202 protein-coding genes, 2 tRNA genes, 4 pseudogenes and 1 riboswitch (2 of these 209 cut by a window edge) are annotated in these 230,686 nt (G+C 55.9%); of the genes and pseudogenes, 91 read left to right on the top strand and 117 right to left on the bottom strand.

Annotated features, from left to right (window positions below):
- The 7 genes from fhuB to hrpB all read right to left on the bottom strand — a co-directional run.
- Window positions 1-285, bottom strand: the 5' end (the start) of a protein-coding gene (fhuB, locus tag OC597_RS11215; protein WP_262208729.1) for a Fe(3+)-hydroxamate ABC transporter permease FhuB. Its footprint begins 1,704 nt before the window's first position; the window shows 285 of its 1,989 coding nt (coding positions 1-285); the start codon lies at window positions 283-285; its stop codon lies beyond the left edge, outside the window.
- Window positions 282-1,190 carry a Fe(3+)-hydroxamate ABC transporter substrate-binding protein FhuD gene (gene fhuD, locus OC597_RS11210; protein WP_262208727.1) on the bottom strand — a complete coding sequence of 303 codons (909 nt, stop codon included), beginning with the start codon at window positions 1,188-1,190 and terminating at the stop codon, window positions 282-284. The genes fhuB and fhuD overlap by 4 nt, the downstream gene beginning before the upstream one ends.
- The gene (gene fhuC / locus OC597_RS11205; protein WP_262208725.1) at window positions 1,190-1,987 is read right to left on the bottom strand and encodes a Fe3+-hydroxamate ABC transporter ATP-binding protein FhuC; all 798 of its coding nucleotides are present in this window, start codon (window positions 1,985-1,987) and stop codon (window positions 1,190-1,192) included. The genes fhuD and fhuC overlap by 1 nt, the downstream gene beginning before the upstream one ends.
- Window positions 1,988-2,034: 47 nt before the next feature.
- Window positions 2,035-4,224 (bottom strand): ferrichrome porin FhuA, encoded by a 2,190-nt coding sequence (fhuA, locus tag OC597_RS11200; protein ID WP_262208722.1) that lies wholly within the window; start codon window positions 4,222-4,224, stop codon window positions 2,035-2,037.
- Window positions 4,225-4,447: 223 nt separating this feature from the next.
- Window positions 4,448-5,842: a DUF1996 domain-containing protein gene (locus tag OC597_RS11195; RefSeq protein WP_262208721.1), complete on the bottom strand. Its 1,395-nt coding sequence runs from the start codon at window positions 5,840-5,842 to the stop codon at window positions 4,448-4,450.
- 176 nt (window positions 5,843-6,018) lie between these two features.
- Window positions 6,019-8,514, bottom strand: a complete 2,496-nt coding sequence (gene mrcB / locus OC597_RS11190; protein WP_261285253.1) for a bifunctional glycosyl transferase/transpeptidase — start codon at window positions 8,512-8,514, stop codon at window positions 6,019-6,021.
- 99 nt (window positions 8,515-8,613) lie between these two features.
- Window positions 8,614-11,052, bottom strand: coding sequence for an ATP-dependent helicase HrpB (hrpB, locus tag OC597_RS11185; protein WP_262208720.1), 2,439 nt, complete (start codon window positions 11,050-11,052; stop codon window positions 8,614-8,616).
- Window positions 11,053-11,139: 87 nt separating this feature from the next.
- Between hrpB and thpR the strand changes: the two genes are divergently transcribed.
- From thpR to folK, 6 genes are all read left to right on the top strand, one after another.
- Window positions 11,140-11,682 carry an RNA 2',3'-cyclic phosphodiesterase gene (gene thpR, locus OC597_RS11180; RefSeq protein ID WP_262208719.1) on the top strand — a complete coding sequence of 181 codons (543 nt, stop codon included), beginning with the start codon at window positions 11,140-11,142 and terminating at the stop codon, window positions 11,680-11,682.
- Entirely contained in the window at window positions 11,679-12,386 is a 708-nt protein-coding gene (sfsA, locus tag OC597_RS11175; protein ID WP_261258760.1) for a DNA/RNA nuclease SfsA, read from the top strand. The genes thpR and sfsA overlap by 4 nt, the downstream gene beginning before the upstream one ends.
- A gap of 183 nt (window positions 12,387-12,569) precedes the next feature.
- Window positions 12,570-13,025, top strand: a complete 456-nt coding sequence (gene dksA, locus OC597_RS11170; protein WP_085119044.1) for an RNA polymerase-binding protein DksA — start codon at window positions 12,570-12,572, stop codon at window positions 13,023-13,025.
- A 71-nt stretch (window positions 13,026-13,096) separates the two neighbouring features.
- Window positions 13,097-14,008, top strand: a complete 912-nt coding sequence (gluQRS, locus tag OC597_RS11165) for a tRNA glutamyl-Q(34) synthetase GluQRS (protein ID WP_261258763.1) — start codon at window positions 13,097-13,099, stop codon at window positions 14,006-14,008.
- A gap of 61 nt (window positions 14,009-14,069) precedes the next feature.
- The gene (gene pcnB, locus OC597_RS11160; protein ID WP_410071712.1) at window positions 14,070-15,620 is read left to right on the top strand and encodes a polynucleotide adenylyltransferase PcnB; all 1,551 of its coding nucleotides are present in this window, start codon (window positions 14,070-14,072) and stop codon (window positions 15,618-15,620) included.
- On the top strand, window positions 15,620-16,120 hold the full coding sequence (folK, locus tag OC597_RS11155) for a 2-amino-4-hydroxy-6-hydroxymethyldihydropteridine diphosphokinase (protein WP_262208716.1): 501 nt from the start codon (window positions 15,620-15,622) through the stop codon (window positions 16,118-16,120). Before pcnB ends, folK begins: the two co-directional genes overlap by 1 nt.
- A 23-nt stretch (window positions 16,121-16,143) precedes the next feature.
- Here the strand turns inward: folK and qseC are convergent, their stop codons facing one another.
- Both qseC and qseB read right to left on the bottom strand, forming a co-directional pair.
- Window positions 16,144-17,502 (bottom strand): quorum sensing histidine kinase QseC, encoded by a 1,359-nt coding sequence (gene qseC / locus OC597_RS11150; protein ID WP_262208715.1) that lies wholly within the window; start codon window positions 17,500-17,502, stop codon window positions 16,144-16,146.
- Window positions 17,499-18,161: a quorum sensing response regulator transcription factor QseB gene (gene qseB, locus OC597_RS11145; RefSeq protein WP_085119052.1), complete on the bottom strand. Its 663-nt coding sequence runs from the start codon at window positions 18,159-18,161 to the stop codon at window positions 17,499-17,501. The genes qseC and qseB overlap by 4 nt, the downstream gene beginning before the upstream one ends.
- Window positions 18,162-18,330: 169 nt before the next feature.
- On the opposite strand from qseB, the gene panB reads away from it, so the two are divergent.
- The 3 genes from panB (at window position 18,331) to panD (ending at window position 20,608) form a co-directional block, all read left to right on the top strand.
- Window positions 18,331-19,125 (top strand): 3-methyl-2-oxobutanoate hydroxymethyltransferase, encoded by a 795-nt coding sequence (panB, locus tag OC597_RS11140; protein WP_261258769.1) that lies wholly within the window; start codon window positions 18,331-18,333, stop codon window positions 19,123-19,125.
- A 24-nt stretch (window positions 19,126-19,149) separates the two neighbouring features.
- Window positions 19,150-20,004 (top strand): pantoate--beta-alanine ligase, encoded by an 855-nt coding sequence (panC, locus tag OC597_RS11135; RefSeq protein ID WP_261426052.1) that lies wholly within the window; start codon window positions 19,150-19,152, stop codon window positions 20,002-20,004.
- A 223-nt stretch (window positions 20,005-20,227) separates the two neighbouring features.
- The gene (gene panD, locus OC597_RS11130; RefSeq protein WP_024484346.1) at window positions 20,228-20,608 is read left to right on the top strand and encodes an aspartate 1-decarboxylase; all 381 of its coding nucleotides are present in this window, start codon (window positions 20,228-20,230) and stop codon (window positions 20,606-20,608) included.
- Between the two features lie 38 nt (window positions 20,609-20,646).
- On the opposite strand, the gene OC597_RS11125 is transcribed toward panD, so the two are convergent.
- From OC597_RS11125 to OC597_RS11115, 3 genes are all read right to left on the bottom strand, one after another.
- Entirely contained in the window at window positions 20,647-21,927 is a 1,281-nt protein-coding gene (locus OC597_RS11125) for a polysaccharide deacetylase family protein (RefSeq protein ID WP_261258772.1), read from the bottom strand.
- A 222-nt stretch (window positions 21,928-22,149) separates the two neighbouring features.
- Window positions 22,150-22,920, bottom strand: a complete 771-nt coding sequence (locus OC597_RS11120) for an ABC transporter permease (protein ID WP_261285258.1) — start codon at window positions 22,918-22,920, stop codon at window positions 22,150-22,152.
- Window positions 22,917-23,840, bottom strand: coding sequence for an ABC transporter ATP-binding protein (locus OC597_RS11115; protein WP_261285259.1), 924 nt, complete (start codon window positions 23,838-23,840; stop codon window positions 22,917-22,919). Before OC597_RS11115 ends, OC597_RS11120 begins: the two co-directional genes overlap by 4 nt.
- A gap of 236 nt (window positions 23,841-24,076) precedes the next feature.
- On the opposite strand from OC597_RS11115, the gene can reads away from it, so the two are divergent.
- Complete coding sequence (gene can / locus OC597_RS11110; protein ID WP_061807929.1) at window positions 24,077-24,733, top strand: carbonate dehydratase; 657 nt, start codon at window positions 24,077-24,079, stop codon at window positions 24,731-24,733.
- Window positions 24,734-24,770: 37 nt separating this feature from the next.
- Here can and hpt read toward each other — a convergent pair whose 3' ends face one another.
- Entirely contained in the window at window positions 24,771-25,307 is a 537-nt protein-coding gene (gene hpt, locus OC597_RS11105; protein WP_085118883.1) for a hypoxanthine phosphoribosyltransferase, read from the bottom strand.
- Between the two features lie 98 nt (window positions 25,308-25,405).
- The gene (gene cueO / locus OC597_RS11100; RefSeq protein WP_261285260.1) at window positions 25,406-27,025 is read right to left on the bottom strand and encodes a multicopper oxidase CueO; all 1,620 of its coding nucleotides are present in this window, start codon (window positions 27,023-27,025) and stop codon (window positions 25,406-25,408) included.
- Window positions 27,026-27,261: 236 nt separating this feature from the next.
- On the opposite strand from cueO, the gene OC597_RS11095 reads away from it, so the two are divergent.
- The 3 genes from OC597_RS11095 (at window position 27,262) to speD (ending at window position 29,404) form a co-directional block, all read left to right on the top strand.
- Window positions 27,262-27,609, top strand: coding sequence for a YacC family pilotin-like protein (locus OC597_RS11095; RefSeq protein WP_099065294.1), 348 nt, complete (start codon window positions 27,262-27,264; stop codon window positions 27,607-27,609).
- Window positions 27,610-27,718: 109 nt separating this feature from the next.
- Window positions 27,719-28,582: a polyamine aminopropyltransferase gene (gene speE / locus OC597_RS11090; protein ID WP_261463378.1), complete on the top strand. Its 864-nt coding sequence runs from the start codon at window positions 27,719-27,721 to the stop codon at window positions 28,580-28,582.
- A 27-nt stretch (window positions 28,583-28,609) separates the two neighbouring features.
- Window positions 28,610-29,404, top strand: a complete 795-nt coding sequence (gene speD / locus OC597_RS11085) for an adenosylmethionine decarboxylase (RefSeq protein WP_262208709.1) — start codon at window positions 28,610-28,612, stop codon at window positions 29,402-29,404.
- A gap of 36 nt (window positions 29,405-29,440) precedes the next feature.
- On the opposite strand, the gene yacL is transcribed toward speD, so the two are convergent.
- The 6 genes from yacL to pdhR form a co-directional block, all read right to left on the bottom strand.
- Window positions 29,441-29,803: a protein YacL gene (yacL, locus tag OC597_RS11080; RefSeq protein WP_099063392.1), complete on the bottom strand. Its 363-nt coding sequence runs from the start codon at window positions 29,801-29,803 to the stop codon at window positions 29,441-29,443.
- 139 nt (window positions 29,804-29,942) lie between these two features.
- Window positions 29,943-32,540 carry a bifunctional aconitate hydratase 2/2-methylisocitrate dehydratase gene (acnB, locus tag OC597_RS11075; protein ID WP_261258779.1) on the bottom strand — a complete coding sequence of 866 codons (2,598 nt, stop codon included), beginning with the start codon at window positions 32,538-32,540 and terminating at the stop codon, window positions 29,943-29,945.
- A gap of 740 nt (window positions 32,541-33,280) precedes the next feature.
- Window positions 33,281-34,705, bottom strand: a complete 1,425-nt coding sequence (gene lpdA, locus OC597_RS11070) for a dihydrolipoyl dehydrogenase (RefSeq protein WP_012146711.1) — start codon at window positions 34,703-34,705, stop codon at window positions 33,281-33,283.
- Between the two features lie 234 nt (window positions 34,706-34,939).
- Window positions 34,940-36,826, bottom strand: a complete 1,887-nt coding sequence (gene aceF, locus OC597_RS11065) for a pyruvate dehydrogenase complex dihydrolipoyllysine-residue acetyltransferase (protein ID WP_262208707.1) — start codon at window positions 36,824-36,826, stop codon at window positions 34,940-34,942.
- 13 nt (window positions 36,827-36,839) lie between these two features.
- Entirely contained in the window at window positions 36,840-39,503 is a 2,664-nt protein-coding gene (gene aceE / locus OC597_RS11060) for a pyruvate dehydrogenase (acetyl-transferring), homodimeric type (RefSeq protein WP_099063388.1), read from the bottom strand.
- A 170-nt stretch (window positions 39,504-39,673) separates the two neighbouring features.
- Window positions 39,674-40,438 (bottom strand): pyruvate dehydrogenase complex transcriptional repressor PdhR, encoded by a 765-nt coding sequence (gene pdhR, locus OC597_RS11055; RefSeq protein ID WP_012146714.1) that lies wholly within the window; start codon window positions 40,436-40,438, stop codon window positions 39,674-39,676.
- Window positions 40,439-41,071: 633 nt separating this feature from the next.
- Here pdhR and OC597_RS11050 point away from each other — a divergent pair.
- The gene (locus OC597_RS11050) at window positions 41,072-42,454 is read left to right on the top strand and encodes an amino acid permease (RefSeq protein ID WP_262208705.1); all 1,383 of its coding nucleotides are present in this window, start codon (window positions 41,072-41,074) and stop codon (window positions 42,452-42,454) included.
- A 66-nt stretch (window positions 42,455-42,520) separates the two neighbouring features.
- Here OC597_RS11050 and OC597_RS11045 read toward each other — a convergent pair whose 3' ends face one another.
- From OC597_RS11045 to OC597_RS11035, 3 genes are read right to left on the bottom strand one after another with little or no spacing between them, the layout of a single operon-like run.
- Window positions 42,521-43,759 (bottom strand): cytochrome c, encoded by a 1,239-nt coding sequence (locus OC597_RS11045; RefSeq protein WP_261258781.1) that lies wholly within the window; start codon window positions 43,757-43,759, stop codon window positions 42,521-42,523.
- Complete coding sequence (locus OC597_RS11040; protein WP_261258782.1) at window positions 43,756-44,310, bottom strand: (2Fe-2S)-binding protein; 555 nt, start codon at window positions 44,308-44,310, stop codon at window positions 43,756-43,758. Before OC597_RS11040 ends, OC597_RS11045 begins: the two co-directional genes overlap by 4 nt.
- Window positions 44,307-47,096 carry a xanthine dehydrogenase family protein molybdopterin-binding subunit gene (locus OC597_RS11035; protein ID WP_261426046.1) on the bottom strand — a complete coding sequence of 930 codons (2,790 nt, stop codon included), beginning with the start codon at window positions 47,094-47,096 and terminating at the stop codon, window positions 44,307-44,309. The genes OC597_RS11040 and OC597_RS11035 overlap by 4 nt, the downstream gene beginning before the upstream one ends.
- Window positions 47,097-47,300: 204 nt before the next feature.
- Between OC597_RS11035 and OC597_RS11030 the strand changes: the two genes are divergently transcribed.
- Together OC597_RS11030 and OC597_RS11025 are read left to right on the top strand one after the other, a co-directional pair.
- Window positions 47,301-47,885: a nucleotidyltransferase family protein gene (locus OC597_RS11030; protein ID WP_262208702.1), complete on the top strand. Its 585-nt coding sequence runs from the start codon at window positions 47,301-47,303 to the stop codon at window positions 47,883-47,885.
- Window positions 47,886-47,892: 7 nt separating this feature from the next.
- Entirely contained in the window at window positions 47,893-48,945 is a 1,053-nt protein-coding gene (locus tag OC597_RS11025; RefSeq protein ID WP_262208701.1) for an XdhC family protein, read from the top strand.
- Here the strand turns inward: OC597_RS11025 and OC597_RS11020 are convergent.
- Together OC597_RS11020 and fumA are read right to left on the bottom strand one after the other, a co-directional pair.
- Window positions 48,869-49,735, bottom strand: a complete 867-nt coding sequence (locus OC597_RS11020) for a helix-turn-helix domain-containing protein (protein ID WP_261285267.1) — start codon at window positions 49,733-49,735, stop codon at window positions 48,869-48,871. The genes OC597_RS11025 and OC597_RS11020 overlap by 77 nt on opposite strands.
- Before the next feature lie 169 nt (window positions 49,736-49,904).
- Window positions 49,905-51,551, bottom strand: coding sequence for a class I fumarate hydratase FumA (gene fumA, locus OC597_RS11015; protein ID WP_261258788.1), 1,647 nt, complete (start codon window positions 51,549-51,551; stop codon window positions 49,905-49,907).
- 370 nt (window positions 51,552-51,921) lie between these two features.
- Between fumA and OC597_RS11010 the strand changes: the two genes are divergently transcribed.
- The 6 genes from OC597_RS11010 (at window position 51,922) to ruvX (ending at window position 56,265) form a co-directional block, all read left to right on the top strand.
- Window positions 51,922-52,434, top strand: coding sequence for a SprT family zinc-dependent metalloprotease (locus OC597_RS11010; protein ID WP_262208698.1), 513 nt, complete (start codon window positions 51,922-51,924; stop codon window positions 52,432-52,434).
- A 101-nt stretch (window positions 52,435-52,535) separates the two neighbouring features.
- Window positions 52,536-53,231 (top strand): deoxyribonuclease I, encoded by a 696-nt coding sequence (gene endA, locus OC597_RS11005; protein ID WP_262208696.1) that lies wholly within the window; start codon window positions 52,536-52,538, stop codon window positions 53,229-53,231.
- A 186-nt stretch (window positions 53,232-53,417) separates the two neighbouring features.
- Complete coding sequence (gene rsmE / locus OC597_RS11000) at window positions 53,418-54,149, top strand: 16S rRNA (uracil(1498)-N(3))-methyltransferase (RefSeq protein WP_262208694.1); 732 nt, start codon at window positions 53,418-53,420, stop codon at window positions 54,147-54,149.
- 10 nt (window positions 54,150-54,159) lie between these two features.
- Window positions 54,160-55,110 carry a glutathione synthase gene (gshB, locus tag OC597_RS10995; protein WP_262208692.1) on the top strand — a complete coding sequence of 317 codons (951 nt, stop codon included), beginning with the start codon at window positions 54,160-54,162 and terminating at the stop codon, window positions 55,108-55,110.
- 169 nt (window positions 55,111-55,279) lie between these two features.
- Window positions 55,280-55,843 carry a YqgE/AlgH family protein gene (locus OC597_RS10990; protein ID WP_261258792.1) on the top strand — a complete coding sequence of 188 codons (564 nt, stop codon included), beginning with the start codon at window positions 55,280-55,282 and terminating at the stop codon, window positions 55,841-55,843.
- On the top strand, window positions 55,843-56,265 hold the full coding sequence (gene ruvX, locus OC597_RS10985; protein WP_012146730.1) for a Holliday junction resolvase RuvX: 423 nt from the start codon (window positions 55,843-55,845) through the stop codon (window positions 56,263-56,265). The genes OC597_RS10990 and ruvX overlap by 1 nt, the downstream gene beginning before the upstream one ends.
- 179 nt (window positions 56,266-56,444) lie before the next feature.
- Here ruvX and OC597_RS10980 read toward each other — a convergent pair whose 3' ends face one another.
- Window positions 56,445-57,437, bottom strand: coding sequence for a type IV pilus twitching motility protein PilT (locus OC597_RS10980; protein ID WP_262208689.1), 993 nt, complete (start codon window positions 57,435-57,437; stop codon window positions 56,445-56,447).
- 20 nt (window positions 57,438-57,457) lie between these two features.
- On the opposite strand from OC597_RS10980, the gene OC597_RS10975 reads away from it, so the two are divergent.
- Genes OC597_RS10975 through hemW form a run of 6 tightly spaced genes read left to right on the top strand, consistent with a single transcriptional unit; the run spans window position 57,458 to window position 61,623 of the window.
- Complete coding sequence (locus OC597_RS10975; RefSeq protein ID WP_261258795.1) at window positions 57,458-58,165, top strand: YggS family pyridoxal phosphate-dependent enzyme; 708 nt, start codon at window positions 57,458-57,460, stop codon at window positions 58,163-58,165.
- Between the two features lie 20 nt (window positions 58,166-58,185).
- Complete coding sequence (gene proC, locus OC597_RS10970) at window positions 58,186-59,007, top strand: pyrroline-5-carboxylate reductase (RefSeq protein WP_129936132.1); 822 nt, start codon at window positions 58,186-58,188, stop codon at window positions 59,005-59,007.
- Window positions 59,008-59,038: 31 nt separating this feature from the next.
- A complete protein-coding gene (locus OC597_RS10965; protein WP_085118923.1) occupies window positions 59,039-59,593 on the top strand; it encodes a YggT family protein in 555 nt (184 codons plus the stop codon).
- Window positions 59,590-59,880 (top strand): DUF167 family protein YggU, encoded by a 291-nt coding sequence (gene yggU / locus OC597_RS10960; RefSeq protein ID WP_261258798.1) that lies wholly within the window; start codon window positions 59,590-59,592, stop codon window positions 59,878-59,880. Before OC597_RS10965 ends, yggU begins: the two co-directional genes overlap by 4 nt.
- A 17-nt stretch (window positions 59,881-59,897) precedes the next feature.
- The gene (locus tag OC597_RS10955; RefSeq protein ID WP_261258799.1) at window positions 59,898-60,491 is read left to right on the top strand and encodes an XTP/dITP diphosphatase; all 594 of its coding nucleotides are present in this window, start codon (window positions 59,898-59,900) and stop codon (window positions 60,489-60,491) included.
- Entirely contained in the window at window positions 60,484-61,623 is a 1,140-nt protein-coding gene (gene hemW / locus OC597_RS10950) for a radical SAM family heme chaperone HemW (RefSeq protein ID WP_261463368.1), read from the top strand. Before OC597_RS10955 ends, hemW begins: the two co-directional genes overlap by 8 nt.
- 81 nt (window positions 61,624-61,704) lie before the next feature.
- Here hemW and OC597_RS10945 read toward each other — a convergent pair whose 3' ends face one another.
- The 4 genes from OC597_RS10945 to trmB form a co-directional block, all read right to left on the bottom strand.
- Entirely contained in the window at window positions 61,705-62,421 is a 717-nt protein-coding gene (locus OC597_RS10945) for a YggN family protein (RefSeq protein WP_085118932.1), read from the bottom strand.
- 30 nt (window positions 62,422-62,451) lie between these two features.
- Window positions 62,452-63,375: a glutaminase B gene (gene glsB / locus OC597_RS10940; RefSeq protein WP_099063405.1), complete on the bottom strand. Its 924-nt coding sequence runs from the start codon at window positions 63,373-63,375 to the stop codon at window positions 62,452-62,454.
- A 96-nt stretch (window positions 63,376-63,471) separates the two neighbouring features.
- Window positions 63,472-63,798, bottom strand: coding sequence for a YggL family protein (locus OC597_RS10935; RefSeq protein WP_020828611.1), 327 nt, complete (start codon window positions 63,796-63,798; stop codon window positions 63,472-63,474).
- Window positions 63,798-64,517: a tRNA (guanosine(46)-N7)-methyltransferase TrmB gene (trmB, locus tag OC597_RS10930; protein WP_207977523.1), complete on the bottom strand. Its 720-nt coding sequence runs from the start codon at window positions 64,515-64,517 to the stop codon at window positions 63,798-63,800. Before trmB ends, OC597_RS10935 begins: the two co-directional genes overlap by 1 nt.
- A gap of 180 nt (window positions 64,518-64,697) precedes the next feature.
- Here trmB and mutY point away from each other — a divergent pair, with 180 nt between their 5' ends.
- From mutY to mltC, 3 genes are read left to right on the top strand one after another with little or no spacing between them, the layout of a single operon-like run.
- On the top strand, window positions 64,698-65,798 hold the full coding sequence (gene mutY / locus OC597_RS10925) for an A/G-specific adenine glycosylase (RefSeq protein ID WP_410001372.1): 1,101 nt from the start codon (window positions 64,698-64,700) through the stop codon (window positions 65,796-65,798).
- Window positions 65,795-66,067, top strand: a complete 273-nt coding sequence (locus tag OC597_RS10920; RefSeq protein ID WP_020828614.1) for an oxidative damage protection protein — start codon at window positions 65,795-65,797, stop codon at window positions 66,065-66,067. The genes mutY and OC597_RS10920 overlap by 4 nt, the downstream gene beginning before the upstream one ends.
- A gap of 55 nt (window positions 66,068-66,122) precedes the next feature.
- The gene (gene mltC / locus OC597_RS10915; protein WP_262208683.1) at window positions 66,123-67,199 is read left to right on the top strand and encodes a membrane-bound lytic murein transglycosylase MltC; all 1,077 of its coding nucleotides are present in this window, start codon (window positions 66,123-66,125) and stop codon (window positions 67,197-67,199) included.
- A gap of 45 nt (window positions 67,200-67,244) precedes the next feature.
- On the opposite strand, the gene OC597_RS10910 is transcribed toward mltC, so the two are convergent.
- The gene (locus OC597_RS10910) at window positions 67,245-68,360 is read right to left on the bottom strand and encodes a GGDEF domain-containing protein (RefSeq protein WP_261285273.1); all 1,116 of its coding nucleotides are present in this window, start codon (window positions 68,358-68,360) and stop codon (window positions 67,245-67,247) included.
- A gap of 106 nt (window positions 68,361-68,466) precedes the next feature.
- Window positions 68,467-70,629 carry an ornithine decarboxylase SpeF gene (gene speF / locus OC597_RS10905; protein ID WP_262208681.1) on the bottom strand — a complete coding sequence of 721 codons (2,163 nt, stop codon included), beginning with the start codon at window positions 70,627-70,629 and terminating at the stop codon, window positions 68,467-68,469.
- Window positions 70,630-71,333: 704 nt separating this feature from the next.
- Between speF and OC597_RS10900 the strand changes: the two genes are divergently transcribed.
- The 4 genes and pseudogenes from OC597_RS10900 (at window position 71,334) to OC597_RS10885 (ending at window position 72,396) form a co-directional block, all read left to right on the top strand.
- A tRNA-Phe gene (locus tag OC597_RS10900) sits at window positions 71,334-71,409 on the top strand.
- Window positions 71,410-71,602: 193 nt separating this feature from the next.
- A pseudogene (locus OC597_RS10895) lies at window positions 71,603-71,707 on the top strand (tyrosine-type recombinase/integrase); the annotation flags it as partial.
- Window positions 71,690-72,005 (top strand): annotated as a pseudogene (locus OC597_RS10890) (type IV toxin-antitoxin system YeeU family antitoxin). The pseudogenes OC597_RS10895 and OC597_RS10890, both read left to right, overlap by 18 nt.
- Before the next feature lie 64 nt (window positions 72,006-72,069).
- Window positions 72,070-72,396, top strand: coding sequence for a TA system toxin CbtA family protein (locus tag OC597_RS10885; RefSeq protein ID WP_262208680.1), 327 nt, complete (start codon window positions 72,070-72,072; stop codon window positions 72,394-72,396).
- A 94-nt stretch (window positions 72,397-72,490) separates the two neighbouring features.
- On the opposite strand, the gene OC597_RS10880 is transcribed toward OC597_RS10885, so the two are convergent.
- From OC597_RS10880 to OC597_RS10800, 17 genes and pseudogenes are all read right to left on the bottom strand, one after another.
- On the bottom strand, window positions 72,491-72,820 hold the full coding sequence (locus OC597_RS10880; protein WP_021179117.1) for a DMT family transporter: 330 nt from the start codon (window positions 72,818-72,820) through the stop codon (window positions 72,491-72,493).
- 11 nt (window positions 72,821-72,831) lie between these two features.
- The gene (locus OC597_RS10875) at window positions 72,832-73,191 is read right to left on the bottom strand and encodes a DMT family transporter (protein WP_261285275.1); all 360 of its coding nucleotides are present in this window, start codon (window positions 73,189-73,191) and stop codon (window positions 72,832-72,834) included.
- Between the two features lie 54 nt (window positions 73,192-73,245).
- A complete protein-coding gene (locus OC597_RS10870; RefSeq protein ID WP_261425145.1) occupies window positions 73,246-73,914 on the bottom strand; it encodes a hypothetical protein in 669 nt (222 codons plus the stop codon).
- Window positions 73,915-73,924: 10 nt separating this feature from the next.
- Window positions 73,925-74,560, bottom strand: coding sequence for a phosphate propanoyltransferase (locus OC597_RS10865; protein ID WP_262208679.1), 636 nt, complete (start codon window positions 74,558-74,560; stop codon window positions 73,925-73,927).
- A gap of 35 nt (window positions 74,561-74,595) precedes the next feature.
- Entirely contained in the window at window positions 74,596-75,030 is a 435-nt protein-coding gene (locus tag OC597_RS10860) for a BMC domain-containing protein (RefSeq protein ID WP_261285277.1), read from the bottom strand.
- A 10-nt stretch (window positions 75,031-75,040) separates the two neighbouring features.
- Complete coding sequence (gene cutD / locus OC597_RS10855; protein WP_261285278.1) at window positions 75,041-75,991, bottom strand: choline TMA-lyase-activating enzyme; 951 nt, start codon at window positions 75,989-75,991, stop codon at window positions 75,041-75,043.
- Window positions 75,992-76,055: 64 nt separating this feature from the next.
- Window positions 76,056-79,475: a choline trimethylamine-lyase gene (cutC, locus tag OC597_RS10850; protein ID WP_262208678.1), complete on the bottom strand. Its 3,420-nt coding sequence runs from the start codon at window positions 79,473-79,475 to the stop codon at window positions 76,056-76,058.
- 70 nt (window positions 79,476-79,545) lie between these two features.
- Complete coding sequence (locus OC597_RS10845; protein WP_261285280.1) at window positions 79,546-80,700, bottom strand: 1-propanol dehydrogenase PduQ; 1,155 nt, start codon at window positions 80,698-80,700, stop codon at window positions 79,546-79,548.
- 12 nt (window positions 80,701-80,712) lie between these two features.
- Window positions 80,713-80,970, bottom strand: coding sequence for a EutN/CcmL family microcompartment protein (locus OC597_RS10840; RefSeq protein WP_021179125.1), 258 nt, complete (start codon window positions 80,968-80,970; stop codon window positions 80,713-80,715).
- A gap of 22 nt (window positions 80,971-80,992) precedes the next feature.
- The gene (locus OC597_RS10835; protein ID WP_262208677.1) at window positions 80,993-82,609 is read right to left on the bottom strand and encodes an acetaldehyde dehydrogenase (acetylating); all 1,617 of its coding nucleotides are present in this window, start codon (window positions 82,607-82,609) and stop codon (window positions 80,993-80,995) included.
- An 88-nt stretch (window positions 82,610-82,697) separates the two neighbouring features.
- Window positions 82,698-82,976 carry a BMC domain-containing protein gene (locus OC597_RS10830; protein WP_021179127.1) on the bottom strand — a complete coding sequence of 93 codons (279 nt, stop codon included), beginning with the start codon at window positions 82,974-82,976 and terminating at the stop codon, window positions 82,698-82,700.
- 14 nt (window positions 82,977-82,990) lie between these two features.
- Window positions 82,991-83,275 (bottom strand): BMC domain-containing protein, encoded by a 285-nt coding sequence (locus OC597_RS10825; protein ID WP_021807825.1) that lies wholly within the window; start codon window positions 83,273-83,275, stop codon window positions 82,991-82,993.
- 24 nt (window positions 83,276-83,299) lie between these two features.
- Window positions 83,300-83,578, bottom strand: coding sequence for a BMC domain-containing protein (locus OC597_RS10820; RefSeq protein ID WP_004249182.1), 279 nt, complete (start codon window positions 83,576-83,578; stop codon window positions 83,300-83,302).
- A 589-nt stretch (window positions 83,579-84,167) separates the two neighbouring features.
- A complete protein-coding gene (locus OC597_RS10815; RefSeq protein WP_261425140.1) occupies window positions 84,168-84,689 on the bottom strand; it encodes a FidL-like protein in 522 nt (173 codons plus the stop codon).
- Window positions 84,690-84,692: 3 nt separating this feature from the next.
- Entirely contained in the window at window positions 84,693-85,487 is a 795-nt protein-coding gene (locus OC597_RS10810; protein ID WP_261285283.1) for a winged helix-turn-helix domain-containing protein, read from the bottom strand.
- Window positions 85,488-85,527: 40 nt separating this feature from the next.
- Window positions 85,528-86,094, bottom strand: a complete 567-nt coding sequence (locus tag OC597_RS10805; protein WP_261285284.1) for a TetR/AcrR family transcriptional regulator — start codon at window positions 86,092-86,094, stop codon at window positions 85,528-85,530.
- Window positions 86,095-86,320: 226 nt separating this feature from the next.
- Window positions 86,321-86,470 (bottom strand): annotated as a pseudogene (locus OC597_RS10800) (GntT/GntP/DsdX family permease); the annotation flags it as partial.
- A 12-nt stretch (window positions 86,471-86,482) separates the two neighbouring features.
- Here OC597_RS10800 and OC597_RS10795 point away from each other — a divergent pair.
- Together OC597_RS10795 and OC597_RS26635 are read left to right on the top strand one after the other, a co-directional pair.
- Entirely contained in the window at window positions 86,483-86,569 is an 87-nt protein-coding gene (locus OC597_RS10795; RefSeq protein WP_262208783.1) for an arginase family protein, read from the top strand.
- On the top strand, window positions 86,535-87,428 hold the full coding sequence (locus OC597_RS26635) for a GMC oxidoreductase (RefSeq protein WP_316044865.1): 894 nt from the start codon (window positions 86,535-86,537) through the stop codon (window positions 87,426-87,428). Before OC597_RS10795 ends, OC597_RS26635 begins: the two co-directional genes overlap by 35 nt.
- Before the next feature lie 91 nt (window positions 87,429-87,519).
- Here the strand turns inward: OC597_RS26635 and OC597_RS10785 are convergent, their stop codons facing one another.
- The 10 genes from OC597_RS10785 to OC597_RS10740 all read right to left on the bottom strand — a co-directional run bounded on the left by OC597_RS10785 (window position 87,520) and on the right by OC597_RS10740 (window position 97,692).
- Window positions 87,520-88,116 (bottom strand): response regulator transcription factor, encoded by a 597-nt coding sequence (locus OC597_RS10785; protein WP_262208674.1) that lies wholly within the window; start codon window positions 88,114-88,116, stop codon window positions 87,520-87,522.
- A gap of 59 nt (window positions 88,117-88,175) precedes the next feature.
- Complete coding sequence (locus OC597_RS10780; RefSeq protein WP_261257570.1) at window positions 88,176-89,444, bottom strand: FKBP-type peptidyl-prolyl cis-trans isomerase N-terminal domain-containing protein; 1,269 nt, start codon at window positions 89,442-89,444, stop codon at window positions 88,176-88,178.
- Between the two features lie 41 nt (window positions 89,445-89,485).
- On the bottom strand, window positions 89,486-89,908 hold the full coding sequence (locus tag OC597_RS10775; protein ID WP_207977514.1) for a YuaE family lipoprotein: 423 nt from the start codon (window positions 89,906-89,908) through the stop codon (window positions 89,486-89,488).
- Between the two features lie 58 nt (window positions 89,909-89,966).
- Window positions 89,967-91,694, bottom strand: a complete 1,728-nt coding sequence (locus OC597_RS10770) for a PglL family O-oligosaccharyltransferase (protein ID WP_316044864.1) — start codon at window positions 91,692-91,694, stop codon at window positions 89,967-89,969.
- A gap of 42 nt (window positions 91,695-91,736) precedes the next feature.
- Window positions 91,737-92,291, bottom strand: coding sequence for a fimbrial protein (locus OC597_RS10765; protein ID WP_099063353.1), 555 nt, complete (start codon window positions 92,289-92,291; stop codon window positions 91,737-91,739).
- Window positions 92,292-92,350: 59 nt separating this feature from the next.
- A complete protein-coding gene (locus tag OC597_RS10760; protein WP_409977223.1) occupies window positions 92,351-93,007 on the bottom strand; it encodes a fimbrial protein in 657 nt (218 codons plus the stop codon).
- Between the two features lie 69 nt (window positions 93,008-93,076).
- Window positions 93,077-93,844 carry a fimbria/pilus periplasmic chaperone gene (locus tag OC597_RS10755; protein ID WP_409977064.1) on the bottom strand — a complete coding sequence of 256 codons (768 nt, stop codon included), beginning with the start codon at window positions 93,842-93,844 and terminating at the stop codon, window positions 93,077-93,079.
- An 85-nt stretch (window positions 93,845-93,929) separates the two neighbouring features.
- On the bottom strand, window positions 93,930-96,500 hold the full coding sequence (locus OC597_RS10750; protein WP_261285288.1) for an outer membrane usher protein: 2,571 nt from the start codon (window positions 96,498-96,500) through the stop codon (window positions 93,930-93,932).
- Window positions 96,501-96,546: 46 nt separating this feature from the next.
- Entirely contained in the window at window positions 96,547-97,092 is a 546-nt protein-coding gene (locus OC597_RS10745) for a fimbrial protein (RefSeq protein ID WP_261285289.1), read from the bottom strand.
- 78 nt (window positions 97,093-97,170) lie between these two features.
- Window positions 97,171-97,692, bottom strand: coding sequence for a fimbrial protein (locus tag OC597_RS10740; protein WP_017893980.1), 522 nt, complete (start codon window positions 97,690-97,692; stop codon window positions 97,171-97,173).
- Window positions 97,693-98,352: 660 nt separating this feature from the next.
- Between OC597_RS10740 and OC597_RS10735 the strand changes: the two genes are divergently transcribed.
- The 13 genes from OC597_RS10735 (at window position 98,353) to OC597_RS10675 (ending at window position 112,777) form a co-directional block, all read left to right on the top strand.
- The gene (locus OC597_RS10735; RefSeq protein WP_261257579.1) at window positions 98,353-98,646 is read left to right on the top strand and encodes a hypothetical protein; all 294 of its coding nucleotides are present in this window, start codon (window positions 98,353-98,355) and stop codon (window positions 98,644-98,646) included.
- Window positions 98,647-98,772: 126 nt separating this feature from the next.
- Complete coding sequence (locus OC597_RS10730) at window positions 98,773-99,744, top strand: fimbrial protein (protein WP_261257581.1); 972 nt, start codon at window positions 98,773-98,775, stop codon at window positions 99,742-99,744.
- 13 nt (window positions 99,745-99,757) lie between these two features.
- A complete protein-coding gene (locus OC597_RS10725; RefSeq protein WP_261257583.1) occupies window positions 99,758-100,258 on the top strand; it encodes a fimbrial protein in 501 nt (166 codons plus the stop codon).
- 151 nt (window positions 100,259-100,409) lie between these two features.
- Complete coding sequence (locus OC597_RS10720; protein ID WP_262208668.1) at window positions 100,410-101,330, top strand: alpha/beta hydrolase; 921 nt, start codon at window positions 100,410-100,412, stop codon at window positions 101,328-101,330.
- A gap of 343 nt (window positions 101,331-101,673) precedes the next feature.
- Window positions 101,674-102,084 carry a GNAT family N-acetyltransferase gene (locus OC597_RS10715; protein ID WP_261257586.1) on the top strand — a complete coding sequence of 137 codons (411 nt, stop codon included), beginning with the start codon at window positions 101,674-101,676 and terminating at the stop codon, window positions 102,082-102,084.
- 25 nt (window positions 102,085-102,109) lie between these two features.
- Window positions 102,110-102,796: a helix-turn-helix transcriptional regulator gene (locus OC597_RS10710; protein WP_261257999.1), complete on the top strand. Its 687-nt coding sequence runs from the start codon at window positions 102,110-102,112 to the stop codon at window positions 102,794-102,796.
- Window positions 102,797-102,815: 19 nt separating this feature from the next.
- A complete protein-coding gene (locus OC597_RS10705; RefSeq protein WP_176979628.1) occupies window positions 102,816-104,111 on the top strand; it encodes a cytosine permease in 1,296 nt (431 codons plus the stop codon).
- A 548-nt stretch (window positions 104,112-104,659) separates the two neighbouring features.
- Window positions 104,660-105,274 (top strand): helix-turn-helix domain-containing protein, encoded by a 615-nt coding sequence (locus tag OC597_RS10700; protein ID WP_099063336.1) that lies wholly within the window; start codon window positions 104,660-104,662, stop codon window positions 105,272-105,274.
- Window positions 105,275-106,171 carry a queuosine precursor transporter gene (locus OC597_RS10695; protein ID WP_261257589.1) on the top strand — a complete coding sequence of 299 codons (897 nt, stop codon included), beginning with the start codon at window positions 105,275-105,277 and terminating at the stop codon, window positions 106,169-106,171.
- Window positions 106,149-106,991: an NADPH-dependent 7-cyano-7-deazaguanine reductase QueF gene (queF, locus tag OC597_RS10690; protein WP_261257591.1), complete on the top strand. Its 843-nt coding sequence runs from the start codon at window positions 106,149-106,151 to the stop codon at window positions 106,989-106,991. Before OC597_RS10695 ends, queF begins: the two co-directional genes overlap by 23 nt.
- Window positions 106,992-107,115: 124 nt before the next feature.
- Window positions 107,116-109,263 (top strand): phosphocholine-specific phospholipase C, encoded by a 2,148-nt coding sequence (locus tag OC597_RS10685; RefSeq protein WP_262208665.1) that lies wholly within the window; start codon window positions 107,116-107,118, stop codon window positions 109,261-109,263.
- Between the two features lie 143 nt (window positions 109,264-109,406).
- Window positions 109,407-110,486 carry an ABC transporter substrate-binding protein gene (locus tag OC597_RS10680; protein WP_410071711.1) on the top strand — a complete coding sequence of 360 codons (1,080 nt, stop codon included), beginning with the start codon at window positions 109,407-109,409 and terminating at the stop codon, window positions 110,484-110,486.
- Window positions 110,487-110,647: 161 nt separating this feature from the next.
- Window positions 110,648-112,777 (top strand): TonB-dependent receptor family protein, encoded by a 2,130-nt coding sequence (locus OC597_RS10675; protein ID WP_261257598.1) that lies wholly within the window; start codon window positions 110,648-110,650, stop codon window positions 112,775-112,777.
- Window positions 112,778-112,807: 30 nt separating this feature from the next.
- Here OC597_RS10675 and OC597_RS10670 read toward each other — a convergent pair whose 3' ends face one another.
- The gene (locus OC597_RS10670; protein WP_207977482.1) at window positions 112,808-113,704 is read right to left on the bottom strand and encodes a LysR family transcriptional regulator; all 897 of its coding nucleotides are present in this window, start codon (window positions 113,702-113,704) and stop codon (window positions 112,808-112,810) included.
- A 271-nt stretch (window positions 113,705-113,975) separates the two neighbouring features.
- On the opposite strand from OC597_RS10670, the gene OC597_RS10665 reads away from it, so the two are divergent.
- The 3 genes from OC597_RS10665 to abgT all read left to right on the top strand — a co-directional run bounded on the left by OC597_RS10665 (window position 113,976) and on the right by abgT (window position 118,371).
- Window positions 113,976-115,292: a M20 family metallo-hydrolase gene (locus OC597_RS10665; RefSeq protein WP_262208662.1), complete on the top strand. Its 1,317-nt coding sequence runs from the start codon at window positions 113,976-113,978 to the stop codon at window positions 115,290-115,292.
- A complete protein-coding gene (locus tag OC597_RS10660) occupies window positions 115,289-116,740 on the top strand; it encodes a M20 family metallopeptidase (protein ID WP_261285295.1) in 1,452 nt (483 codons plus the stop codon). The genes OC597_RS10665 and OC597_RS10660 overlap by 4 nt, the downstream gene beginning before the upstream one ends.
- A 104-nt stretch (window positions 116,741-116,844) precedes the next feature.
- Window positions 116,845-118,371, top strand: coding sequence for a p-aminobenzoyl-glutamate transporter (gene abgT / locus OC597_RS10655; protein ID WP_261257603.1), 1,527 nt, complete (start codon window positions 116,845-116,847; stop codon window positions 118,369-118,371).
- A 44-nt stretch (window positions 118,372-118,415) separates the two neighbouring features.
- Here the strand turns inward: abgT and OC597_RS10650 are convergent, their stop codons facing one another.
- The 5 genes from OC597_RS10650 to OC597_RS10630 all read right to left on the bottom strand — a co-directional run bounded on the left by OC597_RS10650 (window position 118,416) and on the right by OC597_RS10630 (window position 131,805).
- The gene (locus tag OC597_RS10650; protein WP_262208660.1) at window positions 118,416-118,991 is read right to left on the bottom strand and encodes an Ail/Lom family outer membrane beta-barrel protein; all 576 of its coding nucleotides are present in this window, start codon (window positions 118,989-118,991) and stop codon (window positions 118,416-118,418) included.
- A gap of 327 nt (window positions 118,992-119,318) precedes the next feature.
- The gene (locus tag OC597_RS10645) at window positions 119,319-119,636 is read right to left on the bottom strand and encodes a hypothetical protein (RefSeq protein ID WP_262208658.1); all 318 of its coding nucleotides are present in this window, start codon (window positions 119,634-119,636) and stop codon (window positions 119,319-119,321) included.
- 5 nt (window positions 119,637-119,641) lie between these two features.
- Window positions 119,642-129,538 carry a hemagglutinin repeat-containing protein gene (locus OC597_RS10640; protein WP_262208656.1) on the bottom strand — a complete coding sequence of 3,299 codons (9,897 nt, stop codon included), beginning with the start codon at window positions 129,536-129,538 and terminating at the stop codon, window positions 119,642-119,644.
- A gap of 10 nt (window positions 129,539-129,548) precedes the next feature.
- Complete coding sequence (locus OC597_RS10635) at window positions 129,549-130,079, bottom strand: toxin-activating lysine-acyltransferase (RefSeq protein WP_129937312.1); 531 nt, start codon at window positions 130,077-130,079, stop codon at window positions 129,549-129,551.
- 10 nt (window positions 130,080-130,089) lie between these two features.
- A complete protein-coding gene (locus tag OC597_RS10630; RefSeq protein ID WP_261257613.1) occupies window positions 130,090-131,805 on the bottom strand; it encodes a ShlB/FhaC/HecB family hemolysin secretion/activation protein in 1,716 nt (571 codons plus the stop codon).
- Between the two features lie 577 nt (window positions 131,806-132,382).
- On the opposite strand from OC597_RS10630, the gene cscK reads away from it, so the two are divergent.
- From cscK to OC597_RS10600, 6 genes are all read left to right on the top strand, one after another.
- Entirely contained in the window at window positions 132,383-133,312 is a 930-nt protein-coding gene (gene cscK / locus OC597_RS10625) for a fructokinase (protein WP_207977478.1), read from the top strand.
- 398 nt (window positions 133,313-133,710) lie between these two features.
- Window positions 133,711-135,120, top strand: a complete 1,410-nt coding sequence (locus OC597_RS10620; protein ID WP_262208653.1) for a carbohydrate porin — start codon at window positions 133,711-133,713, stop codon at window positions 135,118-135,120.
- A 65-nt stretch (window positions 135,121-135,185) separates the two neighbouring features.
- Entirely contained in the window at window positions 135,186-136,556 is a 1,371-nt protein-coding gene (locus tag OC597_RS10615) for a sucrose-specific PTS transporter subunit IIBC (protein WP_262208651.1), read from the top strand.
- Window positions 136,556-137,965 carry a glycoside hydrolase family 32 protein gene (locus OC597_RS10610; protein ID WP_262208649.1) on the top strand — a complete coding sequence of 470 codons (1,410 nt, stop codon included), beginning with the start codon at window positions 136,556-136,558 and terminating at the stop codon, window positions 137,963-137,965. Before OC597_RS10615 ends, OC597_RS10610 begins: the two co-directional genes overlap by 1 nt.
- 21 nt (window positions 137,966-137,986) lie before the next feature.
- On the top strand, window positions 137,987-139,030 hold the full coding sequence (locus OC597_RS10605) for a LacI family DNA-binding transcriptional regulator (protein ID WP_099063323.1): 1,044 nt from the start codon (window positions 137,987-137,989) through the stop codon (window positions 139,028-139,030).
- A gap of 31 nt (window positions 139,031-139,061) precedes the next feature.
- Complete coding sequence (locus tag OC597_RS10600; RefSeq protein WP_262208647.1) at window positions 139,062-139,880, top strand: shikimate 5-dehydrogenase; 819 nt, start codon at window positions 139,062-139,064, stop codon at window positions 139,878-139,880.
- Window positions 139,881-139,948: 68 nt separating this feature from the next.
- Here the strand turns inward: OC597_RS10600 and OC597_RS10595 are convergent, their stop codons facing one another.
- The 3 genes from OC597_RS10595 to exbB form a co-directional block, all read right to left on the bottom strand.
- Window positions 139,949-140,209: a type II toxin-antitoxin system ParD family antitoxin gene (locus OC597_RS10595; protein WP_099063320.1), complete on the bottom strand. Its 261-nt coding sequence runs from the start codon at window positions 140,207-140,209 to the stop codon at window positions 139,949-139,951.
- Window positions 140,210-140,346: 137 nt separating this feature from the next.
- Complete coding sequence (gene exbD / locus OC597_RS10590) at window positions 140,347-140,769, bottom strand: TonB system transport protein ExbD (RefSeq protein WP_085119216.1); 423 nt, start codon at window positions 140,767-140,769, stop codon at window positions 140,347-140,349.
- A 3-nt stretch (window positions 140,770-140,772) separates the two neighbouring features.
- Complete coding sequence (exbB, locus tag OC597_RS10585; RefSeq protein ID WP_261257621.1) at window positions 140,773-141,744, bottom strand: tol-pal system-associated acyl-CoA thioesterase; 972 nt, start codon at window positions 141,742-141,744, stop codon at window positions 140,773-140,775.
- Between the two features lie 457 nt (window positions 141,745-142,201).
- Here exbB and metC point away from each other — a divergent pair, with 457 nt between their 5' ends.
- On the top strand, window positions 142,202-143,398 hold the full coding sequence (gene metC, locus OC597_RS10580; RefSeq protein WP_261257623.1) for a cystathionine beta-lyase: 1,197 nt from the start codon (window positions 142,202-142,204) through the stop codon (window positions 143,396-143,398).
- A 152-nt stretch (window positions 143,399-143,550) separates the two neighbouring features.
- Complete coding sequence (locus OC597_RS10575; RefSeq protein ID WP_262208644.1) at window positions 143,551-144,213, top strand: DedA family protein; 663 nt, start codon at window positions 143,551-143,553, stop codon at window positions 144,211-144,213.
- Between the two features lie 27 nt (window positions 144,214-144,240).
- On the opposite strand, the gene OC597_RS10570 is transcribed toward OC597_RS10575, so the two are convergent.
- Complete coding sequence (locus OC597_RS10570; protein WP_261285307.1) at window positions 144,241-145,161, bottom strand: LysR family transcriptional regulator; 921 nt, start codon at window positions 145,159-145,161, stop codon at window positions 144,241-144,243.
- Window positions 145,162-145,268: 107 nt separating this feature from the next.
- Here OC597_RS10570 and OC597_RS10565 point away from each other — a divergent pair, with 107 nt between their 5' ends.
- Window positions 145,269-146,297: a zinc-dependent alcohol dehydrogenase family protein gene (locus OC597_RS10565; RefSeq protein WP_261285308.1), complete on the top strand. Its 1,029-nt coding sequence runs from the start codon at window positions 145,269-145,271 to the stop codon at window positions 146,295-146,297.
- A gap of 21 nt (window positions 146,298-146,318) precedes the next feature.
- On the opposite strand, the gene OC597_RS10560 is transcribed toward OC597_RS10565, so the two are convergent.
- Window positions 146,319-147,236, bottom strand: a complete 918-nt coding sequence (locus OC597_RS10560; protein WP_261257626.1) for an AraC family transcriptional regulator — start codon at window positions 147,234-147,236, stop codon at window positions 146,319-146,321.
- A 192-nt stretch (window positions 147,237-147,428) separates the two neighbouring features.
- On the opposite strand from OC597_RS10560, the gene yqhD reads away from it, so the two are divergent.
- A complete protein-coding gene (yqhD, locus tag OC597_RS10555) occupies window positions 147,429-148,592 on the top strand; it encodes an alcohol dehydrogenase (protein WP_261257627.1) in 1,164 nt (387 codons plus the stop codon).
- 214 nt (window positions 148,593-148,806) lie between these two features.
- Window positions 148,807-149,631: a 2,5-didehydrogluconate reductase DkgA gene (gene dkgA / locus OC597_RS10550; protein WP_261257628.1), complete on the top strand. Its 825-nt coding sequence runs from the start codon at window positions 148,807-148,809 to the stop codon at window positions 149,629-149,631.
- A 253-nt stretch (window positions 149,632-149,884) separates the two neighbouring features.
- Here dkgA and OC597_RS10545 read toward each other — a convergent pair whose 3' ends face one another.
- The 11 genes from OC597_RS10545 to OC597_RS10495 form a co-directional block, all read right to left on the bottom strand.
- On the bottom strand, window positions 149,885-151,288 hold the full coding sequence (locus OC597_RS10545) for a GH1 family beta-glucosidase (RefSeq protein ID WP_261257630.1): 1,404 nt from the start codon (window positions 151,286-151,288) through the stop codon (window positions 149,885-149,887).
- Window positions 151,285-151,614 carry a PTS lactose/cellobiose transporter subunit IIA gene (locus OC597_RS10540; RefSeq protein WP_099063311.1) on the bottom strand — a complete coding sequence of 110 codons (330 nt, stop codon included), beginning with the start codon at window positions 151,612-151,614 and terminating at the stop codon, window positions 151,285-151,287. The genes OC597_RS10545 and OC597_RS10540 overlap by 4 nt, the downstream gene beginning before the upstream one ends.
- Window positions 151,611-152,930: a PTS sugar transporter subunit IIC gene (locus OC597_RS10535; protein WP_261285310.1), complete on the bottom strand. Its 1,320-nt coding sequence runs from the start codon at window positions 152,928-152,930 to the stop codon at window positions 151,611-151,613. The genes OC597_RS10540 and OC597_RS10535 overlap by 4 nt, the downstream gene beginning before the upstream one ends.
- Window positions 152,931-153,016: 86 nt before the next feature.
- A complete protein-coding gene (locus OC597_RS10530) occupies window positions 153,017-153,328 on the bottom strand; it encodes a PTS sugar transporter subunit IIB (RefSeq protein WP_085119233.1) in 312 nt (103 codons plus the stop codon).
- 271 nt (window positions 153,329-153,599) lie between these two features.
- Entirely contained in the window at window positions 153,600-154,487 is an 888-nt protein-coding gene (locus tag OC597_RS10525; RefSeq protein WP_261257634.1) for an aldose 1-epimerase, read from the bottom strand.
- A gap of 13 nt (window positions 154,488-154,500) precedes the next feature.
- Entirely contained in the window at window positions 154,501-155,559 is a 1,059-nt protein-coding gene (locus tag OC597_RS10520; RefSeq protein WP_261257636.1) for a zinc-dependent alcohol dehydrogenase family protein, read from the bottom strand.
- A 50-nt stretch (window positions 155,560-155,609) separates the two neighbouring features.
- Complete coding sequence (locus tag OC597_RS10515; protein ID WP_261257638.1) at window positions 155,610-156,596, bottom strand: ABC transporter permease; 987 nt, start codon at window positions 156,594-156,596, stop codon at window positions 155,610-155,612.
- Window positions 156,597-156,625: 29 nt separating this feature from the next.
- Complete coding sequence (locus OC597_RS10510) at window positions 156,626-158,134, bottom strand: sugar ABC transporter ATP-binding protein (RefSeq protein ID WP_262208781.1); 1,509 nt, start codon at window positions 158,132-158,134, stop codon at window positions 156,626-156,628.
- Window positions 158,135-158,163: 29 nt separating this feature from the next.
- Window positions 158,164-159,144: a substrate-binding domain-containing protein gene (locus OC597_RS10505; RefSeq protein WP_410071710.1), complete on the bottom strand. Its 981-nt coding sequence runs from the start codon at window positions 159,142-159,144 to the stop codon at window positions 158,164-158,166.
- Window positions 159,145-159,317: 173 nt separating this feature from the next.
- On the bottom strand, window positions 159,318-160,721 hold the full coding sequence (locus OC597_RS10500; protein ID WP_261258007.1) for a sugar porter family MFS transporter: 1,404 nt from the start codon (window positions 160,719-160,721) through the stop codon (window positions 159,318-159,320).
- Window positions 160,722-160,757: 36 nt separating this feature from the next.
- Window positions 160,758-164,048 (bottom strand): DUF5107 domain-containing protein, encoded by a 3,291-nt coding sequence (locus tag OC597_RS10495; RefSeq protein ID WP_262208639.1) that lies wholly within the window; start codon window positions 164,046-164,048, stop codon window positions 160,758-160,760.
- A 107-nt stretch (window positions 164,049-164,155) separates the two neighbouring features.
- On the opposite strand from OC597_RS10495, the gene OC597_RS10490 reads away from it, so the two are divergent.
- Together OC597_RS10490 and OC597_RS10485 are read left to right on the top strand one after the other, a co-directional pair.
- A complete protein-coding gene (locus tag OC597_RS10490) occupies window positions 164,156-165,358 on the top strand; it encodes an ROK family protein (RefSeq protein ID WP_261257642.1) in 1,203 nt (400 codons plus the stop codon).
- 38 nt (window positions 165,359-165,396) lie between these two features.
- Window positions 165,397-166,002, top strand: a complete 606-nt coding sequence (locus OC597_RS10485) for a transglycosylase SLT domain-containing protein (RefSeq protein ID WP_261257644.1) — start codon at window positions 165,397-165,399, stop codon at window positions 166,000-166,002.
- Between the two features lie 64 nt (window positions 166,003-166,066).
- Here OC597_RS10485 and OC597_RS10480 read toward each other — a convergent pair whose 3' ends face one another.
- Complete coding sequence (locus OC597_RS10480; protein WP_262208637.1) at window positions 166,067-168,232, bottom strand: YgiQ family radical SAM protein; 2,166 nt, start codon at window positions 168,230-168,232, stop codon at window positions 166,067-166,069.
- Window positions 168,233-168,774: 542 nt separating this feature from the next.
- Between OC597_RS10480 and OC597_RS10475 the strand changes: the two genes are divergently transcribed.
- A complete protein-coding gene (locus OC597_RS10475) occupies window positions 168,775-169,332 on the top strand; it encodes a tyrosine-type DNA invertase (RefSeq protein ID WP_261257645.1) in 558 nt (185 codons plus the stop codon).
- 204 nt (window positions 169,333-169,536) lie between these two features.
- The gene (locus tag OC597_RS10470; protein ID WP_262208635.1) at window positions 169,537-170,397 is read left to right on the top strand and encodes a helix-turn-helix domain-containing protein; all 861 of its coding nucleotides are present in this window, start codon (window positions 169,537-169,539) and stop codon (window positions 170,395-170,397) included.
- 96 nt (window positions 170,398-170,493) lie between these two features.
- Here the strand turns inward: OC597_RS10470 and OC597_RS10465 are convergent, their stop codons facing one another.
- Window positions 170,494-171,753, bottom strand: coding sequence for a nucleoside permease (locus tag OC597_RS10465; RefSeq protein WP_261257648.1), 1,260 nt, complete (start codon window positions 171,751-171,753; stop codon window positions 170,494-170,496).
- Between the two features lie 81 nt (window positions 171,754-171,834).
- Window positions 171,835-172,656 (bottom strand): xanthosine phosphorylase, encoded by an 822-nt coding sequence (gene xapA, locus OC597_RS10460; RefSeq protein WP_262208633.1) that lies wholly within the window; start codon window positions 172,654-172,656, stop codon window positions 171,835-171,837.
- 149 nt (window positions 172,657-172,805) lie between these two features.
- On the opposite strand from xapA, the gene OC597_RS10455 reads away from it, so the two are divergent.
- Window positions 172,806-173,726, top strand: coding sequence for a LysR family transcriptional regulator (locus OC597_RS10455; RefSeq protein ID WP_410071709.1), 921 nt, complete (start codon window positions 172,806-172,808; stop codon window positions 173,724-173,726).
- Here the strand turns inward: OC597_RS10455 and ftsP are convergent.
- The 3 genes from ftsP to parC form a co-directional block, all read right to left on the bottom strand.
- Window positions 173,723-175,138: a cell division protein FtsP gene (ftsP, locus tag OC597_RS10450; RefSeq protein WP_261257653.1), complete on the bottom strand. Its 1,416-nt coding sequence runs from the start codon at window positions 175,136-175,138 to the stop codon at window positions 173,723-173,725. The genes OC597_RS10455 and ftsP overlap by 4 nt on opposite strands.
- A gap of 132 nt (window positions 175,139-175,270) precedes the next feature.
- Entirely contained in the window at window positions 175,271-176,008 is a 738-nt protein-coding gene (locus tag OC597_RS10445) for a 1-acylglycerol-3-phosphate O-acyltransferase (protein ID WP_261257655.1), read from the bottom strand.
- A gap of 240 nt (window positions 176,009-176,248) precedes the next feature.
- A complete protein-coding gene (gene parC / locus OC597_RS10440; RefSeq protein WP_262208630.1) occupies window positions 176,249-178,522 on the bottom strand; it encodes a DNA topoisomerase IV subunit A in 2,274 nt (757 codons plus the stop codon).
- A 315-nt stretch (window positions 178,523-178,837) separates the two neighbouring features.
- Between parC and OC597_RS10435 the strand changes: the two genes are divergently transcribed.
- Together OC597_RS10435 and OC597_RS10430 are read left to right on the top strand one after the other, a co-directional pair.
- Window positions 178,838-179,419 (top strand): NAD(P)H-dependent oxidoreductase, encoded by a 582-nt coding sequence (locus OC597_RS10435; RefSeq protein WP_261285317.1) that lies wholly within the window; start codon window positions 178,838-178,840, stop codon window positions 179,417-179,419.
- A 33-nt stretch (window positions 179,420-179,452) separates the two neighbouring features.
- Window positions 179,453-179,761 carry a putative quinol monooxygenase gene (locus OC597_RS10430; RefSeq protein WP_261257660.1) on the top strand — a complete coding sequence of 103 codons (309 nt, stop codon included), beginning with the start codon at window positions 179,453-179,455 and terminating at the stop codon, window positions 179,759-179,761.
- Window positions 179,762-179,788: 27 nt separating this feature from the next.
- Here OC597_RS10430 and OC597_RS10425 read toward each other — a convergent pair whose 3' ends face one another.
- The 6 genes from OC597_RS10425 to nudF form a co-directional block, all read right to left on the bottom strand.
- A complete protein-coding gene (locus tag OC597_RS10425; RefSeq protein WP_261257662.1) occupies window positions 179,789-180,685 on the bottom strand; it encodes a LysR substrate-binding domain-containing protein in 897 nt (298 codons plus the stop codon).
- Window positions 180,686-180,762: 77 nt separating this feature from the next.
- A complete protein-coding gene (gene parE, locus OC597_RS10420) occupies window positions 180,763-182,658 on the bottom strand; it encodes a DNA topoisomerase IV subunit B (protein ID WP_012146962.1) in 1,896 nt (631 codons plus the stop codon).
- Between the two features lie 46 nt (window positions 182,659-182,704).
- Complete coding sequence (yqiA, locus tag OC597_RS10415) at window positions 182,705-183,289, bottom strand: esterase YqiA (protein ID WP_099063276.1); 585 nt, start codon at window positions 183,287-183,289, stop codon at window positions 182,705-182,707.
- Window positions 183,289-184,116, bottom strand: coding sequence for a 3',5'-cyclic-AMP phosphodiesterase (gene cpdA / locus OC597_RS10410; protein ID WP_261143230.1), 828 nt, complete (start codon window positions 184,114-184,116; stop codon window positions 183,289-183,291). The genes yqiA and cpdA overlap by 1 nt, the downstream gene beginning before the upstream one ends.
- A gap of 27 nt (window positions 184,117-184,143) precedes the next feature.
- Window positions 184,144-184,569, bottom strand: a complete 426-nt coding sequence (locus tag OC597_RS10405; protein WP_085119263.1) for a DUF1249 family protein — start codon at window positions 184,567-184,569, stop codon at window positions 184,144-184,146.
- Window positions 184,569-185,201 (bottom strand): ADP-ribose diphosphatase, encoded by a 633-nt coding sequence (gene nudF, locus OC597_RS10400; protein WP_261257664.1) that lies wholly within the window; start codon window positions 185,199-185,201, stop codon window positions 184,569-184,571. Before nudF ends, OC597_RS10405 begins: the two co-directional genes overlap by 1 nt.
- Before the next feature lie 283 nt (window positions 185,202-185,484).
- On the opposite strand from nudF, the gene tolC reads away from it, so the two are divergent.
- On the top strand, window positions 185,485-187,017 hold the full coding sequence (gene tolC / locus OC597_RS10395; RefSeq protein WP_261257666.1) for an outer membrane channel protein TolC: 1,533 nt from the start codon (window positions 185,485-185,487) through the stop codon (window positions 187,015-187,017).
- A gap of 186 nt (window positions 187,018-187,203) precedes the next feature.
- On the opposite strand, the gene OC597_RS10390 is transcribed toward tolC, so the two are convergent.
- From OC597_RS10390 to OC597_RS10380, 3 genes are read right to left on the bottom strand one after another with little or no spacing between them, the layout of a single operon-like run.
- Complete coding sequence (locus OC597_RS10390; RefSeq protein ID WP_261463340.1) at window positions 187,204-188,265, bottom strand: mannonate dehydratase; 1,062 nt, start codon at window positions 188,263-188,265, stop codon at window positions 187,204-187,206.
- Between the two features lie 30 nt (window positions 188,266-188,295).
- Window positions 188,296-189,585, bottom strand: coding sequence for an MFS transporter (locus OC597_RS10385; RefSeq protein WP_261285320.1), 1,290 nt, complete (start codon window positions 189,583-189,585; stop codon window positions 188,296-188,298).
- A 35-nt stretch (window positions 189,586-189,620) separates the two neighbouring features.
- The gene (locus OC597_RS10380) at window positions 189,621-190,475 is read right to left on the bottom strand and encodes an RraA family protein (RefSeq protein ID WP_262208626.1); all 855 of its coding nucleotides are present in this window, start codon (window positions 190,473-190,475) and stop codon (window positions 189,621-189,623) included.
- 80 nt (window positions 190,476-190,555) lie between these two features.
- On the opposite strand from OC597_RS10380, the gene OC597_RS10375 reads away from it, so the two are divergent.
- Together OC597_RS10375 and dhaR are read left to right on the top strand one after the other, a co-directional pair.
- Entirely contained in the window at window positions 190,556-191,263 is a 708-nt protein-coding gene (locus OC597_RS10375; protein WP_261285322.1) for a FadR/GntR family transcriptional regulator, read from the top strand.
- Window positions 191,264-191,342: 79 nt separating this feature from the next.
- On the top strand, window positions 191,343-193,289 hold the full coding sequence (gene dhaR, locus OC597_RS10370) for a dihydroxyacetone kinase operon transcriptional regulator DhaR (RefSeq protein WP_262208624.1): 1,947 nt from the start codon (window positions 191,343-191,345) through the stop codon (window positions 193,287-193,289).
- Window positions 193,290-193,321: 32 nt separating this feature from the next.
- On the opposite strand, the pseudogene dhaM reads toward dhaR, so the two are convergent.
- The 4 genes and pseudogenes from dhaM to OC597_RS10350 all read right to left on the bottom strand — a co-directional run.
- Window positions 193,322-194,743: pseudogene (gene dhaM / locus OC597_RS10365) on the bottom strand (dihydroxyacetone kinase phosphoryl donor subunit DhaM); the annotation flags it as partial.
- An 11-nt stretch (window positions 194,744-194,754) separates the two neighbouring features.
- On the bottom strand, window positions 194,755-195,387 hold the full coding sequence (gene dhaL, locus OC597_RS10360) for a dihydroxyacetone kinase subunit DhaL (protein WP_085119270.1): 633 nt from the start codon (window positions 195,385-195,387) through the stop codon (window positions 194,755-194,757).
- A gap of 9 nt (window positions 195,388-195,396) precedes the next feature.
- Complete coding sequence (dhaK, locus tag OC597_RS10355; RefSeq protein ID WP_262208621.1) at window positions 195,397-196,467, bottom strand: dihydroxyacetone kinase subunit DhaK; 1,071 nt, start codon at window positions 196,465-196,467, stop codon at window positions 195,397-195,399.
- Between the two features lie 52 nt (window positions 196,468-196,519).
- Window positions 196,520-197,626 (bottom strand): glycerol dehydrogenase, encoded by a 1,107-nt coding sequence (locus OC597_RS10350; RefSeq protein ID WP_262208619.1) that lies wholly within the window; start codon window positions 197,624-197,626, stop codon window positions 196,520-196,522.
- 354 nt (window positions 197,627-197,980) lie between these two features.
- Here OC597_RS10350 and OC597_RS10345 point away from each other — a divergent pair, with 354 nt between their 5' ends.
- From OC597_RS10345 to OC597_RS10330, 4 genes are all read left to right on the top strand, one after another.
- Complete coding sequence (locus tag OC597_RS10345) at window positions 197,981-198,643, top strand: DUF1190 family protein (protein WP_099063268.1); 663 nt, start codon at window positions 197,981-197,983, stop codon at window positions 198,641-198,643.
- 3 nt (window positions 198,644-198,646) lie between these two features.
- Window positions 198,647-199,807, top strand: coding sequence for a glutathionylspermidine synthase family protein (locus OC597_RS10340; protein ID WP_099063267.1), 1,161 nt, complete (start codon window positions 198,647-198,649; stop codon window positions 199,805-199,807).
- 123 nt (window positions 199,808-199,930) lie between these two features.
- On the top strand, window positions 199,931-200,494 hold the full coding sequence (locus OC597_RS10335) for a glucose-6-phosphate isomerase (RefSeq protein ID WP_262208616.1): 564 nt from the start codon (window positions 199,931-199,933) through the stop codon (window positions 200,492-200,494).
- Window positions 200,487-201,269: a glucose-6-phosphate isomerase family protein gene (locus tag OC597_RS10330; RefSeq protein ID WP_262208614.1), complete on the top strand. Its 783-nt coding sequence runs from the start codon at window positions 200,487-200,489 to the stop codon at window positions 201,267-201,269. Before OC597_RS10335 ends, OC597_RS10330 begins: the two co-directional genes overlap by 8 nt.
- 49 nt (window positions 201,270-201,318) lie before the next feature.
- Here OC597_RS10330 and OC597_RS10325 read toward each other — a convergent pair whose 3' ends face one another.
- Genes OC597_RS10325 through OC597_RS10305 form a run of 5 tightly spaced genes read right to left on the bottom strand, consistent with a single transcriptional unit; the run spans window position 201,319 to window position 205,670 of the window.
- Window positions 201,319-202,140 carry a PTS system mannose/fructose/sorbose family transporter subunit IID gene (locus OC597_RS10325; RefSeq protein WP_261257683.1) on the bottom strand — a complete coding sequence of 274 codons (822 nt, stop codon included), beginning with the start codon at window positions 202,138-202,140 and terminating at the stop codon, window positions 201,319-201,321.
- A complete protein-coding gene (locus OC597_RS10320) occupies window positions 202,140-202,940 on the bottom strand; it encodes a PTS mannose/fructose/sorbose/N-acetylgalactosamine transporter subunit IIC (RefSeq protein WP_085119282.1) in 801 nt (266 codons plus the stop codon). Before OC597_RS10320 ends, OC597_RS10325 begins: the two co-directional genes overlap by 1 nt.
- 22 nt (window positions 202,941-202,962) lie before the next feature.
- Window positions 202,963-203,457, bottom strand: coding sequence for a PTS sugar transporter subunit IIB (locus OC597_RS10315; protein WP_261285329.1), 495 nt, complete (start codon window positions 203,455-203,457; stop codon window positions 202,963-202,965).
- Between the two features lie 9 nt (window positions 203,458-203,466).
- Window positions 203,467-203,895, bottom strand: coding sequence for a PTS sugar transporter subunit IIA (locus tag OC597_RS10310; protein WP_261285330.1), 429 nt, complete (start codon window positions 203,893-203,895; stop codon window positions 203,467-203,469).
- Window positions 203,896-203,900: 5 nt separating this feature from the next.
- Window positions 203,901-205,670: a class I mannose-6-phosphate isomerase gene (locus OC597_RS10305; RefSeq protein ID WP_261463331.1), complete on the bottom strand. Its 1,770-nt coding sequence runs from the start codon at window positions 205,668-205,670 to the stop codon at window positions 203,901-203,903.
- A gap of 215 nt (window positions 205,671-205,885) precedes the next feature.
- Here OC597_RS10305 and OC597_RS10300 point away from each other — a divergent pair, with 215 nt between their 5' ends.
- On the top strand, window positions 205,886-206,911 hold the full coding sequence (locus OC597_RS10300; protein ID WP_261285332.1) for a LacI family DNA-binding transcriptional regulator: 1,026 nt from the start codon (window positions 205,886-205,888) through the stop codon (window positions 206,909-206,911).
- 15 nt (window positions 206,912-206,926) lie between these two features.
- Here OC597_RS10300 and ygiD read toward each other — a convergent pair whose 3' ends face one another.
- A complete protein-coding gene (gene ygiD, locus OC597_RS10295) occupies window positions 206,927-207,709 on the bottom strand; it encodes a 4,5-DOPA-extradiol-dioxygenase (protein WP_262208609.1) in 783 nt (260 codons plus the stop codon).
- Between the two features lie 206 nt (window positions 207,710-207,915).
- Here ygiD and zupT point away from each other — a divergent pair, with 206 nt between their 5' ends.
- Window positions 207,916-208,683, top strand: a complete 768-nt coding sequence (zupT, locus tag OC597_RS10290) for a zinc transporter ZupT (RefSeq protein WP_207977401.1) — start codon at window positions 207,916-207,918, stop codon at window positions 208,681-208,683.
- Window positions 208,684-208,749: 66 nt separating this feature from the next.
- Here the strand turns inward: zupT and ribB are convergent, their stop codons facing one another.
- The gene (ribB, locus tag OC597_RS10285; protein WP_085119293.1) at window positions 208,750-209,403 is read right to left on the bottom strand and encodes a 3,4-dihydroxy-2-butanone-4-phosphate synthase; all 654 of its coding nucleotides are present in this window, start codon (window positions 209,401-209,403) and stop codon (window positions 208,750-208,752) included.
- A gap of 110 nt (window positions 209,404-209,513) precedes the next feature.
- Window positions 209,514-209,675, bottom strand: a riboswitch (FMN riboswitch).
- Between the two features lie 145 nt (window positions 209,676-209,820).
- Here ribB and ubiK point away from each other — a divergent pair.
- Entirely contained in the window at window positions 209,821-210,099 is a 279-nt protein-coding gene (gene ubiK, locus OC597_RS10280) for a ubiquinone biosynthesis accessory factor UbiK (protein WP_012146986.1), read from the top strand.
- A 29-nt stretch (window positions 210,100-210,128) separates the two neighbouring features.
- Here ubiK and yjeH read toward each other — a convergent pair whose 3' ends face one another.
- The 4 genes from yjeH to OC597_RS10260 all read right to left on the bottom strand — a co-directional run bounded on the left by yjeH (window position 210,129) and on the right by OC597_RS10260 (window position 217,122).
- Complete coding sequence (yjeH, locus tag OC597_RS10275; protein ID WP_262208606.1) at window positions 210,129-211,382, bottom strand: L-methionine/branched-chain amino acid transporter; 1,254 nt, start codon at window positions 211,380-211,382, stop codon at window positions 210,129-210,131.
- Window positions 211,383-211,407: 25 nt separating this feature from the next.
- Window positions 211,408-212,838, bottom strand: a complete 1,431-nt coding sequence (gene hldE / locus OC597_RS10270) for a bifunctional D-glycero-beta-D-manno-heptose-7-phosphate kinase/D-glycero-beta-D-manno-heptose 1-phosphate adenylyltransferase HldE (RefSeq protein WP_012146988.1) — start codon at window positions 212,836-212,838, stop codon at window positions 211,408-211,410.
- Between the two features lie 93 nt (window positions 212,839-212,931).
- Entirely contained in the window at window positions 212,932-215,769 is a 2,838-nt protein-coding gene (gene glnE / locus OC597_RS10265; RefSeq protein WP_262208605.1) for a bifunctional [glutamate--ammonia ligase]-adenylyl-L-tyrosine phosphorylase/[glutamate--ammonia-ligase] adenylyltransferase, read from the bottom strand.
- Window positions 215,770-215,814: 45 nt separating this feature from the next.
- Entirely contained in the window at window positions 215,815-217,122 is a 1,308-nt protein-coding gene (locus OC597_RS10260) for a CYTH domain-containing protein (RefSeq protein ID WP_261257698.1), read from the bottom strand.
- 280 nt (window positions 217,123-217,402) lie between these two features.
- Here OC597_RS10260 and OC597_RS10255 point away from each other — a divergent pair, with 280 nt between their 5' ends.
- Window positions 217,403-218,023 carry a TIGR04211 family SH3 domain-containing protein gene (locus OC597_RS10255; protein WP_012146991.1) on the top strand — a complete coding sequence of 207 codons (621 nt, stop codon included), beginning with the start codon at window positions 217,403-217,405 and terminating at the stop codon, window positions 218,021-218,023.
- Window positions 218,024-218,146: 123 nt separating this feature from the next.
- Window positions 218,147-219,391, top strand: coding sequence for a multifunctional CCA addition/repair protein (locus tag OC597_RS10250; RefSeq protein ID WP_262208603.1), 1,245 nt, complete (start codon window positions 218,147-218,149; stop codon window positions 219,389-219,391).
- A gap of 39 nt (window positions 219,392-219,430) precedes the next feature.
- Here the strand turns inward: OC597_RS10250 and bacA are convergent, their stop codons facing one another.
- Both bacA and folB read right to left on the bottom strand, forming a co-directional pair.
- Entirely contained in the window at window positions 219,431-220,255 is an 825-nt protein-coding gene (gene bacA, locus OC597_RS10245) for an undecaprenyl-diphosphate phosphatase (protein ID WP_085119304.1), read from the bottom strand.
- A gap of 131 nt (window positions 220,256-220,386) precedes the next feature.
- Entirely contained in the window at window positions 220,387-220,746 is a 360-nt protein-coding gene (gene folB / locus OC597_RS10240) for a bifunctional dihydroneopterin aldolase/7,8-dihydroneopterin epimerase (RefSeq protein WP_006320572.1), read from the bottom strand.
- 107 nt (window positions 220,747-220,853) lie between these two features.
- Here folB and plsY point away from each other — a divergent pair, with 107 nt between their 5' ends.
- A complete protein-coding gene (gene plsY / locus OC597_RS10235) occupies window positions 220,854-221,495 on the top strand; it encodes a glycerol-3-phosphate 1-O-acyltransferase PlsY (RefSeq protein WP_261257705.1) in 642 nt (213 codons plus the stop codon).
- 35 nt (window positions 221,496-221,530) lie between these two features.
- On the opposite strand, the gene tsaD is transcribed toward plsY, so the two are convergent.
- A complete protein-coding gene (gene tsaD / locus OC597_RS10230; protein WP_261257707.1) occupies window positions 221,531-222,544 on the bottom strand; it encodes a tRNA (adenosine(37)-N6)-threonylcarbamoyltransferase complex transferase subunit TsaD in 1,014 nt (337 codons plus the stop codon).
- 326 nt (window positions 222,545-222,870) lie between these two features.
- On the opposite strand from tsaD, the gene rpsU reads away from it, so the two are divergent.
- From rpsU to rpoD, 3 genes are all read left to right on the top strand, one after another.
- On the top strand, window positions 222,871-223,086 hold the full coding sequence (gene rpsU / locus OC597_RS10225; RefSeq protein ID WP_001144069.1) for a 30S ribosomal protein S21: 216 nt from the start codon (window positions 222,871-222,873) through the stop codon (window positions 223,084-223,086).
- A gap of 136 nt (window positions 223,087-223,222) precedes the next feature.
- Complete coding sequence (dnaG, locus tag OC597_RS10220; protein ID WP_261463327.1) at window positions 223,223-224,971, top strand: DNA primase; 1,749 nt, start codon at window positions 223,223-223,225, stop codon at window positions 224,969-224,971.
- 158 nt (window positions 224,972-225,129) lie between these two features.
- Window positions 225,130-226,965 (top strand): RNA polymerase sigma factor RpoD, encoded by a 1,836-nt coding sequence (gene rpoD, locus OC597_RS10215; protein WP_099065690.1) that lies wholly within the window; start codon window positions 225,130-225,132, stop codon window positions 226,963-226,965.
- A 48-nt stretch (window positions 226,966-227,013) separates the two neighbouring features.
- Here the strand turns inward: rpoD and OC597_RS10210 are convergent, their stop codons facing one another.
- Window positions 227,014-227,466, bottom strand: a complete 453-nt coding sequence (locus OC597_RS10210; RefSeq protein WP_261425086.1) for a nuclear transport factor 2 family protein — start codon at window positions 227,464-227,466, stop codon at window positions 227,014-227,016.
- 19 nt (window positions 227,467-227,485) lie between these two features.
- Window positions 227,486-227,974 carry a G/U mismatch-specific DNA glycosylase gene (mug, locus tag OC597_RS10205; RefSeq protein WP_262208598.1) on the bottom strand — a complete coding sequence of 163 codons (489 nt, stop codon included), beginning with the start codon at window positions 227,972-227,974 and terminating at the stop codon, window positions 227,486-227,488.
- 147 nt (window positions 227,975-228,121) lie between these two features.
- Here mug and OC597_RS10200 point away from each other — a divergent pair.
- From OC597_RS10200 to OC597_RS10190, 3 genes are all read left to right on the top strand, one after another.
- Window positions 228,122-228,198 (top strand) — tRNA-Ile (locus tag OC597_RS10200).
- 134 nt (window positions 228,199-228,332) lie between these two features.
- Window positions 228,333-228,569, top strand: coding sequence for a S24/S26 family peptidase (locus OC597_RS10195; protein WP_410071708.1), 237 nt, complete (start codon window positions 228,333-228,335; stop codon window positions 228,567-228,569).
- Between the two features lie 49 nt (window positions 228,570-228,618).
- The gene (locus tag OC597_RS10190; protein WP_262208596.1) at window positions 228,619-229,179 is read left to right on the top strand and encodes a PH domain-containing protein; all 561 of its coding nucleotides are present in this window, start codon (window positions 228,619-228,621) and stop codon (window positions 229,177-229,179) included.
- Between the two features lie 55 nt (window positions 229,180-229,234).
- Here the strand turns inward: OC597_RS10190 and OC597_RS10185 are convergent, their stop codons facing one another.
- Window positions 229,235-229,951 carry an HPP family protein gene (locus OC597_RS10185; protein WP_261257716.1) on the bottom strand — a complete coding sequence of 239 codons (717 nt, stop codon included), beginning with the start codon at window positions 229,949-229,951 and terminating at the stop codon, window positions 229,235-229,237.
- Between the two features lie 171 nt (window positions 229,952-230,122).
- On the opposite strand from OC597_RS10185, the gene yfcF reads away from it, so the two are divergent.
- Window positions 230,123-230,686 carry the 5' portion of a glutathione transferase gene (yfcF, locus tag OC597_RS10180; RefSeq protein ID WP_262208595.1) on the top strand. It continues 72 nt past the right edge of the window, so 564 of the gene's 636 nt are visible here — the first part of the coding sequence; its start codon is at window positions 230,123-230,125; its stop codon lies off the right edge, out of view.

Genomic DNA, 230,686 nt, shown 5'->3' with positions numbered 1-230,686 from the left:
AACCCCGAGCGTCGCCGGTTCCGCCAGCGGATTGCGCAAGACCTGCTGGAATAGCACGCCGACCAACCCTAACCCGGCTCCGGCCAACAAGGAGACCGACAGCCTTGGCAACAGGCTGTAATGGAACAGCATTTGGCGTACATCGTCGATATTCGGCGTAGTCAACGCCTGCCCCCACCCTGCCCACGGCAGCTGTTGCAGCAGGTTGTCGATCGTCAGGCCGCCCGCTGCCGCCAACAGCAGCAGTACCAGGGTCAACGGGAATGCACGGATGCGCGCGCTCATGAATAACTCTCCTGCGCCTGCTCCAGCAGATGACAAAATCGCATCGAGGACAGCGTCGCCCCGTAGAACCACACCGCCGGCACCTGGCGCAATTGATTTTGCCGGACGAACGGCAATGCCTGCCATAGCGGAGTGGAACTGACCTTTTTCAACATCTCTTGATTACCGTGGTCGAGATAAATCGCCCGCGCGCTTTTCACCGCCGTCAGGCGTTCGATGCCGACCACCGCCGTGCCCCAAAAGTTGGTTTCTCCTTCCCAGGCATTGATGATTCCAAGCTGATCCATCACTTCCTGGAACAGGCTTTTCTGGCCAATAACCAGCGCATGGCGAGTATCGATCAGTGAAAACATCAATAGCGGTTGCCGGGTATAGGAATGCAGGCGCTGACGCGCATCCTGAATAAAGCGATCAAACTGTGCCAGATGCTGCACTGCACGGGTTTCCAGTCCCAGCCGCTGAGCCAAGGCTTGCAGTGATTGTTTTGCCACGGTCAATGGCTTGCCGCTGCCGTCGTTGAAGCTAAAACTCATGCTGGGGGCAATCGGTGCCAGCTTTTGCGGCGTCGGGCCATAGCCCTTCGACAGCAACATCAGCGAGGGCTGAAGCTGCTGCAGCAGCTCGAGGTTAGGCTCGGTGCGCTGGCCGACATCAATCACTGACGCAGGCAGTTTCGGCTCTTCCACCCACAGGTTGTAATTATGGATATCAGCGACCGCTAACGGCGTAACTCCCAGCGCCAGCAGCAGCTCAATCGGCAACCACTCCAGCGCCACGATACGCGAAAGGTCCGGCGGCGTTGTTGAGGCTTGTCCCGGCAGGGAAAACAGCAGGGGCGACAGCGCCATGGCCGCTAACAGGCGACGGCGTACGGCATCATGATGAAAATCAGAGAAGTCAGCCATCAGTAGACAAAACTCACCGGCGCACCGCCGCTTGGATGTGGCAGCGTTCCCATAGGAATACCGTAAATTTGCTCCAGCACCTCGCCCTGCATCAGATCCAGTGGCGTGCCCTGTGCAATCATTTCGCCGCCACGTAACGCCACCAGATGGTCACAGTAGCGCGCCGCCATATTGATATCGTGCAGCACGGCAATCACCGTCAGGCCACGCTGATGACTCAGTTGCTGGATCAGCGCCAGCACCTCAACCTGATGGGCGATATCCAGCGCCGAAGTGGGTTCGTCCAACAGCAGACAGCGGCTGTCCTGCGCCACCATCATCGCCAGCCAGGCGCGTTGACGCTCCCCACCGGACAAACTGTCCACCAGGCGGTTGGCGAAGGGCTTCAGGCCCACCAGCGCAATCGCCTCTTCCACCTGTTGGCGATCGTTAGCGCCAAAACGGCCCAGCGCACCGTGCCACGGGTAGCGGCCAATCGCCACCAGTTCACGCACCGTCATGCCTTCTGCGGCCGGCAGTTGCTGCGGCAGATAGGCAACCTGACGCGCAAAGGCTTTGCTATCCCACTGGCTCAGTGGCTGTTGGTTGAGCAGCGCGCTGCCGGTGGTGGGGCTTTGATGGCGGCCAAGGATCTTTAGCAGCGTGGATTTGCCGGAACCGTTATGGCCGATCAGCCCACAAACTTTGCCGACAGGAAAGGTCAACGACAGGGGTTGCAGCAGGACACGGCCTGGAACGGCAAAGCTGGCGTTGTTCAGGGTAAAGGTGGCGTCGTGATTGAGGTGTTTATCCGGCATAGGTCCTACTTTGTCCGGGGCGACATGACGCCGCCCCGGTTATCCGATTAGAAGCGGAAGGTTGCGGTGGCGACCACCTGACGTTCTGCGCCCCAATAGCAGCCATAGGTGGCAAAGCAGCTGGAGACGTATTCTTTATCAAACAGGTTGTTCACGTTGATGCCAATCGAGGAACCCGGCAGATTGAAACGCGCCAGATCGTATTTTATCGCGGCATCAACCACCGTGTAATCCTTCACTTTAAAGGTATTGGCCTCATCCCCATAGCTGGAACCGACATAACGCACGCCGGAACCCAGAGTCAGACCGCTGATGGCGGTTTCATGGAAGGTGTAATCCGCCCACAGTGAGGCCATGTGTTTTGGAATGGCGGCCGGGGTATTGCCCTGCAGTGTGGTGTCCTTGGAGTACTCGGCATCCGTGTAGGTATAAGACCCCAGCAGGTTAACGTTGGCCGACAGCGCAGCTTTGGCTTCAAATTCAACACCACGGGAACGGATCTCGCCCCCTTGCACGCTGGCGAATGGATGATCTGGGTCTGGATCTGCCACCTTGTTGTTGGTCTTGGTCAGCTGGTAGATCGCCATGCTGGCAGTGATAGGACGATCCTTCGGTGCATACTTCACGCCGGCTTCATACTGCTTCCCTTTGGAAGCAGCGAAGGTATTGCCACTGAAATCAGTCCCTGAAGTAGGCTCAAAGGATTCACTGTAACTGACATAAGGCGCGATGCCGTTTTCAAAGACATAATTCAAGCCAGCCCGGCCGGTGAATTCGTTGTCCTTCTGCCGGGATACCGAGTTCTGATTCAAACGGTTGGTGCTGTTGGTATCGCTCCAGTCATAGCGTCCCCCCAGGGTCAGCACCCATTGATTCCACTCGGCCTGATCCTGTACGTAAAGCCCGGTTTGCTCCTGACGATTGACCTGACTTGCACCACCAGTAATGGTGTAACTTTGGTTGCCATACTGTGGATCCACGACATTCAGCGGGGAAGCGGTGCCGTACTGATAGACGACGTCATTGCGCATACGCATGTAGTCCACGCCCATCAACAAAGTGTGATCAACCAGCCCGGTGGCAAACCTGGCCTGCGCCTGGGTGTCCACCGCAAAACTCGACATATGCTCTTTCGAATTCATCACGCCACGAGTTAACTCAGCAGGGTTCTTCGGATTGATGCCCTGACCATAGATCGAGCGGTAGTCGACATCCATCTTGGAGTAACGCAGGTTTTGCCGCACCGTCCACACGTCATTAAAGCCATGCTCGAAGGCATAACCGACCATCTGTTGCTTACGCGAGATGTTGTTATAGCCCGGCTCACCGTCGTTAAAACTGGTCGGTAGCTTGCCGTTGATGCCATTTTGCACCGTGCCCTCTTTCGGCAGCCAGCCATAGAAGCCCACGCTTGGGTCATCCTGGAAACTGCTGAGGAACGTCAGGGAAGTACGATCATCCGGCCGCCAGCTGAAAGAAGGCGCGATAGCGTAGCGCTTGCTCTTTTCGCCCACCTGCTGCTGGTCTTCATCACGCGCCAGACCGGTCAAACGGTAAGAATAAACACCGTCATCATCCAGGGCGCCGCCAAAGTCGAAGCCGGTCTGGAACAGATTGTCGGTGCCCATTTTGAACTGAACTTCACGCAGGCTTTCGGTGGTTGGACGTTTGCTGACCAGAGCGATAACCCCACCCGGGTTGCTCTTGCCATAGAGTACCGACGAAGGACCACGCAGCACTTCGGCGCGCTCCAGGAAGTAAGGATCAATCTGGTAAATGGAATAGTTATCGTCCTGCAGTTTCAGGCCGTCGAGGTACATATTGGTACCGACCGAACTGAATCCGCGAATGTTCACCGCATCGTAAGCGGTGGAAGCCCCACGGTTACCCACCATCACACCCGGTGTATATGCCAGCGCACTTTTCACCGTCTCCGGTTGGCGCATATCCATTTCTTCACGCGTGACCACGGACACCGACTGAGGCGTTTTTACCAACGGGGTATCTGTTTTGGTGCCGGTGGCGCTGTGCTTGGCCACATAGGTGCCGACCGGCCCCCAGGCGCTTTCCTGCTGTGATTGGCTGCTGCCCACCACGGTAATAGTCTCTTCCTTGGCTGCGGCGGAGAATGCCGGCGTTGCCAGCGTGCCAAGTGCGGCAGCGATAGTCATCGCCACCCCACTGACGTGAATGCGGCCCTGCTTGGCCGCAGAAGATGAAAGACGCTTGGTCGGCATAGGTGGTTTCTCTGGTAAATTATTTAATGACGAATGAAAACGATAATAATTATTATAAGCGACGCATTTTATGCAGAAGCCAAATTAAACTGCAAGTTCATTTCGGCATCAGAACCAGAAGGGACGGGGGGTTGATACACGGATTAACAGAGTGGGAATAGACTGAGCGGTTAAAGATAAAAAGCCCGCAACAGAATGTGGCGGGCCAGACAACACAATGCGTTTATTTCCTATAGCCCGTTAACATCAGCAATGGTGGTGTTTTGCTCTCGGCAGAATCGATACTAAATGCCCGACCGCTGTCATTAGCATCTACTGCGAAAGTGATTTCGGTTTGCTGATTTCTAATGGCCTGCCGTACCAATGCATCGACATTGATGTAACGATATTGCCGGATGTGGTCCAGATACAATGCGGTTTCCGAACCTGCAGAGCAGGCAGGACGTGATTTCCAACTCAGATTTTCAGCCAGCCAGTCATTACTGCACTGATAAAAATAGATCATACCAGCGGTGGTATCAGTGACATTACCGGCTACCGTACGCAGGCGATAAACCATCTCTTTGTCAGTATCAATATCCTTATCTGCCGGCCACTCTGGTAGCGCAAATTTGATATACGCCATCTTATGGCGGCTGGGATCTTTCTTGTCGTTGCGCACCAGCAACTCGGCGGGATGTTCATCCTGGCTGCCATCAGCGGCAGCCGTACCCTCTGCTACCGGCGCTGAGTAGCTATAGGCAACATTGGTACTGCAATCCATTGGATTGTTCATGCATTGATCGGTCATGAAAGTCGCGGCCTGATCGGTCCAGCCATTCATAAAATCACCGTGTGCCGTGTAGATTGAGCCCCATTTCTCCACCAGCTTACCGCCCTCCATCACCGGATCCAGCGACAGTTGCGCCTTGCTAAGATCCACCGGCGTATCGCGATTCATCTCATAAGCAACGTTCATATTAATCGTTGGGATTTTCACCGGATAAGCCGCCGGACAGGCATCGTTCACGGCATACACAGCATTTTTCAGCGTTTTGTTGGGCTTGAGATTTTTACCATCCCAGCAATTTGGGAAGGCCAGAGCAATATTGAATTGCACTTTGCCCGGCGCATACGGCGTACAGTTTTTAAACGGCACAGAAGAGTACCCTTGCCCCTGACAAAAATAGTTCACCACGCCAGGCGTGGGTTTAGTACCTTGATGGTCGCCCACCAACAACTCCAGCCCATGCGGAAACGGCTGCAGCGGAAATTGCTGTACGTTATTCGCCTGATAATAGGTTTTCTGATAGGCTGGGCGCACCTCAGTACCGTTTTCCAAACGCAGTGAAGGCACCCAGTACGCAGAATGGTCAGCCAGGTTATTACAGGTGGTTTCCGGGTTAGCCAACAAGCTATCGGAGGTAGAGTCAGCATCGGTTTTCGTGCTGCCAAAGAAATCATGCCACATCGCCATACCGGCCTTGCCTGGCATCATAATGGCGTCGTCGGCCAAGGTGTGGCTGTAACGGCATTGCACATCGGCCTGCGGCCCACTAGGTTGTACGGCGAAAGCGCTAAGGGGTAAACCTGCAGCCAGGCTGACCGCTATTGCTGAGCAAGAAGCAAAGTATCGCATTATTTATTCCTTTTAATTCCTATTGCGAGAAGACATCAAAACGGGTTGAAAATAATTCCAGCGTCCGTTTCATCGTCATCAATGCTAATCAGGAATAAAAAATGCCAACACCGTTATGCGGTGTATGAAAAAGGGCACAACAAAAGTTGTGCCCTTGGGAGAAACCTTAGTTAGGTTTACTTGCCGAACATGTCCTTGATCCAACCGGCGACGCCGTCAGCATCCTTCTGCTCACCCGCAGCCTGTTGCTGCTGCTGTTGCTGAGCTGTCTGGCTTGCCTGACACAGACCTTGCGGATTGTCGGTCCACACCGGGATGGTGCGCCCACCACCGCCACAGACAAAGTTACCGCCAGAGTCGATAGCGATCTGGTTTATCCCCTCCGGTGGCTGCAACATCAGCGGCAGCGGCGTCTGGTTTTCCAGATAGCGGCGATACAGGGTCAGCGCCCCGTTGGCACCGGTCAGCTTGGCCGGGCCGTTGTTATCACGACCAACCCAGGCGATAGCCACTTCTTTACCGTCGATGCCGGCAAACCAGCTGTCGCGCAGATCGTTGGTGGTCCCGGTTTTCGCCGCCAGGTTGTAGTTGGGGAATTTCACCGACAGCGAACGGGAGGTCCCGCGTGCTACGCCCTGCTGCATCGCGTACAGCGTCAGGTAGGCGGCCTGCGCCGGTACCACACGTTCCGCCTGTGGGAAGCTCTGATACAGCACCGAACCGTCTTCGGCGATCACTGAACGTACCGCTGACAACGTCGCACGGTTACCGCCACCGGCAATGGTCTGGTATTCCTGCGCCACTTCCATCGGCGTCAGGCCAATCGCGCCAAGCAGCATAGAAGGGACCGGATTGATTTCCGCTTTCGGGATGCCCAGGCGTTGCAGTGTGGCGCTGATTTGGTCCAGCCCCACCGCCATGCCCAGGTTCACCGTAGGAACGTTGAGCGAGAAGGCCAGCCCGTCCACCAACATCACCTGCCCGCGGAACTTGCGGTCATAGTTGTTTGGCTGCCAGACGGTGCCGTTCTGCAGTTTCAGCGTCAACGGCTGGTCTGCCAGCCAGGTATTCAGGCGGTATTTATCCGGCTCGGACAGCGCAGTCAGATAGGTTGGCGGCTTGGCCAATGAACCGACCAAACGGCGCGCCTGCATCGCCCGGTTAAACCCGGCAAATTGCGGATTGGCACCGCCAACCATGGCGCGGACTTCACCGCTGAAACGATCGACAATCACCATCGCCGCTTCCAGATCCTGAACGTGGCGAGCCGCCTTCAGTGCCGGAATGCCGTCTTCGACCGCTTTTTCCGCGGCGTCCTGCGAAACCGGATCCAGCGTGGTGAAGATTTTCACCCCGGACAGGTCGTTAACCTTGTCGCCCAGTTTGGCTTGCAGTTCCTGACGCACCATCTGCATAAACGCCGGCTGCGGGGTGATCACCCCGCCTTTCGGCTGCACCCCCAGCGGTCGTGCGCTGAGCATGTCATACAGTTCGGCATCGATAACACCTTGGTTCTGCAACAGTTTCAGCACCAGATTGCGGCGTTCCAGCGCCAGTTTCGGGTTACGCCAAGGGTTATACAGCGACGCCCCTTTGACCATGCCCACCAGCAACGCCTGCTGATCCAGACTCAGTTCATCCACCGGGCGGCCGAAGTAATACAGGCTGGCCAGCGGGAAACCACGGATCTGATCGTTGCCGCTCTGGCCGAGATACACCTCGTTCAGGTACAGCTCAAGGATGCGGTCCTTGCTGTAACGGTAATCTACCAGCAACGCCATGTAGGCTTCGTTGGCCTTACGCCACAGCGAGCGTTCATTGGTCAGGAACAGGTTTTTCACCAACTGCTGCGTCAGGGTACTGCCGCCCTGTACCGCACGCCCGGCGGTCAAGTTAGCCAGCACCGCACGGCCGATGGAATAGGGGCTGATACCGTCATGTTCATAGAAGTGACGGTCTTCGGTGGCGATCAGCGTATCCACCAGCAGGTCCGGGAAACCGGCCCGCGGCACGAACAGGCGCTGTTCGCCATTCGGTGATTGCAACATGGTGATCAGGCGCGGATCGAGGCGGAAGAAGCCGAAACTGCGCTGGTTCTCCATGTTCTCGATTTTCGCCAGACGGTTGTTCTGGAAATCCAGACGGGCGTGGATCTGCCCTTCTTTACCGTCCGGGAAATCAAACGGACGGCGCAGCATCTCAATGCTGTTGGCCTGCACGGTAAATTCGCCCGGGCGCGTCATGCGGCTGACCTGACGGTATTGCATGCCCTCCAGCAGATCGACCATTTCCTTTTTGCTGTACGGCATGCCCGGTTCCAGGTTGACCATCCGGCCATACACTGCCGCCGGCAACTGCCAGACCTTGCCGTCAATGCGGCTGCGGATCTGCGAATCCAGGTACACGCCGTAGATCGCCAACAGGACGGCAACCACCAGGATCAATTTGATCAGCAGGCCGAGCCAGCGGCGTTTTTTACGCGGCGGAGTCGCTTTTACCTTACGTGGCATGCGTTCTTCCTCGTATTCATCATCATCATCGTCATCCTGGTACTCGTCTTCTTCGTAATCATCGTAATCGTCATCTCGACGACGGCGCGGCGGCTTGCGCGACGCGGTGCGTGTTGGTTGTTTCCCTTTGCGCCCGATGGGCTCGCGGTCATCCCCAGCCATTGCTGTTGTTCTCCAGACTTGGCGGCACTGCCGGCCATTATAAGTCGCTTAATCTGTCGCGCCGTCAGGCCGCTGAACAGAAGAAACATCTGAATTCGTTTACTGATATTTTTTCGTGCGCCGCGTGGGGGCGGTATTCGCCGGATCGTCCGGCCACACGTGCTTCGGGTAGCGCCCTTTCATCTCTTTTTGCACTTCCCGGTAAGCCCCCTGCCAGAACGCCGCCAGATCGCCGGTGATTTGCAACGGCCGGTGCGCCGGTGAGAGTAACTCAAGCACCACCGGGATGCGACCCTCGGCCAGCATCGGGCTGCGTTGTTCACCGAACACTTCCTGTAAACGCACCGCCAGCGCCGGCGGTTTGCCGGCATCATAGCGAATCGGCAACCGGCTGCCGGTCGGCACAGTGTAATGAGTGGGTAGCGCATTATCCAGCCGCTGCTTTTGCTGCCAGTTCAACAACCGCGCCAGGGCCTCGGCGATATTCACCTGTTTCAACCCACGCATGTCACGCACGCCACTCAGCGACGGCAGCAGCCACTGCTCCAGCGAGGCCAGTAACGAGTCATCGTCGACCGGTGGCCAGTCAGCCTCCGGCAGCCAGTTCTGTGCGCACTGCAAACGCAGGCGCAACTGTTCGGCAGCGGTATCCCAGTTAAGCACCGCCACACCCTGGGCACGCACCCAGTTAAGCAGCGCCTGTTGCAGCTCTTCGGCCCCCGGCTTGGCCAGCGGCTGGGCACGCAGCGTCAGACGACCAATCTGCTGGCGTTTCCAGGCGCGCAACGTGCCTTTTTCTTCATCCCATTCCACCGCGGTTTGCTGGGAAACGATCGCCGGCAACTGCGCTGCCAGCATGTCAATCTCCACCGGCAGTGCCAGCAGAATGCGGGCATCGGGGCTGTTATGCCCCTGCAGCAGGCTGGGGACGATCAGCCAGGGCGCACGCGATAGCGCCTCATCCTGATTCATCGCCGCACCCATGCCGTTAGCCAGCAGGTAACGGCCATCCTGACCACGCCGTTGGGCAATACGGTCAGTAAACGCCAACGCCAGCAGGCGCGGTGCCATCTCAACGTCAACCTGCCCGCTTTTCACCTGCAGACGGCGGGCAAGCTGAGTCGCCCGGCGTTGCCAGTTCAGCTGTGGGCGACTCAGCCAGTAGCCGATATCCATTTGTCCGCTGCGCGGTGGCTCTTCCAGTAACGCCGCCAGTGCGGCAGCCGTCGCCAGCCCATCAGCCCCGCGCTCTGCGCCGTGGGTCAGCATCGCTGCCAGCCGTGGCTCACAGCCCAATTTGGCCATCTGCCGACCGCGCGAGGTGAGTTTATCGCCGTCATCGGTAGCCCCCAGCCGTTGCAACAGTCGCCGGGCTGCCGCCAGCGCCGTTTCCGGTGGCCGATCGAGCCAGGTCAGTTGCCCGACGTCGTGGCAGCCCCATTGCAGCAACTCCAGCCAGAAACCGGCGAGGTCACTTTGCAGAATTTCCGGTTCGGCGTGCTCTGCCGCCCGTTCCGCCTGCTCTTTGGCAAACAGATGCCAGCAGATACCCGGCTCCAGACGCCCGGCACGACCGGCGCGCTGGATCATTGACGCCTGGCTGATACGTTGTGTCACCAGCCGCGTCAAACCATTACGCACGTCATAACGCGCCACCCGCTCCAGGCCGCTGTCGACCACCAACCGGATGCCTTCGATGGTCAGACTGGTTTCGGCGATGTTAGTCGCCAGCACCACTTTACGCCGCCCGGCCGGGGCCGGTTGAATCGCTTTCTGCTGCTGCGCCAACGGCAAGGCACCGTATAGCGGACACAGCTCGGTATCGGCAGCCACTTCGCCGCTCAAGCGCTCCAGCACCCGGTTGATTTCCGCTACGCCCGGCAGGAACAGCAGCAGCGATCCCGTCTGTTCAGACAGCAGGCGCTTAACCGCCGCGGCGACGCCGTCCTCCAGCCGCTGATGGCTGGCCAGGGGTTGATACTGGCGATCGACCGGGAAGCTGCGCCCGGCAGACACCACCGCCGGTGCCTGTGGCAGCAACTGCGACAGGCGGGCGTTATCCAGCGTCGCCGACATGATCAGCAGTTTTAGATCGTCACGCAGCCCCTGCTGCACATCCAGCAGCAGCGCCAATGCCAGATCGGCCTGCAGGCTACGCTCATGGAATTCATCGAGGATCACCAACGAGACGCCCTGTAACTCGGCATCCTGCTGCAGGATGCGGGTGAGAATGCCTTCGGTCACCACTTCCAGCCGGGTATTGGGCCCCGTTTTGCTTTCGGCGCGCATGCGGTAACCCACGGTCTGGCCTGGTTCTTCGCCTAACTGCTGCGCCAGCCGGTACGCCACGTTTTTCGCCGCCAACCGCCGCGGTTCGAGCATAATGATGCGGCCCGGCAGCCCGGCTTTAGCCAGGATCTGCAGTGGCAGCCAGGTCGATTTACCGGCACCGGTCGGCGCATGCAGCAGCACCTGCGGGGCGGATTGCAGCGCAGTGAGCAATTCATCAAGAACCGCGCTGACGGGCAGTGAAGACACAGAACTCTCCGTAGTGGTTAACATTGGACGGCGCACATTGTAGCATTAGAGTCTGCGTTTCATTCACTTGCCACTTGCCGGGGCCCCATGTCCAGTTCGCGCCGCCTGTTTTTCGCCCTGACCTTGCCTGATGCACTACAGCAACAGGTGATCCGCTGGCGCGCCGAAGCCTTCGCGCCGGAAGTCGGCCGGCCGGTCGCGGCAGCCAATTTGCACCTGACGCTGGCCTTTCTCGGCGACGTCTCGGCGCAAAAAGAGGCCGCGCTGAAAAAGCTGGCGGGCCGCATTAGCCAGCCCGGTTTCAGCATGGTGCTGGATGACCTCGGCCACTGGCCGCGTCCCGGCGTGGTTTGGCTCGGCACCCGACGTGCCCCGCGTGGACTGTTGCAGTTGGCGGAGCTGTTACGATCGCAAGCGGCTCGCAGCGGCTGTTATCAGAGCCCGATGCCGTTTCATCCGCATATCACCCTGCTGCGATCGGCGACGCAAGCGGTCGCCGTGCCGCCCGTCACCCCGGGCTGGAACTTCAGCGCCGACGAATTCGCCCTGTACCAGTCAGTGTTTGAAAACGGCCGCACGCGTTATCAAATGCTTGAGCAATGGTCTTTAACCCTTCAGGACACCCGATGATTTTCACGCCACCGCTGCGCCACGCCACGCTGATTAAACGTTACAAACGCTTTCTGGCGGACGTCGTCACCCCGGAAGGGGAAACCTTCACCCTGCACTGCGCCAATACCGGTGCCATGACCGGCTGTGCCACACCCGGCGATACCGTTTGGTACTCCACTTCGGATAATCCCAAGCGCAAATACGCCCACAGTTGGGAACTGACCCATACCCAACAGGGGGACTGGATCTGCGTGAACACCCTGCGTGCCAATGGGTTGGTACGCGAGGCGATCGAACAGAATCTAATCAATGAATTATCCGGTTACAGTAAAATCAGCAGCGAAGTAAAATACGGCAGTGAGAACAGTCGTATCGATTTGTTATTACAGGCAGAAAACCGAGCTAACTGCTATATTGAAGTTAAGTCAGTCACATTATTGCAACAACAACGTGGTTACTTCCCTGATGCAGTAACGCTCAGAGGACAGAAGCACTTACGTGAGTTGCTAAGCGTGGTTGAAAGCGGGCAACGGGCGGTATTGTTCTTTGCTGTGTTACATAGCGGTATTGAGCAGGTCGCACCGGCACATCATATAGATGAGCGTTATGCGACACTGTTGGCACAGGTTCAGCAGTTGGGTGTAGAAGTGGTTTGTTATGGGGCTAAATTATCACCTGACGGTATATATCTCTGCGATAAGTTACCGTTTTTTATCGATTAGCGCTGACCGGGTACTAATAATTCGACAACCGGTTAACGCGTCGCCAAATACGCCTTCCTTCACACCATTGTCAAGCAGGCGACAGGAATAATTGCCAACCTACCTCCCATCTGTTATTTATAGCGGCCTGTTTTTCCCCCACATTGGGGATTCGATAGTGCGTGTGTATGTAGGAGAAGCAACATGCAAGAAGGGCAAACCCGTAAAACCTCGTCCTTGAGCATTCTCGCCATCGCTGGGGTGGAGCCGTACCAAGAGAAGCCGGGCGAAGAGTACATGAACGACGCCCAGTTGTCGCATTTCAAGCGCATTCTTGAAGCATGGCGTAACCAGCTCAGGGATGAAGTTGATCGTACGGTAACTCATATGCAGGAAGAGGCAGCTAACTTCCCTGATCCGGCCGACCGTGCCACTCAGGAAGAAGAGTTCAGTCTTGAACTGCGTAACCGCGATCGTGAACGCAAACTGATCAAAAAGATCGAGAAAACGCTGAAGAAAGTAGAAGACGAAGATTTCGGCTACTGCGACTCTTGCGGCGTGGAGATTGGCATTCGTCGCCTTGAAGCGCGTCCGACTGCCGATTTGTGCATCGACTGCAAGACTCTGGCCGAAATCCGCGAAAAGCAGATGGCCGGCTAATACAGTTGTTATCGCTGCGGCGTACGTTCTGCGTGCGCCGCACAGAGAAAAGGGAAAGTTTCCCCTCTGATATGCAAGAAAGACATTATGTGGGGCGCTTTGCCCCATCGCCTTCCGGGGATCTGCATTTCGGCTCGCTGATTGCCGCTCTGGGAAGCTACCTCCAGGCTCGTGCCCAACGCGGGCAGTGGCTGGTTCGCATTGAAGATATCGATCCCCCGCGCGAAGTCGCCGGTGCGGCCGATCGTATCTTATCCGCTCTGGAACACTATGGTCTCCTCTGGGACGGCCAGGTCATCTATCAATCCCAACGTCATGAAGCCTACCGTGCCACTTTGGATCACCTGCATCAGCAGGGGCTCAGCTATTTCTGCAACTGCACCCGCAGCCGTATTCAGCAGATAGGCGGCCTGTATGACGGCCACTGTCGCCCTTTGAATCTTGGCCCGCAAGGTGCCGCCATTCGCTTGCGTCAGTCCTCTCCGGTTTACGCCTTTCATGACCGCCTGCAGGGCGAGTTGCAGGCCGACCGGGCGCTGGCACAGGAAGACTTTATCATTCGTCGGCGTGATGGGCTGTTCGCCTATAACCTGGCAGTGGTGGTGGACGACCATTTCCAGGGCATCACCGAAATCGTACGCGGTGCCGATCTGATCGAACCGACAGTACGCCAGATAGCGCTGTACCATCAGTTACAGGCGCCGGTGCCCGCCTATGTGCATCTGCCGCTGGCGCTGGGCGCTAACGGCATCAAACTGTCGAAGCAAAACCATGCGCCCGCTCTGCCCGACGGCGATCCACGCCCAACACTGGTGGCCGCGCTAAAATTTCTGCGCCAACCGCTGCCGGAAAGCTGGCAAGATCTGGACCTGTCGTTATTATTGAGCTGGGCGATTGCACACTGGAAGCTGGATGATGTGCCGCGCCGGGAGGCTATTTCCCTGGACGAAAACACATCGGCATTCTCAAAAGAGCCATGGTGAGCTATGATTAGCCGCTATTTTTTGTTAGCGCCATTTTTATCAGACACTATCGAGGTGTACCATTTTTACCCGAGTAGCCAATTTCTGCCGTAAGGTGCTAATCCGCGATGACAAGCAGCCGCGCGATGATGCGCCGGTCAGCGATAAAAACGTAGTCCGCGAAGAAAGCGTGGTGGCGACACCGTCGGCCGCGCCGCAGCAACGTTCCGCCGATCGCGGCAGAGAAAGCCCTGCCCGCCGGCCTGCACCGCGTAAACGCCCACCTTTTCCTGCCGCAGAGAGCAACGGTTCAATGACCGTGATCCCACGCGATCAGCATTCCATCTCACGTAAAGACATCAGTGAGAACGCGCTGAAGGTGCTGTATCGCCTGAACAAATCCGGCTTCGAGGCCTATCTGGTCGGTGGCGGTGTGCGTGACCTGTTACTGGGCAAAAAACCGAAAGATTTCGACATCACCACCAACGCAACGCCGGAGCAAGTGCGCAAGCTGTTCCGCAACTGCCGTTTGGTAGGCCGCCGCTTCCGCCTGGCACACGTGATGTTCGGGCCGGAAATTATCGAGGTTGCCACCTTCCGTGGTCACCACGAGCAGCAAACGCCGGAATCTGACAAAAATTCTTCCCAGCAGGCCCAAAACGGCATGCTGCTGCGCGACAACATCTTCGGTTCGATCGAAGAAGATGCCCAGCGCCGCGACTTCACCATCAACAGCCTGTACTACGGCGTAGCGGACTTCACTCTGCGTGATTACGTCAACGGCCTGCGCGATCTCAAACAGGGCGTGATCCGCCTGATTGGCGATCCGGAAACCCGTTATCGTGAAGATCCGGTGCGCATGCTGCGCGCGGTGCGCTTTGCCGCCAAGCTGGACATGACCATCAGCGACGAAACCGCCGAGCCGATCCCACGCCTGGCATCCTTGCTGCATGAGATCCCGCCGGCACGTCTGTTTGAGGAGTCTCTCAAGCTGCTGCAGGCAGGCTACGGTTATCCGACCTATCTGAAACTGTGTGAATACCAGTTGTTCCAGCCGCTGTTCCCACAGATTTCACGTCACTTCACGCCGACCCAGGACACGCCGATGGAGCGTATTCTGGCGCAGGTGCTGAAGAACACCGACTACCGTCTGCAAAACGACATGCGCGTCAACCCGGCGTTCCTGTTTGCTGCTATGCTTTGGTACCCGCTGCTGGAACATGCGCAGAAACTGGCGCAGGAGAGCGGACTGGCGTACTACGACGCCTTCGCGCTGGCGATGAATGACGTGTTGGACGAGCAGTGTCGTTCGCTGGCTATCCCGAAACGCATCACCACGCTGGTTCGCGATATCTGGCAGTTGCAGCTTCGCCTTTCCCGTCGTCAGGGCAAGCGCGCGCACAAGCTGATGGAACACCCGAAATTCCGCGCCGCTTACGATCTGCTGGCGCTGCGTGCCGAAGTGGAAGAAAACCAGGAAATGCTGCGTCTGGCCGAATGGTGGGGCGAGTTCCAGGAAGCCACACCGGCACGCCAGAAAACCATGTTGAGTACTTTGGGTGACGATCCGGCACCGCGCCGTGCGCGTCAACGCCGGCCTCGCCGCCGGACGCCGCGTAAAGAAGGGGAATAATGATCCGCGTTTATATCGCGCTGGGTAGCAACCTGGCGCACCCGCTACAACAGGTGAAAGCCGCACTGGAAGCGTTGGAGCATCTCCCGCGCAGCCGGTTGATCGTTTGTTCTTCGTTTTACCGCACCAAGCCGCTGGGCCCGCAGAACCAGCCGGACTATCTCAATGCGGTGGTGGCACTGGATACCTTGCTACCCGCAGAACAGTTGCTCGATCACACCCAAGCGATTGAACGCAATCAGGGCCGTGTGCGCAAAGATGAGCGCTGGGGCCCACGGACTCTGGATCTGGATATCATGCTGTATGGCGAGCAGGTCATTCACACCGATCGCCTGACGGTGCCACACTACGGCCTGAAAGAGCGTGAGTTCATGCTCTATCCGTTGGCAGAAATCGCCCCCGAGTTAGTTTTCCCCGACGGCGAATCACTGGCCAGCTGCCTGAAACGCGTGCCGCAAAATGGCATGGAGCTCTGGCACAACCCCAAGCACAAAGCCTGAGTCGGGCGCAATATGCAGCGCCCCTACAGCATCACCTGAGCAACAAATCCCCCTTCTGCCCGGTTGGCAAAGCTAACGCGCAATCCATGTAAGCTGGCAATACGCTGCACAATCGACAACCCCAACCCGCTGCCGGTTTGTTCCTGGCCTGGCGGACGATAAAAACGTTCCCCCAACCGCGCCAGATGTTCCACCGTGACCCCCGGACCATTATCCTCGACCGTCAGCAGGCGCTCTGTCAGCCTCACAGTGACGATGCCGCCCGCGGGGGTATACCGCACCGCATTATCCAGCAGATTGCGCACCAGCAGCGACAGCAGCAGCGTTTGCCCCTGTAGCGGCGGTGGCGTGCCCTGTTGTTCGTAACGCAGGGTGACGCCGGCAGCATGAGCATGGCGATCCTGCTCTGCCAGCGTCATCGGCACCAATTGGGTCCAGTCGACCGCTTCCAGCTCGGCCAGGTCAGACAGGGAATCCAGTCGCGATAGCGTCAGCAATTGATCCACCAGCCGGGTGGCACGATCGATACCCACCGTCAGATTACCCAGCGCATGCTCACGCATCGGCTCGTCATCACCGGCCAACTGCACCACCTCTGTCTGTACCCGCAGCGCCGCCAACGGACTGCGCAATTCATGGGCCGCGTCAGACGTAAAACGCCGTTCACGCACCAGCAACGCATTGATGCGAGTAAACAGTGCGTTAAGCGCATCGACCAGCGGCCGGACTTCGGTCGGTACCTGTCCGGCATCCAGCGGTGTGGCGTCGTCCGGTGCACGCTGGCGCAATCCTGCTGCGACAGTTCGCAGTGGCCGCAGCTCACGCCCGACCATCAGCGCAATCAGCAGCATCAGGATCGGTAGCGTTACCAGCCACGGCACCAGTTGCCCGGTCACCATGCCCAGAGCCATATCCCGGCGATAATCCCACTCTTGCCCTACCACGATGCGATAGCGGCCATCCGGGCTGGTCAGCCACAGCAGCCGCCAACTGTCGTCATCGCCTTTGCGTTCACCATCGGTGAAACCTTCGCGATCGCCGTCAAAGCGGAAATCCGCGCCATTCTCCCCGTCGTTGAGCAGCATCTTGCCATCGCGATCGAAGATGGCGAACGCCAGCGCGTCATCATCCTGCTCGCCACGCTTGCCGTGATGCACCAGCTTTTTGGTTTTCGGCAGGCTGCGCACGCTTTCATCGGCCAGGAGATCGCCCAGATTGACGGTTGCCAGCCGTTTGGCAAACAGCATCTGCTGAGTATCAAACACTTCGTTGATGGTATTGCGCGTCATCATCCACGCCACCAGGCTGGCAGAACACCAGGTCAACAGCGCCAATAGGCTGAAAATCAGGATCAGCCTTAGCCTCAGACTAAGATGTTTCACGCGTCATCCCCCAGCGTGTAACCCACGCCGTGAATAGTGCGGATGAACCCGTTACCCAGCTTGCGCCGCAGATGATGGATATGGACCTCTACCGCGTTGCTGCTGACGTCATCGTCCCAGTTGTACAGTTTTTCCTGGATCAGCGGCCGCGCCAGTACCCGTCCCTTGTTATGCAGGAACAGTTCCAACACCGCCAGTTCACGCGGCGTCAGCGTGACCGGCTCGCCGTTGCAGCTCACGCTGCGGGTGGCGGTATCAAACACCACATTGCCATGCACCAGTTGTGGCATCAGTTGGCCATGGCGGCGGCGGATCAACGCCTGCAGCCGCGCCGCTACTTCCGCCAGGGCAAAAGGCTTGCACAGATAATCATCGGCCCCACTTTGCAGGCCGTTGACCCGTTGCTCCAGCGCGTCGCGCGCGGTCAGGATCAGCACCGGCACGTCATGACCAGCCTGTCGCCACTGACGCAACAGATCCAGGCCATCAAGGCCCGGCAGGCTCAGATCGAGGATCACCGCGTCGTAGGGCGCGCTTTCCAGCGCATTTTTGCCGACCAGCCCATCGGTAAACCAGTCCAGATTAAAGCCGAGCTTGGTCAGCCCGGCCTTGATACCGTCGCCGATTAACTTGTCATCTTCTATCAGCAGAATTCGCATGTGCGTCCTTTTTTAGCCATTGCCGGCCATTACACCACAAGGTTCTTAAGAACCACTTAAGCATTATGATCTGCGCTACCCACCCCGTTAGGGTTACAGTAGAATGACAGCACTTTTTTGCAGCCAGGGCCCTGCGCACGCCGCACGACCCTATTCAGGAGACGACGTGATGAAACCCACCACCGTGACCCATTTGCACCAGTGGAAGCAGGAACAGCGCAAGTTTGCTTCCCTCACCGCCTACGATGCCAGCTTTGCCAAACTGTTTGAAGAGCAAGGCGTTAAAGTGCTGCTGGTGGGCGATTCGCTGGGCATGACGCTGCAGGGCCACGACTCCACGCTACCGGTCACCGTCGCCGACATTGCCTATCATACCCGTGCCGTGCGCCGTGGCGCGCCGGCCTGTCTGCTGCTGGCCGACCTGCCCTTTATGAGTTACGCCACCCCACAGTTGGCCTGTGCCAATGCCGCCGAACTGATGCAGGCCGGGGCCAATATGGTGAAGCTGGAAGGCGGCAGTTGGCTGTGTGAAACGGTGAAAATGCTCACCGAACGCGCCGTGCCGGTATGCGGCCACCTCGGCCTGACTCCGCAATCGGTCAACGTCTTCGGCGGCTACAAGGTGCAGGGCCGTGATGAGCTCGCCGCCAAACAGCTGCTGGAAGATGCAAAAAATCTGGAACTAGCCGGTATCCAACTGCTGGTGCTGGAATGCGTACCGACCGAGCTGGCACGCAAGGTCACCGAAGCCCTGACCATCCCGGTGATCGGCATTGGCGCCGGTAACGCCACCGATGGCCAGATCCTGGTGATGCACGATGCATTCGGTATCACCGGCGGCCACACGCCGAAATTCGCTAAAAACTTCCTGGCGCAAAGCGGCGATATCCGCTCGGCGGTGCAACACTATATTCAGGACGTGGAGCAAGGAATTTACCCCGCTGAAGAGCACTCTTTCAACTAAAGTGACCGCGCTAGGAGTTATGCAATGGTAATTATCGAAACCCTGCCGCTGTTGCGTCAGCAGATCCGCCGCTGGCGTCAGGATGGGAAACGCATCGCGCTGGTGCCAACCATGGGCAACCTGCACGAAGGCCATATGACACTGATCGATGAAGCCCGTGCGCGCGCCGATATCGTGGTGGTCAGTATCTTCGTCAACCCGATGCAGTTCGAACGTCCAGAAGATCTGGCGCGTTACCCACGCACCCTGCAGGAGGACAGCGAAAAACTGACCCGTCGCGGCGTTGAACTGGTGTTTGCACCGGCCCCGGCCGATGTCTATCCGCAGGGGCTGGAACAGCAAACCTACGTCGATGTGCCGGGTATCTCCAGCATGCTGGAAGGTGCCAGCCGTCCGGGCCACTTCCGCGGCGTCGCCACCATTGTCAGCAAGTTGTTCAATCTGGTGCAGCCGGATCTGGCCTGTTTTGGCGAGAAGGATTACCAGCAACTGGCGTTGATCCGCAAGATGGTGGCGGACATGGGCTATGACATCGATATCGTCGGCGTGCCGACCGTGCGCGCCAAAGATGGCCTGGCACTCAGCTCACGCAACGGCTACCTGACCGCTGAAGAGCGTAAAATCGCCCCGCAGCTCAGCAAGATCATGAATGCGCTGGCTGAACAACTCAGCAACGGCGAACGCCACGTTGATGAATTACTGGAACAAACCGCAACACATCTGCGCAATGCCGGTTTCACGCCGGACGAGCTGTTTATTCGTGACGCCGACAACCTGCAACCGCTGGGCGTTGAAAGCCGCCGTGCGGTGGTGTTGATGGCCGCCTGGCTGGGCAAGGCGCGATTGATCGACAACCAACAGGTTGACCTGACGCTGTAGGTTTTTGCATATTTGGTACCGTTGTTCGCGGGAAAGTAATAAAAAATCTACCCTAATGGATTTCGAGTTGCAGCTAAGCGGCAAGTACGGGAATCCCCAGTAGCTTACTCAAGTAAGTGACTGGGGTGAGCGTAAGCAGCCAACAACGCTGCAGCTTGAAAGACGAAGGGTTTAAACGCCACCCCAATCGCCTGTGAAGGCTGATACTTAGCTAGGTAAAGTTATGATACGTACTATGCTGCAAGGCAAGCTGCATCGGGTGAAAGTGACTCAGGCTGACTTGCACTATGAGGGCTCCTGCGCCATCGACCAGGACTTCCTGGAGGCCGCAGGCATTCTGGAATATGAAGCTATCGATATTTATAACGTTGATAACGGTCAGCGTTTCTCAACCTATGCCATCGCCGCCGAGCGCGGTTCGCGCATTATTTCGGTCAACGGCGCGGCAGCGCGTTGCGCCTGCGTGGGCGACAAACTGATTATCTGCTCCTACGTGCAGATGAGCGATGCCGATGCCCGCCAGCACCACCCGAAAGTAGCCTATTTCGAAGGTGACAACCACCTGCAGCGCAAGGCGAAAGCCGTGCCGGTACAGGTCGCCTAAAAGTAAAACGGGCGCTGTCAGCGCCCGTTCCTTTCTTGCTATTGCACCACCAGCGTTCCAGGCTTGTTGGCGATTCTGTCCGCCATGGTCTGAATCGAGTCGGTGCGCAAAATATACAGCCGTTTCAGCGTATAGGGGTTATCCCCCGGTTTCACTTTGCCCTGCACCGTGGTCACGGCCATATGGAAACCAGCATCTTTCGCGGCCTGTATCGCCCGCTGGTTGTAGCCGCCAAACGGGTAGGATAGGTACAGCACATGCGGATTAAACTGCGACAGCGCACGGCGTGAGTGCTCAAAATCGAATTCGATATTGTGCAGCGAGCGGCTCAGCAGGATCGGCTGACGATTACCGTCGGTACGATGCAAGAAATGGGTATGCGACTGCACGTCGAAAACGTCCTGAATCTGCTTCAGTTCGGAAATACTCATAAACTGCAGCGAGTCTGGATTCCACTTTTGCGGGTGGCGTTTAATGCGCGAAGAAATGATAAACGCCGTAGCGCGGAAGCCGTAATTCTTCAAGACCGGGTAAGCGTAGCGATAGACCGATTTCAGCCCGTCATCAAACGTCAGTACCACCGCCCTGCCCGGCAGGTTGATCTGGTTTTTCAGGTAGGCTTCCAACTGATACAGGGAAATGGTGTCGTAACCCGCCTGCTTCAGATAGGTCATCTGGTTGCTGAACGCCACGTCAGACGTGGTGGTCGAGGTATGGCGGAAGCGCTTATTCTCTTCATTTTTCAGCAGATGATGGTAGGTCAGTACCGGTATACCGGTGTCAATCTCGCAGTCCAGCTCACTGACATAACCCAGACGATCGCCAATGTTGATCTCGTACCAGGTGTTGTTGAGTCGGTCTTTCAGTTTGCCGATGATCGGGTAGCGCAGGTTCTCTTCCAGCACGCCGAACACATCGCTGCTGTTATCCGCATCGGTATAGACGTTGATCGCCTTCTGAGTGATCAGGTTCTGGTTGGTCAGCGGTTTATTCAGCTCTCCCAGATCATCCTTCACCTTGCGTGATTTTTTGAGCTCGCGCACGTCGTCTTTATCGATAAAACCCGTGCCGTGGCCGAATTTGAACTCGTAATATTCCGCATCTGCCGGGAACACCTGGATCAGTTGCCCTTGCTTCACTTCACCAACCGGAATGACATGCTCGCCAATCAACGAATAGACTTCGCTATCGCGTTGCGCTTCCATATATTCGGATTTAACAGCACTGTCTTCCGACAGCAAATTTGCCAGGCTCGCCGGGGCGACAAGTGACATCAGGATGCCGAGTAACCCAGCCGCTATCTTGTGTGTAGACCGCATGGTTATGTTCTGCTTACGAGTGTGTAATACCCGTCGCCTTTCAAGCTGAAACTTGAAACTCATAGGGCATATAACAAAATGGAGAAAATGTGGAGCGCCAGCATAGCACGATTTGAACAGCGGGGAGAAAGGGGTTATTTGAGCAATTTTATTGATTTACAGGGTACTTGCTTCAGGTCAATAAAAGCGTCCCCGAACGCGATGCCCGGGGACACGGGTTAATCAGGTACGCAGACCGCGACCGCGCTCAATCAGGTACCAGGACAACAGGTAGAACACCGCAATAAACGCCACCAGCACCGTCATGGTCAACGCCAACGGCACATCGCTGATGCCAAGGAAGCCATAGCGGAATCCGCTGATCATGTAGACGATCGGGTTCAGTTTGGACACCGCCTGCCAAAACGGCGGCAGCAGCGTCAGCGAGTAAAACACCCCACCCAGATAGGTCAGCGGCGTCAGTACGAAGGTCGGGATCAGGCTGATATCGTCAAAGGTGGTGGCAAACACCGCATTGATCAGGCCCGCCAGCGAGAACAAAATCGCCGTCAGCAGCAGCGTGGCCACAATCACCCACCAGGCATGCACCTGCAGCGGCACGAAGAACAGCGAGATCACGGTGACCAGCACGCCGACACAAACGCCGCGCGCTACGCCACCGCCGACGTAACCGGCAATCACCACGTGCGTCGGTACCGGCGCCACCAGCAGCTCTTCAATATTGCGTTGGAATTTGGCGCTGAAGAACGAAGAGGCCACGTTGGCATACGAGTTGGTGATCACCGCCATCATGATCAGGCCAGGGACGATAAACTGCATGTAATCAAAACCGTGCATCTCACCGATGCGTGAACCAATCAGGTTGCCGAAGATGATGAAATACAGCGTCATGGTGATCACCGGCGGCACCAGCGTCTGGATCCAGATACGGGCAAAACGGTTGATCTCTTTGGCCCAGATGCTCTGTAAGGCCACCCAATACAAGCGCGTCATGCTTTTTCTCCATTACCATTAACCAGGGTGACAAACAGCTCTTCCAGCCGGTTAGCCTTGTTGCGCATGCTCAGTACCTGAACGCCCTGGGTGCTGAGCTGGGTAAACAGGCCATTCAGACCCTGCTCGCGCATCACTTCCACTTCCAGCGTTGAAGTGTCCGTCAGGCGGTGGCGATAGCCGTCCAGCTTCGGTAACGGGCTTTTCGCTGCCAGATCGAGGATGAAAGTTTCAGACTTCAGCTTGGCCAACAGACCTTTCATCGAGGTATTTTCCACCAACTCACCGTTCTGGATAATGCCGATATTGCGGCACAGCATTTCCGCTTCCTCCAGATAGTGAGTGGTGAGGATAATGGTAGTGCCCTGAGCGTTCAGCTCTTTCAGGAAACCCCACATCGAGCGGCGCAGCTCGATATCCACCCCAGCAGTCGGCTCATCGAGGATCAGCAATTTTGGCTGATGCATCAATGCGCGGGCAATCATCAGGCGGCGCTTCATCCCGCCGGATAACATGCGGGCGCGTTCATTGCGTTTGCCCCACAGATCCAACTGGGTCAGGTATTTTTCCGCCCGCACCAGGGCTTCACGGCGAGTCACGCCATAGTAGCCCGCCTGATTGACCACAATCTGCATCACGGTTTCGAACGGGTTAAAGTTGAACTCCTGTGGCACCAGCCCAAGCTGGCGTTTGGCATTAACAATGTCTTTATCGATGTCGTAGCCGAACACCTGCACGCTGCCGGACGTCTTATTGACTAGCGAGCTGATAATGCCGATGGTGGTGGATTTTCCGGCGCCGTTAGGCCCCAGCAAAGCGTAGAAATCCCCTGCCTCGACGTTCAGGTCGATCCCGCGCAACGCCTTGACGCCACCGGCGTAAGTCTTGGTTAACTGCGCTATTTCCAGTGCATAATTCATAAGTTAAAAAGTACCTTGTGACGATGAGTATGCTGCTGCGTCTTGTAATGAAGGTGATGTTATCATCAGCAGCGTTTTCACTGAGGCAAATCCGTGCGGAAAATTCAGGTTCCATCCCGCCATGCTGTATAAAAAGTGGCTGAATATCCTCTTGCGTAACTGTTCCGATTTCCAAAATGTGACGCTTGTCCTATATTACCCCAACGCAATCTGTTCGTTACAGGTCTATAACCTCCATGAAAGAAATCGAAAAGCTTATCGCTAATAACCATACCTGGTCAGCTAACATCAGCAAGGAAGACCCGGACTTTTTTGAACGTTTAGCCCAGGCGCAAAAGCCCCGCTTTTTATGGATAGGTTGTTCAGACAGCCGCGTTCCCGCGGAAAGACTGACCGGACTGGAGCCGGGTGAACTCTTCGTTCACCGTAACGTGGCCAACCTGGTCATTCATACCGATTTAAACTGTCTGTCAGTGGTGCAGTACGCCGTGGACGTGCTGGAAGTTGAACATATCATTATTTGCGGCCACCTGGGCTGCGGCGGTGTGGAAGCCGCGGTTGAGAATCCGGAACTGGGGCTGATCAACAACTGGCTGCTGCACATTCGTGACCTGTGGTACAAGCACAGCTCACTGTTAGGTGAACTGGAGCCGGAACAACGCCTCGACGTACTCTGTGAAATCAACGTGATTGAGCAGGTCTACAACCTGGGTCATTCCACCATCATGCAATCAGCGTGGAAACGTGGCCAGAAAGTCATGATTCACGGTTGGGTATACGGCATCCAGGACGGACGCTTGCGCGATCTTGAAGTGGCGGCCACCAGCCGCGAAAGCCTGGAGATGGGCTATCGCAAGGCCATGGCCACATTGCAGCAGGATAAGGGCATTTAATCCTGTCACGGGCGCGGTAAACCGCGCCCACAGCATCTTACTCGTCCAGCAGCACCACTTTGCCGACGTACGGCAGATGGCGATAACGCTGAGCGTAGTCGATACCATAACCCACCACGAACTCGTCCGGAATGGGGAAGCCCACGTACTCAACCGGCACTTCGACCTCACGGCGTTCAGGCTTGTCCAGCAGGGTACAGATCGCCAGAGATTTCGGCCCGCGCAGCGCCAGAATTTCACGCACTTTGTTCAGCGTATTGCCGGAATCAATGATGTCTTCCACGATCAGCACGTCTTTACCGCGGATATCTTCATCCAAATCCTTAAGGATTTTCACATCGCGGGTGGTGGACATGCCGCTGCCGTAGCTGGAAGCGGTCATAAAGTCGACCTCATGCGGCACTTCAATCGTGCGACACAGATCGGCCATGAACATAAAGGAGCCGCGCAGCAGCCCGACCAGCACCATATCACTGCCGCTTTCGCGGTAATCTTCGGTGATCTGGCGGCCAAGTTCGGCGATACGGGTCTTAACTTCCTGCTCGGAAATCATTACTTCTACAGTGTGTTTCATAGTTTTCAGGTCAGTTGCCGGAAGAAGGGCGCAGAGTTTAGCATAGCCTGAAGCCGGTGGCGACGCGAGCGCGCCGCCCGTTGTTCCAGAGTGGTGGATCAGTCGGTTACGGTAAAGCCCAGCATCATGCCGGTATCTTCATGTTCCAACAGGTGGCAGTGGGCCATATAGGCATGATCGCTGTTGGCTGGGTGATCAAAACGCACCAGCACTTCGCTACGCCAACCTTCAACCAACACCGTGTCTTTCCAGCCGCTGCGGTGGGCCGCCGGGGGCTTGCCGTTTTCCGACAGAATACGGAACTGAGTGCCGTGAATATGGAACGGGTGCAGCATCATGTCGCCTTCACCGGAAATGGTCCATTTTTCGTATTTGCCGCGCTTGGCTTCAAACATCGGCTTGGTCATGTCGAAGGCTTTACCGTTGATCATATTGCCATGGCTGAAGTCGAACGGCTTGGCACCCTGATCCATCCCCTTCATATTACCGTGATCCATGCCTTTCATCGCGCCGTGATCCATGCCTTTCATGTCGGCCATCTCACCGCCGCCTTTAGCCATATTGCCGTGATCCATGCTCATGCCGGCCATGGCCTGATGACCGTAGCGATCCATCAAGGCCTGCATGCCCAGCTTATCCAACTGCGGGTTCATCATCAGTTGCAGCCAGCGCTCCTGGATCCCACTCACCGCCGGTAATACAGGCAGTTTCACCAGACTGTCCGGCATGGTCTTGATGCCCTGCGCCAGCGAAGGCTGAATATGCAATACCGGCAGCGGCTGGTCGAACGGTGCCAGCGTCATGCCCATCTGTTTAACCGGCAGCGTGACGATATCAAAGGGTTTGCCATCGGAGGCATCCACCAGCACTTCAAAGCGCTCGCCCATCAGCATCGACAGCTCGGTCAGCTTGACCGGCTCGGCCAGAAAACCGCCGTCGCTGGCGATTACGTAGAGTGGACGGTTATCACTGGTTGCCAGATTCAACGAACGCGCATTGCAACCGTTGAGAAAACGCAGACGCAGCCAACCGCGCGGTGCCACATGCCGTGGATACTGGGCGCCATTGGTAAACATGCGGTCACCGAACCAGCCTACCGCAGCGCTCATGACATCCAGTTGGTATTCAATCTGTGCGTCTTTGCCCAGCCGTTTGTCCTGCAGGATCACCGGAATATCATCCTGCCCCCAGGTTTTCGGCAATGGCAGCTTGCTGCTCTCTTCATCTTCCAGCAGCACCAGTCCTGCCAGGCCCATCATTACCTGCTGGCCGGTCTTGCCGTGGGTGTGCGGGTGGAACCAGCAGGTCGCTGCGGGCTGTTCGACTGTGAACTGCACCCTGCGCGTGGTACCTGGCTGAATCAACGCCTGCGGACCGCCATCGACGTCGCCGGGGATTTCCAGACCGTGCCAGTGGACGGTACTGGCCTCCGGTAAGCCATTGCGGATATCCACCGTGACCGGCTTGCCGCGCTGTAGCCGTACCGCCGGGCCCAGCAACGCGCCATTAACCCCCCAGGTTTGGGTTGCCTTGCCCGGCAGCCAGTTCATTTCACCGGTTTGCAGCGCCAGGGCAATGTTCCCCTGCGCGTCCGGCATCAGCAATGGCGGAATCGGCAACGCCGGCAGCTCTGCAGCCCACACGCCCCGGCTCCACAAGGGTAATGCACTTGCCGCGCCCAGCGCAGCGGTCAGTTTGATAAAATCACGGCGTAACATCGCTGACTCCCTTTTTCAGTGATCGGCACTTATTGCGGCGCAAGGTGCAGCCCTTTCAATTAGCCTGCACCTTGAAAGATTATGGGTATAGCTTTATCTGCGCACAGCCTAAACCCTCCCCTAAGCGGAAGGTCAAGCCTTTGCTGCCGGTTATGTTACCTGCGGGTAATAAAATTTGGTGCCTTTACAGGCAAGTGTGATAACGTCTGTGGACAATAAACAGGTCTATTTTCATGATGAAAAAAACAACGTTACTGGTGCTGTTGCTCACCATGCTGGGGTTCTCCAACGCCAGTTTGGCGCTGAATGAGTCCGAGGCAGAAGATCTGGCCGATCTGACGGCAGTCTTTATTTATTTGAAAAATGACTGCGGCTATAACGACTTGCCCAATGCCCAAATCAAACGCGCCATCGTTTATTTTGCCCAGCAAAACCGTTGGGATCTGAGCAACTATAATAGCTTTAATATGAAGGCGCTGGGTGAAGACAGCTATCGCGATCTCAGTGGTATCGCCATCCCCACCCCCAACAAGTGCAAATCCCTGGCACGCGACTCGCTTAGCCTGCTGGCTTACGCCAACTAATCCCCCGCCTTGCGCTACCTCTGTTTGAAATTCAGCCGTGCATCACCAGGCAGAGTTAGCTATGATGTTGCGCCAATTTTTCATGGCTGTTATTACGGAGTTCCCGCACATGACCCAGAAAGAAATTTGGTATGAAACGCTGCATGCCAACTTCGGCCAGTACTTCTCGGTAGAGAAGGTACTGTATCGTGAGAAGACCGAGCATCAGGATTTGGTGATTTTTGAAAACCCGGTTCTGGGGCGCGTTATGGCGCTCGACGGCGTGGTGCAAACCACCGAGCGTGATGAGTTCATTTATCACGAAATGATGACCCACGTACCGCTGCTGGCCCACGGTCAGGCGAAGAAGGTGCTGATTATCGGCGGCGGTGACGGCGCGATGCTGCGTGAAGTCAGCCGGCATCAGGGTGTAGAGCAGATCACCATGGTCGAGATCGACGCCGGTGTGGTCGAGTTCTGTCGCCAATACCTGCCAAACCACAATGCCGGAGCTTACGACGACCCACGCTTCAAGCTGGTGATCGACGACGGCGTCAACTTTGTTAATCAGACCGATGAAAAATTCGATGTGATTATCTCCGACTGTACCGACCCTATCGGCCCTGGCGAAAGCCTGTTCACTTCAGCGTTCTACGAAGGTTGCGCGCGCAGCCTCAACGAAGGCGGCATTTTTGTTGCGCAGAACGGCGTGTGCTTCCTGCAGCAAGACGAAGCGGTCAACAGCCACACCAAACTGAGCCAGTACTTCAACGACGTTAGCTTTTACCAGGCGGCGATCCCGACCTATTACGGCGGCATCATGACCTTCGCCTGGGCGAGCCAGGATCCGGCGCTGCGTCAGCTCGACCCGGCAACGCTGCAACATCGCTTTCATCAAAGCGGTTTAAGCTGTCGTTATTACAACCCGGCAATTCACGCGGGCAGCTTTGCTCTGCCGCAGTATTTGCTCGACGCACTGAACGTGACACGTTAAGCGAGAAGATAAAGGAGGTGAACCAAATTGCATAAGCTAAAACTGCACGGCTTCAACAACCTGACCAAGAGCCTGAGTTTTTGTATTTACGATATTTGTTACGCCAAAACCGCGGACGATCGCGCTGGCTATATCGCCTACATTGACGAGCAATACAACGCCAATCGGCTGACCGAGATCCTGAGCGAAACCTGCTCGATCATTGGCGCTAATATTCTGAATATCGCGCGCCAGGACTATGAGCCTCAGGGCGCCAGCGTCACCATTCTGGTCAGTGAAGAACCGGTTGATCCGAACGATGTCGATACCTCGGAGCACCCTGGTCCACTGTCAAAAACGGTGGTCGCGCACCTGGACAAGAGCCACATCTGCGTTCACACCTACCCGGAAAGCCATCCTGAAGGCGGCCTGTGCACCTTTCGCGCCGATATTGAAGTATCGACCTGCGGCGTGATTTCACCGCTTAAAGCGCTGAATTACCTGATCCACCAGCTGGAATCCGACATCGTTACCATGGATTACCGCGTACGCGGCTTTACCCGCGACATAAACGGCGTGAAACATTACATCGATCATGAGATCAACTCGATCCAGAACTTTATGTCTGATGATATGAAGGCGCTGTACCACATGATGGACGTGAATGTTTATCAGGAGAACATCTTCCACACCAAGATGTTGCTGAAGGATTTCGATCTGAAGCATTACCTGTTTAATGCCAAACCGGATACGCTGAGCGCCGCCGAACGTAAAGAGATTACCGATCTGCTGTGGAAAGAGATGCAGGAAATCTATTACGGCCGCAATATTCCGCATCTGTAATGTATAACGGGCGCGGCATACTGCCGCGCCCTACGCTTAGTATTTCAGCATAAAAGAACGATAGGCCTTCAGTACCTGCAGGAAATCCTCAACGCCGCAGAATGAGAGGCTTTCTTCGTCATAATAATTCATCCCCTCCTCCATTTCGTCGCCTTCAAACTCCAGCAGATTGGCGCGGATCATCACTTCTTCCCCGTCCATCAGCAGTGTGTATTCACGGCCTTCCAACTGCCATTGACGCTCACTGCCCTTGACCTCAGCCGCACCGGCTTCGATCCGATCCAGCAGGTTAAAATCACCTTTGAGTTCTTCGTTGATCCAGTGGCCAATCACCTCATGCCCCATCGAAAATCTGACGATCACCTGTCCGGTCACGTCACGCAGAAATTCGTAATCCATAGCACGCCCTCCTGAGCCCTTTCTCTTAGTGTAAACATTAATTCATGACTAACTCAGTGAGCGCTCGCAAAGTTGGCAACTGAGAAAAATAAAACGGGAGGCCAAGGCCTCCCGTTAAACAGTTGCGCAATATAGCGACTTAAACAGCGGTTTGGAAGATCACGCCGTCGGCTTTTTCAGTGTACTGGCCCAACTGGTCAAAGTTCAGATAGCGGTAGGTATCCGCCGCAGACTTATCAACCTGTGCCATGTACGTCTGGTACTCGTCCGGCGTTGGCAGACGGCCCAGCAATGAAGCCACCGCAGCCAGTTCTGCAGACGCCAGATAGACGTTAGCGCCAGTCCCCAAACGGTTCGGGAAGTTACGGGTAGAGGTGGAAACCACCGTCGCACCGTCGGCCACACGCGCCTGGTTCCCCATGCACAGTGAACAGCCCGGGATCTCGATGCGAGCCCCACTCTTGCCGAACACGCTGTAGTAGCCCTCTTCGGTCAACTGAGCCGCATCCATCTTGGTTGGCGGTGCCACCCACAGACGGGTCGGCAACTGCCCCTTGTGCTGATCCAACAGCTTGCCGGCGGCACGGAAGTGGCCGATGTTGGTCATGCAGGAGCCGATGAACACTTCATCGATCTTGCTGTTGGCCACATCAGACAGCAGACGCGCGTCGTCCGGATCGTTTGGTGCACACAGGATTGGCTGAGTGATCTCCGCCAAATCGATGTCGATCACCGCCGCGTATTCTGCATCCGCATCGCCTTCCAGCAATTGCGGATCCGCCAGCCATTTCTGCATGCCCTGGACACGACGTTCCAGCGTACGACGGTCGCCGTAGCCTTCGGAGATCATCCACTTCAGCAGCACGATGTTAGAGTTCAGATACTCTTCGATCGGCGCCTTATCCAGCTTGATGGTACAACCGGCAGCGGAACGTTCGGCAGAGGCGTCAGTCAGTTCGAACGCCTGCTCAACCTTCAGTTCCGGCAAACCTTCGATTTCCAGAATACGGCCGGAGAAGATGTTCTTCTTGCCCTTCTTCTCTACGGTCAGCAGACCCTGCTGGATAGCGTAGTAAGGGATGGCATGCACCAGGTCACGCAGGGTGATACCCGGCTGCATTTTGCCTTTGAAGCGCACCAGCACCGACTCAGGCATATCCAGCGGCATTACGCCGGTGGCGGCAGCAAAGGCGACCAGACCAGAACCCGCCGGGAAGGAAATACCAATCGGGAAACGGGTGTGGGAGTCACCACCGGTACCTACGGTATCCGGCAACAGCATGCGGTTCAGCCAGGAGTGGATCACGCCGTCGCCTGGACGCAGCGAGACACCACCACGGTTCATGATAAAGTCCGGCAGCGTATGGTGAGTGGTCACATCCACCGGTTTCGGGTACGCGGCGGTGTGACAGAACGACTGCATGACCAGATCGGCGGAGAAGCCCAGGCAAGCCAGGTCTTTCAGTTCGTCACGGGTCATCGGGCCGGTGGTGTCCTGAGAACCGACGGAAGTCATCTTCGGCTCGCAGTATTCCCCCGGACGCACGCCGGCAACGCCACAGGCGCGGCCAACCATTTTCTGCGCCAGTGAGAAGCCTTTGCTGCTGGCGGCCACTTCTTTGGCAATGCGGAACACGTCGCTATGCGGCAGGCCCAGCGCTTCACGCGCTTTGGTGGTGAGGCCACGGCCAATGATCAGCGGAATACGGCCACCGGCGCGCACTTCGTCGAGCAGCACGTCGGTTTTCAGTTCGAAGTTGGCAATCAGTTCACCGGTTTCATGGTTACGCACTTCACCCTTGTACGGGTAAATGTCGATTACGTCGCCCATGTTCAGGTCATTAACGTCCACTTCAATCGGCAGTGCACCGGCATCTTCCATAGTGTTGAAGAAGATTGGCGCAATTTTACCGCCCAGCACTACACCGCCGCCGCGCTTGTTAGGCACGTGCGGGATGTCGTCGCCCATAAACCACAGCACCGAGTTGGTGGCGGACTTACGGGAAGAACCGGTACCGACCACGTCACCGACGTAGGCCAGCGGGAAGCCTTTTTTGTTCAGCAGTTCGATTTGCTTGATCGGGCCCACGCTGCCCGGCTGATCCGGCACTATGCCTTCACGTTCGTTTTTCAGCATCGCCAGAGCGTGCAACGGGATATCCGGGCGCGACCAGGCATCCGGTGCCGGTGACAGATCATCGGTATTGGTTTCGCCGGTGACTTTGAACACGGTAACGGTGATTTTTTCCGCCAACTGCGGACGTGACAGATACCACTCGGCATCGGCCCAGGACTGCATGATTTTTTTGGCGTGTGGGTTACCCGCTTTGGCTTTCTCTTCCACGTCGTAGAAGTTATCAAACATCAGCAGCGTATGGGACAGCGCTTTAGCTGCAATCGCAGCCAATTTTTCGTTATCCAGCGCGTCAATCAGCGGATGAATGTTATAGCCGCCCTGCATGGTGCCCAACAGTTCTATGGCTTTTTCAGGGGTAATCAGAGGGGATGTTGCTTCGCCTTTGGCGATGGCCGCCAGGAAACCGGCTTTAACATAGGCGGCTTCATCGACGCCCGGGGGTACACGGTTAATCAGCAGGTCTAACAGGAATTCGTCTTCGCCTTTTGGCGGATTTTTTAATGATTCAACCAGCGCTGCCATTTGGGTGGCGTCTAACGGCTTAGGGACGATGCCCTCTGCAGCACGCTCGGCTACGTGCTTACGGTATTCTTCTAGCACGACATTCTCCTCGCTCTCATTGTCATTTATTGTGCCTGGCGTTTATACCCGTCGTCTTTAAAGCCGTAGGGTATATATTTTCAAACCGGGTTTAGCGCACGGTGTTGATGCCATTGATCCTGACGGGGCACTGCTGTCGATGTCCTGGACTGTAAGTTACAGTGCCCGGTTCCGCTCAGCCAGCATATCAGGATTTGAATTGGTTGTTAATTCGTTCACATAAAAGCAACATTAAATCTTTGCTGAATCGTTGAGTACAGTGTAATCGGCTGCGGCACAGGCTAGCCGGGCTGCAGGTTGGGTCCGTCTACAACAAGATTAAGCCTGACGAGCACAACATAATAGCCATGCATTTACAATGGCTATTGAGTGTGAAGATCAAAAGTTGGGAGCCGGAGACACAAAAAAACCGCCATAAAGGCGGTTCTTTTGTTCCGTTCGGTGTTAGCAGGCACCTCACGGGTTTCTTACATCGTTAAAGAACGATACAAGCGCCACAAAGCAGAAACATTGTGCGCAATGCTGATTAAAAAATCAACAAAAAGAATGCCCTAAAATCCATTTCAACGTACTCTCTCAGCGGGTCTGTTCTGCCGGTTTGAGCGCCCGGTCACCGGGCTTGAGAACAGCACTGCAACTACTGCGATACAGGCGTTGTTGAGCGGCCTTTTACTGAACGTCGCCCATAAAAAAACGGCCCCTTTTCAGGAGCCACTTATCAACCGTTCAAACCTGCAGAATTACTTCTTCTTGGCTTTCGGGTTAGGCAGGTCGGTGATGCTACCTTCGTAGATCTCAGCCGCCAAACCTACAGATTCGTGCAGGGTTGGGTGAGCATGGATAGTCAGCGCGATGTCTTCTGCGTCGCAACCCATCTCAATAGCCAGACCGATCTCACCCAGCAGCTCGCCGCCGTTGGTGCCGACAATCGCGCCACCGATGATACGGTGAGTTTCTTTGTCGAAGATCAGTTTGGTCATGCCGTCTGCACAATCGGAAGCGATAGCACGGCCAGAAGCTGCCCACGGGAAGGTGGAAGTTTCGTAGCTGATGCCTTTCTCTTTCGCTTCTTTCTCGGTCAGACCCACCCAGGCAACTTCCGGCTCGGTGTACGCGATCGATGGGATCACTTTCGGGTCGAAGTAGTGCTTCATGCCGGCGATAACTTCTGCGGCAACGTGGCCTTCATGCACGCCTTTGTGCGCCAGCATCGGTTGACCGACGATGTCGCCGATAGCGAAGATGTGCGGCACGTTGGTGCGCAGTTGTTTGTCGACGTTGATGAAGCCACGCTCGTCAACTTCCACACCGGCTTTACCCGCTTCCAGCAGTTTGCCATTCGGCACACGACCGATAGCCACCAGCACTGCGTCGTAACGCTGTGGTTCTGCAGGCGCTTTCTTGCCTTCCATAGTGACGTAGATGCCGTCTTCTTTGGCTTCTACCGCGGTCACTTTGGTTTCCAGCATCAGGTTGAACTGCTTGCTGATGCGTTTGGTGAAGACTTTCACCACGTCTTTGTCAGCGGCCGGGATCACCTGGTCAAACATTTCGACCACGTCGATCTGTGAACCCAACGCATGGTATACGGTGCCCATTTCCAGGCCGATGATACCGCCGCCCATGACCAGCAGACGCTCTGGGACAGTTTTCAGTTCCAGTGCATCAGTTGAGTCCCACACGCGTGGGTCTTCATGAGGAATGAATGGCAGTTGGATCGGACGGGAACCTGCGGCAATGATGGCATTGTCGAAGTTGATGGTCGTTGGGCCATTTTCGCCTTCAACAACCAGGGTGTTAGCGCCAGTGAACTTGCCCAGACCGTTAACCACTTTCACTTTGCGGCCTTTAGCCATACCAGCCAGACCGCCGGTCAGCTGATTGATGACTTTTTCTTTCCAGACGCGCACTTTGTCGATGTCAGTTTTCGGCTCGCCGAAAACGATGCCGTGTTCGGCCAGGGCTTTGGCTTCTTCGATGACTTTGGCAACGTGCAACAGGGCTTTGGAAGGGATACATCCCACGTTCAGGCAAACACCGCCCAGAGTGGAATAACGTTCAACCAGAACGGTTTCAAGACCTAAGTCAGCGCAACGAAAGGCAGCAGAATAACCTGCCGGGCCCGCCCCAAGTACCACGACCTGAGTTTTAATTTCAGTACTCATCATGACCTCTTAATTGATTGTCCGGCGGGTCTGACGTCATTTTTATTACTAATCGATCTCATAACGCCCTTCATCCACCGGGACGCTTACACCGCCAGCAGTTTACAGAATTGTTAATAATCTGCAAAGCGTGTTCGAGTGACCCGTGTCTCAACAATTTTGTCGAGTCATGCAAAAACCGACAAAACTGCTAATGAAGTGATAAGGGCGCAGCATAACTGCGCCCCTTTTTCATTACATCACCATACGGCGGATGTCAGCCAGCATGTTGTTGATGATGGTAATAAAGCGCGCACCATCCGCACCGTCAATTACACGGTGGTCGAAGGAGAGCGACATTGGCATCATCAGACGCGGCACGAACTCTTTACCGTTCCAGACCGGCTCCATAGCAGACTTGGAGACGCCCAGAATGGCCACTTCCGGTGCATTCACAATCGGTGCGAAGTGAGTCGTCCCGATACCGCCCAGGCTAGAGATGGTGAAACACCCGCCCTGCATTTCGCCTGCGGTCAGCTTGCCGTCACGCGCTTTTTTGGAGATAGCCATCAGTTCACGGGACAGTTCAGTGATGCTCTTCTTGTTCACATCCTTGAACACCGGAACCACCAGACCGTTTGGCGTATCAACCGCAACACCCACGTTGATGTATTTCTTCAGCGTCAGTTTCTGGCCATCTTCGGACAGAGAGCTGTTGAAGCGCGGCATCTGCTCCAGTGCGGCGGCGACAGCTTTCATGATGAACACCACCGGGGTGAACTTCACATCCAGCTTACGCTTGGCAGCTTCTTCGTTCTGTTGCTTGCGGAAAGCTTCCAGATCGGTGATATCGGTTTTGTCGAAGTGAGTGACGTGCGGGATCATCACCCAGTTACGGCTCAGGTTGGCACCCGAGATTTTCTGGATGCGGCCCAGTTCAACTTCTTCGATCTCACCGAACTTGCTGAAGTCCACTTTCGGCCATGGCAGCATGCCTGGCAGACCACCACCGGCAGCAGCAGCCGGAGCCGCTTCTGCACGTTTGACCGCGTCTTTCACGTAAGTCTGAACGTCTTCGCGCAGGATGCGGCCTTTACGACCGGTGCCTTTCACTTTCGCCAGGTTTACGCCGAATTCACGCGCCAGACGGCGGATGACCGGGGTAGCGTGCACATAAGCGTCGTTCTCAGCGAACTCGCCTTTGGCAGCAGGTGCAGCCTGTTGGGCCGGTGCAGAACTTGCAGCCGGAGCCGCCGGTGCAGCTTCTGCTTTTTGGGCAGGAGCGGCAGCAGGCGCAGCACCTTCTACTTCGAACACCATGATCAGGGAACCGGTTTTTACTTTGTCGCCGGCGCTGATTTTGATTTCTTTCACGGTACCTGCGAACGGTGCCGGCACTTCCATAGAAGCCTTGTCACCTTCAACGGTGATCAGTGACTGCTCAGCGGCAACTTTGTCGCCCACTTTCACCATCACTTCGGTCACTTCTACTTCGTCGCCGCCGATGTCCGGTACTGCAACGTCTTTGGCCGCAGAAGCCGCCGGTGCCGCTGGGGCAGCCGGAGCTTGTGCCGCAGCCGGAGCAGCAGCAGAAGCGGCGCCAGCCACTTCGAACACCATGATCATAGAGCCGGTGGTGACTTTGTCGCCGGTGGCGATTTTGATCTCTTTCACGGTGCCCGCGAACGGTGCCGGGACTTCCATTGAAGCTTTGTCGCCTTCAACGGTGATCAGGGACTGCTCGGCTTCCACCTTGTCGCCCACTTTCACCAGGATCTCGGTCACTTCAACTTCGTCAGCACCGATGTCCGGTACCGCAACGTCTTTGGCCGCAGCGGCAGCCGGTGCAGCAGCAGATGCTGCGGCCGGTTTTTCTTCAGCCTTGGCAGCTGGTGCGGCTTGCGCCGCCCCTTCTGCTTCAAAGATCATCAGCAGTTTGCCGGTCTCGGTTTTGTCACCGACGGAAACCTTGATTTCTTTAACCACACCCGCCTGCGGAGATGGGACTTCCATGGAAGCTTTATCACCTTCAACGGTGATCAGCGATTGTTCAGCTTCAACTTTATCGCCCACTTTCACCAGAATTTCAGTGATTTCCACTTCGTCTGCACCGATGTCCGGTACTTTAATTTCGATAGACATTCTTCTGTACCTCTTATGCCAGACGCGGGTTAACTTTTTCTGGGTTGATGTCGAATTTCTTAATCGCATCAGCTACCACAGAAGCTTCGATTTCACCGCGTTTAGCCAGTTCACCCAGTGCAGCAACCACAACGTAAGAAGCATCAACTTCAAAGTGGTGGCGCAGGTTTTCGCGGCTGTCTGAACGACCGAAGCCGTCAGTACCCAGAACGCGATAGTCGCTGGCTGGAACGTAAGTACGAACCTGTTCGGCGAACAGCTTCATGTAGTCGGTAGACGCAACCGCCGGCGCTTCGTTCATCACCTGAGCGATGTAAGGTACGCGCGGAGTTTCAGTTGGGTGCAGCATGTTCCAACGCTCACAATCCTGGCCATCACGCGCCAGTTCAGTGAAGGAAGTCACGCTGTAGATGTCAGAACCCACGCCGTAATCGTCTGCCAGGATCTTCGCCGCTTCACGAACGTGACGCAGGATAGAACCTGAACCCAGCAACTGAACCTTGCCTTTGCTGCCTGCCAGAGTGTCCAGCTTGTAGATACCTTTACGGATACCTTCTTCTGCACCCTGCGGCATAGCCGGCATGTGGTAGTTTTCGTTCAGCGTGGTGATGTAGTAGTAGACGTTTTCTTGCGCGTCACCGTACATGCGCACCAGACCGTCGTGCATGATCACTGCCACTTCGTACGCGTAAGCTGGATCGTAAGAGATACAGTTAGGAATAGTCAGGGACTGGATGTGGCTGTGGCCGTCTTCGTGCTGCAGACCTTCACCGTTCAGGGTGGTACGGCCTGAAGTGCCGCCTACCAGGAAGCCGCGTGCCTGTTGGTCGCCTGCTGCCCAGCACAGGTCACCGATACGCTGGAAACCGAACATCGAATAGTAGATGTAGAACGGGATCATTGGCAGATCGTTGGTGCTGTAGGAAGTCGCTGCGGCCAACCATGAAGAGGCTGCGCCCAGTTCGTTGATGCCTTCCTGCAGGATCTGGCCTTTCTCGTCTTCTTTGTAGTAAGCAACCTGCTCACGGTCCTGCGGAGTGTATTGCTGGCCGTTCGGGCTGTAGATACCGATCTGACGGAACAGACCTTCCATACCGAAGGTACGCGCTTCGTCGGCGATGATTGGCACCAGGCGATCTTTGATCGACTTGTTCTTCAGCATCACGTTCAGGGCACGCACAAAGGCGATGGTGGTAGAGATCTCTTTGTTCTGCTCTTCCAGCAAGGAGCTGAAGTCTGCCAGAGCCGGCATTTCCAGCTTCTCGGTGAACTTCGGCATACGGGTAGGCACATAGCCTTTCAGCGCCTGACGACGTTCGTGCAGATATTTGTACTCTTCGGACTCTTTCTCGAAGGTGATGTACGGCAGTTTTTCGATGTCAGCATCGGCAACTGGCACATTGAAACGATCGCGGAAGTGGTGAACCCCTTCCATGTTCATTTTTTTCACCTGGTGAGCAATGTTTTTACCTTCCGCGGTCTCACCCATGCCGTAACCTTTGATGGTATGGGCCAGGATAACGGTTGGTTTGCCTTGGGTGTCCTGCGCTTTTTTCAGTGCAGCAAAGACTTTCTTCGGATCGTGACCACCACGGTTCAGTGCCCAGATCTCTTCGTCGGTCATATCTTTGACCAGCGCAGCGGTTTCCGGGAAGCGGCCGAAGAAGTGCTCACGGACGTAAGCGCCGTCTTTGGACTTGAAGGTCTGGTAGTCGCCGTCCAGGGTTTCGTTCATCAGTTGGATCAGCTTGCCGCTGGTATCTTTACGCAGCAGTTCATCCCAACGACCACCCCAGATCACTTTCAGTACCTGCCAGCCAGCGCCCGCGAAGATGCCTTCCAGCTCATTGATGATCTTGCCGTTACCGGTGACCGGGCCGTCCAGACGCTGCAGGTTACAGTTGATGACGAACACCAGGTTGTCCAGCTTCTCACGGGTAGCGATGGTGATCGCGCCCTTGGATTCCGGCTCATCCATCTCGCCATCGCCCAGGAAGGCGTAAACGGTTTGGGCAGAGGTGTTCTTCAGGCCACGGTGTTCCAGATATTTCAGGAACTTCGCTTGATAGATGGCGCTGATTGGGCCCAGGCCCATAGAAACGGTAGGGAACTGCCAGAATTCCGGCATCAACTTAGGATGCGGGTAAGAGGACAGGCCTTTGCCGTGAACTTCCTGACGGAAGTTATTCATTTGGTCTTCGGTCAAGCGGCCTTCAAGGAAGGCACGTGCGTAAACGCCTGGAGAGATGTGGCCCTGGAAGTAAACCAGATCGCCGCCGTCTTGCTCGGTGCGTGCACGGAAGAAGTGGTTGAAGCAGACTTCATAGAAGGTCGCAGAAGACTGGAAGGAAGCCATGTGGCCGCCCAGATCCAGATCTTTTTTGGAAGCACGAAGAACGGTCATCACCGCATTCCAGCGAATAGCTGAACGGATACGACGCTCAAGATCCAGGTTACCAGGGTAAGCAGGTTCGTCTTCCACCGCGATGGTGTTGACGTAGTTGTGAGCCGCAGCACCGGCTGCAACGCTAACACCGCCTTTACGGGCTTCACCCAGAACCTGATCAATCAGAAACTGAGCTCGCTCAACACCCTCTTCACGGATGACCGATTCGATCGCCTGCAGCCAGTCGCGGGTTTCGATCGGATCCACGTCATTGTTTAAACGTTCTGACATGGTGGTATTCCTTATCTGTCTAATGGTTTGTTTTGGAGCCTGTCTTCCTGTGTTCTGAAACAAAACACACGAAGACAGGCCCATCAGTTTAGTTGCCGCTTACTTAAATGCTTAATTAAGCACTTCGAACGCAAACCCCGCAGGCTGGTGTGCCCTGAAGAGAACCGTTCTTAATCCTTGCGTTGCTGGAGACGCCGCAGCGATCTCTCGCGTCGGGTATGCTCCCGACTGAGATCCAGCAAGATTTCCTCGATAAACGCCAAATGGCGGTGCGAGGCTTCGCGGGCCTTTTCAGGCTCACGTGCCACAATCGCCTCAAAAATTCCGGCGCGGTGGCTGCTCACTTTTGCCAACATCTCACGGCGCGAGTAGAGCAATTCAAAGTTCTGACGTACGTTCTGTTCCAGCATCGGCCCCATACAGCGCAGCAGGTGCAGTAACACAACGTTGTGGGCAGCTTCGGTCACGGCGATTTGATATTGCATGACCGCGTCGGCTTCGGCGTCGAGATCGCCGCTGTCCTGGGCCTGCTGAATCAACATGTGGCAATCGCGGATGCGCGCCAGATCTTCGTCGGTACCACGCAATGCCGCATAATAGGCAGCAATGCCTTCGAGGGCATGACGGGTTTCCAACAGATCGAATTGTGATTCAGGATGGTCGGCCAGCAGTTCAGCCAGCGGATCGCTAAAGCTCTGCCACAGATTAGTTTGTACAAAGGTGCCACCGCCCTGACGGCGCAGGAGCAGCCCTTTGGCTTCCAGGCGCTGGATGGCCTCTCTCAGAGAAGGACGGGAAACATCAAATTGTTTCGCCAGTTCACGCTCCGGTGGCAGTTTCTCGCCTGGGCGCAGTGTTCCCTCGAGGATCAGGTGTTCGAGCTGCTGCTCAATAACGTCTGACAACTTGGGTTGGCGGATTTTGCTGTAGGCCATGGGTGATTTCTTCTCTGCGAATGGCGCGGAGTCAATTGGTAATACCAATTTCAAAAACGTGACGGTAAAGTAACAAAGTATTCACCTCCTGTCCATATGGGCCTTGATCGAAATCAGGTTACCCGCACATTTTAACACCTCAATACCAGAGCTGCTGCAAACCGCTAACGCACGCTTGGTAATACCATTTACGAGGTAGGTTTTTGATTTAACTTTTGCGAAACCTACCGTCAGGCAGACTGAAGTCTCTAAAGTAGAATTCTATTGCATGTTTATTAAGCTTTAACGAATACCTATTTGCATCGCAAAAGGTGCGCTCATCCGGTCAATATTTCGCCACCGACCAATCGCCAGAGCTAAATTATTTTTGCGCATTATGTGAGTTAATGCTTATTTCATGCATTGAATCCCCCCTGTCGTCACACAACCCGCATTTTGTTTCCTAAACTGCTGAAATCTTAATCACTCACCACATAAAGCAGGTGCAAACTGGCGCACATAACATTATTCTTTGCCAAACGGTAGCGGCTCCGTGGAATTAATAGATATAACGCCGTAAATAAAACAAAACACACATCGTAACCACTGCTTTACAGCATGTGAGTAATTCTGCAACGACAGAGGGTTTCATTGATGGATGGTCAACAGCATGATGGCGACCAGCTGAAACGCGGCCTTAAAAACCGCCATATTCAGCTTATTGCACTAGGGGGCGCTATTGGTACCGGGCTATTCCTCGGGATCGCGCAAACAATAAAGATGGCCGGCCCTTCGGTCATTCTCGGTTATGCCATTGGCGGCTTTATCGCATTTCTGATCATGCGCCAACTGGGTGAAATGGTGGTCGAAGAGCCGGTGGCCGGTTCCTTTAGCCACTTCGCCTATAAATACTGGGGCAACTTCGCTGGCTTCGCTTCCGGCTGGAACTACTGGGTGCTGTACGTGCTGGTTGCCATGGCGGAACTGACCGCGGTGGGCATCTATGTGCAGTACTGGTGGCCGGAGATCCCGACCTGGGTGTCTGCGGCGGTGTTCTTCCTGGCGATTAACGCCATCAACCTGGCGAACGTGAAGGTGTATGGCGAGATGGAATTCTGGTTCGCCATCATCAAAGTGGTGGCGATTATCGGCATGATCGTGTTCGGCGCCTACCTGCTGTTCAGCGGCATGGGCGGCCCGGAAGCTACCGTGACCAATCTGTGGGCGCAGGGCGGGTTCTTCCCGAACGGCATCATGGGGCTGGTGATGGCGATGGCGGTGATCATGTTCTCGTTCGGTGGGCTGGAATTGGTGGGCATTACCGCTGCCGAAGCCGACAACCCGCAGAAAAGCATTCCTAAAGCCACCAATCAGGTGATCTACCGTATCCTGCTGTTCTATATCGGCTCGCTGACCATTCTGCTGTCGCTGTACCCGTGGGGCAAAGTGGTTGAAGGCGGCAGCCCATTCGTGCTGATCTTCCACGCTCTGAACAGCAACCTGGTCGCAACGGTACTGAACGTGGTGGTATTGACCGCCGCGCTGTCGGTCTACAACAGCTGCGTCTACTGCAACAGCCGCATGCTGTACGGCCTGGCAAAACAGGGCAACGGGCCGAAAAGCCTGCTGAAGGTCGACGGGCGCGGCGTACCGGTGATTGCTATCGCCGTCTCCGCCACGGCTACGGCGTTCTGCGTACTGATTAACTACCTGATCCCCGGTCGGGCCTTCGAACTACTGATGGCATTGGTGGTATCGGCACTGGTGATCAACTGGGCGATGATCAGTCTGGCGCACCTGAAATTCCGCGCAGCCAAGAACCGCGAGGGCGTTGCGCCGAAGTTCAAAGCCTTCTGGTATCCGTTCAGCAACTACCTGTGCCTGGTGTTTATGGCCGCGATTCTGGTGATCATGTACCTGACGCCGGGGATTCAAATCTCGGTGCTGCTGATCCCGGTGTGGGTAGCCATTTTAGGTATCGGCTATGCCGTTAAACAACGTAGCCAGCGCGCAGTAAGCGCATCTGGTCGCGGGTAAGCTTTCCCAAAACAAAATGGCCCGCAGAGTGATCCTCTGCGGGCCATTTTTTTAGCTTAACTCAGCCTATTTGTGACGCAACGCTTTCACCTGATCGGCCGTCACATCCGCCGGCAACCCACCCCAGGTCACCCGCAGATAGTTCACCAGCTCCGCCACCTGCGCATCGTCCAGCCGTTCACCAAAGGCTGGCATGCTCTGCATGCTTTCGCCGTCAGGGAATTGCTGTGCCGGTAAACCGTCCAGCACCGAGACAATCAGGTTTTTAGCATCCGGCTGGCGCAGCGTGGCGTTATCACGCATCGCTACCGCCACGTGCGGTTTGCCCTCGCCTTCACGCGCATGACAACCCGAGCACTGATCCAGATAGCTGATGCGCCCAGCATCACTGCCCTGGCCGATTTTAACCGGCACAGCGGCCGGCGGCTGTTCGCCCATCAGATAGGTCGCCAGCGCCTGGTGGTCTTCCGGCGTCAGGTGACGGGTGCTGAGATCCACCACCATATGCATCTCGCTGAAGGCAGAGCCTTGCGGTGCCATGCCGGTCGAGAGGAAGCGGTTCAAATCGTCCGGCGTCCAGCCGCGTTTCGCCAGCCCGTTCGGGGTGATGTCCGGTGCCATAAAGCGCCCCAGATCACCGCCCTGCATCGGTTTACCCAGTTCCATTTGACCCAGCATGCCGCGTGGCGTATGGCATTCCCCGCAGTGGCCCAGCGTATCCGCCAGATAACGGCCGCGTTGCCACTGCGCCGAATCACCCTGCGAACTGGCAGGCAGCGGATCCTGACTACGGAACAGCAGATTCCAGCCAATCAGCGCCATGCGCTGGTTAAACGGGAACGGCATGGCGTTTTCCGGAATGGCAACATCCACCGCCGGACGGGTCATCAGATAAGCGTAGATGTCATCGGCATCCTGACGTGTCATCCCTTTATACGAGGTATAAGGCATCGCCGGATACAGATGACGGCCGCCCGGTGCCACGCCCTTTGTCAGCGCCAGGAAGAAGTCGTCTTTGGTCCAGCGGCCAATCCCCTGATCGGCCGAAGGCGTCAGGTTACTGCCGTAGATAGTGCCGAACGGCGTATCCAGCGGATAGCCGCCGGCCATTGGCGCGCCACCACTGGCGGTATGGCAGGCGGCACAGTCGGCGGCCTGAGCCAGATAGCGGCCCCGGGCAACCTGTTCCGTACTGGCGGTCACCTGTTGCACCGCGCCGTCGTAATGGCGGTTTTCACGCCACCACAGCACCGCGATGACGATAATCACCACCAGCAGGATCAACAGTGCGAGACGTTTTTTCATTGCGCCGTCTCCTTCACCAGACCTGGGGTTTTCAGCACCACATCGCGTACCGCTTCGTAGTAACGCACGTAGCCGGTGCAGCGGCAGATATGGCTGTCCAGTGCCTGTTCGATAGCGCTTTCCAGCTGCTCACGGGCAATCGGCTCACGCTTGAGTTTTTCCACAAAAATGGTAGCGGCGTTAACAAAGCCCGGCGTGCAGTAGCCACACTGGAAGCTGTAATGTTCCAGGAAAGCCTGCTGGATCGGCGAGAGCTCGACCACTTCGCCCTGTTCATCCACCTTGGCATGGCCTTCGACGGTGCGCACTTTCTTGCCGCTGAAGAAATGCGCGCCGGTGATACAGGTACGTACTTCTTCGCTGGTGCCGCTCGGGTGATCGACAATCGCCACGCAGGCGTGGCAGATCCCCTGCCCGCAGCCCAGGCGTGAACCGGTCAGGTCGAGATATTCGTGCAGGAAGTCGATCATCATCAGTCCTTCCGGCACTTCGATCGGGCCGTACTGCTTGTCGTTGATGGTCAGGGAAATCGGCTGGGTTTTAATGCTCATTGTAATACCTCACGAATATTTTCTGCACGAACGGGCAAATCACGGAAACGGTGACCAGTGGCATCGGCGATGGCGTTAACCAGCGCAGCAACCACCGGGATCATCACAACTTCGGCCATGCCTTTGGGTGGATCGGTTTCCGACAGCGCGGGCAGGATGTCATCGGTCTGTTTCCAGACCGCCACATCGCTGGCACGCGGCAGGTGGTAACGGTTAAAGTTCCAGGTACCGTTACCGGGTCCGTCTTCGTACAGCGGTAAATATTCGTGCAGCGCATGGCCAATCCCCATCGCCAAGCCGCCCTGCAATTGGCCGGAAACCAGCTCCGGTACAATCAGGTTGCCGCACTCCATGATCGAATGGTGGTTCAGCAGTTCCACCTGGCCGGTAGCGATATCCACCGCCACTTCCGCCAGGGTACCGACGGCGCTGTAATAGGTCACCGCCGCGTTATTGCGTTGGGTCGGTGGGTAATAGGCCTGGTTGCGCGGCAGGGTTTTGAATTCGCCATTGGCGTTGCGCACCGCCAGCCCGTCAATCGGCAGACGTTCGCTATTACCACTCAGGGTGAAGTCCGCTTCCGCCCACTGCCAGCGGTTAAACACGTGTACAGCAGCCCCGGTGATACCGCCCATCTGGTAGGCCTGTTTCGCCAGTCGCTCCAGAGTCAGCACTTCCAGCCCGGCGGCGGTCAGCCCGCCTTCCACCCAGCGTGCGTCTTCTCTGCGCACCACCAATGGCGCCGCCTGGCCGCCACCGATACCGGATTGCCAAATGGCCATCGCCGCCGGCCACAGGCCGTGATCGAAGATCAACCGTGCCGCTTCGCGCGTGCTGTGGGAAAAGTAAAATGCCGAGTTGCTGGCGCTGGAGGGTGAACAGTAGCTTGGCGTCCAGGCCGGGTTGGCTTGCAACTTGTCCTGATCGGCCTGCGACATGATGTAAGGATCACCGCTGGTGACCATCGGCAATACCGACCAGTCGGTTACCGAGAAGTGCGCCTCATCCGCCGGTTTACCCAGCCACTGCGCGCACAACACCGACTGAGAGGTCGACATGCCGGTTCCCATCTCTGCGCCGCTGTGATGCAGCATAATGCGCCCGTCCTCTCCCAGCTCGACGCGGGCGAACGAGGTCTCAGCCCCGGTACCGAAGTCTTTTTGCACGCAGCCAAAGCCGACACCATAACGTTTGCCCGGGTGCTGGCTCTCAAACTCCGCCTTACGCTGGGCACGTTGCAGCCACATTTCATGCTTCGCCGCCTTCTCCAGCACTTCATCGGCACGAATAGCCCCGGCCGGAATAGCGCCCTGCGTGTTTTTCATGCCGGATTTCAGTACGTTGCGCAAACGGAATTCGATCGGGTCGATCTTCAACTCGGCCGCCAGTTCATCCACCATCATCTCGGTGGCGGCCATGCTTTGCAGCGTGCCGTAGCCGCGTGCCGAACCGGCATCGATGGCGCGTGAAGCCAGCCCTACCGAAGACAAATCGCTTTTCGGGAAGTAGTAAATCGACTGTGCCGCCGTCGCCGCCACCATCACCACCGACGGTGTAAAGTTGCTGCGGCCGCCGCCGTCTGCCGTCATCTCGCCGTGGAATGACTGCAAGACGCCGGTTTGACGGTTGACCGCAATGCGGTAATTCATGTCGAACGCGTGGCGCTTCAGCGCCGTCTGGAACTGTTCGAAACGGTCATTGGCCAGGCGTACCGGGTGTCCGTCACCGTACATCGCCGCCACCGCGCCGTAGTACGGGAAGTTATAGTGATCTTTCGAACCGTAACCGACGGTGTAGCAAGGGTGCAGGATCAGCTGTTTCACCGGCGGATTGTGCTTGGCCAGCATGCGTGGCATTTCGTCGGCCACTTCCTGCGGTGACTGCGTCGGGATCACCAGATGCAGGGTCTGCGTCGCCGCATCGTACCAGCCGTTGGCGTTATCCGGCTCCAACGCCGAGGTATCGACCGACTGCGTGGTATAACGGCGTGACATCACCAGCCAGTCTTCCGGCGGCGTTTGCAGCTCATTGGCGATCATCCCGGCGTAATACATCCCTTCCTGATCCAGCTTGCCGCCTTCGCGGCCTTCCGGCCAGACCGGCAGGTGTTTCTTCATCGATACCGGGAAAATCGGCGTATCTTTCAGGCTGGAGAAGCGATCGTCGTCGAACGGCTTTTCGCCACCCACCCGCACATAACGGAAGGTGCCCCAGGGATCCCGCTCCAGCGGGCCGGTTTCCGCCCCGTACTTAAGGGTTTCTTCACGGAATTTCAGCTTGTCTTTGGCGAAGCGGAAGCGGGCGAAATCGTGATAAATCAGGATCGCCACCGCCTGGCCCAGATAGGCCGGGGTTTTGCCCACCGGCAGCAGCATATCGTCGCCGTAGAACGCCGGGAAGGCCAGACCGTCGCGCGCCAAATCCTCTGCCGTCACCAGCCTGTCGGGCTGCAGGTCGTCCCCCAGTAACGAGAGATCGAGGCCCTCGAACAGCCGGTCGGCCTTGGTGACACGTAAAATAAACGCGTGCGCCTGTTGTTGCGGCCAGTGCGGCATATCAACCGCGCGAATGTCGCGTGCGAACACCTTCTGCCCCATCACCTTGGCACGGCCATCGATGCGAAAGCGAATACGCTTTTCATGAGCATCCCAGTTCGGGGACTGGAGGATTTTCTGCTCAAACAGCGCGGCGTAGGCGCGGCTGTACAGTGGCGCGAGGTATACAGAGACCCCCGCTATCACGGCGCCTTTGATAAAACGGCGCCGCGACGGGTTAAAATTGCTCATAAAAAGTCCTTTGTTTCTTTATTTTATTTTTCTGTTCAGCGGTGGTGTTGCGCAAACGCTGACGACCTTGCCGTAGACGTCATAAGCATATGCTTATAACCAAAATTATGTGATGATTAACATGCTGTTTTCAAGAAAAACACATCTCAAAAACACATATTTTTAGTAAGGTAATAATAAGTTGCGCAAATTCGGGCGGGTAAGATGACGACAGGCATAGTGATCGCCGCCGCCGGACGTGGGGAACGCTTCTCTCAGGCCGGTGGCGAAGGCAATAAATTGAATGCCGAGTTTGCGGATCAGTCCGGCCGACGACGCTCGCTGTTTGAACAGACGCTGTGTCAGGCGCTGGCTTCGGGCCTGCCGGTATGGGTCGTCACCCGGCCGGATAACCTTCAGGTACAACAGGTTTGCGCCCTCTATCAGGTGCCGGTCACGCTGCTGGCCAGCGTGGGCCTGGGGGATTCCATCGCCGCCGGGGTGAAGGCTACGCCGCACTGGCAAGGCTGGTTGATACATTTAGCGGATATGCCCTTCGTCACGCCGGGCGTTTTCCAGCAGGTGGCTGCCGCCTTATCGCAACACGCCATCGTCCGCCCCAGTTTCCAGCAGCAGCCGGGCCATCCGGTTGGATTTTCCGCCCTTTTGCGCAAACAACTTGGCCAATTGCGTGGTGATAATGGCGCGCGTGAACTGCTTAAAGGGCAGTCGGTGTACCTGCTTTCTCTTGATCAACCCACGGTGGTGCAGGATATTGATCTTCCGTCACAGCTACCGGCCAGCGAGTAAACCACCTATGCAACATCTCGATATCACCGTGGTCAACCAGGCGATAAGCTGGCTGAAGCAACAACAGGTGTGGCTGTGCACCGTACTGAACACCTATGGCTCCTCGCCGCGATCGCCAGGGGCACTGCTGGTAGCCACCCAGGACGAGCATTACTGCGGTTCGTTGTCGGGCGGCTGTGTAGAAGAAGACTTTCTGCGGCGCGTGGCGGCCGGAGAGTATCAGGCGGCCAGCCAGGTGATCCGTTACGGTGAAGGAGGCCTGGAACCGAACGTGGCGCTGCCCTGCGGCGGCGTGTTGGAAGTGTTGATCGAATCCCTGCCTGCCGGTGATGAAAGTATTGCCTATCTGACCCAAATAGCCGGTGCGCTGAACGGACACCATGCACTGGTCAAACGCCTGACCCTGCCCGATGCCTGTACCAGCCTGACATTAACCGACTTCGCCAGCGCTACCCAGGTGGAGCGTCGTGGCCCGCAGGTCACTCTGCATATCGCGGCGGCACCGCGTTTGCTGATCGCCGGGTTATCCAGCGTGGCGCTGTACTGCGCCGATTTCGCAAGTTCATTAGGGTTTGAAGTGTTGGTGTGTGAGAACCGGCCAGAGGCGCTGGATAATTTCGCCCCACAGCTCCGACCCAACGTGACGCTGCTGCGTCAGTTTCCGGCCAAGTTTATTGAAGGCGGCGGCTGCCACGCCAATACCGCAATTGTGGCGCTAACCCACGATCCGCGCATGGACGACCTGACGCTGATGGAAGCGATCCACACCCCGGCATTTTACATTGGTGCCATGGGGTCATTGCGCAACAGCGCACGGCGGCGCCAGCGTCTGCAACAGATTGCCGAATTCAGCCCGCAAGAGCTGGAACGTATTCATGCCCCGATTGGGCTGCCGCTCGGCAGTAAAACCCCGGCGGAGATCGCGTTAGCGGTGATGGCGGATATTGTGCAGCAGAAAAACCGTACTACCACCGCTCGCTCGATCAACCAAGCGGAGTTACAGGCACCAGATGCTGCAACTCAAGATGCAGCTCCTCCCGCTCGTTCAGCGAATAGTTGAACATCGTCAGGTCTGGTCCTTCCCTGCGGGCCAGGCCCAATTCCGGCAATGCCTGGGTGTAAATCTGTATCACATGGTCGTGCAAGGCCACCGGTTTGCCGGAGTAACAAAAACGGCAAAAATCGCCGTGAATTTCCTGCCATAGTTCGAGGCTGGCATCATCACTGACCGGGCAATCCGCCGCAACGCCGAGGGCATACTCCACCCGGACCTGTTCCCCATCAGGAATAAGCTGGGTAAGCGAATAGGTCAACGCCGGTCGGCTGGCCACCGAGTGATAGAATCTCTCTCTGATTTTGCTGCGGATGTGCAGATGCGACTTATCCAGATCGGTAATATCGAGATGGTAAGCATAACCTTTCCCTTTGATCGCATACTGACCTTTGGCCACATTGATTCGGTCAACCTGAATGTCGCCGGGATGGTTGGCTGACAGCGAACGAACCAAATGACTGAAATCCTGTTTGCGGGCGTGGCGATAGACGCTGGGGGATTCGGCAAAGTGCTTTTTGAAGCAGCGTGAAAAGGTTTGTTGGTTATCGAACTGATATTCAATGGAAATATCAAGAATGGTTTTTTGCGTGAAGCGCAAGGCAAAAGCGGCGAGGTACAAGCGGCGGGCCCGAATATAGGAAGCCAGCGACAGGCCGGTCTGCGTCTTGAACATTCGCTGCAGATACCATTTCGAGTAGCCTGATTTGGCAGAAACGATATCCAATGATAGCGGGTTGGTCAGATTGTCTTCAATCCAGACCAGCAGTTCCCTGATATGATTTTCCTGCGTTTCCATGTATTTGCCGAGCCTTCTGTGCCAAATATGCCTTTATGCGTGTGTTACTGCTCCGCACGTAGGGTATACAGGTTAAAACGCGGCGTCCAGCGGGCTACAGGACTTTACACTGGGTCTGATCAAGGCGAGAACTTGCCGCCCGACTACAGGCGGCAAGTCTTTGCGAGCATTATTTCACGCAGCGAGAACACTGGCCGGCCTGGATCTTCTGGAAGAAGTCATTGCCTTTATCATCCACCAGAATAAACGCCGGGAAATCTTCCACTTCGATTTTCCAGATCGCTTCCATTCCCAGCTCTGGGTATTCGACGCAGGTCAGGCTCTTGATGCTCTGCTGCGCCAACACCGCTGCCGGGCCGCCAATGCTACCGAGGTAGAAGCCACCGTGTTTGTGGCAGGCGTCAGTCACCTGCTGGCTGCGGTTACCCTTGGCCAGCATGATCATGCTGCCGCCGTGGGACTGCAGCAGATCAACGTAAGAGTCCATACGCCCGGCGGTGGTTGGCCCCAGTGAACCCGAAGCGTAACCGTCCGGCGTTTTGGCCGGACCGGCGTAATAAATCGGGTGATCCTTGACGTACTGCGGCAGACCTTCGCCGTTATCCAGACGCTCTTTCAGCTTGGCGTGCGCGATGTCGCGTCCCACGATAATGGTGCCGCTCAGCGACAGGCGGGTGGATACCGGGAATTGTGACAGCTGCTTGAGGATCTCGGCCATCGGGCGGTTGAGGTCAATCTTGACGGCCTCGCCTTCCCCGGCCTGACGCAGTTCCTGCGGAATAAACTTGCCCGGATTGTGCTCCAGCTTCTCCAGCCAGATACCGTCACGGTTAATCTTGCCCTTGATGTTACGGTCAGCAGAGCAGGAAACCCCCATGCCCACCGGACAGGACGCGCCATGGCGCGGCAGGCGCACCACACGGATGTCGTGCGCAAAGTATTTGCCACCAAACTGTGCGCCCAGCCCCAGATTCTGCGCCTCTTTCAGCAACTCATCTTCCAGCGCTACGTCGCGGAATGCCTGGCCGTGTTCGTTACCTTCGGTTGGCAGGCCATCGTAGTACTTGGTCGAGGCCAGCTTGACGGTTTTCAACGTCGCTTCGGCCGAGGTCCCGCCGATAACAAACGCCACGTGGTAAGGCGGACAGGCTGCGGTACCCAGCGTGCGCATTTTCTCGACCAGATAATCCTTCAGCTTGCCCGGTGACAGCAACGCCTTGGTTTCCTGGTAGAGATAGGTTTTATTGGCTGAACCACCGCCTTTGGCGATGCACAGGAATTTGTATTCTTCACCGTCGACGCTGTAGAGATCGATCTGCGCAGGCAGGTTGCTGCCGGTGTTGACCTCGTTGTACATATCCAGCGCGGCGTTTTGCGAATAACGCAGATTGTCTTCGATAAAGGTGTTGTACACCCCACGAGACAAGGCCGCTTCGTCACCGCCACCGGTCCAGACGCGCTGGCCCTTTTTGCCGACGATGATGGCGGTGCCGGTATCCTGACAGGTCGGTAAAATACCCTTGGCGGCGATTTCTGAGTTACGTAAAAATTGCAGCGCAACGTACTTGTCGTTTTCGCTGGCGTCCGGATCCTTGAGGATATCGGCCACCTGCTGCTGGTGTGCCGGACGCAGCATGAATGAGGCGTCATGGAACGCGTGCTGAGCAAGGAGGGTTAACGCTTCGGGGGCCACTTTCAGCACTTCCTGGCCTTCAAACTCGCTCACGGAAACGTGGTCGCGGCTCAACAGATAGTATTCGGTGTCATCTTTCTTCAGCGGGAACGGATCTTGATAATGGAACGGTTTATTCGACATTGATCTCTCACTTGCAACATCAGCTGCGTTAAATTCACACTTACTCAGCCAGCTCGGGGCAGGCCGCGTCAGAAAACTCCCCACACCTTACGTATTTTTAATCAGTCGGTTATTGCGCTAAATCGCATAATACCCTGCTGGTTTGTAGGGGCGCTGTATACTGCGCCCGCGTTAATCGGGACGAATATATTCGTCCCCTACAGGTAGGGACTCAGCATGTACGGTTTATTATCCCGCAGTTAACACAATGATTACAATCCATCAGCGTCGATCGGGTTATCAATGCGGTGAAAAACCTGTCTGACCGTGGTCAGCAAATTAGTTTTGCGTCTTATTGCCAGCCGGTTCGCCATTGCTTAAGCTAGCCGCAATGAACAAAGTAAGAATCCCCATTGCGCTGCAACAGGCGGCGATGCGCTGTCTGCGAGAAAAACTGCAGCTGGCCCGTCAGCACTTTTCCGTCGAGTTTCCCGAGCCCAAAGTCATTTACCAGCAACGTGGCACCAGCGCGGGCACCGCCTGGCTACAAGCCTGGGAAATCCGGCTGAATCCGGTACTGCTGATGGAAAACCAACAGCCGTTTATCGATGAGGTAGTGCCGCATGAACTGGCGCACCTGCTGGTATTCCGTCAGTTTGGCCGCGTACCACCGCACGGCCGCGAATGGCGCTGGATGATGGAAAGCGTATTGCAGGTGCCCGCCAGCCGTACCCACCAGTTTGAGATTGCCTCGGTGCAGAGCAAAACCTACCCCTACCGTTGCAGTTGCCAACAGCACCAGCTCACCGTGCGCCGCCACAATCGGGTGATGCGCGGAGAAAGTGAATATCGCTGCCGCCAGTGTGGCGACAAGCTGAAATTTTTCGCCGGTGAGCCCATTTAGCGAAACGATTTATACGTTAAAACAAGCCAATATCGTCGTTTGCTACGACTGTCAACTTCCGCTACCCTGCCTGCTTTTCCAATTTTGAGCTGTTTTGGAATATGTTTCGCAAAATTTTATTTTTGGTGGTTCTCTCTGCCGGTGCCGCACAGGCGCACGGCATCAATAACTTTTCTCAGGCCAAGGCGGCAGCGGCCAAAATCAATCAGGACGCGCCCGGCACCTTCTACTGCGGCTGCCGGATCGACTGGCAGGGCAAGAAAGGCATCCCCAATCTGAACAGCTGTGGCTATCAGGTGCGTAAAAACGCCCAGCGCGCACAACGTATCGAATGGGAACACGTGGTTCCGGCCTGGCAGTTCGGCCACCAATTGCAGTGCTGGCAACAGGGCGGCCGCAAAAACTGCAATAAAGACGCCGGCTACCGCCAAATCGAAACCGATTTGCACAACCTGCAGCCGGCGATAGGTGAAGTGAATGGCGATCGTAATAACTTTATGTACAGCCAGTGGAAAGGCGGTGAAGGCCAGTACGGCCAGTGCCCGATGAAAGTGGACTTCAAAAATAAGCAGGCCGAACCGCCGGCCCGCGCCCGTGGCACGATCGCCCGTACCTACTTCTATATGCGCGACCGCTACCAACTGCGGCTTTCACGCCAGCAGACCCAGCTTTTCGAGGTGTGGAACCGCCAGTATCCGGTCAACCAGTGGGAATGTCTGCGCGAAGCACGCATCGCTAAGGTACAGGGCAACCATAATCCCTATATTCAGCAAGCTTGCCAGCAACGAAAGGGCTAACCTACTATATACCCGTCGCCTTTCAAGCCGCAGCGTTGTTACCTGCACTCGCCCACCCCAGTTACTTACTAAAGTAAGCGCCTGGGGATGAACGAGCTAGGCGCCTAGCTGCAACTCGAAATTCATAGGGTATAGCCCCTGTTCTATCAGGCAAACTATACCCTCTAGTCAGGATCGAATATTCACATGCGTATACCCCGTATTTATCACCCGCAGCCGTTGATCGACAATGCGGAAATCTTCTTAAGCGAAGACGCCGCCAACCATGTCGGGCGTGTACTGCGCATGAACGCTGGCCAGGCGTTGCAGTTATTCGACGGCAGCAATCAGGTGTTCGACGCCGAGATCACCCATGTCGACAAGAAAAGCGTGCAGGTGCAGCTCAGCGCCGGGCAACGGGAAGACCGTGAATCACCGCTCAATCTGCATCTGGGCCAGGTGATTTCTCGCGGTGAAAAGATGGAATTCACCATTCAGAAATCCATCGAACTGGGGGTTAACGTCATCACCCCGCTGTTTTCCGAGCGCTGCGGCGTAAAGCTGGATGGCGAACGCCTGGCGAAAAAAATTCAACAGTGGCAGAAGATTGCCATCGCCGCCTGCGAACAGTGTGGCCGTAACCGCATCCCGGAAATCCGCGAGGCCATGCAACTGGAAGCCTGGTGTGCCGAGCAGGATGGCAGCCTGAAGCTGAACCTGCACCCGCGCGCCAGCCACAGCATCAACACGCTGCCGCTGCCGGTGGAACATGTCCGCCTGCTGATTGGGCCGGAAGGCGGTTTATCCGCCGACGAAATTGCGATGACCACAGGCCACGGATTTACTGATATCCTGCTGGGGCCACGCGTTCTGCGTACAGAAACCACAGCGCTCACCGCGATTACCGCTTTGCAGGTACGTTTCGGCGATCTGGGTTAAAGGAGAAAAGATGATTAAGCTCGGCATCGTGATGGATCCTATCGCCTCCATCAATATCAAGAAAGACACCAGCTTCGCCATGCTGCTCGAAGCGCAGCGCCGTGGCTGGGAACTGCACTACATGGAGATGGACGATCTCTATCTGCACGCCGGTGACGGCCGTGCCCGTACCCGCCTGCTGAGCGTGAAGGAAGATAAAGAAAGCTGGTTCAGCTTTGGTAGCGAGCAGGATCTGGCGTTGCAGGATCTGGACGTGATCCTGATGCGTAAAGATCCGCCGTTCGATACCGAATACATCTACGCGACCTATATTCTCGAGCGCGCAGAGGTCAAGGGCACGCTGGTGGTCAACAAGCCGCAGAGCCTGCGTGACTGCAACGAAAAGCTGTTCACCGCCTGGTTCCCGGAACTGACGCCGGACACCCTGGTCAGCCGCAGCGCAGCGCACATCCGCAAATTCCACCAGCAGCATGGCGACATCATCCTCAAGCCGCTGGACGGCATGGGCGGCGCGTCAATCTTCCGCGTGAAACGGGATGACCCGAACCTGTCGGTGATTATCGAAACCCTGACCGAACACGGCAGCCGTTTCTGTATGGCGCAGAACTTCATTCCGGCAATTAAGGAAGGCGATAAACGCATTCTGGTGGTGGACGGTGAGCCGGTGCCTTACTGCCTGGCGCGTATTCCGGCGCAGGGCGAGACCCGCGGTAATCTGGCGGCCGGTGGCCGGGGTGAAGCGCGTCCGCTGAGCGAAAGCGACTGGAAAATTGCACGTGCCGTGGCCCCGACGCTGAAAGAAAAAGGGCTGATTTTCGTTGGCCTGGACGTGATTGGCGATCGACTGACCGAAATCAACGTCACCAGCCCAACCTGTGCACGTGAAATCGAAGCGGCCTTCCCGGTGTCGATCACCGGCATGCTAATGGACGCGATTGAAAAACGTCTGGCGGCGAAGTAATCCGCAGTGCGGGCGGCGATGTCGCCCGCTATCCTGACTTCCCGGACTGGCGCTATCGGCTTAGGCTGTGCGAGTGCAGCTAACAACGCTGCAACTTGAAAGGCGACGGGGATGGCCGCATACTGACGGCTGTTTAACTTATCACCCACCAACTGTCTAAAATAACACCATGAATTTACAGCACCATTTTCTTATCGCTATGCCATCACTTCAGGATCCTCGCTTCAAACGCTCGGTGATTTATGTCTGCGAGCACAATGAAGACGGCGCCATGGGCCTGGTGATCAATAAACCGGTGGAACAGTTCACGGTGGAAACAGTGTTGAGTAAACTGAAGATCATAGCGCAGACGCGCGATCCGGCCATCAGCCTGGATAAACCGGTGTTTGCCGGTGGCCCTCTGGCGGACGATCGCGGTTTTATCCTGCATACGCCGCGCAAAGGCTTTGGCTCCAGTATTCAGATCTCGCCGGATACCATGATCACCACCTCGAAAGACGTGCTGGAAACGCTGGGCACCCCGGAGCAACCGGACGACGTGCTGGTCGCGCTCGGCTATGCCGGCTGGGAAAAAGGCCAACTGGAACAGGAAGTGCTGGAAAACGCCTGGCTGACCATTGAAGCCGACACCGACATTCTGTTCCATACGCCGATCGCCAACCGCTGGCGCGAGGCTGCCAATCGTCTGGGCATCGACATCTGCAGTATTGCCAACCACGCAGGACATGCCTGATGACTAACCGCACCATTATCGCCTTCGACTTCGGCACCAAAAGCATCGGTGCCGCCATCGGGCAGGAACTGACGGGCAGTGCCCGTGCGCTGGCGGCCTTCAAAGCACAGGACGGTTCACCGGACTGGCAAAAGATCGAGAAGCTGCTGAAAGAGTGGCAGCCGGATCTGGTGGTGGTCGGCCTGCCGCTGAACATGGACGGCACAGAACAGTTGGTGACCGAGCAAGCTCGCAAGTTCGCCAACCGCCTGCACGGCCGCTTTGGCGTCCAGATCGCACTGCATGATGAGCGCCTCAGCACCGTAGAAGCCCGCGCCAACCTGTTCGATCGTGGCGGCTTCCGCGCACTGGACAAGGGCAGCGTAGACTCGGCCTCAGCAGTGGTTATTCTGGAAAGCTGGTTTGAGCGGCAGCTGGGCTAATTTTTTCAGCCGGTGCAAACCGGCTATTTTGCTCAGCATAATATCCAGAACCACCAACCGAGGCTGAACCTGTTTTATTTTTGCCAATGCCGTCATTCCATTTATGTCGGTTATAATTAAGTCATTTCCTAAAGGTGTTTGATTTTCTTAACAGAAAAGAAAATTACCTGATTGCGACATTATAATATTCCCTGCGCAACCCGCTGCTGCAGCCCCTGTTCAAAGGTCTGCATGCCGGACTGTCCACCAGTTTGCAGCACGTTAGCCAACTGATGGGTTTTGCCCTCACGGATCATGCTGCTGACCGCCGCCGTTGCCGTCAGTACCTCAAAAATTGCCACCCTGCCACCGCCGGGTCGGCTCAACAGCTTTTGTGCAATCACCGCCTGCAGGCTGCTTGCCAACTGAGCACGCACATAGGGTTTTTCTTCCGCCGGAAAAACATCCACCAGCCGATCCACCGCCTGCGGCGCACTGCGGGTATGCAATGTGGCCAGCACCAGATGGCCGGTTTCCGCCGCGGTCAGGGCCAGACGGATCGTGGTGGTATCGCGCAGTTCTCCCAGCAGGATCACATCCGGATCTTCACGCAGCGCCGCCCGCAGTGCATCGTCAAAGCTATGGCTGTCGCGACCCAGCTCCCGTTGCTGGATCAAACACTGCCGACTGCGGTGGATAAATTCGATCGGATCCTCCAGCGTGAGGATATGGCGACGCTGGTGCTGATTGATATCGTCAATCATCGCCGCCAGGGTGGTGGATTTACCGCTGCCGGTCGCACCGGTCACCAGGATCAGGCCGTCTTCGCGCCGAACCAGAGCCGGAATAATGTCTGGCGCGGCCAGCGCGGCCAATGTTGGGCAGTGGCCGGCAATCAGCCGCAAGGCAATCGAAACCCCCAGGCTTTGCAGAAAGAAATTGGCGCGCAGGCGGATCTCACCCGCCAGCGAAAGCGCCAGATCCAGCTGCCCCTGCTGCTGTAACTGCTGCCGCTGCAACGGTTGCAGCAGGGTGTTGCACAGCAACTGCATTCTCGCTTCGGTCAGTATTTCCGCCCCTGCCAGCGGTTGCAGTTCACCATCAATGCGCAACATCGGCCGATGACCGGTACAAAGGTGCAGATCGGAAGCATTATGCTTTACACTAAGGGCCACGAATTCATCGATATCCATATCAATCTCCTGGGTCAATAATGAGCACTATCCAACAGAATCTGCAGGATGTCAGAAACCGCATTGCCGCGGCCGCTCAAGGCTGCGATCGCGCTCCAGAAGAAGTTACGCTGCTTGCCGTAAGCAAAACCAAACCTGTGGCGGCGATCGCAGAAGCCATCGCGGCAGGCCAGCGCGCCTTCGGCGAGAACTATGTTCAGGAAGGCGTGGATAAAGTTCAGCATTTCGCCGCGCTGCCGGAAGGCGCAACATTGGATTGGCACTTTATCGGTCCTTTGCAATCCAACAAGAGCCGACTGGTGGCAGAGAACTTTGCCTGGTGTCACACCGTTGATCGGCTGCGTATTGCCCTGCGTTTGAGCGACCAGCGCCCGGCAGATATGCCACCGCTTAACGTTCTGATCCAAATAAATATCAGCGATGAGCAGAGTAAATCTGGCATTGTACTGGCTGAATTGCCGGCGCTGGCAGAGGCGGTTGCCGCGCTGCCGAATGTCAGGCTGCGCGGGCTGATGGCCATTCCAGCACCGCAAGAAGATTACCAGAGCCAGTTGGCGGTATTCGGTCAGATGCGTGACGCCTTTCTGGCTCTGCAACAGCAATATCCGCAGGTGGACACGCTGTCGATGGGCATGACCGACGACATGACAGCGGCCATTGCCGCAGGCACCACCATGGTGCGCATCGGCACCGCTATTTTTGGCGCCCGTGATTATTCACAGGCCTGACACATTAACGAGGGATTTTGATGCAGCATCGTAAGATTACCTTTATTGGTGCCGGTAACATGGCGCGCGCTATCATCGCCGGCCTAGTGGCGGGCGGTTATCCAGCCAAATCCATTAGCGTCTGCGCACCTTCGGCTAAAAACCGTGATGCACTGGCGGCGGACTACGGCATCGTCAGCAGCAGCGATAATCTGGCCTGTGCGCAAGCGGCCGATGTCGTGGTGCTGGCGGTAAAACCGCAGATGATGGCCGATGTCTGTCAGCCGTTGCGCGAACGGGTCGATTTCAGCGGCAAGCTGGTTCTGTCGATCGCCGCCGGTATCCAGGTCAGCCGCTTTTATCAACTGCTGGGTGACAACCTGAACATCGTGCGCATCATGCCCAATACCCCCTCACTGGTGGGTAAAGGCATGAGCGGCCTGTATGCACCGCAACAGGTCAGCCAACAGGACCGCGACTACAGCAGCGATTTGATGGCGTCGGTCGGCAAGGTGTGCTGGGTGGATGACGAAAACGGCATTAACGGCGTTATCGCCGCTGCCGGTAGCGCACCGGCTTATTTCTTCCTGTTTATGGAAGCCATGCAGCAAGAAGCCGAGCGTATGGGCTTCGACAGCCAGACTGCCCGTAATCTGGTGCAGCAGGCCGCCTCCGGCGCTGCCGCGCTGGTGGAAGCCAACCCGGATACGCCATTGTCGACCCTGCGTGAGCAAGTGACCTCTAAAGGCGGCACCACCGCTGAAGCGCTGCGGGTCTTCAACGAACAACAGCTGCCGGCAACCGTGGCCAAAGCCATGCAGGCGGCAGTTTCCCGTGCGCAGGAAATGGAAAAATCATTTTAAATAATCGAGAGTTAAGGAGAAGGGCTACTACATGCTAACGCTGACTTTTTTGGTCAAAACCGTTGTTGATCTGTACGTCATGGTACTGCTGCTACGCATCTGGATGCAGTGGACGCGCGCTGACTTTTACAACCCATTCGCACAGTTTATCGTGAAGATCACCCAACCGGTGATCGGCCCGCTGCGCCGTGTCATTCCGTCCCTGGGGCCAATCGACAGCGCATCGCTGCTGCTGGCGTTCCTGCTGATGACCATCAAGTATCCGCTACTGCTGCTGATCCAGGGCGGTGCGATGTCACTCAGTCCGTATAATCTGTTGTTTGGGCTGATCTCGCTGGTGAAGTCGGCCGGTTACCTGATTTTCTGGGTGATGATTATCCGCGCGCTGATGAGCTGGATCAGCCAGGGCCGCAGCCCGATTGATCAGTTGATGTATCAGTTGACCGAACCTTTAATGTCCCCTATTCGCCGTATTTTGCCGGCAATGGGCGGCATTGATTTTTCAGCGATGGTGGTGATCCTGATCCTGTATCTGATCAACTACCTGGGCATGGATCTGTTCGGTGAGATCTGGTTCCTGCTGTGAGTCCAGTGACCCCGGTGCTGGACGGGCTGGCGATCAGGCTATATATTCAGCCGAAAGCCAGCCGCGACCAGATTGTCGGTTTGCATGGCGACGAACTTAAAGTCGCCATTACCGCCCCGCCGGTTGACGGCCAGGCCAACGCTCATCTGATCAAGTTTCTCGCCAAGCAGTTCAAGGTGGCGAAAAGCAACGTCACCATCGAGAAAGGCGAACTGGGGCGGCATAAACAGTTACGCATCGTTAATCCGCAACAGATCCCTGCCGTGGTCGCGGCGCTAATCGAATAAATTTCAAGGTAGTCATCATGCAAAAAGTCGTTCTTGCCACCGGTAACCCGGGCAAAGTGCGCGAACTCGCCGACCTCCTGGCCGATTTCGGGCTGAATGTGGTCGCACAAACCGAGCTGGGCGTGGAGTCCGCAGAGGAAACCGGCCTGACGTTTATTGAAAACGCCATCCTGAAAGCCCGTCACGCGGCGCAAATCACCGGCCTGCCGGCGATTGCCGACGACTCGGGCCTGGCGGTAGACGCATTGGGCGGCGCACCGGGCATCTATTCTGCGCGTTACGCAGGCGTTGACGCCTCTGACCAGCAAAACCTCGACAAACTGCTGGTGGCGCTGAAAGACGTGCCGCAGGGCAGCCGCGGTGCGCAGTTCCACTGCGTGCTGGTGTATATGCGCCACGCGGAAGACCCAACGCCACTGGTGTTCCACGGCAGTTGGGCCGGTGAAATCACCCACGCCGCGGCAGGTGAAGGCGGTTTCGGTTACGATCCGATCTTCTACATCCCGGAACTGGGCCTCACCGCCGCCGAGCTGAGTCGCGACGAGAAACGCGCAGTGTCACACCGTGGTAAAGCACTGAAACTGATGCTGGAAGCGATGCGCAATGCTTAAGTTGCCTCCATTAAGTTTGTACATTCATATCCCGTGGTGCGTGCAGAAATGTCCGTACTGCGACTTCAACTCGCATGCGTTGAAGGGTGAAGTCCCGCATCAGGAATATGTCGATCACCTGCTGGCGGATCTGGATGCCGATCTGCCACTGGTTGCCGGCCGTGAAATCAGTACTATTTTTATCGGCGGCGGCACCCCCAGCCTGCTGAGTGCCGAGGCGATGCAATCGCTGCTGGACGGCGTGCGGGCACGCATCCAGGTGGTTGAAGGGGCCGAGATCACCATGGAGGCCAATCCTGGCACCGTGGAGGCCGATCGCTTCAGCGGCTACCAGCGCGCCGGAGTGAACCGCATCTCTATCGGAGTGCAGAGCTTCAGCGCCGAGAAGTTAACTCGCCTGGGGCGCATACACGGCCCGGAAGAGGCCAAACGTGCCGCGCACCTGGCCACCGGTCTCGGCCTGCGTAGTTTTAACCTCGATCTGATGCATGGCCTGCCGGACCAGTCGCTGGAAGAGGCGCTGGACGATTTGCGCCAGGCGATTGCCCTTAATCCGCCGCATCTGTCGTGGTATCAACTGACCATCGAACCCAATACTCTGTTCAGTTCACGTCCGCCGGTCCTGCCGGACGACGACGCACTGTGGGATATTTTCGAACGGGGCCATGAGTTACTGAGCGCTGCCGGCTACCAGCAATATGAAACCTCGGCCTATGCCAAGCCGGGTTATCAGTGCCAACACAACCTCAACTACTGGCGCTTTGGCGACTATCTGGGGATTGGCTGTGGCGCACACGGCAAACTGACATTCAGCGACGGCCGCATTCTGCGTACCGCAAAAACCAAGCATCCGCGCGGTTTTATGCAGGGCAAGTATATGGACAAGCAGCATGAGGTGACGGTGGCAGATCGGCCGTTCGAGTTCTTTATGAACCGCTTCCGCCTGCTGGAGGCGGCGCCGCGCGCCGAGTTCGTCAACTACACCGGGCTGGATGAAAGCACTATCCGTGCACAGCTGGACGAAGCACTGGCGAAAGGCTATCTGGAAGAAACGCCGGAATATTGGCAGATCACCGAGAAAGGCAAACTGTTCCTTAACTCGCTGCTGGAGCTGTTTCTGGCAGACGAATAGCAAAAAGCGCTGAGTTATCAGCGCTTTTTTTTGGTTTTAATCCGAGGTACTCGCAAACACGCTACCCACGGTGATTTCGTGTTACTTCAAAGCATTAAGCAGGTCTTTACGCTGAGTTTCCAGGCCGGTAACGCGGTTACACACGTCGTGACCAAAGTTCTGGAAGTCCTGCTCCTGGTTGTTCCACTCGTTCTGAATCGCCTTCTGCAGGCCACCCAGATTGCCCATGATAGCCTGCAAAGGATTGCCGCCGCTGTTGGCCGCCTGCTTGACACCCATCTCGTTCAGGCTGTCCTGCAATACGCCGCCCATGCTCTGCTGCACCAGATTTCGGCCATCCTGCTCAACCTGGTCAATCGCCTTATGATGGAAGGTCAGGCCGTCGCTACGGTGTTCGATAATGCGGTTCATCTGCTGCTTAAGCTGGCCATTGAGCGTAGTCAGGCGATTACGCACGTTGCTGTCGCTGCCCAGCTCTTTAACGATCACCTTGTCCAGCGCCACACGCGCTTTCTCCAGGTGTTGCTGCGCGCCCTTGTCAATCCACGGCAGCTCTTTACGCAATGCGCTCTGGTAGCTGAAGGCCTTTTGACGCTGGCTGTCATTCAGGCTCAGAGCCTGGCCATTACGGGTCACATCGCCATCTGCTGAAATCTGCAGGTTGCCGCTGGCGCCTGTCACCTGCACGTTCTGCGGGCTGATAATCACATCGTCCTGGGGTTTAACGCTGCACTGATACTCGGCATGCGCCTGCGAAGCAGTCAACAGCAGTAAGGCTAACCCGGTTTTCTTTAACATATTTTCTCCTGACTCCCTTCCGTGGTGGGATTAAAAAATCGAACGGCTAATCCGTTGAGACAACAGTTCCAGCGCCGCAGTTCCCGCCAGTGAGTTACCGGAGGCATCCAGCTCCGGCGACCAGACGGCGATCGACAGCTCATCGGGGACGATGGCGACAATGCCGCCGCCAACACCGGACTTGCCCGGCATGCCCACACGGTAGGCAAACTCCCCCGCGCCGTCATACATGCCACTGGTCATCATCAGCGCATTGATCTGGCGCGCCTGCAACGGGCTGATCACTTCGCGCCCGCTAAGATCACGCCCGTGATTGGCCAGATAAACAAAGCTACGCGCCAGCTCCTGGCAGCTCATCCGCAACGCGCAGTAGTGGAAATAGGTTTGCAGCACGGTGAGTACGTCGTTTTCAAAGTTGCCGAACGACTTCATCAGATAGGCTATCGCCGCATTGCGATCGGAGTGTTCAAACTCGGAACGGGCAACCCGCGAGTCGTAGGCCAGGTCTTCTTCACCGGCCAGTTGGCGCACCACTTCCAGCATGCGTTGCTTGGGAGCGCTGAGCCGGGTTTGCAGCATGTCACACACCACCAGCGCACCGGGGTTGATAAACGGATTGCGCGGTTTGCCCTGCTCCATCTCCAACTGCAGCAACGAGTTGAATGGCAGGCCGGAAGGCTCCTTGCCAACCCGTTGCCAGATCTCGTGTTCCTGATAGCGGGCCAGTGCCAACGTCAGGCTCAGCACCTTGGAGATCGACTGAATAGAGAAGCGCTCAGTGGCGTTCCCGGCCTGGAACATTTCGCCGTCGACGGTGCAAACGGCGATCGCCAGACGATCGGCCGCCACTTCCGCCAGTGCCGGTATATAGTCCGCCACCTTGCCCTGGCCAATCAGCGGGCGCACCTGTTGCAGGATCTCTTCCAGCAACGCGTTATCCAATGTCGTTACCACCGCGGTCACACTCCGGACAAAACAAAGGTGCCGTTAAGGCACCTTAAAATCAATAAGCTGGCGCGGCACCAGGCCGCGCCGATCGGGCTGGGAAAATCAATCCCACCAGATATCGAACAGATCGCTGACCTTAACGTCGGTCAGTTTACGCGCTTCCAGCCATTTTTTGACCAGTTCGCGCTGTTCGTCGGTGCAATGACCGATAGTCTGCAGGCAGATCAAACCTTCCCACTGCAGATAGCCACTGCCGTCAAACGCCATACCGTTCGGCTCGATCACTTCGTCGATGAAAGCGTCCAGCGTGCTGTCGATATCTTCAACCGCGGTGCCTTCGGCAAAACGCCATGCTACGGAGAAACCCAGCTCCTGAAACTCTTCAATGTGTAACTTTTTACGTAAACGACGACTGCGGTTCTTAGCCATTATTCTTTCCTCTCAAACATCAAATCCCAAACGCCATGTCCCAGACGCTGGCCGCGTAATTCAAATTTTGTCAGTGGGCGTGAATCCGGACGCGGCACGTAATCATTATCGCTGGAAAGATTACGATAGCCTGAGATCCCGTTCATAACCTCTAACATATGTTCTGCGTAAGGCTGCCAGTCGGTGGCCATATGGAATACGCCGCCGACTTTCAATTTGCGCTGCACCAGTTCAACAAACGGCGTCTGTACGATGCGACGTTTATTGTGGCGAGCTTTGTGCCACGGATCGGGGAAGAACAGCTGCACCATGTCCAGCGACCCGTCCGGGATCATATTCTCCAACACCTCAACCGCGTCGTGACACATCACGCGCAGGTTGTTCAGTTCCGCTTCGGTAGCGTCGGCCAGACAGGCACCCACGCCCGGCGAATGTACTTCAATCCCCAAGAAATTCTGCTGCGGGTTATGGCCCGCCATGGTCACCAGCGAGGCACCCATGCCAAAACCGATCTCCAGCACGGTCGGCGCATCGCGCCCAAACAGTGCGGTGATATCGACAGGTTCAGCCTGATACTCCACGCCCATCACCGGCCAATAGTTGTCCAGCGCGTGCTGCTGGCCTTTGGTCAACCGCCCCTGGCGGCGGACAAAACTGCGGATACGGCGCATCGCACGGCCGTTCTCATCAAATTCTGGGGAGATGACGTCATTAATCATAGTGCTTTCTGTCTGTTTGGCTGCTAATTAGGGAAACGCGCATTATGCAAAGATACATTGGTTTAGCAAGTGTTCATCTAATGTACCTGTCGTGCGACGTCGGAAAGTTCCGGTTTACAGCATCATGACTCTATGCTGCAATCGCGCTTCATTTTCTGCCGGATATCGAAGCTGCTTATTATGATGCAAGCACAACAGTTCGCACAGGTGGTGCTTGACTGGTACCAGCGTTATGGCCGTAAAACCCTGCCGTGGCAGCTTGATAAGACCGCCTATCAAGTATGGCTCTCTGAGGTCATGTTGCAACAAACGCAGGTTGCCACTGTGATCCCGTATTTTCAGCGCTTTATGGCACGTTTTCCCAACGTGCGTGCGCTGGCAGAAGCGCCACTGGACGAAGTGCTGCACCTGTGGACCGGCCTGGGCTACTACGCCCGTGCCCGCAACCTGCACAAGGCGGCGCAGACCATTGTCGCACAGCACGGCGGCGAGTTCCCGACAACCTTTGAAGAAATCCACGCCCTGCCCGGTATTGGCCGCTCAACGGCGGGGGCGGTACTGTCATTGGCGCTCGGCCAGCATTACCCCATCCTCGACGGCAACGTGAAACGCGTGTTGGCCCGCTGCTATGCGGTCGAAGGCTGGCCAGGCAAGAAAGACGTCGAAAACCGGCTGTGGCAGATCAGTGAAGACGTCACTCCGGCACAGGGCGTCGGCCAGTTCAACCAAGCGATGATGGATCTGGGGGCGATGGTCTGCACCCGTTCCAAACCCAAGTGCGAGCTGTGTCCACTCAGCCTCGGCTGTATCGCCTACGCCCATCACAGCTGGGCGAAATACCCCGGTAAAAAGCCCAAGCAGACGCTGCCGGAAAAAACCGCCTACTTTTTATTGCTGCAACAGGGCGAACGAGCCTGGCTGGAACAGCGGCCGGCCGTCGGCTTGTGGGGCGGGTTATTCTGCTTCCCGCAGTTTAGCGAGCGCGAAGAGATGGAACTCTGGCTGCAACAACGCGGTCTGAAAAACAATCGTCAGCAGCAATTAACCGCATTTCGTCATACTTTCAGTCATTTCCATCTGGATATCGTGCCGATCTGGCTGGAAATGAACGACGCAGGCGCCAGCATGGATGAGGGTGTCGGTCTCTGGTATAACTTAGCGCAGCCGCCCTCTGTCGGGCTGGCAGCGCCGGTTGACCGCCTGTTGCAACAGTTGGCAAAACAGTCCCCACGCCAGCAGGGTTTATTTGGCGATAGCGCCATTGATGAGGAATTAGCATGAGCAGAACCATTTTTTGTACCTTCCTGCAGCGCGACGCTGAAGGGCAGGATTTCCAGCTTTATCCAGGGGAAGTCGGCAAACGCATCTATAACGAGATCTCGAAGGAAGCCTGGGCAGAATGGATGAAAAAACAAACCATGCTGATCAACGAGAAAAAACTGAACATGATGAACGTGGATGACCGCAAACTGCTGGAAGCGGAAATGATCAAGTTCCTGTTCGAAGGGCACGACGTGCACATCGAAGGCTATACGCCACCGAGCGAATAACGCTGTTGGGGCCAGGCGCTGGCCCTCTTCAATACTTCTCGTATACGGCTTTAAGATGAAGAAAATTTTAGCTTTGCTAGTAATAGCGCCTTTACTGATTTCCTGTTCCGGCAAAAAAAGCACCGAGGTCAACGAAGCCCTGGTCAAAGACACCAACGGCTTTGAGATCCTGATGGGCCAATTCGCCCACAACATCGAGAATATCTGGGGTCTGAACGAAGTTCTGATCGCCGGGCCAAAAGATTACGTTAAATACACCGACCAGTATCAAACCCGTAGCCATATCAACTTTGATTCTGGTGCCATCACCATTGAAACCATCGCCACCACCGATCCTGCCGCCCACCTGCGTCAGGCGATTATCAGCACCTTGCTGATGGGGGACGATCCGGGTTCTATCGATCTCTATTCCGACGTCAACGATATCCAGATCAGTAAAGAGCCGTTCCTGTACGGCCAGGTGCTGGATAACAAAGGCGCGCCGATCCGTTGGGAATGGCGTGCGGCGCACTTTGCCGACTATCTGGTGCAGAGCAAACTGCAAAAGCGCACCTCCGGCCTGCACGTGATTTACTCGGTCACCATTCAACTGGTGCCGAACCACCTGGACAAGCGTGCGCATAAATACCTGCCGATGGTCCGCAAGGCGTCGGAGAAGTACGGGGTGGAAGAGTCGCTGATCCTGGCGATTATGCAGACCGAGTCGAGCTTTAACCCGTATGCGGTGAGTGGTTCGGATGCACTGGGCCTGATGCAGGTGGTACAGCACACCGCCGGTAAAGATGTGTTCCAGATGCGCGGGAAATGGGGCAAGCCAAGCCGCAGTTACCTGTTCGATCCGGAAAACAATATCGACACCGGCACCGCCTATCTGGCCATTTTGCAGAACAACTATTTGGGGGGTATTCAGAACCCAACCTCACGTCGCTACGCGGTGATCACCGCCTATAACGGCGGGGCGGGCAGCGTGCTGCGAGTGTTCTCCAGTGACCGAACCCGGGCGGTCGGCATTATCAACGACATGCAGCCGGGCGACGTCTACCAGACGCTGACCACCAAGCATCCGGCCGGTGAATCGCGCCGCTATCTGGTGAAGGTGAACAACGCGCAGAAGAGTTATCGACGCCGTTAATCACCCCGGTCAGGGCGGTCTCTTCCGTCGCCCTGACCACCAGCATCACGAAGCAATGCTGTAGCCATTGCGACCCAGCTCCTTGGCGCGGTACAGAGCCTGATCGGCTGCTGCCAGCAGTTGTTCACGGCTCTGTCCCGGTTGCCATTGCGCAACACCCTGGCTCACCGTTACCCATTGTGCCACCTCTGAATCCGCATGCGGCATCGCCAGACCGGCGAGCAACCCTTCTATCCTCTTTGCCACCTGAGCTGCTTCACGCGCTTCGGATTTTGGCAGCAAGATAATAAATTCCTCACCGCCATAGCGGGCCACCAGATCCTGCGAACGCCGGGTGGCGCTCTCCAGACAGGCCGCCAGGCGGATCAGACACTCATCCCCCTGCTGATGGCCATAGTGGTCGTTGTACTTTTTGAAAAAATCGACGTCCAGCAGGATCAGGGAAAACGGCGCCTGCAAGATAGATTCCCGCAACAGAACCGCATCAAAGTAGGTGTCGAAGTAGCGCCGATTAGCGATGCCGGTCAGCGGATCGCGGTGTGCCAGCTTGCTTAGGCGTTCAATCAACCGTTTGTTTTCCTGCTCACGCTCAATTGCCAGTTGGAACCATTGCTCCAGCCGGCTCTGTGCCGAATAAATCAGAAACAGCATCAGCGCATAAGAGATCAGGTTCACCAGCGAAAAAGCGCTGTGGATAAAGATATTTTCGGCAATCGCTACCAGCAGCACTGGAATGCTGAACAGGAAAAACAGCCGTGGGGACAGATAAAAGGCGATCAGAGAAGAAAACAGCAGGCCGAGTGTTAACGGGTAAAGCAGATTAATACTGTCGCTGACAATCAGATGGTGAAAAACGCCGCACCAACACAGAGCCAACAGCAGAGTGCAAACCACCGCACCACGCCAGGACGCCAATTTTCCTCGGGTAGCCAACTGACGGATCGCGACAAAAGACAGGGCCGACAGCAATACCACACCACAGATCGCCGGTGCACCACGTAACAGGGAACTCAACGAGCGCTCACCGAACGTTTGAGCACGCTGAAGCAGCAGATAGAGCGCCAGCAGCACATTAACCAATAAGAACCAGTTAAAATTCCTCAGCGTTGAACGTCTTTTCTCTCGGCCGACCCACTCGAGATTACCCTCTTCTTTCATCATCTTATTCCGGCACCCGTGGCTTTTACCTAAAAGGTAGTGCCACCACACAGCTTTGTCATCCTGGGCCGGGATGATTTAAAAGCGGCCCCGATGGGGCCACCCAAATCTATTGCTTGATCATATAGCCGAAGATGCGTTTCCAGCCGTGATCTTTTTTCTCGATATATACACCCTGCAGCTCCGGTGAGAACCCAGGCAACCGGTTTATCCCGTCCTCCAGTGCCAGGAAGTAACGCTGCACCGCCCCGCCCCACACTTCTCCCGGCACCACGCACAGCACGCCCGGAGGGTATGGTAGTGCGCCTTCCGCCGCAATGCGCCCTTCCGCCTGACCAATCGGCACCAGTTCGACGTTGTCGCGAATAAACTCCACGTTGGCGTCCTGTGGGTTCATCATCACCTGCGGGAAATGACGCTGACGGAACATCTCTTTCTGCAGCTGTTTGACGTCAAAGCTGACGTACAGATCGTGCATTTCCTGGCAAAGCTGGCGCAGGGTATAGCCGCGATAACGCTGTTCATTCTTGCGATACACCGTTGGCAGCACCACGCTCAACGGCGCGTCTTCTTCCACATAACGTTCGAACTGCACCAGCATCTCCACCAACTGTTCCATCTTGGCCGGGTTTTCCGCCGGGGTCAGCAGGAACAGGATCGAGTTGAGGTCGCATTTTTCCGGCACGATGCCGTTCTCACGCAGGAAGTTGGCCAGAATGGTAGCCGGCACGCCAAACTCGGTGTACTGGCCGGTGGCCGCGTCTATGCCCGGGGTGGTCAGCAGCAGTTTGCACGGATCGACCAGATACTGGCCCTGCGCGTAGCCTTCAAAACCGTGCCATTTCTCCCCCGGCACAAAATCGAAGAAGCGCGCGTCGTTGGCGATCAGATCGGTGTCGTAATCCTGCCAGTTTTTACCCGCCACCTGCAGCGGAACAAACGGCCTGAGCTGCGAGCAGCGTTCCAGCAGTTGCTTGCGCGTCTCGATGCCCAGCTTCACACAGTCCATCCACATGCGACGCCCGGCAGCCCCGGCATGCATCTTGGCATTAACGTCCAGCGCGGCAAACAGCGGGTAGAACGGGCTGGTCGAGGCATGCAGCATGAAAGCATTGTTGAGGTGCTTGTGATTGCAGTGGCGCTTTTGGCCCTTGATGTGGTCGTCTTTCTTGTGGATCTGCGAGGTCTGCGAGAAACCGGCCTGCTGCTTGTGTACCGACTGGGTAACAAAGATGCCCGGATCCAGTTCATCCAGCTCCAGCAACAGCGGCGAGCACTCTTTCAGCATCGGGATAAAACCTTCATAACCCACCCAGGCCGAGTCAAACAGGATGTAGTCACACAGGTGGCCGATGGTGTCGATCACCTGGCGGGCGTTATAGATGGTGCCGTCGTAAGTACCCAGCTGAATGATCGCCAGGCGGAACGGACGTGCCGCATCGGCTCTCTCCGGTGCCACTTCACGGATTTGTTCGCGCAGGTAACGCTCATCAAAACAGCGTGAATCAATGCCGCCGATAAAACCAAACGGGTTACGCGCGGTTTCCAGATACACCGGGGTCGCCCCGGCCTGGATCAGCGCACCGTGGTGGTTGGACTTATGGTTGTTGCGATCGAACAACACCAGGTCACCACGGGTCAGCAGCGCGTTGGTCACCACCTTATTGGCGGCCGAGGTGCCGTTGAGCACGAAATAGGTTTTATCGGCGTTGAATACCCGTGCCGCGTGCTTTTGCGCATCCTTGGCCGAGCCTTCGTGGATCAACAAATCGCCCAGCTTAACGTCGGCGTTGCACATGTCAGAACGAAAAAGCGTTTCACCGTAGAACTCAAAAAACTTCCTGCCGGCCGGATGCTTGCGGAAGAACTCCCCACCCTGGTGGCCCGGGCAGGCAAAGGTTGAGTTTTCCATTTCCACATAGGTTTTCAGCGTTTTGAAAAACGGCGGCAGCAGCGCCTGTTCGTAGGCATCGGCGGCGGCCTCCAGCTGCGCCATATAGAACGCCTTGCTGGCCCCTTCCAGTGCAAAAACGCCGCTGATCAAGGGCAGGTAGTCCGGGGAGAGATGCTCGTCCCCCGCCACCGCCACAAAGGTCGGGATCTCGAACCCGGTCGCTTTGAGCTGCGCCAGGATACCGGCTTTAACGTCGTCAACCGACACCACTAACGCGGCCACATCGGTATAGTCCGTTTGCTCTACGCGAACGATTTGGCGCAGCGTTTCAATGGTGGCGACCAAACTGGCGCTGGTGGCTATTTTCAATTCTTTCATTGTGCTCAGTCTCAAACGGTTAAGGATGAGGGTGTGCCACGGGGCACGGTGATGAGATAACAAAGGTTATCCCGGCAAATTGATGTCCGACGTTGCAGCATAAAGCGCAAACGTGACCGGCTGACTCTCCTAAGATTATCAGGTCACTATCGGGGACTGGTATCGGCAGCGTCCGATAGACATCAGTAAAAGCAGAGCCGCAGCTCTATTTTTAATAATGCCTAACAGCGAGCATCAGATAGCCTTACCGCATGGCAGGCTGGGTGTTTTTGATGGACTGCGTTCGGGAAAGGTAACGGCGGAATGACGGCATCATTTGATGTCTGGTGCGCAGTGACGCTTGAGTAACAAAACCAGTCATGCCTGCAACCCTCTGACTTAAATGAGCACCAACGCCGTTAGGGGACGTAGCTTGCTAAAATTTGCGCAATGATTGCATGTTTTTTTATGAGGTTCAAGTAACAATTATGCTGATTTAATGACGAAGGAGCTCCACATAACCCATTGTTAAATATCAATTAAAAATAAATACCAGAAAAAACAAAATGGTATAAATAGACGGATTTTTTGCATATTTATTGCCATACAACACAACTGACTCTCGCCTGCCCCACCGGCCATTGCATGAAAATAGAGCAACCGATCGGCTTTGTGACAGAAAGCGATTGACGATTTCCGGCCAATAGGGTTAAATGCGCCCCGTTGCCCGGATAGCTCAGTCGGTAGAGCAGGGGATTGAAAATCCCCGTGTCCTTGGTTCGATTCCGAGTCCGGGCACCAAATTCATATCAACGGACCTCCATGGAGGTCCGTTTTTCGTTTGTATTCTCGCTAGAATCAACACACCCTTACTGCTCCAACTCAACTGAATTCAACCCAATTCTACCCGCATCAACCTCCTTGTGCGGGTACAAATGAGGGTATAGTCCGATTCGATAATTCCTGCACCCTCAAATCCTTTAGGAAACCAGCTATGGCACTGACTGACGCCAAGATCCGGGCAGCTAAACCAGACGACAAACCCTATAAACTTGCAGACAGTGGCAACATGTTTTTACTTGTGCACCCTAAACGTAGCGTGACGCCGCAGTTTGGTGCTCGTCTGGGTACAGAAGAGCTATCGACTCCACTTCCTGGCCGACCGTGCCGGCATTAGCGGGACCTTCAGCGATGCGCAACGACGTGATGTAGGTAATGCCTTCCCACAGTTCATCAATCACCTGGAACTGATGTTGCTCTCCGGTGAGCTCAATCCCCGCCATCAGCACTGTGTCACGCTGTATTGCGATGGTTTGACCTGTGAAGCTGATAGTCTGGGGTCACACGGTTATGTGTATCTCGCCATTTATCCCACTCCCTCAACAACAACTGCATAAATCTTCGCCTTTTATATCTGTCGTTTTTCCCCACCTTCACTTAGCTAACGACGAGATAACCAACATGCAGACGTTACCTGTCACCTCTAAATGGGCGGATCAGTCCTGCCCGCCACCGGTTGCCGTCTGGCAATCCTTACTCACTTACCTGCTGGCGCAACACTATGGCCTGACGCTTAACGATACCGCATTCTGCGATGAGGCAGTGATTCGGGAGCATATTGATACCGGTATTTCGCTGGCCGATACGCTGAATGGCATCGTGGAAAAGTCTAACCTGGTGCGCACCGATCGTCGGGGGTTTTCTTGCCGGGAGCAATCGCCTTTCGTGGCGACAATCGACATCCTTCGCGCTCGTAGGGCCTGTGGTCTGATGACCCGGCGCGGTTAAGGGGAGGCAGATTGGTGCGAGCTTGAAGGGGCTGATTCCGGCCAACAAAAAGCGCAGCGTTGCCGCTGCGCCTTATCTGGTAGAGTCTGGAAGCTTACATCTGCGAGAAGATATTCATGATGACGCCACCGCCGATGATCAGCGCCATGGCGAATATGGCAGGGAGATCCGGTTTCTGCTTGTAGAGCAGCATGGAAACGAAGGTCACGCCGACGATGCCAAAGCCGCACCACAGCGAGTAGGCGACGCCCACCGGGATAAACCCCATCGCCTTGGTCAGGGCGAAATAGCACAGGCAGTAAGCGCTAATCACCAGCACCGAAGGCCCCAGCTTTTTAAAGTTGTTGGTTTTTTTGATCATCGAGGTCCCGGTGATTTCCGAACCAATCGACAGAGCCAGCCACAAGAAGCCAATATTAAACATAGTTGATACCCTTATTCTTCGGAGGAGCCCATTTTGGAGAAGAGGTTCATGATCACGATGCCGCTGGCAATCACGATCATGCCGATAATGGCTGGCATATCAGGGTGTTGGCCGTAAAAGACCATGCTCAGGCTTGAGACCAGTAAAATTCCGGTGCCTGACCAGGTGGCGTAAGCCAGGCCGACAGGGATATATTTCACCGCATTGGATAACGAGTAATAACAAACGCAATATAACACTACGATCAAGCCGAGTAATAACGTCTTGGTGCTACCTTCGCTGTTATCAAACATTTTTAAGGTAGAGGTGGCCGAGGTCTCGGAGAAGATGACCAATAACATCCATACCCATGCTTTTGCCTTGGTAGACATAGAGTTTGCTCCTGATAAATAAGTATTGATATAAAGTGAAATTTTGAAGCTTGGTTATTTCTTTCCTCGGCTATATTCCAATGCCAAATCGGTCAGCTTGGCTCCCGGTGGTGAACGACCATTGAGCCGCTTGAGTTCGCTAAGCGTTACGTAGGCCTGCGTCGGTGCCGCCAACGGCTCCGTGGCTGCGGGCTGGGCCGATAACATCCGATCCAACGTACAGAGCTCAATACCTTGTGCCGCCAGCTTTGGCAGATAATCTGCCTGAGTGGCGTTTTCCCCTGCGCGGCTCAAGCCTTTCAGCTGATTTAATTCGCTGTTCTGGTTGCAGTTATAATCCAGTGCCATAATTGGCCTGCCGCTCATCCGGGCCAGATGAATAAACCGGGCAGCGTCAGACTGAAATAAACCGTTGGCCACTTCTGCCGCCGTCGCGAAATCGAGAAAGGGAATTAATATCCGCTCAATATTATCCAGCGCGCCGGTTTGACTGATTTCCGCCAGCGAAGTTATTGCCCCTAGTTGGCTCCAATCTGTTTCTGCGTGAAACTGCCGAGCATTATCGCTAAACAGGATCACCGGCGAGAACGCCTGGCAGTGTCGCAAGCGCGCGCGGATAATTTCGTGGTAACCATCTGCTGCGGTTAACAGTACCAACGCCCGTGGCCGCATCCGTGAGAGCACTTCACTGACCAACTTATCGATGATTTCACGCTGCATCATAATTGCCGCCTTAGGGAACGATAACCACGTTGTCACCTGAAGCTAGCCCGGCGGCGTTGGCTTCATCGGTATCAATGTGCAGCTCCAGAGCAAAACTGGCTTTGATCCGCACGATGACTTCGTCGAAGATCAGTCCACGCACGCCTGCCGCTTTCACTCTCACCTTCTGCCCGTTCTGCACGCCCAACCTGGCGGCATCCTGCGGGTTCATATGGATATGGCGCTGGGCACAAATCACCTGTGAATGCAGCGAAACATAGCCCGCCGGGCCAGCCAGCATGGCGTCACCGGAGGCGTTCAGATTGCCGGATTCGCGTACCGGTGCCTTCAGCCCCAGGGTAAAGCAGTCCGCCTTGGAGATTTCCAACTGAGTGCAATCACGTGCTGGCCCCAGCACCCGCACCTTGGAGAGCGAGCCTTTCGGGCCGACGATCATCACACACTCTTTGGCGGCGAACTGCCCAGGCTGGCGTAGCTCTTTGCATGGCGTCAGCTGATAACCGGCACCAAACAGCGTTTCAATATCCTGCTGCGACAGATGGACATGCCGGTTTGAAACCCCAACCGGGATGGCGATGCCGGTGGGAGAAGAATAGTTCTCTACCAGGTTATGGCGGATCCTTTCCAGTAACGACTCATTAAACATACTGTTATTCCTACCCGATCTCAGAAGCTGTACGGTTATTTAGACTCTTTCTTGCCGCCGGTGCGTGCGGGTTTGTTGTCGGCAACAGGGACTTCGACTACCGGCGCTGTGGCCTCTGCCTGCGGGGCGGCCACTTCTGCTACTGGCGCAGGCGTTTCTTGCTGTACTTTGGCCGCTGGCGGCGTAAGCTCCTTGCCTTTCAACCCTGTCAGCAGCGCGACAACCTGTTTTTCCGGACGGGCAATCACCAACTGGCCTTTGATAAACGCCGGTTGTTTGATCACTGCCACACCGCTGTCGATGGCGGTTTTCACCGCGCTGATTTCCCCGGCAAAGAACACGCTAACCAGGCCGGAACCAATCTTCTTGTACCCCAGCACCGTTACCGCAGCGGATTTACAGGCCGCATCGGCCGCGTGGATCGCGGCGGTCAGGCCATAGGTTTCAATCACTCCCAGGCTTAAGTTCATCTCAATCTCCTTAGTGCCTTACCAGGCGGATATCAAAGTCAAAGCGCTGGAAAAAAGCCGCCAGTTGGTCCAGTTCTTCATTGCTGTAACTTGGGTCGTCTTTGACCGGATAGATCATGTCGAGCCGCTGATATTTGTTTTTACCCAGTTGGTGATAAGGTAAAACGTCGATGCGGCTGATATTGCCTTTGCGTGCCAGGGCCATGACATAGTCAATGGCACCGGTGATGGCATCGTAAGAATCGTTATAACCGCGTACCAAAGGCATGCGCACCACGATATGGCTGCCCAGTTCCACCAGGCGCTCCAGGTTTCTTTTTACGCCTTCGTTGCCGACGCCAAACAACGCTTTATGCCGTGCGCTATCGATATGCTTGATATCGAACAGGAACATATCGGTGCAGGTTGCCAGCTTTTCATAATTGGCTAAGGTGGTGGTGCCATTGGTTTCGATGGCGGTGTTGATCATCTGTTTTTTGCATTCGGTCAGCAGCGCGGTCGCAAAGTCGGTTTGCAGGCTCAGTTCGCCACCGCCCAGGGTGACGCCACCGCCGGAGGTATGATAGAAATCAACGTCCTGCAGGATGATATCCATCAACTCCTGCACCGTGACGTCCTTGCCCATGATGTCCAGCGCGCCAGAGATGCAGACCTCTTCGCACTTGCGGCAACCGATGCAGTCTATGTTGCGATCGAGATGGTGCTTGAGATCGCCTTGTGCATTCTGGATCTGGGAGTGGATCCCCACCGGGCAGACGCTGACACATTGCCCACAGTCAACGCACTTATCATGTGAATACATCACCTGGAAATTGCTGGTGAGCCCCTCGGGGTTGGCGCACCAGGCGCAGAGGATGTTACAACCTTTGAAAAAAATCAGGGTGCGAATACCGTCTCCGTCATAGATCGAGTATTTCTGGATATTGAATATCCGACCCTTTTTCTCCAGCGTGTTATTCATACTATTTTCCCCTTTCTTCGAAGGCTGATGGGATAAGACATCCCTGTCTTATCCAAGGCTAAAGTCAGAACTTCTCAATGACCGTACGGCTAATAATCTCGTCCTGAACTTCTTTGCACAGCTCAACGAAGTAGGCGCTGTAACCGGCCACACGGACGATCAGGTCGCGATATTTCTCTGGCTCCACCTGCGCCTGTTTCAGCACTTCGTTATCCACGTAGCTGAACTGCATCTGGCCGTTGCCAAGAATGGACGCGGTACGCAGCAGGGTGATCAGCCCGTTCTTGCCTTCCGGGGTATCGAGCAGCCCTTTGAGGAACTTGAAGTTGTGCACCATGCCGATGTTCATGGTTTCCACGTTCATCTTGCTGACGGACTTGATGATGGCGGTTGGGCCCTGTTTGTCCGCGCCCTGCGTCGGGCTGATCCCGTCGGAGAGTGGCATCCAGGCCAGGCGGCCGTTTGGCGTTGCGGCGGTCAGTTCACCGATCGGCGTGTTGTTGGAAATCGACAGGGTGCCGTGGCTCAGCGTGGAGTAGAGCATCTTGTACTTGCGGCACTCGCGCTCGGTCCACTCGGTGATGTCCAGCGCGTACTGATCGACCGTGTCATCGTCGTTGCCGTACTTCGGCGCGTTCAGACAGTCGCGGCGCAGCTGTTCAAAGCCTTCAAAGTTGGCCAGCAGCGCGTCACGGATCTGCTCCAGGGTGTATTTGCCATCCTGATACACCAGCTTGCGGATCGCGGCCATGGAGTCGACATAGGTCGCCAGGCCGGAGAAGATCAGTCCTGGGCCGTGGTTGATCACCGCGCCACCGGCGGCCACGTCTTTACCCTGTTCCATACAGCCTTCCACCAGCAGCGACATCAGTGGTTTTGGTGCCACGTCGCGGTGGACACGCTGGCTGATGACGGTGCCGATAGCCGACAGTTTGACGATGTGCGCGATCTGCGCCTTCACCGCGTTGTCGAACTCTTCATAGGTTTTCAGGCTACTCAACTCACCGGTATCCAGCCCTTGATAGCTGTCGAACAGCACCATGCGGCCACGGTTGAGCACGAACTCGATGGCGATCGGCCACTGGGTATAACCGGTAGAGGTCCACTGATAGATGCGGCCGGATTTTTGCGGCTCTACGCAGCCCATCAGGCAGTAGTCGCGCGCATCTTCAAAGTCGAAGCCCTTGCGCAGCATCATCTTGATGTGGGAATCATCAAAGTGGCAGGCAGGGAAGCCCATACCCGCTTTCACCACGTCGACGATCTTCTCCATGTACTTCTGCGGTGACTGGTTATGGATACGGCAGGCCAGAGACGGCTGGTACACTTTGACGAAGCGCACGGCGTCCATGATCAGATAGGTCAGGTCGTTACAGGCATCGCCGCCGCTGCGTTTCTGCCCGCCGATGGTCAGGTTGATAAACGGCTGGTAACCGGCGAAGTACTTGGCGCCCAGTTCGCTGGACATCCACATCAGTTCGGCACACTTGATGATGAAGGCCTGCAACAGTTCCAACGCCTGTTCCTGCGTCAGGCGGCCAGATTCGATATCGGCCTGATACATTGGGTAGCAATACTGATCCAGACGGCCCAGCGACAGTCCGGTCTGGTTTTCTTCCACTTCAAACAGTGACTCCACCGTCCAGATGCTTTGCAGCGCTTCTTGCAGGGTCTTCGGTGGGTTGGCAGGGACGTTCTCGTTGGTTTCTGCGATGGTCAGCAGCTCGGCACGGCGTGCCGGATCTTGCTCAACGGCAGCCAGTTCACGGGCCTTGTCAGCGATACGTTTGGCGTAGGCCACCACGCCGTCACAGGTTTCAATGGCCGCTTTGTAGAAGTAGATCTTGTCGATATCCGCCGGGTTTTCCATGCTCAGCGCCGCGAGGTGCTGCTGGGCATCGGCCTTGATGCCGTTCATCCCTTTGGTGAACAGCAGGATGTCGTAGCCTGGGCAGGTGTCGCCGCCGCCGTTAATCTGGTGGTAAGAGAGGTCGCTGACAAAGGTTTCGCCGCTGATGGCCCAAACGCCTGCTTCGCGGTACTGCGCTTCACAGATCTCATCCAGAGAACGGCCTTCCCAGAACGGTACGATCTCTTCGCGGATTGTCTTCTTGTCGGCCTCGGAGATAACGAACGGATCCTGAGGACGGGTGCCCATGGTGTCCAGCTCGTCACGTACCCAGCGCCAGGCGATATCCGGTGAGAACGCCCCGGCACGCGGTTTGCCGCACGGATGGCCGACGATCAGCTCATCTTGCTGGATCAGGATCGGCGCGGTTTCACAGGCGGCGCGGAAAGACTTGGCGCGCAGCAGAATGGTTGGCAGACCTGGGTTGTTTTTTGCCATCTCGGTGAAGGTGATGGCGCGATAGATAGAAACGCTAGGGCGAGCATCGAGATAGTTATCACGCAGGCGTTGCAGGCGCGGCGTTAGCCCTTCCATCAGTTTGTGCGTTGCCACGTCTTGCGCAGAGGCCGCTACGAACGGGGCCGATGGCGTACTGTACTGCGGGTGAGCACCTGCCTGGCCAGCAAACAGTTTTACCTGCAGGTTGCTGTTGAGTGTCATCAGGTTGCTACGGGCTGCCAGCAACATGGCGGACAGATCGTTGATCACCAATGCCGGATCGTCGAGGCGCACGCCGTGCAGCATGGCGTCAAACATTGGGTAGCCATCCAGCTCACGTGGTGCGCGCACTTCGGAAAGCTCACACAGTTTCAGCCACAGGCACTCGACGATTTCATAAGCCTGCTCCGGCGTCAGTACGCCACGGGTGATGTCTTGCTGATAGAAGCTGTACAGCAGTTTGTCGAAGCCGCCTGGGTAAACCGCGTAGCTGCCGTTTTCCAGATGCAGCGCCAGTTGGAAGAAGTAGAACGACTGGCAAGCCTCTTTAAAGCTGCTGGCCCCGTAAGCCGGGACTCTTTTCAGCATGGCGGCCGCTTCTTGCAGCTCCGCCTTGCGGTACGGATGGTTTTCTACAGCAGCCATGTTTTCGGCTTTGCTAGCCAGTTTCTGCGCCAGATGCATCGCTGCATTGCAGGCGTAGATCATGGCGCGGCATTGGTTGACTTCGTCCAGCCCAGAACGGCTGACGGCGCTGCCAATGCTTCTGGCTCGGTCTTCCATTTCGGCTTCGATGGCGAACAGCCCTTTGGCGATCACCACCAGATAGTCCGGTGAGGTCTGGCCAAACGCGGTGAAGGCCGAAGGACTGCGCAGTTCACTTTCGCTGTGGAACACGGCGGCACGCGGGGTGGAGGATTGGCTGCCGATGATCAGCTCATCGGGGCCGATGTAGCCGGGCAGTTGCTTGACCAGCTCATTGAACAGCTTGGCATTCTTGACCAACTGCGGCATGCCGGCCACATCGCCACCCAGCGTTTCCAGAATGGCGGCACGTTCGGTGCTAATGGTGCTGTTTTGGGATAAGAGTCTTTCTGCCAGCAGTTTTACGCGTGGCGTCAGTGAATAATGGGCCATGTTCAAATCTCTCCTGATGTCCTGCGGCTTTCACACAAATTGGCAAAATCCGTTGACTGTAATGAGTGCGTTATTGAAGCTGTACCGGGCCGCCGCTGTAGGCGAGGCGGAACAGTTTCTCCAAATCTGCCGCGTTAACGTCACGCGGGTTGGTTGGCGTACAGCTGTCGTGCAACGCCTGCGTGGCCAGTTCGCCAAGGCAAACCTGGAAGCGGTGTTCCTCTACCCCTGCGGCTTGCAGATTGGCCGGTAGCTGCATTTCCTGTTTCAGCGTTTCGATCGCCACCAGCAGGCTATTGACGCCATCACGAACTGAGGTGCTTGGCAGCCCCAACAGGCGCGCCAGGGCGGCATATTTGTGCGCGGCCGGGGTGTCGCAGTTGCCGTCAACGTCGGCATTGAAGGCGACCACCGATGTCATCAGCAGCGCATTGGCCTGGCCATGCGGGATACCAAACATGCCGCCGAGGGCGTGCGCCAGGCTGTGGGTAATGCCCAACGATGCGTTGGTGAACGCCATCCCGGCCATGCATGAAGCGTTATGCATTTTTTCCCGCGCAGGCAGATTGCTGCCCTGTTGGTAGCAGGTCAGCAGGTGGCCGAATACCATCTGCACCACTTTTTCGGCCATCGCATCGCTGAAGTCGCTGGCCTTGCGGGAGACGTATGCCTCCAGGGCGTGGCACAGCACATCCATCCCGGTATCGGCGGTAATGCTGGCCGGTACCGACTTCACTAACTGAGGATCGAGGATGGCGATGTCGGGCAGCATGAACTCGTCCACCAACACCAGCTTTTGGCTACGGGACTTGATCACCGAGAAGCTGGTGACTTCGGAACCGGTGCCGCTGGTGGTGGGGATGGCGACAAAACAGGGCTTGCTACGGCCGCTGTCTTTACGGCAATGCCACAGCGCATACATCACCGCCTTGGCGGCATCGATGACCGAGCCGCCACCCAAGGCAATCACCAGGTCCGGGTAGTCGTCATCCATCAGCTTCATGCCGCTGACGATGGCGGAAATATCCGGGTCTGAGGCCACCTGGTCATACTGACGACAGCGGATCTGCTGCTGTTGGAGCAGGCTGGTCACCCGCACGGCCAAGCCAAACTTCACCATCGCCTGATCGGTGACCAAAAACGCCGAGCGTCCAGGCAAGCTGCTCAGCGCGAGCAGCGCATCCTCACCGAAATGGATTTTTGGCTTAATCAGAAACTCATTCATGCCTACTTCCTCTTAACGCTCCCGGTGAACCTTCTCGACAATGGCAACGATCGACATGGCCTTGTAGCGGTCTTTACTCAGTGCGAAATACTCTTCCACCAACACCAGATCGTTTTCACCGGCACCGACGCTGTCGACGGCAACGTAGGTGCGATCTTTAATGGCTTCCAGGTCGTCACCCAGAGCTGTGACTAGCAGCAGGTTACTGCCGCGTAGTTCGTCACTTTTCTGCGTGGCCACCACATGGCCGGTTACCTTTGCGAGGATCATGTTTTCACCCTTGGTTGATGTGTTACCGGGACAGGCGTCCAAGCACTTCCGTAATGATCCGTTCGACATTCTCTTCGGTGATGTCATTGGCTGCGGCGTTAACCACTGCACAGGTGACCGCCCCGAAACGATCGTCGCCCTGGGCATACAGCGGTGCCGGTGCGGCCTGTGGGGCTACCGCCGTCGTTGGAGCTGCAAAGCGGTTATCGTCGAAGATGCTGGTGCTATGGCTGGTTGGCGCACTGCACGTTTGAGCTGCTGGTTGTGGTTGGCGCAGATCCTCGATGCTACGAACGCCATAGCCAACCTTACGTACGTTCAGCAGGTTCATTGGGCCGACGTTGTCCGAGCTGGAGCCGCCACCAACGGCACCGCAACCGAGCGTTAACGCAGGTATAAGATTCGTGGTTGCGCCAATGCCTCCAAGCGCGGCGGGCGTATTGATCAGGATGCGGTGCACTGGTTTTTGCAGCGCAAACTCGCGGATCACCTGCTGGTTCTGGGTGTGGATGACCAGCGTATGCCCCAGACCTTCGTTGGTGAGTAGTTCCACCACGCGGTCACAGGCGCTCATCCAGTCTTCTTCGATGTACAGCCCCAGCACCGGGCAGAGTTTTTCACGGGCGTAAGGATTTTTACGCGAGACGCTGTTTTGCAACGAAATCAGCACTCTGGTGGTCGCAGGTACGCAGAACCCGGCGTGCTCGCTGAGGTAGATGGCGGTTTTGCCCACCACTTCAGGATTAATCATGCCATTCGGGCGTAACAGGATATTGGCCAGGCGGGCAGACTCATCGTCGTTCATGAAGTAGCAGCCCTGGGCAAGCAACTCGCGGTGTACGTCCTGATAGATGCACTTTTCCACGATGATCGACTGCTCAGAGGCGCAGATCACACCATTATCGAAGGTCTTGCTAGTGATGATGTCCTTCACCGCCTGCTGGATATTGGCGCTGCGTTCGATAAACGCCGGGCCGTTGCCTGGGCCACCGCTGATTGTTGGTGTGCCGGAGCTATAGGCTGCACGAACCATACCTTCGCCGCCGGTAGCCAGGATCAGCGCGACGTCTTTGCTGTGCATCAGGGCTTTGGTGGCTTCCAGCGTCAGTTGGGTCAGGCCGTCAACGATACCCGCTGGAGCACCGGCCTGGAGCGCGGCCTGCTTGACGATCTCAATCGCCCGCTGGCTGCACTGGCGCGCATTAGGGTGCGGGGAGAAAATAATGGCGTTCCCGGCCTTCAGCGCGATCAGCGTTTTATAGAAAATGGTTGAGGTTGGGTTGGTGGACGGCACCAGGGCGGTAATAACCCCTAACGGGACGCCCACGTCCATGACTTTATTCTGCTGATCGTGACGAATAATACCGACGGTTTTTAAATCTTTAATATGCTCAAAAACTTTTTCAGAGGCGAAAATGTTTTTTAACACCTTGTCCTGCCAATTGCCGAAGCCGGTTTCTTCATGGGCCATCTTCGCCAATTCTTCGGCATGCCTGGCCGCTTCGCTGGCAATATTTTTAATAATGCCGTCGATCTTTTCCTGTGAATATTTGGCAAACAGCAACTGTGCCTGTTTGGCATTTCTAATCAGTGTGCGAGCCTGCTGAATGGATTGTAAATCCGGATCTAATGTGGTCATTAGTCTATTCCCCTGAATAGGAGTTTAATTTTTTACTTGCTGCAATCGGGTAGAGTACTTATCTGCCACCGCCGGTAATCAGGCTGAATTACGCCTTATGCTGTGAGGCGATTTTCTCAATATCATTATGTGGACGTGCAATAACCCGTGATGAAATCACTTCGCCAATTCGGCTAGCTGCTTCAATACCGGATTCCACTGCCGCATTAACGGCACCCACGTCGCCTTTCACCATTACGGTGACCAAGCCGGAGCCGACGTTTTCATAGCCAATCAGTTCAATATTGGCGGCCTTACACATGGCATCGGCAGCTTCGATTGCTGGCACCAACCCTTTGGTTTCGATCAATCCGAGTGCATCTTTCATCAGTGAATTCCTTGTTATTCGGTGATTTTGTACTGCGAGATGATTTTCTGGATATCGTTATGCGGGCGGGCAATTACCAGTGAGGTAACCACTTCACCAACGCGTTTGGCCGATTCGATACCGGAATCTACCGCCGCCTTGACCGCGCCAACGTCGCCTTTCACCATCGCGGTAACCAGGCCGGAACCGACGTTCTCATAGCCGATCAGCTCCACGTTGGCCGCTTTGCACATCGCATCGGCGGCTTCAATACAGGCCACCAGCCCTTTGGTTTCAATCAATCCTAATGCGTCACCCATGATCCGTTCTCCTCAGAAGCGTCGTTACGCTTTGTGCTTAATCACGATTTTGTTGATGTCGTTGTGTGGGCGGGCGATAACCAGTGAAGTCACTACTTCACCCACGCGTTGTGCGGATTCCACGCCGGAATCGACGGCAGCTTTTACCGCACCGACGTCACCTTTCACCATGGCGGTGACCAGGCCGGAACCGACGTTTTCATAGCCGATCAGTTCGACGTTGGCCGCCTTGCACATGGCATCCGCCGCTTCAATACAGGCCACCAACCCTTTGGTTTCGATTAAGCCTAATGCATCACCCATTGTTGTTTCCTCCACAAAGCCGGTTTATGAGTTGTCATCTGCTGTGCCGTTCGGCCATGAGGGGATCAAGGTTTCCGACGGCTAAGGGCACTATACCCCTCCGGTGGTTATTCAAAATATAAATTCATTAATCGATATATATTTAGTTTTTTGCTCTGTAAATAAGCGTCGATTTATCCTTTATTTATCTGTTTACTCTGATAATCAGCCCGATAATAGCTCTGCTCCCTGGCAAGAAATGGCGGGTTTTGGCATTCACTTAAAGGCGGAAAACAATGTTAAATCTATGGTATTTAAATGAGTTTTTTAGGTAGCGGAGGGGCTTGCAGACTGTGGAATAGCGCAGGTTTTTGCGGTGGCTATTTGGGGGGGGTTCACGTGCTACATATTGACCGGCGTTGTTACTGATAGCACCGTACTGGCTCCCTCTCCTTTTTGGGGAGAGGGTTGGGGTGAGGGGAAATAGCGATCGCCGAATAACCGACAGGCATTATGACTATCAGGGGTGTTTTTAGGGGATTGTAAGGGCTAATGAGGCAGGCCAGAGGCTTATGACAAGAGGGAACAGGTTTTTGCTGGGGAGCGGGTGTTACTCTAACTGGCTGCCGGGTTTCAACGCGCAGATAAACAGTGGGGAGTTGATCGAACTGAGTAACACGGTGTCGGCATTGATTTTCTCCATCGCCAATTGTAGGCCGTAGTGGCTGTCTGACATTTCCCGCATAAAGTAATCAAAGATCACGTCGGGAGATTGATCGATAGAGGACTTGCTGGAGACCCAGCGGTTGATCTGATAATAGCGGGCGCCGGGGGAAACACGCTTGCTGGTATAATCAAACTGTACGTAGCGTTGTAAATAAAGCCAGCCTGCCTCCGAGTCTGAATATCCCTCCACCACGATGGAACCTTTACCTTTGGCATTAAAATTAAAGTGAATATTGACGTTAACGGATTCGGTAACGGTATCTTCAAAGTGCATAATGGCTTTGGTTGAACAATTTAAAACATCATCACGCTGGATAACATTATGCTTAACGGTGATAAATAGTGAGACCAGTAGCAATATGATAGAGACGGCAAACAGCCCTCTCCCCCAGACCATTGTTTTCATAATTTATTTCCATGAATAATAAAAATAGTTATCGCAGTAGCTGAATGTATTATCTTGATGTTTGGCGCAGTGTGCGAGAAACGTCCGGCCTAACCCGTTGGATTGCAGCTTATCACCATAAAAGAACAGAAAACGTTCGTCTTTATCATACTTTATGTTCTTTTTTTCTTTGACGGCAATAAAGTTTTTCAGGTAATTCTCGCGCATTCTTGGATTTATCATGGTGTCGGTGGATAACACCTCAATGGGTTCCTGCGCGACGGGGGTGAAGGTGAGAGGAGTAAGGCTGCCGTTGTTACTCCACGACCAGCCGATCAGCACGATGGCCAACAGCGATATCATTGCCCCGGCATAACCCCAGTAGCGATCGTTGTTGGTGGTGGCCGCCGATACCAGTGCTGACTCTGGAGCTACCTCGGCAGAGGGTTCCTGTTCGCTGGTATGTATTACCGGATGCAACAAGGAGTCATCGATTACCTCGATCGTCAGCTCTGGATTTATTTCCAACCTGCCACGGGCCACGGTGACGATCACGTTCTCAATGCCATAACGGCGGAAGGCTTTGCGCAGGATGCTCAGGTACTGATTCAGGTTGCTGTTGGAGGACATCAGCCCGTTGTCGTCCCAGACCCGCTGCATCACCGTATCGCGGCTGATCACGCCAGGATGCTGGATCATGAAGAACAGCAGGGCGTTGGCAGTGATGGTGAGCTGGCTATCTGACTTGCCGCCATCGTCCAGCTTTAGCGAACCTTCGGTGGCGTCATAAATAAGAAAGGCATTAATTTTGTATTTCATTATCGCCCCTGGGTGATTGGCTGCCCGCACACCGCGGAGGTTAAAGCTCCTCGAAGGTCATTGCCGCCAGCCTCGTCACCAATGCAAGCCGCTCTTCCGGCGTCATAGTGACTCCTTCCGTAAGTTCAGAAAGCCATAGACCGTCTGCACCATAGCGCACCAAATTACCTACGTAGCTGCGATCCAGTTCATCGGCGTTGGCCAGATGTTGCAGCACCCAGTCCCGCCAGCATTTACGCAACACCATTTCATGCGGCATGGCCAGCGACAGCAGGGCCAATTGACGGCTGGTGTCGGTTTCACTGATGCCTGCCAGGTGCACCAGATAGGCCCGGGAGAAGCGCCCACGTGGGTTATCGTCCACGGCCATCAGCGCCATAATGCCGCGATCCATCACGGCCAGCAGGCGAATAAACAGCGCGTGGATCAGCTCCTGCCTCCCGGGAAAATGGTGCAGCAGCCCGCCCTTGCTGACCCCGGCCTGCTTGGCAACGGCGTTTAGCGACAGCGCGGCAATCCCATCTTTAGCGGCGATGATACTGGCGGCTTCCAGCAGCTGCTCTTGCAGCCGTTCCGGGTCTTTTTTGCGATGCACGTGGGTATTCATGCGGCGATCATACCGACCAGCCGGTATGTCATTTTTGATCGAGGTCAATCCGCTAACCCTAAAGGTCTGACCAATTCTGAATAATGATAGGTAGGTCAAACTATTTTAGTTATTAATCAATTAGGAAAGTTTTTACTAACTTAATCGGGGTTGGGAGTTAACTGGGGCGTTAAGGCTGACAAGTGACTCGGACGGCTTCCTCTCCCTGTGGGAGATCGTCCAGGCTCTTCACGTCCTTAATCCCCATCATCCTGTTGACTACCCAGAACATGCTGTCGTTAAAGTAGCTGAAGAACAGCGCGCCCATGGTGGCGGCCTGCGCGGCAGCGAGCATATTGACGCCGGGCAACTGGCTAACAATGGGAGCTGAGATGGTCCACTACACATCGTGCATTTCGACGCCCACCTGGACTTTGTCGATGAACGCCACGGCGTACGCTATGGCCACGGCAGCCCGTTACGCCGTGCTCCGTGAAGCAGGCATCCCGGTGAAACATGACCTTCCCGGCGTCGGCGAAAATCTGCAGGATCACTCGGAAATCTATATCCAGTACTCCTGTAAAGAACCGGTTTCACTCAATAGCAAGATGGGGTGGTTCAGTAAGGCGTTGATCGGTTTGCGTTGGTTGCTGTTCAAGGATGGTCTGGGGGCAAGCAACCACTTTGAAGCCGGTGGCTTCATCCGTTCCGAAGTGGGGTTACGTTGGCCGGATATCCAGTTCCACTTCTTGCCGGCGGCCATGCGCTACGATGGCGATAAACCGTTCAAAGGCGATGGTTTCATGGTCTTGACCGGGCCGAACAAACCCAAAAGCCGTGGTTACGTGCGCGCTCGTTCTGCCGATCCTTATTCGCACCCGGAGATCCAGTTTAACTACCTGCAAAGCGAGGAAGATCGCGAAGGCTTCCGCCGCTGCGTACGCCTGACACGTGAAATCATCAACCAACCCGCGATGGATCGTTTCCGTGGCGTAGAACTGGCACCGGGCCCCAATATGACGACCGATGAAGAGATTGACGCCTTCGTTCGCGCCAACATGGAAAGCACCATGCATCCTTGCGGTTCCTGCCGTATGGGCGAAGACGATATGGCGGTTGTCGACTCGACGCTGAAAGTCCACGGCCTGCATGGCCTGCGCGTGATTGACTCGTCGGTGTTCCCGACCGAACCAAACGGTAACCTGAACGCCCCCACCATTATGCTGGCCGAACGCGCGTCGGACCTGGTAAGAGGCAAAACATTGCTACCCGAAGCCGATGTATCCGTCGGGTTAGCGGACCACTGGCAAACCCGGCAACGCACCAATAAGCCGCTACGTGCGGTGGATCTATGATCGGGTCATTCTGAATCCAGACCCATTTCTTTTTTCTCTTAACAGCCCAGTGAACACATCACCGGGCTGATTAGACATGAACGCCCAATGATTAGACCTGGGCTCGCGTACTGCTACGCAGCCAGCCATAAAGCTCGGCATTGCGCCGAAAACCCATTTTTCGCATCACGCTCATCTTGTGATTACTGACCGTTTTCACGCTGATCTCCAGCATGTGGGCAATTTGTGTGACGCCCAACTCCCACTTCATACATCTCATGATCTCTTGTTCTCGCAGCGTCAGGATCCTTTGACAGGCGCAAGGGCGTTTATGGCTACGGTTGTCCAATGGCCACAGCCGTTGTCGCTCCAGCCCAGCGATAACCACCTGTAGTACCGCTGAAACAGGCATATCATGATGGATAACCCCAGACTCCAGCACGCACCGGGTGCTGGCAGCCGCAGAGTGCCGCTTATCCGGTTGACGCAGTGCAAAATACAAGGGTTTCCGCCCCGCGGACGGTAACGCATATTGACAAAAACAGCTCAAATTGCCCGGGGAGAAATAGCGAAACACCAAATCTGCCGCATTGGCCTGCTCAATATTCACGATACGCACCAGCACACCGCATGAATTGAAATGCTGTACTAAAACATCCTGTAATCCCTTGATGAAAAAAGTGTTCTTATCAGATAAGGCTATTGTCATTATGGAACTCATGCCGGCTCTCCTGCCTTTATTAAGCCAAACCACTGCTGTATTCGCCCTTAGGGTGTCTGGCTATTGTCGATACGCAACTCGTAAACCATGGTGGCATTCGGCGGTACTTTTGGCGGATAGCCCGCCTCGCCATAGGCAAACTCCGGTGGCACCACCATGGTCAGTGAACCGTGATTGCGAAGATGACCAATCGCTTCCCGGAATAAAGGCGGATACGCAGAGAGCGGTTGCGAGAGGACTTTACCGCTGAGCTCCATATCCTGGATGACGGTGCCATCGGTCAGCCTTTCCTTGACCACCACATCAATCACCGCATCCTTTGCCAACTCGTGGTCACCGGCGTAATCCACCCGGTACCAAAAGCCCATCGCCGATTGTTTAACACCCTTTTGTTTACTGAAACGGGCCAGATAATCCTGATCCTGTTGCACCTGCGCCTTGACCCGTTTTTCTCGTGCGGTGCCAGCGGCGCTATCCGCCTTTTCCATCAGCCCGGCCAGCTCTGCCGGAGGCAACAATAAATGACCGGAAACCGCATCCAGCACGCCAGCCAGCAGGCTATTGCGATCTACCGGCACGCCCCAGCTCTGACGTTCAGCCATTAACCCATCAATATCCCGCCCAAGCGCACTGCCGGCCGCGTAGGACAGCCGAGTCTTTTCATCCTTTAACTGCTCAGCCGTAACTTCCCACTGCTGGCGTTTGCCTAATTCCGTCGCCTCGATCTGCGCTTGCACCAGCTGTTGCTGCTGCCTCGCCAGCTTCTGCTCATAGCCCTGATTCACTTGTTCTGTAGCGGACAATTTCGCCGTCAGGCCGGCTAATTGACTCTCGGCCAGTGCCTGTGCCTCTCTGGCCTGCCGCGTATCCTGTTGGGCTTGCTGCAGTAAAGAGGCCGTTCGTTGCGCATCCGGCGAACCCCGCCAGGCCTGACTCAGCCCCGCCAACCACTGCTGCAAGAGCGACATGTCGGGCGGCACCGGTGACGCACTAACGGGCGGTTTTTCGGCACGCAACGCGGTAATTTCCTGGCGTAACGCATCCAGCTCTGCCTGTTGGCGGGTCAGTTGTTGTTCACTTTCCACCAGCGACCGGCGTAGCGTAAAGGCGGTCGAAGCAGCGGCTTTCGGGGGTTCTGCCTGCCGGGTTATCTGGCGGGGACTGTCGTCTTTCTTTTTCGGCGCAGCCGTTTTCTCGCTATTGCGCGCTTTATCGCTCTCTGGCGTCTCCGGCTTAACATTCTGACGTTGGTATTGTTCGGCAAATTGCAGCAGAGCGGGCACGCCCTCATCTGCCTGTGCCTTACTCACGACCATTAGTGCCGTAAACCCCAAAAAAGCCAGCCGGGACACCCGCATCATTTAACCAACTCCCCGCGTTCGGCCAGGCCCGTCAGCACCGCCTGATTCACCCCGGCACACAGGAAATTCACTTTATAGCGATACAGCGCATCCACGGTCTCCTGGGTATCGCCATTAACCTTGGTTCGCACCCCGGCGTACTGCGAAGCGCCACTCATCAAACTGTCGAAAGCCTGCTTATACTGTTGAAACTGTTTGGCATTGATATTACGCAGTGCGCCCAGTTGCTCCTGGCACTGCTGTAGCCGCTCTGCCTCACGCTGTTTGCGTAAGGTTTCCTCCGATATCTCACTGGTGGCGCTGGTCTTTCCGGCGGCCAGGGGTTTAGTCGACTTCGGGTTTTGGCACGCCGTGGCTCCCATCACCACCAGACACAAGATCCCCACTCGGACACTAAGATTTATATGCTTCACCATCATCTTTCCGGCTTCCTTTTTTAGATGTATTCCTGTCCAGCACGGCCATAGCCAGCCGTGACTACTCGCCCGTTGTTGCCGTTGACCGGCGAAAACGCGGGTCGGCGGGAAACAACAACGCAGCGTCAAAACCATACTTTTCAGCCTCGGCCGTTTGCTGCTGATAACGCAATATGGCAATCAAACTGGCGTACACATTGGCGTCAACTCGCCTCGTCAGATAATGACGAGCCCAGACGGCATAGCGCGAAAGTTCACTGTCGTCTCGCCGGGTGTTGTAGGTCAGTAAGCGATGCGTCTGTGCATCAAAATTGACTCGATCCTGCAGCCCCCATCGCGCAATCGGCGACATCGAGTCCAGGATCTGAATATCACGCAGCCCATTGCGCTCGGCCTGCGTCAGCGAAAGACCCCCGCGGAAAATCGCCACCATCATCACAACCGTCGCCATGCACAACCCGCCAATGCCACAGCGCAGCGGCAACCGTCCCCTAGCGGGGAGAATAATGACGCCGATCTTCCGGCAAGAAAGGCGGTCTGCCATTGCCAGCAACAGCAAGAAAACCATCCAGTGCATGGCTGACAGATAGAAAGGGTATTCAAGTTGGGTATGTACCAACATAGGCAACAGAGCCAGGCATAGCGCGCTGGCCTCACCGGCGTTGACTGCACCACCTGAAAACGCACGGCGGTCATGCCTGATCGCCTGTAAGAGCAATCGCCCGCCGCCCAGGATCAGCAAGCTGATGCCCAGCAACGCGACCAAGCCCCCTTCTACCCACCAGTACAGGAGCTCATTGTGCGGATGACGCGCAATTTCCAGCACCTGCGTGGGCGGCACCTGTTCGATGCGGAAATGCTGAAAAGCGTACTCAAAACTGCCGTATCCCCAGCCGGACAACGGATGCGCAGCGATCATCTTCAGCGTGTCCTGCAGCATCGCCAAACGGGCCTGATTGGACATTTCGTGGGAGATGTAACGCACGCCGCCTGCGCTCTCCGGCCACAGCATGACAACGCCACCCAGCGCCGTACCCAGCAATATCAGCAGAGATGCGCTCAGTAATCCGCGGGCAAAGTGATGGCGGAAACACACCCAAAACCCCAGCACCACCAGCAGGGTTGCCAGCCAGGCAGCGCGCGACTGTATCCAGACCAGCACGGCAGAGAACAGCACCAACAGCAAGGAAAGAGCGATTCGGCGAACGCCCTCCCGGCGTGAAGCAACCAGGGCATAGCCCGGCAACAGCCACTGCATCAACGTCAAAGCCAGCCCGGTGGCGATAAAACTGCCTAACACGTTGGGTTGCTGAAAGATGCCGTAAACCCTGGCCCCTCGCAGCGGCACCCAGCTCCAGGCTGGCAAAAACAGCTGTAACACCGCGATAACGGCCTGACCGGCAACGATGGCCAGCAGTACCACCAGCAACGGTTGGCGCAGACGAAAAGGCAGGCGCACCTGCAACCCACTGCAATAAAAAATCCAGCCGGCCAGCAGAGCCGCAACACGCCATGCCGCGGAGGAAAACCCCGCCGCCGGCCCATAGGCCAGCGGCACAGCTAACAGAACCACGCCCATCGTGAAACACCTGGCGGTCGGCGTGAAAACGATGCCGCGACGACGTGGCTTGCCGCACCAAATCAACAGCACCATCACGGCCATGGCGGCATAAACCAGCGGATTAAAAGGCAGGCTCAACCCAACGCCGCCCATATTGGGGAAGTAACACCACGACACTATCGGCAAGCCGATAAAACAGGCGACTAATCCTTTATTTCTTCGCAACACGTCAACCACACCCTAAAAGCCAATGAAAACCCGCCGGTATCGCTATTCGTATTCCAGGGTAAACGTAGTTACCGCACTGAATGTCCCGCGCCCAATAGACTTGTTTTGGATCGCCTCAGGCTCCCCCTTCACATAAGCCTGCAGGTTGATCATGTTGCTCCCCGCTGACAGCCGGAATTTTTCGCTGGCACTGTTGAGCGGCAATGCTTTGCCCTCTTGAGTTTCCAGCCCGATCCCCACCCCCGATGCACTACTGCCGCCGTCCAGCGCCAACAAGCCGGGCAGCTTGGCGTTTTCCGTACCGCTAAAGGTGATCGAAACCGTATTGCCCAGGCTGAGATCGCATTCGGCCAGATGCAGAGCAAAAGGTTGGCTATGGGTGCGAGTATTCAGATACAGGTATTTGTCGACAATGGTGCCGAAATCGAGCTGTATTTCCTCTTCGCCCGGCGGGATCACGCAGGGTTCCGCCACCAGGGTGCCGTGAAAACGCATATTTTCTTCTGCGGCCGCCGGTTGGCCGATAACCCCCGCCAACATCGCCCCTGCAACCCCCAGCCTAACGGCCCTGCGCCAGTACCTTTCTTTCACGCCCATGATGACACTCCCTTTTATCGGTGTTGCGCTTGCCCTTTAGCCACACAGTTTTCAAACGTTTAGTCGTAATACAGGCGAAAATCGATCACCGCGCGATAGGCCCCAGCCCCCAGCGTTGCCGGGGTGCGCACTGGCGTCACGGTGTACGTCAGGGTGTTTTGTCCCGGCGTCAGCAAAACGGGTTTGTTACGGGCTCCGAGCCGTACCGGCAACCCGGTTGCATCCGCCAACTGCAACCCCAATCCCGTTACGCCCGACACCTTGATCAGGCCCGGCGCATTACTGTCGGCAGGTGCCGTAAAGGCCAGCGACACCGCAGGCTGACTGCTGCTCCAGGCTAAAGCGCCGGTCCAGGCATCCCGGTTGCTCGCCGGTGCCCGCAGGCAATCTTTCAATCTCAGTTCAAACGCCACCGGCGTGCCGCGATCGCCAGGATGCTGAAACTGCGCCGTCCCACTTTCGCCCAGCCACACCTCCTGCCGAGCGGTAGCCATCTCCAGACTGCAGGCGCTCTCGGTCAGCGATCCGTAGACGTGTAAAGTGCCATTGGCCCCCTCCACGTCCCAGTTATCCACTGCACCCGCCTGGGGTATCAGCATTAAAATCATTCCCGCAGTCAGCGGGATCATCAGCGCGGCGAGGACCGTCAGGCCAATAGTGCGGCGTTGGTAGCGGTCATAGGCCTTTCCTGACAATATTGGGCTCTTTCCTTGCATGGTTTATTTCACTCCGCTGTCTTTAAAACCGTTTCTTCCTTGCTTGCCGTAGTCACCGCGGTTTTTCGGTTATTTTTTGGCAGGCACAACCTGACAGGTGCTACCGGTACAGCGGAACGTCAATTGCGGTCGGCCGCCGTAATCGTTGATGTAAGTCAGCACGGGGCTGTCCCCTAACACCGCGGTAGACAGGTTCAACGAGGCGCTGGCTTTCGGCGCCACCATCATGGGTTCAAAAGCGGCGATCCCCTTCCCTTCCTTACGGGCATTGGCCTCAACAATCGTGACGTAATAAGGCGTCGGGTTATTCACCGCGTACTTGTCACCCTGTCGGGTCAACGTCAGTTTTTCCTGCCAGGGAGCCTGATTCTTTTGCGGTGCTATTGAGCCCGGCCGATAAAACATCTTGATGCGTGTCTGTAACGCTATCTGCAAGGTGTTTGGCTTATCGCTACGCGGCGGTATTTCACGCAGGTTGAAGTAGTAAAGCGTTTCCCGGTCCTGCGGCAGTTGGCGCGCAGCGGGCAAGGCCTGGATTTTCACCTGGCTCGGTTTACCGGGTTCCAGCCGCTGTACCGGTGGCAGCACGGTGAACGGACTTTGGATCTTGTTACCCTGTTCATCCTCAATCCAGCCCTGCGCCAGATAAGGCAATTGCTTGTTCTGGTTGCTGATGTTGAGGCTCATGGTCTTAAGGTCACCGTCAAAGATCACACGAGTGCGATCCAGGGCAATAGCCGCATCAGCGGGCATGACAACCGTGCCGGCGGACAGAGCGGCAACGGTGGCGAACGTGCTCAAAAGTGAGATTTTTTGTTTGGTCATCATCTGATTCATCATTTTCTTCGCGGTTATCAGCCAGCCCCAGTGCAACTGGCTGACCGGCAGTTAAACGGTGAGGCTTGCCTCACCCTGAATGTGGTCAGGTAACAGGCGTAACCTGCGCAGCCTTAATGCCTTCAGGTGACGAAGGCGGTTTACGGGTGCCCAAAGGGTGACAAGGCAGCAACAGCGTGTTCATCAACACCTCATCAGGCAGCAATGCCGGTAGCTGGATCTCGCATTGCGGGCCGCTGTTCCAATGCACCGTCATCACTTCACCCGGATTAATCCCCGACAGGTAGACACTGCCGCCGTCATTGACGATCCCCGTGTCCTGCTTGCGTCGGTTCATTACCGTCGCGCCAAACGGCGGCTCACTGCCATCGGCCAGTTTGATGATCGCCATCGCTTTCTCACCGGCAATCACATCAAACTTGCGATAACCAATCGCCCCTTCCGTCAAGGTTGCTTGCACCACCGAACGGGTCGCCTCAACGTTATCCCCAAGGCGGTTGAGATCGATGCTGGCCTTGTTGCGGTAGTAGCTGTTCACATCGGTTACCACCGCCTTGCCATATCGGTTGGTCAGCACCGTGCTGCCGTAACCCCGTACCGGCACATCAGCAACGCCGTCGGTATCAAGCAACAATCGGGTTCCGCCCGGCGTATTTATCCGGTGCAGCACCACGCCTTCCTGTGCCAAGGTCACCCCACCTTGTGCCCCCAAGCCAATGGCGCTGTAACGGCCAGACTGGTAGCTGGCGTTGGCGTTAATCTGGGCCATATCGCCTTCATGGCTGTAATAGCCACTGGTTGTCGCGCCGCTGCGAGCGGCACCCGCGCTGATCTGATAGTTGTTGTGTTCATCAATTCGGTCGTAGTAACCCACGCGGTGCGCGTTATCATCACGATTGACCGTCATGTTGTAGCTAAGCGTCCCCGTGTTGCCCCAAGGGATCGACAAGGACAGGTACATCCCGTCGTCGTTACGCTCGTTGTAACGGTTGCGATAAGCAGACAGCGACGCGCTGACATTCTTGAAGGTACCGATATCGAAATAACGCGATACCATTAGGTTGTAGCGATCGTTGGCAGCACGGTCCCAGTAGGTTTGGTGGCTGTAGTTGAGATAGGTGCTCAACCCCAGTTCACGGAACTGTTTGTTGAAGGTGATGGTGTACATCTCCTTGCTCTTGCCGCTGCGTCCGCCCTCATAACGCGAATCGAGGTATTCCCCCATGCTCATAAAATCTTCCTGGGAGAAGCGATAACCCGCAAAGGTGACCTGGCTGTCATAGTCGTCAAAGTTTTTCGAATAACTCAAACGGTAGGAACCGCCGGTCAGTACGCCGTCTTCCGGCAATTTTGCACGTGACTGCGTGGCATCGAACGACAATGCGCCAAGCGCCAACAGATCGCGCCCCAGCCCCACAGACAGCGCGTTGTAGTCCCCGCCGCTGATGGCGCCGCCATACAGTGACCAACCATTACTGATACCCCATGAAAACTCCCCGGTACCAAACAATGGCCCGCGCAGGTGATGGCCCCATTCGGACGGTTTACCCGCTGCCAGCTTGTAGCGAACGGTGCCTGGACGTGTCAGGTATGGGATGCTGGCGGTGTTCATTTTGAACTCCTGCACGCTGCCATCCTGCTCTTCAACACGCACATCAAGCTCGCCAGACACCGCATCGTTGATGTCCTGAATACGGAATGGCCCGGCAGCAACCTGAGTTTCATACAGCACCCGTCCCTGCTGACTGACCACCACCTTGGCGTTGGTTTTTGCCACGCCGCTCACTTCAGGCGCATAGCCGCGCAGATTAGGCGGTAGCATGCTGTCATCCGAACGCAGGCTGGCGCCGGAGAAACGCAGGCTGTCGAAGATATCGGAGTTCAAATAATCTTCGCCCATCGTCAGCCGGGAGCGCAGTGCCGGGATTGCCCGGTAGGCGTAATAGCGGCTCCAATCGAACTGTTTATCGGTCGGCTGGTCAGACCCTGTCTGGTGGTTGAGATTGGCTTGCCAGTCAGCACGCAGGCGCCAGGCACCCAGATTGGCTCCGCTGGTGCCATTACCGCTCAGGTTGTAGCTGCTACCGCCCCCTTTCAGATTCTTTTGCGTTTGGGCGTTGACGTTGTAATCGAACAGCAAGCCCGGAATACCTTCATCCCAACGTGAGGGGGGGTCCCAGCTTTCTGAGCTGTATTCGAGGTAGGCCTGAGGAATATTGAGATACAGGGATGAAGTGCTCAGATCGCCACGCGCTTCCATTCCGGCCAAACGCTGCAGATCAAGGCACTGGCCGTCATGTGTCCAGCTCAGGGAGTTTTGCAGTTTTTCTTTGAACCCTAATTGCTTGACCAGCGCTGGCGACAGGCAGGCTTCGCTGCCTTTAGGATCCTTGGGTGGGGCTAAAAAGGTCACCGTCTGCTCCGGCAGATCGTTTTTATTGACGTGCACCACCATGGTATAGACGCCCGGCATAATGTAGCCGCTACGCGTAAACTGACTCAGATCGATATTCTTACGATCGTTAATATCTAATACATCCGTGTTGAACTGGATTTCGGCGGCGGCGTAAACCAACGCGACTGGGTTACCCAGCGAAAGCGCTACACAGAGTCCCAGTACCTGAAGACGAAATAACTTCCCTGCCGGTGAAAGCATAATAAAAGTCCTTTCAAAAACGAATTAACCGTCAGCACGAGATAATTCAAAAATAATCCAGCTTAAAACGCACTGTGGAAAAATACGCTCCCGCTTTCAACGGCTGATGATTGGCCATCAGCGTCATGGAGTAATTCAGCGTTCTATTTCCAGGAATTATTTCTTCCATGGGCAATGGCTCACCAGGAATAACAGCATTCCCATTACTGTCATTAATTTTCAGTGCAACACCGCGGGCATCGCCTTGAACACCAAACAGTGTTCCTTCTGCAGAGCCGTCAAAAGTAACCTGAAAAAATTTCCAGTCTGATTTATTCCCCGGTCGTTCCAGGATGCAGTTCACCAATTCGATACTGAAAGGTTTAGTCATCCCCTGACCGTCACGGATGATTTGTCCTAAAGGAATAGTTTCCATATCTATGGTTTGGTCCCGACTGCCGGCCGCAATGGCGCAGGCGGTATCAATAATAGCGCCGTGCATATTGACCCTGCCCCATCCCTGTAGGGTTTGGGATGCATAACTGGGCCCGGCGGCCAATCCAGACAGTAATATCAACAGTATTACACCGGCCTGATTCCCTTGTGAAAACATCGCGACATTCCTTTGACAGGGGGATCAACCAGGCATGCGATGACTCACATGCCTGGTTTATTAAACCTGCGGAGTTACTTACTGATAAGCCAGGGTGAAATCGGCTACAGAAGTAAAATCACCTGGGACGACAGCGGCAGAAGCCCCTTCACCCTGGAGATAAGCAGCAAAGTGCAGGGTGTTGTTACCGGTGTTCAGAGTCTGAGCCGTTGTCGCTTCACCCAACTTGATTGGCTGACCATTGTAAGAGATGGCTACACCCGCGCCGCTGGCCGTACCCGCGATACCCAACAGATCTTTGTTGGTGGCAGAAGCTACGCCGCTGAAAGTGGTCTTGACCGTTTTCAGAGTAGTGATATCGCACTGCTCCAGCTTAATTTCGAATGGACGAGGGTTAGATTTGCCGCCGCCATTCAGTGCTACGTTGGAAACCTGACCCAGGTCTACAGTCTGGTCAATGGACTCAGGAGCAATCGAGCATGGCGCATCAATGATTGAACCCGTGAAAGTAACTTTACCGTGTCCCTGATCGGCTGCGTGTGCAAAAGAAGTTGCGCCAAATGCAATCACTGCAGCCATCATGATTTTGTTAAGTTTCATAGAACCTATATTCCTTATAAGAAAAAATGCATATCCCAATAAAGAACAGAGCATTAGCGTGCCGAGCACGCGAAAATTTAACGCTCTAATTCTTTAGCATCTTGAGAGTAATTAAGCCACCGTACTCAGGGGCGAACAGCAATATAATCACCGGTTCTAGCCAGGTGATGAGGTTTAAAAAAACCAATGAATTAACATATAACAAATAAGCAAACGCATTGAATATTAAAACCGCAAAACCCTAAACTCCCTCTCTTGGTTGGCGATTAATATTCTTGCAAATGCCTCCCATTAAAAAAAGGGTTTTCTTGATCACCTTTAATATTCGCCATTTGCTCCCTGTATCAGGTTAATTTATTGTTATTTTTAGCCTCATAGATCGTAAAATATTCTTTCTTGGAATAAAATCCTGTTTTTTATAATCTGCCAACCAATGAGATCGCAAACTGGCATTTTATGAATATAATAAACCAAATTATGGGGCTTAAGTATGACATCAACCCGTTATACCGACTGGCGATAGATGGATAGCAAGCAATCTATTTCCCAACCTCAAAAAATAGATAGGCATTTGCTTTCTATAGGAATTAAAGCAGGCCTACGAAAAGAAAGAGTTTGTTTTTCCAGAGAAAACAGCAATAGGAATACAGAGGAAGTGCTATGGAAGCGTTATCCCCGAAACAAAAGGAAGTCCGGCAGCTGCAGCAAGCTCTGCTACAAGCTTTATTAACGCAGTCCCCTCAACCTAGCCCTTTCATAGGGGTGCCACCTCAGCATGAATGGCTGTCAACCAGGCAACTGGCGGACATCATCGATGTCGGGGTTTATCGGGCCAGAAACCTGCTGCTGGAAATGGTCGCAAAAGGTGAGGTTGTGGTCTCCACTGGCTCGATAAAAAACTCCCTTAGATGGTACCCGGCGGCCATTTTATCCAGCCAGGGTGTCACGATTTAAATCGCCGCTAACCTTATGTTTATAAAAATGAAAAAATAAAACCTCCCGTGCCGGGCGGCCTACTTTCATCTAGCTAACACCCAGAGTTTAGCAAAATCGTTAGCCACCGATTATTGGAATATCATAGTGAGAAAGACATCCGTTTTATTATTACGTTGCTGTTTGGCCGCCTCCTTCTTTTTACTGGTCGGCAATGCCAACGCATTTACCTGCAGAACCTCAGATGGCGGAATAATCCCTCCGGGAGGCTCCAACACACCGGTTGATGTCAGGGTGCGAATCGGCCCGCAGCTGTCCTACGGGAAAAATGAAATTGTTAACGTGAGTCAGGTAACCTGTAAAAACGACGTTGCCAGCTGGTGGGATTTCTTAAAAACCGATGCTCCGGCACTGACAATGAATACCGGCATTTTTGGGGCCATTGGCAGCGGCATGACTATTAATGGGGTAGATTATAACTCCCCTGTGTCTTCTAATATCAGCGTATTGAATTTGACTGGCCTGCAGACCAGCAGTGTCGCTATCAGGGTGTTTATCGTATTGAACCGTTTCCCTACGCCAGATATCAAGGTCAATAAAGGTGACGTCATCGGTCAAATCAACTTTCGTCAGACGAACGACCAATCAGGCTGTCCACAATGCGGCCCTTATCGCTGGCGGTTGATTGCCGACAACGACGCCTATTTTGTGACGACCAGTTGCACCATCAACAATGGGCAACAAATTAACGTCGCTTTTGATCAAATCAGGCAGGATTACCTGACGCAAAACGTCAGCGACGCACAAATAAAACAGGACAAGGCGCTGACTTATCAATGTGATGACCAAAGCGCCACCCAAGATATTCTGATTCGCATGGTCAGCGACGCCACCGGATTTTCGAGCGATTTTATTAAAACCAGCAACCCAAATGTCGGTGTTGCCATGGTTTATAAAAATGCGGTAGTGAAACCCAACAACAGCTTTAGGACGCGCATCGTTAATGGCATGGGAAGCGACACCATTACCTTTGTTCCGGTGAAAAACAATGTCCCTTATACCAGTATTGCCACCGGGCCATTATCAGGTTCAGCCACGCTTATTTTCAGCGCACCTTGAGGCAGAGGCAGATATGATCACCATGAAAAAAAGGCACCCCCTTCGCCTTATTTTAGCCCTGACGATTATCAGCTTTGCGGCATCAGCCGCAGATCAGGGGACCAGGGTAAACATAACGGCGACTGTGGTAGCCCCTCCCCCTTGTGTGATCAACGAGGGGCGGACTATTGATGTCGACTTCGGTAAGGTCGGGGTGAACAGAATTGACGGCACTCGCTATATGCAACGAGTGGACTACAGCATCAACTGCGAGTTTCTGGACAACACCAGACAACTCAAGATGAAAATTATGGGCAGTGGGGCGGCTTTTGATGCCAATGTGTTAAACAGCAACATTAACGGATTGGGCATAAAACTGCTGGCGGATGGCAAGGCATTTAATATCAATACGCCGTTGAGCATTGATTACACCAAGCCCCCAACCCTGGACGCCGTACCGGTTAAAAGTTCCGCGCTTGCCTTGAAGGACGGCGACTTTACCAGTGGTGCCACGATGTTGGTCGACTATTTTTAAGCATTTAACCACGAGGGGATATTTACAGGGCGGCATTCAACGAGTGCCCCTGCCCCCAGGAACAGAAACTCACCGTTTGAACCAGAGAGTCATATCACCTAATGACTGATGAGATGTTAATATCGACATTTTTCAGGTGACCAGACTCAGCATGCCATCCTCTTATCGTTGTTTTCTTACCTTTATCGTCACGCTGCTTCTCGGTGTGGGTTCGCCTATGCTGGCGCAGGCCAGGCCCGATCAGGAGCGTAAAATTGGCGTAACCGTCGCCGATACCCAATCACCTGATTACCAGTTCAGCGATTTACGGTTCAATTCAGCCGATGGTCAACGCCATTACCGCATTCGTATAGCGCAACCGCGCATTGCCCCGCCGCCAACCGGCTATCCGGTGGTCTACTTTCTGGATGGCAATGCGGTGCTGATGGAGTTGAATACCAAATTATTGGCTCAGCTTGCGGCACAAAAACAGCCGCCGGTATTGGTGCTGCTCAGCTATGACAACGATTTACGTATTGATGCCAACGGTCGCAGCTACGATTACACGCCGGCCCCCCTGCAAACCGGTGAGATGCGGGCCAATGGCGGGGCTGATGCCTTTTTGAAGCTGATCGAGACTCAGGTTAAACCGGCAGTGGCAGCCAGGGTTACTGTCGATCCGCAACAGCAAACACTGTGGGGACACTCTTACGGTGGCCTGTTCGTTCTGCACACCCTGTTAACCCAACCGACCGCTTTCCAAAATTACGTCGCCGTCGAACCTTCCTTGTGGTGGGGCAATGGCTTTATCTTGCAGGAAGCCCAGCGGGTTATTGATCGGCATCCAGCCATCTCCGCCCATCTGTGGCTGTGGACCGGCGGTGCAGAGAAAATGCGCAGTGCGCCGCCCAATATCAAGCAGCAACCGCTCCCCACCGACGCGGCTCAGCGTCTGGCTGAACGACTGGCGACGCTAAACGGGCTTGCCGTGGATTTTCGGGAATGGCCGGGACTGGATCACGGAGGTATGTTCAGTGCAGCCATCACGCCTGCGCTGGAAGATATCGCCAAAGGTGACTCTCAGGGTAAATAATGAGGTTGGAGGCTGATTCTGGGGAAGACCGAACATGGCGGCTCCCCTTTGGCAAGTTAGCTTGCTCTACCGGTGGAGCCTGAAGGACTAATGTATTTCCTGGATGAGGCCCTGGTGAGGCACAATAGGAAGATATTGACTGAGCAAGGCTAACCGCTATTTATTACCGCGTATTACGCTATTTTCTAGCCTTGTCACAGTTAATATAAACGCTTGGCCCCCTGACGGGAACGGGTGAAAACCACCCTTGTAATACATCATGAAAAGTGATAGTTAAACCCGTTGGCAAGCATCAGTTTGATTGCAAAGATAAATTATTATCACAGGGAATTATATTACATCCATGAAAATCAATATTACCGACCAGCCAAATCCGCAAGACGAAGAGTTCGTTATTGACAGCCTATGGGGTCACAACGAAAAAACCGAACACGTTGATATCCACCCCCTGTTCCTGACCGTAACCGACGACGAAGGTAAAATCGTTGCCGGCCTGGTGGCCAGAACCTGGTGGGGTGGGCTTGAAGTGCAGTATCTTTGGGTCAGCGACCAACATCGTAAAAGCGGCTATGGTCGTCAACTGATGATCCAGGCCGAAGAAGAGGCCCTGAAGCGGGGTTGCCATATGGCCTATGTCGATACCTTCGACTTCCAGGCCCGCGGCTTTTACGAAAAATTGGGCTATCAGGTGTACGGTAATTTAGGCGGCTATGCCAAGAAACACACCCGTCACTACCTGGCAAAAGAGATTTAACCCAGTTTTCATCGGTGAGGTCAGAATGGATTCGCCCGACAATAATGAATTTTATTTGAAAGGTCTGATTGCCATGATGGAACACTTAAGTGAGCCATGGGGCATTAAGGATCTGGCATCCCGGCATATTTACATGAACCGAGCCGCTTACCTCTATACCAACACACCGTTGAATTTTGATATAGCCGGTAAGCTGGACGACGAGTTCCCCGCCGACTGGGCCGAATGCGCAGCCGATTTTGTAGAACACGACAAAATGACGGAAGTCTCGCGCGATCGGGTTGCCGTAATAGAAACGCATTATTGGTACGGCAAAGACAGCCTGACGCCGTTTATCAGTGAAAAACTGCCGATTTATAACGATAAAAAAGAAGTGTTTGGGGTGATGTGGAATGCCAAACCGCTTAACACTTTATCCCCATTGAAATTTATCAATCATCAAAAACCCAGCGTTCTGACCACGGAAACCAACAGCACTATTTTCACCAGAGCCGAACTTGATGTGATATTTTTAATGCTACAACGGCTGTCGGTGAAAGAGATCGCCAAAATATACAACATCAGCAATAAAACCATAGAAAATAGAATATATAACATCTATCAAAAATCAGATGTTCATACACAGCAGCAGTTTGAAGAGTTTTGCAAATATGCGCATCTGGACAATTACATTCCCGATCGCCTGATAGCTAAAGGCATTCAGTTTATTTAATAGCAAGGAATACCTCACCGTGATCAAAATTGAAGACTATCCGTTAACCCGGGTACCTCAGGATAAAAGAGTCTCGTTTTTAAGCGTTGCCATTGTGCATATGGGCATGCTGACCGCCCTGGATCAGTTTATGCTGGGTGCCGTATTGGGCCATTCAATGACGCTGTTCGATGCCTTTACCGCCATTTTCGTCGGCAGCCTGATCTTTGGCGTAGTGACCTACGGACTCGGACTGGCAGGGATGCGTGAAGGGATCTCCGGCAGCCTGCTGGCCCGCTGGTGTGGCTTTGGCCGCCTGGGTTCGGTACTGATTGGCGTGGTGGTGGCCGTCAGCCTGCTGGGTTGGTTTGGCATACAAAACGCCATCTTCGCCAAGTCGCTGGATTTCGCCCTGGGGAACAAGCTGGGCTTTGGCCTGGCGGCCGGCCTGTCCGGTACCCTGCTGACCATTCTGGTGGCCTTTGGCTTTAAAGCATTGCGCATCGCCGCCCGAATCGCGGTGCCGATGTTTATTATGCTGGTGGCCTATATCTCTTACATCACCCTCACCGGCCATAATCTGCCGGAGATTATCCAAATGATGCCGCCTGGCGATCCGCTGTCGATCAGCGCCGGTATCACCATCGTGGTCGGTGGCGCCATTGTCGCCAGCCTGATGACCCCCGATCTGACACGTTACTCCAAAAACGGCAAGCACGTGCTTGGCGTAACCCTTCTCACCATTGTGGCCGGGGAGTTCGTGGTTAACGGTCTGGCGCTGCTGATCGCCAAAACGCTCGGCACGGCGGATGTAGTCACCATCATGTCGCAAGTTGCCGGCGGCGCGGGCCTGCTGGTAGTGGTGTTCTCCACCTTAAGGGTGAATGACCTCAACCTGTACTCATCTTCACTGGGCATCGTCAACGCGGTTGAAGGCATGACCGGTAAAAGGCTGAAATACACCGCCACCACGTTGGTAATTGGCGTATTGGGCACCACGCTTTCGGTGTTGGGGATCCTCGACCGGTTTGTCGATTTCCTGACGGTGCTGGGCGTGGTGTTCCCGCCAATTATCGGCGTGATGCTGGTGGATTATTACTTGCTGCGCACTCACCGTAAAATCCTGGATGAGAGCCGCCGGGAAGGCAAACTGCCCGATCAGACGCCGACCATTGGCTGGGCGGCGATCATCGCCAGCATTGCCGGCAGTATCGTCGGGCTAGTGACCGAATGGGGCGTGCCGACCATCAACTCATTGCTGGCCGCCAGCCTGTTGTATTGGGTATTCAAGTTGGCGCTAAACCGCGCTCAGAAACCGGCTCCAGCGCAAGGCTGAGCCGATCGTTAGCGGCAAAATGTTATCGCCACTCTCCAGCAACTGGGGAGTGGCAAAACAATAAACTGGGGATCTGACGAACGGAAAGCTGTGGTTTTAAAGCTGAAGACGTAATTGGAATTCCCTGGTGTCGGTAGCTAAAACATCCTTTAATACCCAGAGAATGGAAACGCCTCCCTCCCTGAGCTTTTTATTATAGAAGTTGTCAGACAATCGTTTATTAACCGTTTTGACCGTCAAGTAACACTTCAGTGTGCGTGAACAGTAGCTCACAAAAACCACTGTGGTCAACACAAAAGTAGACACAAAACTCACTTTTGTGTCTACTTATTCGAACCTGTAACCTAAGCAGTTGATTTATATTTAATTACCTTTCATTTACATTTCACTCATCATGATAAAATCATTATTGGCCGTGATACCGGGTAGTTTAGCATCCATTTTTAAAGAGTAATCAGCCGGTTACAGCCCCTCTTGCTGTGTCAGTTCTGGACAATACCGATGCGTGCGATATAGTGAAGCCGGCCAGAATATTGTAAGGAATGCTTATGAAGACCACTAACGCCCAGCGCAAAAGCAACATCATTAAGAACATTGAATATCTGATGCGCACCCGTGGCGAAACCAAGGCATCCTTCTCTAGTCGTACTGGCCTGACACGCACCACTATCTACAAGATCCTCGACGGACGGGTCAACAACGTGCAGCAGGCCACAGTTAACCGGATTTCAGATTTCTTTGGGGTTTCCTGCGAAGAGATCGAAGACTATGATTTGGAAAAGCTGGAACTGCTCAACGAGACGCTGTCCACCGAAGGCAATAAAAACCCTTCCGCGATCCCTGTTATTCCGCAGTCCTGTTTTTTAGCGGCTACTGGCAAGAAGATCGGCCAACTGGTCACCGAATTCCCTTTGACTTATTTCTTCGGCGATGAGTCAAATATGGTAGCAATGAGAATAGAGACCGAAATAAAAGGTTCATTTATTCCAGGCGAGGTGATTATTATAAAACGCCCGCCGGTATTAGTTTGCGATTCGCCTTTATTGTATCACTCGGGAAAATACGGCTTCTTTGTGGTTAACGACAAAGAAGAAAGTAGCATGGAGAAAAATCATCAGGATACCGTGCAATTCCTGGGTTATATCTTTGGAGAAAGACTATAAATGGAACCGAATCAAAAGTTCAAGCTATTGGGCTTTACCCGGCATGGCACTCTGGCTGCCAATGTCATGGTATTAGCCACCGGCAAAACCATTACCATGGGGCTGAATGAACTGGCCGACAGCGATATATCGGAAGATCTGAGTCGGCATGAACTGCAGGCGCTGTATCGAAAAATATACGGCAACAATCAGCAGCAAACCGCCTATGAGCTCAGCGATCGCCATGAACGATCCTGGTACGCCTACCTGATCATTACCGTGGCGCTCAGCGTGATTTATATCTTCTCAACCCTGTGCGGCGTCAAACCGATTCAAATCCCCGTACTGAACCTGATCACGCCCCCGGCAATATTTATTTACCCCCTCACCTTTATCCTGGTGGATATTCTGAACGAGTTCTATGGACTGCGGCTGGCCAGGCGCACCATTATCATCTCGTTTATAGCCAACCTGATTTTCGTGCTGGGCGTTTGGGCGACCACGCTGGTACCGAGCATTCCCCAGTGGGAGTTCAGCAAGACTTATGATGGCATCGTTCACAGCATCATGGCGGTGTTGGTGGCTTCATCCGCGGCCTATTTAATCTCCGAGAACGTCAACTCCTACCTGCTGTGCAAAATCAAGGAACTGACCAACTCTCGCTACCTGTTTGTGCGGGTGATCACCAGCACCGTGGTGGCCTCGGCCATCGACAGCGTGGTGTTCTGTACCCTGGCGTTCTACAACGTATTGAGCTGGGACATCATCAAAACCATGATCCTGTCGCAGTTCCTGATCAAGGTGGTCTACGCCCTGGTCGGTGTTGGGCCGATTTACGCCGCCCGCAGCCTGTTTAACCGTTATATCAATACCGATCTTGCAAGGAGCAATGAATATGCATATCAAAAAACAAGATAAAATCACCCATCTTGGCGCCAACTCCGATTACCCGGACCAGTATGCTCCCGAGTTGCTCGAAGCTCTGCCGCGCGCCCGCGGCCGTGATCTGATCGGCGTAGATGAACAGCAACTGCCATTCCACGGCTATGATCTATGGACCGCCTTCGAGCTGTCCTGGCTCAACGCCAAAGGCAAGCCGGTGGTCGGCATTGGCGAGTTCACCCTGCCCCATTCTTCCACCAACCTGATCGAGTCCAAGTCATTCAAGCTGTATCTCAACAGCTTTAACCAGACGCGCTTCGACAGCGTGGAACAGGTCAGTGCCGCGATGCAAAAAGATCTGTCGCAGGCCGCCAACGGTCAGGTCGGGGTAAAGTTGTATCCGGGGTTAGACGGTTATTCATCGCAGATCGACAGCCTGCCGGGCATCAATATTGACGACCTGGATATCGCCGTGGATGACTTTGACTTCAAACCGGAATATCTGCACGGTGCCGCCAGCGAACAGGCGGAAACGGTGACGGAGACGCTGTCCTCCAACCTGCTGAAATCCAACTGTCTGGTCACCAACCAGCCGGACTGGGGCAGCGTAGTGATCCACTATCAGGGCCGGAAAATCGATCGCGAGCGCCTGCTGCGCTACCTGATCTCCTTCCGTCAGCATAATGAGTTCCATGAGCAGTGTGTCGAACGCATTTTTAACGACATCAAGCAAAGCTGTCGACCGGAAAAACTCAGCGTGTTCGCCCGCTACACCCGTCGTGGCGGCCTGGACATCAACCCGTTCCGCAGCGATTTCGAAACGGCGCCGACCCTCGGCCGCTTGATCAGGCAATAACCGTTCGACCTGTCATGCCCCCGCCCGGGGGCATTATTTTCCCCCGTTCATCTCCTTGTTATTTTTCGCCATTACCGTCGTTAACAACTATCTTCAAAATAACCCTTAGGGAGATTAACGACGCATGCCTGACTTTTCGCGCAGAGAAATACTGCGGGCTGCCGCCATCGGATCGGCCTTTACGCTGTTACCCGCCTCGATCCGCAAAGCGCTGGCAATCCCCGCCAATAACCGCACCGGCACGATTAACGATGTCGAACACGTGGTGATCCTGATGCAGGAAAACCGCTCCTTTGACCACTACTTCGGCACCCTGCCCGGCGTACGCGGCTTTAGCGATCGCTTCACCATTCCCTTGCCCGGTGACCGTCACGTCTGGCAGCAGCAAGGTGAACAGCGGCTGGTGTTGCCCTACCATCTGGACAGTAAGCGCGGCAACGCCCAGCGGGTTAGCGGCACGCCGCATTCGTGGGTCGATGAGCAATCCGCCTGGGACAGCGGCCGCATGAGCGCCTGGCCGACCTACAAAACACCCACGTCGATGGGGTATTACCGTCGGCACGAGCTACCGTTCCAGTTTGCGCTGGCCGAAACCTTCACCCTGTGCGACGCCTATCATTGCTCGATCCACGCCGGTACCAATACCAATCGCCTGTTCCATTGGACCGGCACCAACGGCCCGACGGCGGCCGGGGTCGCGGTCGTGGTCAACGAGTGGGACAGCCCCGGCCCGGTTGAGATCGGCTACCAGTGGCAGACCTATCCGGAACGTCTGGAAGCCAGCGGCGTCAGCTGGAAGGTCTATCAATTTTTACCGGATAACTTCACCGATAACCCGCTGGCGGGTTTCCGCCAGTACCGGGCCGCCAGCGTTAAGGTCGGCAACCCGGCGCAGCCACCGAAAGATTTCACCGCCTTTGTGCCTTACCGCGATGAGCTCAATGCCGATGCGCCGCTGTATAAGGGCAATGGCAACACGCTACCGGCCGCCGACGGCAACGATTTGGACGCGATGCTGGCCGGTTTCCGCCACGACGTACAGCAGGGTAAACTGCCGCAGGTGAGCTGGATCATCGCCCCGGCGGCCTACTCGGAACATCCCGGCCCTTCCAGCCCGGTGCAGGGCGGCTGGTTTACCCAGGAGATCCTCAACGCGCTGACGGATAACCCCGAGGTGTGGAGCAAAACCGTACTGCTGGTTAATTACGACGAGAACGACGGCTTCTTCGATCATATGCCTTCCCCTTCGGCGCCGTCATTACGTGAAGACGGCAGCTTCGCCGGTAAATCGACGGTGCCGTTCGACAGTGAAATCTTCCAGCACATCGCCCCACCCGGTTCACAGGAGCAACCGCCGCCGGACGGCCGTATCTATGGCCCCGGCCCACGGGTACCGATGCTGGTGCTGTCCCCCTGGAGCCGTGGCGGCTGGGTCAATTCACAGGTCTTCGACCACACATCGGTACTGCAATTTTTGGAGCAACGTTTCCAGGTGCATGAACCGAACATCAGCGCCTGGCGACGGGCGGTGTGTGGCGATCTCACTTCGGCATTCAACTTTGTCGATCCCAACAACGAAACCTTGCCCAGCCTGCCGGCCACCAGCCGTCACGCCGCCGACGGTCTGCGCCAGCGGCAGGAACAGTTACCGCAGGTGCCCTTGCCAGCGGTGGATCGGCAGCAGTTGCCGCACCAGTCCCGGCTGGCACGCCCGTCGCGTGCATTGCCTTACCAACTTCACGTTGAGGCCACCGCCGCCCCCGAACAAAAGGGGCTGACGCTCAACCTGTACAACACTGGCGAACAAGGCGCGGTATTTCATGTTTATGACCGACTGAATCTGGATCAGATCCCACGGCGCTATACCGTCGAGGCCGGTAAGGCCGCCAGTGACAACTGGCCGACGGAAGAGGGCTACCACCTGTGGTTACTGGGCCCCAACGGTTTTCATCGTGAATTACGTGGCAACGTTCAGCAGCCACAGCCAGAAGTGCGGCTGACCCCGCAGGGTGACCGCCTGTCGCTAACCCTGACTAACCCCGGCAGTCAGGCGACAACGGTGACCATCGCCCGCTGCCCCTATACGCAGAACGGCCCCTGGCAGATTGAACTGCCGGCGGGTGGCCGCCACCAGCAGGCCTTTGACGCCAAAGTCAGCGGGGGTTGGTACGATCTTTCACTGCAGGATCCACAGGGTTGGCAACGTCGGCTGGCGGGCCGTCTGGAGAACGGCGAGCACAGCGTCAGCGATCCGCTAATGGGCAAAGCTTAAGATATCCGCACTGGGGTGTTCAAAAAGCGAAAGGATATGGATTATCATTAGCCTCTTTATTCAATGCCCGATGCTCAAGGATCTCCATGCCTGCCGTTCTTATTGCCAAAGCCAGCCGTTGGCTGGCCGCCTGTGCCCTGCTGATGGCCTGCGCCGTTCAGGCCGCCTCTATCGTCGTCACCGACGTCGCCGGGCGCCAGGTCACCCTGCCGCAACCGGCCAAACGCGTGATCCTGGCCGATGCCCGTGCGCTGCTGGCACTGAATATTTTGCATCCGCAGGAGCCGTTGAAAAATATCATCGCCTGGGATAATTCACTGAAGGTTAAGGCACCGGACCTGGTGGAAGCCTACGCGAAGAAATTCCCACAGGTGATGCAGATCCCCACCTTCGACAACCCTTACGTCAGCGATTTCAGCGTGGAAAGTGCGGTAGTGCGCAAGCCGGACCTGATCATTTTCGACATCGGCCTGCTGAGTAAGCTGAAAGACAGCGGCGTACTGGCCCAACTGGAAAAAATCGGCATCCCGGTACTGATTATCGATTTTCGCCAGCAGCCGCTGACCAACACCGTTGCCAGCATGCAGTTGCTGGGCAAAGTGTTTGATGAGCAGCAAAACGCCGACGCCTTTATCCAGCTCTACCAACAGCGTCTGGATCTGGTACGCCAGCGGGTAGCAACGCTGAAACCGGAACAGCGCCCGAGCGTATTTATCGAACGCAGCGCCGGCATGAAAGGCGAGCAATGTTGCAATACCTTTGGCAAGGGCAGCTTTGGCCAGTTTATTGAAACCGCCGGCGGCAATAACATCGGCAGCAAGCTGTTCGCGGAAATGGGCGGCGAGGTGAACGTGGAACAGATGATTGCCAGCAACCCGGATTTCTATCTGATGACCGGCGCAGACTGGAGCCGCGGCCATAAAGGCACACAGGCGGTGCCACTGGGTTACGCCACCGATGCCGCCACCACTCAGCAGAAGCTGGCGGTACTGATGAACCGCACCGGCCTGAACGTGCTGAAGGCGGTAAAAGAAAAACGCGTAATGGCGATTTATCACCAATTCTATGACTCACCGCTGAATTTTATTGCGGTCGAGGCAATCGCCAAACTCCTGCACCCGGACTTATTTAAAGACATTGATCCGCAAGCAGATATTGAAATGGTACATCAAAAATTCACCGCGCTGGATTACAGCGGCGTGTTCTGGGTCACCGCAAAATAACCCTGACTCAGGGCCCGCCAGCCGGGCCCTGACACCTTCGCTCCCCCTTTAGTTACCCACTGAATTATTCCGCAATAAAGTTATTTACTTGCCAATAATTATCATTAAGATTGTCATTTCTAAAAAAACACATCTGGGTTTGAAACTTTTAAGGCATTATTATGTCAATCCTTTTTCGTCTTTCGCTGCTGGCAGCTTCCGTTGCCATGGCACTGCCCGTCCTTGCTGCTGATAACAAATCTCAAAATGACGCCCCCGCTGACAACATTACCGTGGTCGGCAACTGGCTGGATAACCCGGACACCAGTTCGGTGTTGCTCAATCACCCTGGCGCACGCTCTATCGTCACCGAACAACAAATGCATGAACAAGGCGACCAGACCATCGCCGATACCCTACGCGGTGTGCCGGGCGTTCAGGTACGTGACAGCAACGGTACTGGCGGCAGCGATATTTCGCTCAACGTCGGCGTGCGCGGCCTGACTTCCCGTCTTTCCCCACGATCTACCATCCTGATGGACGGTGTGCCTTTGGCGGTAGCCCCTTACGGCCAGCCACAGCTGTCGATGGCACCGCTTTCCATTGGTAGTTTGCAGTCGGTTGACGTGGTGCGTGGCGGCGGTGCGGTACGCTACGGGCCACAAAACGTCGGCGGCGTAATTAACTTCGTCACCAAAGACATTCCAAAAACCTTCGGCGGCTCAGCCAGTGTTCAAACTCAGGGTGCCAGTCACGGCGGGTTGAAAACCCTGACCAGCACTTCACTCGGCGGCACCGCCGACAACGGCTTCGGCGCCGAACTGCTGTACTCCGGCCTGCACGGCCAGGGCTATCGCGACAATAACGACAACACCGACATCGACGACTTCATGCTGAAAACGCGCTATGCGTTTACCGATCGCGATGAGCTGCTGGCCAATTTTCACTATTACGATGCCAAAGCCGGTATGCCGGGCGGGCTGAGCAGCGCGCAATACGCGCAGAACCCGTTCCAGTCGACTCGCCCGTGGGACCAGTTCGAAGGCCGTCGCAAGGACATGTCGTTCAAATATAAGCATCAGGAAGACGACAAACAGTTCGAAGTGCTGACCTACTTCACCGACAGTTATCGCGGCAGCAGCATCGAATCGGAAGGCACCGGCAAGAACGCGGGCATGAAACGCATGGTGTCCTACCCACGCCACTACTCCACCTGGGCAATTGAACCCAGCTATTCGCAGGTCTTCCGTTTCTGGGACATGGCGCACGAGATCACCCTCGGCTACCGCTACCTGAACGAAACCATGGATGAAAAGGCCTCGCGCTCCGCCTGGTATAACCCGGCGAACATCAGCTCCACGCCGGAAACACCGGATTACTACCAGCACACCTCCGGTGGCACCGCCGCCCACGCGCTGTACATCGATGACACCATCAACGTCGGCAACTGGACGGTAACGCCAGGCCTGCGTTACGAGAGCATCCGCACCCATGTGGACGACGCGTTCAACAACATCAGCCGCGAAAAGAGTTACAGCGAACCGCTGCCGTCGCTGAATGTGATGTACCACATGTCGGACGCCTGGAAGCTGTTCGCCAACGCCAACACCTCGTTTGGCAGCATGCAATACTTCCAGTTGACCAAAGGCGGTAATGGCAACCAGCCGGCACCGGGCCTGACGGCGGAAAAAGCCCATACCTACGAGTTCGGTACCCGCTATGACGACACCATCGTCAAAGCCGAAGCCACGCTGTTCTACATCGACTTCGACAACCAGTTGCAGTACATCAGCAATGATATTGGCTGGACCAATATGGGGGCCACCAAACACAAGGGCATCGAACTGGCGCTCAGTTACGATCTTAGCGAGCTGAACCGCGCACTGGACGGCGTGAGCGTTTACACCAGCTACACCTACACCAAGGCCAGCACCGACAAGGGCGACTTCGCCGGTAAAGACCTGCCGTTCTATTCACGTCAGGTGTATACCGTCGGCACCCGTTACGCCACCGGCAACTGGGTGTGGAATCTGGACAGCTATGCCCAGTCCAAACAGCATTCGCCGGGCACCGGGCCGGATTATGTGACGCAGGAAAGCGCCGATGGCCAGTTTGGCGACATCGCCGGTTATATGGTGTGGAATATGCGTGGGGAATATAACTTCGGGCCGCAGCTGTCGAACCTGACGCTGGGTGCCGGGGTGAAAAACCTGTTCGATCAGCGCTACTTCACCCGTTCCAACGACAACAACTTCGGCAAGTATGTCGGTGAACCGCGCACCTTCTTTGTGCAGGGTTCCGTGGCATTCTGAGGTTAGCGCCCTCTCAGGAGGGCGCTAATTTTACCGGCAGTGCAACCGGAACAGGCGCGCCAGGTGCGCGCCCATCGGCGTCAGCGTGGTGTCCTTGCGCTGGATCAGATAGAACGTCGCCTTGGGCAGGCTCTCCTCCAGCGCCAGCGGCACCAGATGCTTCCCCAGTATCGGGTCGGAGATCACATCCACCGACAGAATGCTGACAAAATCGCTCTGCGCCACCAGGCTGGTACAGGCCATAAAGGTTTCACAGGTGACGCTGATCGACGGCGCCATCCCCAAATCCCCGAACAAATCATGCAACAAGCGGTAATAGCTGCCCTTTGGCGTCGGCATGGTCCAGTCACAGTGCTGCAGTTGCTTGAGTGAGGTCGCCCCTTCCATCGGATGCCCCTTGCGCACCACCACCCTGTACTCTTTTTCCATCAGTCGTTCGTACTGCAACTCATTGTCCAGACTGCTGGGATAATAGGTATTGACGGTGAAATCCAGCTCGCCCTGGCGCAGCTCCGGGATCATCGAGACCAGTTGCCCTTCAACAATCCGCACTTTGACCTTCGGGTATTCGCGGTGGAACTGATTGATGACCTGCGGCATCACGGTGCGCGCAATGCTGCCGCCGACGCCAATATTCACCGAGCCGCCCGCCAGCCCCAGCCGCTGCTGGATATCCTCCTGCGCCACCCGTAGTTCTTCGAGGATCAGGCTGGCATGCTGGAAAAAGTTATCGCCGCAGTCGGTCAGTACCACCCCCTGGCTACGGCGGACAAACAGCTTGGCCCCCAGCACCGCTTCCAGCTCCTGAATCGATTTGGTCAGCGCTGGCTGGGAAAGTTGCGAAGTCCGGCTGGCGGCACGGATGCTGCCCTGACGGCTGACTTCTACAAACGCACGTAATTGGTGCAATTTTATTGAGGCGGGCATAGGCGAATGGTGATAACCGTTGTTTATCAATAGCAAGATATTGGCATCTTATTTAGCCCGATTCCATTGTGTACATTCGAAAAAAACATAATAAATAACCAAATTCTTATTTCGCTTAATTAAACGCATTTTCTGCGCCGATAAGCACATTTCACGGCAGTTAGTCACTAAATACGTCATTTTCATTCCATAGCTTCACCGTCTGATTTCAGTTCAGCGCACCACTGCTGCCCGGCGTTTACCCGGGCGCGATAACTTATGAGATATCCCAATGAATAATCCGCTTTCGATGTTGGTGTCCGATTTGTCCCCGCAGCTGCAGGCCTGGCGCCGCGATTTTCACCGCTATGCCGAGTCCGGCTGGTTTGAGTTCCGTACCGCGACCCTGGTGGCAGAAGAACTGGATCGGCTCGGCTACCGCCTGCAACTGGGGCGCGAAGTGATTAACGCCGATGCCCGCATGGGGCTGCCCTCGGCCGAGGCCCTGCAGGCACAAGAGCAGCGCGCCCGCGAACAGGGCGCGCTGGAGAAGTGGTTGCCGCACTTTTCCGGTGGCTTCGCCGGTATTGTCGCCACGCTGGACACCGGCCGCCCCGGCCCGGTGATCGCCTATCGCGTTGATATGGACGCACTCGACCTCAACGAAAAGCTGCAGCCGGATCACCTGCCGTTCCGCGAAGGCTTCGCCTCCTGCAACAGCGGCATGATGCATGCATGCGGTCATGACGGCCACACCACCATTGGGCTGGGGCTGGCGCGGGTATTCAAGAGCCTGGAGCCACAGCTCACCGGCACCATCAAGCTGATTTTCCAACCGGCAGAGGAAGGCACCCGCGGCGCGAAATCCATGGTGGAAGCCGGCGTGGTGGACGACGTTGATTTCTTCACCGCCGTACACATCGGCACCGGCGTACCGGCCGGGGAACTGGTGTGCGGTAGCGACAGCTTTATGGCCACCAGCAAACTGGACGTCACCTACCGCGGCGTAGCCTCTCACGCCGGGGCCAAACCGGAGGATGGTCGCAACGCCCTGCTGGCGGCAGCGCAGGCCACAGTGGGACTGTACGCCATCCCACGCCATAGCGAAGGCAGCTCGCGCATTAACGTCGGCGTATTGCAGGCCGGAACCGGCCGCAACGTGATTGCCGATCGGGCGTTTATGAAGGTGGAAACCCGCGGTGCCACCAACGCCATCAACCAGTTTGTTTACCAGCAGGCGCTGAACGTGATCGAAGGCGCGGCCAAAATGCACGGCGTGGAATACGACATTGCCCTGATGGGTGCGGCGCAGAGCAGTAAACCGACCCAGCCCTGGGTGGACTACATTCACCGCCAGGCACAGGAGATTGCCGAACTGACTTCGGTGGCCGATCGCCGCGAGCAGGCCGCCGGTTCAGAAGATGCCACCTACATGATGGAACGGGTGAAATCTCACGGCGGGCAGGCCTCTTACGTGATTTTCGGTACCGAGCTGAGCGCAGGGCACCACAACGAGAAGTTTGATTTTAACGAACAGGTGATGGCGGTAGCAGTAAAAACGCTGGCATCGCTGGCACTCAACCTGCCGACCTTTGGGAGCCAAGCATGAGTAACCCGCAGCTGCTGACATTTATCAATCAGTACATTGACCAACACCAGCCACGCTTTAGCGCACTGAGTGACAGCATCTGGGATCACCCGGAGACGCGCTTTACCGAAACCTATTCCGCCAATCTGCTGGCCGACGCGCTGGAGCAGGAAGGCTTTACGCTTGAACGCGGCGTTGGCGGCATCGAAACTGCGTTTATCGCCAGCTACGGCAGCGGCCAGCCGGTGATCGCCCTGCTGGGTGAATACGACGCCCTCGCCGGGCTGAGCCAACAGGCGGGTTGTGCCACGCCGCAGCCGCTGGTGGAAAACGGCAACGGCCACGGCTGCGGCCACAATCTGCTGGGCACCGCCGCGCTGGCTGGGGCATTCGCGGTGAAGGCCTGGATGCAGCAACAGCACCTGACCGGCACCGTCCGTTTCTACGGTTGCCCCGGTGAAGAAGGCGGTTCCGGCAAAACCTTTATGGTGCGTGAAGGGCTGTTCGATGACGTCGACGCGGCCCTCACCTGGCACCCGGAAGGCTTCAGCGGCATGTTCAATACCAGCACCCTGGCCAACATACAGGCGGCGTTTCAGTTCAAGGGGATTGCCGCTCATGCCGCCAACTCACCACACCTGGGCCGCAGTGCGTTGGATGCGGTGACGCTAATGAATACCGGTGCCAATTTCCTGCGCGAGCACATCGTGCAGGAAGCGCGGCTGCATTATGCCGTCACCAATACCGGCGGCAGTTCACCCAACGTGGTACAGGCCGACGCCGAAGTGCTGTACCTGATCCGCGCGCCGCAGCTCGATCAGGCGCAGGATATTTACCAACGGGTGATCAACATCGCCAAGGGTGCGGCGCTGATGACCGATACCCAGATGACGGTGCGTTTCGACAAGGCTTGCTCCAACTACGTACCAAACCGCAGCATGGAACAGGTGATGTATCGCTATGTCTGCGACTTCGGCCTGCCGGAGTACAGTGAGGCAGAACGCAAATTCGCCGGAGAGATCCGCCAAACGCTGAATAAAGACGAGCTGCGTAATGCCAGGCTGAATGTCGCCCGCACCGGCGGCGCAGCCGGGCGCGAATGGGTACAGCAGTTGGGTGACAAGGTGTTGATGGACGAGGTCGCCCCTTATGTGGCATCGGAAGATCTGCTGTACGGCTCTACCGACGTCGGCGATGTCAGTTGGGTCGCACCGACCGCCCAGTGCTTCAGTCCGTGCTTCGCCTTCGGTACGCCGCTGCATACCTGGCAACTGGTAGCACAGGGCCGCACTTCGATCGCCCACAAAGGCATGTGCCTGGCAGGCAAGGTGATGGCGGCCACCGCCGTCGAACTGCTGAGCGACAGCGCCCTGTTGGCGGACTGCCGCCGCGAGTTCGAACGCCAGCGCGCCGAACAGCCTTATAGCTGCCCGATCCCTAAAGACATCAAGCCTTCACCGTTAAAGTAATCACCAAGCTGCAAAGGCCTGGGAAACCAGGTCAGTCATAATAATTATAATTAAATCAAATAATAAAAAATAAACACAACAGGACAAACACAGAGGGTAAGACAATGAGTGAGGTCACAACGTCAGCCGATAAAAGCCCTGGTCGCGTTTTTTACTGGGTAGAACGCATCGGGAATAAAATCCCCAATCCATTTTTGCTGTTCGTCTATTTAATCGTTGTTTTAATGCTGGCCACCGCGCTGTTCTCCTGGCTTGGCGTGGCGGTGAAAAGCCCGGCCACCGGCGAGTTGATCAAGGTGAATAACCTGATGAGCGTGGCGGGCATGCAGTGGATCTTCCCGAATATCATTCATAACTTCAGCAGTTTTGCCCCGCTGGGCGCGATTTTGGCGCTGGTGATCGGCGCCGGACTGGCTGAGAAGGTTGGGCTGCTGCAGGCGTTGATGTACAAGATGGCCTCACGCGTTAGCGCCCGCTATGCCAGCTACCTGGTGCTGTTTATCGCCTTTTTCAGTCATATTTCTTCCGACGCCGCACTGGTAGTGATGCCGCCACTGGGTGCGCTGATGTTTCTGGCGGTGGGTCGCAACCCGATAGCCGGGCTGCTGGCCGCTATCGCCGGGGTTGCCTCCGGTTTTACCGCCAACCTGCTGATCGTCACCACCGACGTACTGCTTTCCGGCATCAGTACCGAGGCCACCAAGGCAGTGGACGCCGCCGTTCACGTCAGCGTGATCGACAACTGGTACTTTATGGCCACCTCGGTGGTGGTACTGACCATCACCGGTGCGCTGTTGACCGATAAGTTTATCGAACCCCGCCTGCCAAAATGGCAGGGCAGCGCCGAGGACAAAATTGAGGCGCTGACCCCGCTGCAAAATCGTGGGCTGATGATGAGCGGTATTGCCGCGCTGGTGTTTATCGCGGTTATTGCCGCCCTGGTGGTGCCGGAGGCCGCCCCGCTGCGCGATCCAAAAACCGGCTCGGTGATCCCATCGCCATTTATTAAAGGCATTGTGCCGATCATCATCCTGTTCTTCTTCACCGTCGGCATTACCTACGGCGTGGTCACCAAACAGATCCGACGACCGGATGATATCCCCCACCACCTGATAGAACCGATGAAAAGCATGGCCGGCTTTATCGTTATGGTGTTCCCGCTGTCGCAGTTCGTGGCGTTCTTTAACTGGAGCAACATGGGCAAGTTTATGGCCATCGGCCTGACCGATATGCTGGAGGCCGCCGGCATGAGCGGCGCACCGGCATTTCTGGGCCTGATGTTCCTCTCTGCCTTCCTGTGCATGTTTATCGCCAGCGGCTCTGCCATCTGGTCGATTCTGGCGCCGATCTTTGTGCCAATGTTTATGCTGTTGGGCTTCCATCCGGCGTTCGCCCAAATGATTTTCCGCATCGCTGATTCTTCGGTGCTGCCGCTGGCGCCGATGTCACCCTTCCTGCCGTTGTTCCTCGGCTTCCTGCAGCGCTACCGCAAAGATGCCCAGCTCGGCACCTATTACGTGCTGATCCTGCCGTATCCGTTGGTGTTCTTTGCCGTGTGGATTTTGCTGTTGCTGGCGTGGTACGCACTCGGCCTGCCGATTGGCCCAGGCGTCTATCCGAAGATGGGGTAAAGGTTGCCGGCCTCTCTGCGGGGAGGCCGGAAGCATTCAACTCATCAGAAACGATAGCCAACGCCGATGTTGAAGCCATTGATAGAACGGTTTTTACCACCGGCATCCAGGCTGGAGCCTTCGTAGCCTATATCCACTGCCAGATTTTCCATCGGGTTAACCTGGAAACCGACGCCATACATAAAGGAAGTTTTCTTCTGGTTACCGCTCTCTTCACCCATATATTCGTAAGAGCCGTTTGCGTAGTTATTCCAGGATGACTTGTAATCAACCTTGTTATAATTCAGGCCCAGCAAGCCGTAGACGCTGACAAATTGGTTAACGCGGTACGCCGGCCCCACAGACAGTGAGTAGTATTTCACTTCAGCATGGTTATCAATGACGTCGCGATAGAGATTGTAAGACTCGTTCTTGTCACCGCTCATATAGGTGAATGAGCTGATAACGCTGACTGGCGAATCCCACTCGTAGCGGTACTTAATGTTCACGCCGTTGATATTCTTGAAGTCCTGCACCTTGCTCTGCGCATAACCGGCAGTGATAGTACTTTGCCCGGCCTGGGCCGCCGTGCCGAAACCCAAAGTGGAAACAACCAGAGTGGCGATGACTAACTTTTTCATAAAATCTTCCTTAATTGTAAGTGGAACAACTTTAGTGCTTAAAAATAGGTATCTATATCGCATTGACGGCATAAATGGTTCGTTGGATATAATTAAAACCAATTGATAGATAAGGTTAGAGCGTAGCAAATCCGGCATTATAATTAATCAGTAGAACCGGTAATTTGCGAGCGGCTACGCATCAATAATAATTCCTGCCACCCAACAGACCGGTTTTATAGTTGCATTCTTTGTCTTCATTACCCCACGACCTTGGTGCATGGTTACTGCTGGTCAAGCTAGCAACTCATCCCCCCCGAAAGTTATCGGGGAGGAATAGAATTAGCATCATTCATCATACTTATAATTTATTTTGAAATCACCCTCGGATGAAATACTGAAATATATATTTGTTATATTTTTATTATGTTGTTTAACAAGATTATCTCTTAAACAAATAGCTGCTTTTGTAGCTGAAACAGAAATGGGTAAGCTTGGTATGTTCAACGCAGGATAACGTTGGCCCCGATACACACGCCAACCTTGACTACTGCTCATTTGGTCGAACAGTTCAATATCAACCCCAGCTACATCCCAGGGCTCAGTACCGACAAATGCCAGCACCTCGTTAGCTATAAAGCTGTAAGCTTCTTCTATAGTCATCATTCATCTCACTGTATAAATGTGTATGTTTTAGGCACACCATCTATGATGGCCGTCACCCTAAATGCATCGGGACGAACACCTCCACCGTCCGGATATCCTACATCAATTTTCACACTAACTGCTTTCCCTGCGTTCATATCACTTCGCAAAGAGTTTTCCATTCTTTTCCAATCTTGGCGGTTAAGTGTTCGTGATTGCGGAACAATATTTATCCTGTCACCAGCGCCACCTAACGAAGAAGCGATTAAATGGCCACCATCGTCACCAGGATTACCACACTTACCCATTGCGCATTGTTGATAGGTATTCCTATCCATAGCGGTTAGAGAAAGTTTACCCTCCACAGTAGTGACTCGTCCTGTATTATCCGTAATATATTCATGGCCGTTGCTCAAACGATAGCGTGCATTCGCTTCAAGATCTCCATTGATAGCTTTGTCCCAATTTCGCTTACTGCCTGCATTAACATTTATATCAAGCAGTTTTTTCCCTGCAGACTCGGCTTTCCCAATCACCTTAGCCGCAATCTTTTCCGTGATTACTACACCACCCTTCACTAACCCAGCACCGCCAGCGGCCAAAGATGCAATATCTGTAAGTAGTTTACCGCCTTCAACCCCTGCATTGAATGATCCGCTTGCCCCAGCCTTCTGATACTCGACTGTCAGTTTGTCTATTCTGTCGATATAGGACTGTTTGATTGCATTACTGACATTGCTCAATGCCCCCTCACCATCGAATAAAGCAGCAATAGAATTCCATGTGTCAACAGGGCTCATGCCCATTTTTACAAGGCCTTCAACAGTTTCGTACAATGAAGCCGGAACCCCCGCAACCATTCCCGCAGCAAAGCTACCATCCTGGCCCGCATCTATTGCGGTCCATTTAGCCTGAGTACCCGCTTTGCATACCAACGTGCCACACTCAGCTAACTCTTTATCTTTTTGAATCAGTTGAGCATCGCTGAGGTAGTTATTCTCCACCGCATTCTTGCCGCTTTGCGCGCCTGCGACGGCATCTCCAGTCCCCTCACCTACCAGCCCGCCTGCCAGCCCTGCTGCCAAGGTTCCCAGCGCACTCAGGGTTTGCTTTTGATCTTCCGTCAGGTTTTCCGGTTTCACATCCGGATAAAGCTCGCCCGCAATATAACGCGCCATCAGCTCTCCGGTGGCTGCTCCTGCTGCCCCCGCTAGTGCACTGTTACCACTGGCCTTGGCCGCTACTGCCCCCCACACGGCATGCGCCATCGCGTTCGCGGCAACGTTGGTGCTGCCATCGGCATTGGTCGTCATGGCTTTGATAACGCCAGCCGCATAAGGGCTCAACCCTCCTGCCATTGCCTGTGCCAGGTTGTTGCCTGCCAGCCCCTGAATCGCCGCTGTGGCTGCCTGCATACCTTTTTGAACCGAGCTGCCGGTGCCCCATTCTTTTTGCGTCGCTTTGTAGCTGTCTGTCGCATGCAGCTTATCGTTGTAAGCTTTCCACTGTTCCTTCGTCGCCCCTTTGCCCGGCTCTTTTTCGCCCTTCGCTGCCAGTTCCGCCTTGCCTGCGTTGATCGAGCGGATATCCCCCTCAGTCCGGGCGATGTCCATCGCCTGATTGCCGATCTCGCCGATCAACTGCGCCTGCTGCAGGCGTTTCTGCTCTTTCTCTTTATCGAAGATCGGGCTCAGGGTTTGGTTGGCGTGCTCTACGTCGCGGCTCAGGTCACTGACGTTCTGCGTCTGTTTGTCCTGATCGCGAATGATGATGGTGCCGTCGCTCACCGCCGATTGGGTGGTTGAGCTGTCATGTCCGCTGTTGTTGGCCCCCACCAGCAGGCCGTTGGCCATGTTACCGGCGAACTGGCTACCAATGCTGCCGCCGGAACTGATGCCCACACTCTGGTGCTCTACCTCGAAATCAGCCTGATTGTGGATGTCCTTAAAGCCCAGCGTGCCGGTGTCGAGTTTGTTTTTGTCCGCCGTGGCGGTGCTGCCAATCACCGCGCCGTTAAGCTGGGTATGTTCGCCTACCGTCAGATCAAAGCCGCCCTTGCCGGCGAAGATACCGGTCTGCTCCTGCACGCTGTCGTAGTTGCTGTGCATCTTGTCTTTGCTCAGGCTGATGCTGCCGGAGCCGGTCATGGAGCCGAAGGTGAAGCTGCCACCGGCGCTGGCATTTTGCTGCTTCGAGTCGTAACGATCGCTGTCCTGCTGACTTTCCAGCAACAGGTTGCGGCCCACGTCGGCCTTCACCGATTCGCCGGTGACCTGCGCGCCGATCAGGTTGGTGTCACGTCCGCTGGTGATGTTGACCTGATTACCGGCGTTCACCGTGGTTTCGGTATGCGTGGTGCCGTTGCCCTTCTCGTTGCCTTTGCCTTTGTTGACACTGGCGGAGACGCTCAGCCCGATGCCACCGGAACCGACGCCGATACCCACGCCCAGCGTACCGCCCTGGCTTTCGTTCTTGCCGTCCAGATACTGGGTGTTGGCGGCAGAAAGCAGGTTCACGTCACGGTTGGCATTCAGGGTGACGTCTTTACCCGCCTGCAGTTGGCTGCCCTGCACGGTGATGTCACCATCCTGGCCCTTCACGCCATTGCCACTGGCGGTGATGCTCAGGTTGTTGCCCGCCGTCAGGCTGCTGCCCTGGGCGGTGCTCTGCCCGCTGTTCTGGGTCGAGGTGGAGGACTGGGTACCGTAGGAAATGCTGATCCCCACCATGTTGTTGTTGGCGGGATCGGCACCCTGCGCCTCGGCCAAGCGCGCCGCCTGAACGGCCTGCACGCCACTTAGCGCCGCTTTGGTGCCCTGCAACGCCGCCAGACGGCTGTCGTCGGTAGATTTTGCCTGCTGTGAGGTTTCCACCGCGGTGTTCAACGCGCTGCCGACCGTGCCGGAAAGCGCCAGCGTCAGCCCGGATTTTTTCTGTTCAACCTTGTGGGTCTGGCTGTTCTGGTCCTGCGCCTGCGTCACCGACACATTCTTGCCACTCAACGCCATATCTTTGCCGGCCACCAGTTCAGAACCGGTCACCGCCAGGTTGTTACCGGCCCCCAGCGTCAGGTTGCCATTCACGCTACCGAGGGTGCTGCCCTGATTGGTCAGGCCCTGTGCGGTATCGGTGGTTTTCAGGCTTTCGGTACCGTAGCTGATGCCGATGCCACCGCTGCTCATCAGGCCGGATTTTTTCTCCTGTTTGAGGTGCAATTCGCGGTTGCTCTCGGTCGCGCCAGTCACGGTCAGATCGTTACCCGCCAACAGTTTTACATCCTGAGTGCCGGCCACGCTGCTGCCCTGCACGCGCAGATCGTTACCTGCCAGCACGTTGATGCTGTCACCGCTCAGGGTGCTGCCCTGGGCAGTCTGGCGATCGAAGCTGTCGCGGGTGGTAGTGGTGGTTTTCGACATCAGGCCGTTGCCGCCGGTCACCTTATGACGTTCGTCCAGATCGCGAGTGTTCTCACCGCTGAGGATGTTGATATCATGACCGGCATTCAGGTTAAGTGCCTCACCGGCGGAAACCGTTGCCGCACGGGCATTGAGATCGTTGCCCGCGTTGAGGGTCACGGCCCCCTTGCCGACCACTTCGCTGCCCACTTGCTGGCTGTTGCCCTGTTTCAGGCTGTTATCACCGTTCCAAATCAGGTTGTCGCGGCTGGCGGTGGTCACCGTATTCAGGTTGAGATCGCGCCCGGCATTCAGCACCGTCTGACCGTTCTCACCGCTGTTAACCACCTGCGCCGCATCCAGTTTGATGTCGCGACCGGCCTGCAGCATCAGCTTGCCGTCGGCGCCTTGCACATACATGCCCGCCACGCTGTCGATGTTGGTGCGCTCGAAACTGTTGGCGCCGTTAACGCTCTGCGCCGTACGGGTGGTGCTGATGGCGTTAATGTCACGCCCGGCGCTGGCCAACAGCGAGTTGTTGCCCTGGATCACGCCGCCAATATTGTTGATGTCGGTACGGGCAATCAGGCCTACATCGGCCCCCTGAATATTGCCCGCCACGTTGGTGATGTTGGCCGCGCTCAGTTTCACCACTTCGCGACCGGCGATATGGCCACTGTTAAACAGGCCTTCCCCCAGATTGAGGTTGACGTTGCGCCCGGCAATCAAGGCGCCGGAACCGTCCAGATCGCCCGGTTGCATGCGGGCATACACCTGCGGCACCAGCACGTTTTGCTGGCTGCCGTCCGGCAGCGTGACCTTGGCATTCACCAGCCAGACGATGTCTTTGGTCAACAGCCCCATCTGCTCTGGCGTCAGCGCCACACCGACCTTCAGGTTATATTGCTGGCTAAAGGTCAGCCCCTGATCCATCAGGGCCTTGAACTGTTCTTCGTCATTGTTGTAACCGTCCAGATAACGCTGGCCGGTCAGATTGATCACCTGTTCGCGGATCAGCCGCTGCTCGTAGTAACCATCGCCCAGACGCTTCAACACGTTGTCCTGGTTATTGGTGGCCTTGGCAATCATATAGTCCGAGCCCAGCCAGGATTTTTGGTTGGTGAAGCGTGGATCGGTTTCCACCAAATACTGCCCACCCGGTGCCGGATTGGTTTTGAACAGGCTGTTGTCCGGCAAGCGAGTGTCCGGCCCGACAATGCGTACCACGCTGTCTACCGCGTCGCCCTGCTGACTGTTTACCTTGTTGGCGACTTCAAACTGCTGGCCCGGTTGCAAGGCCACAGCCTGGATCACCGGTATCGCACCGCTGCCGATGCTCTGCATCCCGGCGGAGATATCACTGCCGGTCACCACCGCATTCACCCCACCGGCCGCGCCGATGGTAGCATCGGTACCCTGTGGCGTCAGTGGCGTAATGGCGATCGGGTTACCTGCAACCTGCCCGTGGTCGATCAGCTGGCTCGGTTTCAGCGCAATGGTCTGAATGGTGGTCGGCGGCGTATAGGCCGTGGCGTTATGTCCCTGCTTGTCCTTGCCTTTCTTCTTGATGCGGTAGTAATTGGTCACTTCCCCGGCGTCGGTAGTCAAGCGCTGGCCCGCCACCGCCACGTTATCCACGCTGCCGGCATTAATCGCCAGCGTACCGCCCGCGACCACCTGGCTCTTGTCATTGAGCAGATGACCGGCGTTGATCGCCATATCGCCACCGGCGATTATCTTGGCCGGATCGCTTTCCTTGATCTGAGTTTCCTGCACCGTACGGTTAAAATCGAACTGGTTGTAGTTGTCTTTACGGCCGTCCGGCGTGTTGAGGTAGTTCACCTCATCATGGGTGATGCGGATCTCGTCCGGCTGATAACGCTTGTCGGAGCCGCTCAGTTGGTATTCGGTCAGCTTGTCGCTGGATACCGTCACCAGCTCGGTGCTGAAGTGGTCATTGACGTTATTGATCTGCCCGGCGGACAGCGCCATGTTACCGGCAGACTCAATGGTCGAGCTGTGGTTGTTGAGGGTGCCCGCCTGTCCGCTGGCAAGATAGTTGGCATCAAGCTGACCGCCAATCGCCATATCGCCACCGCTGTAGATCAACCCGTGCCCGTAGTTGTTCAGCGTTTGGGTGCCAATATCCACCCGTTCGCGCCCGGCCAGCGTGGCGGCGGTGCCGTTCTCCGCCAGGTTGTTGAAGGTCAGGGTCTGCACGCCGATGGCGTCACCATAAATACGGCCGGTTCCAATGTTGGTCAGCGTGTTGGCCGTCAGCAGGGTGTGCTTGCCGTCAATCAGGCCGTAGTTGGTCAGGGTGCCGTTCACCGTCAGCCAGTCCTGCCCGGCATTGATCTCACCGCTGGCACTGTTGAACAGGTTGTTGGCGTGCAGATCAAGCTTGGAACCCGCCAGCAGTTTACCACTGTTGGTAACATCACCCGGCGTGGTGAAGTTGAAATTGCCATTGGCGATCATCTCGCCGCTGTTATTGATACCCTGTGCGCTGACCAGATTAATGTCGCCCAGCGACAGCAACTGCCCGTCGCCGCCGATCGCTGTGGCATTGATGTCCAGCAGCTTGCCCGCCTTGAGGGTACCGGCGGTATTCAACAGGTTTAGCGCTGCGCCCTGCAGCTGCAGATTTCCACTGGCCGCCAGTTGGCCGCCGCTGTTATCCAGCAGGCCGGCGTTGGTGAGGGTCAACTGTTGGTTAGCCAGAATGTTGCCACCACGGTTGCTCAGCGTGCCGGTGTTCAGCACCACAGACTGGCCTTCCAGCCCTTTATTTTCCGCCTGAGTAGTGTCGTTGGTGAACTGCAGAGCGTTGAGCGTGACGCTGGCACCGCTGCGGATCAACCCCAGGGTGTTATCGATAATTCCCTGAGCACTGTCCAGCAGCAGGTTGCCAACCGCCTGAATTTGTCCATTGCGGTTATCCAGACCGGCGCTGGTGAGCGTCATCGCCTTCTCGCCGATAATCCGTCCGCCGTTGCTGTTGTCCAGTTTCAGCGCCGCCAGGGTGAAATCGCCTTTGGCTCCCAGCGTGCCGCCCTGGTTATTGAGGTCGCCACTGCTGAGTTGCAGCTGGCCCAGGCTGTGCAAGGTGCCGTTCTGGTTATCCAGCAATTGGCCATGGGTGTCGATCTGCATATCCGCGCCCGACTGCACCAGCCCGCCCTGATTACTCAGGCTGCCGGTGGTGTTGAGCTCCAATGCTTGCTGCGCCACCAGTTTGCCACCGCCGTTCAACAGCGCTTCGGCGTCAAGCTTGAGATTTTTACCGGCAATTACCACGCCCTGGCCGTTGTCGAACACGCCGGTGGTGAGGTTCATGGCACCCTGGCTGGTAATACCGCCTTTGTCGCCACTGTGGTTATTGGTCAGTCGATCGACCGCCAGTTCCAGCCGATCACCGCTCTGGATCAGACCGCCGTCGTTGTTATTCAGGCTGTTACCGTGCAACTCCAGCACCGTCTGGGCCGCCAGTTGGCCGCCCTGATTTTCCAGCAAACCGAAGTTGATCTTCGCCGCATCGGCGCTGACCAAGGTACCCTGGTTATTCACCAGATGGTCGCTATCCAGCTGCAGTTTTTTACCTGCGCCAATCACCCCAAGATTGCTGTTATCCAGCAGGTCTTTGGCATTCAGCACCATATCCTGACCGGATTTAATTGCTCCGCCCTGGTTGTTGAGGGTGTTGACCGCAGCCGATAAGTGCTTCTCGGAAGCCAACGTCCCCTGGCGGTTATCCAGTTGGGCGCCGTGCAATTGCAGATCGCCCGAGCTGGCGATAAAACCGCTCTGGTTATCCACCGCTCCGCTGTCGATCGTCAATTTACCCAGGCTGCTGATGCCGCCATTCTTGCCGCTGTCGCGGTTGGTTAAGGCCTGCCCCTGGGTATTGAGAGTCGCATCGCCGCCCGCCTGCAACAGACCGCCGTCATTGGTCAGCGCCAGGCTGTTGATGTTCAACTGCTGCTTGCCAACCAACGTGCCTTTGCTGTTATCCAGACGGCCGGTGAACAGATCGGTCGTGCCGCCGCCTACCAGCATGCCCTGAGTGTTGTCCAGCGCGCCGCTGTGGATCGTCAGCGTCCCCTGGCTGAGGATGCCGCCGGTTTCACCGCTCTGGCGGTTACTCAAGGCTGCGCCCTGGGTATCCATGCTCATGTTGCCGGCGGATTGCAGCAGGCCGCCGTCATTGGTCAGCGCTCCGCTGTTCAAGCGCAGATCGCCAGTGGCGGCAATAGTGCCAAGCTGGTTGTTCAGTGCGCCCTTGCCGAGTGCCAGAGCAAGCTCGCCGCCCACCACCTGCCCAGCCTGATTTTCCAGCCCGGCACCGCTCAGTTGCAGGCCCTGTTTAGCTTCGATACGACCGCTGCCGTTGTCCAATGCCTGTTGGGCCGCAACCTCTGCACTGCCTGTGGCAGCGGAAACCAGCCCCTTGCGGTTATCCAGTTTATCCGCCTGCAGCCGGGTATGCTGGCTGGCCGCTAACTGCCCCTGGCGGTTATCGATTGCCCCGCTGACCTGTGCCTTCAGGCTCCCGTCCTGCGCGGCAATCACTTTGCCATTCTGGTTGTTCAACTGTGCCGCGTTTAGCGTCACGTTGCCGTTGGCGGCCAGTTGGCCCCCCTGATTATCAATACCTCGGCGAGTGTTGAGACGCATTTCACCGTTGCCGCTCTGCACCAGTTGGCCATTGCGGTTAGACAGGCTGTCAGCATCCAACGTGATCTGCTGCGCCGACGTGGTCCCGCTATCCAGTACGTAGTCGCCACCCAGCATACTGAGCTGGCCGTTGGACAGCAGCTTGCCGCCATCGCCCTGCAGCCGAGCGGTATTCACCGTCAGCGCGCCTTTACCGGCATGCACGATTTCCCCGCTCTGGTTGTCGATACTCCCGGCATTCAGCGTCAGGCCATTGCCGTTGCTGGCGATACGGCCACCGGCGTTGTCCAACTTAGCCTGCGGGCTCAGCGTCAAATCATCGCCGCCAAGCTGGGTGATTTCGCCCTTACGGTTCGATAACTCATGCGCATTCAGCGCCAGTTTATTCGCCGCCAGCTTACCGCCGTCGTTGTTCAACCGCTTGCCGCTGGCGGTCAGTTGTTGCGTTGCTTCAACCTGCGCATTGGCCGTGGTCAAGTCGCCCTGTCCGGCGTCCAGCGTGACATTAGTGGCCGCCGTCCGGCTGCCGCTGAAATCCGCGCCCTGCCCATTAGCACGCAGATCGCCCGCCGCCAGGTTCTGGCCTTGTGCTGTAAGCTTACCGCTGGTGGTCAGTGCCAGTTCGCCACTGCCGCCCAGCTTGCCATCCTGCTGTACACCGGCCGCCAGCGTACTGCCTTTGCTGCTGCTCAGGCTGGCTGCCTGTACGCGTACATGGTTACGCGCAGCGATAGAGCCGCTGTTTTGCACCTCTCCGTCGCTGTTAACCCCGGCATTGCCCGCCGCAAACACCGAACCGCTGTTGCTGACACCGCCCTTCGAGGCCAGTTGCGTATCGCCGCCGCTGCTGATTTTGCCGCTGTTTTCAATCCGGCCGTCGGCAGTCACTACCACACTGCCGGCCTGCGCACCGATATTACCGGCGTTACGCACCCCGACGCCGGTTTCGGTACCGATCATACGGATCTTACCGGCATACATGCCGCCCAGCTTCGCCACGTCCACCGCCAGTTGCGGGCGGGTAGCAGGATCGTCACTCTGCTTGTCGATCTGCTGATGCGCCACATCCACCTTGTTGCGACCGGTGGTTACTTTGAGATCGTTAGCCCAAAGACCGGCATTGATCTTCGTCGATCGGGCGATGATCTCGGTGTAATCCTGGCGCGAACTGTCCATACCGGCACCTTCAACCACCACTTCGCCGCGTTCGACGTTAAAACCGGTCAGGTTACCGTTGTTCATCTGCGCCTGACCGGTGGTCAGGGTGGCGCGGTTGGCATTGATAAAGCCGCAGCCGTTACAGGTAATACCGGACGGGTTGGCGATCACCACCTGCGCCCGCTGACCGGCCACTTCGATGTAACCGTTCAGGCGGCTGGGATCGCGGGAGTTAACCTCATTGAGGATCACCTTGGCTTCGCCCTTCGCCAGCCATGGGTTGCCATCGACCCAGCCGCCCTGTTGGGTTTGGGTCATTTTGTGGGAGTTGTTGAGGATCGCGCCCTGCTTGTCGACGTCAAACTGGCTGTAGGTATTGCGGGACACCCCACCGGCGCTTGGCGTTTGAATATTGACCTGTGGCGTACCGTTGGCGCTGTTAACAATGGTTGGCTGCTGGCCACCCGGCGCATTGCCGTCGGCAATAATCGCCGCCTGCACCGGCTGTATGGCACCCAGCGCGATCAGCAAGCTAAAGCTGACAGCGCTGATCTTACCGATACATTGGCTCAGCGTCTGGCCCAAACCCGGCGAGCGGGCAGATCCGGCACGGCCGGAGCGGGCGATATCCGCCACCACCATCAGCATGCCACGCGCTTTGTTGAAAACGATACGATACAGGTTCTTGTTCATGGCAATGTCCTTATTGAATTTCTGACGGCTCGACCGCTAACGGGTGGCTTTCCCACCATTGCTGCGCTTGCTGATGGCTGACCTGCGTACCTTTAAAGTTCACCACGCGTTTTCCGCGTTGATCCCCCCGGTGATACAGCGCCCGTACGCACAGGTGTGGGAAGATCTCCCCGGCGATCAGATTGCGCATTTCCCGCGTATGGCCAAATGGCGCGATCCAGTCGCAAAACCACAGACGATCGCCACTGTTCCAGTCACTTTCCTGCATGTTCACCGCCGGCTGCGTCAGGTAGCGTGCCTCTGCCTCCTGGCTCATCCAGGCCCAGCTGAGGAAGAACACCGGCTGATTTTGCTGCGACACCAGCACATATTGCTGGCGCTTGATAATCGGTAACAGCAGCGTTGGCAAGGTGTGCAACGGCGCATCGCGGTGCATCGGCGAATGCATCCACAGCCAGACCGCTGCGCCAAAGGCTTCCGCCTCACTGTCGTCACCGCCGAGGATCAGCGGCGCTCTGATATCGTATTCGCCTGCTCGCATTGTCATGCCCTCAGTAGTTCCAGCTCAGGTTAAAGCCCAGGGTGACCGGGCTGGTGCTGAAACCGTCCGGTTTGGAGAACGGCACGCCGGCGAACAGGTCGTAACCCACCTTAAAGGCATAACCCCGCAGACCGACTACGCCACCGGCCAGGTGTTGCCCCGCCAGATAATCAGAACCATAACCGCCCACTTCGCCGTAGTCCGCACCGAGGTACAGCTCTTGCCCCTGCAACGGTGTGCGCCAGGCCAGGTCGTTACGTACAAACCAGCCGTGGTTAGCATTCAGGGTGCGCTCACCGTCAAAGCCGCGCACCGTCCAGCGGTTGCCGATAGCAAACTGATCCTGCGGCGTCAGCGGGGTATCGCTGATCTGTCGTTGGTATTGCACGTTGTATCTGAAGTTCTGGCTAAACAGGCTGAACGGCACGTCGAGCTGGGCGTTGAGCTGCACAATTTTGCTGAGCGCCGTGGCTTCGCCAAAGGTTTCTTCCGGGGCCGGCAATGCGCCGAACCAGCGGGTGCCGCGCTGATAGCTGACACCGGCGTCCAGCGTGGCCTGTTGAATATAGTGGCGGTGCTGTAACCCCAGCCGCCAGCCGGAGGTGCGCCGACGCTGCACTTCCACTTCGGTATCGTTGATGTAGTTGCTGGATTCGCGCGCCAGCACGTCATAGGTCAGCGTGGTTTTCTGGCTGCCGTTACGGTGCAGCACCCGACTGAGCTGGAAATCCAGGTTTTTGCTCTTGCCGCTGTAGCGGTAATCCTGATTCTGCCCGGCAATGGTCTGGTGGTAGTCGTAGCTGTTGGCCGTCACCCCGGCCATCCAATAGCCGAACGGCACTGAATAATGACCGGTGATATTTTTGGTCCCCCGACCGCCCTGGTTTTGCAGGTCGCTGGAGCCGGAGATATAGAACAGGTCACTGAGCGAGAACGGGTTATCCAGTGACAGCGTCAGGCCGCCCTGATAACGCCCGGTGCTCTTGGTACCGGAATCATCCAGTGAGGCACCAACGCGCCACATGCGTTCCTGCTTCCAGCTCAGGGCAATATCGCTTTCGCCCGGCTGTTCGCCGGGGATGATTTCCATATTGGCCTGCACCGTCGGCAGGCGCTGCAGGTTTTCCAGCCCCTGTTCGATATCGCGCAGATCTAGCAAATTTCCCGCATGGGCCGGGAAGCTGCTGTAGGGCTGAATATAGTGGCCGCTGTCCGGCGTCAACTTCACCTGCCGCACATAGCCCGGTACCACCACCAACCGCAGCTTGCCGCTTTTCAGATCCTGAGTCGGTGCCAGCACGCGGGTAGTGATATAGCCGTGATCCACCAGCCGGTTTTGCAGGGTGCTCATCAGCAGGTTGATACCCTGCCCACCCAAGCAACGTCCCTGCGCCTGATTGGCGATACGCTGCAGCGGCAGCCAGTGGGGCAAATTATCCTGACCGCTTAATAGCACCTGATCGATAGGGAAACAGGGTTTTTCCTGCGGGAAAGCAATGCGGCCAAAACTGGACGAAGGCGGAGACAGGCGAACATCCGGCGTTGGTGGCGTCAGTTGCTGTTCCAGTGCCTTTTGCCGCTGCTGCTGTATGATCAACTGTTCGTTGTTTGGGGTTGCCGCCAGCAGCGGTTGGCTGAATATAAACAGCGGCAAGACAACGGAGCTAAATGGAATACAGCCCTTGCGCACGGCAAGGCCGAGCGAAGAGTAAGCGGAGTGGCGCATTACTTTTTCCCTGTCGAAAGACAAATAAAAGATAAGAATTGTAAACAAACGCGAACATTATGCGCACGAATAGCACACAATCAACTTAATTTTGGCCAACAATGGGCGCTGGATAACAAAAACCCGGACAAGAACACTCTGCCACGCTAATATCCACACCCGAAAATAACACAATAAAAAACACATAAGACAATGTATTTAAAAGATAAAATTAAATAACCTATTTAAATTAAATTGAGGGAAATGAATAATTGCATCTCAACAATGCAATTATTCATCACAAAGAAATCATCCTGAAATACCCCCATTCAATTAGGAAACATCCTATTTAAACCCTGTTACTTTACTTATTTCACACCTAAGTTAGCGATATTACTCATTAATTTTCATCTGGTTTTTTATTATATTTGTCAATGTGTTACTTATTCCAAGTTGCTATAACTTATTGCCCTGCGTCACCGATTCCCACCCCTCCCAGGCGAACCGTGCCAGCCCGTCTCTGATTCTTTCATTGCATTGCTAAACCGGTTCTTCTATTTTAGCTCGTCATCAGAGTCCGCTGAAAACAGGATTGAACATGGCTAATCGAGTATGGGTATTGGGTGACGCAGTCGTCGATCTGGTTCCTGAAAATTCAAACAGTTACCTTAAGTGCCCCGGTGGTGCGCCCGCCAATGTAGCGGTAGGCATCGCTCGTCTGGGTGGCGACAGCGCCTTTATCGGTCGGGTAGGCAAGGACAGCTTCGGGGCCTTCCTGCAGCGGGTATTGAGAGAAGAACGAGTAGACATCGACCACCTGTCTCAGGACCCCGACTACCACACCTCCACCGTGGTAGTGGACCTCGATCTGATGGGGGAACGCTCTTTTACCTTCATGGTGAACCCGAGTGCCGATCTGTTTCTGCAACCTGAGGATCTGCCTGATTTCAAAGCGGATGAGTGGCTGCACGTCTGCTCTATCGCCCTGTCACAGGAACCGAGCCGCAGCACCACCTTCACCGCAATGGAGAACATCAAAGCGGCCGGTGGCTGGGTCAGCTTTGACCCCAACATTCGGGAAGACGTCTGGCGCCAGCCGGAAGCGCTGCGCCCCTGCCTGCAAAAAGCGCTGCTGCTGGCGGACGTGGTGAAAATTTCGCTGGAAGAACTGAGTTTTATCAGCAATATCGGTGAGTTAGAGAGCGGCATCGACTGGATGATGCAGCGCTACCCGCTGCGTTTGTTACTGGTGACATTAGGCGGCGACGGCGTCTGCGTACATGACGGCAAGCAGATCCGTCATTTCCGCGCCCCTTCAATCACCCCGGTCGATACCACCGGGGCGGGCGACGCCTTTGTCGCCGGTTTGTTGGCCGCGCTGGCTCATCTCGGCGCTTTGCCGCAGGAAGCTCAATGGCCTGCGGTGATCGCCCAAGCCCAGGCCTGCGGTGCGCTGGCCACCACCGCCAAAGGCGCGATGACCGCCCTGCCGCATGCCGACGAGTTGCAGGACTTCCTGCAGCGCTAACCGGATATAACTATGCAAGCCGTTAACAAAGCCCGTTATTAGGGAGAGCGTGCCGAAGGGGTCGTAGCAGCTTTAGCTGCCGACCAATTTGCCGGGAGCAAATTGGAACGACTTCCAGTCGGCCCGTAGGGTGGGACACACGGACGTGTCCCATAATGGCCCCTCGGTGCGCTAGGCCCGGGTATCTCAGGATAAAAGCAGCCTTGTTAGCGAACTTTACGAAGACAGTCTCATCCCTGGCATCTCCAGTCGGTATTTTGCGGGCTCGATCACAATAGCTGAATCGGGTTAGCAAACTTGATTGCCAGCCACCGTTCAACTCACTATCTTTCATCCTGAAAAACCGGTTTAGCAATTTAGCAAAAAATAATAACAACCTTCCCGGATGATAGAAAATCATGAAAAAACTTAGCTATCTGGCCATCACTACAGGGCTCCTTATCTCCACCTCTGCGGCGGCGTCAGGCGCCAATACCAGTATCGAAGCGCGTCTGAATGCACTGGAACAACGACTGCAACAGGCCGAACAACGTGCGACTCAGGCTGAGACTCGTGCCACGGTGGCGGAACGCCGGGCACAACAGCTAGAACAGCGCACTGCCAACACCGAGCGACAAACCGTACAGGTGGCCCAGCGCACCGCGACGCTGGAAACCCACGCCGCACCGGCCGGCAAACTGCAACTCACCGGCTTAACCGACCTGAAACTGTACGGCGACGTCGAGTTCAACCTGGACGGCGCCAGCCGCAGCGGCCAGCTCACCTCGCTGAAAAGCAGCGACAACAAGGACTGGAAGCCCGGTAACAAAGAGCGCTGGGATATCAACGGCCGTATTCTGGTCGGTGTGGACGGCTACCGACGCAATCCGGACGGCAATTTCTCCGGCTTCAGCGTGCAACCGCTGGCCGACATGACCGGAAAAATGAACCTCGACGATGCCGCCTTCTTCTTCGGTAACGAAAAGAACTGGCAGACCAAGATTGGCCGGTTTGAAGCCTACGACATGTTCCCGCTCAATCAGGACACCTTCATCCAGTATTCCGGCAATACCGCCAACGATCTGTATGCCGATGGCTTCGGCTATATCTACATGATGAAAGAAGGCCGTGGTCGTAGCAGCAGCGGCGGCAACCTGATGCTGAGCAAGTACGCCGGTGACTTCTACTTCGAGCTGAATACGCTGGTGGAAGACGGCACCTCACTGTTCCAGGATGAGGCCTACCACGGCAACAGCCTGGATAATAAGAAAAATGTCGCCTACCTGCGGCCGGTGATCGCCTGGAAAAAAGACCAGCTCAGCGCGGCGGTCGCGATGGAAAGCAACGTGGTCAACAATGCCTACGGCTATCACGACAGCCAGGGGCAATTTGTCGACCAGTCCAAACGTAACGGCTACGGCATGACCCTCAGTTGGAACAACACCGCCGCCAATCCGGACAACGGCGTGGTCGCCAACCTGAGCACCGCCTACCTGGACGCCTCGGGTGAGCAGGACTTTACCGCCGGAATCAACGTCCTGTGGCGCCGCTTTGAAGTGGGTTATATCTACGCCCACAACAATATCAAAGAGTTCAACACCGCCGGGATGAGCGCCGACATCAGCAACCCGCTCAGCGAACCGGGCAAATATGATATTCACACCATTCATACTTCGTACCAAATACCAAACATCATGAATATGAAGAACTTCAATCTGTATCTTGGTGCCTACGTCTCAATGCTGGAGGCCAACGCCGAGAACAAAATAGCCAACGCCAGCGACGATCAGCGCTACGGCGTGCGCGCACGGTTCAAGTACTTCTTCTGACATCGATGAGCTGATTTCCGCCGCGAAACACTGCGGCGGCATTTTTATTTATTAAGGGAGTGAACATGGACATTACCGCAACCGCTAACGCGCTGTTGCCGCTGCTCGGCGGCAAAGAAAATATTGCCAGCGCCGCCCACTGTGCCACGCGCCTGCGCCTGGTGCTGCTGGATGACAGCAAGGTCGACAAGGTGGCGATCGGCAAGCTGGAAGGCGTGAAAGGCTGCTTCAGCAATGCCGGGCAAATCCAGGTGATTTTCGGCACCGGGCTGGTCAACAAGGTGCACGCAGAATTTATCAAGGCGGCCGGCGTCAACGAATCCAGCAAGTCCGAGGCCGCCGACATCGCGGCGAAGAAACTCAACCCGCTGCAACGCATTGCCCGTCTGCTGTCGAACATCTTTGTGCCGATCATCCCGGCTATCGTCGCCTCCGGCCTGTTGATGGGCCTGCTCGGCATGGTAAAAACCTACGGCTGGGCCGATGCCAACAGCGCCGTGTTTGTGATGCTGGATATGTTCAGCTCGGCGGCATTCATTATTTTACCGATCCTGATCGGCTTCACCGCCGCACGTGAATTCGGCGGTAACCCCTATCTGGGCGCCACGCTCGGCGGCATCCTGACCCACCCGGCGCTGACCAATGCCTGGGGCGTCGCCAGCGGTTTCCACACCATGGACTTCTTCGGGCTGGAGGTCGCCATGATCGGCTATCAGGGCACGGTGTTCCCGGTGCTGCTGACGGTGTGGTTTATGAGCGTGCTGGAAAAACAGCTGCGCAAAGTGATCCCCAACTCACTGGATCTGATCCTGACCCCCTTCCTGACGGTAGTGATCTCCGGCTTCGTCGCTATGCTGTTTATCGGCCCGGCCGGCCGGGCGCTGGGTGACGGTATCTCACTGGTGCTCAGCACGCTGATCGCCCACGCCGGTTGGTTTGCCGGTTTGCTGTTCGGCGGGCTGTATTCCGTCATCGTCATCACCGGTATCCACCACAGCTTCCACGCCGTCGAGGCCGGGCTGCTCGGCAACCCGAATATCGGCGTTAACTTCCTGCTGCCGATCTGGTCGATGGCCAATATCGCTCAGGGCGGTGCCTGTCTGGCGGTGTATTTCAAAACCCGCGACGCCAAGATCAAAGCCATTGCGGTACCTTCGGCCTTTTCCGCCATGCTCGGCATTACCGAAGCGGCGTTGTTCGGCATCAACCTGCGCTTTGTGAAACCCTTCCTGGCGGCATTGGTGGGCGGCGCGCTCGGAGGAGCCTGGGTGGTGGCCAATCATGTTGGCATGAATGCGGTCGGGCTGACGGCTATCCCAGGGATGGCGATCGTGCAGGCCAGCTCGCTGGTCAGCTATATCATTGGTCTGGTGATCGCCTTTGGCAGCGCCTTTATTCTCTCGTTGCTGCTGAAATACAAAACGGACAGCGAATAATGGAAGAACTGCAATTAATGAAACAGGCCGTTCAGGCGTTGATGAGCGGCATGCCACAGGCGCTGCGCGATCCGCACCGACCGGCATGGCACCTGGCGCCCAGCGTCGGGTTGCTCAACGATCCCAATGGCTTTATTCAGCATAACGGCGTCTATCACCTGTTCTATCAGTGGAACCCGCTGGGTTGCGATCATCGCAACAAATGTTGGGGCCACTGGCAGTCGACGGATCTGGTCAACTGGCAGCATCAGCCGGTAGCCCTGGTACCGGGTGCCTGCTACGACAGCCACGGCTGTTACTCCGGCTCGGCGGTGGTGGCGGACGGCAAAATCATGCTGGCGTATACCGGCAACGTTAAATACCCCGACGGCTCGCGCACCGCCTACCAGTGTCTGGCGCAAGAAAATGCGCAAGGCGGCTATGACAAGCTCGGTCCGGTATTGCCACTGCCACCGGGCTATAGCGGCCACGTGCGCGATCCCAAAGTCTGGCATCATCAGGACCAATGGTACATGGTGCTCGGCGCTCGTGACCTGCAAGACTGCGGCAAAGTGCTGCTGCTGCGATCCGCCGATCTGCGCAACTGGCAGTTGCTTGGGGAGATTGCCGGTTCACAGCTGAACGGCATCGGTGATTTCGGCTATATGTGGGAGTGCCCGGACCTGTGTACGCTGGACGACGCCGAAGTGCTGATCTGCTGTCCACAAGGGCTGGCAGCGCAGGCCGAGCGTTATCTCAACGTTTATCAGGCGGGCTATCTGACCGGCAAGCTGGATTATCAGCAGGCCAGGTTCGAACATGGGGCCTTCCACGAGCTGGATCTCGGGTTCGAATTCTATGCGCCGCAAACCACCCTGGCCGAAGACGGTCGCCGGCTGCTGGTCGGCTGGATGGGCGTGCCGGAGCAAGACGAGGACTGTCACCCGACGTTGCAATACGGCTGGATCCACACCCTGACCTGCCCGCGCGAATTGTCGCTGCATAACGGCAAGCTTTACCAACAACCGGCGCGCGAACTGCAACGGCTGCGGGATGAAGGCCGCCAATGGCAGGACATCGCCAACAACGCCCCCGCCTGGCCGATTGACAGCGCGGAGCTGCTGCTGACCCCCACGGGGGCATTCAGGGCTGACTTTGGCGGGGCAATGACGCTGGCCTGGGACGGTAATTTGTTGCGGCTGACGCGTAATAACCTGCGTAGCGGGCAACCGGAGCACCGCTACTGGCGTGGTACCCTCAACCAGCTGCAACTGTTGTTTGACCGCTCCAGCGTGGAGATTTTTATCAACCACGGCGAAGCGGTGATGAGCGCGCGCTACTTCCCTGGCCCGCAACCGCTGCTGCACCTGAGTGGTGAAGCCCCACTGGCGCTCCAGCACTGGTCGCTGACGCCATGCATGCTAGAATGACGCATCCTTCGATGAATTCAGATGCCGTCAGTGAAAAAAAATAAACGCATAACCATCAGTGATATTGCCGCACTGGCTGGCGTGTCGAAATCGACCGCCAGCCTGGTGCTTAACGGCCGCAGCAAGGAATACCGGGTATCCGACGACACCCGCGATCGTATCCTGGCACTGGCCGGCGAGCACCACTACCAGCCCAGCTTCCACGCCCGTTCACTGCGTTCTTCTCGCAGTCATACCCTGGGGCTGGTGGTGCCGGAAATGACCAACTACGGTTTTGCGGTAATTTCACGCGAGCTGGAAACCCTGTGCCGCGAGGCCGGTTTGCAGTTATTGATCGCCTGTACCGATGAAAACCCGGCGCAGGAAATGATGGCGGTAAACAGCCTGGTGCAGCGCCAGGTCGATGGCCTGATTGTCGCCTCCAGCCAGCTCAACGATGCGGAATACCAAAAGATTAATGCCAGCCTGCCGGTAGTGCAGATGGACCGGCTGATCATCGGCTCCGATCTGCCGCTGGTGATCACCGACTCGCTGACCTCAACCGCCACACTGGTGGAAAACGTCGCACGCCAGCATCCCGACGAATTCTATTTCCTTGGTGGGCAGCCTCGTATCTCACCGACGCGCGATCGGCTGGCCGGTTTCCAGCTCGGTCTTGAACGCGCCGGGGTGGTCTGTAAACCGGAATGGATCATCAACGGTAATTATCACCCCAGTTCCGGCTACGAGATGTTCGCCCAACTCTGTGCACAGCTGGGCCGACCGCCCAAGGCGCTGTTTACCGCCGCCTGCGGCCTGCTGGAAGGGGTACTGCGCTACCTGAATCAACACCAGTTGATGGAAAGCGACCTGCATCTGTGCAGCTTTGACGATCACTACCTGTTCGACGGCCTGACGTTAAAAATCGACACCGTGGCGCAGGACTGCCGCGCCCTGGCCCAACACAGTTTCGACATGGTCAGCGCGCTGATTGACGAGCGACCATTAGAGCAGAACGCGCTATACCTGCCGGGCAGCATCCACTGGCGTCACGCCGGTTCGAAGGCGTTGCTCGGTCAGCCTTAAGCTTTTCTTTTTCCCGGTTAAGGAGCTCAGCATGAGCCGTGAGATTAATAAAGATACCCAGCTGTGCATGTCGCTGGCCGGCCGCCCAGGTAACTTTGGCACCCGTTTCCACAATTATCTGTACCAGGAACTGGATCTGAACTTTATCTACAAGGCCTTCACCACCCAGGACATTCAGGCGGCGGTGGGCGGCGTGCGTGCGCTGGGCATTCGTGGCTGCGCGGTATCGATGCCGTTCAAAGAGAGCTGTATTCCTTTCCTCGACGAGTTGGATGCTTCCGCCACGGCAATTGAGTCGGTCAATACTATCGTCAATGATGAAGGTTTCCTGCGGGCATATAACACCGATTATATCGCCATCGCCAAACTGCTGGCGCAGCATCAGATCCCGGTGGAAACCTCCTTTGCCCTGCGCGGCAGCGGCGGTATGGCGAAAGCGGTCACCGCCGCGCTGCGTGATGCCGGTTTCAAAAATGGCCATATCATCGCCCGTAATCCACAGGCCGGTCAGGCGCTGGCCAATGCCTATGGTTATCAGTGGCTGGCAGAGGTCGGTGACTTAAGCGTGGATATGGTGATTAACGTCACGCCAATCGGTATGGCCGGAGGGGCAGAAGCGGAGCAGTTGGCCTTTGCCGCCGCGACGATTGATGCGGCGAAAATCGTCTTTGACGTGGTGGCGTTACCGGCGGAAACCCCGTTGATTCGCTACGGGCGTGAGCATGGCAAACGGGCGATTACCGGCGCGGAAGTGATTGCGCTGCAGGCGCTGGAACAGTTTGTGCTTTATACCGGCGTGCGCCCTACCGATGAGCAGATCGCCCGTGCGGCGGCCCATGCTCGCGGCTGAATAAGGTTGGACGTTGGGGGTTGAACAGACGAGGCAGCCCTTAACGTCCTAACGAATTGTTAGCCCCATTAGTCACTTCCGTTATCTACCATCCGTTGGTATTTAGTCCGCAAACGCGTAAATGCCTCCTCCGCCGGGACCCCCTCACCACTTTCTATTCCCTGTGCAATAGCCACTCGCAGTTGTTCGATTTTCATCGCCCGTTCATGTTCTTCGAGCAGGCGCAGACCTGCCCGTATTACTTCGCTGACGTTGCCGTAACGCCCGCTGTCAATTTGCTCATGAACGAACTTCTCAAAATGAGGGCTTAAAGCAATGCTGGTTGGCATAGCCGACTCCGGAAAGTAGTGTTAATTACTATCTATTAGTATTTTCATTTGCCGAGGGCACGTCAAGCGTTTGTACGAAATTCAGGCAATAAAAAAGGGCGCCTGAGCGCCCTTCTTACCTTGGGTGATGTCAGCCGCTATTTGGCGGTGCCTTCCATCCCCACCAGCCCTACTTTCAGGTAACCGGCTTTACGCAGCGTATCCATCACGCTCATCAGCGTCTCGTAGTCCACGGTCTTGTCCGCCTGGAAGAAGATGGTGGTCTCTTTGTTGGCCTGAGTCCGCTGATCCAGCACCGACGTCAGTTGATCTGCGCTGACCGCCTGTTCGCCAACGTACAACTGCTTGTCCGCTTTTACCGACAGGAACACCGGTTTTTCCGGACGCGGCTGCGGTTTGGCAGAAGAAGCTGGGAGATCGACACGGATATCTACCGTTGCCAGCGGCGCGGCCACCATAAAGATAATCAACAGCACCAGCATGACGTCGATAAACGGCGTCACGTTGATTTCATGCAGTTCGCCGCTGTCGTCCAGATCTTCATTTAAGCGCATCGCCATAACTCACCCCACCCGCAGTTGGTGTGAATGCTGTGAACGTTTGGCTTCCGCGGTGGCGGCCAGATCCAAATCGCGGCCCAGCAGCAGCAGAACCTGCGCCGCTACGTCGCCAACCTGAGCACGATGACCGCTGATCACACGGGCGAAGATGTTATAAATCACCACCGCCGGGATCGCAGCAACCAGCCCCAGTGCGGTTGCCAGCAGCGCTTCTGCGATGCCGGGCGCAACCACTGCCAGGTTGGTGGTCTGCGAGTGGGCGATGCCGATAAAGCTGTTCATGATGCCCCAAACGGTACCGAACAGGCCGACAAACGGCGAGATGGCCCCGATGGTGGCCAGGAAACCATTGCCACGACCCATGTTACGGCTGTAGCCCGCGACGCGACGCTCCAGACGGAAACCGGTACGTTCCTTGATGCCGTTGTTGTCGTTAGACTCCGCCGACAGCTCCAGTTCGTTCTGCGCATCGTTCAGCAAGACGGAACTGATGCTTTCATCCGAGAAGTTCTGTGCCAGCTCGGAGGCTTCATCCAGCGAGCGAACATTGGCCAGCGCCAGCTGTTCGCGGCGCAGACGGCGCTTGGCGCGGAACAGTTCGCTGCCCTTGGAGAACAGGATGGTCCAGGTGACGATAGACGCCAGCACCAGGCCGATCATCACGATTTTCACCACGATGTCCGCATGCTGGTACATGCCCCAGACGGACAGATCCATTCCGCGGGTTTCCGGCGGCTGGATGGTCGGCTGTGGGTTCACCGGGGTGATACTTTCCGGGGCAGTTGCGGCAGGCGCAGAGGCCGCAGCAACGCTTTGAGTCACGGCCGGATTAGCCGCCGGAGCTGCCTGTGCGCTACCGGCCAGGCCCACCACCAATACCATTGAAGCGATCAGACCGCGGCCAAATGCCTGGCCCCATTGCGCCCGGCCCTGACCGAACGATCCTTGATTTAAATTCTTGCCAGCCGTTTTCACGCTGTGCCTCCACCCGTTACCGATCAAATTTGAGGAATAATTCAGCGTGCGATCATATCAAACCAATCAGGGATTGATAGTAGTTCTCATTATTATTTACCAAATAATCGGGAAAATTACGCTTCGGCCCCCGCAAAGCGGCCAGGACAACCCAATCGCGTCCTGTTCGGCCCTATAAGCACCTTTTATAAGGTTTTTCGTCACTTTTACCGCACAGAGATGTAACAAAATCAGGGTTTTTATCGCATTTTGTCGTCACATCGCAGGTTTGCCGATAAACCCGCTTGGTTATTGCCAACAAGCAGAAGGATGGCGTGCCGGAATGACCTCGGACAGAGGATTACCGCCGTTTCCATATTTGGCGGTTAAAACGTCTGGATGGCTATCAGATGTCATGCTAACGTAAGGGCTATCGCAAATGCCCCGTGAAGACCAAGCCAAAGGTGAGCCCGCTCCTATGACGTCAAAAAACATCGAAACCACCCTGATCGGCGCAGGACGCAGCAAGCGCTATACCCAAGGTTCCGTCAACCCCGTCACCCAACGCGCCTCTTCACTGGTCTTTGATTCGGTGGCGGCCAAAAAACACGCCACCGCCAAGCGGGCCCATGGCGAACTGTTTTACGGGCGGCGCGGCACCCTGACCCACTTCGCGTTGCAGGATGCAATGGTTGAGCTGGAAGGCGGTGCGGGCTGTGTGCTTTACCCTTGCGGCGCGGCAGCGGTCTCCAACGCCATCCTGTCGTTTGTCAGCGCTGGCGATCATCTGCTGATGACCGGTTCGGTCTATGAACCCACGCAGGATTTTTGCACCCATATCCTGAACCGTATGAACGTGGCGACCACCTATTACGATCCACTGATCGGCGCCGATATTGCCAGGCTTATCCAACCCAATACCCGCGTGGTATTCCTTGAGTCACCCGGCTCGATCACCATGGAAGTTCAGGATATCCCGGCCATGGTGCAGGCCATACGTGCCGTGGCACCGGAAGTGGTGATCATGATTGATAATACCTGGGCGGCCGGTGTGCTGTTCAAAGCGCTGGATTTCGACATCGATATTTCGATTCAGGCCGGTACCAAATACATTATCGGTCATTCCGATTACATGCTCGGCACCGCCGTAGCCAACCCACGCTGTTGGGATCAGCTACGCGAGTACTCATATTTGATGGGCCAGATGGTGGATGCCGATACCGCCTATATGGCCAGCCGCGGCCTGCGCACGCTGGGTGTCCGCCTGAAGCAACACCAGCAGAGCAGTATTGAAGTCGCCAACTGGCTGGCCGCACGGCCGGAGGTGGCGGTAGTCAATCACCCGGAACTGCCCAGTTGCAAGGGCCACGAGTTTTACCGCCGTGATTTCAGCGGCTGCAACGGCCTGTTCTCTTTCGTGTTGAAACAGCGTCTGAGTGACGTGCAGTTGGCTGAGTATCTGGACAACTTCAGCCACTTCAGCATGGCCTATTCCTGGGGTGGCTATGAGTCACTGATCCTGGCTAACCAGCCGGAGGAGCTGGAAGCGATCCGCCCGGCGGGTGGCGTCGACTTCTCGGGTACCCTGGTACGCCTGCATATCGGTCTGGAGAACGTGCAGGATTTGATCGCCGACCTCGCTGCCGGATTCGACCGTCTCGCCAACGCGCACTGACAGATTACCTGTTGCAGCGCAACTTTATTCGCCTCGTTTAATGTGTGCTTAAGCTAATAGCGGTACACTAGGCGGGTAACTGTCAGATACGGTCAACACCGCCTCCTGGAGAATTTGGCTCCAGGCGCAACCGGCATGCAACAGGATATATAATGGATGTATTACGAGAGATTGTTCATGCGCTTTGGCAGCAGGACTTCATTGCCCTTGCCGATCCAAGCGTAATTTGGGTGGTTTATGCCGTACTTTTCACCACTCTATTTTTAGAAAACGGGTTACTACCAGCCTCCTTCTTGCCCGGCGACAGCCTGCTGCTGTTATCCGGCGCACTGATCGCCAAAGGCGTGATGGCCTTTATGCCAACGCTGATCATTTTGACCGTCGCCGCCAGTCTTGGCTGTTGGCTGAGTTACCTGCAGGGGCGCTGGCTGGGCCACACTAATCTGGTCAAAGGCTGGCTGCTGCAGTTGCCTGCCCAGTATCATCAACGCGCGCACAATCTGTTTAACCGCCATGGCCTGATGGCACTGGTGATCGGCCGTTTTCTGAGTTTTGTCCGCACCCTGCTGCCGACCATGGCCGGCATCTCCGGTTTGAACAGTACCCGTTTCCAACTATTCAACTGGCTGAGTGCCGTGGTTTGGGTAGGCTCGGTGGTCGGTCTTGGCTACGCTTTCAGCCAGATCCCATTGGTAAAACGCTACGAAAGCCAGGTGATGACCGGGCTGATGATCCTGCCGCTGCTGCTGCTGTTAGTTGGTCTGCTGGGCGCCATGTTGGTTATCTGGCGCAAAAAACGCGCCGCCTCTTCCTGATGCATTAAAGGGCGGCAGTCGTCGCCCCTACAGCGTTTTTTCAACCTGTGCCAGGCTGGGGGGCAACTTGCTCACCAGCGTATCCACCGCCAGTCGTACCTTCAACGGCAAATGTGGCGTTTGCGGCCACACCGCGTGAGCCTCAAATGACATGCCGGGCCGATCGCGCATCAGCCTGACCAATTCCCCTTTCAACAACGATTCCCGCACCAGCCAGCAAGGCAGCCAGGAGATGCCAAATCCGGCCACCGTGGCATCCGCCATCGCCTGCAAGTCATCCATCTGCAGCCGCTTGTTCGGCATCACTTCCTGTACTTTGCCGCCGCTATCCGGGATCAGCCAATTGCGCACCACACCGGCACGCATGTAGGTCACCGCATCATGTTGAGTCAGCTGTTCGAGGCTTTTCGGCTCACCATGCTGCTGCAGGTATTCCGGCGCGGCGCACAACGTCATGCGGTGATCGCCAATGCTGCGCGCCACCAACCCACTGCTGCTGACCAACGTCCCATTGCGGATCGCCAGATCAAAACCGTCCTCAATCAAGTCCACGATGCGATCGTTGAATGACAGTTCCAGCTCCAACCCGGGGTGCTCACGCGCCAGGCCGGTTAGCAAGGGTGCAATGCACATACGGCCGAACAGCACCGGCATCGACACTCTCAACCTGCCGCTGACCTGCTGCTTGCCCGACTCCAGCAAGGTTTCTGCGCTGCGGATCTCCTCCAGCGCCCGCAGGCAGCGTTCGTAGAACAGCGCGCCATCGTCGGTCAGGCTCTGACTGCGGGTGGTGCGATGGAACAGGCGCACGGCCAACCGCTGCTCCAGCCGGGCGATAGTTTTGCCCACAGCCGAACGCGAAAGGTGCAGCCGGCTGGCGGCCAGCGCGAAACTCCCGGCCTCTACGGCGGTGACAAACACCGAAATACCCTTCAAGCGATCGGTCATGTTTTGTAGCCCTGAGAGAAACAATCAAAGGAAATCTTATCGCCACTGGCGAAGATGAATCAACGATATTATCCAGAGTCTGTTTATCGCTGACTTTGGAGTCAATCATGACCAAAACCATGCAACGCTGGACCATGGACGCCCTGGGGCGTCAGCACCTGCAACTGAACGAAAGCGCCATTCCACAACCGGGGCCACATGAGATCAGGGTAAAAGTGAATGCGATATCGCTTAATTACCGCGATAAGTTGGTGATCGAAACCGGTATGGGGTTGGAATTGCCACAACCCTTTATCCCCGCCTCCGACATGGCTGGGGAAGTCGACGCTATAGGTGCCGGTGTCAGCCGCTTTCACCCCGGCGAGCGAGTGATCTCCACCTTCAGCCCCGGCTGGATTGACGGTCGGGAAAAACCGCACGGCAATGCACGCACCCCACCTTACCGCACGCTGGGTGGTTTTTATCAGGGCATGCTGGCGGAATACGTGGTGTTGCATGAGGACTGGTTGGTCGCGGCGCCCACCTCGCTGGACGACGCACAGGCCAGTACCCTGCCCTGCGCCGGGCTGACCGCCTGGTTCGCACTGGTGGAACAGGGAAAACTGCACGCCGGTCAATCGGTGTTGGTACAGGGCACCGGCGGCGTGGCGCTGTTTGCACTGCAGATCGCCAAGCTACAGGGCGCAGAAGTTTACGTGACCTCCAGCAGCGACGAAAAATTGGCGCGCACCAAGGCGTTGGGCGCAGACCATGGCATCAACCGCCTGAAGGGCGACTGGGTGGAGGAGGTGTATCGGTTGACAGGGGATCGCGGTATTGACCACGTGGTCGACACCGTTGGCGGCCCTAACCTCGGCAACTCGGTTCGCGCCGTCGCGGTTCAGGGACGGATCTCGGTGATCGGTGCACTGGAGGGCTTCGAAGTTTCGGCTCCTGCCGGACCGTTGCTGCTGAAATCACCGGTGATCCAGGGGATTGGCGTTGGCCACCGCCGCGCACTGGAAGATCTGGTGCGGGCGGTGGATACCAATGGCTTGCAACCGGTGATTGATCAGCGTTATCGCTTTGACCAACTGCAGCAGGCTCTCGATCATCTCGATCGCGGGGCATTTGGCAAAATTGTACTGACGCGCTGAATTGCCGCCCCGGCTGCGGGATTAGCCCTCCATCATTAAAGGAGGGTTGTCGCGCAGTCGGGCCACTTCGTCGCTCGGCGTCACGCCGAAGAAGCGTTTGAATTCACGGCTGAACTGAGAAGCGCTCTCATAGCCGACGCGGATCGCTGCGGTGCTGGCCTTCAGGCCATCGTGCACCATCAGCAAACGCGCCTTATGCAACCGATAGGATTTCACATACTGCAATGGCGAGGTGTTGGTCACCGCCTTAAAGTTATGGTGAAACGCCGAAATGCTCATATTCACTTCACCCGCCAACTGCTCAACGTTGAGGCTGTCGGCATACTGGTTTTCGATGCGCCGCAGCGCCTTGGCGATTTGGCTGAAGTGGGTATGGCGATTAACCAGTTCCTGCAATGACGTCCCGCAGCTGCCCCGCAGCACGTGGTACAGAATTTCGCGCACAATCTGCGGCCCCAGCACCCGCGCATCAAGCGGCTTGGCCATCACGTCCAGCAGGCGTTCGGTGGCGCACAGCAGCTCTTCCGACAGCTCGGCCAGATTGACCCCGCTACTCTCTCGGCGTGGTTTCATCAGGTAGTCGTCATCACCGATGTCGATCAACAGATCCTGCAGCATCTGGCTATCGATATTCACCGACAGCCCCACCAGTGGCAGCTCAGGGCTGGCAAAGGTTTCGCATTCAAACGGCAGCGGCACCGTCATCAGCAGGTAGTTACGCGGATCGTACTGAAACACCCGGTTGCCACAGTAGCCCACCTTGTGTCCCTGGAAAATGATCACCACCCCCGGCTCGTACATCACCGGCTGACGCGGACAGTGGCGGTCAACATAGAGGATTTTCACCAGGGGGACTGGCGAGGGGGTATAACCGTTACTCTCGGCAAAACAGGCCGCCTGGCGCGCCATGCGGCTGCGCAGCTCATCGATTTCACTCATGGAAACACCCTCTTACACTAAGAACAATTCGGCATAAATAATAGTTTAAAACTCTTCTTTTCTACAACGCTTTGTAGGAATAGGCAAGACTCGGGCAGGAATGTGCATTGTGCTGATGGGCCAAGTTACTGACAATACACCCCAGATATTTTGCGCCGCCGGCGCTTGCCTTATGCAGAAGAGAAATCACCCATGCAAAACTTTATTCTTCATACCCCAACCAAAATCCTGTTCGGCCAAGACCAAATCGCCGGTCTGGCACAGCAGATCCCTGCCGACGCACGCATTCTGATCACCTACGGTGGCGGCAGCGTGAAGAAAAACGGCGTGCTGGATCAGGTTTATTCCGCACTGGCCGGTCGCAACGTGCAGGAGTTCTCCGGCATCGAGCCGAACCCAACCTACGAAACGCTGATGAAAGCGGTCGAGATCGTCCGTGCAGAGAACATCGATTTCCTGCTGGCCGTCGGTGGCGGTTCAGTGGTTGATGGCACCAAGTTCATCGCCGCAGCGGCCCACTATCAGGCGGATAGCGATCCATGGCATATCCTGAAAACCGTCGGCAGCGAAATCAAAGGCGCCGTACCGATGGGTTGCGTACTGACTCTGCCAGCCACCGGTTCTGAATCCAACAGCGGCGCGGTGATCACCCGTAAAAGCAGCGGCGACAAACAGCACTTCTTCTCGCCATTCGTTCAGCCACTGTTCGCCGTACTGGATCCGGTAGTGACTTACTCGCTGCCAGCGCGTCAGATCGCCAACGGCGTGGTTGATGCCTTTATCCACACCATTGAGCAGTACCTGACCTACCCGGTCGACGCCAAGGTACAGGACCGCTTTGCCGAAGGCCTGCTGCTGACACTGCTGGAAGATGGCCCGCGTGCGCTGGCCGAACCGGAAAACTATGCGGTACGCGCCAACGTGATGTGGAGCGCCACCATGGCGTTGAACGGCCTGATCGGTGCCGGTGTGCCGCAGGATTGGGCAACCCATATGCTGGGCCACGAGTTGACCGCCATGCACGGTCTGGATCATGCCCAGACGCTGGCCATCGTCCTGCCGGCACTGCTGAACGAGAAAAAAGCACAGAAACGCGAAAAACTGCTGCAGTACGCCGACCGCGTCTGGGGCCTGCGTGATGGCAGCGAAGACAGCCGCATTGACGGTGCTATTGCCGCCACCCGCGCCTTCTTCGAGCAAATGGGCGTACCGACCCGTATGTCCGATTACCAACTCGACGGCAGCTCGATCCCGGCGCTGCTTGATAAGCTGCACCAGCACGGTATGACCGCACTGGGCGAGCATCAGGACATCACCCTGGAAGTCAGCCAACGCATTTATGAAGCGGCGCGTTAATCGCAAATCCGCCATTTCCTGCTAGGCTTTAGTTTCTGTTTGTCTTTTCTATTCCTGCGCCCAACCGATCACCGGGCGCAGTCTCAAGCACTATTCCGACACTGCTGAAATTTGCTTAGCAAACTCAGCACCACCCTGGTTTGCCAACTAGAATTTATTGATAGCCGTTCCTGGTGCATGCAGCACCGGGCAATCCGTTGACAAGGAGATACGCATGACAACGCAACAACCCATCATCAAACTCCACGATGGTAATCTGATGCCGCAGTTGGGTCTCGGCGTTTGGCAGGCGAGTATTCCAGATACCACCCAGGCGGTGATTAAAGCGCTGGAAGTGGGTTATCGTTCGATCGATACCGCCGCGATCTACAAGAACGAGGAAGGCGTCGGTGCCGCGCTGCAATCTGCCTCGGTGCCGCGCGATGAGCTGTTCATCACCACCAAACTGTGGAACGACGATCAGGGCGACCCACAGGCGGCCCTGGAAACCAGTCTGGAAAAACTCAAGCTGGACTACGTCGATCTGTATCTGATCCACTGGCCGAAACCGCAGCAGGATCAATACGTGGACGCCTGGCGCGGGCTGATTAAGCTGCGCGAACAGGGGCTGGCCAAGAGTATTGGGGTCTGCAATTTCCACACCCCACATCTGCAGCGCCTGCTGGATGAAACCAATGTCGCACCGGTGATTAACCAGATTGAGCTGCACCCGTTGCTGCAACAGCGCCAGTTGCGCGCCTGGAACGCGACACACCACATCGCCACCGAGTCCTGGAGCCCACTGGCACAGGGCGGTGAAGGGGTATTCGATCAGCCGCTGATCAAACACCTGGCGGAAAAATACGAGAAAACCCCGGCGCAAATCGTGGTGCGCTGGCATCTGGACAGCGGCCTGATCGTGATCCCGAAATCGATCACGCCTTCGCGCATTCGTGAAAACTTTGAGGTATTTGATTTCAAACTGGATAAGGACGAACTGAACGATATCGCCAAACTGGATATCGGCAACCGTCTGGGGCCGGATCCCGACTCACTGTAATGCTACCCAGCCCTCTCCTCGGGGAGAGGGCTGAATTCAAAGACAACGTTGCTTTTCAGCTCGAGATACCCGGGCCTAGCGCACTGAGGGGCCATTATGGGACACATCCTTGTGTCCCACCCTGCGGGCCGACTGGAAGTCGTTCCAACTTGTTCCCGACAAGTTGGTCGGCGGACAAGCCGCTACGACCCCTTCAGCACGCTCTCCCTAATAACAGACTTTGAGTGGTCTGCCCCTCCCCCTTTATTCCCCGCTACAATTGCTCGCCATTGGTGGCGATCACCCGCTGATACCAGCCAAAACTTTGCTTTTTCTTGCGTGCCAAATTGTTGTCGTGATCGACGAACACAAAACCGTACTGCTTTTGGTAGCCATTGAGCCAGGAAAGCAAATCGATAAACGACCAGGGGTAGTAACCGCGCACATCCGCGCCCTGCTCGATCGCCGCGCCGATCGCCTGAATATGATCGCGCAGATAGTCAATGCGGGGTTGATCGCGCACTTCCCCCTCGACGATCGGATCCTTGGCACCCAGCCCGTTCTCGGTAATGTAGATCGGAATGTTGCCGTAGCGTTTGACGATGCGGCCAATGGCGTCGGTCAGCCCCTGCGGATAAACCTCCCAGTCCCAGTCGGTGTAGACACCGTTCGGGTTACGCACCAGTTTAAACAGCCCCTTGAAACCCAATTCACGCCCGCTGCCCTTCTGGCCGCTGGTGTTGATGGCATAGCCCTCGACGTCGTCGTTGTGGGCCACCATTTCGCGCTTGTAGTAATTCAGGCCGATAAAATCGACGATATTGTCCTTCAGCAACGCCTCATCTCCCGGCGCGAAATACGGCACGCCAAAAGCCTGCTGCGCCATCGCCAGTAGCTCCGCCGGGTATTCGCCCTTCAGCACCGGATCGTACAGCCAGTGGGTGAAGATCCCCTCGGCGATCTCGCAGGCGCGGCGATCTTCTGGTGAATCACTGATCGGATCGTTCGGTTGCAGCACATTGACGAAGCCGATCTGACCGTTGATCTTCATTTCACGGAAGCTTTTCACCGCGCGGGCATTGGCCAGGAACACGTGATGACAAGCCTGAATGCCCTTTTTCGGATCGGTCAGCTTGGGCGGGTGTGCCCCGGTGAAATAGCCCATACCGATAAACACAATGGTTTCGTTGAAGGTGGACCACAGCTCGACGCGATCGCCAAAACGCTGATAACACAGGCGAGCATATTCATCGAAGGCGTCGACGATCTCACGTGATTCCCAACCGCCAAACGCGTCCTGCAACGCCTGCGGCAGATCCCAGTGGTACAGGGTTATCATCGGCTTGATATTGTGCTTCAACAGTTCGTCGATCAGATCGCTATAGAATTGGATCCCGGCTTCATTCACCTCGCCCCGCCCCTGCGGCAACAGCCGCGGCCAGGAGATCGAAAACCGGTAGGTCTGCATCCCCAACTCAGCCATCAGCGCCACGTCCTCGCGGAAGCGATGGTAGTGATCGACCGCTACGTCACCGTTGGTGCCCTGATAAGTGGTGCCTGCCAGATGGGAGAACAGATCCCAGTTGGACAGGCCCTTTCCATCGGCATCAAAGCCGCCTTCAACCTGATAAGAGGCGGTCGCCGCGCCCCACAGGAAATCCTTCGGAAAAACGCTCATTGGTTTTGCACCCCGTTCTGCTCCAGTAATCGGTAAATTCTCACCAGTTCCTCCACCAGATCGCGCGCCAGCATGGCGTTCATGATGTGGTCCTGCGCATGCACCATAATCAGGTTGACCGGCAGCTTGCCTTCCCCCTCGTCAAAACCGATCAGTTCGGTCTGGGTGGCGTGAGCGCGCTTCGCCGCCAACTGCGACTCCGCCAGCAGAATATCTACCTGATCCCACTGGTATTTCCGCGCTGCGTACAGCGCCTGCATGGCACAACTGCGCGCCTCACCGGCGTTGATGATCAATTCCATTACCGCCGTTTCCATGTCGATCATTCGGTGACTCCTTGTGTCTGTTCAATCTGATCCGCTTCGCTCACTTCCTGATCCAGCAACTGTTGCTCATAGACCTTAAAGAACGGGTAATAGATCAATGCCGATACCGCCGCCAACAGCAGCACCAGTAGCGCGGCTCGGAAATCCCAACCGGTAGCCCAGGCGGCGCCAATCGGTGCTGGTGCGGTCCAGGGCACCACCGAGATCACCCGACCGATCAGATCCAGCTTCACTGCCGAATAGGCAATGATCGAATTGACGATCGGCGCGGTGATAAACGGAATAAAGAAGGTGGGGTTCATCACGATCGGCGTGCCGAAGATCACCGGTTCGTTGATGTTGAAACAGCTTGGCACCAGGCTCAGCTTGCCGATAGATCGCAGGTGTGCCGAACGGCTGCGCAGATAAAGCAGCACCAGCCCAAAGGTGGCGCCGGATCCGCCGATGACGATAAAGAAGGTCCAGAAGGCTTCCATAAAGATGTGCGGCATCGGGTGGCCGACGGCCAACGCATCCTGATTGATGCCCAGATTGGTCAGCCAGAAAGCCTGCAGCATGCCGGAGACAATCACCGCGCCGTGAATACCGGCGAACCACAACAGGTGGCCGATCAACACCGCCAGCAGTATTGCCGGCAACGAGTCGGCGGCGGAAATCAACGGCTGGAACAGCGCCATGATCGCCTGCGGCAACAGTAAATTAAACTGGTGCTGCACCAGCAGGCTGAGCGGATACAGGGTGATCACTACCGCCAGGATCGGGATCAGCAGATCGAACGACTGTTTGATCTTGGCCGGTACCTGTTCCGGTAACGAGATACCGATATTGTGCAGCTTGAGAAAACGGATCAGTTCGGTGGTGTAGACCGCCACCAGAATGGCGGTGAAGATCCCTACGCCCCCCAGCGCAGCGGTCGGCAGCATCTTTTCAGTCTGGGGCGCGGCGACCAGTAAAAACGACATCAGCGCCAGCATCGCCGCCATAAAGGGATCGAGCTTATAGCTCTGCGCCAGGTTATAAGCGATGGCAGCAGTAATATAAATCGACATGATCCCCATGGTCATATTAAACGGGGTAAGAATCGCCACCTGATGTTTTTCCGCCGCCCCCAGCCACCATTGGGCTATTCCCCAACTGCTGTCGGCGGAAAAAGGCGGGTAGGCAAAGACCAATAAAAAGGAGCCGACAATCATAAATGGCATCGCGGAAATAAAGCCATCGCGGATCGCCATAATATGTCTCTGGGTCGAGAGCCTACCGGCAATCGGGCTGATACGGTTTTCAATGAAATTGAATGCGGCCTGGCTGATACTCATGGTTCAACCCTCGGGACGTTCTGAGTCAATGGTCACAGGGTGAGAAAGCCGGCGGCAACAGGCTGCAGCAGGCGGCCCCGCTGGGATTAGTGTTGTGCGATCATCGTTAGGGCTTCGGCGAGGATTTTATCGCCGCGCATCATGCCGTAATCCATACTGTTAATCACCGCGATCGGTTTATTTTCCCTGTCGGCGATCTTTTTAAAATCGGCCAGCTTATATTTAATCTGCGGTCCAAGCAGACAACATTGATAATTCGCCAGCGTGGTTTCAAACTCCTCAATACCCACGGCGATAATATCCACCTCAATACCCTGCTGTTCGGCAGCCTTCTTCATTTTATTGACCACCATGCTGGTCGACATCCCGGCGGCGCAGCATAAGAATATTTTTTTCATCCGTTCTCCTGTAGCCAATATACCCGTCGTCTTTCAAGCCGCAGCGTTGTTACCTGCACTTACTCACCCCAGTTACTTACTTAAGTAAGCGCCTGAGGATGAGTAAGTTGGTCGCCTAGCCGCAACTTGAAATTCATAGGGTACAGGTGCAAATGATTCAGTTGAGGAATGAGTATGGTTTCAAAAACGGAAAAACAGCAACCGGTTTCAGTAACCGGTTGCAGGGTTTAAACGGGTTCTGTGAAGGAGATCCGAATTTTAATTTTCGGACTTAAAGCGCTGAATAACTGAGCAGCATGGCCTGGCTGAAGCTCTCACCTTTGGCCAGGCGGCGCAGCCCACCCAGCTCCGCCATGTGATGTGCATTGGCGGCATGCGACATCGGTTCCAGGCAGAAGAATTCGAACTGATAACCCGGATCGAACGCCGGATCGGAGACAAACATAAAGTACACCGGGCAGGCAGGCTCAGTGCTCATTTGCAGCTGACTACCCTGTTCCGGCCACTGGATCTTTGCCTCGCCATTCCAGCCGCCAAACCCGTTATTCACCCAACGACGGGGGATCGCGGCCAGCCGGGTAAAGTCCATTTCCTCGCTAAGCGGCGCCCGTTCGCCCGCCAGCCACTCTTCGGCCTCCAGCCAGTAGGCCTGAGCCGGTGCCTGCAGCCGGGTATCCGGCGTTAACGGAAAATACGGATGCCAACCCAATCCGTAGGGCATTGGGCTTTGACCATCATGTTCCACCACCAGTTCGATCCTCAGTTGCTGCCGCTCCAGGGTAAAACATTGCTCAACCCGGTACTGATAAGGCCCTTCGGCATGCTGATAACTTAAACGAAGGAAATCGCTGCGCTGCTCAATGCACTGCCATTGCTGCAGCCAACCATCGCCGTGCAGGTAATGCCGATCCCAACTCGTATTCGGGCAAAGCGCATAGTCCCGCCCCTCGAAACTGAACCGGTTTTGGTTGACCCGGTTGCCAAAGGGCACCAGCGGAAAGCAGCCCGATTGCAACGCCGGGGTGTCTTCACTCAACGTTGCCGGCCGCAGCAAGGGAATTTCCCCTTTTGGGCTATGCGCAGCCAGTTTCAGCACGCTGCCGCCCAAGGATGAAACCACCAGCGTAAGACTGCCATTATCCAACCTGAACAAGGCCATATTGCCTCCGGAGTTAATCGGCGAAGTTAATAACCACTTTGCCACACTGGCCAGAAGCCATCAGCGCATAGGCCTCTGCGGCCTGTTCAAGGTTGAAACGGTGGGTAATGGCAGCATGAGGATGCATTTTCCAGTCGTGCAGATCGGTGCAGCATTTTTCCATATGGTGCAGGCTGGTGACCCAGGAACCAATAATCCGCCGCTGGTGATGCATCAGGTCAGCGCTGACTTCGAACTCAACCTTGCCGGTTTCACCAATGTAGATCACCCTCCCCCAATCTGAAGAGGCTTGCAGCGCCAGCAGGCGACCTTTGGCATTGCCGGAACAGTCCAGCGTCACATTGGCACCGCCCGCCGTCAGTTCACGAATACGCTCTGTCACGCCGTCGCCGGTCAGAAATCCGTGATCCATCAGCCCCAACTTTTTCGCGGTGGCCAGACGTTCAGGGATAACATCAACGCCAATCACCGTTTTCGCTCCGCGGCCCTTCGCCAGCATCATCGCCATCATGCCTACCGGGCCAAGTCCCACCACCAGCACATGGTCGCTGCCGGAGACTTCACCCCGCACAATGCCCTCATAAGCCGTGCCGACGCCGCAGGAGATAAAAGCGCCGTCTTCATAGCTGAGCGAGTCTGGCAGATGGATCAAATCTTTCTCTTCCGCCAACAGGTAATCGGCATGCCCGCCATCCCGCTGCCAGCCATAAGCGGCCTTGCCCTCACCGGTGCAAGAAATCGGGTAACCCCGGCGACAGTTACTGCAAAAGCCGCAGCCGGAAATATGGTACACCAGCACGCGATCGCTCTCGCGAAAATGCCGACAGCCCGCCCCCAAAGCCACGATCTGACCACAGGGTTCATGACCATTAACAAACCCACGATACAAAGGTTGGTCCGGCGCGGCCGCCGTCCCCCGATGCTGGTGATAAATATAATGAATATCGCTACCGCAAATACCGGACGATTTCATTTTAATCAACACCTGGCCAATACCCGGCTGTGGAATATCAACTTCACGCAGCATCACACTGGCATTACCGGGCAAATAAGCCGCCAACATTTTCCCCATGTTATTTTCCTTCCAAATTTAATAAAGAATTTTTTGAGCGAAACTAAATGTTATTGCTTACTGTTCTTTTGCATCACAATAATATTCACCAGCACCGCCAATACAATAATGACTCCCCTGACCACCTGTTGGAAAAAGGAGTTAATGCCCAGTAACACCAGGCCACTGCCAATCAGGGTGATCACCAGTACGCCAAGCAGGGTGCCGAGCATCGAACCGCGTCCGCCGGACAAGGCGGTGCCGCCCACCACCACGGCGGCAATTACGTCGAACTCCAGACCGCTGGCCGCCCCGGCGTTACCCGAACCCAGGCGCGCAGCCAGCAAAATGCCCGTCACGGCGGCCAGCAGACCGGCGATGGTGAACAGCAGCACGCGAACGCGCCTGACGTTGATCCCGCACAGCTGCGCGGCACCGGCGTTACCGCCAATCGCGTATACCGAGCGGCCAAAAGCGGTTTTCTTGCTGATAAACTGAAAAACCACGAACAGGATCAGCATAATTACTGCTGACACCGGCAGCCCCAACACCTGGCCGCCCAGCCAATCCAGCACGGTATTTTCTTCGATCGGCACCGGCAGCGCGTTGGTCATAAACAGCCCCATGCCGCGCAATGCGCTCCACAGCCCCAGCGTGGCAACAAAACTCGGCACGTTGAACCTGCCACGCAGCACCCCGGCAACCGACCCCAGCGCCGCCCCCAACAGCAGAGACAAAATCAGCGCGATCGGCAGAGGTATCGCGTATTGCATCAAATACGCCAGGATCACGGATATAAACGCCACCATCGGCCCCACACTGACGTCAATTTCCCCGGAAATGATAATTAAGGTCATCGCCCAGGCAGCAATGCCGATAGTGGCCGCATCGCGTAATATATTCATTTGATTGTTAAGCGAAATAAACCCTGGGGCATAAATGGAGAAAACGAGATATAACACGATAATAATCGACAGCAAGCCCAACTCATTGGCGTGTTTGGATAATTTATGGCTCTTGGTTATTTTCATTTCAGGTACCAATGTGGACATTGTCATTACCTCCGGTGGCTTCTATAACGGCAGAATTATTGGATCATCAGCACTTCAGACATTAATTGTTCAACATCCACGGGGGAGATAAATTCCTTTACTATCCTTCCCTGTTGTAACAATAAGATCCGGTCGCAAACCTGAGGTAACTCCTCGACTTCACTGGACACGAAAATAATGCTTTTCCCTTCTGCCGCTAATTCACGGGCGATGCGATAGATTTGATTTTTGGCTTCCACATCGACGCCTCGGGTCGGCTCATCAAGCAATAAGATCCGACTCCTGGCATAAACCCAACGACCAATCACCACCTTTTGCTGGTTACCCCCAGAGAGCGTCACGATCGGCGTACCGGTCGCTGCCGTTTTCACCCGCATACGGCTGACGATCGCCGACGTCGCTTGTTTGATCTTCAGCCAGTTCAGCACGCCATAGCGGCTTACCGCACGGCTGTCGGTCATCACGGTGTTCTCATCCACTCCCAACAGCGGCATGATACCTTCGGCCTTACGGTTTTCCGGGGTGTAGGCCATACCGCGTTTGAGCATACCGGCATAATTCGGGGCCATCAGCGTTTCCCCGTCCAACACCAGTTCACCTTCAGTAAAGGGCGTCAGACCGACAATCGCTTTCAGCAATTCGCTGCGGCCCGCCCCCAGTAACCCGGCGATGCCCAGGACTTCACCACGCCGCAGTTCAAAACTGACCTGCTGCAATTTGGGTGGTAACGATATCTGCCTGACCGCCAACACCGTTTCGCCGCCGACAGGTGCCGTGACCCACTGAGTGTGGTGATCCTGATGGCCCAGCATCAGGTCGACAATCTGCTGGGTGGACGTGTTATCCAATGCCACATCCCCGGCCACGCAGCCGTCGCGCATAATGGTGCAGGAAGACGCCAGCCGGCGGATTTCATTCATCCGGTGGCTGACATACACCACTGCAATGCCGGCAGCAGACAGGCGCATCACCGCCGCAGCCACCAGATCTGCCTCGGCGTTGGCCAGCGAACTGGTCGGCTCATCGAGGATCACCACTTTGGGATCCCCCTGGATAACGCGGGCTATCTCCACCAATTGCTGCTGCGCCGGGCTCAGGTCACGCACCCATTGTTGAGGATCGATATCGACTCCCAGCCGGTCCAGCGCCCGTTTCGCCTGCTCTGCCATACGCCGGGCATCAATCACCCCGGCACGCTGCGGCCAGACGCCCAGGCACAGGTTTTCCGCTACGCTCATATCCTGCACCAGGCTTAACTCCTGGTAGACGGCCCGTACACCGAGCCTAGCGGCACGCCGCGTCAACTGAGCCTCCGGCCCGTCCAGCTGTTGTTCACCGATAAAAACCTGCCCGGCATCCAGCCGTTCGCTACCGGTCAGCATGCGGATCAAGGTAGATTTACCCGCACCGTTTTTCCCCAGCAGCGCGCGCACCTCACCACGGCGCAGAGTAAAATTCACATCTTGCAGAGCCACCACTCCCGGGTAGCGTTTATGCCCGGACTGGATGCGGGCCACCACCGGTTGCTGTGCCAGACTGCTCATGGCCCTGTCGTTCATCGGAGTCACCTGCATCAAGGTAAGCCATCTTTGTGAGTCGCCAACCAGTCAGTCGCGCTCTGCGTGGTGGCATAGAGATCTATCGGTACCTGCACCACCTTTTGAGCGACCGGCTGCCGGTTAATGGCGCTCATCACCTGAGCAAATGCCAATGCCCCCATCTTCTTGCCGGAGATATCCACCACCGCTTGCAGCACTTGCCGGTTCGCCAGCTCTTGGGCAATTTCAGTGGTCATGTCCGAGCCGAACACCACGGTTTGCCCGACCTTGTTCTGATTGCGTACGGCTTTAACGGCACCAAGCGTAGCGCCGCCGGACTCACCGAAAATAGCATCGACCTTGCCGGATGAAATCAGCAGTTTCTCTCCCACCGATATCGCCTTATCCAGCACCGTGCCTTCCTGATTGGCAACTATCTTCATACCCGGCACTTTCGCCTTCAGCGCATCTTCAAAACCTTTACGGCGCTGTACGCAGACTTCAAATGCCTCGCAGTTAATGACCGCAATAGTCGGCTGCGTTATTTTCTTCTCAATAAAGTAATCGGCCGCGCTATTCCCCAGTTTCTTCCCGAATTCATATGGGTCCCCTACCAGATAGGCATAGACATATTTATCTACACCCTTCTCGTTAATGCAGGTGTTGTAACAAATCACCGGGATATTCGCTTCGTGGGCTCGCTTAATCGCCCGCACGCTGCCGTTGGTTGAAACGGCAGAGAGCACCACGGCACTCACATCGCGCGCGATCATGGTATCGATAAACGAACTCTCTTTAGAAACATCACCTTGTGCGTTGGTTTCTATAATGCCAATTTTGCCGCTGGCCTTGTCTGCGCTGTCTTGTACCCCCCAGCGCACCCCGGCGTAATATCCCTGGGTATCAAGATAAATGGCGCCAATAGTCATCTTCTCGTCTTTGGCCTGCACCCCTGTACTAAAAATAACGATGACCCCGGTAATGGCTAACATCATGTGTCTTATTTTTTTCAGCAACATTGTTGTTCTCCAGTTAATGTTTATTAACCCCTTGCTGCATATTTTCATTATTACGACTGATGGCCGGGACTTGCCGCCAGTGCGGTCAAGTCCCAGAGCACCAACTCATTACACTAAATGATCAAGTTGATTACTTTTCACCACAGGATCACGCATTAAACTAAACAGAGTTAAGTAAACTCTTTTTCCTTACCGGCGGCAGCTCCTGTCGGGACGAGCTGCTGCTCCAGCGCCTCCAGCGTGATGCCTTTGGTTTCCGGCACTCTGGCGTAGATAAACAGTGCTCCGGCCAGGCAGATCGCGCCGTACAGCAGGAAACTGCCCGCTGCGCCCAACGCGGCATTTAACAGTGGGAAGCTGTAGGTCAGCACGAAGCAGGCGACCCACAGGGCAAAGGTGCCTGCCGCCATCGCCGCACCACGGATACGATTGGGGAAAATCTCCGCCAGCAGCACCCAGGTGACCGGCGCGAGCGTGACGGCATAAATGGCGATGGCAACCAGAACCAGCAGCAGTACCGGCAGGCCCAACAGACCATAGGCGTAGGCCGCCGCCATCAACAGGTAGACAGCCGTCAGTCCGCAGGCGCCGATCAACATCAACCGACGCCGGCCAATGCGATCCACCAGCGGCAAGGCCAGCAGGGTGAAGATCAGGTTGATCAACCCGGTGGCAACGATCGACTTCAGGGTATCGTTGATATCAAACCCTGCCGAAGCGAAGATCTCCTGCGCATAGTTGAAGATCACGTTAATACCGCACCACTGCTGGAAAACCGCCAGCACAATGCCAATCACCAGCACCGGTCGCACATCCCCGCGCAGCAAAGCACGGAATGGCATCTTGCTGCTGTCCTTGTCCAGCGTCTGGCGGATCTCCGTCAGCGTTTGCCGTGCGTATTGTTCGTTACCGATGCGCCGCAATACCCGCTGCGCCTGCTCATGACGTCCGGCCTTCGCCAACCAGCGCGGTGATTCGGGGACGGCCAGCATTAACAGCAGGAAAGCCAGCGCCGGTACCAGTTCAGCGCCAAACATATAGCGCCAGCCAATCTGCCCATTCCAGCTGGCCAGCAGATCCGCCTGGCTGGCATTGGCCACCACCGGATCGGCGATCAACAGGTTGATCAACTGCGCCGCCAGCACGCCAATCACAATGGTCAATTGATTCACCGCCACGAAGCGACCCCGCTGCGCCGCCGGACTGACTTCGGCGATATACACCGGCGACAGAGCCGAAGCCAGGCCAATACCGACCCCACCGACAATGCGATAAAAGATGAAGGCATCGAAGCTGGTGGCCATGGCCGTGCCCCAGGCGGAGATCACAAAGGTTAACGCGGCGATCGCCAGCGGCAACTTTCGGCCAAAACGATCCGACAGCAGGCCGGAGATCAAGGCACCAAAAATACAGCCAACCAGCGCCGAGCTCATCGCCCAGCCAGACTGCGCAGGATCGGTAATGCCGAAATACGCCTCGTAAAAGGGCTTGGCACCGCCGATCACTACCCAGTCATAGCCGAATAACAGGCCGCCGCAGGCGGCGACCAGGCAGATGGTCCAGACATAGGGCATGTTCAGTTTATTCGTCACATCAACCTCCTCCGGGCATCAGCTCGCTAAGGCTGCGGCCAGTACACTGAATAAACGCGCTTTGTCATGCGCAGGATTACACGCCAGCAACACTTTCAACGTCTGCTGCGCCGCCGTGAGCTGCCCTAACCCCAACTGCGCCAGCGCCGTCACCAGCAGGCAATGCTGTTGATGCGCATGTTGCAGATCGTTGTCCAATGCCATCAGATCCGGCAGCGAAACGGCAAAGAAATCGGCGCCGGGGGATACTTCAAGCTGCTGGTGCACCCATTGCTGCATTTGCGTGAACACCTGTTCGGCCTGCGTTGACTGCCCAAGTTGCCTGAGCGCCATGCCGCGATAGAACAGATAATCCACCGGTTGGTCGTTGTAATAGCGGCTTTGCGTCAGTTCGCTGTGCCCCGCGCTGGCCCGTTGCCAATAGCCGGCCGCAGCATCAAGGTTGCCCTGGCGGGCAGCACCGATCCCGAGCCAATAGTAAATATCGTTGTCACTTTGTCCGGCCAGGCGGCCTTCCCCCAGATTGTGCGGGTAGTGCAACGCCGACTGCAGCAAGTCATGAGCCTGCAGCAATTCCCCCTGTTGCAGCACCTGAAACGCTAACCGTTGCAGGTTGATCAGGTACTGTCCGGTGACCTTGCCTTCACCGCCTTCCCACGGGTGGAACTGCCGTTGTTGCAAGATCTGTTGCGCCTCATTCAGCCGCCCGCACTGGTTGTACAGGCTCAGCAGTTCGGCAGTGAGATCGTCACGCTTGGCTACCACCGGTAAATGTTGTTCCAGCAGGGCCAGTCGTTGTTCAGGAGCCGCCCGCAGATGCTTATTCAGTTGATCCAGTTCGAACAGTAACCGGGCATCATCAGGCTGCAGGGCGAACGCCCGCTGCAGATATTCCAGTGCGACATCATGCTGCTGGAGCTTGTTGAAGCTGTAGATCCCCAGGTTGCGCCAGGCATCGGCAAACCCCGGCTGTCGCTCGACACAGCGCTGCCATAACGCCACCGCCTGCAAGTAGTTGCGCTTGCTGTAATGGAAGCAGCCCAACAGGTACTGCGCAAAATCGCACTCCGGCAGTTGGCTCAGCATCTGTACTTCGTTGAGGGTATTGGGGAAGCGTACCTGTCGGCTAAAGCTGTCGCGCGCCTGCGCCAGCAACTGTTGGTATTCACTGTCGCTCACCTCGCCTTTGCGCAAGCTGGCCAACAAATAGCGAGGCAGGGTTTCCTGGCTATCCAGCAGCGTCAGCAGCTCAACCGCCTGTGGTCTGGCCCCCCATTCACACAGTTGGCCGGCAATCGTCAGCGCATTGATGCCACGGCAACCCGTCACCGCCCGTAAGCGCTGTAAATCGGCAGCGTCACGGGTTTGCGCATAGCGCAGGTAATGCAGGCTGTAATGCAATGGGCGAGCGGCCAGCTGTTGCGCAATATAGGCCAGACTCTGCTCCCCCTGACCCAGGCGTTGCAACAGCAGTGCCTTCAGGGCGATCAGCGGGTAATGGCTGGCATTAACGCTCAGGCTGCTTTCACAGAACTCCAGCGCCTGCGAATCATCCCCGCGCCGTGCCGCGATCCGTGCCAAACCATAGAAGCCGCCCGGTTTGCCATTACCGCTCCAGATGGCGCGGTAGAAATCTTCATAGGCCGCGCTGTCGTCACCCAATTGTTCATGCGCGCAGCCGCGGATCAGGCTGGCCAATCCGCACTGTGGGTTACGGTTTAGGTGATGTGCGCGTGCCAGCGCGTCGTCGGCATAGGCGATGACGCGTTTGAAATTGGCGCGGTTATATTCCAGCGTCGCCAGGGCCAGATTGCAGCGATAATCAAGCGGATCCAGCACCAGACCGCGCTGGTAATAGTCGAATGCCGAACGACTGGCGTGATTGTATTGCTCCAGATGCTGGCCGATAAACCAGGCCTCATCGGCACTGTCGATTTGTCCGGCTTCCCGTGGTGCTTTGGCAGGCTGCGGCAGTTCTGCTGCCGGATCGGCCTGATGCTGGCGATAGCTGAGTACGCTGCGCCCCTGCGAGTCCGACAATTCCATGGTCAGGCGACCCGGGAAATCACCGCTCAGGGTCTCCAACAGTGCCGCCCCGGGGTTGAGATCGATACGGCGGTCGAGCAGCAACTGTTGGTCGCTATCGCTGCGGATCACCAGCCGATGTTGCAGCAATGGCGCAACCGCATACAGCCCCCACACCAATTGCCGGCCGTCGCTTTCCAGTTTCAGCGCCGCACGGGTGTTGGCGTTCTGCACCATGCCCAGGGTGTTATAGGGCAGGAAATTCTGCACGAAGCATTTTTCCTCGTAGGCATCGAGCCAGGTGAAATCCGGTTGGTTATCGGTGTAAACCCCGGTCATCAGCTCTATGTACGGGCCGTTGCTGTCGGTCAGGTTGCGATCCCAGGCCTGGCCAAACTCACCGTGGCCCCAACTCCATTGCTTCTTGCCGGGGGACACATGGTGATCGGCGATATGCAGCAAACCGCCCTGCTCATCGTGGCTGTAGGCACCGACAAAGTCATAGTCCGACTTGTGCGCCATATAAGACGTCGGCACCGGGATATTCTTGTAACGCGAAATATCCACGCCAGCCGAGTAATCCACTTTGTAGTAGGTGCCGGTGGCGATAGGGAACGAAGACACATCGCGCTTGCCGTGGTCAAAAACGGCGGTCACATCCGGTGGGAACACGCTCTGGTGATCGTCCCCGCCCTTCACTGCCGGGTTGGCCCACCAAAGGAAATGACGCGGTGTCGGGTTGGCGTTAAAGATCCTGGCGCTGATTTCGATCAACGCCCGGTCGGGATACAGGGTAAAACCGACCATCACCTGCAGTCCGCGCATCGGCTCCACTTCCCCCAGCCAGACGGTCTGCGCACCGTTATCCTGTTGCTGAGTCTGACAATCCACCGGCATGTAGGTGGTTGGGCGGTGGTGCAGCGGCCAGTTGAATTCGATCCCGCCGGAGATCCACGGCCCCAGCAGCCCCACCAGCGCCGGCTTGATCACATCGTTGTGGTAGACAAAATCACGCTGTTGCACCTTGTCGTAAGCCCGGTGAATACGCCCGCCCAGCTCTGGCAACAACATCACCCGCAGGTAGTCATTTTCCAGATAGACCGCCTGATAGCGGCGCAGGGATTTTTCACCGCTCAGGGTATCAATCACGCCGTAAGGGTATACCGCGCCGGAAGACCCCTGATAGACGCGGTTTTCCAGGAACATTGGATGGGAGTCCTGCTCACCGGTGCCGTAGGTGGGTAATTCAACCTGTTCTTGCCAAACCTTGACTGTCCCGTGCATGCTTTCCTCTCTAAAAATACTGAACATTGCGTTTCAGGCAGTCTAGATGACAGGATTGATGACTTTATGCGCTACCATCACGCAATACACTAAACGGGGTTTAATGAATGGCATTGCAAGGTTTGAACAACCAGCGGGTGCGCAATTTTAATAAACGGGTGCTGTGTGCGCTGTTGTATCGGGAAAAGGTTGCCAGCAAGTCGACGTTGGCCCGGCTTTCGCAGCTGTCTATTCCTGCGGTCGGCAAAATTCTCGACGAGCTGCAGGAAGAACAGCGGGTAGAGCACGATCCGCATAACCTGCACAGCCGCGGGTTGGGGGGCGGCAGCTACCGCATCGCCGCCGCAGGGCAACGTATTCTGTGTCTGAACGTCTCCCCCTACCTGATTGAAAGCATCGTGGTGGACGGCCTGATAACACCTTGCAGCGCTTTCACCCCGCTGCCGATTGTCGCTACCACGCCGCAGGCAATGCTGCAGGAAATGGTGCAGATCTACCATCTGCACAGCCGCCAGCAGGGCATGCCGCTAAAAATTGCTTTGTCGATCCACGGCCAGGTCAACCCGCTGACCGGGGTATCGCAACGCATGCCGCAGGCCCCGTGGGAAGGGCCCGTAGAGATAAAATACCTGCTGGAAGAACGTCTGAAGACCGAGGTTTTGCTGGATAACGACTGCGTGATGCTGGGGTTGGCGGAAAAGTGGCAAAATAACGCCAATCTGCAGGACTTCTGCGTGATTAACGTCGATTACGGCATAGGATCCTCGTTCGTGATTAATCAGCAGATATACCGGGGCAGCCTGTTTGGCAGCGGTCAGATTGGCCATACCATTGTCGACCCGGACGGCAGTCTTTGCTCTTGCGGCCGCTACGGCTGTCTGGAAACCATCGCTTCGCTGTCGGCGCTGAAGAAAAAGGCCCGCATTCAGCTCAAAGTCACTCCCTGGACACAGCAGGAAGGCGAAAGGATTAAAACCCCCACCACCGCCGAACTGATTGCTCGTTATCATCAGGGAGATACCGCATTGCAGGTGCTGGTGCAACGCGCCGCCCAGGCGATTGGGCTGAGCCTGTATAACTTTCTTAACATCCTCAATATCAACCGTATTTATTTGTATGGTCGCAGCTGTGGATTCGGTCAGGCCTGGCTGGACACCATCATCAGCCAGACCGGTTTCAACCCTTTCGATCGACACGACCAGATCCAGGCTCAGGCCACACATATCGGTTTTGGCCAACTGACGCGCGCGCAGCAGGTGATGGGGATAGGTTATCTGTATGTCGAACAGGCGCTGACGGAAATGCTATGATGCCCGACTTTATCCCAGCAAAAACAAGACGGAGCACCATGAACCCCACTCTACGAGGCTGGTCACGCGCAGGCATTGTCTGCCTGATGCTGATCCTGGCCGGTTGTTCCAGCAAAAAACCACGTACCAGCTACGATGCTCACGCTTTTGATGATGCGATTGAAGATGCTGCGGATAAATACGATGTCGATCAAAAACTGATCGCCGCGATGATTAAGGTGGAGTCCGGCTTTAACCCAGCGGCGGTGAGTAAGTCCAATGCTATCGGTTTAATGCAGTTGAAAGCCGATACTGCCGGTTGCGATGCCTATCGCTATAAAGGAAAACGCGGTTGCCCGGATGAAGACGACCTGCTGGATCCCGATACCAATATCGATCTCGGTGCCGCCTATATTGCCACATTGCAAAAACAGCAGCTTAAAGGGATCAACAATCCCGTCACCATGCGTTACGCCACCATCATCGCCTACGTCAACGGCACCGGTGCACTGTTGCGGACCTTCTCCAGCAACCGTCAACAAGCCATCTCGATGATTAACAACCTGTCGCCGGAAGCCTTTAACTGGCATGTTCGCAAATATCATCCCGCCCCGCAGGCACCACGCCATTTGATGAAAGTGGAAGCCGCCTACGAACAACTGTAATGTTCAAACGCAAAAAAGGAGAACCCGGGGGTTCTCCTTTTCGTTTCAACGCCTGACCTGGCCGTTAGGGTTTGCTGTTGCGGATCGGTTTGCGTGGCGGCTTATTGGACGGCGTACGCTGACGGGTGATGTCAGTGTGCTTGGTCAACGCCGGACGAGTATGGCGCTGCAAGCGCTTGGCTTCACGCTGCTCGTCGATGCTTGGCGCCGGCACCAGACACTCGCGACGGCTGCCGATCAGGTGCTTCATGCCCATCTCTTCCAGCGCAGTACGGATCATCGTCCAGTTGGCCGGATCGTGATAACGCAGCAGCGCTTTGTGCAGACGACGCTGACGATCGCCCTTCGGTATCACCACATCTTCACTCTTGTAACCAACCCGGCTCAACGGATTTTTACCGCTGTAATACATGGTGGTGGAGTTAGCCATCGGTGACGGGTAGAAGTTCTGCACCTGGTCGAGGCGGAAACGGTTTTTCTTCAACCACAGCGCCAGATTCACCATATCCTCATCACGGGTACCCGGATGCGAAGAGATGAAATACGGGATCAGGTACTGCTCCTTGCCCGCCAGTTTGGAGTAATGATCAAACAGTTGTTTAAACCGATCGTAGCTGCCCATGCCCGGCTTCATCATTTTCGACAGCGGGCCTTCCTCGGTGTGTTCCGGAGCAATCTTCAAATACCCGCCCACGTGGTGGGTAGCCAGTTCTTTGATATAGCGCGGATCTTCTACCGCCAGATCGTAACGTACGCCTGAGGCGATCAGGATCTTCTTGATGCCCTCCAGTGAACGTGCACGGCGATACAGTTTGATGGTCGGCTCGTGGTTGGTGTCCATGTAGGTACAGATCTCCGGATACACGCACGAGGCGCGGCGACAGGTCTGCTCTGCGCGCGGGTTGGTGCAGCGCAGCATGTACATGTTGGCGGTTGGCCCGCCAAGATCGGAGATCACCCCGGTAAAGCCTGGCACCTTGTCACGGATCTCTTCGATTTCACGAATAATAGAGTCTTCTGAACGGCTCTGGATAATGCGTCCTTCATGCTCGGTGATCGAACAGAATGAACAACCGCCGTAGCAACCGCGCATGATGTTGACCGAGAAACGGATCATGTCATAGGCAGGAATGGTTTCCTTGCCATAGGACGGATGCGGAATACGCTGGTACGGCAGGGCAAACACGCTGTCCATTTCCGGCGTGGTCAGCGGGATAGCCGGTGGGTTGATCCACACGTAACGGTCGCCATGTGACTGCATCAGCGCACGGGCACAGCCCGGGTTGGTTTCATGATGCAAAATACGCGAGGTATGCGCGTACAGCACCTTGTCGGCCTTCACCTTTTCGAAGGACGGCAGCAGCACGTAGGTTTTTTCCCACGGCTTCGGCTTGGCAGCACGCACGGTGACTGGCTTGGCTTCCGGCTCCGGCTTGCCGCCGTCTGCGCACGGCAGGTCATCACCGTAAGGGTTGGGAATAGGCTCAATGCGGCCCGGTTTGTCCATACGGGTAGAATCCACGCCGGTCCAGCCTGGCAATGCGCCCTTACGCATCACTGCGGTATTACGGATATCATGGATCTCACTGATTTTTTCGCCGGCAGCCAGACGGTGTGCCACTTCCACCAACGGACGTTCGCCGTTGCCGTAGATCAGCATATCGGCTTTGGAATCCACCAGCACCGAGCGGCGCACGGTATCCGACCAGTAATCGTAGTGAGCGATGCGACGCAGGCTGGCTTCAATGCCGCCCAGGACAATCGGCACATCTTTATAAGCTTCTTTACAGCGTTGGCTGTAAACCAGCGTGGCGCGATCCGGACGCTTGCCACCCACGTTGCCGGCGGTATAGGCATCGTCGTGGCGCAGTTTGCGGTCAGCGGTATAGCGGTTGATCATCGAGTCCATGTTGCCGGCGGTGATGCCGAAAAACAGGTTCGGTTTGCCCAAACGCATGAAATCTTCTTTATTGCTCCAGTCCGGCTGCGCAATGATGCCCACACGAAAGCCCTGTGCTTCCAGCATGCGGCCGATAATTGCCATACCAAAACTTGGGTGATCGACATAGGCGTCACCGCTGATAATGATCACATCGCAGCTGTCCCAGCCCAGTTGATCCATCTCTTCGCGCGACATCGGTAAAAACGGCGCGGTGCCATAACATTCGGCCCAATAAGGCTTATAGGAAAACAATTCACGGTCGGGTTGGATCAGGCTGGTAGTGCTCATTCTGGTGCTCTTTCACAGGTTAATTAATCGCCGGGCGGCGATTATACGCACTAGTAGCAAAAAGAGCATGGTTATTTCACACATCAGTCACATCACGGGGACTGGCATCTGCAGGTTGATGAGATTTGAAGCCACTGACGATCGGTACAGGCCACTACAGTGTTTCATTATTGTTAATACCAGCTCAGCCATAATAAAAACACGAATTAAATTGAAACAAAAACCATTAAACCCCTTATTTAACTCGTGTGTTCCTATAAAAACAAAATCTAAAAAACATATATAAACCATAAAGGAACAACAATTAACAAAAAAATAAAAAAACTCTATCACATTGTTTTTAAATGACATATTAATATATTATGAAAATATGGCAAAAATTAAAAAGCCAAAGCAACAATCAAGTAGAAGACAAACATTCGTTATGCAACTATAAATGCGTAAGACTTATCCTAAACAAAATAGGTTGTTACAAAATACATCATTAAATGCCTTGCCAATTTAACCATCGCTACACACACATATATACAACGGAGGTAAATATGAAACAGAACATAAGAAAATACCTGGATGAGTCAGAAATAAAAAGCATGATCGAGAGTATTCCCAAAAGCCTGAATGCCTGGCGTGACCGATGTATGATCAGCATGTGCTTTATCCATGGGCTGCGAGCCAGTGAACTGAGCGGTATGACATTGGATAATATTGAACTGGATGCAAAAAGAATCTATATACCCCGCCTGAAGAATGGCCTTTCCGTACAGCATCCTTTGCATGAGAACGAAATTACCATGTTGAGCGGCTGGTTGGAAATAAGAAAAAGTTGGCGTTACGCCGATCTTCCCTGGCTTTTTCTATCACGAAAAGGCGGACGGATCTCCCGCCAGCAAATTTATCGACTGATACGCCACTATGGTAAAAATGCCAATATCAAAATCCCGACGCATCCCCACATGCTGCGCCATGCCTGTGGTTATTGTCTGGCAAATCAGGGCATTGATACCCGTTTGATTCAAGACTACCTGGGACACCGAAACATTCACCATACCGTACTTTATACCGCCAGCAATGCCATGCGCTTCCAGGCGATTGAATTTTAACTCTCCGGTCTGCCCCCCTATCTCACCGCTGATAAAAAACAGAAGGCCTGACTATAAAAAAGCCATAAATCAACCGTGGATAACTACCAAAAAAATATCATTAGGAATAATAATTAAAGATGATTAAACGCAGGGTTAACTATTTATTTCGGCACAATGGATACCTGACCTGTCATTTTTTTAAATTATCGAGACCGCCTATCTATGAAAAATAATAATAATGGACTGACTTACCGTCACGAAACAGAATTGACTATTTGCTCTACACACTGGGAATACGGCCAGATTGATAACATTCAGGTCAGCGGCGCTCATCTGGCCCAGCTTGTTCGCCCCCACCACACCCTGATCGTCTATGACAGCTTTCAAGCGCCTGACGGCGGTAACACTGTCCATGGCGACATTTGGTTCGACCAAAAACGCATCCCCTGCAAACGCGTGATTGGCCAGGTCGCAGACTTGATCCCCTGTGGTTGTGGCTTTGAAGCTATGACCTATATGGAAGGCACTCTAAAATATACCGCCATTTCGGTTTCTCCCGCGCTGATTTCGTTATTCCCTGCCGGCGAAACGGGGTTGGATCTTGAACCGATCGCCAATATACGCAGCCCGCTGATCAGACAACTGTGCGCCAGCCTTAAAACCACCACCGATGAATTGCATGCCTCGTCCCTGATGCTGGCATTGCTGACAGAAACTTCACAGCACCTGCGAGCGTTGTCCACGGCCGCGCACACTCACGAAGCACTCTCCAAAACACAACGTGAGCAGTTGGCCAGCTATATTGAAGAAAACCTGGGGGAAACTATCACACTCCAGGCTCTGGCCCAGCTCACTGAGTTGAGCACGTTCCATTTTTCCCGGGTTTTTAAACAGTATTTCGGCCTGCCCCCCTATCAGTATGTGCTGCACCGACGTTTGGAACGTGCATATCAACAGGTGATCAATAGCACATTGTCTTTAACGGCGATCTCTGCCCAATGCGGTTTTAGCGCTCCGGCCCAGTTTAGTACTCAGTTTCGTCGCCAGTTCGGTCAATCCCCCTCATCTCTGCGACACCAGTGAAAGTGGGGGCTATCGTTTTTATGGGGGTTGCAGGCTAAAACGTAATATCCGCCAGCAGAAGTAAAATGGGCGCAACCGAGATGCGCCCATGTTTGTTTAATGCGCTCGCTGTATTGGGCCAGGACTCTCCTCCGGCCGGTGCTGATAATTAAAGGTCAGCGCGAAAATAACCCCCAGTACCAGCGTATATAAGGCGAAGATCAGCCAGATACTCTGCCAGTCTTTGACACCGTTGTGGGTAAAGAAGTCCACCACTTCGCCACTGGCAATGGCCCCCAGATAGGCGCCAATGCCATTCACCATGGTCATGAACAGCCCCTGCGCGCTGGCACGAATACGGTGATCCGCCTCTTGCTCCACGAAGATAGCCCCGGAGATATTAAAGAAATCAAAGGCACAGCCGTAGACAATCATCGAAAGCAGCAGCAAGACAAAGCCGAAACCGGCCGGGGTGCCATAGGCCAGGAACAGGAAACGCAGCGTCCAGGCCGCCATGCTGATTAACATCACCTGTTTGATGCCGTATCTGCGCAAGAAAAACGGGATGGTGAGGATGAAGAATACCTCGGAGATTTGTGACAACGACAACAGCACCGCCGGGTATCTGACGCTTATGCTGTCCTGATACAACGGGTTATTGGCGAAATCGTGCAGGAACGGGTTACCGAAGGTGTTAGTAACCTGCAGTGCCGCCCCCAACAACATGGCAAACAGGAAAAACAACGCCATGCGCCGTTGGCGGAATAACACCAGAGCATCCAGGCCCAGCACGCTGAACCAGCTTTTCGACTTTTCCACCTTACTGGTCGGGCAATTCGGCAGCGTCAGCGAATAACCGGCCAACAGCAGCGACACCCCGGAGGCCAGATACAGTTGCATATTGCTGAGTTCAATTCGGCTAAAACCGATCAACCACATCGCCACGATAAAACCGACGGTGCCGTAGACCCGCACCGGCGGGAAATCTTTCACCGTGTCGTAACCGTGCTTTTCCAGACAGAAATAGGAAATGGCGTTGGAAAGCGCAATGGTCGGCATATACACCATGGCGTTGAACAGCATCACCCAAAACATCAGCATCGGTTGTTCAACCTGGGCGGCACAGTACAGCGCACCCGCACCGAGCAGATGACACAGGGCATACAGGTAATTGGCCTTGATCCAACGATCGGCAAGAATGCCCGCCAACCCCGGCATAATCAGCGCTGCGATACCTTTGGCGCTGTATACCATACCCACCTGCAGACCACTGAAATGCAGGGTGTTAATCATGTAAGATCCGAGCGTAACCAGCCAGGCACCCCAGATAAAGAACTGCAGAAAGACCATCACCTTCAGTCGCGTTTTTATTGCCATCACCATCACCTTATTATTTTGATTAAAACGATGATTCGCACGGCAGGGTTCCCGCCCCCTGCCGCGAGGGGTTTTACAGCATTACAGCGTTTTGAAGAACTCACGGATCAGGCGCATAAAGTCCTCTGCCGCCAGCGCCGCACAGCTCAGCGTTTGCTCATGGGACAGCGGCGTATCCGACAGCCCTTCGGCGTAGTTGGTCATCGCCGACACCACCAGCACTTTCAGCCCACAGTGACGCGCCGAGAGCACTTCCGGCACGATCGACATGCCGACCACGTCACAACCCAACGTTTGCATCATGCGGATTTCCGCCGGGGTCTCGAAGTTGGGCCCGGTGTAAGCGGCAAATACCCCTTCAGCCAGCGGAATGCCCACGTTTTCTGCCACCCGTGCCAACTGACCGCGCAGTTCGCGATCATAGGCGTTAGCCAGACTGAAGAAACGCGGGCCAAAACGCTCGTCGTTATCGCCCACCAGCGGCGACTCAGGCATAAAATTGATGTGATCGGTGAGGGCCACCAGGCTGCCTGGTGCCACCGACTGGCGCAACGAACCGGCAGCGTTGGTGGCCAACAGGAATTCACAGCCCAGCAGTTTGAAAGTACGTACGGCGGTGGTCATCACCTGCATGCCACGCCCTTCGTAGTAGTGGCCGCGCCCTTTCATGCACAGTACCGGTACGCCCTCCAGCCAACCGGCAACCAGCTGCCCTGCATGACCCACCACGCTGCTGACCGGGAACCCTGGCAGTTCGGCATAGTCGATGGTCAGAGTATCGGTCATCACCTCCGCCAGTGCGCCCAGCCCGGAACCCAGAATCAAAGCGGCGCGCGGCTGGAAGCCCGGCAGTCGGGTGCGGATCACTTCAGCACAGGAAAAAGCATCTTCTTGATTAAACATTGTATTCTCTTCTATGAAGGGGAGGTGATCCCCATAGTAGAGAGCGAGGTGCAGCGGCGACCAATACATTATTGGCGGCCGATTTATTCCATTTACCTATAAATTGGTAGTCACAGGAGGCCATCATCAGCATCAAACAGCCCAAACCCCTGCCCGATCCCAGTCGGATTAATTTCCGTCTGCTGCACTATTTCCGCGTGGTGGCGGAGGAGATGAACTTTACCCAGGCGGCACTGCGGCTGAATATTTCACAGCCGCCGCTCAGCAAACACATCAAAGAGCTGGAGAGCCAACTGGGCGTGGAGCTATTCAAACGTACCACCCGCTCGATGGCACTAACGCTGGCAGGCCGCACGCTGTTTCAAAACGTAGAAATGCTGCTGGACCAGGCCGGGCATGCGCTGAACCAGGTGCAACAACTGGGCCGTGGTGAGGCCGGGCATATGGTGGTCGGCATGGTCGGCACTTCGGTGTGGGGTGGGCTGATACCGGCGCTGAAGCGCTTTGCCGGGCAAACGGCCAACGTCACATGGGCATTAAACGAATTGACCCCCAGCCAGCAAATTACTGCGCTGCAGAAACGTCATATCGATATTGGTGTCTGGCGGGAGGCCAGGCAGCAGGTACTGCCGGGGTTGGCGAGCCAACTGCTGGCCCGGGAGAATATTGCGGTGGTGCTGCTGCTGGACCACCCACTGGCGCAGGCAGAAAGCCTGCCGCTCGCCGCGCTACGACATGAAAAATTCATTGTGTTGCCGCCACACGAGGCCAGCCTGGGCCTGTATCTGCATAATCTGTGTCTGCAGCAGGGTTTCAAACCGGATATCGCCTATCAGGTCAACGAACCGCAAACCCTGATGGCGCTGGTGGCAGAAGGCTATGGCATCACGCTGTTGCCGGACAGTTACGGCCGTATTCCCTGGCCCGGCGTGCGTTTTTGCCCGCTGCAGCAGGCGCCGTCAGCAGATCTGTACGCCATTTATCATGCCGACAGCGCAACGCCGGTGGTGCAGGCGTTTCTGGAGATGCTGCGTACGGCTCCCCAGGAGAAGCCTCTGCAACCAACTTAAAGCGCAGGCTGCACCATAAACTGGCCGGCACTGCCGCGATCCGCCATCTCCAGCGTTTGGCTGTAGAACAGGAACGGGAAATGTTCCGAAGTGGACTGATTGAAGTAGACCAGCAGTTCGACGTCGCCGTCGATCCATACCGTGTCCTTCCAGCCGCGATCTTCCGCCATCGGCTGCGCACCGTTGACCCGTTTCACCAGGAAGCGTACGCCCTGAATATGGAACGCCTGCGGCGTATCCGCATGGATATTCCAGCGCTCCCAACTGCCCTGCTGGGTTTGTACATCGATACGGTTCATGTCCCAGACGGCCCCGTTGATCCCGGCCTGGCTGTCGCCCAGACGGAATTCGCGGGTGCGGCTAACGCTGCCGTCCAGCAGTTCATCCGCCAGCAAACGCATCGGCAGATTGTCGGTTACCAGCGGCAACAAGCCGGTCGGTTTCAGCGTCAACACCTGGGTAGAAACCAGGATGCTGGAAGGCTCAATCAGCCCGCGCAGGCGATCCATAATGCCCGCAGCTTCACCGGCGCTGATCGTCACCTCATCACCTTTCGACATATCGATCAGCACCTCGCGGCGCTCACCCGGTGCCAGCGAAAGCTGTTGCACCGCTACCGGTGCCGGCAGGAAACCCTGATCGCTGGCGATTACGTTTAGTGGCCGACCGTCACTCAGTTGCAGCATGTAGCGACGTGAGTTGGAAGCATTAAGCAGGCGCAGGCGCACCCAACCGCGGGAGACTTCGACAAAGGGATTTTGTACACCGTTAACCAACAGCGTATCGCCGACAAAGCCGCCCTGCGACGGGGGGTCATATTCCGGTGTGCCGAAGTTATCCAGTCGCTTGTCCTGAATGATCAACGGGAAATCATCGACGCCATAGTGGTTCGGCAGCGGCAATGCCTTGCTGACTTCATCCTCAACCAGCCACAGCCCGGTCAGGCCGTTGTAAACATGCGGGGCCATGCGGTTGGGCGTACTGGCGTGATACCAGCAGGTGGCCGCACTCTGGCGGATAGGTAACACCGGTGACCAGTCAACGTTAGGAGACATCATGCGCGGCGCGCCCCCCGTCAGGGTACCCGGCACCTGCAGACCGCTGATGGTCATCGCCACCGGCTCCGGCAGGCGGTTGCTGTAGATCAGCTTGACGTCATCACCGTTGTAAACCCGCACCGTCGGCCCAAGGTACATGCCATTAATGCCCCACACCGACGTCTTGCGGTTATCCATAAATGCCCAGTGGGCGCGCTGCAAGGTTAAAAACAGCGGCTGGCCGCGGCGGGACTCCAGCAACGGGGGAATAGGTAATGGGGTCTGCATTCCGCTCGCCTCAGCCCTCAGCGGCACGGCTCCTGCGCACAGCGCCAAGCCCGATGCCTGAATAAACTGACGTCGACTGAGTGACATATTTTCTCCATGAAAAGCAATGATTAAACCCTGTGCAAAAACCGGGCCCCTGTTAATCAGATTAGCAGGAGCCCAGTCGCTAACGGCGTTTGACGCCGTTTAAAAGTCCATTCTTTGAAGCCGGTAGGGATATTATTTTCCAGTCGCATTACGCTGGGCGACTTCCGCGTCCAGCTCAGCAATTTTCGCCAGCATCAGCTCATGGCAATGGGCCGCCAGTTCACGCACATTTTCTCTGCCGTAATTACTGATATCGATCGGCTCCATCACTTCTACGATCGCATGGCCGTTATTCCAACGGTTAAGATTAATTTTACCGCTGGTGGTGGAGACGCAGATTGGCACAATCGGCACCCCGGCAGCGATAGCCGCGTGGAATGCGCCGGTTTTAAACGGTAACAACCCACGCCCGCGACTGCGGGTGCCTTCAGGGAACATCCAGACCGAAATATCACGTTTCTTAAACTGTTCGGCCACCTGGGCAATGGTGCCGTGTGCTTTGGCGCGGTTATCACGGTCAATCAGCAAGTTACCGGTCACCCAATACAGTGGGCCGAAGAATGGGACCCACAGCAGGCTTTTTTTACCCACGGTCACGGTACGCGGCTGCACCGCTTTGGCGGCCGTCACCATATCGTAGTTATTCTGGTGGTTGGCAATATAAATGCAGTTGCCGTTTTTGGCCGCATCGGCCGGCACGCGAACTTCCACTTTCAGACCAAATAGCCCGGACAGGCGGCCAAACAGGTGACCGAATGTCGCCACATGGCGGGGATCGCGGGGACGGAAAAATAAACAGTAAATAGAACCGAAAATGCACACCAGCAGACAATACAGGGTGGCGAGCACGGCACGTAAAATTAATAACATAACAACCTCATTAGCACACTGCCGGCGCAGCCTGAAACGCTGCGCAGATCCCTTTACTCATTCTTTGATTGCAGGGTTCGAAAACCTGCCCTGCCTTTTTTTGCTATTTTCCCGCCAGCCGACGAAACGCACAATAATTTTATGCCGGGAAATGTTAACTATTTGAAAATAATTGCCGCTGGCTGGAAATAAAGCGGGCGCAGCATGCTGCGCCCTTGGGGTTATCCTGCCGTTACAGGCTTACTCTTCGCTGTCGCCGGTAGGCGCACGCGCCGGGGCATCGACCTCTACGCGGTCGATTCGCTGCAGGCCTCGTGGCAGTGAGGTGCCTTTACGGCCACGTTCCGCCCGGAACTTCTGCAAATCTTCCGGACGCAGCGTCAGCTTGCGTTTACCCACATGCAGGGTCACAGAGGTTTGCGGCGGCAGTACGAACAGCCATGCCAGCTTGTCTTCACCGGATGCGGCCTGGGCCGACGGGATAGAAACAATCTTGTTACCCTTGCCCTTCGACAACTGCGGCAGGTCGGCAACCGGGAAGAACAGCATACGCCCGGCGGCAGTGATCGACAGCAGCATGTCATCGTCACCGTGGATTTCCATCGGCGCCAACGCTTTGGCGTTATCCGGCAGAGTAATCATTGCCTTACCGGCACGGTTACGCGCCACCAGATCGTTGAAGGTACAGACGAAGCCGTAACCGGCGTCAGAAGCCATCAGCAATTTCTGGTCGTCTGCGGCCATCAGCACTTGCTCAATGGTTGCACCCGGCGGTGGCGTCAGCTTGCCGGTCAGTGGCTCTCCCTGCCCACGTGCCGAAGGCAGCGTCAGGGGATCCAGTGCGTAGCTGCGCCCGGTGGAGTCGATAAACACCACCGGCTGGTTAGTCTTGCCGCGTGCCGCACTGCGGTAGCTGTCACCGGCCTTGTAACTCAGGCCGCTTGGATCGATATCGTGGCCCTTGGCGCTGCGTACCCAGCCCATTTCAGACAATACGATGGTCACCGGCTCCGATGGCACAAAGTCGTGCTCGCTCATCGCCTTGGCTTCTGCACGCTCGGTAATCGGTGAGCGGCGATCGTCGCCGTAGGCCTGCGCATCGGCCTGGATCTCTTTTTTGATCAGGGTATTCAGCTTGCGCTCAGAGGCCAGCAGCGCCTGCAGTTGATCGCGCTCCTTGGCTAACTCATCCTGCTCACCGCGGATCTTGAATTCTTCCAGCTTCGCCAAATGGCGCAGTTTCAGTTCGAGGATCGCTTCGGCCTGGGTATCGGAAATGCCAAAACGCTGCATCAGTACCGGCTTGGGTTCGTCCTCGCTACGGATGATGTGGATCACTTCATCGATATTGAGGAACGCCACCAGCAAACCTTCCAGGATGTGCAGGCGTTTCAGTACTTTTTCCAGACGGTAATTCAGGCGGCGACGCACCGTATCGCGACGGAATGCCAGCCACTCGGTGAGGATTTCCACCAGCCCTTTCACCTGCGGGCGGTTATCCAGACCGATCATGTTCATGTTGATACGGTAGCTGCGTTCCAGATCGGTAGTGGCAAACAGGTGATTCATCACCTGATCCAGATCGATACGGTTGGAGCGTGGCACAATCACCAGCCGCGTAGGGTTCTCGTGATCGGATTCATCACGCAGATCTTCGACCATCGGCAGCTTTTTAGCGCGCATCTGACTGGCAATCTGCTCCAGCACCTTGGCGCCGGAAACCTGGTGCGGCAAGGCGGTGATCACCGCGCTACCGTCTTCTTTATTCCAGACGGCGCGCATGCGTACCGAACCGCGGCCGTTCTGATAAATTTTGCGGATTTCTTCACGCGGGGTAATGATCTCGGCTTCGGTCGGGTAGTCCGGGCCCTGTACGAACTCGAGCAAATCTTCCAGCGAAGCGCCCGGTTGGTCGATCAACGCCACCACGGCGGCGGCCACTTCACGCACGTTGTGCGGCGGAATATCGGTCGCCATACCCACGGCAATGCCGGTGGTGCCGTTCAGCAGAATGTTGGGCAGGCGGGCCGGCAACATCTTCGGCTCCTGCATGGTGCCGTCAAAGTTCGGCACCCAATCAACGGTGCCCTGGCCCAGCTCGGCCAGCAGCACTTCCGCGTATTTGGACAGGCGGGATTCGGTATAACGCATCGCGGCGAAGGATTTCGGATCATCCGGCGCCCCCCAGTTCCCCTGGCCGTCTACCAGTGGATAGCGATAAGAGAATGGCTGCGCCATCAACACCATGGCTTCATAGCAGGCACTGTCGCCGTGCGGATGGTATTTACCCAGCACATCACCCACGGTACGGGCGGATTTTTTAAATTTGGCGCTGTTGCTCAGCCCCAACTCAGACATGGCGTAGATGATGCGGCGTTGTACCGGCTTCAAACCGTCACCAATGTACGGCAACGCCCGATCCATGATGACGTACATGGAATAGTTCAGATAGGCGTTTTCAGTGAATGTGTGCAGCGGTAAACGCTCTACACCGTCATGAGTCAGATCACTCATTACTCAATTATCCTCAGACCGTGGCTTGGCAATCCCTGGACGACAAAGGGTTGATTCTGTCCGCGATAGTAACTCATCAGCGGGGTGGCTGTCACAGATGGCGCAGCAATCATCCGGTGTGGCCGGTTCATCTGCCGATTTTATGCAAAATTTCGCTATCTCACGGCGCATTTATTGACTCACAGTCAACACTGTTGTGCGCTGGATCCCATTTTTACTTACATTGCTAAGCATTACACTCCCTGTCAGCGAAATGTTTTCCGCACCTGACGCGGAGGACATCACATATTTTAACTCTGACAGGTGCCGTGAAAGATGAGCAATATCCTGATTATCAATGCTAAAAAACAGTTCGGTCATTCTAACGGCGAACTCAACCAAACGATGAGCGACGTGGCGGAAACTTATCTGCGCGATGTGCAACACCAGGTGCAAGTCACCGTGGTCGACGACGGTTACGACATCGAAGCCGAAGTGCAAAAGTACCTGTGGGCCGACGTGGTGGTCTATCAGATGCCGGGCTGGTGGATGGGCGAGCCGTGGATCCTGAAAAAATACATCGACGAAGTGTTCACCGCCGGGCACGGCAGCCTCTACGCCAGCGATGGTCGCACCCGCTCCGACGCCGGCAAGAAATACGGTTCTGGCGGCCTGATCCAGGGCAAGAAGTACATGCTGAGCCTGACCTGGAACGCCCCACTGGAAGCCTTTACCGACCCGGAACAATTCTTCCACGGCGTCGGGGTTGACGGCGTCTATCTGCATTTCCACAAGGCCAATCAGTTCCTGGGTATGGAAGCGCTACCGACCTTTATCTGTAATGACGTGATTAAACAACCGGATATCGACAGCGACATCGCACGTTATCGCGAGCATCTGGCCGAAATTTTTGCTTAACTGGCACTGTGCACGTCAATCAACGAGGTAGTGATGATCACCGTAATTGCAGAAATCAAAACCAAACCTGGCCACCGTGAAACGGTTCTGAAGGCGATTGAGAAACTGGTCCCGCTGGTGCTGGCAGAAGACGGCTGTAGCGAATATACGCCAATGATCGACAGCCACACCCAGGCGCCATGGCAGAAACTGTCGCCGGACTCGGTGTTTATGCTGGAGAAATGGGCCAGCCAGGCGCACCTGGAAAAACACCTGGATATCGCTCACATGCACCAGCATCGTGACACCATCAAAGACAGCGTGCTGGGCGTGACCATTCACGTACTGGGTAACGCACTGTAATCCCTCTGAGGGGCCGCCCTATGGCCCCTACAGCGTCTGCGCATCAATATGCGCACTGACGTAGTCGAGAAAACAGGTAATACGCGCCGCCAGTTGGGTATTGCGGTAATACACCGCATTAATCGGCTGGCGCACATCTAACGTCTCCTGCTCCAGCAACGGCACCAGCCGCCCGCTACGTTGATCGTCACGCGTCATAAAATCAGCCAACTGCACGATCCCTTCACCACGCAACGCCAACTGCCGCAACGTTTCACCGCTGGAGGCCGATATTGTCGGCGTGATGGCAAAATGCTGCGCCTGCTGATAGCGCAACGGCCACAGATTGAGTGATTCCGGCTGAGTGAAGCCGAGCAGGCAGTGATCGCGCAGTGCTTCGACGCTGGTGGGAGTGCCGTTACGTGCGAGGTAATCCGGACTGGCGAGAATACGTAAGCGGCTGGCACCCAGCAGGCGCGCATGAATAGTCGAATCCCGCAGCGCACCGATGCGAATGGCAATATCGGTGCGTTTCTCCAGCAGATCGATAATCAGGTTGTCGGTATTCAGTTCCAGCTCAATTTGCGGATAACTTTGGCGAAAGCCAGCCACCAAGGGCACGATTACGTGTTCCATAAAGGGGGCGGCGGCGTTGACCCGCAGCTTGCCGGCCGGGATCAGCCTGCGCAGCGCCATCTGTTCTTCGGCGTTCTCCACCGAGCGGATAATTTCTCGCGCATGGCTGAGGAAGTTTTGGCCTTCTTCGGTCAGCTCCAGCCGACGCGTGGTGCGGCGCATCAAAGTTGTATCGAGTTTTTTTTCCAGCCGACTGAGCGCACGGCTGATACCGGAGGTGGTCTGACCGAGCTGTTCAGCGGCAGCCGTGATAGAGCCGCTGTCAACGACGGTGGTGAACGCCAGTAATTCTTCGAGGGTGATTTTCATGCATTCCGCCCAAAGTCATCGGGCGCCGCATGCAGCGCCTGCGGGAAGAAAGCCCGGCGGGGAGCCGGGCCTGTCGGTCAGGCAGACAGCTCGGCCATATCGCCTTTGTCCTGCAGCCAGTTGCGGCGGTCTTCGGAACGCTTCTTGGCCAGCAACATGTCCATCATCGCCAACGTCTGATCCACGTCTTCGTCGCTCACCGTCAACTGCACCAGACGACGGGTATTGGGGTCGAGCGTGGTTTCGCGCAATTGCGGCGGGTTCATCTCACCCAACCCTTTAAAGCGCTGAACGTTTGGCTTGCCCTTTTTGCGTTTCAACTGTTCCAGCACGCCGGCCTTTTCTTCTTCATCCAGCGCGTAGAACACCTCTTTGCCGAGGTCGATACGGTACAGCGGCGGCATCGCCACATACACGTGGCCACCCTTCACCAGCGAACGGAAGTGGCGCACAAACAGCGCGCACAGCAGCGTGGCAATGTGCAGGCCGTCGGAGTCCGCATCCGCCAGGATACAGATTTTACCGTAGCGCAGTTGGCTGAGATCTTCGCTGTCCGGATCAATGCCGATCGCCACCGAGATGTCGTGCACTTCCTGCGAAGCCAGGACTTCGTCTGAGGAGACTTCCCAGGTATTCAGGATTTTACCTTTCAGCGGCATGATCGCCTGATATTCACGATCGCGTGCCTGCTTGGCTGAACCGCCCGCCGAGTCCCCTTCCACCAGGAACAGTTCGGTCATGTTCAGATCCTGCGACGTACAGTCGGCCAGTTTACCCGGCAGTGCCGGACCGCTGGTCAGCTTCTTGCGCACCACTTTTTTGGCGGCACGCAGACGGCGCTGGGCGCTGGAAATAGCCAGCTCAGCCAGCTGTTCCGCCGCCTGTATGTTCTGGTTCAACCACAGGCTGAAGGCGTCTTTCACCACGCCGGAAACAAAGGCCGCACACTGACGTGACGACAGACGTTCTTTGGTCTGCCCGGCGAACTGCGGATCCTGCATCTTCACCGACAGCACGTAGGCGCAACGGTCCCAAATATCTTCAGCGGACAGCTTCACGCCGCGCGGCAGGATATTGCGGAATTCACAGAACTCGCGCATGGCGTCCAGCAAGCCCTGGCGCAGGCCGTTAACGTGGGTGCCGCCCTGCATGGTCGGGATCAGGTTGACGTAGCTTTCGGTCAGCAGTTCACCGCCTTCCGGCAGCCACAGCAGTGCCCAATCTACCGCCTCGGTATCACCAGCAAAGTTGCCGACAAACGCCGCTTCCGGCAGGGTGATCAGGCCGTTAACCGCTTCCATCAGGTAATCGGTCAGGCCGTCCTGATAGCACCAGCGTTGCTCGGTGTTGTTCAGCTTGTCGATGAAGTAAATTTCTACCCCAGGACACAGTACCGCTTTGGCTTTCAGCAGGTGGCTGAGACGCGAGACCGAGAAACGCGGGCTGTCGAAAAATTTCTCGTCAGGCCAGAAATGGATGCTGGTGCCGGTATTGCGTTTGCCGCAGCTGCCGGTCACCGCTAGATCCTGCACCTTGTCGCCGTTTTCAAAGGCAATGCTGTAGACGTTGCCGTCGCGCTTGACGTTGACTTCTACCCGGGTCGACAGGGCGTTAACCACCGAAATCCCCACGCCGTGCAGGCCGCCGGAGAACTGGTAGTTTTTATTGGAGAATTTACCGCCCGCGTGCAGACGACACATGATCAACTCAACCGCCGGTACGCCTTCTTCAGGGTGGATATCCACCGGCATACCACGGCCGTCATCGATCACTTCCAGTGACTGATCGGCGTGCAGGATCACGTCGATGCGCTTGGCGTGACCGGCCAACGCTTCATCGACGCTGTTATCTATCACCTCTTGGCCGAGGTGATTGGGGCGCGTCGTGTCGGTATACATGCCGGGACGACGGCGCACTGGTTCTAGACCGCTGAGTACTTCAATGGCATCAGCGTTATAGCTGGATTGAGTCATCGTTGAGTTTTTCGTGGTTAGTAAGGAAGGTGCCGGAACCGTCTGCTCAGACAGCGTTTAGCCCTAAAAAATCCACAATCTGGGGGAAGTAATGCTCGAAACCGACGAAGGCGTGGTTTCCACCCGACTCCACCGTCTGTCGGCACGCGGTGTAATAGGCGACCGCTTGCCCATAATCGAGAATTTCATCGCCCGTTTGTTGCAGCAACCAGATTAAATCCGGTGACTCCAAGGGATCGATCTGCATCGTTTTCAGATCGTAAACGTGACGAGACTCTAACACATATTGCTGGCCGGTGTAGGGGTTCTCGTTTTTGCCAAGGTAGTCAATCAGCAGTTCAAACGGCTTCACGGCAGGGTTAACCACTACTGCTGGCAGTGAAAAACACTGCGAAAGCCAGGTTGCGTAGTACCCGCCCAGTGAGGAGCCGACCACGCCTATCGTCTGCCCGGCTCGCTCCATCACCATGTTCTCGATCATTTCGGCCGCCTCCGCCGGGAACACCGGCAGTTGGGGCACCAGAACTTCGATATGCGGATGATGTTCGGCCAGCCACGCTTTGAAAGAGGTTGCCTTGGCCGAGAACGGTGAACTGTTAAAACCGTGCAGATAGAGCAGTGTCGAAGGCATCAGTACCCATCCGAATCCATGTCGGGGCGGAAATCATCGTTTTCCAGGCGGAAAACCTGCGTCTCGACGCGGCCATCCGGCAGCAAATCAAGATAGCGCCAGCCGGGTGAAACTTCGTCGATGGTAAAATTGGTACAATGCGGTTTGAACTGCACGCAGGTGGACGGCGATGCCAGCAGGCGTCGGCCCTGCCACTCCAGATCCAGCTCCTGGTGAATATGCCCGCACAGCAGGGTATTCACTTTCGGGTAGCGCAACAGCACCGCGCCCAGCGTATGCGGGTTGCGCAGGCTGTGTTGATCGAGCCAGGTGCAACCGGACGGCAGCGGATGATGGTGCAGCAGCATTAGGGTATAGCGCTCGGGATAGGCTTGCAGGCAGCGCTCCATCCACTCGAGCTGATATTCGCTCAACTCACCGTGCGGTACGCCGAAGACCTGGCTGTCCAGCAACAGCACCTGCCAGTGATCGCCCACCAGCACCTGTTTTGACGGGGCAATCCCGGCGTCGGCCAGTGCATCGACCATCGCCGGCTGAAAATCATGGTTGCCCGGCAGCCAAACGCAAGGCGCCGGCAACCGCGCAATACCTTCGGCAAAATGCCGGTAGGCAGCCAATGAATGATCCTGTGCCAAATCACCGGTGGCGACGACCAGATCAAAATCACGCTGCTGCGCCAGGATAGCGTCCAACACCGCGTGATAGCTGCGATAGGTATTGATGCCAAGCAACGTCTCATTTTCGCCGGCAAAAAGGTGGGTATCTGTTATTTGCAGGATCCTGACCCTGGCCCCACTTGCCACGGTCGGTTTAAACAGGCTTTCCAAATGGTGTCCTTTGTTATCTCAGTCTGTCTAACAAACCGGAACCGCCATTGCTCCATGCGCCAAACAGTAGCGCAACCAATCAGCAAGAAACTGGTTAATTTGATGCTTTTCGTCGCGTTGATGCAACTTTTTGTTGGGATAATCATAACGTGCTTTAAAGCGATAGATCTGCTGACTTGAACACACTTCCGCAACCATCGCGTCATGATACAGCCGCACCGTCATCGCAGGCAGGCTCCAGTAGCTGACTGCCGGGGCGGTCTGCTCTATCTGCACCAACGAGGTATAGCGGGTGGATTCAATAATGGTCAGACGATAACTGGCGCCGTTCACCTGATAAGTCACCGTTTCACCCACTTCATCATTACGTGGCAACAAGCGGCGTAATTGCGCGAAGTTGGTTTCGCACAATCTCATCATTTCGGGGAAATCAGGGGTATAGCGCTGTTTCATTAATTGGCCCACTCTTTTCTTAACGATTCATGGTGCAACGCCAGCCACTGCAATGCAATCACTGATGCCGCGTTATCAATCGCACCCTCTTCAACCCAACGGTAAGCCTGTTCGCGGCTGACCACATGGACCCGGATATCTTCATGCTCTTCTTCCAGTCCATGGATGCCTTCCGCCGTAGTCGCGTCCACTTCGCCCACCATAATTGACAAGCGCTCACTGGTGCCGCCAGGGCTGGCCAGGTAGCTCAACACCGGCTTGCAACGTCCGACCACGACGCCGGCCTCTTCCTGCGCTTCACGGCGGCACACGTCTTCAACACTCTCGCCGGTTTCGATCATGCCTGCCACCATTTCCAGCAGCCAGGGTGATCTACTGGTATCGACCGCAGCGATCCGCAGTTGTTCAATCAGCACCACCTCGTCGCGCACCGGGTCATAGGGTAGCAACACCGCAGCATGCCCGCGCTCGAAAATTTCGCGTTTAATTTCGGGGCTCATGTCACCGTTGAACAAGCGGTGGCGAAAACGATATAAATTGAGTGAAAAAAAACCACGATAAAGCGTCTCACGTGCAATAATTTCTACATCATTTTCATCAAGAGTAACGGGCGACGGTTGCGAGTGGCTCATAAGTGAATTCTCCTGCGTGAGTATGCCGATAAAATAAACAGTTTTGATGACAGAAACGGCGGGATAATCTTCCGCGGCTTTATGATAGATTGTGAGCCATGATATCAGGTGTGACGTAAGCGACCAGTTGAACTAAGGTAAACAGGCGGCCTGAAAGGTAAAAGTTACGCGCGATGGCACATTCAGCCAACTCAGGCGTACAACAGACTCTGCTAGAATCGGCAACTATTTCGTCTATCGTCAGCGCTAACATAGCAATATTGCTGCACAACAAGGAATGCAAATGAAGAAACTGCTCCCCCTTCTTATCGGACTGAGCCTGGGCGGCTTCAGTGCAATGAGCCAGGCAGAGAACCTGCTGCAGGTCTACAAACAGGCCAGGGAAAGTAACCCGGATCTGCGCAAAACCGCCGCTGACCGTGACGCCGCATTCGAAAAAATCAACGAAGCACGCAGCCCGCTGCTGCCGCAGTTGGGTTTGAGCGCCGGTTACAATTACAATAATGGCTATCGTGACAGCAATGGCGTCAACAGCAATGTGTCTAGTGCTTCACTTGGCCTGACCCAAACTATCTTCGATATGTCTAAATGGCGTGCGCTGACGCTGCAGGAAAAAACCGCCGGTATTTCCGACGTAACTTTTCAAACCGCCGCGCAAACGCTGATCCTCAACACTGCCACCGCCTATTTTAACGTGTTGAGCGCCATTGATACGCTGTCCTACACCCAGGCGAACAAGCAAGCGGTTTACCGTACCCTGGACCAGACTACCCAACGCTTTAACGTGGGCCTGGTAGCGATCACCGACGTGCAGAACGCCCGTTCGTCCTACGATACCGTGCTGGCAGCCGAAGTCACCGCCCGTAACAACCTGGATAACGCGCTGGAATCTCTGCGCCAGGTGACCGGCACCTTCTACCCGGAACTGGCATCACTGAATACCAACGCCTTTAATACCAAGCGTCCGGAAGCGGTGAACAACCTGCTGAAAGAAGCTGAAAGTCGCAACCTGAGCCTGCTCTCAGCCCGTCTGAGCCAGGATCTGGCCCGTGAGCAAATCCGCTCGGCGCAAACCGGCTATATGCCAACGGTTAATCTGAATGCTTCAACCGGTATTACCAATACCCGTTACAACGGGTCGGCAACTACCGACAGCCTCGGCTCCACCCGGTACAACAACTCGGATGCCGGTCAAAACCAGGTTGGTGTATCGCTGAGTTTACCACTGTACAGTGGCGGCCAGACCAACTCGCAGGTGCAACAGGCGCAGTACAACTTCGTCGGCGCCAGTGAGCAACTGGAAAGCGCCCACCGCAGCGTAGTGCAGACCGTGCGTTCTTCGTTCAATAACGTGAATGCCTCGATCAGCAGCATCAACGCCTATCAACAAGCGGTAGTGTCTGCCCAGAGTTCATTGGATGCGACCGAGGCCGGTTACCAGGTCGGTACCCGTACCATCGTCGATGTGCTGGATGCCACCAGTACGCTGTATAACGCCAAGCAACAGCTCTCCAGCGCGCGTTATACCTACCTGATCAACCAACTGAACATCAAGTCGGCGCTCGGTACCCTGAACGAGAACGACCTGATGATGCTGAACGGTGCATTGGGCAAACCGATTTCTACTTCGCAAGACGTGGTAGCACCGCAGACCACCGCCCAGGACGCTTACGCTGAAGGCTATAACGGCAACGCCCCTGCGCCGCAGACCTCCGCGCCAGTTGCTGCGGCACCGGTTGCCACCCGCGCTTCTGCGCCGGCGACTACCACCACGACTCAGCCTGCACGCAACAGCGGTAACCCATTCCGCAATTGATGGGTGTACGACGCTGAATACGGGGTCCGGCTTCTGCCGCACCCCGTTTTTTTTGCCTGGTCGTCGCCGCCTCGCTGCTCAAATACAGACAGAGTTAGGATAGGTTTACTCGAGCAGGAAAGTGCGAGAACAGGCGTAGGTTGATATACGCCTGGGTAATGGACATGACTAAAAACAGGACAATATTTAGATAAGCTGCAGGAGTGCTTTCATATAGCCCATCGCATAGGCCATACCGGCATGCCATGGCGCTTCACAGCTCATCTGTGGCGAATGATCGGGGATCAGTACGCCTTCAAATTTACACTCTTTGAGAATGCGCAACACCTTCGGCATATCGATATCACCTTCATCAATAAAGGTTTCATGGTAGTAAGGCACCTTACCTTTAACATTGCGAAAATGCAGGTAGGCAATAGCTCCTTGTTGCGCATAACGTTCCACGGCCTGATAAACATCTCCCTCTGACATTTCCGCAATAGTGCCAAGGCAGAATTCCAGCGCATTCGAGTGACTGGGTTGCAAATCCAGTAGCTTTTGATACAAATGCGGCTGATTCACCAACCGTGGCTGCCCGCGAACAAACTCTATCGGTGGGTCGTCAGGATGTGCAGCCAGCCTGACGCCCGCTTCTTCGGCTACGGGAACAATCTGTGCAAGGAACCACTCCAGACGCTGCCAAAGCTGTTCCGTCGTCGTCGCTTCTCTCAGTCCCGTCGCCTGTTCATCAACCACCATATTCCATGCCATGCTGGCCGGTAGCGGACTTTCTGTTTGCTCATTCAGTCCGTTTAACCCTACGGTTTTAGCCCCGCCACGCGCCTTGTTTTCCTCTATTCGTCCCGCGACGCCAGCCAAACTGAAGTTATAACCAAAAACAGGAATACCTGCAGCACCGACATTGCGAATAATTTGCTTAACCGTTTCTATCTGCTGATCTTTTTTCGGTCCATCAAACAATATGTGATCCCAGTGACAAGGATCGAAGTTTTCAATAGCAAAAAAAGTCAGGTCAAATTTTTCCATGCGGGCACGGATATCGAGAAGTTCTTCCGTGCTCCAGATCTCCGCCTGCGCTGTCCCCCATCCCTGGGTATCACCCACAGGTTGATTCGAGCGAGAGAAGCGATCATTTCGATGAAAGTAGTCCACCATATGCACCACGATATGGGTAGCGCCGCACTGGCGAGCAAAGGCAAAATGCTCATCATCCAGCATGTGTCTGTACAGACCAAAGCCCAGTTTCATAACGTTATCTCCTGAAGAACAAGACCATTTTTATTCATGACCGATTACAGATACGTACTTTGTATCCTTTAGTCGTAAGGGTTTAACAAAAATCGCTACGCTAATGGCTCCCAGTACCGCTACGCCCCCCGCGATGAAAAACGCGGTGTTGTAGGCCCCGGTCCATTGAATAATGTATCCGGTGACAATGGGGCCCAAGATGCCCGCTACGTTAGCGGTTGCGTGCACTACGCCACCCACAGCCCCCATGTTTTTACGGGCGACGGTATCCTGCAAAATCCCCCAGTAAGTGGTGGCTGACAGATAAAGAAAGAAGATCCCGCAGGCCATCAGAGTCACGGCGCTCGTTGCGCTGGAAACATTACCGACACAGATAACAAAAATGGCTGACGCACCAAGACAGACGACCAGGACGATTTTGCGTGATAGCAACGGATTACCCGTTTTACGGACCAGGCAATCGCACAGGTATCCGCCCAGCGCCATCCCGATGGAACCAAGCAACCACGGGATCACGCTGACGATACTCATGTCCTTCAAACTAAGGTGCTGAGAGGTCGACAAATAGCTGGGGAACCAGGAAAGAAAGAAAAACAGGATGTAGTTCAGGCCAAAGAAGGCGAAGGCCGTAGCCAGGATGGTGGGCTGTTTAATGTAGAAAGAGAGTGGAAGCGATGATTCGTCGATCTCTTCGTCGTCACCCTGTTGCCCCTGCTGAATCAACGCCAGCTCTTCCGGGCTAATTGAGGGATGCTGCTCCGGGCGGTCTTTGGCAATTTTTAACCAAAAAGCCAGCCAGACAAAACCAAGTAGCGCAATGGCAACAAACGCCATTCTCCAGCCAATAACCAGGACCAGCGTTCCCATTATCGATCCGGCAACGGCACCACCCAATGGGTTGCCGGCAGTGGCTACACCGATGGCGCTGCCGATTTCACGACGCGGAAACCAATTGTTGACCATTTTATTCAGCGTGGCCGCAAAGGGGCCTTCTCCTGCACCGAACAAAACACGAATAACCAGCATAGAAGCAAATCCCATAGCCAGACCGATCAACCCACAAAAGAACGACCAAAACGCCATACTGACTGCGAACACCAGTTTGGGTCCAAATCGATCCGAGGCATAACCACCGATAAAATTGAACAGTGCATAGCCGATGGAGAAACTGCTAAAAATAATACCCAGTTCACCGGGGGTGAGTTGTAAGTCATTGGCAAACATCGGCGCTGCAATGGCGAACGCCGAACGATCCATGTAGTTAATCGCTCCCCCCAGAGAAAGTAAAAAAACAATATTCCAGCGTTTACTTTTAAACATTGTCATGTCCTCGTATTCTGGAAACAGAAAGTGGGTTACATCACGCCAAAGCGATGATAGGCCTCAACAGCCCCCATTCCCTGGGCAATGGCATCGCGAACTTTGTTTTCCATTGCCTTTTTCTCCAGAGCCAACCCAATAACCTCCTGTTCAACCCTGGCAGGGATCACCAGCACGCCCTCTTCATCCGCCACCACCATGTCGCCCGGAGCAATCAACACGCCATCTATATTTACCGGAACACGGTAGTCGAGTACCTTGCCGCGTACTTTCTGATCCTGGGCATAATTTCCGCGAGAGAAAACCGGGAAATCCAACGCCAAAATTTCATGTTTATCTCTGGAATAACCGTTCAGAATGGCGCCGGCCGCCTTAAGATGGTTGGCGCGCGTAGACATTAATCCTCCCCACAGGGCGTACGTCGGCGATGACCCGCTGGCAATATAAACTTCGTTTTCCATCAGACTATCCAAAGCTTCGAACATCACACCAAAAGCTTTGTCTCCCAGCGGACCCTGGCTTTTCGTGCCTGGGAAGGTGGCGTAGTCCGCCTCCAAAACCGGCATTGCCCTTCCGGCAATACGCATGTGATCTGCCAAGGGTTGCAATCGCGGATGCAGGAACTGGTGGTGTAATCCCATTTCATCCAGGATATCGCCCAGTAACGCAGTCGATAAATTTTCTTTAATATTATCAAACAGTTTTTTTTCAGTTGAAGCCATATCCCGTTCCTCTTTATCAGTACAAGTTAACATGTCATACTGTCTACCTGTCAGACAGGTTAGAGGAAATAAAAACAACGGAAAAGCATCAGATCCCGGCGATGTGATCTTCATCGCGAATATGGCAACAGCAAACCATTGATAAGGAAAACGATTAGTCGATAACATATTGATCCATTGGCATTTAAACTTTTCTGATACTGTAGACACCGCCAGATCGTCGATAAACGACTCCAGAGAGCAGCACAATGAGCATGATTAAATCAGTAATTGAGAAAAGCACCCTTTCAGAGCAGGTAAGGAATTACCTGCTCAATCTCATTACCACCAACAAGCTGGAGCCGGGTGCGAAAGTTCCTAGTGAGAAGCAACTGATTGAAACGCTTGGGGTGAGTCGCGGCGTCGTACGTGAGGCGTTCCAGGCCCTGTCCATCTTGGGTATTTTGGATATCAGCAGCGGCAAACATCCCAGAGTGCAGACCGTCAACTCCTCAGCACTGGAGACCATTTTCAACTATTCCATGGTGACCCGACAGATTTCTACCGGTGAGATACTGGAGTTACGCAGAACCCTGGAGGTGCAGTGTGCAGCATTGGCAGCCCGGCACGGTTCGGAAGATGACTTCTCCAGGCTACGTATGGAAATGGAAAATTTACGTCATGTCTTTGGCGACCATCAGCAGTTCATTATCCACGATACGCAGTTTCATTTGATCCTGGCAGAAGCATCGGGGAACCCGATCTATGCGTTGTTGTTACAAGCTTTGCGTGCGTCACTGGAAAATTCAATCGCGGCCGGTTTACAGGCCCACGATATCAACGATCGCCGTGAAAAGATCATCAGCGTACACCAGGCTATTTTAGAAAAAGTGTGCCTGCGCGACGAAGCCGGCGCCAGAGAAGCGATGGAGGATCATTTTGATTCGGCGATAAATGCCCTGATCGTTCAGAAATGACACGCCGCCTCACAGCCCTTCCCCCGCCCTGGGGTGGTATCATCACGGCTATCGTTTTATCTCGTGTGGATGGGATCCGATGGAGAACACCTCAAGCTGGCAACGCCTGATCGAAGGCGAGCTGCCCCCCGCGCAACGCCCTGCGCCGGCAATTTATGCCTCCTGGTTGCGCTGCCGCAGCCTGATGCAGCCCGCGGTGTGGAAAGCGCCCCACTGCGCGCTCGGTGCCACCTTTAATTCCATCTGCCAGCGTAAGAACGACCTGCTAACACTCGGTCAGGCGGCGCTGGAAGACGCCTGCGAATACATGGAACAGCGCCGTTGCCTGCTGATGATCCTCGACGAAAGCGGCTGCATGTTGTGGCTGTGCGGCGATGCCCCGACGCGCGAACGCCTGCAGCTATTGGGGTTTACCCCCGGCGCTTATTGGGCCGAGGGGGACATTGGTACCAATGCACCTTCATTGGCAGTGGCCGAGGGCCACCCGATGCAGGTGCGCGGCAGCGAACATGTGCGCCAGGCATTGCACGACTGGTCATTCTGCGCCACGCCGGTCTACGACAACAGCGGTCGTCAACGCGGTTCGATTGCGCTGGGCTGCCGGTTGGCCGACTGCGCCGCCGGCGATCTGTCACTGACGCTGGCGCTGGCACGCGAGATCGGCAACTCCCTGAACGCCGACAGCCTGCTGGCGGAGTCCAACCGCCACCTGAACCAGCTTTACGGCCTGCTCGACGGGGTGGATGACGGCGTTATGGCCTGGGACCATCGCGGTTACCTGCAGTACATCAATCAGCGCGCCGCTTCCTTGCTGAAGCTGGATGAGCAACAAAGCCAGGGCAAAGCGCTGACCCAGTTGCTGACGCTGCCCGCCCTGCTCAACCGCGCCATCGCCCAGCGGCAGCCGTTGCAGCACGTTGAGGTCACCTTTGAAAGCCAGCGGCAGTTTATCGCGACGCTGTTAACCCTCAAGCCGATCTTCGACGGTGAGCGCTGCAGCTTTATCGCCCTGCTGCATCCGCTCGAGCGGCTGCGCCAGTATGTCAGCAGCCAATTGGGGCGCGTCAGCCACAGTTTTGAACAGATGCCTTCCGCCTCGCTGGAGATGCGCCGGTTGATCCGTTATGGCCAGCAAGCCGCGAAGGGGCAGCACCCGATCCTGCTGTGCGGCGAAGAAGGCGTCGGCAAGGAGTTACTCAGCCAAGCGATCCACAACGCCAGCGACCGCGCAGCCGGGCCTTATATCGCCCTCAACTGCCAGCTGATGCCGGAAGCGCAGGGGTTGCGTGAACTACTGGGCAGCGATGCCAACGAGGAAGAAGCGGGCCAACTCAGCAAGTTTGAACTGGCCAACGGCGGCACGCTGTACCTGGAACAAATCGAGTATTTACCGGCGGAGATGCAGTCGGCGCTGCTGCAGGTGCTGAAAACCGGCGTGGTGATGCGGCTCAACTCCAACCGGGTGATCCCGGTCGATGTGCGGGTGATCGCCAGCAGCGCCGCCGATCTGCCGCTGTTGGTGCAACAGAATCGTTTTCGCCGTCAGCTGTTTTACAGCCTGCAGGCGTTCGAGATCCAGATCCCCTCGCTGCGCCAGCGACTAAGCGATATTCCGCTGCTGGTGAAGCACCATCTGCGCACGCTGGAACAGCATTTTCAGTGCCGTTTCCGGGTGGATGACGAAGTGATGGCCCAACTCGGATTGTATCTGTGGCCCGGCAACGATCTGGAACTGAAGGGGGTGGTGGAGCGCACCGCGATGATGTGTCACGGCCACCACCTGCAACTGGCGGATTTGCCCGAGCACCTGCTCAGCCACCAGCCGCTGCTGGAAAGTGAACCGCAACCGGGCATGCCGCTGTTGACGCTGGCGGAGGTGGAACGCCAGGCGATCATTCGCGCGGCCAACGTCAGCCGCGGACAGTTGAACGAGATGGCGCAGTTGCTAGGCATTGGCCGCACCACGCTGTGGCGGAAAATCAAACAGTATCAGATAGATATCCGCCAGTTTAAGCTGCGCGCCTGAGGGCGCGCCATCAGTGGCTGAGTTGCAGCACATTGCAGCACACCACGCGCCGCGTCCAGCATCGCTTTCTGGCCGTTGCGGGTTTTGCTCATGCAGTCGTTCATGCCCACCACCATCGGCATCCCCATGGCTTTCGCCAGGATCGCACTGTGCGACAGCGCATTGCCACCGCTCAGGCAGATGCCGAGCACCAGACGACGGTCGAGCATCACCACGTCTGACGGCATCAGTTCGTCCATCACCAGAATGGACGGCGCGGTCAGCGTAATCACCGGCAACGGCTGCTGTTGCAGATGACTCAGGGTGCGGCGCAGCATATCGCGCACGTCCAGCTCACGCGCCCGCATATATTCATCGTCCAGTTCACGATACTCCCCGGCAATGGCTTCCATCTCCTGCCGCCAGGCCTGCTCGGCACTGCATTGCTGCCGGGCGATGCGGGTATAGGCCGCCTGCTGCAGATCCGGGTCGTCCAGCAGCATACTGTGAGCACCGAAGATTGCCGCCTGCGGTTTGCCAATCAACGAGCCGGTGCGCTCTGCCAACCGGTTCAGATCGCTCAGCGTGTGCTGCAATGCCTGGCGTAACCGCTGTTGTTCGTTCAGTACGTCGTCTGCGCCAATAGTACGTTCGACCACCGTCGGCCAGAAGCTAATCGCCTGCCACACCGGGCCACTGGTCACGCTTTCGGCCACCGGAATACCGTGTAATGAAGGCAAACTCTGCTCGGAAACCGTTTCACCAAAGTGCTGCTCTGCCAGCGCGCTAAACGCCGCCAGTGCCTGATCGGCCTGCGGCCCGTCGGCAATCAGCCGGATGGTGTCGCCATGGCGCACCAGCAAAAGCGCAAGCTGGTTAAGGCTGCGCGGATTGGCGCACTGGCCCTGCTTTTCCAGCACCAATTCGGCATCGAACGGTGCCAAGGCTTCCGCCAGTCGGGCGGCCGGGCGAGCATGCAGACCATGCGGGTTCTGCACCGTCCAACTGACACTTTTCCCCTGCGTCAGCGGCAACTCAACGCTTTTGGCCACCGGCGTGGCAACTTCGCCCAACTGCGCCTGCTTGGCCTGCAACGCACCCTGTGCTTCTGCCAGTACCTGTTCCAACCCCGCTCCGGCATTGGCGGCCACCACCGCGGCCAGCGTCCCTTCGACCAACGGTGCCGAGCACAGCTTCACCCTGCCGGCCAACGACGGATCCAGCAGATCGATCGCGGTTTCGGCACTCAGCAGCGCACTGCCCAAATCCATCAACACCACAATGCCCGCACCGTCAGCCACCGACTCAATGGCTTCCATCACTTTGATTGCATCGGTGCCTATCGGATGATCCGCATCATCGACACCCGCCGCCAACACCAGTTTACAGCCGTCGCCGCGCATCATCTGCAACGCCAGCTCTTCAACCCCGCGCGCCAATAGCGCACTGTGTGAAACTACAACGATATTGATCATCTCGCCTCCTGCTATTGGCCGGCGACCGCTGCCAGCGTTTTCATCATCAACATCACCGAGGTGGCACCCGGATCCTGATGACCGATGCTGCGTTCACCCAGGTAACTGGCCCGCCCTTTGCGCGCCTGCATGGTAATGGTGCTTTCAACCGCCTGCTCCGCCCGCTCACTGGCGCGCTGCAGAGCCTCCGCCACGCTTAACTGCTGCTGAGCCGACTGGCCGAGGCTTTCCACTACCGCCCACCAGGCATCGCACATGGTTTTATCACCCGGCTCCGCCTTACCGCGCATCACCACGCCTTCGACGCCCTCTTGCATCATTTGGTGCAGTTCCGCCAGATCCAGGCTCTGTTTGGCGTTGGCCGACTGTGCGGCACGGATAAAGAAGGTGCCGAACAGCGGACCACTGGCTCCCCCTACACTGGACAGCAGCGTCATACCGGTATTCTTCAGAATAAAGCCGATGTCTTTATCCGCCACCGAAGGCAGCTTTTCCACCACCTTGTTGAAGCCGCGGTTCATGTTCAGCCCATGATCGGAATCACCGATCTCGGTATCCAGCCGGGTTAGAAAATCGCGCTGCTGGGTAAACACCTCTCCACAGCGCATCAGCCAGTCGACCACTTGTTGTTTGGTTAACGCCATGATTCCTCCTCAGCAGCCCCAACGCAGCGCAGGTGTTTTCACCGGCGCATCCCACAAGGACAACAGTTCGTCGTCCACTTTCAGCAGCGTGATCGAGACCCCTTGCATGTCCAGCGACGTGCAGTAAGAGCCCACCAGGCTACGCTCAACGATCATTCCCGCCTCGGCGCAACGCTCCGCCAGCCGGTGATAAACGCCATACAGCTCGGACAGCGGCGTCGCCCCCAGGTTGTTCACCAGTGCGATCACCCGGTCGCCACGCGTAAGCGGCTGTTTGGTCTGTACTTCATCGCGCCATTCACCCTGCTGACGATCCCAGACGCGGACAGTGCGCTGATAGTGACCATGGTCGATCAGGGTATGGAACATGTCGTCCACTGCCGCATTAAGGGTGGTGAACGGGCGTCGCGCAATGCCTGGTTCGCCGTGAATGCCAACGCCGAATTCCATCTCGTTTTCCGCCAGCACGAACGAAGGTTTACCGGCCGCCGGCACGGTACAGGCACCCAGTGCGATACCGATCGAATGCCCGTGATTATTGATACTGTGCCCCAGCGTCACGATGCTATCCAAGTCATCGCCGCGTGCCGTTGCCGCACCGAGCAGTTTCTCCATCAGCACGGTATTGGCCACCCCGCGTCGCCCGGCGGTGAACAGGCTGTCTTTCACCGCCACATCATCGTCCACCAGCACTGTCGCCACCTGGGTTCCGCTGTCGTGCAGCAGTTCGGTCGCGGTTTCAAAGTTCAAGATGTCGCCGGTGTAGTTTTTAATGATCAACAGCACCCCGGCACCGCCGTCGATCGCCTGGCCGCACTCGTACATTTTATCCGGCGTGGGCGAGGTGAAAATCTCCCCCGGGCAGGCGCCGTCGAGCATGCCTTCGCCGACAAAACCGCAGTGCATCGGTTCGTGGCCGCTGCCGCCACCGGACAGGATCGCCACCTTGCCCGGGACCGGCGCATCAGCGCGGGTGACAAATACCGGCTCCTGATGCACCAACAACTCTGGGTGAGCCTCTGCCAGCCCCAGCAGTTGCTCTTCCAGTACCGACTCAACTTTATTGATCAGTTTTTTCACGGTTATTTCCTCGTTTGGCCGACGGGACGCAGCCTGCTGCGCCCCTGCGGTATCAGCTTGAGTGTTGTTGCAGCCAGGCGTTGCCCAGCCGATCTGCCGTCAAAATGGCTGCCTGTACGCTAGAAGGCGTGACCTCGAACGGCATGTTGTGGATGGTTTCACCGGCCGCGCAGCTGGCTTCGGCCACCGCCATGATTTTCGCTGCCGGATCGCCGCTCACGCCCATTTGCGCCAGCGTGATTGGCAGGCCGAGACGCTGGCAGAAATCCAGCACCGTTTCGATCTGTTCCATGCTGCTGTTTTGCAGCACCAGCTGTGACAGCGTGCCAAACGCCACTTTCTCGCCGTGGTACAGGTGATGGCACTCTTCCAGTACGGTGAAACCGTTGTGGATAGCGTGCGCGCCCGCCAGGCCACTGCTTTCAAAACCGATGCCGCTCAGATAAGTATTGGCCTCGATAATGCGCTCGACCGCCTCCGTCACCACCCCGGCCTCAACCGCCAGCTTGGCTTTAACGCCCTCCGCCAGCAGCGTCTCATAACACAACCGCGCCAGACTCAGCGCCGCCAGCGTGGATTTGCCGCCCGCCATGCTGGTCGCCTGAGCATCGAAACAGGCCTGTGCTTCGAAATAGGTCGAAAGTGCATCGCCCATCCCCGCCACCAGCAGCCGCACCGGTGCCTTGGCGATAATCGCGCTGTCCATCACCACCATGTCCGGGTTGCGTGGGTAAATCAGGTATTCGGCAAATTCGCCCTGTTCGGTGTAAATCACCGACAGCGCACTGGTGGGAGCATCGGTAGACGCAATGGTCGGGATCAACACCACCGGCAAATGCTGGTAATGCGCGATGGCCTTGGCGGTGTCCAGTGTTTTACCGCCGCCGACACCAATCACACCGTGGCAACCATGAGCCTTCAGCTCCAGGCCCAGTCGGTCGATTTCCTTATGGCAGCATTCGCCGTTGAACACACAGGCGTGATACTTCACTCCGTGCTGATGCAGGCTGCCCATCAGGGTATCGCCCGTCAGCTTCATTACGAAGTCGTCGGCAATCACGAAATAATGGTCGGCAAGCGCTTTAGCGTATTCGCCCACGGCGGCCAATGCGTTGGCGCCCTGGATGTACTTGCCTGGAGACTGGATGATTCTCAACATAACCGGATCCTTGTAGGGAAATTGGCGATGGTAACGTTCAGATATCAGGTGATAGATGCGTCGGTCTTGTGCCGTCGCGTTGTTATGAACTGACTATAGGGCTTGCCAGACGCTTTAGGTTCTTCGGCTTTTTCGTTTCATTATGGAACATTACTTCCATCACGACGTTCCATAATGAAACTATGACGCGGCTTTTTTAGCCGGTAAAGCGAACTGGCGCACAGCCTAACGTATAGCTGCGTAAAGAGTGGATTCTGTGGGCATTTCAGCTTTAATTTTGACCATCTTTCCCCTATCCTTACCGCCATTACTGGGAATGGGCGAATAACAGCCCGACTGATGGGATGAATGACGATGAAACGGACAAAAAACATCAACCGAGAGACGTTCCGCAAATCCTGGCGCGACTACCGCGTTGCGCCCGTAGCTTTGGCGATCAGCGCAGTCTTTATGCTGGCCGGCTGCGAGAAGAGCGATGAAACGGTCTCTATGTATCAGAATGCCGACGACTGTTCGCGCACTAACCCTTCGATGAGCGAGCAGTGCACCACCGCTTATAACAACGCCCTGAAAGAAGCCGAAAAAACCGCGCCAAAATACGCCACCCGTGAAGACTGTGTCGCCGAGTTCGGTGAAGCACAGTGTACACAGGCATCCGCCCCGGCACAGGCCGGCATGGCCGCTGAGTCGCAGAGCAGTGGCAGCATGTGGATGCCGCTGATGGCGGGTTACATGATGGGCCGCATGATGGGCGGCTCCGGCTTTGCTCAGCAGCCGCTGTTCACCTCTAAAAACGCAGCCAGCCCGGCCAACGGCAAATTCGTTGATGCCTCCGGCAAGAGCTATGGCCCGGCGACCGCGGGCGGCCGCACCATGACGGTGCCAAAAACTGCGATGGCCCCTAAGCCGGCCGTCACCAATACCGTCACTCGCGGCGGCTTTGGCGAATCCGTTGCCAAGCAGACCAGCATGCAGCGCAGCAGCGCAACATCCAGCTCACGCAGCATGGGCGGTTAATGCATGAAACGCGTTGCGATTACCGAGCGCCCGGACTGGCGCGAAAAAGCCACCGAATTTGGCTTCCGCTTCCACACCATGTATGGCGAGCCGTACTGGTGTGAGGATGCTTATTACCAATTCACGCTGGCGCAGATTGAAGAAATTGAAAACGCCACCGCCGAATTGCACCAGATGTGCCTGCAGGTGGTAGAGAAAGTGGTCAGCAGCGATGCGTTGATGACCAAGTTCCGCATCCCGAAACACACTTGGGAGTTCGTGCGCAGCTCATGGCGCACCAGCCAGCCGTCACTGTATTCACGTCTTGATCTGGCCTACGACGGTATCAATCCGCCCAAGCTGCTGGAAAACAACGCCGATACCCCGACCTCGCTGTACGAAGCGGCCTTTTTCCAATGGCTGTGGCTGGAAGACCAGATCAACGCCGGCAATCTCAGCCCGGAGTCCGATCAGTACAACAGCCTGCAGGAAAAACTGATCGAGCGCTTCGCCGAGCTGAAAGCACAACACGGTTTCGGCCTGCTGCACCTGGCCTGTTGCCAGGACAGTGAGGAAGACCGCGGTACCGTGCAATACCTGCAGGACTGCGCGCTGGAAGCCGGCGTACCGACAGAATTCCTGTTTATGGAAGAGATTGGTCTGGGCGAAAAGGGCCAGTTTACCGACCTGCAAAATCAGGTTATCGGTAATCTGTTCAAGCTATACCCGTGGGAGTTTATGCTGCGCGAGATGTTTTCCACCAAGCTGGAAGATGCCGGCGTGCGCTGGCTGGAGCCGGCGTGGAAAAGCATTATCTCCAATAAGGCCCTGCTGCCGATGCTGTGGGAAATGTTCCCGGATCACCCGAATCTGCTGGCCTCTTACTTTGCAGAAGACGATCATCCGCAGCTCGATCACTACGTCACCAAGCCGCTTTTCTCACGCGAAGGCGCCAATATCCAGATCGTGCAGAACGGTCAGGAAGTCGCGCGCGTTGATGGCCCTTACGGCGAAGAAGGCATGATCGTACAGCAGTTCCACCCACTGCCACAGTTCGAAGGCAGCTATACGCTGATCGGCAGTTGGCTGGTCGACGATCAACCTTGCGGCATCGGTCTGCGCGAAGATCGCGAGCTGATCACCCAGGATCTGTCGCGTTTCTACCCGCACATCATCCTCGGTTAACGATTAAATTGGTTGATATCAAGCGCGATAATATCGCGCTTTTTTTATGCTTTTCGGCTGGTGATTAATCGATTAACCTTTTATACTCGAAGCGTCTGTTCTCCTCGGGCGGAGCAACCAGATATGAAACTGACGTCCATTATTCCACCACAGGTCAACCTGGCCGACGGATGTTTTACCGCACCTGATATTCAACGTAAATCTACGACCCTGGGCAGTCTGGCGGGGATCTTTGCCGATCCTGCCGCATGGCGAGCGATGCCGGCAGAACTTGCCGTCTATCAGGTCGAAATGCTGCCTTCCGAGCTACAGGAAGGTGAGCTGTTTGTGGGCACCACTCACCTGCAGCCTGGCCGTGTGGGTAACGAATTCTTTATGACCCGTGGGCATTTTCATCAGCGCCCCGAACAGGCAGAGTTCTATTTTGGTCTACGTGGCCAGGGTCTGCTGTTGCTGCAACACCGGGACGGGGCTTGTACGTTGGAACAGGTTGCCCCCGGCAGCGTTCACCATATCCCTTCGTTTACCGCTCACCGCCTGATTAACACAGGTACTGAGGTGCTGTCCGCCCTGGCGGTCTGGCCAACGGTGGCAGGGCACAACTACGACGCACTGCAGCCGCAGGGATTCAAACTGCGGGTCTTTGCCGATGGCAGCGGTTGGAAAGCGGAGGCGCAATATGAGTGACTCGATGCTGCAATTTGGCCTTGATGTGCGCATTAGCGACAACCCGATGGGATTTGGTTATGGCGATGAGGTGATTGGGCCATTGCCGGAAATACGGACGCTGGAACAAATCCGCCTATCCTTACGCGATCCTGGCTGCAATGGACCAGAACAGGTCTACGCCATTGCGATGGACGTCGCCAAATCGCAGCATTTGGCAGAATTGAAGAAGCGCATGTTGCTGTTCGGCATTGTCACCTATGCCAAGGGCCAGTTAGGTCAGGAGCCAGTGCGCAGCCAGGGCCATGTACACCGCATCAGCGTACACAGCGGCTGGTCACCGCCGGAGCTGTACGAGATCTGGCAAGGTAAGGCCATTATTTACATGCAAGAACGGGTGGAACGTGAGCCGGGACGTTGCTTTGCCGTCCATGCCGGCCCCGGTGAAAAGGTATTGGTACCGCCAGGGTGGGCTCACGCCACCATTTCCGCCGATCCCAACCAGCCGCTGACCTTCGCCGCCTGGTGCGATCGTGAATATGGCTTTGAATACGATGCAGTACGTGAATACAAAGGGCTGGCCTGGTACCCGCTATTGCAGGGCAACCATATTATCTGGCAACAGAATCCACGATATCAATCCGGCAGGCTGCACGCCATCGGACCACGCCAATACCACGAGTTCGGTCTGAGCAATGCCCCCTTATACTCACAGTTTGAGGCCGATCCAGCACGCTTTCAGTTCATTTCCAAACCGGGCAGCGTAGCGGAAAAATGGCAACGATTTGAGCCGTGAAAGAGAACGGGGCGAATATATTCGCCCCCTACGTGTAACTCAGGATAGCTTAAGAGAACAAACCGCAGGCCACCCCTGCCGCCGCCAATACCAATAGCCCGAGCATTGCTTTCACCGGTGAAAGCCCGCGCTTGGCCATCAGGTACCAGGTCGCCAGCACCACGATCAACGGCATCAGGTTAGGGAAAATACCGTCCAGCATTTGCTGCAGGTGAATATTCACCCCGTCTTTGGTGACAAACTCCAGGCCTGTCCCCAGCTTGACGTAGCTCGCCGCTACGCCGCCCATGACGAACACCCCCAGCAGGGAAAGTGCTTCCCGCAGGCGTGAGGACTTGCTGCTGACCAGCATCTCCACCGAGCCGGAGCCCATGTTGTAGCCTTTCATAAACAGCCAGTAAGACCCTGGAATGACGATCAGGCTGAAGGCGATGATGTAAAACAGCGGGCCAATCACACTGCCACCGGCCGCCAGCGCCATGCCGATACTCAGCAAAATCGGGATCAACATGCCCGGTACCATCGAGTCGCCAATACCGGCCACCGGCCCCATCAACCCCACCTTGAGCGTGTTAATGGTTTCCCCGTCTATCGGCTCACCGTTGGCGCGTTTTTCTTCCAGCCCTATCACCATGCCGTTAACAATCGCGCCCAGCTGTGGTTCGGTATTGTAAAACGAGGTATGGCGGCGAATGGCCTCAATACGCTGCTGTTTGTCCTGATACAGTTTTTTCAACGCCGGCATCATACTCAGACAGAAACCGTAAGACTCCAGACGTTCAAAGCTCATCGATGACAGGTTGTACATCATCCAACTGCGCCAGCAACGACGCAGATCCTGCTTATTCAATTTTGGTGTTGGCGTATCCATCAGAATTCATCCTCATCATCAGCCTGAGGCGCGGCCTGTGCGGCGGCCACCTGCGGCTCTGGCTTATAGTTGTAGTGAATCAGTGCCAGCAGCGCGCCGACAATCACCAGCGCCACCATATTCAGCTTGAGGAAAACAATGCAGATAAACCCCACCAGGAAGTAAATCAGCATGCTGTAGCTTTTAATAATCTGTTTGAGAAGAATGGCGATGCCGACCGCAGGCAGAATGCCGCCCACCACGTTCATGGTGGTCAACACCAGCGCCGGCAGGCTGTCCATAAAGGCGTTGATGTAGCGCGCCCCGAAAAACACCGCGATAAACGTCGGAATAAAACGCAGCAGGAAGTTGGTGACCTGCGGCCAGATGGCGCTATTGAGGTAAATCCCCCGTTCATCACCGCGCTCTACCGCCAAATCTGCACGGTGATTCCAGTAAGAATTGAGCACCATCATGGCGTTGAACAACACGGTCCCCATGATGCCGATAGTCGCCGCCAGTGCGACCGCCACCTCGGTTCCTTTCCCGGAGAGAATACCCAACGCAATCGCCGGGAACGCTACAAAGTTGAGATCGGCCGGCATCGATCCGCCCGGTGTGACCATAGCGATATACACCGCCTGGACCGCAACACCGATGATGATACCGGTCTGTACATCGCCGAGAATAGCCCCCACCAGCATGCCGGAGACCAGCGGACGACTGAGAATATACCAGCCTCCGGTCAGTCCCAGCAGCCAGGGGCTGCTCAGCGCGCCGAGATAGCAAAGTATCCCGATAAGCGTCGCTTCAAACCACATAGTTGACTCCTGCCGTTCAGGCTTATTTGAGTTTCTTTTTTGCGTCCAGCCAACTGAAATGGCTGGCATCAGGGACTAAACGAAATTCGATGGCATGTCCGTGTTCAGCAAGAAAATCGAAGGCCTCTGCCTCTACCGCGCTCACTGATTGATTCGGGCCGATGGTCACCGTGTCCTTGCGGGCAGACATCGGCCCAACGTTGATTTTCTTGTTACGATTACTGAGGTCGATCCCGGCCTCTATCAGCCGGCGCAGCGTGACCGGTGATTTACCGATCACAAAGTATTGCTTGTCGCTGGCGATCACCTTCGGCAGTTTTTCTATCGCCTGTTGCACGGTAAACAGCCACACCCTGGTGTCTTGCACTGCCCCCTTCATCACCGATGACAGCAGTGGATCCGCCGCTACCTCATCATCGATCGCCACAATGCCGTCGCAGGGCAATTCCTTCGCCCAACGGGTCACCAGTTGACCGTGAATAACCCGGTCGTCGATACGAACAAATGAAATGGCCATATTCTCTCCTCAGAAATCGTCTGGTTGTGCCGTTACCGCTGGACGAGCAAGGGAAATCGCCTCACCCCCCAGCGCCACCAGCTCCTGTGCCGCCTGTTGAACCTCCTTTCCCTCCAGTAATTCGGCACTCATTAACAACATCGGGAAATTCACGCCGGTTACCACGGCCATCGGCACCGACGTTTGGGGATCAAATGCGTGGCGACAGGCCACGTTATAAGGCGTGCCACACAGCATGTCGCACAGCACCAGCACACCGTCTGCCCCCGCGCTTACCCGCTGCAATTCGTCGGCAAAATCCTGTTTAAAAGCTTCGATTCCGGCCCCTTCGCTCAGGGCCACATGGCTGGTTCCCGGCAGTTCACCGTAAACCATACGTGCGCTGCTCATCAGCGCCTCGGCCAGCGGGCCATGGGAGGTCACTATCACTTTCAACATAATGCTTATCCCCTCACCCAGGCTTTAATGGTGCCCAGGGTTTTGCCCAGGCTGCGGCCATGGGGGCTGATTCGGTACGGCCCCACGGCGGCCGGTACGATAAAGGTTTCGGCGTAATGCACCACGAAGGGCACGAAATGGCCTTCAGGGCTTTCAACTACCGCCTCTTCCCCTTCGACCAGATTCAGCACGTTCACCCGGCCTTCGGTATGGTGCAGCACCGGTTCACTAAACCAGTGACGCCGGGTTTCGATAAACTCCCGCTCGTGCAGACCGGTTCGCTCCTCCTGCCAGCCCGCACCTTCGGCAACTGGCTCAATACGGTTCACCAAATGCTCCGTCGCCCAGGTGGTGTCGCACTGCCAGTTAATCACCTGCTCACCATGCTGCAGATGCACCGGGCGCGGTTGTCCATCTAATCCCAGACGGCCCCAGTCCCACAGCTTGAAGGTGAAAATGTACGGCGTAGCGCTGATCTCCAGCACCATGGCGCCCGAGCCGGAACAATGCACCGTCCCCGCAGGGATCAGGAAATGGTCGTGTTTACGCGCTGGAAAACGATTCACGAAACGTTGATCATCGAAGGCTTTTTCACCTCTTTGCGCGGCGGCCAGATCGGCCATCATCGCCTGCGGTTCGGTGCCGTTTTTCACCCCCAGGTACACTTCGGAACCCGGCTCTGCCGCCAGGATGTAATAGCTTTCGTCCTGGGTGTAATGCATACCGAAATGCTGTTGGATGTATTCCGTCAGCGGGTGCACCTGGAAGCTGAGATTTTGCCCGCCGACGGTATCCAGCAGGTCAAAACGGATCGGGAATTCGGCGCCGAAGCGGGCATGCACCCGCTCACCCAGTAAGGGGTGGGGATATAACAGCACCAAATCCTGTGAGGGGATCTCGACCCGGACGTCACCAAAACGCATTAGCAGGCTGTTTTCCTCGGGCACGCAGTCAAAACACCATGCGTAGTTGGCTGCCGTCGGGTCGAGATCGAACTGTTGTTTCATCCACTGGCCGCCCCAAACACCGGGGTCAAAAAATGGCACCACGCGGAATGGGCGTTGAGTCGCCTGCTGCAATCCGGCATGGAAAGCCGTACCGGTCACCAGCTTTGGTTGGCCAGCCTGGTTGGTATCCAACACAAAATCTGCACGCTGTAGCAGTGGGGTTTTATGACGATCGAAGACTCGCCATTCCACGAAGAATGCTCGCTTGTAGCGGCGCAGCACGTCCTCGTCCACATTGGCCGCGCCCCAGTTACCCAGTTCGCCGCGGCGAAAACGCTGCTGGATTTCCCAGCGGGCCATATCGGCATACACCAATACATCGGCTTCGGCGATCAGCGCCGCGCCCGGCCCATAAACCACCACCAGCCCACTGTCGACGCGCGCAATTTGATCGCGCAATTGCTGGACGCGTTCAGCATCAAAAAACTCGGGCATTTCATGGCACGACAACACACCAAAAACACGGTCATCGGTTAAATTGCGCTCAATCATCGCGTGGATGTGCGGCTCATCATATTTGGCCGATTCGGCATTGATGCTACTGGCGGGCTGCAGAGGCTTAATAAAATTCTCTATTAGCTCAGCCAGACTCACCCCATGGTAGCAATCCACTACCAACAGGGTTTTGCGCAACCCGAGGGCGGCAATTTTGTGGCTGACGGCCTCGGTCACTGCCTGCCAGCCTTGCCAGGCGGCATTATCAAACCCCTGCACCGCCACTTCCGGATACTTGTCATAGCTGGTTGATTTATGCTGTTGCTCTGTCATATTCTTCTGCCTATGAACTGGATAGATAGAAAAAGATTAATCGATTAACCTTCTGACAAACAGGCTGGTTAACGGGATTAACCTCATATAATCGATAATAACCCCATAAAAAACCGAACTTTCGTGATGTGAATCACGATTTATTGACGAGATTTTTACGAAATAAGGTTAATCGTTATACCTTGCTATGACCGTCGGCATCGACAGGAGATAAAATGAGCACGATAACTTTGGCGGACGTCGCCGCACACGCAAAAGTCTCCACCGCCACGGTATCGATGGTATTGCGCAACCGTGGCCGCATATCGGACGCCACCCGTAAGCGGGTACTGAGTGCCATTGATGAACTGGGCTATGTCTATAATCAGACCGCGGCTAACCTGCGCAATCGCAGCAGCAACCAGGTCGGCCTGTTGCTGCACGACATCACCAATCCGTTTTATGCGGAGATGACCGCCGGACTGAGCCAGGAAATGGAGCGTCACCAGTTGATGCTGTTTCTGGCCAACAGCGAAGAGTCTGCCGACAGGCAGCAAAAATTTGTCGACTCCCTGCTACAGAACAATACCAGCGGCATGGTGCTGTGCGCCGCCCGACAAACACCCACCCTGTTTTTTGAAACGCTGAAGCGCCGCAAGATACCGGCCATTATGGTGGTTCGGCCGGTGGCCGATGCGCACTTTGACTTCGTCGGCACCGACAACTTCCTGGGCACCCAATTGGCGACTCAGCACCTGCTGGATCTCGGCCATCGCCATATCGCTTTTATCGGCGGATCCATCAGTTCCACCACCCGCGCACAGCGGCTGGGAGGCTACACCAGCAAGCTGCTGGAACACGGGATTATGGTTAAAGGGGAATGGATTGTGGATAGCGAGGCCAGCCAGAGTTCCGGTGCCAAGGCAGCAGAACGGCTGCTGATGGCTCACCCGGAAATCACTGCAGCCTTGTGCTATCAGGACATCGTCGCGTTGGGGGTAATGCAGACATTGCGCAAACTCGACCGTCAGATTGGCAGAGATTTTGCGTTAATTGGTTTTGATGATATTACCGAAGCCTCGCTGGTGCAGCCGGGTTTGACCACCGTGTCGGTGGCCTCGCGCGAGATTGGCCGTAAAGCCGGGGAACTGCTGTACAGCCGTATTCAGGGCAATGATGAACCGCCAAAACGTATCATCCTGCCGCCTTCTCTGGTGATCCGCGAGTCCTGCGGTTTTACCGATAAATTCACGCCAGCCTGAGCTGGCGTGAATGCTCTAGCCAATTTGTACTGACAGCATGCTCAATGAACTCATCTCAATGCCGTCCACCGGCACGGTTATCGGCTCCTCACCGTCCCAACCGCCGATCACGTACAGCAGCGGCAGGTAGTGCTCCGGCGTCGGGTTCGACAGCGCCGCGCCCTCATGCTGCATAAAGTTCACCAGCGGGTGGTTATTCCCCTGATAATTCAGGTTATCCCGCACGAACTTATCAAACGACGTTGCCCATGGATAAGGGGTGGCGTCACCCTGCCATTTCACCATCCGCAAGTTGTGCACCACGTTACCGCTGGCAACGATCATGATCCCCTGATCGCGCAGCTCTGCCAGCTTGCGGCCCAGTTCATAGTGATATTCCGCCGGCTGAGTACCGTCGATGCTGAGCTGCACGACCGGAATGTCCGCCTCGGGATACATTTTGATCAATACGCCCCAGGTGCCATGATCCAGCCCCCACTCGCTGACGTCGGCCTTGACGTTGATCGGTGCCAGCACCTGCTGGATCTGCGCTGCCAGTTCCGGTGAACCGGGTGCCGGATACTGAGTATCAAACAGCGCCTGTGGGAACCCGCCAAAGTCATGGATGGTTTTCGGTTTTTCCATCGCGGTAACCGCAGTGCCACGGGTATACCAGTGAGCGGAAACGGCAACGATGGCCTTCGGGCGTGGCAAGGTTTCACCTAACGTACGCCATGCCTGGGTGTAGCGGTTTTCTTCCAGCGCGTTCATCGGGCTACCGTGGCCGAGAAAAAGTGCTGGCATACGAGAGGGGTTCATACAGGATCCTTGGTTGGTCGCAATACATTATGTGAACCAGATTACGCCGTTTACCGCGCTAAAACAGCCGGATAACCATGATGATGATCTTCAATAAATTTGAATGGTTAAAACAATGGAAGCAATCAGCCAAATCCACTCGATTTATGCCTTTACTCTGTTAGTATCAGAAAACAAACAATAATTTCAGCATATAGGAGAGAGTTATGTCCGTACCGCTACTCCTGACCCTGCTGGCCGGCGGCGCCACCTTTGTCGGTGCCCTGTTCGGCATTATCGGCCAGAAGCCCTCCAATCGAATGCTGGCATTTGCTCTCGGCTTTGCCGCCGGGATTATGCTGTTGATTTCATTAATGGAAATGCTGCCCGCGGCGCTGCATACCCAGGGCATGTCGCCGATGTTGGGCTACGGCATGTTCATGCTCGGCCTGCTGGGTTATTTTGCGCTGGACCGGATGCTGCCACACCAGCATCCGCAAGATTTGCTGCAGAAGCCGCTCCAGCCGCACAACCTGAAACGTACTGCCGTGCTGTTGACACTGGGCATCAGCCTGCACAACTTCCCGGAGGGCATTGCCACCTATGTTACTGCCAGTGCCGATCTGGAACTGGGGATGGGCATTGCGCTGGCCGTCGCCATCCATAATATCCCTGAAGGTCTGGCCGTCGCCGGACCGGTGTATGCCGCAACCGGTTCAAAGACCAAGGCTCTGTTGTGGTCGGGAATTTCCGGTATGGCGGAAATTCTCGGCGGCGTGCTGGCCTTTCTGCTGCTCGGCCCGATGATATCACCGGTGGTGATGGCATCGATTATGGCGGCCGTCGCCGGTATTATGGTGGCGCTGTCGGTCGATGAGCTGATGCCGTTGGCGAAAGAAATTGATCCGAATAACAACCCGAGCTACGGGGTATTGTGCGGAATGGCGGTGATGGGATTCAGCCTGACGCTGTTACAAAGTGGTGGCATCGGTTAAGCGTTTTTCAGCGACAAAAAAAGCCGCGTATGCGGCTTTTTTTATGTTCAGAAAATCAGTTTGATATCAGCTGGCTTTCTGTTCGTGCGCCTGACGGTAAGCCACCAGATCTTCGATGGTCAGTACGGTCATGTCATGCTGTTTGGCGAACAGGATAACTTCTGGTGCATGCGCCATGCTGCCGTCATCGTTAGTCAGTTCACACAGCACGCCGGCAGGTTTGAAACCGGCCATTGCCACCAGGTCGATCGTCGCTTCGGTATGGCCACGACGGCTCAGCACGCCACCCGGCTGCGCACGCAGTGGGAACACGTGACCAGGGCGGTTCAAATCGCTCGGCTTGGCGTTATCGGCAACCGCCGCGCGAATGGTGGTCAGGCGATCGGACGCGGAAACACCGGTCGTCACTCCCTGCGCCGCTTCGATAGTCACGGTGAAGGCGGTCTGGAACTGGCTGGAGTTGTTGGTCACCATCATCGGCAGCTCAAGCTGCTGACGGCGTTCTTCGGTGAGACACAGGCACACAATACCGCTACCGTGGCGAATGGTCAGCGCCATCTGCTCAACGGTCATGGTTTCTGCGGCGAAGACCATATCACCTTCGTTTTCACGATTTTCATCATCGAGCACCATCACACCGCGCCCATTGCGCAATGCTTCAAGAGCGCGTTCTACGCGTTCTACCGGCGTGCCGAAATCTGAAAGTAGGGTCTGATTCATGGTAAAAAACCTCATTAGAAAATTATGGATTACCAGAACCAGGGCGATCTTGAGGAGTAGCTAGCAATAGCTAAAAAAATAACGCAAGCGGGTACAAACCCGGCAGATACCGTTACTCTCTCCCATCCGGACTATAACCGTCGGCCCCGGAATTACACCGGATCTGCTGACCTCTAACCAAACTGCAAGAAACTGGCTGAGCGCTCGCGGGCTTTCACCGTAGAAGGTGATTTACCGCCGGTGGGGACTTGCACCCCGCCCTGAGAATAAGCTTCTCGACTATAACGCTAATGATTAATCAGGGCAATTGGCAAAAGCACAATTCGGCCAGTGCCATGGAATGCGGTTAATAGTTTATCCGGCGAGCAACTCGCATTACACTAGGCGACAGCTAATAAACTCTGAAAGGGAAACGCCATGATTGACCCGAAAAAAATTGAACAGATCGCACGTCAGGTGCATGAGTCCATGCCTAAAGGTGTGCGTGAATTCGGGGAAGACGTTGAGAAAAAAATCCGTCAGGTGTTGCAGTCACAGCTCACCCGCCTGGATTTGGTCAACCGCGAAGAGTTCGACGTGCAGACCCAGGTGCTATTGCGCACCCGCGAAAAGCTGGCATTGCTGGAACAACGTATGAGCGAGCTGGAAAGCAAGCTGAACGCCACGCCTGCTGCGCAACAGCCAGACGCTGAATAAGTTACCGTTGAGGGCGCGGCACCGCGCCCTTATTGCGGTTTGAACGCCGCCTGCGGCTTAAGCCGTAACACCAGCCAAATCAGCGCGAACATTGCCAACGCATACAGGCTTTTCCAGCCGATAATCACCATCAGCAACACACACAGCACCAGTCCTGTCGCCGCCATTAACCGCGAACGCCCGTGCAAAATTCGGCACCCCGCCAGCATGCACAGCAGGTAAATCAACACGAAGATGCCATTGGCATACACCAGCAGCGTATCCAGCGGTAACTTCAGCGTATAAATCAGCAAAGTGAACAGCAAGCAGCTCCCCACCACCGCGCTTAATGCATTGACCGGGGCCTGTCCGGCAGACAGCTTGGCCAGCGCGCTGGACGGACGATCCTGCGCCTGCGACCACACCAGCCGGGCGAAGCTTTGGGTATAGATATTCACGCTGGCGAAGCAGGCCAGATAGCCAATGATGCAGGCTACCCACAGCGCATGCTGACCAAACAGTTGCACCACGATACCCGGCAACGAAGCTGCCGCCGCCTGATACTCACCATAAGCATGGAAATGCAGCACCGCTACGGTACAGCCCCAGTACACTGCCCCGGCGACCAGCATGCCAAACAACAACGCACGCGGGAAATCGCGTTCAGGGTTACGAAATTCGGTCGCCAGATGGGCAAACGCCTCCAACCCCACAAAGCACCAGAACATCACTGCCAATGCGTGGAACAGATTGGGTGGGGAGATTTCGGCGATGGCCGGCCAGGGAATTTGGGTCAGTGAGATGTCGCCGCGCCACCAGATAGCGGCCACCAGCGCCACCACCAGAATAGCGATTAGCGTTTGAATATTGGCGCTGGAACCCGCGCTGCGCGTGCCTAAAAACCAAATCACCACCAGCGTGGCGATCTGCACCAACAGCAGGCCATTGGCGCTCCAGCCGAAAGTGGCCTGCCAAAAACCGGCGGCAATCTGTAACGCAGCGGGTAGCCCAACCGGGATCACTGACAAAAACAGCCAGCCGGTCACTTTCGCCATGCGTGGGCCAAAGGCCAGCCCGACAAAGTGTGCTGCGCCAGCGGCGCTGGGAAAATGACGGCCTAAAGCGGCAAAGGCAATGGCGATCGGAAAGACCAGGATAATCAGCACCGGCCAGGCCCACAGGCTATCGCCCTGCGCCACCTGTGCTGCCAGGGCCGGAACGGCAAACACTCCGGTACCCAGCAGTGAAGTGGACAATAGCCCAACGCCCTGCGCCAAACTCAGCTCTTGCTTTAGTCCACTCACTGCCCACCGCCGTTTTCAGCGAGCGTTAGCCACGCCCGTCTTTGATTGCCTTGATGATGTTGGTGGTCGACAGACCGTCTTCAAAGTTCAGCACTTTGACGTCACCGCCGTTGGCCCACACCTCGGTACTACCGGCGATGTCTTCAGGCTTGTAATCACCGCCTTTCACCAGCAGATCCGGCAGGATATCGGCGATCAGGCGCTGTGGCGTGTCTTCTTCAAACGGCACTACCCAGTCCACTGCTTCCAGCGCACCCAGCACGATCATGCGGTTTTCCAGCGCGTTGACCGGACGGGTTTCACCTTTCAGACGCTTAGTGGAAGCATCGCTGTTCACCGCCACAATCAGGCGATCGCCCAGCTTGCGGGCATTGGCCAGATAAGAGACGTGACCGGCATGCAGAATGTCGAAGATGCCGTTGGTCATCACTACTTTCTCACCGCGCTGACGGGCTTGCGCCACAGCGGTTTTCAACTGGGCTTCGGTCATCACGCCAAAGCCGGTTTCGGCCCGGCCGCGTACCGCGTTTTCCAGCTCGATCGGTGAAACGGTCGAGGTACCCAGCTTACCCACCACCACACCGGCGGCGGCATTGGCCAGGAAACAGGACTCTTCCAGCGTGTTACCGGCAGCCAGTGCCGCGGCCAACACACCGATAACCGTATCGCCGGCACCGGTAACGTCGAACACCTCCTGCGCCAGAGTTGGCAGATGCAGTGGCGCAATGCCCGGCTGCAGCAGCGTCATGCCGTGTTCGGAACGGGTCACCAAGAGGGCAGAAAGCTCAAAGTCCGCGACCAGCTTCATGCCGCGCTCAACCAGTTCAGCTTCGTCTTTACAATGGCCGACCACTGCTTCGAATTCGGACAGGTTTGGCGTCAGCAGCGTTGCGCCGCGATAACGCTCGAAATCCGATCCTTTAGGATCGATCAGCACCGGCACCTTGGCAGCCCGCGCCAGTTGGATCATGCTCTGTACCTGGCTCAGCGCGCCTTTGGCGTAGTCGGACAGCACCAGTGCGCCAATCTGTGGCAGCGCCTGTTGAATGCGCTCCAGTAACGGCTGCGGATCGACGTTAGAGAAGCCTTCTTCGAAATCGAGACGGATCAGCTGCTGATTACGCGACAGCACGCGCAGCTTGGTGATGGTCGGATGCGTCGGCACCGAGACAAAATCACAGCGCACGTTCACTTCGTTCAGCTTGGCACTCAGCGCCCGCGCTGCATCATCAATACCGGTCAGGCCCACCAGACGTGAGTTAGCGCCCAGCGAAGCAATGTTCATCGCCACGTTAGCCGCACCGCCAGGACGCTCTTCAATGGTTTCAACCTTGACTACCGGCACCGGCGCTTCCGGTGAAATACGGCTGGTCGGCCCATACCAATAGCGATCCAACATGACGTCACCCACCACCAATACCCCGGCGCGGCGAAAATCAGGCAGTGTAACTTTCATCCGATAACTCCAAAAAAGTACAAAATTTTAGTGGCGCAGATATTACCACAGACGTCTGTAATAGCTGCAAAACGTATTGCGCAACCGGCCTGCTCAGCCCAGCCACTTCGCCCAACTGGCGCGGACTTGTTCACGTTCGGCGGCGAATTGCCCATTGCCGACCTTGCCGGAATGCCCCTGCAACGCCAGATGATGGATCTCATCGCGCATGGTGACGTAAGCCTCGGTCAGCGCGCGCGCTTCTTCTTCCGGCATGATGTCGTAATTGGCCATCAGCTCGAAAATGCGCACGTTATCAGACCAGCGCGTCAGGCGTGGTTCGGCGGCCGCATAGCCTAAGACCAGATACTGGGCAATAAATTCGATATCGGTGATCCCGCCCTCGTCGGCTTTGATATCAAACAGATCGCGCTGCTTGCTGCCAAGGTGATTGCGCATTTTCTCGCGCATCTCGCGCACCTCGCGCTTCAACGTTTCCGGATCACGCGGTTTGCACAGGATCTCACGGCGGATAACGTCAAACTGCTGGTGCAACAGCGGATCGCCATGCACAACGCGCGCCCGCACCAACGCCTGATGTTCCCAGGTCCAGGCCTCGTTCTGCTGATAATCGGCAAAGGCTTCAACGGTACTGACCAGCATACCGGCTGCACCCGACGGCCGCAGGCGAGCATCCACTTCATACAAAATACCGGACGAGGTGCGGGTGCTAAACAGGTGCATCACGCGCTGCGCCAGACGCAGATAAAACTGACGGCCGTCGATGCTGCGATCGCCGTCGGTCATCACCTCCGGCGGACAGTCGAGGATAAACACCAGGTCAAGATCGGAACTGTAGCCCAGTTCCCAACCGCCCAGCTTGCCGTAGCCAATCACCGCAAAACCACGCCCTTCACGCTCCTGCAAATGGGTCGGCTGGCCATAGCGTGCGACCATATCGTTCCACGCCTGCTGCACCACAGTATCGATAATCGCTTCCGCCAGATAGGTGAGGTGATCGCTCACTTTCATCACCGGCAACGCACCAGAGATATCCCCGGCGGCAATACGCAACTGCTGCGCCTGCTTGAACTGGCGCAGCGCCTCCAGCCTCTGCTCTTCGTCGTCTTCCGGCACCCGCAACAGGTACTGGCGCAGTTCGCTGCGGTAGGCATCCGGGGCCACCGGCTGATACAACGTCGCCGGCTCCAGCAGTTCATCCAGCAGCAGCGGATAACGCGACAGTTGATTGGCCACCATCGGTGAAGCGGCACACAGGCGAATCAAATGGCTGAGCGCCGCATGGTATTCCACCAGCAGCTCGAGGTAGGTAGTACGAGTCACGATGCTCAATAACAACTGGGTCAGTCGCAGCAGCGCGGTCGGTGCATCCTGACGCGGACACACTTCCGCCAGCAGGCGTGGCATCAATTGATCGAGCACATCACGACCGCGTGGGCCGATGGTGCGTTTGTCGACGTCATGACGAAACTCGGCAATGGTGCGCAGCATCTGCCTGCGCGCCTCTTCGTCTAGGTGTGGCGTCAACGGGGCCAGTTCGTTCTCTTCCAGCGCGTCCTGCCACAGACTGTGATAGTGCTGATAATCCGGATCTTCGCCAACGTCAGGGCTATCATCGCCAATCAGGTCGTTAAATACCGCCCTGACCGCCTGCATATGGATCTCCAGCGCCGCCAGCAGGGCCGACCAGTCGTCGAACCCCATGCCCCAGGCCAGGCGCGCCTGATCCAGTTCATCCTGTGGCAGCGTCTGTGTTTGTTGGTCAGCAATCGCCTGCAGCAGGTTTTCCAACCGACGCAAGAACAGATAGCTGGCACTCATCGCCTGTACCTGTTGCGGCTCCAGCAACCCCAGTTCCCCCACCGCCTGTAACGTGGGCAGCAAGGAACGACCCTGCAACGCCGGCTCACGGCCGCCGCGGATCAGTTGGAACACCTGGGTGATAAATTCAATTTCGCGGATGCCGCCGGCACCCAGCTTGATATTGTCTTTTAGCCCGCGCCGCCGAACCTCACGGGCGATCATGCCTTTCATATTGCGCAACGACTGGATCACGCTGAAATCGATATAGCGACGGAAAACGAACGGCCGCAGGGTTTTGCGCAGTTCTTCGCTGTAAACGTCTTCCGAACCGCCCATCAGCCGCGCCTTGACCATCGCGTAACGTTCCCAGTCACGGCCCTGTTCCTGGTAATAATCCTCCAGTGCGGCGAAGCTCATCACCAGAGGGCCGCTGTCGCCGAACGGCCGTAAGCGCATGTCCACGCGATAGACAAAGCCGTCGATGGTTTGCTGATCCAGCGCTTTGATCAACCGTTGCCCCAGACGGGTGAAGAACTGGGCGTTATCCAGCTCACGCCGCCCGCCCTGGGTCTGGCCATTTTCCGGGTAGGCAAAGATCAGATCGATATCGGATGAGAAATTCAGCTCACCGCCGCCCAATTTGCCCATCCCGAGGATCAGCAACGGCTGCGGTACGCCCTGCGCATTACAGGGAGTACCCCACTCGCGGCAACAGGTTTGGTACAGCCAGTCGCGGGCGCTGACGATCAGCGTTTCTGCCAGCCCACTCAGCTGCAACAGCGTTTCTTGCGTACTGCATTGGCCCAGCGCCTGCGCCCAGGCGATCCTCACCAGCGTCTCGCGGCGGAACAGGCGCAAGACGCGCATCAGTTGCGCTTCGTCACGCACCTCTTCCAAATCATCCTGCAGCCAGGCGGCATAATGTTGCCACTCGTCCGCCACCGGCGGTTGCTTGCGCAGCGTCGCCAGCCATTCCGGCTGGTTGAGCAGCATGTCGCAGACAAAGTCGCTCGACGCCAAAACCCACTGTTCCTGATCGCTGAGCGCACAGTCCGCGCCCTGAGTTTCCTGAAAACGCTGCACGATGTTCTGTGCCTGAGCCTGTAACGCGCACGAAAGTGGCAACATAGTGAATGATCCGTTCTGCGGCCTGCGCCTCGCAGGCCAGCTTAATTAGCGGAGAGCGCCGTTTAACCAGAATGGCGCCTGCGATAAGGCCTGCTTGCGGCTGCCTTCGTACCAACCCTGACGCCGTTCGGCCACCGCCAGTTGCAGCTCGCGCCAGCCGTCGATGTACGGACCGGTTTCGTCGTCAGGGTAAGCGCCCGACAGCAGGATAAATGACGAAACCTGACGCGTCAGGCGCGGCAGCTGTTCCTCATATTCATCATCGTTCAACGTACGGGTGAAGGCCTCTTTCAATTCGGCGGCGCTGCGGCCCAGCATAATGTCACTGAAACGTTTGAAGGAACCGTCGAGCTTGGCCTGCGCCTTGGCGTCGATAAAGGGTTTCCAGGCACCGGTCACCAACCACGATGTGAGCGCCAACTTACATTGCAGGTATTCTGCGCTGTAGCACAGCACCTGCGGTTGAGTGGTTTTATCGACCAGCAGCGGTTCCAGTGCGGTCAGTCGAGCACGCAGATCGGCGCTGGCCTTGCGTGGCACCAGACCACCGAATATCACCAGCGCCTGACGGATCAGCGCAATCGCCTCCATCACGGAACGACGGGCCTGAGTATCGCCACGCAGCCACAGCTCTTCGTGATACTGCCAATGGCTCAAACCCAGTTCGAAACTGGCGATCATCCCCTGCTCAACGCTGGATTTGGCGGCTGGCTTCAATACCGCAAGCGGATGACGCTCACGTGGGACGTTGCCCTGCGCCAAATGATAGCCCCGCGCCGCCTTGCTCAGGTTGCCCTGACGCAGGCCGCCGTGCTCCGCCAGTGCATTGGCCAGCGCCAGTAAATCGGCGGTATTGCCTTCTTTCAGTTCCAGCTCGATCTCGCACAGCGCTTCACTCAGCTCACCGGCACTCACTTCACCCTGGTCAAGACCAACCTCAATCTCACTCTTACCGTAAGTGACCACCCACTTCTCACGTACGAAGTCAGTGCGGAACAGCGGCTGCAACGCCTGCTGCAGCGCCGGGATATCGCAGCCCTGCGGCCAGATATCCGCCGGGAACCGATCCAGCGCCAGCTCCGGCGTGGTGATCGCCACATTGTATTCAGGACGCTGATGTAAACCCGCCACCACCTTACCGGCAGTTTTGATGGTCATTTCATAGCTGTCGTCGAACCCACGGATACGCAACCCCATATCCTGACCACGCAGGAAATTGTCGGCGGTTTCGAAATAAATATTGGTCAGTTTTTGCGGCGCGGAATGCTGATTCGGCCAGGCGGCCAGTTGCTGCGGCAAGGCGGCAACAGCATCTGGGGTAGCAATAAATTTCAGTTCGATTTCAACGGTCATAAGTCTTTTACACCAATAAGTTACGCATTCGCGTCAGCCTTCACGGCGGCGGGACTGGCCTGCCGCGTTCTGCCCGGTGACGCACAGTTGCCGTTATCTTACCGCGATTCCCGGCGCCTTAACCCTGCTAACTGCAGAAAAAACCTGTTACGTTATAAAACACTGTGCAACTCACAGAATCTGCCACAGTAAGATAGTTCTCATTCCGGTTTTTGCGTTGCGTCGTCAGACTGAACGCTCTACTATCGTTCCCATAAATTCACACAGAAACGATGAACTAATGCAGAAATTACGCCTAATTTGCCTTGCCGTGCTGAGCTTCAGCATCACTTGGGGCGCACATGCCGAAGATAAGCGCTATATCTCCGATGAATTGAATACTTACGTCCACAGCGGCCCGGGTAATCAGTACCGTATTGTCGGTACCTTGAACGCCGGTGAAGAAGTGACCCTGTTGAGCGTAAATGACAGCACCAATTATGGCCAGATCCGCGATGCCAAGGGCCGCAATACCTGGATCCCGCTCGATCAGCTTAGCCAGACCCCCAGCCTGCGCACCCAGGTGCCCGCACTGGAACAACAGGTCAAAACCCTGACCGACAAGCTGGCCAACATCGACAATAGCTGGAACCAGCGCACTGCAGAAATGCAGCAGAAAGTGGCAGGCAGCGACAGCACCATCAGCGGTCTGCAGCAGGAAAACCAGGATCTGAAAAATCAGCTGGTTGTAGCGCAGAAAAAAGTTAACGCCGTTAACCTGCAGCTCGATGACAAACAGCGCACCATTATCCTGCAGTGGTTCATGTACGGCGGCGGCGTGGCTGGCGTTGGCCTGCTGTTGGGTCTGCTGTTGCCACATCTGATCCCGCGTCGCAAGAGCAACAACCGCTGGATGAACTGATTGAAGTCAGGTTCAGTTTGAGATCGGGCGCCTGCATGGCGCCCTTTTTATTGGTTTCGGCAGTGCATCGCTAATTGAGGTAATCTGATCCACAGAGCCTTAGGATAAATTCAGGAGTTAACAGTGAAGACTTACCTGGTCGGCGGTGCCGTCCGCGACAGCTTGCTTGAGATACCGGTGGTCGACCACGACTGGGTAGTGGTCGGCGCCGCGCCGTCAGAGCTGATAGCGCTGGGGTATCAACAGGTCGGTAAAGACTTCCCGGTATTTCTTAACCCAGAGACTCATGAAGAATATGCGCTGGCGCGGACCGAACGAAAATCCGGCCAGGGATATACCGGTTTTACCTGCTATGCCGCGCCTGACGTGACGCTGGAAGAAGATTTGCAGCGCCGCGATTTAACCATCAATGCCATCGCTCGCAGCGCTGACGGTGAACTGATCGACCCTTTCAACGGCGTAGCCGACCTGCAAGCACGGTTGCTGCGCCACGTGTCCGATGCCTTTGGTGAAGACCCGCTGCGCGTGCTGCGCGTAGCGCGTTTTGCTGCCCGCTTCGCCCATCTGGGTTTTAGCATTGCCCCGGAGACCGCCGGGTTGATGCGTCAGATGGCCCACAGCGGTGAACTGGCAGCGCTGACGGCCGAACGGGTATGGAAAGAAACTGAGAAGGCACTGCAAAGCCAGAGCCCACAGGTATATTTTCAGGTACTGCGTGACTGCGAGGCGCTGGGCGTGCTGTTCCCGGAAATCGATGCCCTGTTCGGCGTACCGGCACCCGCCAAATGGCACCCGGAGATTGACACCGGCATTCATACCCTGATGACGCTGGCAATCGCTGCCCAGCTCAGCCCTGACGTCGACGTACGTTTCTCCGCACTCTGTCATGACCTCGGCAAAGGACAGACGCCAAAAGAGCTTTGGCCACATCACCACGGCCATGGACCTGCGGGCGTGCTGTTGGTCGAAGAACTGTGCCAGCGGCTGCGAGTGCCCAACCCGGTACGCGATCTGGCCAAGCTGGTCGCCGAATACCACGACCTGATCCATACGGTAAACAAGCTGCGCCCGGAGACCCTGCTGAAGCTGTTTGATGCGGTTGATGTTTGGCGCAAACCGCAGCGGCTGGAACAGATGATCCTCACCAGCGAAGCCGACGCCCGCGGGCGTACCGGTTTTGAAAATAACCCTTATCCGCAGGGCGACTACCTGCGCCAGGCGTTTCAGGTGGCGAACGCGGTGTCGGTCAAAGAGGTGGTAGCCAGCGGCCTGCAAGGGCTGGCGATCCGCGACGAACTCAAGCGCCGCCGTCAACAGGCATTGGCCGACTGGAAACAAACTCAGGATATCCCTCTCGATCAGGCATAAAAAAACCCCGCAATGCGGGGTTTCTTATTGCAGCTAAGCTTACATGAAGACCATGTAAACCACGCCGGCCACGATAAAGCGATAGATGGCGAACGGCACAAACGAGATGCGTTTGATCAGCGACAGGAAGGTCTTGATCGCGATCAGCGCTACCACGAAGGCAGTGGCAAAACCGACTGCGAACATCGGTAAATCGCCCATCGTCAGGAAGTGCAGACTCTTGTACAGATCCAGTGCACTGGCGCCAATCATCATCGGCACCGCCAGAATGAAAGAGAACTCCGCAGCTGCATAACGATTCACGCCCACCAGCATGCCACCGGCAATGGTGGAACCTGAGCGGGAGAAGCCCGGCCACAGTGCCAGACACTGGAAGCAACCAATCATAAATGCCTGACGATAGGTAATATCATCCAGCCCTTCCGCACTTGGTTTCTTCGGCTTGAACCATTCCGCTGCCAACAGCAGGAAACCGCCGACCACCAGCGCATACATCACGTTTTTCGGTGCGAACAGCGACTTGATAAAGTCATGGAGCAACAGCCCCAACACCACCGCCGGGATCATCGCCAGCAGAATATGGCCCAGTTTCAAATGGCCCGTGGTTTTACCTTCGTGTTCGACCGGCTTACCACCAAAATGAATGCCGATCAGCCCGAACAAGCGACGCCAGAACATCACCACCACCGCCAGAATCGACCCCAGCTGGATGATCACCTCAAAGGTTTTGGCCTTATCGCCGGTAAAACCCAGCCACTCGCCGACAATGATCATGTGCCCGGTAGAAGACACCGGTAAAAATTCAGTTAACCCTTCGACTACCCCAAGAACAAACGCAATAAACAGTGAATGCATGTCCGCCATGTGCTTCGATCACCCTATAAATTTACGGCTATAAACATAAAAAAGCGGCAGTGTTCAATACATTGCCGCTAAAACAATTCTCAGGTTCAGACCAGGTTAACGGCCTTAAGTTGCACAGGTATGACAGAACGTCACACCGGCCGGGTACCACGTTCAATGATCACCCCAACCCGGCTGGCATGTGCAACCGCACCCGGTTTGCTGACCTTAATACGGACCCACGGGGAATTGAAGCGCTGGAGTAATATTTCAGATATTTCCTCTGCAACCCGCTCCACCAACGCAAAGCGATTGGGCTCCACGTGCTGGATGATGGCTTCACTGATATCCGCGTAGCTCAGGCAGTCATTCACATCGTCACTGGCGGCGGCCTGGCGGTTGTCCCAGCCCATTTCGATATCGAACACCAGCTTCTGGCGAATGTTTTGTTCCCAGTCATAAACGCCAATGGTAGTAATTACGGTAAGCTCTTCTATAAATACGATATCCATCACGTCATTCTCTGTTTTTGGCCTTGCCGGATACCACTTCCAGCGGAATATGAGTATTATCCATATATGTTGAGAGTAAAACGACCCTTATTAAACGGAACCGCGTTATGAGTGCTACCGCGCTTGGCATGATTATCTTCGCGTATCTGTGTGGCTCAGTTTCCAGTGCGATCCTGGTTTGCCGGATCGCCAGGCTGCCCGATCCGCGTGAAAATGGCTCAGGGAATCCAGGAGCGACCAACGTCCTGCGCATCGGCGGCCGCGTCGCTGCGGCAGCGGTGCTGGTATTCGATATTCTCAAAGGGATGCTGCCGGTCTGGCTGGCATACAAACTTGATGTCCCGCCGCTGTATCTGGGCCTGACGGCGATCGCCGCCTGCCTGGGACATATCTACCCGGTGTTCTTCCACTTCCGCGGGGGTAAAGGCGTGGCGACGGCGTTTGGTGCCATAGCGCCGATCGGCTGGGATCTTACCGGCCTGATGACCGGGACCTGGCTGCTAACCGTGTTGCTCAGCGGTTATTCCTCACTGGGTGCGATTATCAGCGCGCTGATTGCTCCGTTCTACGTCTGGTGGTTCAAACCACAATTCACCTTCCCGGTAGCGATGCTGTCGTGTTTGATCCTGATGCGGCACCACGACAATATTCAGCGCCTGTGGCGCGGCCAGGAAGGGAAAATCTGGGGTGTCTTCCGCAAGAAGAAAACCGACGCGGCAGAGCAGGAAGAAGAGAAGAAAGAAGACTAATTAAAAAGGCCGGAGATCTCCGGCCTTTCGACTATTTATACTGCAGGCAATTCAGCCAGCGGCCAACGCGGTCGCACCGAAACGCTCAGTTCCGGATTGGCACCGCTCTGCAACCGCACCAGACCCGCATAAGCGATCATCGCGCCGTTATCCGTGCAGAATTCCGGACGGGCATAGAACACTTCACCGCCGCGTTTGTGCATCATTTCCGCCATTTTGGTCCGTAGCGTACGGTTGGCACTGACGCCGCCGGCCATCACCAGTCGTTTGAAACCGGTTTGTTCCAGCGCGCGTTTGCATTTGATTGCCAGCGTATCGACCACCGCATCCTCAAACGCCCGGGCAATGTCCGCACGCGTTTGATCGTCATTCCCATTGGAGCGAATGGTGTTGGCGGCAAAGGTCTTCAGCCCGGAGAAGCTGAAATCCAGCCCCGGACGATCGGTCATCGGCCGCGGGAAGGTGAAACGGCCCGCAGTACCCTGCTGCGCCATTTTCGACAACATTGGCCCACCGGGATAGTCCAGCCCCAGCAGCTTGGCGGTTTTATCGAAGGCTTCACCCGCCGCATCGTCGACCGACTCACCCAACAGTTGGTATTGGCCAATGCCAGTCACGCTGATCAACTGGGTATGACCGCCGGAAACCAGCAGTGCGACAAACGGGAACGCCGGTGGATTATCTTCCAGCATCGGTGCCAGCAGGTGGCCTTCCATGTGGTGCACCGGTACGGCCGGCACGCCCCAGGCAAACGCCAGCGCACGACCAATGGTCGCGCCGACCAGCAACGCCCCCACCAGGCCCGGCCCGGCGGTATAGGCAACGCCGTCGATATCGGCCGCGGTCAGGTTCGCTTCCTTCAATGCCGCCTGAATCAAGGGTACGGTTTTACGCACATGATCGCGGGAAGCCAGCTCCGGCACCACGCCGCCGTAGTCGGCATGCAGCTTCACCTGGCTGTACAATTGATTCGCTAATAAACCGGCCTGATCGTCATACACTGCAATTCCGGTTTCATCGCAGGAGGTTTCTATACCCAGTACTCGCATTACATTTCCCATCATTCACGTGCGGCCGTCAGTTTAGCACAATCAGGCCTGTTTACCGCCAGCGCGGCGCATCTTGTCAGCCACATTGGGCTATGTTGATGATTCCAGCCATAAATGCCTATTTGATTAAAAACGAGCATTTTTTTCTGATTAGTCTATAATCAGCGCCCGATGCAAAATTGCGCATGTTTTACCAGGGTGGCCGCAGGTTTCAATTTGCTGTGGTGCTTTACAAAGCAGCATCCGTTGAAGTAAAATTCCGCACCATTTTGAAATTGCTGGCGCTTGGCCAGCAGCAAACCGAATTTTATTGAGGTGAGAGGCACATGCCTGTAATTAAAGTACGTGAAAACGAGCCATTTGACGTTGCTCTGCGTCGTTTCAAACGCTCTTGCGAAAAAGCGGGCGTTTTAGCTGAAGTTCGTCGTCGCGAGTTCTATGAAAAACCGACTACCGAACGTAAACGCGCTAAAGCTTCTGCTGTGAAACGTCACGCGAAGAAACTGGCTCGCGAAAACGCACGCCGCACTCGTCTGTATTAATTCTTCGGGGGTAACCCCGCCGCGTGAATTTCTGATTTTAAAAATCGCGCAGACCGAGTAGTTGCATACGAAGGCCGTGCTTTCCGAAAGGAATGCGCGGCTTGTTCTCGTTTATAGGCTAGTGAAGTAAGGGCTTATGGCTGGACGAATTCCGCGTGTATTTATCAATGACTTGCTGGCTCGTACCGACATCGTCGATCTGATCGATGCCCGGGTAAAGCTCAAGAAGCAGGGCAAGAACTACCACGCGTGCTGTCCGTTCCACCACGAAAAAACGCCTTCATTTACCGTTAATGGCGAAAAGCAGTTTTATCACTGTTTTGGTTGTGGTGCGCACGGTAACGCCGTCGACTTTCTGATGAATTACGACCGACTTGAGTTTGTCGAAACCATCGAAGAGCTGGCAACCATGCACGGGCTGGAAGTGCCTTACGAGGCGGGCTCCGGACCGACACAAATCGAACGTCATCAGCGCCAAAGCCTGTATCAACTGATGGAACAGCTCAGTGCGTTCTATCAACAGTCACTGCATCAATCTTCCGGTACGCCGGCGCGTAATTATCTGCAACAGCGCGGGTTGAGTGACGACGTTATCCGCCATTTTGCCATCGGCTTTGCACCTGCCGGTTGGGATAATGCATTAAAGCGTTTTGGTCGCGACGCCGACAGCCGCAGCGCATTGAACGATGCCGGCATGTTGGTGACTAACGATCAAGGACGCTCGTACGATCGTTTCCGTGAACGCGTGATGTTCCCTATTCGCGACAAACGCGGGCGAGTGATCGCCTTTGGCGGGCGCGTGTTGGGTGACGGCATGCCGAAATACCTGAACTCGCCGGAAACCGAAGTATTCCACAAGGGTCGTCAATTATACGGCCTGTATGAAGCGCAGCAGAACCACCCTACCCCGCAGCGTTTGCTGGTCGTGGAAGGCTATATGGACGTGGTGGCGTTGGCGCAATACGGCATTGATTATGCCGTCGCCTCGCTCGGAACCTCAACGACGGCTGAACATATTCAGCTGCTGTTCCGCGCCACCGACAACGTGGTCTGTTGCTATGACGGTGACCGCGCAGGTCGTGAAGCGGCCTGGCGCGCACTGGAAACCGCGCTGCCCTATCTGAATGACGGGCGTCAACTGCGGTTTATGTTTTTACCTGATGGTGAAGACCCAGACACATTGGTACGCAAAGAAGGCAAAGAGACCTTCGAACAGCGAATGGAGCTGGCGCAGCCGCTTTCCACTTTCCTGTTCGAAACCCTGATGCCACAGGTCGATCTGAGTAGCCCGGACGGCCGCGCCAAGCTAAGCACGCTGGCACTGCCGCTGATTACTCAGGTGCCGGGCGAAACGTTGCGCTTGTACCTGCGACAACAGCTCGGCAGCAAGCTTGGCCTGCTGGATGATAGCCAGCTCGACAAGCTGATGCCCAAACAGGCTGAAAATGCGAATACCTATCAGGCGCCCCAGCTAAAACGCACAACCATGCGTATACTAATAGGGTTACTGGTACAAAATCCGCAACTGGCTACACTTATTCCTTCACTCGAGGGATTGGAGCAGACCAAACAGGCCGGTTTACCGCTGTTTGTCGAGCTGGTGCAGACCTGTTTAGCGCAGCCGGGCCTGACTACCGGCCTCTTGTTGGAGCAGTATCGCGACAACAAATTGAGCCAGCAACTTGAAACCTTGGCGACATGGAACCATATGATCGTTGAGGAAAGGGTCGAACAGACCTTTTTGGATACCTTGGCCAGCCTTTATGACTCGGTACTGGAGCAACGGCTGGAGACATTGATCGCCCAGGCCAGAACGCACGGCCTCAGCCCGGAAGAACGTGAAGAAGTCCGTTCTCTTAACCAAGTGCTAGCGAAGAAAAACTGAATACCTAAACGGCTTAAGTGCCGATAAATGCGAGGGCAGAGCCCTGCAATATGCCGCCACAGTGGGCCGCGGCAACAACAAAAACGCCCCAAATGCTATTGTTGGCGGTTTCGCCGACCGACACCAACCCCAATACTCTGAAGTGTGGATACCGTCTTATGGAGCAAAACCCGCAGTCACAGCTAAAGCTACTTGTCACCCGTGGTAAGGAGCAAGGCTATCTGACCTATGCTGAGGTCAATGACCATCTGCCGGAAGATATCGTCGACTCCGACCAGATCGAAGACATCATCCAGATGATTAACGACATGGGCATCCAGGTGCTGGAAGAAGCACCGGACGCCGATGACCTGATGCTGGCCGAGAACACCACCGACACCGATGATGATGCGGCGGAAGCGGCTGCTCAAGTGTTGTCCAGCGTTGAGTCTGAAATTGGCCGTACCACCGACCCGGTGCGCATGTACATGCGCGAAATGGGAACCGTTGAACTGCTGACGCGTGAAGGCGAAATCGACATCGCCAAGCGCATTGAAGACGGCATCAACCAGGTTCAGTGTTCCGTTGCCGAGTACCCAGAAGCCATCACCTATTTGCTGGAGCAGTACGATCGCGTCGAAGCGGGCGAAGCTCGCCTGTCCGACCTGATCATCGGCTTCGTCGATCCTAATGCGGAAGAGGACATCGCTCCTACCGCGACGCACGTCGGTTCTGAGCTGTCGACCGAAGAGCAGAAAGACAACGACGAAGAAGATGACGAAGAAGAAGAAGAAGACGATAACAGCATCGATCCAGAGCTGGCTCGTCAGAAATTCTCCGACCTGCGCGATCAGTATGAAGCGACGCGTGTTGTCATCAAAAAGAACGGCCGCAGCCACGCCAGCGCAGCAGAAGAAATTCTGAAGCTGTCTGAAGTGTTCAAGCAGTTCCGCCTGGTGCCAAAACAGTTCGACTTCCTGGTCAACAGCATGCGCATCATGATGGACCGCGTTCGTACTCAAGAACGTATCATCATGAAGCTGTGCGTTGAACAGTGCAAAATGCCGAAGAAAAACTTCGTTACTCTGTTCTCCAGCAACGAGACCAGCGATACCTGGTTCGCAGCCGCACTGGCAATGGCCAAGCCATGGTCAGAAAAGCTGAAAGACGTTGCGGATGACGTCCAGCGCAGCCTGCAGAAACTGCGTCAGATCGAAGAAGAAACCGGCCTGACCATCGAGCAGGTGAAGGACATCAACCGTCGTATGTCTATCGGTGAAGCGAAAGCCCGCCGTGCGAAGAAAGAGATGGTTGAAGCCAACTTGCGTCTGGTTATTTCTATCGCCAAGAAATACACCAACCGCGGTCTGCAGTTCCTGGATCTGATCCAGGAAGGCAACATCGGTCTGATGAAAGCGGTAGACAAGTTTGAATACCGTCGTGGTTATAAGTTCTCAACTTACGCCACCTGGTGGATCCGTCAGGCTATCACCCGCTCTATCGCCGACCAGGCGCGTACCATCCGTATTCCGGTGCATATGATTGAGACCATCAACAAGCTCAACCGTATTTCGCGCCAGATGCTGCAAGAGATGGGCCGCGAACCTACGCCGGAAGAGCTGGCTGAACGCATGCTGATGCCGGAAGACAAAATCCGCAAAGTGCTGAAGATCGCCAAAGAGCCGATCTCCATGGAAACGCCAATCGGTGATGATGAAGATTCACACCTGGGCGATTTCATCGAGGATACCACCCTCGAGCTGCCGCTGGATTCTGCTACCTCGGAAAGCCTGCGCTCTGCAACGCACGACGTCCTGGCTGGCCTGACCGCCCGTGAAGCGAAAGTGCTGCGTATGCGTTTCGGTATCGATATGAACACTGACCACACGTTGGAAGAAGTGGGCAAACAGTTCGACGTTACCCGTGAGCGTATTCGTCAGATCGAAGCCAAAGCGCTGCGTAAACTGCGTCACCCAAGCCGTTCCGAAGTGCTGCGTAGCTTCCTGGACGACTAAGGTTTAGCTGATCGCAAAAAACCCCGGCTCGCCGGGGTTTTTTATTGCCTAAAACATGCTGTTACCGCTGGCAGTTTTCTCCGGTACCGACTGGGTGACGTCCCAATGTTCAACGATTTTCCCCGCATCATTAAGGCGGAAAATATCGATAATCGCGGCTGTCTTGCCCTTTTCTCGTCCGCTGGTCTCCACATGTAATATCACATAGTTACCGTCGACAAATGCCTGTTTGATTTCACTGCGAGAGTTGGGATAACGCGTTTTCAACAGCTCGACAAACTTACGAAAGCCCTCCACACCATCCTGCGCGTTGGGATTATGCTGTTTATATTCGTCACCCAGGTAAGGGCGCGCGGCCACAAAATCCTTATTGTTCAGCCCCTGCTGATAAAACTCCAATACGTTATTTTTGTTCTGCACTTCCTGCGAGCTGTTGCCCGCCTGAACACCACCTGTGACCAACAGCAAACCAACGACACAACCTTTGATTATCGATTTCATACATTAGTCCCAATAAAAATCATTTTAGAGCTAGGAACAGCTCGCGGTAGCTCGCTGTAAGCTGCTCCAGCGTGGCACGGTTCAATCCGCTGGGGTTCGGCAACACCCACACTTCAGTTTTACCGATCGCCATGTCCTGAGGTCCCCAGGACGCGTTGCGAACCCCAAAGGCACTGCTGAACGCCTGCTTGCCTAAAATCGCCAACGCACGCGGCTGGTAACGCAGGATCTTTTCCTTTAACGCCTCACCGCCGCTGAGCAACTCGTCACGCGTTACCTCACTGGCCGCCACCGTAGGCCGCGCCACCAAGGCGGTGATGCCACAACCGGTCTCCTGCAGCTGTTGCCACTGCTCCGGCGCTAACTGACTATCGGTAAAACCGGCCTGATGCACCACTTTCCAGAAGCGGTTGCTGCCGTTAGCAAAAGGGTAGCCTTGATGAGCCGAGGACAGGCCAGGGTTGATGCCGCAAAACACCACCCGCAGGTTGGGCGCCAGGAGTTCCATAGGATTCGAGAGTCCATTAAAGGGATTTACAGCGGTTATCGCAAAATCCGCCAGCAATTACAACAGGCTAGAACTGCGCAGAAAAGCAACATACAGATGGTTAACAGTAGACCTGCGCCGGAGGATTACCGTATAATCTCGCCGCTTGGCCCCTTAGCTCAGTTGGTTAGAGCACGCGACTCATAATCGCTTGGTCACTGGTTCAAGTCCAGTAGGGGCCACCAAATCTCGCTGATATAACAGCAAATCAAGCCACCTTCCTGAAGGTGGCTTTTTTGTTATCTGCCTCATAGAGTGTCATCCATGATTTTGCAGGACACCACGATTGACCGGCTCCCCATTGCTTAATACACCCCAGATGTTAGTAATGTTCCAGCGTGGTAAGCGAACTCCCAGATACCCTATCTGTGTGTTGGGCGACATGGCGCAATACATTGTTGGGCAGAACTTCACTGAAGTTTATGACGATGAATGGCTGATAAATATTGAGGGAAAAACAAGCGTCCGAACGTTAACCAGAATCCCAGTCAAAAAAGTACGAGTCAGCGATGGTAAGATAGCTTTCGATTATTCGATTATTCGATTGACGATATAGCAATTATCGGAAAGGTTGTATTAACCATTTAATGAGACAGGGAGTTACCATGATTGACTACAAAACAGCCTCTAAAGATCAGCTAAAAGCAGAAATGAAGCGCCTGGCATCGGTTGTTTCCGATGTATCTTTTGGCACTAAAAAAGAATTCTTTCATCTGCCAGAAATTCTTAACGCTGGCGAAACACCTCTTGCCATTGCGAGCGGGCAGATGGACGGTAATACTTGGCTCATAACCCTCACCAATAAACGCGTAATTTTTCTTGATAAAGGAATGCTGTTTGGCGTGAAGCAGATTGATGTAAATCTGCAAAACATCGTCAGCGTAGGGGGTAAAACGGGCTTACTATTTGGTGAGATCACTATCTCAACAAGTGGCCAAAACTACACCATCAAAAACGTGATGAAAGCTCCCGTTATTCCTTTTACAAATTTAGTAAATGAAACACGCAATAATGCTACTCAGTCTACGCAGACCAATCCTCAACCAGTAGCGGCAAATCAAGATGATGTCATCGCGAAAATTGAGCGGTTGGCAAAGCTCAAAGCAGATGGTGTTCTGACGGATCAAGAATTCCAACAGCAAAAACAGCTCATTCTTAACGGGTAAGCAATGCCAGCCACCTTCCTGAAGGTGGTTTTTTTGTTTCCGCCCGCTAACCTAATCAGGCACCACCGTTCTGTCGCTGATGCGCCAGCTGTTCGGCACGCAACAGGATTTCCTGCAGATCGTCTTCGTCGATATCAAACAGTTCGCCCTGCATCAGCGCCTCATGCAGATCGGCACGGGTGATAGACACCGCATCAATCGGCAGGTTGACTGACTTGGCTTCGGCCGAGGCCAGGGGGTGCGGATAACGTCGTCCGGCCAGGTTATTAAAGATAATCGCCAACACCGCCAATAACACCGAGTTCAGCAGCACCGGGTACAGCACAAAGCTGTAGCCCAGTTGGTGAATACCCGGTCCGCCGAGGATCGCGGTCAGCGCGACCGCACCGCCGGGCGGATGCAAGCAACGCAGTTTGAACATCAACCCAATCGCCAGCGCCGCCGCCACCCCACAGGCCAGGCCGGGATCGGCAATTAGCAGGCTGGTGCTGACCCCTACCGCAGCAGCCGAGATATTGCCGCCGACGATCGACCATGGCTGCGCCAGTGGACTGTTCGGCACGCCAAACAACAGCACCGCAGAGGCTCCCATTGGGGCGATAAACCACAGGTTTACCTCACCCAGTACAAAATGGCTGATCCAACCGGAAATCATCAGCCCCAGCCCGGCCCCAACGCTGGAAAGCAAAATCTCTTTTTTGCCTACGGCCAACGGATGCGGCCACAAACGTGCGCACCCCATTTTCAAACTTTCTACCCACTGCTTCTTCATGTTACTTCACGCTGCCAAACTCAACTTAATGGCAACAAATATATCACAACGCCGGTGGCCACAGCCTGCAGCACGGGTCGCCGTTGAAATAACTTTCTGCTAACAGATTGATCTTTAGCCATTGCTCGTCAATTATCAAAGTTCGCCTCCCTTTGCTTTGAGGAAAACCCAATGTCTCAGCCGATTGCCGAACTCTATACCGATGCCAACTTTTTCAGCCCCTATGCCATGTCGGCGTTTATTACACTGACGGAGAAAGGCATTCCCTTCACCCTGAAGCCGGTTGACCTGTCGCAGGGGAAAAACCAAGAACCCGCCTACGCGGCGCTGTCATTGACACGCCGGGTACCGACGCTGGTGGTTGGCGAGTTTCAGCTGTCGGAGTCCTCAGCCATCGATGAGTATCTGGATGAGATCCACCCGGCCCACCCGGTGTACCCACGCGATGTCAAACACCGCGCCAAGGCCCGCGAAGTCCAGGCGTGGCTGCGTAGCGATCTGCTGGCGCTGCGCGCCGAACGACCGACAGAGGCGGTGTTCCTGAACGCCAAATTTCCTCCGCTGTCTGCCGCCGCACAGGCTGCCGCCAACAAGCTGATCGCCGCAGTCGAAAAGCTGCTGAGTCACGGCCAGGATAATCTGTTCAGGGAATGGTGTATTGCCGATACCGATCTGGCATTGATGCTCAATCGGCTGGTGATACACGGCGATGCAGTGCCGGAAAACATTCGCCAC

Origin of the sequence: Serratia proteamaculans, from assembly GCF_946227095.1 — a bacterium.
Taxonomy (GTDB): Bacteria; Pseudomonadota; Gammaproteobacteria; order Enterobacterales; family Enterobacteriaceae; genus Serratia; species Serratia proteamaculans_E.
Note: the sequence above shows the minus strand (reverse complement) of the source record. Positions and strands in the feature narration are given on the sequence as shown.

Excerpts from the sequence above, each read along its gene's own strand:
- OC597_RS10845 (WP_261285280.1), bottom strand. The coding sequence starts at position 80,700 with ATGAATGAGTTTCTGATTAAGCCAAAAATCCATTTCGGTGAGGATGCG.
- OC597_RS10435 (WP_261285317.1), top strand. The coding sequence starts at position 178,838 with ATGAGCAATATCCTGATTATCAATGCTAAAAAACAGTTCGGTCATTCT.
- dkgA (WP_261257628.1), top strand. The coding sequence starts at position 148,807 with ATGACAACGCAACAACCCATCATCAAACTCCACGATGGTAATCTGATG.
- OC597_RS10825 (WP_021807825.1), bottom strand. The coding sequence starts at position 83,275 with ATGGGTGACGCATTAGGATTGATTGAAACCAAAGGGCTGGTGGCCTGT.
- abgT (WP_261257603.1), top strand. The coding sequence starts at position 116,845 with ATGAGTGAGGTCACAACGTCAGCCGATAAAAGCCCTGGTCGCGTTTTT.
- cueO (WP_261285260.1), bottom strand. The coding sequence starts at position 27,025 with ATGTTACGCCGTGATTTTATCAAACTGACCGCTGCGCTGGGCGCGGCA.
- OC597_RS11025 (WP_262208701.1), top strand. The coding sequence starts at position 47,893 with ATGCAACATCTCGATATCACCGTGGTCAACCAGGCGATAAGCTGGCTG.
- OC597_RS10750 (WP_261285288.1), bottom strand. The coding sequence starts at position 96,500 with ATGCTTTCACCGGCAGGGAAGTTATTTCGTCTTCAGGTACTGGGACTC.
- OC597_RS10560 (WP_261257626.1), bottom strand. The coding sequence starts at position 147,236 with ATGAGTGAAATCGATGAGCTGCGCAGCCGCATGGCGCGCCAGGCGGCC.
- OC597_RS10535 (WP_261285310.1), bottom strand. The coding sequence starts at position 152,930 with ATGAGTATCAGCCAGGCCGCATTCAATTTCATTGAAAACCGTATCAGC.
- folK (WP_262208716.1), top strand. The coding sequence starts at position 15,620 with ATGATCCGCGTTTATATCGCGCTGGGTAGCAACCTGGCGCACCCGCTA.
- OC597_RS11030 (WP_262208702.1), top strand. The coding sequence starts at position 47,301 with ATGACGACAGGCATAGTGATCGCCGCCGCCGGACGTGGGGAACGCTTC.
- OC597_RS10675 (WP_261257598.1), top strand. The coding sequence starts at position 110,648 with ATGTCAATCCTTTTTCGTCTTTCGCTGCTGGCAGCTTCCGTTGCCATG.
- OC597_RS10775 (WP_207977514.1), bottom strand. The coding sequence starts at position 89,908 with ATGATGGTGAAGCATATAAATCTTAGTGTCCGAGTGGGGATCTTGTGT.
- can (WP_061807929.1), top strand. The coding sequence starts at position 24,077 with ATGAAAGAAATCGAAAAGCTTATCGCTAATAACCATACCTGGTCAGCT.
- OC597_RS10920 (WP_020828614.1), top strand. The coding sequence starts at position 65,795 with ATGAGCAGAACCATTTTTTGTACCTTCCTGCAGCGCGACGCTGAAGGG.
- cutC (WP_262208678.1), bottom strand. The coding sequence starts at position 79,475 with ATGGCCCATTATTCACTGACGCCACGCGTAAAACTGCTGGCAGAAAGA.
- plsY (WP_261257705.1), top strand. The coding sequence starts at position 220,854 with ATGAGTGCTACCGCGCTTGGCATGATTATCTTCGCGTATCTGTGTGGC.
- qseB (WP_085119052.1), bottom strand. The coding sequence starts at position 18,161 with ATGCGAATTCTGCTGATAGAAGATGACAAGTTAATCGGCGACGGTATC.
- OC597_RS10935 (WP_020828611.1), bottom strand. The coding sequence starts at position 63,798 with ATGGCTAAGAACCGCAGTCGTCGTTTACGTAAAAAGTTACACATTGAA.
- yqhD (WP_261257627.1), top strand. The coding sequence starts at position 147,429 with ATGCAAAACTTTATTCTTCATACCCCAACCAAAATCCTGTTCGGCCAA.
- OC597_RS10260 (WP_261257698.1), bottom strand. The coding sequence starts at position 217,122 with ATGACCGTTGAAATCGAACTGAAATTTATTGCTACCCCAGATGCTGTT.
- ubiK (WP_012146986.1), top strand. The coding sequence starts at position 209,821 with ATGATTGACCCGAAAAAAATTGAACAGATCGCACGTCAGGTGCATGAG.
- cscK (WP_207977478.1), top strand. The coding sequence starts at position 132,383 with ATGGCTAATCGAGTATGGGTATTGGGTGACGCAGTCGTCGATCTGGTT.
- dhaL (WP_085119270.1), bottom strand. The coding sequence starts at position 195,387 with ATGGCGTTAACCAAACAACAAGTGGTCGACTGGCTGATGCGCTGTGGA.
- OC597_RS11195 (WP_262208721.1), bottom strand. The coding sequence starts at position 5,842 with ATGCGATACTTTGCTTCTTGCTCAGCAATAGCGGTCAGCCTGGCTGCA.
- dnaG (WP_261463327.1), top strand. The coding sequence starts at position 223,223 with ATGGCTGGACGAATTCCGCGTGTATTTATCAATGACTTGCTGGCTCGT.
- fhuC (WP_262208725.1), bottom strand. The coding sequence starts at position 1,987 with ATGCCGGATAAACACCTCAATCACGACGCCACCTTTACCCTGAACAAC.
- OC597_RS10425 (WP_261257662.1), bottom strand. The coding sequence starts at position 180,685 with ATGAAAATCACCCTCGAAGAATTACTGGCGTTCACCACCGTCGTTGAC.
- queF (WP_261257591.1), top strand. The coding sequence starts at position 106,149 with ATGCATATCAAAAAACAAGATAAAATCACCCATCTTGGCGCCAACTCC.
- hemW (WP_261463368.1), top strand. The coding sequence starts at position 60,484 with ATGCTTAAGTTGCCTCCATTAAGTTTGTACATTCATATCCCGTGGTGC.
- OC597_RS10715 (WP_261257586.1), top strand. The coding sequence starts at position 101,674 with ATGAAAATCAATATTACCGACCAGCCAAATCCGCAAGACGAAGAGTTC.
- OC597_RS10620 (WP_262208653.1), top strand. The coding sequence starts at position 133,711 with ATGAAAAAACTTAGCTATCTGGCCATCACTACAGGGCTCCTTATCTCC.
- OC597_RS10945 (WP_085118932.1), bottom strand. The coding sequence starts at position 62,421 with ATGTTAAAGAAAACCGGGTTAGCCTTACTGCTGTTGACTGCTTCGCAG.
- OC597_RS10780 (WP_261257570.1), bottom strand. The coding sequence starts at position 89,444 with ATGGTCGTGAGTAAGGCACAGGCAGATGAGGGCGTGCCCGCTCTGCTG.
- OC597_RS10630 (WP_261257613.1), bottom strand. The coding sequence starts at position 131,805 with ATGCGCCACTCCGCTTACTCTTCGCTCGGCCTTGCCGTGCGCAAGGGC.
- OC597_RS26635 (WP_316044865.1), top strand. The coding sequence starts at position 86,535 with ATGGCCACGGCAGCCCGTTACGCCGTGCTCCGTGAAGCAGGCATCCCG.
- OC597_RS10685 (WP_262208665.1), top strand. The coding sequence starts at position 107,116 with ATGCCTGACTTTTCGCGCAGAGAAATACTGCGGGCTGCCGCCATCGGA.
- OC597_RS10595 (WP_099063320.1), bottom strand. The coding sequence starts at position 140,209 with ATGCCAACCAGCATTGCTTTAAGCCCTCATTTTGAGAAGTTCGTTCAT.
- OC597_RS10540 (WP_099063311.1), bottom strand. The coding sequence starts at position 151,614 with ATGATCGACATGGAAACGGCGGTAATGGAATTGATCATCAACGCCGGT.
- OC597_RS10320 (WP_085119282.1), bottom strand. The coding sequence starts at position 202,940 with ATGTGGTTTGAAGCGACGCTTATCGGGATACTTTGCTATCTCGGCGCG.
- panD (WP_024484346.1), top strand. The coding sequence starts at position 20,228 with ATGATACGTACTATGCTGCAAGGCAAGCTGCATCGGGTGAAAGTGACT.
- dhaR (WP_262208624.1), top strand. The coding sequence starts at position 191,343 with ATGGAGAACACCTCAAGCTGGCAACGCCTGATCGAAGGCGAGCTGCCC.
- OC597_RS10860 (WP_261285277.1), bottom strand. The coding sequence starts at position 75,030 with ATGAACTTAAGCCTGGGAGTGATTGAAACCTATGGCCTGACCGCCGCG.
- mutY (WP_410001372.1), top strand. The coding sequence starts at position 64,698 with ATGATGCAAGCACAACAGTTCGCACAGGTGGTGCTTGACTGGTACCAG.
- OC597_RS10645 (WP_262208658.1), bottom strand. The coding sequence starts at position 119,636 with ATGATGACTATAGAAGAAGCTTACAGCTTTATAGCTAACGAGGTGCTG.
- OC597_RS10765 (WP_099063353.1), bottom strand. The coding sequence starts at position 92,291 with ATGGGCGTGAAAGAAAGGTACTGGCGCAGGGCCGTTAGGCTGGGGGTT.
- OC597_RS10300 (WP_261285332.1), top strand. The coding sequence starts at position 205,886 with ATGAGCACGATAACTTTGGCGGACGTCGCCGCACACGCAAAAGTCTCC.
- OC597_RS10325 (WP_261257683.1), bottom strand. The coding sequence starts at position 202,140 with ATGGATACGCCAACACCAAAATTGAATAAGCAGGATCTGCGTCGTTGC.
- folB (WP_006320572.1), bottom strand. The coding sequence starts at position 220,746 with ATGGATATCGTATTTATAGAAGAGCTTACCGTAATTACTACCATTGGC.
- aceF (WP_262208707.1), bottom strand. The coding sequence starts at position 36,826 with ATGTCTATCGAAATTAAAGTACCGGACATCGGTGCAGACGAAGTGGAA.
- OC597_RS10375 (WP_261285322.1), top strand. The coding sequence starts at position 190,556 with ATGAGCATGATTAAATCAGTAATTGAGAAAAGCACCCTTTCAGAGCAG.
- OC597_RS10335 (WP_262208616.1), top strand. The coding sequence starts at position 199,931 with ATGAAACTGACGTCCATTATTCCACCACAGGTCAACCTGGCCGACGGA.
- OC597_RS10885 (WP_262208680.1), top strand. The coding sequence starts at position 72,070 with ATGCAGACGTTACCTGTCACCTCTAAATGGGCGGATCAGTCCTGCCCG.
- OC597_RS10575 (WP_262208644.1), top strand. The coding sequence starts at position 143,551 with ATGGATGTATTACGAGAGATTGTTCATGCGCTTTGGCAGCAGGACTTC.
- OC597_RS10385 (WP_261285320.1), bottom strand. The coding sequence starts at position 189,585 with ATGTTTAAAAGTAAACGCTGGAATATTGTTTTTTTACTTTCTCTGGGG.
- aceE (WP_099063388.1), bottom strand. The coding sequence starts at position 39,503 with ATGTCAGAACGTTTAAACAATGACGTGGATCCGATCGAAACCCGCGAC.
- yqiA (WP_099063276.1), bottom strand. The coding sequence starts at position 183,289 with ATGCCTTCGACACTGCTCTATCTGCACGGTTTTAACAGTTCACCGTTC.
- OC597_RS10490 (WP_261257642.1), top strand. The coding sequence starts at position 164,156 with ATGGCATTGCAAGGTTTGAACAACCAGCGGGTGCGCAATTTTAATAAA.
- OC597_RS10445 (WP_261257655.1), bottom strand. The coding sequence starts at position 176,008 with ATGTTATTAATTTTACGTGCCGTGCTCGCCACCCTGTATTGTCTGCTG.
- OC597_RS10605 (WP_099063323.1), top strand. The coding sequence starts at position 137,987 with ATGCCGTCAGTGAAAAAAAATAAACGCATAACCATCAGTGATATTGCC.
- OC597_RS10515 (WP_261257638.1), bottom strand. The coding sequence starts at position 156,596 with ATGACAATGTCCACATTGGTACCTGAAATGAAAATAACCAAGAGCCAT.
- proC (WP_129936132.1), top strand. The coding sequence starts at position 58,186 with ATGCAGCATCGTAAGATTACCTTTATTGGTGCCGGTAACATGGCGCGC.
- tsaD (WP_261257707.1), bottom strand. The coding sequence starts at position 222,544 with ATGCGAGTACTGGGTATAGAAACCTCCTGCGATGAAACCGGAATTGCA.
- hpt (WP_085118883.1), bottom strand. The coding sequence starts at position 25,307 with ATGAAACACACTGTAGAAGTAATGATTTCCGAGCAGGAAGTTAAGACC.
- OC597_RS10340 (WP_099063267.1), top strand. The coding sequence starts at position 198,647 with ATGAAACGCGTTGCGATTACCGAGCGCCCGGACTGGCGCGAAAAAGCC.
- rsmE (WP_262208694.1), top strand. The coding sequence starts at position 53,418 with ATGCGTATACCCCGTATTTATCACCCGCAGCCGTTGATCGACAATGCG.
- OC597_RS10955 (WP_261258799.1), top strand. The coding sequence starts at position 59,898 with ATGCAAAAAGTCGTTCTTGCCACCGGTAACCCGGGCAAAGTGCGCGAA.
- OC597_RS10820 (WP_004249182.1), bottom strand. The coding sequence starts at position 83,578 with ATGGGTGATGCATTAGGCTTAATCGAAACCAAAGGGTTGGTGGCCTGT.
- OC597_RS10430 (WP_261257660.1), top strand. The coding sequence starts at position 179,453 with ATGATCACCGTAATTGCAGAAATCAAAACCAAACCTGGCCACCGTGAA.
- xapA (WP_262208633.1), bottom strand. The coding sequence starts at position 172,656 with ATGTTTAATCAAGAAGATGCTTTTTCCTGTGCTGAAGTGATCCGCACC.
- OC597_RS10810 (WP_261285283.1), bottom strand. The coding sequence starts at position 85,487 with ATGAAATACAAAATTAATGCCTTTCTTATTTATGACGCCACCGAAGGT.
- lpdA (WP_012146711.1), bottom strand. The coding sequence starts at position 34,705 with ATGAGTACTGAAATTAAAACTCAGGTCGTGGTACTTGGGGCGGGCCCG.
- tolC (WP_261257666.1), top strand. The coding sequence starts at position 185,485 with ATGAAGAAACTGCTCCCCCTTCTTATCGGACTGAGCCTGGGCGGCTTC.
- mug (WP_262208598.1), bottom strand. The coding sequence starts at position 227,974 with ATGGAACTCCTGGCGCCCAACCTGCGGGTGGTGTTTTGCGGCATCAAC.
- OC597_RS10305 (WP_261463331.1), bottom strand. The coding sequence starts at position 205,670 with ATGACAGAGCAACAGCATAAATCAACCAGCTATGACAAGTATCCGGAA.
- OC597_RS10330 (WP_262208614.1), top strand. The coding sequence starts at position 200,487 with ATGAGTGACTCGATGCTGCAATTTGGCCTTGATGTGCGCATTAGCGAC.
- OC597_RS10610 (WP_262208649.1), top strand. The coding sequence starts at position 136,556 with ATGGAAGAACTGCAATTAATGAAACAGGCCGTTCAGGCGTTGATGAGC.
- dksA (WP_085119044.1), top strand. The coding sequence starts at position 12,570 with ATGCAAGAAGGGCAAACCCGTAAAACCTCGTCCTTGAGCATTCTCGCC.
- parC (WP_262208630.1), bottom strand. The coding sequence starts at position 178,522 with ATGAGTGATCTGACTCATGACGGTGTAGAGCGTTTACCGCTGCACACA.
- gshB (WP_262208692.1), top strand. The coding sequence starts at position 54,160 with ATGATTAAGCTCGGCATCGTGATGGATCCTATCGCCTCCATCAATATC.
- ftsP (WP_261257653.1), bottom strand. The coding sequence starts at position 175,138 with ATGTCACTCAGTCGACGTCAGTTTATTCAGGCATCGGGCTTGGCGCTG.
- panC (WP_261426052.1), top strand. The coding sequence starts at position 19,150 with ATGGTAATTATCGAAACCCTGCCGCTGTTGCGTCAGCAGATCCGCCGC.
- OC597_RS10965 (WP_085118923.1), top strand. The coding sequence starts at position 59,039 with ATGCTAACGCTGACTTTTTTGGTCAAAACCGTTGTTGATCTGTACGTC.
- OC597_RS10635 (WP_129937312.1), bottom strand. The coding sequence starts at position 130,079 with ATGCGAGCAGGCGAATACGATATCAGAGCGCCGCTGATCCTCGGCGGT.
- hldE (WP_012146988.1), bottom strand. The coding sequence starts at position 212,838 with ATGAAAGTTACACTGCCTGATTTTCGCCGCGCCGGGGTATTGGTGGTG.
- OC597_RS10990 (WP_261258792.1), top strand. The coding sequence starts at position 55,280 with ATGAATTTACAGCACCATTTTCTTATCGCTATGCCATCACTTCAGGAT.
- OC597_RS10700 (WP_099063336.1), top strand. The coding sequence starts at position 104,660 with ATGAAGACCACTAACGCCCAGCGCAAAAGCAACATCATTAAGAACATT.
- OC597_RS11125 (WP_261258772.1), bottom strand. The coding sequence starts at position 21,927 with ATGCGGTCTACACACAAGATAGCGGCTGGGTTACTCGGCATCCTGATG.
- OC597_RS10875 (WP_261285275.1), bottom strand. The coding sequence starts at position 73,191 with ATGTCTACCAAGGCAAAAGCATGGGTATGGATGTTATTGGTCATCTTC.
- OC597_RS10390 (WP_261463340.1), bottom strand. The coding sequence starts at position 188,265 with ATGAAACTGGGCTTTGGTCTGTACAGACACATGCTGGATGATGAGCAT.
- yacL (WP_099063392.1), bottom strand. The coding sequence starts at position 29,803 with ATGGATTACGAATTTCTGCGTGACGTGACCGGACAGGTGATCGTCAGA.
- OC597_RS10755 (WP_409977064.1), bottom strand. The coding sequence starts at position 93,844 with ATGAATCAGATGATGACCAAACAAAAAATCTCACTTTTGAGCACGTTC.
- OC597_RS11120 (WP_261285258.1), bottom strand. The coding sequence starts at position 22,920 with ATGACGCGCTTGTATTGGGTGGCCTTACAGAGCATCTGGGCCAAAGAG.
- speF (WP_262208681.1), bottom strand. The coding sequence starts at position 70,629 with ATGAAAGAATTGAAAATAGCCACCAGCGCCAGTTTGGTCGCCACCATT.
- OC597_RS10485 (WP_261257644.1), top strand. The coding sequence starts at position 165,397 with ATGAACCCCACTCTACGAGGCTGGTCACGCGCAGGCATTGTCTGCCTG.
- OC597_RS10345 (WP_099063268.1), top strand. The coding sequence starts at position 197,981 with ATGAAACGGACAAAAAACATCAACCGAGAGACGTTCCGCAAATCCTGG.
- OC597_RS10565 (WP_261285308.1), top strand. The coding sequence starts at position 145,269 with ATGACCAAAACCATGCAACGCTGGACCATGGACGCCCTGGGGCGTCAG.
- OC597_RS10525 (WP_261257634.1), bottom strand. The coding sequence starts at position 154,487 with ATGGCCTTGTTCAGGTTGGATAATGGCAGTCTTACGCTGGTGGTTTCA.
- gluQRS (WP_261258763.1), top strand. The coding sequence starts at position 13,097 with ATGCAAGAAAGACATTATGTGGGGCGCTTTGCCCCATCGCCTTCCGGG.
- OC597_RS10680 (WP_410071711.1), top strand. The coding sequence starts at position 109,407 with ATGGCCTGCGCCGTTCAGGCCGCCTCTATCGTCGTCACCGACGTCGCC.
- OC597_RS10465 (WP_261257648.1), bottom strand. The coding sequence starts at position 171,753 with ATGGCAATAAAAACGCGACTGAAGGTGATGGTCTTTCTGCAGTTCTTT.
- OC597_RS10910 (WP_261285273.1), bottom strand. The coding sequence starts at position 68,360 with ATGATGAAAGAAGAGGGTAATCTCGAGTGGGTCGGCCGAGAGAAAAGA.
- OC597_RS10350 (WP_262208619.1), bottom strand. The coding sequence starts at position 197,626 with ATGTTGAGAATCATCCAGTCTCCAGGCAAGTACATCCAGGGCGCCAAC.
- OC597_RS10710 (WP_261257999.1), top strand. The coding sequence starts at position 102,110 with ATGGATTCGCCCGACAATAATGAATTTTATTTGAAAGGTCTGATTGCC.
- OC597_RS10190 (WP_262208596.1), top strand. The coding sequence starts at position 228,619 with ATGATTGACTACAAAACAGCCTCTAAAGATCAGCTAAAAGCAGAAATG.
- fhuA (WP_262208722.1), bottom strand. The coding sequence starts at position 4,224 with ATGCCGACCAAGCGTCTTTCATCTTCTGCGGCCAAGCAGGGCCGCATT.
- OC597_RS10720 (WP_262208668.1), top strand. The coding sequence starts at position 100,410 with ATGCCATCCTCTTATCGTTGTTTTCTTACCTTTATCGTCACGCTGCTT.
- OC597_RS11035 (WP_261426046.1), bottom strand. The coding sequence starts at position 47,096 with ATGAGCAATTTTAACCCGTCGCGGCGCCGTTTTATCAAAGGCGCCGTG.
- sfsA (WP_261258760.1), top strand. The coding sequence starts at position 11,679 with ATGATTTTCACGCCACCGCTGCGCCACGCCACGCTGATTAAACGTTAC.
- OC597_RS10495 (WP_262208639.1), bottom strand. The coding sequence starts at position 164,048 with ATGCACGGGACAGTCAAGGTTTGGCAAGAACAGGTTGAATTACCCACC.
- ruvX (WP_012146730.1), top strand. The coding sequence starts at position 55,843 with ATGACTAACCGCACCATTATCGCCTTCGACTTCGGCACCAAAAGCATC.
- ribB (WP_085119293.1), bottom strand. The coding sequence starts at position 209,403 with ATGAATCAGACCCTACTTTCAGATTTCGGCACGCCGGTAGAACGCGTA.
- parE (WP_012146962.1), bottom strand. The coding sequence starts at position 182,658 with ATGACTCAATCCAGCTATAACGCTGATGCCATTGAAGTACTCAGCGGT.
- bacA (WP_085119304.1), bottom strand. The coding sequence starts at position 220,255 with ATGGCGGACATGCATTCACTGTTTATTGCGTTTGTTCTTGGGGTAGTC.
- thpR (WP_262208719.1), top strand. The coding sequence starts at position 11,140 with ATGTCCAGTTCGCGCCGCCTGTTTTTCGCCCTGACCTTGCCTGATGCA.
- trmB (WP_207977523.1), bottom strand. The coding sequence starts at position 64,517 with ATGATTAATGACGTCATCTCCCCAGAATTTGATGAGAACGGCCGTGCG.
- ygiD (WP_262208609.1), bottom strand. The coding sequence starts at position 207,709 with ATGAACCCCTCTCGTATGCCAGCACTTTTTCTCGGCCACGGTAGCCCG.
- OC597_RS10785 (WP_262208674.1), bottom strand. The coding sequence starts at position 88,116 with ATGACAATAGCCTTATCTGATAAGAACACTTTTTTCATCAAGGGATTA.
- OC597_RS10735 (WP_261257579.1), top strand. The coding sequence starts at position 98,353 with ATGGAAGCGTTATCCCCGAAACAAAAGGAAGTCCGGCAGCTGCAGCAA.
- OC597_RS10725 (WP_261257583.1), top strand. The coding sequence starts at position 99,758 with ATGATCACCATGAAAAAAAGGCACCCCCTTCGCCTTATTTTAGCCCTG.
- mltC (WP_262208683.1), top strand. The coding sequence starts at position 66,123 with ATGAAGAAAATTTTAGCTTTGCTAGTAATAGCGCCTTTACTGATTTCC.
- OC597_RS10185 (WP_261257716.1), bottom strand. The coding sequence starts at position 229,951 with ATGAAGAAGCAGTGGGTAGAAAGTTTGAAAATGGGGTGCGCACGTTTG.
- cutD (WP_261285278.1), bottom strand. The coding sequence starts at position 75,991 with ATGAATAACACGCTGGAGAAAAAGGGTCGGATATTCAATATCCAGAAA.
- OC597_RS10815 (WP_261425140.1), bottom strand. The coding sequence starts at position 84,689 with ATGAAAACAATGGTCTGGGGGAGAGGGCTGTTTGCCGTCTCTATCATA.
- OC597_RS10510 (WP_262208781.1), bottom strand. The coding sequence starts at position 158,134 with ATGAGCAGTCTGGCACAGCAACCGGTGGTGGCCCGCATCCAGTCCGGG.
- OC597_RS10600 (WP_262208647.1), top strand. The coding sequence starts at position 139,062 with ATGAGCCGTGAGATTAATAAAGATACCCAGCTGTGCATGTCGCTGGCC.
- OC597_RS10405 (WP_085119263.1), bottom strand. The coding sequence starts at position 184,569 with ATGAAACAGCGCTATACCCCTGATTTCCCCGAAATGATGAGATTGTGC.
- glnE (WP_262208605.1), bottom strand. The coding sequence starts at position 215,769 with ATGTTGCCACTTTCGTGCGCGTTACAGGCTCAGGCACAGAACATCGTG.
- OC597_RS10530 (WP_085119233.1), bottom strand. The coding sequence starts at position 153,328 with ATGAAAAAAATATTCTTATGCTGCGCCGCCGGGATGTCGACCAGCATG.
- OC597_RS10695 (WP_261257589.1), top strand. The coding sequence starts at position 105,275 with ATGGAACCGAATCAAAAGTTCAAGCTATTGGGCTTTACCCGGCATGGC.
- fumA (WP_261258788.1), bottom strand. The coding sequence starts at position 51,551 with ATGTCGAATAAACCGTTCCATTATCAAGATCCGTTCCCGCTGAAGAAA.
- OC597_RS10840 (WP_021179125.1), bottom strand. The coding sequence starts at position 80,970 with ATGATCCTCGCAAAGGTAACCGGCCATGTGGTGGCCACGCAGAAAAGT.
- zupT (WP_207977401.1), top strand. The coding sequence starts at position 207,916 with ATGTCCGTACCGCTACTCCTGACCCTGCTGGCCGGCGGCGCCACCTTT.
- speE (WP_261463378.1), top strand. The coding sequence starts at position 27,719 with ATGACCCAGAAAGAAATTTGGTATGAAACGCTGCATGCCAACTTCGGC.
- OC597_RS10315 (WP_261285329.1), bottom strand. The coding sequence starts at position 203,457 with ATGGCCATTTCATTTGTTCGTATCGACGACCGGGTTATTCACGGTCAA.
- OC597_RS10830 (WP_021179127.1), bottom strand. The coding sequence starts at position 82,976 with ATGAAAGATGCACTCGGATTGATCGAAACCAAAGGGTTGGTGCCAGCA.
- pdhR (WP_012146714.1), bottom strand. The coding sequence starts at position 40,438 with ATGGCCTACAGCAAAATCCGCCAACCCAAGTTGTCAGACGTTATTGAG.
- OC597_RS10975 (WP_261258795.1), top strand. The coding sequence starts at position 57,458 with ATGAGCACTATCCAACAGAATCTGCAGGATGTCAGAAACCGCATTGCC.
- OC597_RS10665 (WP_262208662.1), top strand. The coding sequence starts at position 113,976 with ATGAATAATCCGCTTTCGATGTTGGTGTCCGATTTGTCCCCGCAGCTG.
- OC597_RS10870 (WP_261425145.1), bottom strand. The coding sequence starts at position 73,914 with ATGATGCAGCGTGAAATCATCGATAAGTTGGTCAGTGAAGTGCTCTCA.
- OC597_RS10805 (WP_261285284.1), bottom strand. The coding sequence starts at position 86,094 with ATGAATACCCACGTGCATCGCAAAAAAGACCCGGAACGGCTGCAAGAG.
- OC597_RS11020 (WP_261285267.1), bottom strand. The coding sequence starts at position 49,735 with ATGGAAACGCAGGAAAATCATATCAGGGAACTGCTGGTCTGGATTGAA.
- OC597_RS10650 (WP_262208660.1), bottom strand. The coding sequence starts at position 118,991 with ATGAAAAAGTTAGTCATCGCCACTCTGGTTGTTTCCACTTTGGGTTTC.
- OC597_RS10210 (WP_261425086.1), bottom strand. The coding sequence starts at position 227,466 with ATGAAATCGATAATCAAAGGTTGTGTCGTTGGTTTGCTGTTGGTCACA.
- OC597_RS10865 (WP_262208679.1), bottom strand. The coding sequence starts at position 74,560 with ATGTTTAATGAGTCGTTACTGGAAAGGATCCGCCATAACCTGGTAGAG.
- OC597_RS10470 (WP_262208635.1), top strand. The coding sequence starts at position 169,537 with ATGAAAAATAATAATAATGGACTGACTTACCGTCACGAAACAGAATTG.
- OC597_RS10545 (WP_261257630.1), bottom strand. The coding sequence starts at position 151,288 with ATGAGCGTTTTTCCGAAGGATTTCCTGTGGGGCGCGGCGACCGCCTCT.
- metC (WP_261257623.1), top strand. The coding sequence starts at position 142,202 with ATGACGTCAAAAAACATCGAAACCACCCTGATCGGCGCAGGACGCAGC.
- endA (WP_262208696.1), top strand. The coding sequence starts at position 52,536 with ATGTTTCGCAAAATTTTATTTTTGGTGGTTCTCTCTGCCGGTGCCGCA.
- OC597_RS10740 (WP_017893980.1), bottom strand. The coding sequence starts at position 97,692 with ATGAAACTTAACAAAATCATGATGGCTGCAGTGATTGCATTTGGCGCA.
- OC597_RS10380 (WP_262208626.1), bottom strand. The coding sequence starts at position 190,475 with ATGTTATCGACTAATCGTTTTCCTTATCAATGGTTTGCTGTTGCCATA.
- OC597_RS10310 (WP_261285330.1), bottom strand. The coding sequence starts at position 203,895 with ATGTTGAAAGTGATAGTGACCTCCCATGGCCCGCTGGCCGAGGCGCTG.
- OC597_RS10660 (WP_261285295.1), top strand. The coding sequence starts at position 115,289 with ATGAGTAACCCGCAGCTGCTGACATTTATCAATCAGTACATTGACCAA.
- OC597_RS10570 (WP_261285307.1), bottom strand. The coding sequence starts at position 145,161 with ATGACCGATCGCTTGAAGGGTATTTCGGTGTTTGTCACCGCCGTAGAG.
- mrcB (WP_261285253.1), bottom strand. The coding sequence starts at position 8,514 with ATGGCTGGGGATGACCGCGAGCCCATCGGGCGCAAAGGGAAACAACCA.
- OC597_RS10880 (WP_021179117.1), bottom strand. The coding sequence starts at position 72,820 with ATGTTTAATATTGGCTTCTTGTGGCTGGCTCTGTCGATTGGTTCGGAA.
- OC597_RS10835 (WP_262208677.1), bottom strand. The coding sequence starts at position 82,609 with ATGACCACATTAGATCCGGATTTACAATCCATTCAGCAGGCTCGCACA.
- OC597_RS11050 (WP_262208705.1), top strand. The coding sequence starts at position 41,072 with ATGGATGGTCAACAGCATGATGGCGACCAGCTGAAACGCGGCCTTAAA.
- OC597_RS11115 (WP_261285259.1), bottom strand. The coding sequence starts at position 23,840 with ATGAATTATGCACTGGAAATAGCGCAGTTAACCAAGACTTACGCCGGT.
- OC597_RS11010 (WP_262208698.1), top strand. The coding sequence starts at position 51,922 with ATGAACAAAGTAAGAATCCCCATTGCGCTGCAACAGGCGGCGATGCGC.
- OC597_RS10195 (WP_410071708.1), top strand. The coding sequence starts at position 228,333 with ATGTTAGTAATGTTCCAGCGTGGTAAGCGAACTCCCAGATACCCTATC.
- OC597_RS10480 (WP_262208637.1), bottom strand. The coding sequence starts at position 168,232 with ATGAGCACTACCAGCCTGATCCAACCCGACCGTGAATTGTTTTCCTAT.
- OC597_RS10980 (WP_262208689.1), bottom strand. The coding sequence starts at position 57,437 with ATGGATATCGATGAATTCGTGGCCCTTAGTGTAAAGCATAATGCTTCC.
- OC597_RS11040 (WP_261258782.1), bottom strand. The coding sequence starts at position 44,310 with ATGAGCATTAAAACCCAGCCGATTTCCCTGACCATCAACGACAAGCAG.
- OC597_RS10760 (WP_409977223.1), bottom strand. The coding sequence starts at position 93,007 with ATGCAAGGAAAGAGCCCAATATTGTCAGGAAAGGCCTATGACCGCTAC.
- rpsU (WP_001144069.1), top strand. The coding sequence starts at position 222,871 with ATGCCTGTAATTAAAGTACGTGAAAACGAGCCATTTGACGTTGCTCTG.
- OC597_RS11095 (WP_099065294.1), top strand. The coding sequence starts at position 27,262 with ATGAAAAAAACAACGTTACTGGTGCTGTTGCTCACCATGCTGGGGTTC.
- OC597_RS10500 (WP_261258007.1), bottom strand. The coding sequence starts at position 160,721 with ATGCCCTATGTCTGGACCATCTGCCTGGTCGCCGCCTGCGGCGGCCTG.
- OC597_RS10615 (WP_262208651.1), top strand. The coding sequence starts at position 135,186 with ATGGACATTACCGCAACCGCTAACGCGCTGTTGCCGCTGCTCGGCGGC.
- fhuD (WP_262208727.1), bottom strand. The coding sequence starts at position 1,190 with ATGGCTGACTTCTCTGATTTTCATCATGATGCCGTACGCCGTCGCCTG.
- OC597_RS10745 (WP_261285289.1), bottom strand. The coding sequence starts at position 97,092 with ATGTTTTCACAAGGGAATCAGGCCGGTGTAATACTGTTGATATTACTG.
- OC597_RS11045 (WP_261258781.1), bottom strand. The coding sequence starts at position 43,759 with ATGAAAAAACGTCTCGCACTGTTGATCCTGCTGGTGGTGATTATCGTC.
- exbD (WP_085119216.1), bottom strand. The coding sequence starts at position 140,769 with ATGGCGATGCGCTTAAATGAAGATCTGGACGACAGCGGCGAACTGCAT.
- OC597_RS10475 (WP_261257645.1), top strand. The coding sequence starts at position 168,775 with ATGAAACAGAACATAAGAAAATACCTGGATGAGTCAGAAATAAAAAGC.
- OC597_RS10255 (WP_012146991.1), top strand. The coding sequence starts at position 217,403 with ATGCAGAAATTACGCCTAATTTGCCTTGCCGTGCTGAGCTTCAGCATC.
- nudF (WP_261257664.1), bottom strand. The coding sequence starts at position 185,201 with ATGAGCCACTCGCAACCGTCGCCCGTTACTCTTGATGAAAATGATGTA.
- rpoD (WP_099065690.1), top strand. The coding sequence starts at position 225,130 with ATGGAGCAAAACCCGCAGTCACAGCTAAAGCTACTTGTCACCCGTGGT.
- OC597_RS10520 (WP_261257636.1), bottom strand. The coding sequence starts at position 155,559 with ATGGGGAAAATGTTGGCGGCTTATTTGCCCGGTAATGCCAGTGTGATG.
- OC597_RS10640 (WP_262208656.1), bottom strand. The coding sequence starts at position 129,538 with ATGAACAAGAACCTGTATCGTATCGTTTTCAACAAAGCGCGTGGCATG.
- OC597_RS10670 (WP_207977482.1), bottom strand. The coding sequence starts at position 113,704 with ATGCCCGCCTCAATAAAATTGCACCAATTACGTGCGTTTGTAGAAGTC.
- panB (WP_261258769.1), top strand. The coding sequence starts at position 18,331 with ATGAAACCCACCACCGTGACCCATTTGCACCAGTGGAAGCAGGAACAG.